This window comes from Chryseobacterium sp. 7, from assembly GCF_003663845.1.
In the GTDB taxonomy this organism is placed as follows: domain Bacteria; phylum Bacteroidota; class Bacteroidia; order Flavobacteriales; family Weeksellaceae; genus Chryseobacterium.
In genome coordinates, this window is the sequence record NZ_RCCA01000001.1 from 865,070 (window position 1) to 1,095,755 (window position 230,686).

Annotated in this window: 199 protein-coding genes, 7 tRNA genes, 3 rRNA genes and 1 riboswitch (2 of these 210 cut by a window edge); of the genes, 106 read left to right on the top strand and 103 right to left on the bottom strand. The window is 36.7% G+C overall.

The features are described 5' to 3' along the window. From CLU97_RS04080 to CLU97_RS04090, 3 genes are all read left to right on the top strand, one after another. Positions 1-2,294 carry the 3' portion of a hypothetical protein gene (locus tag CLU97_RS04080; RefSeq protein ID WP_121486812.1) on the top strand. 196 nt of this gene lie to the left of the window's left edge, so the window shows 2,294 of its 2,490 coding nt (coding positions 197-2,490); its start codon lies beyond the left edge, outside the window; the stop codon is at positions 2,292-2,294. A gap of 19 nt (positions 2,295-2,313) precedes the next feature. Then, entirely contained in the window at positions 2,314-2,664 is a 351-nt protein-coding gene (locus CLU97_RS04085; protein ID WP_121486813.1) for a hypothetical protein, read from the top strand. Positions 2,665-2,725: 61 nt separating this feature from the next. Then, positions 2,726-3,430 carry a hypothetical protein gene (locus CLU97_RS04090; RefSeq protein WP_121486814.1) on the top strand — a complete coding sequence of 235 codons (705 nt, stop codon included), beginning with the start codon at positions 2,726-2,728 and terminating at the stop codon, positions 3,428-3,430. A 131-nt stretch (positions 3,431-3,561) separates the two neighbouring features. Here the strand turns inward: CLU97_RS04090 and CLU97_RS04095 are convergent, their stop codons facing one another. The 12 genes from CLU97_RS04095 to CLU97_RS04150 all read right to left on the bottom strand — a co-directional run bounded on the left by CLU97_RS04095 (position 3,562) and on the right by CLU97_RS04150 (position 16,509). After that, positions 3,562-5,769: a peptidase domain-containing ABC transporter gene (locus tag CLU97_RS04095; protein WP_121486815.1), complete on the bottom strand. Its 2,208-nt coding sequence runs from the start codon at positions 5,767-5,769 to the stop codon at positions 3,562-3,564. After that, positions 5,766-8,867: a lantibiotic dehydratase gene (locus CLU97_RS04100; protein ID WP_121486816.1), complete on the bottom strand. Its 3,102-nt coding sequence runs from the start codon at positions 8,865-8,867 to the stop codon at positions 5,766-5,768. The genes CLU97_RS04095 and CLU97_RS04100 overlap by 4 nt, the downstream gene beginning before the upstream one ends. Next, positions 8,848-9,795 (bottom strand): LLM class flavin-dependent oxidoreductase, encoded by a 948-nt coding sequence (locus tag CLU97_RS04105; RefSeq protein ID WP_121486817.1) that lies wholly within the window; start codon positions 9,793-9,795, stop codon positions 8,848-8,850. Before CLU97_RS04105 ends, CLU97_RS04100 begins: the two co-directional genes overlap by 20 nt. Before the next feature lies 1 nt (position 9,796). Continuing rightward, positions 9,797-10,954, bottom strand: a complete 1,158-nt coding sequence (locus CLU97_RS04110; RefSeq protein ID WP_121486818.1) for a lanthionine synthetase LanC family protein — start codon at positions 10,952-10,954, stop codon at positions 9,797-9,799. Next, complete coding sequence (locus tag CLU97_RS04115) at positions 10,954-12,126, bottom strand: lanthionine synthetase LanC family protein (RefSeq protein ID WP_121486819.1); 1,173 nt, start codon at positions 12,124-12,126, stop codon at positions 10,954-10,956. The genes CLU97_RS04110 and CLU97_RS04115 overlap by 1 nt, the downstream gene beginning before the upstream one ends. Positions 12,127-12,207: 81 nt before the next feature. After that, positions 12,208-12,372 carry a class I lanthipeptide gene (locus CLU97_RS04120; RefSeq protein ID WP_175579922.1) on the bottom strand — a complete coding sequence of 55 codons (165 nt, stop codon included), beginning with the start codon at positions 12,370-12,372 and terminating at the stop codon, positions 12,208-12,210. Positions 12,373-12,434: 62 nt separating this feature from the next. Beyond that, positions 12,435-12,614, bottom strand: a complete 180-nt coding sequence (locus CLU97_RS04125) for a class I lanthipeptide (protein WP_076595230.1) — start codon at positions 12,612-12,614, stop codon at positions 12,435-12,437. 52 nt (positions 12,615-12,666) lie between these two features. After that, a complete protein-coding gene (locus tag CLU97_RS04130; RefSeq protein ID WP_089693423.1) occupies positions 12,667-12,846 on the bottom strand; it encodes a class I lanthipeptide in 180 nt (59 codons plus the stop codon). A 53-nt stretch (positions 12,847-12,899) separates the two neighbouring features. Next, a complete protein-coding gene (locus tag CLU97_RS04135; protein ID WP_076595230.1) occupies positions 12,900-13,079 on the bottom strand; it encodes a class I lanthipeptide in 180 nt (59 codons plus the stop codon). 54 nt (positions 13,080-13,133) lie between these two features. Then, the gene (locus CLU97_RS04140; RefSeq protein ID WP_076595229.1) at positions 13,134-13,313 is read right to left on the bottom strand and encodes a class I lanthipeptide; all 180 of its coding nucleotides are present in this window, start codon (positions 13,311-13,313) and stop codon (positions 13,134-13,136) included. A gap of 88 nt (positions 13,314-13,401) precedes the next feature. Beyond that, positions 13,402-15,798 (bottom strand): outer membrane beta-barrel family protein, encoded by a 2,397-nt coding sequence (locus CLU97_RS04145; protein WP_228437517.1) that lies wholly within the window; start codon positions 15,796-15,798, stop codon positions 13,402-13,404. 66 nt (positions 15,799-15,864) lie between these two features. Then, on the bottom strand, positions 15,865-16,509 hold the full coding sequence (locus tag CLU97_RS04150; protein WP_121486820.1) for a hypothetical protein: 645 nt from the start codon (positions 16,507-16,509) through the stop codon (positions 15,865-15,867). 124 nt (positions 16,510-16,633) lie between these two features. On the opposite strand from CLU97_RS04150, the gene CLU97_RS04155 reads away from it, so the two are divergent. Beyond that, on the top strand, positions 16,634-17,392 hold the full coding sequence (locus CLU97_RS04155) for a response regulator transcription factor (RefSeq protein ID WP_121486821.1): 759 nt from the start codon (positions 16,634-16,636) through the stop codon (positions 17,390-17,392). Positions 17,393-17,411: 19 nt separating this feature from the next. On the opposite strand, the gene CLU97_RS04160 is transcribed toward CLU97_RS04155, so the two are convergent. Next, positions 17,412-18,158, bottom strand: coding sequence for a ThiF family adenylyltransferase (locus tag CLU97_RS04160; RefSeq protein WP_121486822.1), 747 nt, complete (start codon positions 18,156-18,158; stop codon positions 17,412-17,414). Positions 18,159-18,361: 203 nt separating this feature from the next. Beyond that, entirely contained in the window at positions 18,362-18,988 is a 627-nt protein-coding gene (locus tag CLU97_RS04165; protein ID WP_121486823.1) for a helix-turn-helix domain-containing protein, read from the bottom strand. 210 nt (positions 18,989-19,198) lie between these two features. Here CLU97_RS04165 and CLU97_RS04170 point away from each other — a divergent pair, with 210 nt between their 5' ends. From CLU97_RS04170 to CLU97_RS04180, 3 genes are read left to right on the top strand one after another with little or no spacing between them, the layout of a single operon-like run. Further along, positions 19,199-19,567, top strand: a complete 369-nt coding sequence (locus CLU97_RS04170; protein ID WP_121486824.1) for a hypothetical protein — start codon at positions 19,199-19,201, stop codon at positions 19,565-19,567. Positions 19,568-19,608: 41 nt separating this feature from the next. Next, a complete protein-coding gene (locus CLU97_RS04175) occupies positions 19,609-21,024 on the top strand; it encodes a PLP-dependent aminotransferase family protein (protein ID WP_121486825.1) in 1,416 nt (471 codons plus the stop codon). A gap of 14 nt (positions 21,025-21,038) precedes the next feature. After that, the gene (locus CLU97_RS04180; RefSeq protein WP_121486826.1) at positions 21,039-21,524 is read left to right on the top strand and encodes a GNAT family N-acetyltransferase; all 486 of its coding nucleotides are present in this window, start codon (positions 21,039-21,041) and stop codon (positions 21,522-21,524) included. A gap of 76 nt (positions 21,525-21,600) precedes the next feature. Here the strand turns inward: CLU97_RS04180 and CLU97_RS04185 are convergent, their stop codons facing one another. From CLU97_RS04185 to CLU97_RS04215, 7 genes are all read right to left on the bottom strand, one after another. After that, positions 21,601-23,454: an alkaline phosphatase family protein gene (locus tag CLU97_RS04185; protein ID WP_121486827.1), complete on the bottom strand. Its 1,854-nt coding sequence runs from the start codon at positions 23,452-23,454 to the stop codon at positions 21,601-21,603. A 404-nt stretch (positions 23,455-23,858) separates the two neighbouring features. After that, positions 23,859-24,527, bottom strand: coding sequence for an HAD-IA family hydrolase (locus tag CLU97_RS04190; protein WP_121489644.1), 669 nt, complete (start codon positions 24,525-24,527; stop codon positions 23,859-23,861). 7 nt (positions 24,528-24,534) lie between these two features. Continuing rightward, the gene (locus CLU97_RS04195) at positions 24,535-25,689 is read right to left on the bottom strand and encodes a TIGR03364 family FAD-dependent oxidoreductase (protein WP_121486828.1); all 1,155 of its coding nucleotides are present in this window, start codon (positions 25,687-25,689) and stop codon (positions 24,535-24,537) included. A gap of 11 nt (positions 25,690-25,700) precedes the next feature. Next, complete coding sequence (locus tag CLU97_RS04200) at positions 25,701-27,005, bottom strand: DUF5690 family protein (protein ID WP_121486829.1); 1,305 nt, start codon at positions 27,003-27,005, stop codon at positions 25,701-25,703. 9 nt (positions 27,006-27,014) lie between these two features. Beyond that, on the bottom strand, positions 27,015-29,840 hold the full coding sequence (locus CLU97_RS04205; RefSeq protein ID WP_121486830.1) for a TonB-dependent receptor: 2,826 nt from the start codon (positions 29,838-29,840) through the stop codon (positions 27,015-27,017). Positions 29,841-30,375: 535 nt separating this feature from the next. Then, positions 30,376-30,945 (bottom strand): helix-turn-helix domain-containing protein, encoded by a 570-nt coding sequence (locus tag CLU97_RS04210; protein WP_121486831.1) that lies wholly within the window; start codon positions 30,943-30,945, stop codon positions 30,376-30,378. 88 nt (positions 30,946-31,033) lie between these two features. Then, a complete protein-coding gene (locus tag CLU97_RS04215) occupies positions 31,034-31,792 on the bottom strand; it encodes a hypothetical protein (RefSeq protein WP_121486832.1) in 759 nt (252 codons plus the stop codon). Positions 31,793-31,932: 140 nt separating this feature from the next. Between CLU97_RS04215 and CLU97_RS04220 the strand changes: the two genes are divergently transcribed. From CLU97_RS04220 to CLU97_RS04265, 10 genes are all read left to right on the top strand, one after another. Further along, positions 31,933-32,640, top strand: coding sequence for a response regulator transcription factor (locus tag CLU97_RS04220; RefSeq protein WP_121486833.1), 708 nt, complete (start codon positions 31,933-31,935; stop codon positions 32,638-32,640). Between the two features lie 3 nt (positions 32,641-32,643). Next, entirely contained in the window at positions 32,644-34,056 is a 1,413-nt protein-coding gene (locus CLU97_RS04225; protein ID WP_121486834.1) for a sensor histidine kinase, read from the top strand. A 248-nt stretch (positions 34,057-34,304) separates the two neighbouring features. Continuing rightward, positions 34,305-34,799, top strand: coding sequence for a hypothetical protein (locus CLU97_RS04230; RefSeq protein ID WP_121486835.1), 495 nt, complete (start codon positions 34,305-34,307; stop codon positions 34,797-34,799). Between the two features lie 30 nt (positions 34,800-34,829). Continuing rightward, on the top strand, positions 34,830-35,657 hold the full coding sequence (locus CLU97_RS04235) for a YoaK family protein (protein ID WP_121486836.1): 828 nt from the start codon (positions 34,830-34,832) through the stop codon (positions 35,655-35,657). Positions 35,658-35,973: 316 nt separating this feature from the next. Then, complete coding sequence (mutL, locus tag CLU97_RS04240) at positions 35,974-37,770, top strand: DNA mismatch repair endonuclease MutL (protein ID WP_121486837.1); 1,797 nt, start codon at positions 35,974-35,976, stop codon at positions 37,768-37,770. Between the two features lie 6 nt (positions 37,771-37,776). Continuing rightward, complete coding sequence (locus tag CLU97_RS04245; protein WP_121486838.1) at positions 37,777-38,532, top strand: rhomboid family intramembrane serine protease; 756 nt, start codon at positions 37,777-37,779, stop codon at positions 38,530-38,532. 9 nt (positions 38,533-38,541) lie between these two features. Then, a complete protein-coding gene (locus CLU97_RS04250; protein ID WP_228437519.1) occupies positions 38,542-39,534 on the top strand; it encodes an endonuclease/exonuclease/phosphatase family protein in 993 nt (330 codons plus the stop codon). Between the two features lie 73 nt (positions 39,535-39,607). After that, positions 39,608-40,579: an endonuclease/exonuclease/phosphatase family protein gene (locus CLU97_RS04255; RefSeq protein ID WP_183084512.1), complete on the top strand. Its 972-nt coding sequence runs from the start codon at positions 39,608-39,610 to the stop codon at positions 40,577-40,579. Positions 40,580-40,583: 4 nt separating this feature from the next. Next, positions 40,584-40,946 carry a hypothetical protein gene (locus CLU97_RS04260; protein ID WP_121486840.1) on the top strand — a complete coding sequence of 121 codons (363 nt, stop codon included), beginning with the start codon at positions 40,584-40,586 and terminating at the stop codon, positions 40,944-40,946. 28 nt (positions 40,947-40,974) lie between these two features. Continuing rightward, complete coding sequence (locus tag CLU97_RS04265) at positions 40,975-41,418, top strand: hypothetical protein (protein ID WP_121489646.1); 444 nt, start codon at positions 40,975-40,977, stop codon at positions 41,416-41,418. A gap of 67 nt (positions 41,419-41,485) precedes the next feature. On the opposite strand, the gene CLU97_RS04270 is transcribed toward CLU97_RS04265, so the two are convergent. The 17 genes from CLU97_RS04270 to mraZ all read right to left on the bottom strand — a co-directional run bounded on the left by CLU97_RS04270 (position 41,486) and on the right by mraZ (position 61,307). Further along, complete coding sequence (locus CLU97_RS04270) at positions 41,486-43,000, bottom strand: GH3 auxin-responsive promoter family protein (RefSeq protein ID WP_121486841.1); 1,515 nt, start codon at positions 42,998-43,000, stop codon at positions 41,486-41,488. A gap of 105 nt (positions 43,001-43,105) precedes the next feature. Then, on the bottom strand, positions 43,106-43,516 hold the full coding sequence (locus tag CLU97_RS04275) for a BrxA/BrxB family bacilliredoxin (RefSeq protein ID WP_027372869.1): 411 nt from the start codon (positions 43,514-43,516) through the stop codon (positions 43,106-43,108). A gap of 456 nt (positions 43,517-43,972) precedes the next feature. Next, the gene (locus CLU97_RS04280; protein ID WP_121486842.1) at positions 43,973-44,419 is read right to left on the bottom strand and encodes a GatB/YqeY domain-containing protein; all 447 of its coding nucleotides are present in this window, start codon (positions 44,417-44,419) and stop codon (positions 43,973-43,975) included. A gap of 101 nt (positions 44,420-44,520) precedes the next feature. Beyond that, positions 44,521-46,431: a cell division protein FtsZ gene (ftsZ, locus tag CLU97_RS04285; RefSeq protein ID WP_121486843.1), complete on the bottom strand. Its 1,911-nt coding sequence runs from the start codon at positions 46,429-46,431 to the stop codon at positions 44,521-44,523. A gap of 91 nt (positions 46,432-46,522) precedes the next feature. Further along, on the bottom strand, positions 46,523-47,908 hold the full coding sequence (ftsA, locus tag CLU97_RS04290; protein WP_121486844.1) for a cell division protein FtsA: 1,386 nt from the start codon (positions 47,906-47,908) through the stop codon (positions 46,523-46,525). A gap of 84 nt (positions 47,909-47,992) precedes the next feature. Then, complete coding sequence (locus CLU97_RS04295) at positions 47,993-48,958, bottom strand: cell division protein FtsQ/DivIB (protein ID WP_121486845.1); 966 nt, start codon at positions 48,956-48,958, stop codon at positions 47,993-47,995. A gap of 64 nt (positions 48,959-49,022) precedes the next feature. Continuing rightward, on the bottom strand, positions 49,023-50,381 hold the full coding sequence (murC, locus tag CLU97_RS04300; protein WP_121486846.1) for a UDP-N-acetylmuramate--L-alanine ligase: 1,359 nt from the start codon (positions 50,379-50,381) through the stop codon (positions 49,023-49,025). Positions 50,382-50,524: 143 nt separating this feature from the next. Continuing rightward, a complete protein-coding gene (locus CLU97_RS04305; RefSeq protein WP_121486847.1) occupies positions 50,525-50,818 on the bottom strand; it encodes a GIY-YIG nuclease family protein in 294 nt (97 codons plus the stop codon). 98 nt (positions 50,819-50,916) lie between these two features. Next, positions 50,917-52,017 (bottom strand): undecaprenyldiphospho-muramoylpentapeptide beta-N-acetylglucosaminyltransferase, encoded by a 1,101-nt coding sequence (gene murG, locus CLU97_RS04310; protein WP_121486848.1) that lies wholly within the window; start codon positions 52,015-52,017, stop codon positions 50,917-50,919. Between the two features lies 1 nt (position 52,018). Further along, positions 52,019-53,257 carry an FtsW/RodA/SpoVE family cell cycle protein gene (locus tag CLU97_RS04315; RefSeq protein WP_047421942.1) on the bottom strand — a complete coding sequence of 413 codons (1,239 nt, stop codon included), beginning with the start codon at positions 53,255-53,257 and terminating at the stop codon, positions 52,019-52,021. 17 nt (positions 53,258-53,274) lie between these two features. Next, positions 53,275-54,612 carry a UDP-N-acetylmuramoyl-L-alanine--D-glutamate ligase gene (gene murD / locus CLU97_RS04320; RefSeq protein ID WP_121486849.1) on the bottom strand — a complete coding sequence of 446 codons (1,338 nt, stop codon included), beginning with the start codon at positions 54,610-54,612 and terminating at the stop codon, positions 53,275-53,277. Between the two features lie 87 nt (positions 54,613-54,699). Beyond that, entirely contained in the window at positions 54,700-55,941 is a 1,242-nt protein-coding gene (gene mraY, locus CLU97_RS04325; RefSeq protein ID WP_105702237.1) for a phospho-N-acetylmuramoyl-pentapeptide-transferase, read from the bottom strand. 54 nt (positions 55,942-55,995) lie between these two features. Next, on the bottom strand, positions 55,996-57,456 hold the full coding sequence (locus CLU97_RS04330; RefSeq protein ID WP_121486850.1) for a UDP-N-acetylmuramoyl-L-alanyl-D-glutamate--2,6-diaminopimelate ligase: 1,461 nt from the start codon (positions 57,454-57,456) through the stop codon (positions 55,996-55,998). A gap of 44 nt (positions 57,457-57,500) precedes the next feature. After that, positions 57,501-59,492, bottom strand: a complete 1,992-nt coding sequence (locus CLU97_RS04335; protein ID WP_121486851.1) for a penicillin-binding transpeptidase domain-containing protein — start codon at positions 59,490-59,492, stop codon at positions 57,501-57,503. Further along, on the bottom strand, positions 59,476-59,841 hold the full coding sequence (locus tag CLU97_RS04340; RefSeq protein ID WP_002981890.1) for an FtsL-like putative cell division protein: 366 nt from the start codon (positions 59,839-59,841) through the stop codon (positions 59,476-59,478). The genes CLU97_RS04335 and CLU97_RS04340 overlap by 17 nt, the downstream gene beginning before the upstream one ends. A 65-nt stretch (positions 59,842-59,906) precedes the next feature. Then, positions 59,907-60,800: a 16S rRNA (cytosine(1402)-N(4))-methyltransferase RsmH gene (gene rsmH / locus CLU97_RS04345; protein ID WP_121486852.1), complete on the bottom strand. Its 894-nt coding sequence runs from the start codon at positions 60,798-60,800 to the stop codon at positions 59,907-59,909. 48 nt (positions 60,801-60,848) lie between these two features. Then, positions 60,849-61,307, bottom strand: coding sequence for a division/cell wall cluster transcriptional repressor MraZ (gene mraZ, locus CLU97_RS04350; RefSeq protein ID WP_121486853.1), 459 nt, complete (start codon positions 61,305-61,307; stop codon positions 60,849-60,851). A 272-nt stretch (positions 61,308-61,579) separates the two neighbouring features. On the opposite strand from mraZ, the gene CLU97_RS04355 reads away from it, so the two are divergent. The 3 genes from CLU97_RS04355 (at position 61,580) to CLU97_RS04365 (ending at position 63,469) form a co-directional block, all read left to right on the top strand. Beyond that, the gene (locus CLU97_RS04355) at positions 61,580-62,341 is read left to right on the top strand and encodes an alpha/beta fold hydrolase (RefSeq protein ID WP_121486854.1); all 762 of its coding nucleotides are present in this window, start codon (positions 61,580-61,582) and stop codon (positions 62,339-62,341) included. A 62-nt stretch (positions 62,342-62,403) separates the two neighbouring features. Continuing rightward, on the top strand, positions 62,404-63,027 hold the full coding sequence (gene yihA, locus CLU97_RS04360) for a ribosome biogenesis GTP-binding protein YihA/YsxC (RefSeq protein WP_121489647.1): 624 nt from the start codon (positions 62,404-62,406) through the stop codon (positions 63,025-63,027). Next, entirely contained in the window at positions 63,020-63,469 is a 450-nt protein-coding gene (locus CLU97_RS04365) for a GNAT family N-acetyltransferase (RefSeq protein ID WP_121486855.1), read from the top strand. The genes yihA and CLU97_RS04365 overlap by 8 nt, the downstream gene beginning before the upstream one ends. Positions 63,470-63,687: 218 nt before the next feature. On the opposite strand, the gene CLU97_RS04370 is transcribed toward CLU97_RS04365, so the two are convergent. The 5 genes from CLU97_RS04370 to CLU97_RS23555 form a co-directional block, all read right to left on the bottom strand. Further along, positions 63,688-64,755, bottom strand: coding sequence for a type I restriction endonuclease (locus CLU97_RS04370; RefSeq protein WP_121486856.1), 1,068 nt, complete (start codon positions 64,753-64,755; stop codon positions 63,688-63,690). A gap of 114 nt (positions 64,756-64,869) precedes the next feature. Next, positions 64,870-65,637 (bottom strand): IS5 family transposase, encoded by a 768-nt coding sequence (locus CLU97_RS04375; RefSeq protein WP_121486240.1) that lies wholly within the window; start codon positions 65,635-65,637, stop codon positions 64,870-64,872. A gap of 85 nt (positions 65,638-65,722) precedes the next feature. Continuing rightward, on the bottom strand, positions 65,723-66,388 hold the full coding sequence (locus CLU97_RS04380) for a response regulator (protein ID WP_121486857.1): 666 nt from the start codon (positions 66,386-66,388) through the stop codon (positions 65,723-65,725). Positions 66,389-66,400: 12 nt separating this feature from the next. Then, the gene (locus tag CLU97_RS04385; protein WP_183084513.1) at positions 66,401-67,864 is read right to left on the bottom strand and encodes an ATP-binding protein; all 1,464 of its coding nucleotides are present in this window, start codon (positions 67,862-67,864) and stop codon (positions 66,401-66,403) included. Between the two features lie 290 nt (positions 67,865-68,154). Then, positions 68,155-68,319, bottom strand: a complete 165-nt coding sequence (locus CLU97_RS23555; protein WP_183084514.1) for a hypothetical protein — start codon at positions 68,317-68,319, stop codon at positions 68,155-68,157. Between the two features lie 384 nt (positions 68,320-68,703). Between CLU97_RS23555 and CLU97_RS04400 the strand changes: the two genes are divergently transcribed. Continuing rightward, positions 68,704-69,555 carry a hypothetical protein gene (locus tag CLU97_RS04400; protein ID WP_121486861.1) on the top strand — a complete coding sequence of 284 codons (852 nt, stop codon included), beginning with the start codon at positions 68,704-68,706 and terminating at the stop codon, positions 69,553-69,555. Positions 69,556-69,629: 74 nt separating this feature from the next. Next, complete coding sequence (locus CLU97_RS04405) at positions 69,630-71,417, top strand: metallophosphoesterase family protein (protein WP_121486862.1); 1,788 nt, start codon at positions 69,630-69,632, stop codon at positions 71,415-71,417. Positions 71,418-71,559: 142 nt separating this feature from the next. Here the strand turns inward: CLU97_RS04405 and CLU97_RS04410 are convergent, their stop codons facing one another. Continuing rightward, positions 71,560-72,636, bottom strand: coding sequence for a phosphatidylinositol-specific phospholipase C1-like protein (locus CLU97_RS04410; RefSeq protein WP_121486863.1), 1,077 nt, complete (start codon positions 72,634-72,636; stop codon positions 71,560-71,562). Between the two features lie 330 nt (positions 72,637-72,966). Here CLU97_RS04410 and CLU97_RS04415 point away from each other — a divergent pair, with 330 nt between their 5' ends. Both CLU97_RS04415 and CLU97_RS04420 read left to right on the top strand, forming a co-directional pair. Then, positions 72,967-76,011, top strand: coding sequence for a SusC/RagA family TonB-linked outer membrane protein (locus CLU97_RS04415; protein WP_121486864.1), 3,045 nt, complete (start codon positions 72,967-72,969; stop codon positions 76,009-76,011). Positions 76,012-76,024: 13 nt separating this feature from the next. After that, complete coding sequence (locus tag CLU97_RS04420; RefSeq protein WP_121486865.1) at positions 76,025-77,785, top strand: RagB/SusD family nutrient uptake outer membrane protein; 1,761 nt, start codon at positions 76,025-76,027, stop codon at positions 77,783-77,785. Between the two features lie 207 nt (positions 77,786-77,992). Here the strand turns inward: CLU97_RS04420 and msrA are convergent, their stop codons facing one another. The 10 genes from msrA to CLU97_RS04470 form a co-directional block, all read right to left on the bottom strand. After that, positions 77,993-78,547 (bottom strand): peptide-methionine (S)-S-oxide reductase MsrA, encoded by a 555-nt coding sequence (gene msrA / locus CLU97_RS04425; RefSeq protein WP_121486866.1) that lies wholly within the window; start codon positions 78,545-78,547, stop codon positions 77,993-77,995. A gap of 422 nt (positions 78,548-78,969) precedes the next feature. Continuing rightward, on the bottom strand, positions 78,970-79,938 hold the full coding sequence (locus tag CLU97_RS04430) for an ROK family protein (protein ID WP_121486867.1): 969 nt from the start codon (positions 79,936-79,938) through the stop codon (positions 78,970-78,972). 79 nt (positions 79,939-80,017) lie between these two features. After that, a complete protein-coding gene (locus CLU97_RS04435) occupies positions 80,018-81,229 on the bottom strand; it encodes a PepSY-associated TM helix domain-containing protein (protein ID WP_121486868.1) in 1,212 nt (403 codons plus the stop codon). A gap of 51 nt (positions 81,230-81,280) precedes the next feature. Continuing rightward, positions 81,281-83,395 (bottom strand): TonB-dependent receptor, encoded by a 2,115-nt coding sequence (locus tag CLU97_RS04440; RefSeq protein WP_121489648.1) that lies wholly within the window; start codon positions 83,393-83,395, stop codon positions 81,281-81,283. After that, positions 83,395-84,594 carry a PepSY-associated TM helix domain-containing protein gene (locus tag CLU97_RS04445; protein WP_121486869.1) on the bottom strand — a complete coding sequence of 400 codons (1,200 nt, stop codon included), beginning with the start codon at positions 84,592-84,594 and terminating at the stop codon, positions 83,395-83,397. The genes CLU97_RS04440 and CLU97_RS04445 overlap by 1 nt, the downstream gene beginning before the upstream one ends. Positions 84,595-84,634: 40 nt before the next feature. Next, the gene (locus tag CLU97_RS04450) at positions 84,635-86,794 is read right to left on the bottom strand and encodes a TonB-dependent siderophore receptor (protein ID WP_121486870.1); all 2,160 of its coding nucleotides are present in this window, start codon (positions 86,792-86,794) and stop codon (positions 84,635-84,637) included. Positions 86,795-86,826: 32 nt separating this feature from the next. Further along, on the bottom strand, positions 86,827-89,034 hold the full coding sequence (locus tag CLU97_RS04455; RefSeq protein WP_121486871.1) for a TonB-dependent siderophore receptor: 2,208 nt from the start codon (positions 89,032-89,034) through the stop codon (positions 86,827-86,829). Positions 89,035-89,186: 152 nt separating this feature from the next. Beyond that, positions 89,187-92,261 (bottom strand): preprotein translocase subunit SecA, encoded by a 3,075-nt coding sequence (gene secA, locus CLU97_RS04460; protein WP_121486872.1) that lies wholly within the window; start codon positions 92,259-92,261, stop codon positions 89,187-89,189. A gap of 123 nt (positions 92,262-92,384) precedes the next feature. Then, positions 92,385-92,606 (bottom strand): DUF2795 domain-containing protein, encoded by a 222-nt coding sequence (locus CLU97_RS04465; RefSeq protein ID WP_002662059.1) that lies wholly within the window; start codon positions 92,604-92,606, stop codon positions 92,385-92,387. Between the two features lie 136 nt (positions 92,607-92,742). Continuing rightward, positions 92,743-93,771 (bottom strand): GDP-mannose 4,6-dehydratase, encoded by a 1,029-nt coding sequence (locus tag CLU97_RS04470; RefSeq protein WP_121486873.1) that lies wholly within the window; start codon positions 93,769-93,771, stop codon positions 92,743-92,745. Between the two features lie 88 nt (positions 93,772-93,859). On the opposite strand from CLU97_RS04470, the gene CLU97_RS04475 reads away from it, so the two are divergent. Both CLU97_RS04475 and CLU97_RS04480 read left to right on the top strand, forming a co-directional pair. Then, positions 93,860-94,657 carry a DUF2797 domain-containing protein gene (locus CLU97_RS04475; RefSeq protein ID WP_121486874.1) on the top strand — a complete coding sequence of 266 codons (798 nt, stop codon included), beginning with the start codon at positions 93,860-93,862 and terminating at the stop codon, positions 94,655-94,657. A 33-nt stretch (positions 94,658-94,690) separates the two neighbouring features. After that, on the top strand, positions 94,691-97,336 hold the full coding sequence (locus tag CLU97_RS04480) for a hypothetical protein (RefSeq protein ID WP_121486875.1): 2,646 nt from the start codon (positions 94,691-94,693) through the stop codon (positions 97,334-97,336). Between the two features lie 111 nt (positions 97,337-97,447). Here the strand turns inward: CLU97_RS04480 and CLU97_RS04485 are convergent, their stop codons facing one another. Then, positions 97,448-97,798 (bottom strand): hypothetical protein, encoded by a 351-nt coding sequence (locus tag CLU97_RS04485; RefSeq protein WP_121486876.1) that lies wholly within the window; start codon positions 97,796-97,798, stop codon positions 97,448-97,450. A 174-nt stretch (positions 97,799-97,972) separates the two neighbouring features. On the opposite strand from CLU97_RS04485, the gene CLU97_RS04490 reads away from it, so the two are divergent. The 19 genes from CLU97_RS04490 (at position 97,973) to CLU97_RS04580 (ending at position 117,711) form a co-directional block, all read left to right on the top strand. After that, entirely contained in the window at positions 97,973-98,167 is a 195-nt protein-coding gene (locus tag CLU97_RS04490; protein WP_121486877.1) for a hypothetical protein, read from the top strand. A 122-nt stretch (positions 98,168-98,289) separates the two neighbouring features. Further along, entirely contained in the window at positions 98,290-99,336 is a 1,047-nt protein-coding gene (locus CLU97_RS04495; protein WP_121486878.1) for a PA0069 family radical SAM protein, read from the top strand. A gap of 1,241 nt (positions 99,337-100,577) precedes the next feature. Then, positions 100,578-102,094, top strand: a 16S ribosomal RNA gene (locus CLU97_RS04505). A 286-nt stretch (positions 102,095-102,380) separates the two neighbouring features. Beyond that, positions 102,381-102,454, top strand: a tRNA-Ile gene (locus tag CLU97_RS04510). A gap of 96 nt (positions 102,455-102,550) precedes the next feature. Continuing rightward, positions 102,551-102,624, top strand: a tRNA-Ala gene (locus CLU97_RS04515). 153 nt (positions 102,625-102,777) lie between these two features. Beyond that, positions 102,778-105,533, top strand: a 23S ribosomal RNA gene (locus CLU97_RS04520). Between the two features lie 172 nt (positions 105,534-105,705). After that, a 5S ribosomal RNA gene (gene rrf, locus CLU97_RS04525) occupies positions 105,706-105,813 on the top strand. The 16S, 23S and 5S rRNA genes sit together here with 2 tRNA genes alongside, the layout of an rRNA operon. Positions 105,814-106,248: 435 nt before the next feature. After that, positions 106,249-107,571: a sigma-54-dependent transcriptional regulator gene (locus CLU97_RS04530; RefSeq protein WP_121486880.1), complete on the top strand. Its 1,323-nt coding sequence runs from the start codon at positions 106,249-106,251 to the stop codon at positions 107,569-107,571. Positions 107,572-107,924: 353 nt separating this feature from the next. After that, positions 107,925-108,002, top strand: a complete 78-nt coding sequence (locus CLU97_RS24340) for a potassium-transporting ATPase subunit F (RefSeq protein ID WP_077415921.1) — start codon at positions 107,925-107,927, stop codon at positions 108,000-108,002. A 6-nt stretch (positions 108,003-108,008) separates the two neighbouring features. Next, a complete protein-coding gene (gene kdpA, locus CLU97_RS04540; protein ID WP_121486881.1) occupies positions 108,009-109,703 on the top strand; it encodes a potassium-transporting ATPase subunit KdpA in 1,695 nt (564 codons plus the stop codon). A 2-nt stretch (positions 109,704-109,705) separates the two neighbouring features. Beyond that, positions 109,706-109,849 carry a hypothetical protein gene (locus CLU97_RS23560; RefSeq protein ID WP_183084515.1) on the top strand — a complete coding sequence of 48 codons (144 nt, stop codon included), beginning with the start codon at positions 109,706-109,708 and terminating at the stop codon, positions 109,847-109,849. Positions 109,850-109,878: 29 nt separating this feature from the next. Further along, positions 109,879-111,918, top strand: a complete 2,040-nt coding sequence (gene kdpB / locus CLU97_RS04545; RefSeq protein WP_121489649.1) for a potassium-transporting ATPase subunit KdpB — start codon at positions 109,879-109,881, stop codon at positions 111,916-111,918. Between the two features lie 10 nt (positions 111,919-111,928). After that, the gene (gene kdpC / locus CLU97_RS04550; RefSeq protein ID WP_121486882.1) at positions 111,929-112,486 is read left to right on the top strand and encodes a potassium-transporting ATPase subunit KdpC; all 558 of its coding nucleotides are present in this window, start codon (positions 111,929-111,931) and stop codon (positions 112,484-112,486) included. 70 nt (positions 112,487-112,556) lie between these two features. Then, positions 112,557-113,642 (top strand): porin, encoded by a 1,086-nt coding sequence (locus CLU97_RS04555; RefSeq protein ID WP_183084516.1) that lies wholly within the window; start codon positions 112,557-112,559, stop codon positions 113,640-113,642. Between the two features lie 57 nt (positions 113,643-113,699). Continuing rightward, positions 113,700-114,809 (top strand): sensor protein KdpD, encoded by a 1,110-nt coding sequence (locus tag CLU97_RS04560; RefSeq protein ID WP_121486883.1) that lies wholly within the window; start codon positions 113,700-113,702, stop codon positions 114,807-114,809. A gap of 6 nt (positions 114,810-114,815) precedes the next feature. Then, on the top strand, positions 114,816-116,531 hold the full coding sequence (locus tag CLU97_RS04565) for an ATP-binding protein (RefSeq protein WP_121486884.1): 1,716 nt from the start codon (positions 114,816-114,818) through the stop codon (positions 116,529-116,531). A 133-nt stretch (positions 116,532-116,664) separates the two neighbouring features. After that, the gene (locus CLU97_RS04570; protein WP_121486885.1) at positions 116,665-117,123 is read left to right on the top strand and encodes a hypothetical protein; all 459 of its coding nucleotides are present in this window, start codon (positions 116,665-116,667) and stop codon (positions 117,121-117,123) included. Between the two features lie 82 nt (positions 117,124-117,205). Continuing rightward, complete coding sequence (locus tag CLU97_RS04575) at positions 117,206-117,442, top strand: hypothetical protein (RefSeq protein WP_121486886.1); 237 nt, start codon at positions 117,206-117,208, stop codon at positions 117,440-117,442. Then, positions 117,424-117,711 carry a type II toxin-antitoxin system RelE/ParE family toxin gene (locus CLU97_RS04580; protein ID WP_121489651.1) on the top strand — a complete coding sequence of 96 codons (288 nt, stop codon included), beginning with the start codon at positions 117,424-117,426 and terminating at the stop codon, positions 117,709-117,711. Before CLU97_RS04575 ends, CLU97_RS04580 begins: the two co-directional genes overlap by 19 nt. Positions 117,712-117,799: 88 nt before the next feature. Here CLU97_RS04580 and ligA read toward each other — a convergent pair whose 3' ends face one another. Further along, complete coding sequence (gene ligA, locus CLU97_RS04585) at positions 117,800-119,806, bottom strand: NAD-dependent DNA ligase LigA (protein WP_121486887.1); 2,007 nt, start codon at positions 119,804-119,806, stop codon at positions 117,800-117,802. A 322-nt stretch (positions 119,807-120,128) separates the two neighbouring features. On the opposite strand from ligA, the gene CLU97_RS04590 reads away from it, so the two are divergent. The 9 genes from CLU97_RS04590 (at position 120,129) to CLU97_RS04630 (ending at position 134,430) form a co-directional block, all read left to right on the top strand. Next, on the top strand, positions 120,129-123,212 hold the full coding sequence (locus CLU97_RS04590; protein WP_121486888.1) for a TonB-dependent receptor: 3,084 nt from the start codon (positions 120,129-120,131) through the stop codon (positions 123,210-123,212). Between the two features lie 170 nt (positions 123,213-123,382). After that, the gene (locus CLU97_RS04595) at positions 123,383-124,129 is read left to right on the top strand and encodes a glycerophosphodiester phosphodiesterase family protein (protein ID WP_121489652.1); all 747 of its coding nucleotides are present in this window, start codon (positions 123,383-123,385) and stop codon (positions 124,127-124,129) included. 486 nt (positions 124,130-124,615) lie between these two features. Continuing rightward, entirely contained in the window at positions 124,616-127,579 is a 2,964-nt protein-coding gene (locus CLU97_RS04600; RefSeq protein ID WP_121486889.1) for a SusC/RagA family TonB-linked outer membrane protein, read from the top strand. Positions 127,580-127,590: 11 nt separating this feature from the next. Continuing rightward, positions 127,591-129,039, top strand: coding sequence for a SusD/RagB family nutrient-binding outer membrane lipoprotein (locus CLU97_RS04605; RefSeq protein ID WP_121486890.1), 1,449 nt, complete (start codon positions 127,591-127,593; stop codon positions 129,037-129,039). A gap of 71 nt (positions 129,040-129,110) precedes the next feature. Further along, a complete protein-coding gene (locus CLU97_RS04610; protein ID WP_121486891.1) occupies positions 129,111-130,673 on the top strand; it encodes a calcineurin-like phosphoesterase C-terminal domain-containing protein in 1,563 nt (520 codons plus the stop codon). A 184-nt stretch (positions 130,674-130,857) separates the two neighbouring features. Further along, entirely contained in the window at positions 130,858-131,571 is a 714-nt protein-coding gene (locus CLU97_RS04615) for a 3-ketoacyl-ACP reductase (RefSeq protein WP_121486892.1), read from the top strand. Positions 131,572-132,000: 429 nt separating this feature from the next. Continuing rightward, positions 132,001-132,828: a 50S ribosomal protein L11 methyltransferase gene (gene prmA, locus CLU97_RS04620; RefSeq protein ID WP_121486893.1), complete on the top strand. Its 828-nt coding sequence runs from the start codon at positions 132,001-132,003 to the stop codon at positions 132,826-132,828. Positions 132,829-132,853: 25 nt separating this feature from the next. Continuing rightward, positions 132,854-133,693 carry an SH3 domain-containing protein gene (locus CLU97_RS04625; RefSeq protein ID WP_121489653.1) on the top strand — a complete coding sequence of 280 codons (840 nt, stop codon included), beginning with the start codon at positions 132,854-132,856 and terminating at the stop codon, positions 133,691-133,693. A gap of 104 nt (positions 133,694-133,797) precedes the next feature. Beyond that, a complete protein-coding gene (locus CLU97_RS04630; protein WP_121486894.1) occupies positions 133,798-134,430 on the top strand; it encodes an MgtC/SapB family protein in 633 nt (210 codons plus the stop codon). Between the two features lie 394 nt (positions 134,431-134,824). Here CLU97_RS04630 and CLU97_RS04635 read toward each other — a convergent pair whose 3' ends face one another. From CLU97_RS04635 to CLU97_RS04645, 3 genes are read right to left on the bottom strand one after another with little or no spacing between them, the layout of a single operon-like run. Further along, positions 134,825-135,379: a cysteine hydrolase family protein gene (locus CLU97_RS04635; protein ID WP_121486895.1), complete on the bottom strand. Its 555-nt coding sequence runs from the start codon at positions 135,377-135,379 to the stop codon at positions 134,825-134,827. Between the two features lie 5 nt (positions 135,380-135,384). Then, entirely contained in the window at positions 135,385-136,665 is a 1,281-nt protein-coding gene (locus CLU97_RS04640; protein WP_121486896.1) for an MFS transporter, read from the bottom strand. Between the two features lie 60 nt (positions 136,666-136,725). Further along, the gene (locus tag CLU97_RS04645) at positions 136,726-137,325 is read right to left on the bottom strand and encodes a TetR/AcrR family transcriptional regulator (protein WP_121486897.1); all 600 of its coding nucleotides are present in this window, start codon (positions 137,323-137,325) and stop codon (positions 136,726-136,728) included. Positions 137,326-137,876: 551 nt separating this feature from the next. Here CLU97_RS04645 and CLU97_RS04650 point away from each other — a divergent pair. The 7 genes from CLU97_RS04650 (at position 137,877) to CLU97_RS04680 (ending at position 150,700) form a co-directional block, all read left to right on the top strand. Next, positions 137,877-139,088, top strand: coding sequence for a site-specific integrase (locus tag CLU97_RS04650; RefSeq protein ID WP_121486898.1), 1,212 nt, complete (start codon positions 137,877-137,879; stop codon positions 139,086-139,088). A gap of 373 nt (positions 139,089-139,461) precedes the next feature. Beyond that, positions 139,462-140,430 (top strand): AAA family ATPase, encoded by a 969-nt coding sequence (locus CLU97_RS04655; RefSeq protein WP_121486899.1) that lies wholly within the window; start codon positions 139,462-139,464, stop codon positions 140,428-140,430. Further along, positions 140,417-141,631 carry a DUF3871 family protein gene (locus CLU97_RS04660; protein ID WP_121486900.1) on the top strand — a complete coding sequence of 405 codons (1,215 nt, stop codon included), beginning with the start codon at positions 140,417-140,419 and terminating at the stop codon, positions 141,629-141,631. The genes CLU97_RS04655 and CLU97_RS04660 overlap by 14 nt, the downstream gene beginning before the upstream one ends. Before the next feature lie 236 nt (positions 141,632-141,867). Further along, entirely contained in the window at positions 141,868-142,722 is an 855-nt protein-coding gene (locus tag CLU97_RS04665; protein ID WP_121486901.1) for a cell wall anchor protein, read from the top strand. Between the two features lie 6 nt (positions 142,723-142,728). After that, positions 142,729-143,187, top strand: a complete 459-nt coding sequence (locus CLU97_RS04670; RefSeq protein WP_121486902.1) for a hypothetical protein — start codon at positions 142,729-142,731, stop codon at positions 143,185-143,187. A gap of 5 nt (positions 143,188-143,192) precedes the next feature. Beyond that, positions 143,193-149,921 (top strand): RHS repeat-associated core domain-containing protein, encoded by a 6,729-nt coding sequence (locus CLU97_RS04675; RefSeq protein ID WP_121486903.1) that lies wholly within the window; start codon positions 143,193-143,195, stop codon positions 149,919-149,921. Between the two features lie 425 nt (positions 149,922-150,346). Further along, a complete protein-coding gene (locus tag CLU97_RS04680) occupies positions 150,347-150,700 on the top strand; it encodes a hypothetical protein (protein WP_121486904.1) in 354 nt (117 codons plus the stop codon). A 149-nt stretch (positions 150,701-150,849) separates the two neighbouring features. Here the strand turns inward: CLU97_RS04680 and CLU97_RS04685 are convergent, their stop codons facing one another. Beyond that, entirely contained in the window at positions 150,850-151,731 is an 882-nt protein-coding gene (locus CLU97_RS04685) for an IS982 family transposase (protein WP_121486905.1), read from the bottom strand. Positions 151,732-152,097: 366 nt separating this feature from the next. On the opposite strand from CLU97_RS04685, the gene CLU97_RS04690 reads away from it, so the two are divergent. After that, on the top strand, positions 152,098-152,496 hold the full coding sequence (locus tag CLU97_RS04690) for a hypothetical protein (protein WP_121486906.1): 399 nt from the start codon (positions 152,098-152,100) through the stop codon (positions 152,494-152,496). A 181-nt stretch (positions 152,497-152,677) separates the two neighbouring features. Continuing rightward, positions 152,678-153,115 carry a JAB domain-containing protein gene (locus tag CLU97_RS04695; RefSeq protein ID WP_121486907.1) on the top strand — a complete coding sequence of 146 codons (438 nt, stop codon included), beginning with the start codon at positions 152,678-152,680 and terminating at the stop codon, positions 153,113-153,115. A gap of 97 nt (positions 153,116-153,212) precedes the next feature. On the opposite strand, the gene CLU97_RS04700 is transcribed toward CLU97_RS04695, so the two are convergent. Next, positions 153,213-153,449 carry a helix-turn-helix domain-containing protein gene (locus tag CLU97_RS04700; protein WP_047424031.1) on the bottom strand — a complete coding sequence of 79 codons (237 nt, stop codon included), beginning with the start codon at positions 153,447-153,449 and terminating at the stop codon, positions 153,213-153,215. Positions 153,450-153,541: 92 nt separating this feature from the next. Between CLU97_RS04700 and CLU97_RS04705 the strand changes: the two genes are divergently transcribed. Beyond that, positions 153,542-154,009 (top strand): surface-adhesin E family protein, encoded by a 468-nt coding sequence (locus CLU97_RS04705; RefSeq protein WP_121486908.1) that lies wholly within the window; start codon positions 153,542-153,544, stop codon positions 154,007-154,009. A 339-nt stretch (positions 154,010-154,348) separates the two neighbouring features. After that, positions 154,349-154,774, top strand: a complete 426-nt coding sequence (locus CLU97_RS04715; RefSeq protein ID WP_121486910.1) for a hypothetical protein — start codon at positions 154,349-154,351, stop codon at positions 154,772-154,774. Between the two features lie 127 nt (positions 154,775-154,901). Here the strand turns inward: CLU97_RS04715 and CLU97_RS04720 are convergent, their stop codons facing one another. From CLU97_RS04720 to CLU97_RS04740, 5 genes are all read right to left on the bottom strand, one after another. Continuing rightward, positions 154,902-156,266 carry a DUF3987 domain-containing protein gene (locus CLU97_RS04720; RefSeq protein ID WP_121486911.1) on the bottom strand — a complete coding sequence of 455 codons (1,365 nt, stop codon included), beginning with the start codon at positions 156,264-156,266 and terminating at the stop codon, positions 154,902-154,904. Continuing rightward, complete coding sequence (locus CLU97_RS04725) at positions 156,259-156,546, bottom strand: helix-turn-helix domain-containing protein (RefSeq protein WP_121486912.1); 288 nt, start codon at positions 156,544-156,546, stop codon at positions 156,259-156,261. Before CLU97_RS04725 ends, CLU97_RS04720 begins: the two co-directional genes overlap by 8 nt. Before the next feature lie 152 nt (positions 156,547-156,698). Next, on the bottom strand, positions 156,699-157,562 hold the full coding sequence (locus tag CLU97_RS04730) for a hypothetical protein (protein ID WP_121486913.1): 864 nt from the start codon (positions 157,560-157,562) through the stop codon (positions 156,699-156,701). A 139-nt stretch (positions 157,563-157,701) separates the two neighbouring features. Then, positions 157,702-157,775 (bottom strand) — tRNA-Arg (locus CLU97_RS04735). Positions 157,776-157,807: 32 nt separating this feature from the next. Further along, positions 157,808-157,882, bottom strand: a tRNA-Pro gene (locus tag CLU97_RS04740). Positions 157,883-158,192: 310 nt separating this feature from the next. Here CLU97_RS04740 and CLU97_RS04745 point away from each other — a divergent pair. From CLU97_RS04745 to CLU97_RS04790, 10 genes are all read left to right on the top strand, one after another. Continuing rightward, on the top strand, positions 158,193-158,633 hold the full coding sequence (locus tag CLU97_RS04745) for a hypothetical protein (protein ID WP_147436443.1): 441 nt from the start codon (positions 158,193-158,195) through the stop codon (positions 158,631-158,633). Positions 158,634-158,798: 165 nt separating this feature from the next. After that, a complete protein-coding gene (locus CLU97_RS04750; RefSeq protein WP_121486915.1) occupies positions 158,799-159,323 on the top strand; it encodes a thermonuclease family protein in 525 nt (174 codons plus the stop codon). Between the two features lie 287 nt (positions 159,324-159,610). Continuing rightward, positions 159,611-160,360, top strand: a complete 750-nt coding sequence (locus tag CLU97_RS04755; RefSeq protein WP_121486916.1) for a sulfite exporter TauE/SafE family protein — start codon at positions 159,611-159,613, stop codon at positions 160,358-160,360. 6 nt (positions 160,361-160,366) lie between these two features. Next, positions 160,367-160,609 carry a MoaD/ThiS family protein gene (locus CLU97_RS04760; RefSeq protein WP_121486917.1) on the top strand — a complete coding sequence of 81 codons (243 nt, stop codon included), beginning with the start codon at positions 160,367-160,369 and terminating at the stop codon, positions 160,607-160,609. A gap of 5 nt (positions 160,610-160,614) precedes the next feature. Beyond that, positions 160,615-161,031, top strand: coding sequence for a molybdenum cofactor biosynthesis protein MoaE (locus CLU97_RS04765; protein WP_121486918.1), 417 nt, complete (start codon positions 160,615-160,617; stop codon positions 161,029-161,031). 44 nt (positions 161,032-161,075) lie between these two features. After that, positions 161,076-161,948, top strand: a complete 873-nt coding sequence (fdhD, locus tag CLU97_RS04770; protein WP_121486919.1) for a formate dehydrogenase accessory sulfurtransferase FdhD — start codon at positions 161,076-161,078, stop codon at positions 161,946-161,948. After that, positions 161,945-162,295 carry a DUF7009 family protein gene (locus CLU97_RS04775; RefSeq protein ID WP_121486920.1) on the top strand — a complete coding sequence of 117 codons (351 nt, stop codon included), beginning with the start codon at positions 161,945-161,947 and terminating at the stop codon, positions 162,293-162,295. Before fdhD ends, CLU97_RS04775 begins: the two co-directional genes overlap by 4 nt. A 27-nt stretch (positions 162,296-162,322) precedes the next feature. Further along, positions 162,323-164,719 (top strand): FdhF/YdeP family oxidoreductase, encoded by a 2,397-nt coding sequence (locus CLU97_RS04780; RefSeq protein WP_121486921.1) that lies wholly within the window; start codon positions 162,323-162,325, stop codon positions 164,717-164,719. A 15-nt stretch (positions 164,720-164,734) separates the two neighbouring features. Further along, the gene (locus CLU97_RS04785) at positions 164,735-165,220 is read left to right on the top strand and encodes a molybdopterin-dependent oxidoreductase (protein ID WP_228437521.1); all 486 of its coding nucleotides are present in this window, start codon (positions 164,735-164,737) and stop codon (positions 165,218-165,220) included. A gap of 93 nt (positions 165,221-165,313) precedes the next feature. Further along, positions 165,314-166,231: a bestrophin family protein gene (locus tag CLU97_RS04790; RefSeq protein WP_121486922.1), complete on the top strand. Its 918-nt coding sequence runs from the start codon at positions 165,314-165,316 to the stop codon at positions 166,229-166,231. On the opposite strand, the gene CLU97_RS04795 is transcribed toward CLU97_RS04790, so the two are convergent. The 15 genes from CLU97_RS04795 to prpB all read right to left on the bottom strand — a co-directional run bounded on the left by CLU97_RS04795 (position 166,221) and on the right by prpB (position 180,675). Then, positions 166,221-167,261, bottom strand: a complete 1,041-nt coding sequence (locus CLU97_RS04795; RefSeq protein WP_121486923.1) for a HesA/MoeB/ThiF family protein — start codon at positions 167,259-167,261, stop codon at positions 166,221-166,223. The genes CLU97_RS04790 and CLU97_RS04795 overlap by 11 nt on opposite strands. Before the next feature lie 9 nt (positions 167,262-167,270). Further along, a complete protein-coding gene (locus CLU97_RS04800; RefSeq protein WP_121486924.1) occupies positions 167,271-167,873 on the bottom strand; it encodes an NTP transferase domain-containing protein in 603 nt (200 codons plus the stop codon). Further along, on the bottom strand, positions 167,854-168,330 hold the full coding sequence (gene moaC, locus CLU97_RS04805; protein WP_121486925.1) for a cyclic pyranopterin monophosphate synthase MoaC: 477 nt from the start codon (positions 168,328-168,330) through the stop codon (positions 167,854-167,856). The genes CLU97_RS04800 and moaC overlap by 20 nt, the downstream gene beginning before the upstream one ends. Positions 168,331-168,338: 8 nt before the next feature. Further along, the gene (locus tag CLU97_RS04810) at positions 168,339-169,538 is read right to left on the bottom strand and encodes a molybdopterin molybdotransferase MoeA (RefSeq protein WP_121486926.1); all 1,200 of its coding nucleotides are present in this window, start codon (positions 169,536-169,538) and stop codon (positions 168,339-168,341) included. A 2-nt stretch (positions 169,539-169,540) separates the two neighbouring features. Next, positions 169,541-170,527 (bottom strand): GTP 3',8-cyclase MoaA, encoded by a 987-nt coding sequence (gene moaA / locus CLU97_RS04815; protein WP_121486927.1) that lies wholly within the window; start codon positions 170,525-170,527, stop codon positions 169,541-169,543. Positions 170,528-170,650: 123 nt separating this feature from the next. Further along, positions 170,651-171,475, bottom strand: a complete 825-nt coding sequence (locus CLU97_RS04820; RefSeq protein ID WP_121486928.1) for a 5'-nucleotidase, lipoprotein e(P4) family — start codon at positions 171,473-171,475, stop codon at positions 170,651-170,653. 136 nt (positions 171,476-171,611) lie between these two features. Continuing rightward, complete coding sequence (locus CLU97_RS04825; RefSeq protein ID WP_121486929.1) at positions 171,612-172,394, bottom strand: enoyl-CoA hydratase/isomerase family protein; 783 nt, start codon at positions 172,392-172,394, stop codon at positions 171,612-171,614. 2 nt (positions 172,395-172,396) lie between these two features. After that, positions 172,397-173,281 (bottom strand): 3-hydroxyisobutyrate dehydrogenase, encoded by an 885-nt coding sequence (gene mmsB / locus CLU97_RS04830; protein ID WP_121486930.1) that lies wholly within the window; start codon positions 173,279-173,281, stop codon positions 172,397-172,399. Between the two features lie 2 nt (positions 173,282-173,283). Next, positions 173,284-174,393: an enoyl-CoA hydratase/isomerase family protein gene (locus CLU97_RS04835; protein WP_121486931.1), complete on the bottom strand. Its 1,110-nt coding sequence runs from the start codon at positions 174,391-174,393 to the stop codon at positions 173,284-173,286. A gap of 15 nt (positions 174,394-174,408) precedes the next feature. Continuing rightward, entirely contained in the window at positions 174,409-175,569 is a 1,161-nt protein-coding gene (locus tag CLU97_RS04840) for an acyl-CoA dehydrogenase family protein (protein ID WP_121486932.1), read from the bottom strand. Positions 175,570-175,576: 7 nt separating this feature from the next. Then, a complete protein-coding gene (locus CLU97_RS24170) occupies positions 175,577-176,152 on the bottom strand; it encodes an aldehyde dehydrogenase family protein (RefSeq protein ID WP_262690689.1) in 576 nt (191 codons plus the stop codon). Positions 176,153-176,157: 5 nt separating this feature from the next. Further along, a complete protein-coding gene (gene mmsA, locus CLU97_RS24175) occupies positions 176,158-177,072 on the bottom strand; it encodes a CoA-acylating methylmalonate-semialdehyde dehydrogenase (RefSeq protein ID WP_262689458.1) in 915 nt (304 codons plus the stop codon). A gap of 67 nt (positions 177,073-177,139) precedes the next feature. Next, complete coding sequence (locus CLU97_RS04850; RefSeq protein ID WP_121486933.1) at positions 177,140-178,591, bottom strand: bifunctional 2-methylcitrate dehydratase/aconitate hydratase; 1,452 nt, start codon at positions 178,589-178,591, stop codon at positions 177,140-177,142. Between the two features lie 34 nt (positions 178,592-178,625). Continuing rightward, positions 178,626-179,780: a 2-methylcitrate synthase gene (prpC, locus tag CLU97_RS04855; protein ID WP_121486934.1), complete on the bottom strand. Its 1,155-nt coding sequence runs from the start codon at positions 179,778-179,780 to the stop codon at positions 178,626-178,628. Continuing rightward, positions 179,767-180,675, bottom strand: coding sequence for a methylisocitrate lyase (prpB, locus tag CLU97_RS04860; protein WP_121489655.1), 909 nt, complete (start codon positions 180,673-180,675; stop codon positions 179,767-179,769). Before prpB ends, prpC begins: the two co-directional genes overlap by 14 nt. Before the next feature lie 439 nt (positions 180,676-181,114). Further along, a riboswitch (cobalamin riboswitch) is annotated at positions 181,115-181,307 on the bottom strand. 248 nt (positions 181,308-181,555) lie between these two features. On the opposite strand from prpB, the gene CLU97_RS04865 reads away from it, so the two are divergent. Further along, positions 181,556-182,122: a hypothetical protein gene (locus CLU97_RS04865; protein ID WP_121486935.1), complete on the top strand. Its 567-nt coding sequence runs from the start codon at positions 181,556-181,558 to the stop codon at positions 182,120-182,122. 150 nt (positions 182,123-182,272) lie between these two features. Here CLU97_RS04865 and CLU97_RS04870 read toward each other — a convergent pair whose 3' ends face one another. The 4 genes from CLU97_RS04870 to CLU97_RS04885 all read right to left on the bottom strand — a co-directional run bounded on the left by CLU97_RS04870 (position 182,273) and on the right by CLU97_RS04885 (position 182,857). Continuing rightward, entirely contained in the window at positions 182,273-182,527 is a 255-nt protein-coding gene (locus CLU97_RS04870) for a GIY-YIG nuclease family protein (protein WP_121486936.1), read from the bottom strand. A 49-nt stretch (positions 182,528-182,576) separates the two neighbouring features. Then, positions 182,577-182,650, bottom strand: a tRNA-Arg gene (locus CLU97_RS04875). Between the two features lie 32 nt (positions 182,651-182,682). After that, positions 182,683-182,757, bottom strand: a tRNA-Pro gene (locus CLU97_RS04880). A gap of 15 nt (positions 182,758-182,772) precedes the next feature. Beyond that, positions 182,773-182,857, bottom strand: a tRNA-Ser gene (locus tag CLU97_RS04885). A gap of 135 nt (positions 182,858-182,992) precedes the next feature. On the opposite strand from CLU97_RS04885, the gene CLU97_RS04890 reads away from it, so the two are divergent. From CLU97_RS04890 to CLU97_RS04905, 4 genes are all read left to right on the top strand, one after another. Then, the gene (locus CLU97_RS04890; RefSeq protein WP_121486937.1) at positions 182,993-184,018 is read left to right on the top strand and encodes an N-acetylmuramoyl-L-alanine amidase; all 1,026 of its coding nucleotides are present in this window, start codon (positions 182,993-182,995) and stop codon (positions 184,016-184,018) included. A gap of 72 nt (positions 184,019-184,090) precedes the next feature. Beyond that, positions 184,091-185,491, top strand: a complete 1,401-nt coding sequence (aspA, locus tag CLU97_RS04895; RefSeq protein WP_105704497.1) for an aspartate ammonia-lyase — start codon at positions 184,091-184,093, stop codon at positions 185,489-185,491. Between the two features lie 90 nt (positions 185,492-185,581). Continuing rightward, complete coding sequence (locus CLU97_RS04900) at positions 185,582-186,436, top strand: glycosyltransferase (protein WP_121486938.1); 855 nt, start codon at positions 185,582-185,584, stop codon at positions 186,434-186,436. A gap of 108 nt (positions 186,437-186,544) precedes the next feature. Then, positions 186,545-187,585, top strand: a complete 1,041-nt coding sequence (locus CLU97_RS04905; RefSeq protein ID WP_121486939.1) for a hypothetical protein — start codon at positions 186,545-186,547, stop codon at positions 187,583-187,585. Between the two features lie 28 nt (positions 187,586-187,613). Here CLU97_RS04905 and CLU97_RS04910 read toward each other — a convergent pair whose 3' ends face one another. The 8 genes from CLU97_RS04910 to CLU97_RS04940 all read right to left on the bottom strand — a co-directional run bounded on the left by CLU97_RS04910 (position 187,614) and on the right by CLU97_RS04940 (position 195,594). Next, positions 187,614-189,113 (bottom strand): lipopolysaccharide biosynthesis protein, encoded by a 1,500-nt coding sequence (locus CLU97_RS04910; protein ID WP_121486940.1) that lies wholly within the window; start codon positions 189,111-189,113, stop codon positions 187,614-187,616. A gap of 8 nt (positions 189,114-189,121) precedes the next feature. Further along, complete coding sequence (locus tag CLU97_RS04915) at positions 189,122-189,916, bottom strand: FkbM family methyltransferase (RefSeq protein ID WP_121486941.1); 795 nt, start codon at positions 189,914-189,916, stop codon at positions 189,122-189,124. A 277-nt stretch (positions 189,917-190,193) separates the two neighbouring features. Then, positions 190,194-190,859, bottom strand: a complete 666-nt coding sequence (locus CLU97_RS04920; protein ID WP_121486942.1) for a DUF2461 domain-containing protein — start codon at positions 190,857-190,859, stop codon at positions 190,194-190,196. A 106-nt stretch (positions 190,860-190,965) separates the two neighbouring features. Next, entirely contained in the window at positions 190,966-192,195 is a 1,230-nt protein-coding gene (locus CLU97_RS04925) for an ABC transporter permease (protein ID WP_121486943.1), read from the bottom strand. 24 nt (positions 192,196-192,219) lie between these two features. Continuing rightward, entirely contained in the window at positions 192,220-192,969 is a 750-nt protein-coding gene (locus CLU97_RS04930) for an ABC transporter ATP-binding protein (protein ID WP_121486944.1), read from the bottom strand. Positions 192,970-193,003: 34 nt separating this feature from the next. Beyond that, positions 193,004-193,195, bottom strand: coding sequence for a hypothetical protein (locus CLU97_RS23970; protein WP_228437522.1), 192 nt, complete (start codon positions 193,193-193,195; stop codon positions 193,004-193,006). 8 nt (positions 193,196-193,203) lie between these two features. After that, positions 193,204-194,280: an efflux RND transporter periplasmic adaptor subunit gene (locus CLU97_RS04935; protein WP_228437524.1), complete on the bottom strand. Its 1,077-nt coding sequence runs from the start codon at positions 194,278-194,280 to the stop codon at positions 193,204-193,206. Between the two features lie 3 nt (positions 194,281-194,283). Beyond that, entirely contained in the window at positions 194,284-195,594 is a 1,311-nt protein-coding gene (locus CLU97_RS04940) for a TolC family protein (RefSeq protein ID WP_121486945.1), read from the bottom strand. A 227-nt stretch (positions 195,595-195,821) separates the two neighbouring features. Here CLU97_RS04940 and CLU97_RS04945 point away from each other — a divergent pair, with 227 nt between their 5' ends. The 7 genes from CLU97_RS04945 (at position 195,822) to CLU97_RS04975 (ending at position 202,862) form a co-directional block, all read left to right on the top strand. Continuing rightward, the gene (locus tag CLU97_RS04945; RefSeq protein ID WP_121486946.1) at positions 195,822-197,528 is read left to right on the top strand and encodes a DEAD/DEAH box helicase; all 1,707 of its coding nucleotides are present in this window, start codon (positions 195,822-195,824) and stop codon (positions 197,526-197,528) included. Between the two features lie 151 nt (positions 197,529-197,679). Next, complete coding sequence (locus CLU97_RS04950) at positions 197,680-198,318, top strand: DUF47 domain-containing protein (protein ID WP_065393534.1); 639 nt, start codon at positions 197,680-197,682, stop codon at positions 198,316-198,318. 12 nt (positions 198,319-198,330) lie between these two features. Then, positions 198,331-199,473: an inorganic phosphate transporter gene (locus CLU97_RS04955; RefSeq protein ID WP_121486947.1), complete on the top strand. Its 1,143-nt coding sequence runs from the start codon at positions 198,331-198,333 to the stop codon at positions 199,471-199,473. A 101-nt stretch (positions 199,474-199,574) separates the two neighbouring features. After that, on the top strand, positions 199,575-200,546 hold the full coding sequence (locus tag CLU97_RS04960) for a polyprenyl synthetase family protein (RefSeq protein ID WP_034697588.1): 972 nt from the start codon (positions 199,575-199,577) through the stop codon (positions 200,544-200,546). Positions 200,547-200,622: 76 nt separating this feature from the next. Then, positions 200,623-201,573 carry a GSCFA domain-containing protein gene (locus tag CLU97_RS04965; protein ID WP_121486948.1) on the top strand — a complete coding sequence of 317 codons (951 nt, stop codon included), beginning with the start codon at positions 200,623-200,625 and terminating at the stop codon, positions 201,571-201,573. Continuing rightward, positions 201,574-202,095 carry a DUF4269 domain-containing protein gene (locus CLU97_RS04970; RefSeq protein ID WP_121486949.1) on the top strand — a complete coding sequence of 174 codons (522 nt, stop codon included), beginning with the start codon at positions 201,574-201,576 and terminating at the stop codon, positions 202,093-202,095. It begins immediately after the preceding gene. Between the two features lie 5 nt (positions 202,096-202,100). Continuing rightward, positions 202,101-202,862, top strand: coding sequence for a TatD family hydrolase (locus CLU97_RS04975; protein ID WP_121486950.1), 762 nt, complete (start codon positions 202,101-202,103; stop codon positions 202,860-202,862). 223 nt (positions 202,863-203,085) lie between these two features. On the opposite strand, the gene CLU97_RS04980 is transcribed toward CLU97_RS04975, so the two are convergent. The 3 genes from CLU97_RS04980 to CLU97_RS04990 all read right to left on the bottom strand — a co-directional run bounded on the left by CLU97_RS04980 (position 203,086) and on the right by CLU97_RS04990 (position 205,912). Further along, positions 203,086-204,390: a DEAD/DEAH box helicase gene (locus CLU97_RS04980; RefSeq protein ID WP_121486951.1), complete on the bottom strand. Its 1,305-nt coding sequence runs from the start codon at positions 204,388-204,390 to the stop codon at positions 203,086-203,088. 174 nt (positions 204,391-204,564) lie between these two features. Further along, positions 204,565-205,077 (bottom strand): GNAT family N-acetyltransferase, encoded by a 513-nt coding sequence (locus CLU97_RS04985; RefSeq protein WP_121486952.1) that lies wholly within the window; start codon positions 205,075-205,077, stop codon positions 204,565-204,567. Between the two features lie 31 nt (positions 205,078-205,108). Beyond that, complete coding sequence (locus CLU97_RS04990; protein WP_228437526.1) at positions 205,109-205,912, bottom strand: transporter substrate-binding domain-containing protein; 804 nt, start codon at positions 205,910-205,912, stop codon at positions 205,109-205,111. A 119-nt stretch (positions 205,913-206,031) separates the two neighbouring features. Between CLU97_RS04990 and CLU97_RS04995 the strand changes: the two genes are divergently transcribed. Then, positions 206,032-207,459 carry a PLP-dependent aminotransferase family protein gene (locus tag CLU97_RS04995; protein WP_121486953.1) on the top strand — a complete coding sequence of 476 codons (1,428 nt, stop codon included), beginning with the start codon at positions 206,032-206,034 and terminating at the stop codon, positions 207,457-207,459. Positions 207,460-207,532: 73 nt separating this feature from the next. Here the strand turns inward: CLU97_RS04995 and CLU97_RS05000 are convergent, their stop codons facing one another. The 4 genes from CLU97_RS05000 to CLU97_RS05015 all read right to left on the bottom strand — a co-directional run bounded on the left by CLU97_RS05000 (position 207,533) and on the right by CLU97_RS05015 (position 210,688). Beyond that, on the bottom strand, positions 207,533-208,024 hold the full coding sequence (locus CLU97_RS05000; protein ID WP_121489657.1) for a DUF6438 domain-containing protein: 492 nt from the start codon (positions 208,022-208,024) through the stop codon (positions 207,533-207,535). 331 nt (positions 208,025-208,355) lie between these two features. Further along, positions 208,356-209,339, bottom strand: a complete 984-nt coding sequence (obgE, locus tag CLU97_RS05005) for a GTPase ObgE (protein ID WP_121486954.1) — start codon at positions 209,337-209,339, stop codon at positions 208,356-208,358. 61 nt (positions 209,340-209,400) lie between these two features. Beyond that, positions 209,401-209,979 carry an adenylate kinase gene (locus CLU97_RS05010; protein ID WP_034697446.1) on the bottom strand — a complete coding sequence of 193 codons (579 nt, stop codon included), beginning with the start codon at positions 209,977-209,979 and terminating at the stop codon, positions 209,401-209,403. A gap of 154 nt (positions 209,980-210,133) precedes the next feature. Then, complete coding sequence (locus CLU97_RS05015) at positions 210,134-210,688, bottom strand: phosphoribosyltransferase (protein WP_047374145.1); 555 nt, start codon at positions 210,686-210,688, stop codon at positions 210,134-210,136. A gap of 400 nt (positions 210,689-211,088) precedes the next feature. Between CLU97_RS05015 and CLU97_RS05020 the strand changes: the two genes are divergently transcribed. After that, the gene (locus tag CLU97_RS05020; protein WP_121486955.1) at positions 211,089-212,678 is read left to right on the top strand and encodes an ABC-F family ATP-binding cassette domain-containing protein; all 1,590 of its coding nucleotides are present in this window, start codon (positions 211,089-211,091) and stop codon (positions 212,676-212,678) included. A gap of 113 nt (positions 212,679-212,791) precedes the next feature. Here CLU97_RS05020 and CLU97_RS05025 read toward each other — a convergent pair whose 3' ends face one another. The 3 genes from CLU97_RS05025 to CLU97_RS05035 form a co-directional block, all read right to left on the bottom strand. Further along, positions 212,792-213,310 carry a HEAT repeat domain-containing protein gene (locus CLU97_RS05025; protein WP_121486956.1) on the bottom strand — a complete coding sequence of 173 codons (519 nt, stop codon included), beginning with the start codon at positions 213,308-213,310 and terminating at the stop codon, positions 212,792-212,794. An 81-nt stretch (positions 213,311-213,391) separates the two neighbouring features. Next, the gene (locus tag CLU97_RS05030) at positions 213,392-214,318 is read right to left on the bottom strand and encodes an alpha/beta fold hydrolase (RefSeq protein ID WP_121486957.1); all 927 of its coding nucleotides are present in this window, start codon (positions 214,316-214,318) and stop codon (positions 213,392-213,394) included. A gap of 14 nt (positions 214,319-214,332) precedes the next feature. Next, positions 214,333-214,917, bottom strand: coding sequence for a hypothetical protein (locus CLU97_RS05035; protein WP_121486958.1), 585 nt, complete (start codon positions 214,915-214,917; stop codon positions 214,333-214,335). Between the two features lie 181 nt (positions 214,918-215,098). Here CLU97_RS05035 and CLU97_RS05040 point away from each other — a divergent pair, with 181 nt between their 5' ends. From CLU97_RS05040 to CLU97_RS05120, 17 genes are all read left to right on the top strand, one after another. Then, a complete protein-coding gene (locus CLU97_RS05040; protein ID WP_047433086.1) occupies positions 215,099-216,385 on the top strand; it encodes an adenylosuccinate synthase in 1,287 nt (428 codons plus the stop codon). A gap of 145 nt (positions 216,386-216,530) precedes the next feature. Continuing rightward, on the top strand, positions 216,531-216,818 hold the full coding sequence (locus CLU97_RS05045) for a hypothetical protein (protein WP_121486959.1): 288 nt from the start codon (positions 216,531-216,533) through the stop codon (positions 216,816-216,818). A gap of 240 nt (positions 216,819-217,058) precedes the next feature. Further along, complete coding sequence (locus CLU97_RS05050) at positions 217,059-217,910, top strand: energy transducer TonB (RefSeq protein ID WP_121486960.1); 852 nt, start codon at positions 217,059-217,061, stop codon at positions 217,908-217,910. A gap of 165 nt (positions 217,911-218,075) precedes the next feature. Continuing rightward, entirely contained in the window at positions 218,076-218,849 is a 774-nt protein-coding gene (locus tag CLU97_RS05055) for a ParA family protein (RefSeq protein WP_047374161.1), read from the top strand. Positions 218,850-218,919: 70 nt separating this feature from the next. Beyond that, positions 218,920-219,810 (top strand): ParB/RepB/Spo0J family partition protein, encoded by an 891-nt coding sequence (locus CLU97_RS05060; protein ID WP_121486961.1) that lies wholly within the window; start codon positions 218,920-218,922, stop codon positions 219,808-219,810. Further along, positions 219,810-220,448 (top strand): DUF5683 domain-containing protein, encoded by a 639-nt coding sequence (locus tag CLU97_RS05065; protein WP_121486962.1) that lies wholly within the window; start codon positions 219,810-219,812, stop codon positions 220,446-220,448. Before CLU97_RS05060 ends, CLU97_RS05065 begins: the two co-directional genes overlap by 1 nt. 64 nt (positions 220,449-220,512) lie before the next feature. Further along, complete coding sequence (gene dapB / locus CLU97_RS05070) at positions 220,513-221,214, top strand: 4-hydroxy-tetrahydrodipicolinate reductase (RefSeq protein ID WP_121486963.1); 702 nt, start codon at positions 220,513-220,515, stop codon at positions 221,212-221,214. Positions 221,215-221,348: 134 nt separating this feature from the next. Then, positions 221,349-222,992, top strand: coding sequence for a signal peptidase I (lepB, locus tag CLU97_RS05075; protein ID WP_121486964.1), 1,644 nt, complete (start codon positions 221,349-221,351; stop codon positions 222,990-222,992). After that, the gene (gene lepB / locus CLU97_RS05080) at positions 222,992-223,666 is read left to right on the top strand and encodes a signal peptidase I (protein ID WP_183084517.1); all 675 of its coding nucleotides are present in this window, start codon (positions 222,992-222,994) and stop codon (positions 223,664-223,666) included. Before lepB (CLU97_RS05075) ends, lepB (CLU97_RS05080) begins: the two co-directional genes overlap by 1 nt. A gap of 11 nt (positions 223,667-223,677) precedes the next feature. Continuing rightward, positions 223,678-224,295 carry a WbqC family protein gene (locus tag CLU97_RS05085; protein ID WP_121486966.1) on the top strand — a complete coding sequence of 206 codons (618 nt, stop codon included), beginning with the start codon at positions 223,678-223,680 and terminating at the stop codon, positions 224,293-224,295. Positions 224,296-224,379: 84 nt separating this feature from the next. Continuing rightward, positions 224,380-226,062 (top strand): S8 family serine peptidase, encoded by a 1,683-nt coding sequence (locus CLU97_RS05090; RefSeq protein ID WP_121486967.1) that lies wholly within the window; start codon positions 224,380-224,382, stop codon positions 226,060-226,062. Between the two features lie 124 nt (positions 226,063-226,186). Continuing rightward, the gene (locus CLU97_RS05095; protein ID WP_121486968.1) at positions 226,187-226,678 is read left to right on the top strand and encodes a lipocalin family protein; all 492 of its coding nucleotides are present in this window, start codon (positions 226,187-226,189) and stop codon (positions 226,676-226,678) included. A gap of 26 nt (positions 226,679-226,704) precedes the next feature. Then, positions 226,705-227,394 (top strand): OmpA family protein, encoded by a 690-nt coding sequence (locus CLU97_RS05100; RefSeq protein WP_121486969.1) that lies wholly within the window; start codon positions 226,705-226,707, stop codon positions 227,392-227,394. 107 nt (positions 227,395-227,501) lie between these two features. Then, on the top strand, positions 227,502-228,389 hold the full coding sequence (locus tag CLU97_RS05105) for a decaprenyl-phosphate phosphoribosyltransferase (RefSeq protein ID WP_121486970.1): 888 nt from the start codon (positions 227,502-227,504) through the stop codon (positions 228,387-228,389). Continuing rightward, on the top strand, positions 228,386-229,705 hold the full coding sequence (locus tag CLU97_RS05110; RefSeq protein WP_121486971.1) for an FAD-binding oxidoreductase: 1,320 nt from the start codon (positions 228,386-228,388) through the stop codon (positions 229,703-229,705). Before CLU97_RS05105 ends, CLU97_RS05110 begins: the two co-directional genes overlap by 4 nt. Further along, on the top strand, positions 229,705-230,430 hold the full coding sequence (locus CLU97_RS05115; protein WP_121486972.1) for an SDR family NAD(P)-dependent oxidoreductase: 726 nt from the start codon (positions 229,705-229,707) through the stop codon (positions 230,428-230,430). Before CLU97_RS05110 ends, CLU97_RS05115 begins: the two co-directional genes overlap by 1 nt. A gap of 4 nt (positions 230,431-230,434) precedes the next feature. Continuing rightward, on the top strand, positions 230,435-230,686 hold the start of the coding sequence (locus CLU97_RS05120) for an HAD family hydrolase (protein ID WP_105704340.1). 336 nt of this gene lie beyond the right edge of the window; 252 of the gene's 588 nt are visible here — the first part of the coding sequence; it begins with the start codon at positions 230,435-230,437; its stop codon lies off the right edge, out of view.

Below are 230,686 nucleotides of genomic sequence, written 5' to 3' on the forward strand. Positions count from 1 at the left end.
CAGATGAATATATCAATCTGGAACTTCTGATTTCAAAAATTAAGTATGGCAACAGTGGAATGAGGGATTATATTCTGGAATATAATCCCATTGACTATCAATCTAATACTCAAAGAAAGAGTCTTTCGCTCCCGGGCAAAAATTTCCTCAGGCTGAAAGTTTACCTGAACTCAAAAGCAGAAAATGTCTCAGTAAAATGGAGCCAGACCCAAATAAGTCACGAAATAGCGGTTGGAAAAGAGAAAATCTTCTACAGAATCAATTTTTTCTATGCAAAAAGCAACGAAAAGGCAATTATTCTTGAAACCTGCTCTTATCAGGAATTCAGAGATCTGAATATACTGTTAGGCTATGGTGATATTGATGACTATGATAAGGATTACAAATACTTCCTGAAAAATTTCGCAGATGCTCTCAAAAAATATGAAGATGCCGGGTCTCTGAAGTTCATCTACGAAAATATTCCTGAAACTATTTTGTCTGGACTCTCTGCGCATATTGATAATCTGATGTTTTTTAATCATCTTGAAATTCTTTCAAATGGCGATGATTCGGATATCTTCAAAGACAGCAGTTCTGCAGTGATACAGATTTTCAAAGCCATTGGAGATCCGGTTCCTGTCCTCAACTATTTCCGCGAAAATCCGGATAAACTGAACAGGATCTATTACAATTTAGACGGGAGCACGGAGTATGACGGTAAGATGCAAACCAACCGGATGATACTGGCTAATATCATGATGCTGTTTTCTCTGTTTGCGAATAATGATAAACGGAAAAAAGACGCGCAATCTTTTATCATTGGACAAGGCTATACAATAAACAGTGATATTCTGGAAATGGGAATTTTCCAGAGCAGCGGTGATCAGTACAGAGATACATTTCTCCTGCAACAGCAGAAAGAGGTACAGCGAAATGTAAAAATTATACCGAAAGAAGGAGATCCCAATGCAAAAGAGACCGTTACAGAAGATCTGGATGAAGGGGCACAGTTTCATCCTCTGGATATGGTGTATCTCACAGATATCAGTGGAGAAAAAGAAGAAACCTATCTGGTGCCTGCTATTTATCTGAAGGCATTAGCAGATGCAGAAGAATGGGCGGTTGTACAGCAGAATATCCGTATAGCAGCTAATCTCGTGGCTATTGTGATTGGTGTTGCCACATTGGCAACTACTGGAAACCCCTATTTTATTTTACTGGCTGCCGCCGATATTTCTTTGGCAGGAGCCGATCTTACCATACAGGCATTTAAAGAAGAAATTGCTACATATGAAGGCGGAAAAGAATTTCTGGCAGACTGGGAAGAGATTTATATGGTGGGAGGTATTGCACTGGCTGGTTTAACTGTTGTAGGCAGCTTTTATAGCGGAGCAGCCAAACTGATCGCAAAAATGGCAGACGGAAGTGCAAAGAATTATCTTAAGACTTTGGTATTAAAAGCCGTGCTGGAAACCAATATTTCTAATTTCCAAAAAAATACCATAAAAGTAGTGGAACCCCGGGAAATTTTTCCCGGAGCGGAATACAGAGCGCTTGGTAACACCATGGCGGAAAACGGGATAGTTTTCTTATTTGGACGAAGGAATGGGAAATTTTTAAATGCCTATGCTGCTGTTTATAAAGGTGAAGTGGTAGAAGAGTTTACCAAAGCAGAAATGCATATGTTCTACAAAAAATGGCGTAATTTACGGGGAGAAAAATTAGTAGAGGAGCTGGAGCATCTGGGTGGACATGTACCGCCAGGTGGTTCTATAGTGGCAACCAATGTCGAAGCAGAGGTAAAAGCATTTATAAAAGGGGAAAAACAATTTTTAAATGCCATAATTGAAAATCCTTTTGAAAAAAGGAAAGAAGCGATGCCTTATTTTAATCATATATCTATAGATAATGAAGTTATTCAGATAGGTGATCTAAATTGTGGTAATACCGTGGAAGTTGTAGTTGAGTTTTTGAGAACAGGAGAATTACGAAGAGCTAAATCTTCAACAATGCAAGACATAGAGGTAGTAGCTGCAAAATGTGGAGGCGGAAGTTTCCAGCCTGCGACAATCCCCAGAATGAAACAATTAATGGCAGAAGAAGATATTGTTGTTATTTATGGTATTAAAGAAAAAAATAGCATAACAGGAAGTACTAAAGGTCATTTTTTTGTGGGAATGAAAAAGGGCGGAGAATTACATTTATTTGATGGCCAAACGGGTGAATATGTAATTTTTGCTCAAACAAGAGAATATGGTAACTTTATCCAAAGAGGCTATTTAGAGTTTAAATACACAAAAGTGAGAAAGTAATAATTTTAAAATTGATTTTATGTTAACAGACAAAGAAATGCTAAGGATAGCGGAACGCTATTTAAAAAGTAGAGCAGAAAAATTTGGTGGAGCAGATATTGAAGTAGTAATATTAACAGATCATATCATTATAAAGCCTTATGGAAATATTTATGATTATCAATCTAAAGAATTTCTTCTAACAGGAGATTTTAATAAAACATTAGTAGGTAATGCATCTTTTTTAGTGGAAAAAAAGACAGGAAGAGTAGTTAGTTTTGGTACAGCAATGGATTTAGAAGACTATATAAAAGCCTACGAAAATGGAACATTAGGAAAAACCTTAACTCGTTATTGGTATCCTGATGAAGATAGATTCGATTATAAATAATTTTTAAAATGAAAAAAATTAAAATGTCTTTTGGTACATTTGCCACAGAAAAAATAAAACCATGAAATTATTCAATACCATTGTAGTCGTTAGCATGATCGCTGCTTCTAACCCGTTATTCTCACAGACATCCAGCGAAAGCAAAGCCAAAGAAATTATAGAAAAAGCCATTCAGGCAGAAGGCGGGAAAAAGCTTCTGAGCAGCATAAAAACGCTGTATTCCAAATCTGAAACGGTAATGGACGGGCGAAATGTGTATTGGATTACCAAAGAAATGGTACCCAATAAAGGAAGCTTTGAAATTGAATATCAGGGAAGAATTGTTTACAAATCATGGTTTGACGGTAAAACAGGTTATGAACTGGTCAACGGTGAGAGAAAGCTGGCTGATCCTGCTGAATTTAGAGATAAGGCCGACAGAAAGTATATCATGAATGAACTTGCTTACATAGATCCAAAATTATACAAGATTGAACTTATTGACGAAAATCCAGATAAGATCTATTATAAAATAAAAGCAACGTATATAACAGGAAAGGTGACCTATCTGTATTACGATGTAAAGTCATTCTTTCTAAGCAAAGAAGAAACGGTGGAAAATGGTGAAAAGAATACATTCTCTACAGTTTTACAAAGCGATTATAAAAAATTCGGGGATCTTTGGTATGCTACCAAATCGACTTTTGTTTCTGAAGATGGGAATCAGGAAGCAACTCTTGTAGATTTGTATTATAATAAAAATATTGAGGATAAAGATTTTAAATAATTGATTTACAATCTCTCCAGACTAAAATAAGAACCTTTGTAAATGCACTACAAAGGTTTTCTTTTTTTAATAAGCTGCATAAAAAACCGCTTCACAACTTGCGAAACGGTCAAAAATATATTGAGAGGTGATTAGTTGCCTAATTCAAGCTGATTTTTTACAAGACTGTAGTAATCTGCTTTCTTGTTGACCAACTCCTGATGGTTTCCTTTTTCAACAACGGCTCCGTTTTTCAGAACAATAATCTGGTCTGCATTTTTTACAGTGCTTAAACGGTGTGCTACAATAATTACCGTTTTTCCTTTGAAGAATTCCTGCAGGTTGTCATGAATGATCTTTTCATTTTCGGCATCCAGTGCGGAGGTGGCTTCATCAAAGAGGATAAAATGAGGGTTTTTGTACACTGCTCTTGCAATAAGAACCCTTTGCTTCTGACCTCCGGAGATTCCGTTGCCGGCTGCCCCTATTTTAGTGCTGTATCCTAGCGGAAGATTGTCTATGAAAGACGAAATGTTGGCTACTCTTACCGCATTTTCCATTTTTCTGGTATTGATTTCCACTTCACTAGTTGCAATGTTTCTTTCGATGGTGTCTGAGAAAATAAATCCGTCCTGCATTACCACTCCATAGTTTTCTCTGATGCTTTTAGGAGAAAGGGTAAGAATATCATCTTCGTTATAGTGAATGGTACCGTGAGTAGGGTTATAGAACTTCAACAGCAGCTTCATCAATGTTGTTTTTCCGCTTCCGCTGGCTCCTACAATGGCTGTAACTTTGCCTTCAGGGATAAACAGGTTGACATCTTTTAATACAAACTGAGATTTCGGCCCTTCATACTGGAAAGAAACATTATTTAAGGTAATTCCTCTCTCTTCATCTTTTGAATAAGTATTGCCAACTTCCAGCGCTTTCATTCCCTCTTTTTCTTCTTCTTCATGATTCTGAACTTCATTTAATCTTGAAAGGCTCAGTTTGGCATCCTGTAAAGAGCGGAAGAAAGAAATCATTTGATTAACAGGAGAGTTCAGCTGTCCGATGATATAAGATATTGCTAATAGTTCACCAATGGTCATATTTCCTTTCACAACCTGCAATGCAGCAAAGAACGTCACGAAAATGTTCTTTAATTGGTTAAGAAATTCAAATCCGGAAAACTGATACTGATCTACTTTTAAAATACGAAGAGTTGTTTTGAAAAGCTTATTCTGAATCCCTTCCCATTCCTGTCTTTTGTAATCTTCGAACTGATTTAATTTCATTTCAGAAACTCCGTTCAGGATCTCATAAACGCTTTCCTGGCTTTGTCCTTTTTCGCGGAATCTGTAATAATCCAGAATTTCTCTTTTTTTCAGCCAATATTGAGCCCAAACCAATGATAATGCTGTCAGAGAGGAATAAATAAGTACAATTGTAACGTTATAATACCAAAGCACTCCGAAAAACACCAGGAAAGTTACCATAGAGAAGAAAGTCATAAGGCTCTGAGAGGTAAGAAAATCTTCTATTCTTTCATTATCCTGAATTCTCTGGGTAAAATCCCCCTTCATTTTGGTATCAAAAAAGCCCATTGGAAGAAGGAGCATTTTCTTTAGAAAGTCTGAAATAATGGAAATACTGATTCTGGTTCCAATATAAAGCATCAGCCAGTTTCTGAGAATTTCTATCGTGATACTTCCTAAATATAAAACGATCTGAGAGACCAGGATGATGGTAATAAGATCTACGTCTTTTGTGTTAACTCCTTTATCAATAAGTGTTTGCGTAAGGAATGGAAATATAAGGCTCAGGCAGCTTCCGATAAGCAGCATTCCGGATAAAAAGAGGAATTTGTTTTTGTGCTCTTTGAAATATTTCATGGCAAAAGAAATACTCAGTTTATCTTCTTCCGGGAAGGTTTGCTGGTAAAAGCTGTTGGTAGGGCTTACAAAAAGAGCAATTCCGGTTTCTCCGTCAGACAGCCAGCTTTTAAGGAAATCTTTTTCACTCAGCCAGATCATTCCATGGCTGGGATCAGCAATTTTGTAGCGTTTTTTTCCTGAAATAAGGCTTTTCTTTACGTCAATAAGCACCACAAAATGGTTTTTATTCCAGTGAAGAATACAAGGCAGGCTGCCGTTTTCATCCAAAGTCTGCAAGGTAAGCTTGGCAGGGTAGGTTTCAAATCCAATATCTTCGCACAGTTCACTGATGCTCAGTAAGCTAACTCCTTCTCTGGATAAGTTGGCATTTTCTTTTAAAAAATGTAACGGAATCTGCTTGCCAAAGTAGGAAGCCACCATTGCGATACATGCAGGACCGCAGTCCATTTGGTCGTGTTGAGGAATAAATTTTAGCTTCATGATACTAGATATTTTCTTTTGCCGATTTTCATTTTATAATACTTTTCTACGATGCCGTAGATGATCAGTTCATGCATTCTGTGTCTGGATCTGATGAGCCTGTTGATATGCATGTGAATAAAACTGCTCACTAATCTTTCTTTCTGAATGGTCTTGAGCTTTTCTATTTCTTTACAGTTTTCTGTGACTGCATTAACAAACTCTGAGAAGTATGGATTGTCATCCGTTTCTACAATTTCACTGATGATATTCAGGTTGCTTCTGTATTTAAGGTCGAGCTGCTTTTTCAGGTTGCTGTCTACATTAAACTCTTTCTGAAACTGGTTGTAAATCTTGCTGATGACTTCATATCGTTTATCCAGATCCAGTTTGAAAACATCGAAATAAGCATCAATACTTTTGATAGCGTATAACCAGAGGTCATCATTGTTCGGAACATTTTTCAATAGATTTACAGTCAGTTTGCTGTCATAGTGGAAGATATGTTCTGCGGTTTCGATAAATTCACCTTCATATCTTTCATATTCTCTGTCATAGGTTCCCATTTCCACTTTATTAATGATTCCTTCATTGATATATTTATCAAAATAATCGTTGAAAGTTGTAATAATCTGCGCTGTATTGGTAAGGTCATTATCATTAATTTCCAGTCTTAGTCTGATATGATTATCAGGATCACTGTACCTGATGTAGAACCATTTTTTGATCAGATCTTCTTCATTAAGCTGTTCTAAAAGCTCCGGAAACACATCCTGTAATATTTTGTCTGAGAACTTGTTTCCGCAATAGATTTTATAGTAAAGCCATTTATTTCCCGGGATGAACTTATGATCAGCAATATTGGCATTGAAAAGATGCAGGTCAAGCTCTGTTTTAAATGCAGTATAGCTTCTGTTGATCATAGGAATAATAATCTCATTGTTGAACTCATCTGCCTCAAGATCGTAAAGACATTCTGTAAGTGTTACCATTTCCTTAGACCTCAGTTCTTCTATCAGAAATAATAAAAGGTTGTCATTTTCCGTGTCGATCAGTAACTTATTGTCTCCCTGAGAAATAAAGAAATAGCGGTTTACTTTTTTATCGGATAGATATTCTTTTACTTTTTTAATGCTTTCAGTGTTATTTTTAGCCTTTATTCCTGATACTTCGTTCTGGTATACTCTCCATAAGGCCGGCGTAAAGATGATATCATTACCGAAGGTGATGCGGGGAATATAATCATACATCAGGTAATTGGTATCTCCAATATTTAAAACCAATGCGGTGGAAACATCCTGATGCTGAAGATCACATAAAAACTGATACACCGGCAGCGAATTATAATCAAAATTATGTGCAGTAGAATGGAAGATTTTTACTTCTTTATTCAGTTCTTTATGGAATAAAACAATTCTTTTATCCATCATTTTAATGTAAAGATCCGTCAGGCTGATGGTGTTTTCCGAAGTTGAAGGTTTCGTAAGATAAGAAAGCTGGTTTCCTCTTTTTACCTGTCTCAGAAGGATATTTCCTGCTCTGTTATCCGGCAGGTGAAGCAGTTCTGCGTAGATAAAATGATCATCATTCTGTTCTTCTTTGATGATTCTGTTCACCGGGGCAAGGATTTCTTCATCTTCATTGGAAAATCTGGCGATAAGATTGGCTCCGCTGGTACCTCCTACAGAAGAAATGGCAATTTTATCAGACACCTTTTCTATCATTACTGCAATAGATCTTGCAAGACTTACTTCATCTGTATTCTGAAGGTTGCTGATGTCATGCTGGCTAAGATCTATGGACGTTTCTCCGTTGATATTGGCTTTGTTGATGAGTCTTCTCCAGAACTCATGAATCTTTTTATTGTAAGTGATGGAAAATGAATCTGTATTAGAATTTGGCCAGCTTAGCGTATCCAAAAGGGAAGAAAAATCATTTTCGCTGTTTTGTTCCTGGATATAGCCGATACCACTTTCGTTGTCCAATACTTCTACCAAAGGCACCAGGCTTTCTTCATATCTTGTATAAAAAGCGGTCTTGAATTTTTCTAAATTTTCATTTACCGTTTCGCTTCCTTTGTCCCAAAAGCAGGATAGGGTATTGATTCCTTTTTTGATTTTGGAAAGATCTTCTCTGGTAACCGGAGAGAAATCCAGATTTCTTTTTAATGAAGAATTGATCAGGTATTTTCTGTCATATAAAATGGAAAACTGATTGGCAAGTGCAAATATTTCATTGTAATATTCCTGAGGCTGTCCAACTCCGGAGCTCAGCAGCTTCATATAGTCTTCCATTTTGATGAGGGTCTCCAGATAAGCGTCCAGTTCAGGAGCGATACCTTTTTTTGAATTTAAATAATCAATGATCTGGCACAATGGAGAATGCTCGTTTAAGCAGATATCGAAGTTGCTTTTGAAGAACTGCGCATCAATCAGACTGAAGATATAATATTTTGCATCTTCTTCAGAAACTCCATCTACATTTTCCGCAACCAGACCAACCAGGCTGTCGAATGAATAAGACTTGTTGGCAGTAGTTTCAACCAGAAAATCCAGAAGTTCATCTTTTTCCAATGAGCTTAAGGTGTAGACTCTTTTTTCATTTTGTACTGAAGTTTCGATATATCGGTAATAATCACCTAACTTATAGATAGAGTCATTAAGTTCATATTCGTGAACTTCCGGAAAGTCTCTGTTGATTAATGCAATAACCTGAAAAAGAAAAGACAGATCCAGTGTTGTATACCGGTGGATAGCATTCATATTTCCGGCTTCTATATTTTTATGTTCTGAGTTCAGTTCAAAAGCAGAATGCGAAGCAAATGTTCCGAACGGAGTAGATCTGGTGGTAATTCTGATGTAATATTTCAGGATAGAATTGTTAATTCTGTTTCTCTTTACCTGAGATAAAGACGGGTCGTCCTGGCATAGTCTTGCCCATTCATTATACAGCTCATAAGAAGCTAAGAAAATAGATTCTCTGAAGACTTCATCATTCCATAATTCAAGCACAAAATGATCAAGATCTGCTGTATTTTTCGGGATGTTGTTATATTGTCTGAATGAGTATAAAGCGTTTCTCATAAAGCCAATATTAATGTTATCTAACTGCGTTTTCATGTTGAATAGATTGTAAGTTGTAATGATTGCTTATCGTTTCAGCGTTTTCTATTTTCTTGTCACTGTCCGCTTCTGTATCATATAAAATGAATTCATCTACGGCCAGCTGTTCATCCAGTTTCTCAATGAGTTCAAAAAGCTCTTCAAAGTTGAGGTGAAGAATTTTAAAAGCTTCGGATTCATCGGCATCAGATTTTATTTCATTCACTTCTGACAAGTTGATCGCGAGTGCCAATGATGTTTTAGGAAGAAATCCGTTTTTCTGTAGAAAGGCTTCCCTGTATCTGTTGATTTCTTCTTTTTTACCTTCAAAACTGTCAAGGAACTTTCCGTTTCCGTGAAATGCTGATACACAGTAGTTTGAGTGTAAACTGATGGCGTCATCCAGATTATTCAAAGAAGAAGAAAGATACCATAGATCGGGGATCAGGCCGCCGTAGGGAGGAATTAAGATTCCTTCTTTCTCATTTCTTTCCGCTTCAGAATAGAAAAGCTCGTGAATCTCTTGGGCATTTTCTTTAAAAACCGCTCCGGTACCTCTTTCAAGAATATCCGAATTTAAAAGGTTTTTCGTATGGTTACTTTCCGGGATTCCTTTGGACAGACCGAGATCTATTCTCCCATTGAATATATTATTGATCAGTTTATAATTGGTAGCCACAGCATAAGGAGAATAGCTCGGTACTGAAGTTCCTGCGGATCCTACTCTTATTTTTTCCGTCATCCCGGCAATCATGGCAATCACGATATCCGGGTTTGAAAAGGCAAGATTCTTAAGGTGGGAATAATGATGCTCTGCCAGCCAGAATCTGCTGTATCCTAATCTCTCTGCATGAAGGGCATAATCAACTACATCGTTAAGAGCTGTGATGGAATCTTTGCCGCTTCTGTATCCTAGTTCTAGTAATCCTATGCTTTTTGTTTTCATGTTACAGTAAAAATTTTAGGTATTTAGTTTTGTCTATTTTGTCATTCAGAGCAATCAGGGCTCCTGTTTTTCCAAAGAGTAAATTACTGTCTTGTTCGGTGAATGGCTGCTCCAGTTCGTTTTCCAGAATTTCCAGTGATCTTTTCGTCCAGAAGTTTTCAGCTTTTTTATACTCAGGATGGCTGTCTTTTTCATTAAGCTCATGGTAAAGCTGTACAAGTCCTGAGGTTCCGTGGCAATACTGAATAAACTCTATTCCTGTGTTGGCCATTACTTTTCTTTTGGTGGTTTCCATACCCAGTTCTCGGGCCATTTCTGTGTATCTGTTTTCCTGTAGTGTTTCTCCTGTTTTATAAAGGAGATAAGAGAAGGAAAGATCGCTGTTACACCAGCAAAGTCTGTTATTATGGAAAGGCTTCAGCAGGTTTTGTATTATTTTGTAGTTGTATGGTTTATATATTCTGGCATTTTCTACTTCATGAACATCAAAATTGGAGATAATGAACTCCAGGCAGCTGCTGATAATATATCTAGCTTGATCCGTTATTACCGGAAGGGCTAAAAGATTATTAACAATAGAAAGGTAGCCATAGTTGAATCCTAAGTTAATCCCATCTGCATAGCTGTCGTTCAGCTTGTTTTCAAATGGAATGGGGTGAGAAATACATTCGTCATAAAGTATATTTACGATTTCGCTGCTGTATTTTTCGTTTCCGATGGAGTTGAAATAGTGAAGATTTCCTATAGGTCCATCAAAAAAAGTATAATTGTTTTCATTCAGCATGGTGACAGACTGTTGGAAAATCAGTTCTCCGATGTCTGCAATCTGTTCATCAAAATCATCCTGAATAAGTCCGTCCTGTTTTAGCAAATTCAGAATAATGCCCAGTCCGGTCATTCCTTTGGAGAGATTCGGGAGTGTGTATACATTGTTTTCTTTTTGCAGGTTGCCATTTTCAAATACTTCTTCCAGGATATCGCCTACTTTATTCACATAGATATCATTTCCGGAGATCTGATACTGTGTAAGGAAATAGAGCAGAAGTCCCAGTTTTCCATAAAGCAATCCGTCCGGTAAATTTCCATAATCAAAATCAAGAAGCTTTTGATCGTATTCCTGTAGCAGGGTAGTGATGTTTTGAGATTGTAGAGTTTCCATTATAGATCGTAATTATAGAATGAAACATAATTGTGATTTGTGGTCATGATATTGTTCATCAGATTAATACCAATTCCTGCGATACCTTGGCCTAAAGCCATGTTGATATTGTCGAATTCTGCATTATAGTAGGCATTGAATCCTGCCCATTGTTCATTTTCATTTTTCTTAGACTGAAGAAGATGCTGGTGCCAGTAATCTTTGGCTTCCAGAAAGACATCCTGTTCTGTAAGATGATAAAGGTTTTTATACAGTGCGGATAATCCGGCAGAACCATAAATTAATCCCGGCTCCAGGATGGCAGACTGATCAGTGTCTTTAAATTTTGTGGTATTGATCAGTATTTGCAGTCCTTTGTCGCAATAATCTTTATTGTCTAAAAGAATTCCGGCATTGTAAAAAGTATAACCAATTCCTATTTCTCCGTAAGCCAGATTATGATAATCTATGTAAAGATCTTCGAAGGCATTGAATGGGAAAAGAGTGATATAGTCTGTGGTGTTTTCTTTACAGCTCCAGATGAATGAAAGTCCGGAGTGGATAAGCGCTAAAGATTCCGGAGTATAGATGTTATTTTTGTAAAGGAATAACAAATAGTTGATGACTCCTGTAGTTCCGTGCCCTAAGCCCAGTTCTACATATGGGTTTTCTTTATTGCGAAGATCAAATTTCCAGTAGCTTCCGCTTTCGTGAGTTTGGGTAAGCTCACTGATTTTATCAAGAGTACTATCTATCAGATGTTTTTTATCACTAAGGTTTCTCAATACAAAATACTTGGCAAAGCTCGGAAAACCGCTGGTAAGATCAAGATCTCCTTTTTCTGTTTTCTGGATCAGAATTTCTTCCAGAATTTCATCTATATTTTCCAGTAAAGAATCTATTTCATTGTCTAAAACTTCCTGCTGTTTCAGGAATATAAGATATAATCCCAGCTCTCTTATTTCATCATTAAAATGAAGGCTTTTATAATCTTCTGTTAAAACAGACAGAGACTTTTCAATATAATGGGTTACCAGTTCTAAAGATTCCGATTCCCGGGTCATCAGATAATGATAATAATAGAACATTGAAGCACTTAGAATTCCGTTATTAAGACCTATTCCGGTAAGGGATGTCTCTTTTTTACGGATACATTCTTCTATTTCTGAGATGATTAATTTTTCTTTTTGCATGATGTGAGAGCTGTGAGATTATATAATTTTTTTTAAAAGAGGGAGAGAAGTTCATCCAGCTCCCTCTTTTATAGGAGAAGATTACTTTCTTGTTTGTACCACAGTGTTTCCACCGCAAGAGCACTGTCCACAAGATTGTGCTGCTGCCTGAAGGCTGTTTACTCCTCCTTTTAGGCTATTCATTTGCTCTTCCTGTAATTTGCTGATTTGCTCTTTGTTGATTTGAAGACCCTTAGTTAGTTTCATTTTGTTCATGATGTTTAATTTTAAATGTTATTGTTTATTTTAAATGTGATTTGAAGTGCTGATTATTGAGCCGCTCTGGTTTTTACAATTGTGTTTCCACCGCAAGAACACTGTCCGCAAGATTGAGCCGCTGCCTGAAGGCTGTTAACCCCACCTTTAAGGCTGTTCATTTGCTCCTCCTGAAGCTTGCTGATTTGTTCCTTGTTGATCTGTAAACCTTTTGTTAATTTAATTTTGTGCATGATGTTTGATTTTTAAATTGTTTTTATAAATATTTTCGACTTATTTTGAGAATTACTTCGCAATTCTTGTTTGTACTACAGTATTTCCACCGCAAGAACACTGTCCGCAAGACTGAGCTGCTGCCTGAAGGCTGTTTACTCCTCCTTTAAGACCATTCATTTGCTCTTCCTGAAGTTTGCTGATTTGTTCTTTGTTGATCTGTAGCCCTTTAGATAATTTCATTTTGTTCATGATGTTTAATTTTAAATGTTATTGTTTATTTTAAATGTGATTTGAAGTGCTGATTACTGAGCTGCTCTTGTTTTTACAATTGTGTTTCCACCGCAAGAACACTGTCCGCAAGACTGTGCTGCTGCCTGTAGGCTGTTAACCCCACCTTTTAGGCTGTTCATTTGCTCTTCCTGTAATTTGCTGATTTGCTCTTTGTTGATCTGTAACCCTTTTGTTAATTTAATTTTGTGCATGATGTTTAATTTTTAGATTGTTATTGTTTATTGTAAATGTGATTTGGGTGTTTATTATTGAGCTGCTCTTGTTTTCACAACTGTATTTCCACCGCAAGAACACTGTCCGCAAGATTGAGCCGCTGCCTGAAGGCTGTTAACCCCACCTTTAAGGCTGTTCATTTGCTCCTCCTGAAGCTTGCTGATTTGTTCTTTGTTGATCTGTAAACCTTTTGTTAATTTAATTTTGTGCATGATTTTAAAATTTTTAGAATAGTTGATTGTGGTTATCTTTTCAAGTCATAAAACCTTTATTGGACCCTACTTGCAAGTATATAGTTGATTAATTAATTCTGTTTCTTTCGTCCTCATTCCCGAAGTTTCTCTGCTGCTCAGATTTCAGATTCTTATTCCCGAATTTGTAGCTTAAAGAAACTCTCACCCCTCTGGTGTCGCCATAACTGCTGAAGTCTGTTTTCACCCCATTAGATTCATAAGAGATTACAGGGCGCTGTCCGTTCAGAAGATCCATACCGGTAACCGTCAGCGTCAGTTTTTTATCCAGAAGCAGGAACTTCATAGAGACATCCAGAATATTCATCGTTGAGATATGAAAGATCTGATAACGTCCAGGAAGCTGCAGCCCGTAGTTCGCACTGAAGAATATGGTCTTAGATTTATTCAGTGTGAAATCATTATTTGAATAGAAATAAGCATTATATCCGTCTATTGAGCTGATGAAATCTGTTTTGGATTTTACCTTCTGATAATTCACATTAAACCCTGTAAAGCTGTTCCACCAGGACCATTTATTAAAATTATAATAGGTGGAAACTCCCACCTGATACGTGTTGGCGTAATTCAACGGTGTACTTCTCGTGATATTCGTCTCAGGATCCAGGATAGAAAGATCCTGGCTGAAATCCGATACCTGAGAATAATACACAGAGGATACCCATTTTTGATTTCTCACGTAAGAAAACTCTATATTATCAATAATAGAAGGCTTTAAAAAAGGATTTCCTTCCGAATAATAATAAGGGCTTGTACGCACCACAAACGGATTCAGATAATCGAAATTCGGTCTGCGGATCCTTCTGCTGTAGTTAAGAGAGAATGAGTTTTTATCATTCGGATTATAAGTTACATACGCAGTAGGGAATAATTTCACATAATCATTTTTGTTGGTCTGGTTGAGATTATGAGAATAGCCCGTTGTCTGTGTCGCTTCCATTCTCAATCCAGCCTGGGTTTCCCATTTTTCGCCCAGTTTTTTGCTTGCAGAAACATATAATGCTTCATTATGCTCTTTATAGTTAAAAATATTCGACTGATCTGTATTGAGGACCGGAGTTCCGGTTTTATGATCCATAACCACAAGGTCGTTATTGGTATTGGTGTATGTATATTTCCCCCCGAAGCTTAATGAAGCCCATTTCAGCGGCATTTCTATATCCATCTTTCCGGAATAGTTTTCAATACGGTTCACATTCGTATTTGTAGCCGAGAAAAAGCTTCCCGGAAGAATATTTCTCATAAGATCCAGCTCATTTCCTGCATAAAAGTTGTAATCACTCTTTCTGTAGTGGAAATAATCAAAATCAGTAGTGATTTTTGTGCCTGCAGAATCCACTTTAAAGGTGTTGTACCAGTTAAGAGAGTTCATATTGGGTTTATTGTTCGCGTCTACATCAGAGGTAATGTAGGAGTTAACAGCTCCTGTCGGATTAAACCTTGAGGTGAAAGGACTGTTGGATGAGGTGTTCCTGGTGAAACTGCCCAGGTATTTTGCACCTGTGGTCCATTTTTCAGATATTTTATAATCTACACCAACTCCCAGCCCGAGATTGTTCTCTTCAGACTTATTTTTTACATTCAGAATCCAAAGCTCATCCGGATAGTAAATCTTACTGTCTGATGTGGTGCGGAGTCTTTGAGAATTCGTATTGGCTGTTACCTGCAACGACAGTCTGTTTCTATTGTAGTTAAAAGCTCCCTGAAGACCGCCTCCAGCATAGGTTTTCTGAGTATAATTGCCTCCAATGTTGGCATTCCAGGAATTTGCTCTTCCTTTTTTCAGTTTGATATTGATCAGTCCGCTGTCTCCTTCTGCATCATACTTGGCCGGTGGAGTAGTAATCACTTCAATAGACTGAATATTGTCAGAAGGAATAGATTTTAATAAGCTTGAAAGATCATCCGGTGACATTCTCTGAATACGGTCGTCAATCATTACCAAAACCTCACCTTTTCCTACAATGGATACTTTTTCATCCTGAATACGAACCAGAGGAGTTGTTTTTAAAGCATCTATTGCCGTTCCTCCCGTTGCTGCAACCGAATTTTCCACATTGAAAACAAGACGGTCTATTTTTCTTTCCACCAGTTTTTTCTTTTTGGTCAGGCTGATGGCCTGAATTTCCTGGTTTTCCGGCTGACTGTCTTTTATAGTGTAGCTTCTTGTAATTTCGCCTTCTATATTTTCATTTCCTTCGTATACTTTATTTCCGTTTAAGAAAAATTCCATTTTATAAGAATCTGCTTTAGGAAGTTTAATAGAGAAAAGCCCGTTTTCATCTGTAATTGCAGAGAACTTACTGTCTCCTGCCAGGAGGATAACCTCTACATAAGAAATATTTTTTGCCTTTTCATCAGATACTTTACCGGAAATACTCTGAGCGTTAAGGTGAACGCCCATTCCTATGAAGGATAATAACGGTATTAAGTATTTCTTTGTCATGTCTTTTATTTTATGTTTCAAATGTAGAATGTTGTGTTTTGAATGATGCTACACGGAAGTGTAGTTTTAGGCGGTTTGCTGTAATACTACACTTTGGTGTAGGGCACTTACCTCCTGTGTGGACATCAGATGATAGTTCTTGTCCAGGAACTTTTTCAGCCCGTTATAAGTAAGCATTACAGGAATCGTTTCAGAACCCAGATAATGGATAGGCTCGGCTAATGTAACAGCCTCAATTCCCATCAGTTTAAGAACTTTCAGAAGCTTTGCATCACATTCAGCAATAGCAACAGCGTTTTTGTTGCAGCAAACCTCATTGATTGCATAAGCCATTAATGTTTTGAAAATCCCAAATCCGGTTTTATCAATTCCTTTTTTAATAGCAAATCTTCCGATATGCCAGATGTTGGTCGTTTTGTTTTTGATAAAAGAAGAAGGATTGATATGGAAAAGTTTCTCCAATGGAAGGACATCTTTATGGTTCCATTTAAAAACTCTTATAGAACCATTGATCTTACCTTCGTGATCTCTGGAAACAAAAATCTTAGACTTTTTAAAGTTCTTCTCTTCATGATAGATATCTTCTACTTCAGCCTTAAACTGATCCGTATCAGAATAACTTTCATGATGGTTAAAGTTTTCGGTAACAACAAATTCTGCTAATTCGTATAAGTTTTTATTACTTAAAGAATAAAAGTTAAGATGTTCCATATTTTTTTATCTTTATAGTAAAATTATTACACTGAATAGTGGGATATGCTACACTTTAGTGTAGATTCCTTAAAGTCTACACTAAAGTGTAGTAACCTGAAAACTGTACCTTAAAAACTAAACTATGGAAGAGATTGGAAAATTCTTTTCAAATAAAAACAGCATCAGCGCGATCTCAGAGTCAGAGAATAACCAGACTTCTGACTACCTTGAGGTCATTAAAGCCTTTGCGAGAATCACTTACATGAGTCTGTATGTCATAGACTATCAGAAGCAAAACTTCGAGTATGTATCAGATAACCCATTATTTCTTTGTGATCATACTCCTAAAGAAGTGGAAACCATGGGTTATGCTTTCTATTTCCGGCATGTGAAAAAAGAAGATCTGGATCTGTTATTTAAAATCAATGAAGTAGGATTTGAATTCTATGAAAATCTGCCGGTGAACGAAAGAAAACTATACACCATTTCTTATGATTTTCATTTGGTGAATGAAAGTAAAAATACCATCCTTATCAACCACAAGCTGACTCCTCTTTTCTTATCTTCAGAAGGTAAAATGTGGAAAGCCATGTGTATTGTCTCTTTATCTCACAACCATGCCTCCGGAAATATCTCTATTGTAAAGCAGGGAACAGACGAAATCTGGAATTATGATCTGAAAGATAGCAGATGGATCAAAGAAGAGAAAGTAAAGCTCTCGGAAAGAGAAGCCGAAATTTTGCGGTTATATGCCCAGGGACTTACCATCAATGAAATTGCCGATAAAATCTATGTAACAGGTGATACCGTAAAATTTCACAGAAGAAAACTGTTTGACAAAATGGGAGTAAGTAATATTACGGAAGCGCTTTCCTACGCTACCAATTACAAACTGATTTAAGCTCAGAGTGTATAAGTAGCTATTCGGAAATAGCATTCATATAGAACTGTGGAAAAGTTTTATAGGGCTTTCCTGTGGCTATTTTGAACATGACGTGAGTACACATTCCGGCAACAATCCATGAAGCGATGGCCAACTGAGGAGGAGGAAGATTTTCTTTTTCCTTCTTATAATCGTCAATGATATTTTCCAGCCACTCATTGGGAGTTCTCCAAAACCGGAGATAACCTGCAATGTACTCTACCATTTTCAGTTCATTAAAATTGTCATCAGAAAGAATGTCCAAAGGAAGTCCATCAGGTTCCAGAACAGCTACCAGGCCTCCCCAGCCAAGATTATAAGGATGCAGTACGTGTATTCCTCTTTCCTGGCATATTTTATCAAAAACAACAGGAATATTGCTTGAAAAATCAAGTGCATTAATCGCAATATCATGATCTCCGATTATTTCATGAACATTATCAGGTGTGATAAATTCACTCCGGTACCGGATATTGGCATCCGGATTAATGCTTTTTAACCGATGGTATAAGGTTTCAGCTTTATAGGAAGAAATATCCTGATGGGTATAGTTTTGTCTGTTCAGGTTAGACTGTTCAATAGTGTCACCATCTACAATGGTAATATTTTCAAAGCCAAAACGAAGGGCGCATTCTGCAATATTGCTGCCAATTCCGCTTCCTGCAAGCAAAATAGAAAAATCTTTTATTGCGTGCTGCTCTTCTTTCTGTACATATAGCCTGTTTCGAGAATATTTTGTTTCCATTGCTTCTATTTTAATACAAAAATAGGGGGATGCACCCTAATTCTTACTACACGATAGTTTAGTTTTGATCCTGAAAATCAAAATAAAAGCATGCAAAACATAGATTAAATATAGGTTTGGAGATAATAGCTTGTTTTATTATTCAACGAACGGTGATTAAAATGAAGTGTAAAAGATATTCTATACCTATTTTGTCAGATTTATTAATTTTTGACTTTATTTTCAAGATTTTCCAGCCTTTCAAAAATATCTGTGAAAATATTTTTATCTGCTGCAGAAACGTATCCTACAATCTTATAATATTCATGATGATAAGTGTCTTTTCCTTTGACTTCAGAAGCATATTGAAGATGGCCGTTTTTATAGAGTAACAAATTAGATAAAGAGCCATTTTTTAAATCAGACTTATTTAAAAATAAAATGTCACCGAAGTTATATTGAGCAAGCAATTGTTTGTCAAAAGTAAATTCATAAACCAAATCTACGGATGCTAATATTTTTTGCAATATTGATGCGTTTGGATTGTTTTCTTCCGTTTTTGTCTTTGCTTCTTTGCTGTTTTGAATCGCCAGCTCCGGAAAAAGCATAAGTTGGTTAATCTCAGAAACGCTTGCCAGCTGGTTTACATCAATGGTTTCAGTCAGTAATTGATCAAGAGTAAGGTCAAAATGATGGGCTACTTTTAATAGAGTTTCAATCTTCGGTTCAGCACGTTCTTCTTCATAAGAGCTTATGACTCCTCTGTTTAAATTAAATAAATCAGCAAAAGCTTTTTGGCTTAATCCCTTTACCTGTCTTATTTTTTTAATATTAGCCCCAAAAAAGCTCATTTTGTCTCATTATTTTTGCAAAAGTAGAAAATATGAAATGATATTAAAAATATTTGCACGCTACTATTTCGGGTAGAAACATTCTTTTTTATCAATACTTGATAATTGGAAAACTCATGGAATAAAATTCTGTACCCATAATATTCTATAGTTCTGTATCTGTATCCAAAATTAAATAGTCCATAATTTTGTTTAGCTAAAGAAGAAAATATGGAAACAATCATTCAACATCAGAAACAGTTTCAATATGCTGAAGCTTATATATCAGATATGTGGGTGCTGAAAAATATTTTTCTGGAAACACAGAACCTGAAGACAATAGATCAAAATTTCGGACTTCCTTTTCTTGTAGCTAAAAATGGGAGAGAAGCCGTTGCTTTTGCCAGCCTTATCATTAATGAAAAAGATGAAATCTCTTTTAAAATCTATGATAAAAACAGAATAACAGAAGCCGAAAAGAGAAATTTCTTTTCCCGGGCTGAAAGATATTTTAAAAATAGTAATACCTCTAATTTCAAAGATCCGGAACAGTTAAAAAGCAGTATCAGCAGTATGATCAGCTGGCTGAATCCTGAATAAAGACAGGATAAAATTGTACATTTACGTAAAACACTCATTCTATGCCTAAAGATGTTCTGTACCTTAAAATAGCCAATTCTGTCACAGAGCAGATTAAAAGTGAAACCCTGCAGTTTGGAGACAGGCTGCCTTCATTGAGAAGTGCCCAAAAGTTATACAATGTGAGTCTGAATACCATAAAACAGGCTTATATGGAACTGGAAAGCCGTTCTCTGGTAGAATCACGCCCTAAATATGGATATTATGTAAGCCAGACTTCTCAGAGAAAACTGGCACTGCCTTCCGTGGCTCAGATGAAAGTCTCAGAAAAAAAGAATACACCGCAGGACCTTATTGATAAAGTATTTGGCGTAATTGGAGGAAAGGATATCACACAGTTTGGATTGGGAATTCCCGGTAAAAGCCTTCTTCCGGTGGCTAAAATGAAGAAATGTGTAATTGATGTCATGAAAAGGAAGAATGACAGCGGAACTAATTATGAACCCGTACAGGGAAGCGAAATATTGCGCCGCGAAATTGCCAAATGGTCAATGGTCATGGAAGGAAAGATCACAGAAGATGATCTTGTAATTACTTCCGGAGCGATGAATGCGGTTTACAATTGCTTAATGGCAGTTACGCAGCCCGGCGATTCAGTGGCGGTGGAAAGTCCGGTATATTTTGGTATTCTTCAGGCGATTCAGCTGCTGGGATTGAAGGCGGTAGAAATTCCCACACATCCCATTACAGGAGTAGATCTGGAGGCTTTGAAGAAAGTGCTGCCAAAGCTTTCTGCATGTTGTTTTGTGGTGAATTATAATAATCCGTTAGGATTTCAGATGCCTGATGAAAATAAAAAAGAATTGGTTAAAATGCTTACTGAGCATAATGTTCCCCTGGTGGAAGATGACGTCTACGGAAACATTTATTTTGGAGCAGGAAGACCAAAGCCGTGTAAATATTATGATGAAGCCGGAATTGTGATGTGGGTAGGTTCAGTGTCCAAAACATTGGCTCCGGGTTTTAGAGTAGGCTGGGTGGCTCCGGGGAAATTTAAAGAAAAAATTATTCGTCAGAAATTGGTTCAGACGGTGAGTGGACCTTCTTTGTTTTCAGATGTGATTGCAGATTTCCTTGCCCACGGGCGTTATGATCATCATTTGAGAATGTTCAGAAAGAAATTGTATGCCAACTACCTTCAGATCCAAAAATCGGTGATTGAATATTTTCCGGATAATACAAAAATCTCAGAACCCAAAGGCGGTTTTATGCTCTGGCTGGAACTGGATAAGCGGATCTGCACGGAAGATCTTTATGATTTGGCGGTCAGCCAGAATATAAACTTTGCCCCCGGAAGAATGTTCTCACAATACAATCAGTATCAGAACTGTATGCGCCTGAATTATGCATTAGAATGGACAGACAGAGTGGAAAGTGACCTGGAAAAGCTGGGAAAAATGATAAAAAACAGAATTTAATAAACCTTATAGTGATGAATGATATCAAGAATGAAGTAAAAATTGTAGCGTATGAGCCTCAATACAAAGAAGCTTTCAAAGCGTTGAATGAAGAATGGATCAAAACTTTTTTTGTAATGGAAGCAGGAGATTATAAGCTGCTAGACCATCCGGAAGAAGAAATTTTAAATAAAGATGGGCATATTGCCTTTGCTTTGTTGGATGGAGAGGTTGTAGGAACCTGCGCATTGGTAAAAACAGAAAATCATCCTCTTACCTTTGAGCTGTCAAAGATGGCGGTAAGTCCTAAAGCGCAAGGGAAAAAATTAGGCTACCTGCTGGGAAATGCTTTGGTAGAAAAAGCGAAAGAATTAAAAGCTGAAAAAGTGTTTTTGGTTACCAATTCTATTTTGGTTCCGGCTATTAAACTTTATGAAAAATTAGGTTTTATTCATACTCCTGTCGGCAAAGCTGAGTATGACCGTGCAGATGTGCGAATGGAATTGGTTTTCAGTAAATAAACCAAAAAAAATATTAGAACAAGGATATTCCTATCCGAGTTCTAATATTAAAATTAAATCTAATTGCTTTACTGTTTTATTTCTTGATAAATGTCTTAGTTAGTGACTTTTTGCTACCATTGATTTTAATGAAATACATTCCCGCGGGAAGGTTTCCAATGCTTATTTTTTCATCATAAAAACCTCTTGAAGATTTCAAATGTGACGTTGATACAAGAGATCCTTTACTGTCGATGATTTCTATTTTAATTTCCTTATCCTCAGACTTGTACTGAATTCCAATGAATGCTGAAACAGGATTCGGATAGATTTTAAAATCATCAGAAACTACTTTCGTTTCTTTTGCACCTAATACTCCCTTTGAACATTCCGGAATTCTGTTAACCCCATCAATTTCCCATGAAGATTGTACAGGAATACAAAGCCAGTTCAGTACCGTAGGAAAGTGATCTGTTTCTCTCGTTGTTGAGGTATAATCATACACTTTAAAATTATTCACTGTACCCGCATTATAAGTTGGAGAACCTGTCACTGTCATGTTATTAGCATTTGGACTGGAATCTGTCAATGTATTTCCAGAAGTTCCATTACATTTCCAATTCGCTACCAGTTGAGAATAATATGGATGTGAAGAGGTAATATCCTGGTTAGCCCAATTCACAATAACATCATTGGGAAGTACAGATTTCCAGATTCTTACATCTTTATAAGAAGCTGCCAGATTAATTCCGTAAGTATTTGTTCCATCCTGATTTAAGGTCAAAGGAAGCCCGGAATCAATATTTCCGATGGTATTCATTTTGGCAAAAGTAACCGGAACACCATCTTCATATAATGTTACAAGACCATCCCTGTCAAAGCTGGCAGCAATATGTTTCCATTTATTCGTTTCCACTTTTCCGCCAACAAGATCTATTCTGTTAGTTCCATCGCCAATATTCATTTTAAAAGTCTGGCCGGAATATCCTGAGAAAACAAATCCTTTATTTTTTCCATTAGCCCAGTTTTTATTACTGATCATCACCGGATCACTGGAATAGGATGCATTAGGTTTTACCCAAAATTCAATGGTGAAATCCTGATTCGTTCCAAAATTAAAAGGGGTCTGATTTGCTGGCTTTGCATAAGTCCCGGCAGGGAAATTCAGCTGGTTAAAGGTCTTATTGGATTCCAAAACAGTCTTGCTGATCTGCTGAGGGGTAAATCCGGGATTGGAATAGACCGTGAAAATATTTCTCTCCGTAAGGTTTCCTCCTCCATGAGAACTTTCAATGGCTCCGTGATCGGTAGTTAATACAACCAGCCAGTCTTCATTATTATAAGAAGGTCTGTTTTTCATGGCGGCAACAATCTCTCCGATGTAAGTATCCGTGGTCTGAATAGAAGAAACATATTGAGGAACCGTTGAAGCAAAGCCATAAGAGTGTCCTGCGTGATCTACATCATCAAAATCTACAAAAAGAATATCAGGATTGTCATTCTGCAAAGCGTTTACCGCTGCATTTTTTACAGCAAGATCCGTCGCGAGATTCGTTTTTACATCTGCATTGTTCACAATTTTATCATTGATAGGCACCCAGTGTGCAAGCGAAATTGTTCTCAGGTTTGGATTGTAAGTTTCGGCTCTTGTTAAAAAGTCAGGATAATTAACATAGTTCGGACTGGTAAAGTTATTGTCCTGAACATTATGCTTGGTATGCCATACACCGGTAAGCATGGTGCTCCATCCGTTTCCGCTCCAGGTGGTGGCGGCACAAAGTCCGTCAATAGAGTAAATCGACTGATTTATAAGGTTTTGGATGTTAGGAGTAGGGGTAGACATCATTACATCTGCACGACATCCGTCGATACCGATAAAAAGAACTTTTTTGGTCTGAGCTCCAAGGAAACAGCTCATTACAACAGCCATTGAGAATAGTTTTGTTTTCATGGGAATAGGTTTTTGAATTACAAAAGTTTACAAATAGTAATTTATATTTAATTATTGTAAAATTAGTTTACTATTTGTAAACTTTCATGAACTGAAAGTTAATTAATTGATAATTAAAAATTTCCGAAAAAAGATTTCTAAAATCTCTGATTGATCATACTAAACCGAGACTGTTTCAAAAGTGTCATTCTGATCGAAATGGAATGTAGTGAAGAATCTCATGTATTTGGTTGTTAATAAGATTCTTCCTTCGTCAGAATGACAACGGCCAAATTATTTGTCTGTTGTGAAAATCGGCAAATTGAAAATTTGACGGAGTGGTTCAAAAAACACAAACATTTTCAATGGGTTAGTATGAAAACATTTGTGTCAAGAAGTAGTAAAAAAATATGATGAAAAAGTGGTTAAAGAATACCTTCAGCTTCGGAAATTGTATTCAGAATATAATCCGGGGCAGCCTTTTCAAGTTCCGATTGGGTCTGAGCTCCGGAAAGAACCGCTACTGTTAATCCGCAACCTGCATTTTTTCCCTCTTCAATATCAATAACAGAATCTCCTGCCTTTAAAACCTTATTGGCTTCCGTGATATTGAATTTCTTCATTGCAAGATGGATCATTTCGGGGCTTGGACGGCTTTCCGAAACATCGTCTGCGGTAATCAAAGCATCAAAATGAATATTTTCTTTCCAGTTGAGTTTATCTAAAAGCTGTTGAGCGATTTCCGATGTATACCCTGTATTTAAAACAATTTTTTTATTTTGAGACTTCATGCTGAGCAGGAAATTTTCAGTTCCGTTGATGGGTTTTACGTCAAGGTTTTTATAGGATTCCTTTAGTTGGTCCGAAAAATTCTCAAAAATAGCAGGAGCATCCTCTTCATTTCCATTAATTTCTTTTAAAAGACTTGTGATGGCTTCCAGTTTTTCCATTCCGGCACAGCTGGATAATACTTTTTCCAGGCTTACTTTGTAGCCATAATCATTCACGGCATTAGTAAGTGTTTTGTAGACTACATTATCCTCATCAATTGTTGTTCCGGCCATATCCAGAACTAATAATTCTATATTTTTCATTTCAATTTTATGCGTAAATTTTTTCAATATTAAATAGGGAAAAGCCTCCGCTTCCCGTCATTCCTTTTCCTCCGATACCCGTTACAATATGAATATTCGCAGATGGACTGTGCTCAAAAATATCTTTCGTTTTGCACTGGGAATAAATTCCAAACCATCTTCTCTGAATTTCATACGTAGGAAGATCAATAATTTTCTTAGCCTCAAGAATCATAAATTCATCAATCTCCATATTAAGATCGTATCCAAGATCATCTGTATTTTTGGCATCCGCATATTCGTGAGAGTCTCCAATAATTACAGAACCGTCAAGTGCCTGTTTGAATAAAATATGAACTCCGTATTTCTTCTCAAATGAATTAGGATCTTCTAATGCCTTGATCTTCTGAAAAGAAGGACATTCGCTGAATGATTCATACCTTCTCACGGAAAGCCCTGTAAGGATATTTCCCTGAAGTGAATAGATTCCTTGGGGCTTGGTCTGAAGCATCTGCAGTTTACTTACCTCCAGATCACTGTCATTGAATATGTTAGGGTATAAAGTTTTGAACTCATGTCCACCGCAGATAATGATTTTGGAAGCGTTAAATTCCGTTCCGTCTGCTGCAACAGCTGTACATTTCTGATCATCTTCATGGGTTTCAAGGATCGTTGTATTGTAGAAAATCTGCAAGCCCATTTTTTCCTGAAGCAGCTTGTGAAGTTTTACAATCATCTCTGCAGAATCTACTGAAAGTTCCTGCGGGAAAAACAAACCCCCTTTGCAATAATCGGAACGAAGCCCGTCAAATTTCTTGATGCAGTCGTTTTTAGATAATAAAACAGATTCATAATCATTATTTCTGTTGATTTCATAAAGCTCTTCAATCAGCTGAAGTTCTTCATCATTAGAAGCGATATATACAGATCCGTTTTGTCTGATGGTAAGATTTGCCTGATTATGAAGTTCATTGTATATTTTGAGACTTTCTCTTCCGAAATTCTGCCATTTAAGATCCATTCCGGAGGGCACTACCTGTCCGAAATTCCTTACCGTGGCACCCTGAGGAACAGAATTTCTTTCCAGTAAAGCCACCTTAAGATTTTTCTTCAGCGCATGATAAGCGTGGAATGTTCCTAAAATTCCGCCTCCTACAACGATTAAATCAAATTTTGTTGTCATTGTATTATAATTTATAAAATTTTCGACGTATCGAAATTGATGAATTGATTAGAGTTTGAGTTTGATTTCGGCTTTGACTTTTTTCTGAAAGCCAGAAAAGCTATCACCGAGAGAATTAAAACAGCGATTGTTATAATATAATTTAAATTGATATAGAAATTTAACCAAGAAGTCTGAGCTGAACCGAAGTTTTTATACAAAAGAATCAGAACACTTCCCAGATAACCGAAGGAATCTACAATATAAATCAGAAAACCTACATTTCCTCTGATTTCAAACGCAGCGATCATCCTGTCAAAATAAATTCCATTGAAAGGAATATAGCAGATATACATTCCGAATCCTGAAATAGTCATCCATAAAAAAGGAGACAGGGAACCCTGCTGGAACAGATAAGTAGAAAGCCCTACCGTAAGAATCCCTGCAAAAAGAATATAATGATAATACGCAAATGCCTTTTTATTGTTTTTTACTTTTACCATAAAGCTTAAAATTACGAGAACCATTATAGCAATAGGAATTTCCGTTAAAGTAAAAATGGAACTGTCAAAAGTAAAATGCAGCCCGTCCCAGATTTCACGGTTGAAATTATCTCTGAAATCTCTTAAAACCGTTAAGCTGATATAAAGAAATATGATACATACGATGGGTACAAAAAACTGCTGGATCAGTGCTTTTCTTTCTGAACCATTCAACGGCTGTCGCTTGTTTTTAAGCAAAATATCTTCTTCCGTAGGCTTTGGAATTTTATTTAAAAGCAGTCCGAAAAGCAGTAAAGGGATGATAAAAATAAGTCCGGCAGAAAAGGGCATCCAGAATTCTGGAATGGAGAAATTATCCATCAGAAATTTTCCTACAGATTTTGTAAATCCTGAAGAAACGACAAAGCTTGAACATAAAAATAAACCGATAATTTCTGTTGTTTTGCGTCCTTCGATATAAGAGAAAACAATTCCCCAGATCATTCCCAGCGGAATTCCGTTGATGAACATAAACAGAATATTGTAAGGAGCAGGAACGGCTGCAAACCCCAACAACGCAAGCTCAGCAATAGCAATGAAAGTAAAAAGATAAGTAATTCTTTTCTGAGGTTTCAGTTCAGAAATAAATTTGATCCCGATGAATTTTGAAATAAAATAGCCTACTGCCTGGGCAATGATAATCAGAATCTTATAATCAACCCCAAAATAAGAAAGACCTCCGAAAGATGCTACAGTAAAAGGTTTCCTGAAACCGTACATGCAGAAGTAAACACCGAAAGCGGCAAAAGCGGCCTTCAGTGTTACCAGTGTTTTTTTATTGATAGTTCTTGCCATGGTAATGGGTTAGAAGTTCAGTTTTATTCCAAGATTGAATCGTACTCCATAATATTCCACCTGCTCAGGGCGGTCTTCGTTTTTACCAAAATGATAGATCAGAGGTTTATTCAGAATATTGTTCACATCTGCATACAAAGTCAGGTATTTCGTAAACTGATAAGAACCTCCGAAATCAAGATTGCTGTATTTACCATAATAAGAATCATTGATATCTTCTTCAGCATATTCTACAGCGTACTTTCCTTTGTAGTTGTAAGCCAGTCTTGCATTGAATCCTTTTTTCTCAAAGAAAAGCTGGGCATTGTACAATTCCTTTGCCTGGTAGGGAAGTGCTACCTTTCTTCCGCTTGGTTTTTCCATTTCGGAAGTCATGAATGTGGCATTCAACTGTACCCCGAAATATTGTAAGAATCCTGGAAGGAAATCAAATCTTTTATTAATTCCCAACTCAATTCCTCCTAACCATGCTGCTTTTCCGTTATTAGGTGCTGTAAACTGTACTCCATTCATTCCGTTATAGTTTCCGATAAAAGAGTCCTGGAAAATAGGATCAGTAATCGATTTATAGAACACGCCACCGCTCAGAATTCCTACATTGGAGAAATAATATTCTCCCATCAGGTCAAAATTCAAAGAATAGGTAGGATTAAGATTGGGGTTTCCACCTTTGAACTCGTTGTCTGCTTCAATATAAGTTCCTCCCGGAGTAAGATCTCCAAAATTGGGTCTTGAGAAAGTTCTTGTGGCAGCAAAACGAAGGTTGGTTTTATCGTTTAATGTATATTTTAAGTGAATCATCGGAAGGACAGCCAGGTAGTTTTTGGTATTTTCTACAGGAGTCAGTATGTTATCATTTACACTGTACCCTTTCACTTTTGTATTGGTATTGGATAATCTGATTCCTCCTAAAATGGTAATCTTATCATTCAGTTTATACGTTGCCATTCCATAGGCATCAGCATGCTTTTCAAACACATCAAAGTTTCTTCCTAATGCTTTGTTATATTCCAGCGCTTCGGAATCAGTCGTATTTATTTTTAGATTTCCCTGGTTGTCATACCAAAACTGGTTCATTCCTTTGGTAGAAAGTACAGGACCAAATGTGTTGCCGATGTGGGCATTCATTTCACTTAAATATTTCGGACCGTTGGGCTGTGTCGTGATATATTGAGAAAAATCAGACATAAGAGGCGCTGTTCCGCTGCTCCAGTTGTAGAAAATATCAGAGAATTTTGCATTACGTTCCTTATCTCTGTATTTAAAACCATACTTTAAAGTCAGTTTATCAGAAGCATTAATTTCGTGGTTGAATGCTGCTACAATCTTATCCTTTTCCTCTACAAATACCTTATAGAATTCAAGATCTGTAAACCTCATCTGAGAAGCATCCATTTTAAAGTTCGGATCGCTGTAAAAACCGAATAAAGCATCTGGGTTTTTATAATCTAATTTCCCACCATCGGCTTTCCAATAAGCTCTTGGTCCATTTCCATGATCTGAAATATAATCAGGATTAATGCCTACACCAGATTGAGTGTATTTGATGACATAGTAAGAATTATTCTGCTTATCAGGAATATTTCCATACTTGAATTTGTTGTCATAATACGATAAATCCCAGTCGATTTTTCCTTTGTTTAATTGATGAACAGCTCCCAAGGAAACAGATGTAAGCTCCGTAATCAGTAAATTGTGGATATTCTGAAGCTCCACTCTTGCTGTATTATTGGTACTGCTGAATTTATCAAATCGGATTCTATGCTTGTAGTGGGTTTCGTCATCTGATAATGTACCATACATTCCTTTTAAATAAAATGTCGTCTTTGGGGATAATACATATTCAAAAGCGGTATTGATACCAGTTGTTTTTCTTACACCGTTATAATCACGGAGTTCCAGCCTGAAAACCCCTTCGTCACCACTTCTCCTCGCCTCAAAGTTATCGGTAGACCAGTTTCTGATGAAATGGGCAAAGTTGAATAAATATCCGAATTTTTTATCTTTCGTTCTTCCTCCATATAAAAATCCAAGGTTGTAAACTCCTTTATCAGACTTTGCATTATAGCCGCTTCCTACAGTGGCTTTGAATTCTGTTTTCATCGGTGGTGTTTTGGTGATAAAATTGACACCGCCACCTATTCCATCTGCTTCCATATCTGGGGTAAAAGACTTGTTTACATGTACATAGGAGATCAGTTCCGTAGGAAAGAAGTCGAATGCTGTTGCTCTGGAAGTGGTTTCTTCCTCAGCAGTAGGAAGCCTGTTTCCGTTGATGGTTGTGGATGCCCAGAATGGCGGAAGTCCTCTAAGGGAGACAAATCTTCCTTCTCCCTGATCTCTTTCAATAGAAACTCCCTGTACTCGCTGTACTGTTTCTGCTGCATTTCTGTCCGGTAATTTCCCAATCCCATCTGAGGCAATTACATTGGTAATATTGATCGCATTTTTCTGAAGGTTTAAAGCTCTCGCTTCTGTATTTTTTAATGTTCCGGTAACCACTATTTCATCAATATTTTTTCGTGGCTGGGAAAGTTTGATAATTCCCAGATCAACCGTTTGTTCCGGTTTCAGATCAATAGTAATGTCTGATGATTCATATCCTATATAGCTGATTTGTAATATGTATTGACCTTCTTTAATATCGTTGACAGTAAATTTTCCTTCAATATCTGTCGTTGTATTTTTAGATAAACCTTTTATTTTGACTGTGGCTCCGGGGAGAGGCTGGCTGTCGTCAAGAACAGTTCCTATAATTAACTGTTTTTGCGCTGAAACAAAGACAATGAAACAGACAAAAACAAGGGTAAGTAATTTCTCTAATTTTGTTTTCATTTTTACATATATTAAATTTTTTATGCAAATCACGCTAATAATTTTAATATATATAAATATTTTGTATTAAGTATTGTTTAACAAATAACCCCGGATTGTTACGTCTTTTTTACTTTACAACCAATTGAGTTACCTTTGAAAATTTAATAAAATAGGGTTTAAAGTGACTATTTCAACGTTTTTAGTGAATGTTTTCCCAAAATATCAGGAATAGAAACCTGCTGAAAACAGGCTTGTTTTAGTTCATATTTCGTTCATCTTAGAAGAAAAGAGAAAATCAAAAGTTGCATATTTGTAAACTTTTGTGTGTTTCGGGAAATCCAAAATTGAATAGTAATATATAAAGTGACTATTATTTAAACGCAAAGTTCACTTACTATACTGCAAATTATAAGGGTGCAAAGGTGGCGATGTTGTCGCTGATGAAGCGTGATTATTATGCATAGGCTTAGAAAGGATCAATGAAATTGATTCCATTCTTTGCTCCCTAAAAATATTAAGCTTAAATAGTAAAGCTTTGCGTTAAAAAAAGTATTTAGGCTGTATAAAAATAAAGAACAAGCATCACACAGCTCTCATCACTAATACTTACCGGTACGTGAGGGAATTTACCGTTGAAATAAAGGGAATCTCCTTCTTTTAAAATGATTTCTTCATTGTCAATTACATATTTCACTTCTCCTTTCAGAATATATTTGAATTCCCAGGCATCCGTAATGACCTTTTCTCTTTTAGAATTTGGTTCGAGAGTAAGTAATACAGCTTCAAAACCCAAAGAATGAAGACTTTTGCTGAAAATATGCATATACTTGAATCCTTCAGCTTCCACCTCCTTTTCAATAACTTGCTGGCTTCCTTTCGGAACGTAGATGAATTTAGCGTTGGATTTTTTCTCAACTCCTTCAAAGAAATAGCTGGCATCAATCTCAAGCGACTGGATCAGATCTAACAGAACGGGAAGCGAAGGAATCGTTCTTCCGTTTTCAATCCTGGAAACAAGGCCGTTGCTTACATTCGCTTTGAAAGCCAGATCATTAATGGTTAAATTATTCTTTTTTCTAATATCCTTTAATCTCTTGCCGATACCTATTAAAAAGTCATTCATACTGTGTGCAATTTAACCTGATTATTTTTCGCTATTACTAGAAGAACAAAGGTAGCATTATTCTTTAGCTGAGTACTATTTTAAAGTACTAATTTGATTTAAGAGTAAGGAAATTATATCCCTGTCCACCAATTGTATAATAAGGTCTGAAATATCCTTTCAGAGTAATCTCCCCTCTATTATAATATACACTGCCTTCTTGTTCTTTATTTATATCTATTGTTAAATGTTCAACACCCCTTTGGTCGGTATAAAGATTGTCCTCTGAAAGAATAGAACTTTTATTCAATGGCCATAATAAATCCATTTCAACTTTTTTTAACTCACCTTTCATATAATGACCTTGAACATTGTTATCTAAAAATTCGTATTTTACATTTTTTACCCCAACTCTATATAATCGATCTCCTACTGGTTGAAAGGTTTCTTCTCCTCCCATATCATATACAGGTATAATATGTTGTATGTATATATTTTTTCCTTCGTGCTCAAGTAGATAATCATAGAATAAAGAATCGGGTTGATCAACAAATTCTAAAGTTCCCTTATCCTGAGATGTTGTAGTAATATTTCCATTAAGTATAATATTACTATTTCCACTTATATTAACATCTCTCATGCTATGATGGCTTAAAGCATTACCTCTTCTATTTTGAAGAAAAAAATAGATTATAAGGCATAATGTAGATAGAATTAATAAAGAAATTATTGATATTTTAAGTATTTTATAAGACTCATTCCTCCCTAATTTTGAAAAAGATATTTTTTTTAAAAGTAGCCTAACAATAGTTGCAAATAGTGAAATAGCCAAGCCTCCAATTCCTGTATACTTTAAAATTTCCTCCATGATTTGATTATTTTAATAAGTTTAAAGAGTAATGTCTATTAAAGATAAATATATTTCAGATGACTTTGTGGATAAAAAATAGTCTATATGATTATATTTTTATTTCTTTCCTTATTTTTGTAAAACTCCTTATTTCATCTATGAAAAAAATTATTCTTATCGAAGACGAAACCAGTGTAGTTTCCTTTATTAAAAAGGGGCTTCAGGAAAATGGATATGAAATTTCTGTGGCTTTTGACGGGCGTACAGGAGTACAGCTGGTGCAGGCTAACGATTTTGATCTGGTAATTTTAGACATAATGCTTCCGGAAATGAATGGGCTGGATGTATGTAAAGAAATAAGAAAAACCAATCAGAGTGTTCCGATTTTATTTCTGACTGCTTTAGGAACTTCTGAAAACATTGTTCTCGGGCTGGAAAGTGGTGGAGATGACTATCTGGTGAAACCTTTTAAATTCATTGAACTGGTAGCACGGGTAAAGTCTTTACTAAGAAGAAGCAACAATAACGGACCACAGGAAATCACTGAACCTGAACCGGATAATGAACATGTGTTTCAGTTTTCTGATCTGATGGTGAATGATTATACCAAAAAAGTTATCCGTGCCGGAGAAGATATTTCTCTTACTTCCACAGAATATAAACTTCTTTTGTATTTCCTGAATAATCCTGAAAAGGTAATTTCAAGAGCCGAAATTCTGGATGCGGTTTGGGGAGTAAATTATGAGCTTGGAACCAATGTGGTAGATGTATATGTAAACTACTTAAGGAAAAAACTGGACAGCCACGATGATAATAAATTGATTCACACTGTGATAGGAATGGGTTATGTGTTGAAAAAAGCATAATGAATGTTTAATAAAGTCATTACAAATCAGACCAAAACGATGGTGCTTTTGATGTTGGTTTTTACCGCCATCATTTTGCTGTTCAGTGGTTTGGTGTACTTTTCAATCGTTAATTTTTCACACCAGAGATTTTATGAGCTGCTGAAGATCAGAACAGCTACTATTGTTCAGATTGAAAAAAGCAAAGACCATCTGGATCTTCCGGAAAATTATGTTCTCAGCAGTCTGAATGACGAAGAACTACCGATGGAAAAAGACTATGTTTTTGCTGTTCCTACAGATTCCAATTTCAAAAAAATCTCTCAGGAAGTACATATTCCTTCGTATTTCTTTAAAAATATCATCAAAGAAGGAGAGTCCAATTATAATGATGAAGAGTTCTATTATATAGGTCAGAGTTTCAGATATGATGATAAAGATTATATAGCCATAGCTTCTGCTAAAAACCATTATGTTGTTTATTATCTGGGCTTTTTGAAAAGAACACTGCTTACCTGTATTGTGCTATCGCTTTTCTTCAGTATGATTTTCTCTTTTTATCTGTCTAAAACTTTATTCAGACCAATCTTAAAAATTACCGGAAAAGTAAAGGAAATCAGTTCTGAAAATCTTCACTTAAGACTGGAATCTCAGCCTGATAATAAGGAACTTAATGAGCTGGTAGATACCTTTAATGATATGCTCAACCGTATTGAAACTTCTTTCGAAACCCAGAATCACCTGATTGGAAATGTTTCCCACGAATTGAGAACCCCTCTTACATCCATTATGGGCGAGGCCGATGTTGCTCTTTCCATCAGCAGAACCGCAGATGAATATAAAGAAACCCTGGGAATCATTCTGGATGAAGCCGAAAAGCTGGATAAAAAGATCAAAGCATTGCTTATGATTGCCCAAACCGGATTTGACGGAAAAATCCAGAAAATGGACAAGGTAAGAATTGACCAGCTGCTTTGGGATGTTATTGAAACCCTCAGAAAAATTGATTCCCGAAATAATATCTATCTGGATATCAGTATGCTTCCCGATAATCCGAAAAAGCTCAAAGTACAAGGGAACGAGCAGCTATTGCATCTTGCAGTGGCCAATATCATTAGCAATGGCTGTAAATATTCTAATTTCCAGCAGGTTAAAGTTTCTCTTGGTGCTACGAATACAGACGTTTATATCATTGTAAAAGATAATGGTATCGGAATTCCGGAAGTAGAAATGAACAAAATCTATGATCCATTCTTCAGAGCCTCCAATACCAATAATTATGAAGGCTACGGAATAGGGCTTCCGCTGGCAAGAAACATCGTAAGAATGCACAACGGCGAGCTGATAGTAAGCTCGCACGAAAATCAAGGCACAACAGTACAGATGCGTTTCCCTAATTTCTATAGCACGCAGAAAAATGAAGAGATAAATAAGTAAAAAACACTATTTTATCTTTATTTACTTGTCTTTTTTAGTCTGTTTTATTTTGACAGATAGGGTGTTACGTCATTAATTTCGTTCATTTTCGATGGGGCTTTATTCCCATATTAACTCCCCTTAACAATTTTCTAATCTCATTTTAATCTCTTTAATCACATTTTAATTCCGTTCCAAAGATCTTCTAATATGGTCGTTCTACTTTTGTATCATCGAAAAAGATAAACACGATACAAAATAATAAGAACATGACTAAAACAATTTTAATTGCAACAGATTACTCTCTTGAGTCATTGAATATATTGAAAAAAGTACTTAAAGAGAAAGATGCCGCTGAAGATCAGAACCAATACAACATTCTTCTGACTTCCGGATATGATTCCGGAGATTCTATCAGAGATCTTTTGTTCAGTACCAAAACTTCTGTTTTTAATAAAATCAGGCCGGCAGAATTCTGTGACGCCCTGGGAATAATAAGTAATAAATATCCTCATCTGGTTAATAAAACCATCTGCGAGATTTTTACAGGAAGTTTCCAGAGAACATTCAACCAATATGTAAAAGCGGAGAATATTGAGGAGGCTTACTATTCTCCATCTATCAAAAGCAAAGGAAAAGGCAAATTTGATCTGATTCCTTACATCAAAAAATGCAGAGAACTGAAATCTCATGAAATTACAGTTGAAGTGAGAGAAAAACTTCCGGAAAGAGGAAGGCTGGCAGAGATCTTTGTAGAGGTCTAAAAAATTAAACACTATTTAAAAAGATAAAAAATGTTAAGAAATTATAGTAACAGCAGGACACTGGGAGACAATATCAGGTTGGGGACGCTGACTGCCTTTACAGCAGGTACTATAAACATTGCTTCCCTATTGATATTTCTCTCTTTTACGTCGAACGTAACGGGACACTACGCTATTTTAGCGGCTGAGATCAGTAAAGGAAACTGGACGCAGGTAGGAGTCGTAGGAGGATGGATCTTCCTGTTCTTCTTCGGAAGCTTCCTGTCCAACTTTATTGTCATCAATTTTAATAAGAAAAGTAAATATTTTGCCCATTCCATGCCCATTGTGCTGGAAATCATATGTCTTCTGTTTGTAGGAGTTTATGGGCAGTTTTATTATCAGAAAACATTAGAAGAAACAGAATATTTAGTCGCATTGATGCTTTTTGCTACCGGATTGCAAAACGGATTAACGGCAAGTATCTCCAATTTCTCTGTAAAAACAACCCACCTTACCGGAACAACTACCGACCTGGGAATCCTGGTATCCATGTTTACACAGAAAAAATACAGAAAAAACGGAGAATTGATCGGCAGGGCAAAATTGTTGATGAGTATTATGCTGGCATATGTAATGGGAGCGGTATTCTCAGGATTAACATATTACTACTTGGAATTCAGAGTGTTCTATGTTATCAGTATATGTCTTCTGATTGTTATCGGGTACGATGCCTATAAAATCCATATCCGTCACTTCAATACGAAATACAGATACAGCAGGATTTATAAAAAACCCAATCTTTTTGCTTACCTGTATGATAAAATCCATGGAATTCCGAAAAGAGAGAAGAAAAGAAAGCTTGTCTTTGAGGATTAAAATATAAAACACACTATTAATTTTTTGTATAAACTAGCTGTAAATGCCCTTATTTTATTATGAAATAGGGGTGTTTTTATTAAAAATAAACTTTAAAATCTACAAATCTCTTGCTTTTTGTCACATTTTTCAAGGCTGTTGAAATGAAAATTTTCCGATTAGATCAATAAACTGCCTAATGCCCTTCATTACAAACATTAAAAAAATTGGTTGGGGATAAATAGGCAAAAATGTTGATAATTAAATATTAAATCACGGTTTTGGTATTTTAATTCCCGTTTTCATTGACTATTTTTGTAAGTTGATTTACGTTTTTATGTCAGATATTATTCAGCTTTTACCGGATCATGTAGCTAACCAAATTGCAGCAGGAGAGGTGGTGCAGCGGCCTGCATCCATCGTGAAAGAACTTTTGGAAAATGCTATAGATGCAGATGCAACGAAGATTGAATTGATCATCAGGGATGCCGGGAAAAACCTTATTCAGGTGGTAGACGACGGAAAAGGAATGTCCGAAACAGATGCCCGTATGGCCTTTGAAAGGCATGCTACCTCCAAAATCAAAGGAACAGAAGATATCTTTAAGATTGCTACAAAAGGATTCCGTGGTGAAGCGTTGGCTTCTATTGCTGCGGTTTCTCAGGTAGAATTGAAAACAAAACAGCAAAATACATCCATCGGAACCAATATTTATATAGAAGGCGGAGTTTTCCAGTTTCAGGATCCGGTTCAGACAGCAGACGGATCAAACTTTCTGGTAAAAAATCTTTTCTATAACGTTCCTGCAAGAAGGAAGTTTTTGAAAAATAATAATGTTGAATTCAGACACGTTATCGATGAATTTCAGCGAGTTGCACTGGCTCATGAAAACCTGGAGTTTTCCCTGTTTCATGATGACGAAGCTGTTTTCAGACTGAGAAAAGGAAGTCAGATGCAGCGTATTGTAGATGTTTTCGGAAGAAAGCTTCAGCCGCTTTTAATTCCTATCAAAGAAGATATTATCTGGTGTAAGCTTCATGGTTTTGTGGCCAAGCCGGAAGGGGCTAAGAAAGCAAGAGGTGAGCAGTTCCTTTTTGTAAACGGAAGATATTTCAGAAGTCCATACTTCAATAAAGCTGTACAGGAAGCTTTTGAAGGGCTTCTTCAACCGGGATATGTGCCTTCATTTTTCCTTTTTCTGGAGCTTGATCCGGAGAAGATAGATGTGAACATCCATCCACAGAAAACAGAAGTGAAATTCGAAGATGAGCATCTTATTTTTGCTTTGCTTCGTTCCACTATAAAAAGATCTTTAGGAATTTATAATGTTTCTCCAAGCCTTGATTTCGACAGAGATCCGGAGCTGGATGAAATGATGAACAAACCCATTCCAAGTAAAGGAAATGGAGGAGGATCCGGTGGAGGGGTATTCAAAATGCCTGAAATTATTGTAGATAAAGACTATAATCCGTTCCTGGAAGAGAAAAATGTAGTACATCCGGAAGAAATTCAGAACCTTACCGAAATGTACCATCAGAATATAACGGCAGAACCTTCAAAGATCAATTTATTTGAAGATGAAGATTTTGACGAAGACTTGATGAGACTCCCGAACGGCTACTGGCTTTTCAATAAAGGAGATGTTACACTCATGCTGGATCTGGGAAGAATGCACAGACTGCTGGTTTCTGAGGGGAATAAATCTACCAGAAAGTCAAATACAAACAGTCATGCGCTTCTTTTCTCTCTGGAGTATCATATGAATGAAATTGAGAAGACAAAATACAATTCGATAAAAAAATATCTTCCGGAATTAGGGTTTGACATGAAAATTGCTCATGAAAGTGTACTTCGAATAGATTCACTTCCCGAAGGGCTGAAAGAAACCCAGGCAATGAAGTTCTTAGAAAATCTTTTTGAGATTCTGGATTATAAAACGGAAGAAGAATTTTTGCAGTATTACCATAACCAATGGAATAAAATGCAGTCGAAGTCAAGATTTGACTTTATTTATAAAAAAGATGCGGAACAGCTTATTAAAGATTTTACAGCATTAGGCTTCCCGGAATTTTTACCGGATGGCAAAAGATGCTTTTATGAAGTTCCGTTTAACGACTTTAAAAACAAATTTTAAAAAATTATGTTTAACAATATACCACCGATTACAAGGAATATCATTATCATCAATGTTATTGTTTATTTGGTCGCTAATTTCCTGCTTCCGAATTTATACAATACACTTTCGGGGTTTTATCCTTTCTCTCCAAATTTTAAATCTTGGCAGATCATTACCCACATGTTTATGCATGCCCCGCTTAACGAAAGTGGAGGGATCATGCATATTTTGTTTAATATGTTCACGTTGTTTAGCTTCGGTCCTATTCTGGAGCAGATGCTGGGAGATAAAAAGTATCTGATATTATATTTTGCGAGTGGTTTAGGTTCCTTTTTTCTTTTCAATCTCTGGAACTTTGTGGAAGCACAGCAAATCATTTCCGGGCTGCAAAGCTTAGGTTTAAATGCATCAGAAATCTATCCTAAAGCAGCTCTTGATTATGTGGGAAGTATGAAGATCAGTGCTACCACAGTTGAAGGGCAGGAATTATCCAGCCAGTATTACGCATTATTAAAAACACCTATGCTTGGGGCTTCCGGAGCTATCTTCGGAGTAATAGCCGCATTTGCAACACTATATCCGGATGCTAAAATCGGAATTATGTTTATTCCCGTTCCCATAAAAGTAAAATACCTGCTGCCCATCATTGTGGTAGTTTCTATTTATCTTGGTATTTCCGGAAACGGAGGCGGTGTTGCCCATCTTGCCCACGTAGGGGGAGCATTGGTCGGTTGGCTGCTGGCAAGGATTTGGAAAAAGCATTTGTACAGATTCAATTAAAATAATCCTGTGAAAATCTTCCGACTCATCCTGTTTATCCTGCATCTTGGAATTCTTTTTCTGTTGCTTGGTACATTACTGAACGCTTACGTTCCGCCTAAGATTTTTCCTTGGTTTAACCTGCTTTCTTTGGGTTTTCCGGTGCTTATCATATTGTATGTCATTCTAACGATATTCTGGGTAATCAGTTGGAAGAAAAGAGCTTTTGTATTCATGTTTATAGGGTTGGCCTTTATCAATCCGGTGAAAAGATGGGTGAATTATTCTTCTCCTAAGCCAGCAGAGTCTGAGATAAAGGTGCTAACTTTTAATACAAGGGCTAATAAGGTAAGAGGTGAAGCACTCGGGGATTATCTGAAGTCTCAGAATGCGGATGTAATTCTTTTACAGGAAGATCCCGGAGAATCCTATCAATTTGCAGGATATCAAAAATTTAACTCACATTTCGGTTTGGTTGTTTTAACGAAACATAAAATTATCAGCCAAAAAGTTATAGAACCTAATGATGAGAATATATGGACTCCTGGTATAATGGCTGATATAGAAATCAATGGAAAAGTATATCGGTTTGTTGATGTTTATCTTCATCCGTTCCGTTTTGAAAAAAAAATGGTGGAGCTTAACGGAGATACAGATACCAATGAACAAAAGGTAAAAGATATTGTAAAAAGGCTTATTCCCACCTTTAAAAAACATCAGGAACAGGTGGGTCTGATTAGTGAAGCGGTTAAAAACTCACCTTATCCCGTTATTCTTACCGGGGATTTCAATTCTGTGCCTAATTCTTATGAATATTATCATTTGTCTGAAGGGCTTGAAGATGCATTTTTAACAGCAGGAAAAGGAAGTTCCACCAGTTTTCATGATTATAAATTCCCCATTAGAATCGATTATATTTTTTCTTCCCCATCATTAAAGGCAATATCTTATAAAGTTGACCGTTCTGTAAGTATTTCAGATCATTATCCTGTCATTGCAAAGTTCTCTATGGAGAATAAATAATCATAAAAAGAGTTAAAATTATCTGCTTGGTAGGATTTTTGTTGAAAGAAATTCGTACCAAGACCGTTTTTTCATGAAGTCGAATCAGATACTGCTATTTATACATATCGCTGTTGCAGTGTTGCTGCTATGCACACTGGGGAATGCGTGGATTCCGCCTAATATTTTGGGCAATCTTAACCTTCTTTCCCTGGGTTTCCCGTATCTGATATTGTCTCATGTTATCCTGACGGTCATCTGGATTATTAAAAAACAAAAGATAGCCATCGCATTTGCACTGGGTACACTTATTTTCTATAATCCCATCAGAAGATGGATCAACTTTTCACCCAAAACAGAAAATGCAAAAACAATACGTGATATTAAAGTATTGACATTCAATGTGAAATATGGAGAGTATGGTTGGGATAAAGTGAAAAACTATATCAAACAGCAGGATGCTGATATTATTCTTGTCCAGGAAAAAGATACTAACCGTGCTATAAAACGTGATCTTATAAAATATCCTTCGGTTATTCTGAAAACAAAGCATAAAATTGTAAGACAGGCAGAACTGATTGATGAAAAAGCACGTGGGAATTCTTTCTATGCTGATATTGACATCAATGGAAAAGTAATCCGGATTATCAATGTTTATCTTGAACCATTCAGGCTTGATAAATCTATGTTTACCAAACTGGAAGGGTTGGGATTAGGGAATGTTTCCACATTGCTATCTCATATGACTCCTACTTTCCAGGCACATGAAGATCAGGTGAAGAGAATCAGAAAAATGGTAGATTTATCACCTTATCCGGTTATTTTAGCAGGAGATTTTAATTCTGTTCCCAATTCCTATGAGTATTATAATCTTGGAAAAGACCTTCAGGATGCCTTTTTGGTGGCAGGAAAGGGTAGCGCAAGCAGTTTTCATGATTATAAGGTGCCTTTGAGAATTGATTATATCTTTACTTCGAAATCCATTATTCCCTTAAGCTATAAGGTGGATCAGTCTGTGAAATTATCGGATCATTATCCTGTAATTGCAGAATTTCTGCTAAATTAGTTCCATGAAAAATTTACTGTCTGCTATTTTTATCTTTATACTCCTTTTTACTGCGTGTTCCAAGAAAGAATCTCCTGGGTTTGGAGCTGAGCCGGAAATTAGGATGAAGTATGATACTACTGCTGTTGATTCCTTTTCTACAGGTGCTGTTTCGGTAGATATCGCCAGAAAGATAAGAATGTCTTCTCCTCAATATCTTGATTCTGTAAAAGAGGCTAAAAAGCTTCAGGAAGAAGAAAATAAGATAAAAGCAGAACTGGAAAAAGAAAATAAAACAAAACAGGAGGAGGAAAAGAAAAAAGCTGAAGCAGAAAAGAAACAGAAAGCTTCGGAAACACCATCAACTACAGATGCAAAAACACAATAAAGCTAACATCATTAAAACAATATACAATATGAAAAAAACAATTCTTGCAGCAGCAGTGATCTCAGTATTTACTGTAGCATGTACAAAATCAACAACAAAAACAGAGCAGGTAGAAAATGCTGACGGATCTGTTACCACCACTACCACTACCGTTACAGAAACCCCAAACACAGTTGATACCGCAAAGATCAACAATGCTAAAGAGGATGTGAAGAACAAAGTAGATGAAGCGGGTAATAAAATAGACGATGCAGCTCAGAAAGCGAAAGATAAAATTGATGCAACAGCTGATAAAACCAAACAGGATCTTCATAAAGCCGGACAGGATATCAAGACTGAAGCCAATAAAGTAGGAAAAGACATTAAAGCAGGAGCTCAGGAAGCAGGAAACAATGCTAAAGAAGCTGCTAAAAAAGGAGCTTCAAAAGTAGAGGAAGCTGCTAAAAAAGTAAAAGAAGATTTAAGTAAATAAAGCAAAAGCCGTAATTCTGATTGAATTACGGCTTTTTATTTTTTATAGAACGTTTGAGAAATAATCTTTATTTATTCATCTCTAGCAATGGATCAATGTATTCTCTGTCATTGCTTAATCTAGGGACTTTATTTTGCCCGCCAAGCTTTCCTTTACCTTCCAGCCAATGATAGAACAGATTGCTTTTAGCAATATGGACAATAGGTCTCTTAAGTGTTATATTATTGTATCTCTTTGCTTCGTAGTCTGAGTTGATGGTCTTTAAATGCTTATCAAAAGCATCAATAAAGCTGTCCAGATTATCCGGATGCTGGCTGAATTCAAAGATCCATTCATGGGCACCGCCTTCATTTCCTTTCATGAAAACAGGTGCTCCTGTGAAATCCGTGATTTGTGCTCCTGTTAATTCGCAGGCTTTTGAAAGAGCAGATTCCACATTGGTAATCATCAGTTCTTCCCCAAAGGCATTGATATAATGTTTTGTTCTTCCTGTTATTTTTATTCTGAACGGGTTGGTAGATGTAAAGACAACCGTATCTCCAATCAGGTATCTCCAAAGGCCGCCATTGGTGGTAATTACCATTGCATAATTTTTTCCCACTTCCACATCTTCCAGGCTTACTACTTTCGGATTTGAAAAATGGAACTGATCCATAGGAATGAATTCATAGAAAATACCGTAATCCAGCATAAGAAGCATTTCATCACTGTCTGATCTGTCCTGTATACCGAAGAAGCCTTCGGAAGCATTGTAAATTTCGTAGTAATTGATGTTTTTTCCGATGATCTGCCTGAATTGTTCCCTGTAGGGCTTAAAGCTGATTCCACCGTGAAAAAACACCTCCAAATTAGGCCACAGCTCTGAAATACTACCGATGTTAGTTTCCTTCAATACTCTTTGCAGAAGAACCATCATCCAGCTTGGTACGCCGAGGATACTTCCCACATCTTCATTTTTTACTTCAGAGGTGATTGCTTTTAGTTTGCTTTCCCATTCTCCCATCAAAGAAACCTTCTTGCTTGGAGTGGTGGTAATTTCTACCCAAAACGGAAGATTGTCTATCAGAATAGCAGATAAATCTCCGAATTTTGTATTGAAGTCTGCATATAGCTCTGAGCTTCCTCCTAAACGTAAATTCTTATAATTAAAAAGCTGGTTTTCGGGATGATTATTGGCGTAAATGGAAACCATGTCCTTTCCTGCCTTCATGTGGCAGTATTCAAGGCTTTCTGCAGAGATCGGGATAAATTTGCTCTTGGCATTGGTAGTTCCCGATGATTTGGCAAAATGTTTAATAAGACCGGGCCAGCTTACATCTTTATATCCCTGCCTCGCCTTTTCAATATAAGGCTCCATTTCTTCGTACGTAACAATAGGAACCTTGTTTTTAAAATCCTGATAACTTGATATAGAATTGAATCCGTATAGCTTACCATATTCCGTATCCTCCGCATGAAACAGCTGAGAAAAGAGTATACCTTTCTGTGTTTCAATAGGATGATCCATGAAATTCTGTATCTGATCTATCCTTTGACGGATAAACCAGTTAACTACGGTGTTGAAAAGTGCTTTGGTTGCCATTTCAACAAATATAATGATATTTGAATTTTCAGAAAATTTTTTAAGTAATTAAATAAAAAAACCGTTACAAAATCTGTAACGGTTTGATATTTAGTTTATTGTTTACTAGCAATACTCATCGTATGCGGCCTGAAGGTTTGCTGCAATAGCTCCCGCAGGGTTTCCTTCGATGTGGTGTCTTTCCAGCATGTGAACTAATTCACCGTCTTTGAAAAGCGCTACACATGGAGAACTTGGAGGGAATGGAGCAAGGTGTTTTCTTGCTTCTACTACGGCCTCAGTATCAAATCCTGCAAATACAGTTGTTAAATGATCAGGCTTTTTATCTCCTGTTAAAGAGTATACTACTCCTGGTCTTGCAGCTCCTGCAGCACAACCGCATACAGAATTGATGACCAATAATGTAGTTCCGGACTGCTTCAAAGCATCTTCTACCTGAGCCGGAGTTGTTAAATCCTGGAAGCCTTTATCTGTAAGTTCTGCCTTCATAGGCATTACCAAATCTGTTGGATACATATATTATTGTTTTTTATCTCTACAAAGTTACGCAATTCTTTGCTTTTCTTCAATATATAAAAACTATCAATTGTTTAGTCATAAAAGATTAATCAAATATTAATATTGCAATAATATTCTTTAAAACATGAGATAATACTAGGAATAATAAAATATTATTATTAAATTTGAAATGATTCTGAAAAACAAACGACCGTGAAAAAACATTTAAAAGCTTTCCCTCAAGCAATCAATCATTTAAATACTTTCTGAAATATGGCAGTATCTTAATTCTTTTTTTCAGTTTAGAATCAAACTGATTAACAAACTTTAATATCCAAACAAAGTGAAGCCCGGAACTGAAAAGTTCCGGGCTTCTAATCAAATCGATATGCAAAGGTTGTATATCCTTAGTTATGGAATGAGATCCGTTTTTGCGGGCTTTAAATTAAACTTAAATCCCGAATCCGGCTCCCATTATGAAAGGAGCTTTTTAGCCATCTCGGAAATACTTTTCCCGTCAGATTTTCCGGCTAATGCTTTGGAGGCTGCTCCCATTACCTTCCCTAAATCTTTGATAGACTCAGCTCCGGTTTCAGCAATAATATTTTTAATTTCTGTTTCTAATTCTTCAGCAGAAAGCTGTTGGGGTAAAAATTTCTCAATGACTTTACTTTGAGCTTCTTCTACTTCTGCAAGATCCTGTCTGCCCTGAGCGGTGAACTGCTCAAAAGAATCTTTACGCTGCTTGATCATTCTCTGCAGAATGGCAATTTCCTGCTCTGCAGAAACTTCAGCACCTCTTGCTTCTGTTTTTAAAAGAAGAATCTGAGATTTTACAGCACGAAGAGAATCCAGAGCTACTCTGTCTTTTTCTCTCATGGCTGTTTTTATAGCTTCGCTTATTGTATTTTCTAAACTCATATTATCTTTATTTGTATTAACGTAAAAAGTATTAATGTATTCAAGAACTAAATCTGTAAAATCATTAATACATTTTACATCAATACATTAATACGTTTATTTTAGTCTACGTCTTTATTTAAAAATCTGTTTTCTCTGATCTGCATAGATCCGTTGTTGTCAGACAGATAAGTGTTGATGTTCTGATCTGAAGCATTGTTTCCGTCAATCGAGATATTTTTTCTTTTGAAAGCAGGAATAGATTCAAACTCGCTTGTGCTGTCAAAGCTTTGGTAGCGTGAGTTGAATTCTTTTAATTTATTTCTTCTTTCAATTACTCTTTCCTGGTCCATCGTTTTATTCACGAATGTGAATTCTGATTCTTCCGTTTTTGGAGCTTCAATTTCTGTTTTGTTTTCAAATGCAGGTTTTGTCTCTGCTTTTGGTTCTTCCTGTTTCTGGTAGAATGTTTCTATCTTCTGAGCAGGCTCTGCTACAGCAGCATTGGCAGGGGTATTGAACTCTGCTTTTGGCTGTCCGAAATCTGTATTGGGCTCATTTCTTACAGGCTCGTTTACAAAGAAGCTGAATTCAACAGGTTTTTCTTCAGAAAAAGAGTTGTTGAAGGTAGTTCCGGACTGTGGCTCATCTTTTTTATGTTCAAAATCAAATGAGAAAGACTGGATTTCAAGATCGTTCGGATCTTCATGCTCTTCATCAATAGAAAACAAGCTGTATTCCTGCTCTTCTTCTTCGTTTCTCCAATTCTGTTCAGGAGTATTTACTGTATCTTCTTCTTTATCAAAGAATTTTATTTCAGTTCTTGGCTGCTCTTCTTCAATAATCATTTTTTTTTCAGTAGGCGTCGCGTTGAACGGAGTGTCGTGGTCTTCGTCATCTAATCTGAAAAGGTTTTTTCCGCCAAAATCATGTGTTGTTTCAGGAGCTGACTCTCTTTCTTCTCTTGTTTTGAAAGGAGAGTTTTTCTGAGCTTCAAAACTATCGTTAAGGCTGATTCTGATTTTCTCTGTAGGTCCTGCGAATTTCTTATTATCGTTTGAGAATCCTGTAGCAATAACAAGAACGCTTACAGCATCTCCTAATTCTTCATCTGCACCTACCCCAAAGATAATATCTGCAGTGTTTCCTGCTTCTTTCTGAATGTGATCCATGATGATACCAATCTCGTCCATGGTAACTTCTTCAGCACCACTTCTGATCAATAACAGAACGTTTTTAGCACCAGTGATCTTATTATCATTCAATAATGGGGAATCAAGGGCTTTTCTTACTGCTTCTTCGGCTTTATTTTCACCGGAAGCTGTTCCTGTAGACATCAATGCTGTCCCAGAGTTCTGAAGTACAGATTTAGCATCTCTAAAGTCAATGTTTACATCAAAGTAACCTGTAATAACTTCTGCCATACCTTTCGCGGCATTGGTTAACACTTCATCGGCTTTTGAGAATCCCTGCTTAAATCCAAGGTTTCCGAACTGCTGTCTTAGCTTATCATTATTGATGACAATAAGGGAGTCAACATTATTTCTTAGTTTATCAAGACCGTTTTCTGCCTGTTCCAACCTTCTTTTTCCTTCAAAACTGAAAGGAACGGTAACAATACCAACGGTAAGAATTCCCATGTCTTTTGCTACTTTAGCAATGACTGGAGCGGCTCCGGTACCTGTACCACCACCCATTCCGGCAGTGATAAACACCATTTTGGTGTTTTGGCCCATAGCAGCTTTGATATCTTCAATACTTTCGATGGCTGATTTTTCTCCTACTTCAGGATCAGCTCCTGCCCCAAGACCTTCGGTAATGGTAGTTCCCAATTGTACTTTATTGGCAACAGGGTTGTTATCTAGAGTTTGAGCATCTGTATTACAAATCACGAAATCTACTCCGTGAATTCCTTTCTCGTACATGTGCTTCAGAGCGTTGTTTCCACCGCCCCCTACACCGATTACTTTTATAATGGATGAATTTCCTTTTGGTAAATCAAATGAAAATCCTTGTGTACCTATATTTTCCATAACTATACTTTTAATAATTATAATTGATAATTGATTGATGACAATTGATAAGGAAAAGATCGTTTATCGCTTATCATACATCATTTATAATTTACTCTACTTCTTCAAAGAATTTTTTTACTTTTTCCATAAGCGACTGCCCGAAGGTTAATTTCGCTTTTCTGTTCTCCTGTCTTTCATTTTCAAAAGACTGTTGCTCCTGAACTGGCGCTGCCTGCTGAACAGTTTGAACTGTTTCCGGTTGTACTGAAGCTGTTTCCTGCTTTGGTTGCTCCGTGACAATTTCTATCATTTCATCAGCATTCTGCTTTTTATCTCTGATTTTTAAACTTTCCATCAGTAACCCGATAGAGGTAGCAAATTCAGGGCCTTTCAGGTACTGATTCTTATCGTTGGCGATATATTCGTTCGCAAAACCGATTCTGCTGTCAAAACCAGTGGTATAATTGGCCAGCTGACGAAGATGTTTCAAATTTGAACCCCCACCTGTAAGAACGATTCCGGCAATCAGTTTTTTCTTTTGTTCAAAAGCACCGTAAGCTTTCAGTTCCGTATTCACCATTTCCAAAACTTCTTCTACTCTTGCATTGATGATCTGTGCTAAAGTTTTTAAAGAAATTTCTTTGTCTGGTCTTCCGTGAAGCCCCGGAATAGTTACAAAAGTACTGTCTTTTTCTAATTCGGGAACAGCCGAACCGAATTTTACTTTCAGTTGTTCTGCATGTTTCTCGATAATGGAGCAACCTTCTTTGATATCTTCGGTAATAATTCCGCCTCCGTATGGGATCACACAGGTATGACGGATGATATTATCCTTAAATATAGCAATATCTGTTGTACCACCACCAATGTCAACGATGGCTACACCAGCTTCTTTTTCTTCTTTGGTAAGAACGGCTTCAGAAGAGGCCAATGGTTCTAACGTAAGAGCTTCCATTTCCAGCCCGGCTTCACGAACGCATCTTGCAATGTTTCTGATGCTGCCCATTTGGCCTACTACAACGTGGAAGTTAGCTTCTAAACGTTTTCCGTGCATCCCGACGGGCTCTTGAATTTCCCCCTCAGAATCCACTTTATATTCTTGAGGAAGTACGTGGATAATTTCTTCTCCAGGAAGCATAACCAGCTTTTTTACCTGATCTTTTAATGCCTCAATGTCGTCGTCTGTGATAAATTTATCCGGATGTTCACGCATAATATAATCGGAGTGCTGCAGAGAACGTATGTGTTTTCCTGCAATACCTACCGTAACTTTGCGGATAGGAACGCCAGCACTGGACTGTGCTTCGGATACTGCAGCCTTGATTGAATTGATGGTTTGTGAAATATTATTCACAATCCCTTTATGAACACCAAGACTTTTAGCTTTTCCTACACCGAGAACTTCTATTTTCCCGTGTGCATTCCTTCTTCCGACAATCGCGACTATCTTCGTTGTCCCGATGTCCAGACCTACTGAATACTCTTGATTTTCCATTTTTATATCGATTTGATTTTTTTACTTATTTCCTTTTTTCTGTAAGGATATTATCCTATTTGTGTATTAAATGTCCTGAAGGACTTATTCTATTTTTACTTTTGCCTTGGGCTTGGGTTTTGCCGAGGCAGTGGCTTTTTTCTCTGTTTTTTTCGTTTCCTTTGTATGTGCTTTTGTCTTTGTAGCCTCTTTCGGTTTGGCCGGTGTGGAACTTGCTTTTTTCGCTTCCGCTATTTTTGGTTTAGTTTCTGTTTTTTTAGCCGCTATTGTAGGGGCTTTTGCCAATTCCATTTTTCCTGCTTTTAAAATACTGTCATTTTCTTTAAAATATGGATTTAAAGTAGTGACAATCTGGTTCTGATATTTTACAGAAACCATGCTGTATTTCTGAGGATCCTGATAGACCAGGTATTTTTCTACAAAAGTTTTAAATCCTTTTACTTTAAAATCAATATTATCAAGATCTCCAATTTCTACTCTGTAGTTTCCTTCGCTTGTCAGAAGGCTGTAACTCTCTTTATTTTTTGAGATTCCGATAAAATATTTCTTACTGAAATCATCCTTATCGATTTTTTCTACCAGTTCTGCCAGCTTTTCATATTCATCCGGCTTTACATTTCCGGTTACCAGCATACATGGATGCGAATAGGTTCTTGAGATAGGAAATTCAATTCCTTTTTCATCTACATAAAAATCTTTTCCATCTTTATTAAGCCTGAATACGGGAACTCTCTGCTTAATATCCAGATTCAGCTTCCCATTGAGATTCAGGTAGACATTGGCACTGTCAACAGCAGGAAGAGCATTTATTTTTTTTTCTAAAGAAGGGATGTTAAGATCACCTACATTTCCAGATGGATTTTCTTTTTTTACGATCTCCCTGATGTCTTTTTCATCCACGAAATACACCGGAGTTTTCTCGCTCATTTTTACAGAAATCTTATTGTCGGTAATCTGTTGCCGGCTGAATCTCTTCAACGAGAAACTCAGTAACAATCCAAGGATGATTACAGTGACAACAATTTTTAATATTCTGTATTTATTTTTCATACATCTTTTGTATTCATGTATTTATGTAAATGTATTCATGAATACGCAAATACATTATTACTTTTTACAATTTATTTATCCATTCACAGATTGGATCGTACAGGGTATCTATATTTCCTGCCCCTACTGTAAGAAGGATATCAAAATCTTTTTCTTTTATTTTTTCAAAAGCATCCGATAATGTGGATACTTCTTTTTTATCTAATGTTACTTTATCCAGCAGCCAGCTTGAAGTAATTCCTTCAAAATTCTCCTGAAGTTCTCTCGCAGGGTAAATATCGAGAAGGATAAGCTCATCTGCTTTGCTTAAACTTTCTGCAAATCCGTCTGCAAAATCTCTTGTTCTGCTGAAAAGGTGTGGCTGGAAGGCTACCAATAGTTTTTTATCAGGATAAAATGTTTTTATTGAGCCCATTACAGCGTTAATTTCCGTAGGATGGTGGGCATAATCATCAATATAAATCTTACCGTTTTGATAAATATGTTTCGTGTATCTTCTTTTAATTCCTTTAAAATTGGCAATTGCCTTTTTCAGCGTATCAAAATCTGCGCCTAAATTATGCAGAATAGCCAGTGCTACAGTAGCATTTTCCACATTATGGATCCCCGGAATTTCCCAGACAAAATCTTTAATGGTTTCTGTAGGAGTATGAAAGTCAAAATAAATTTTGTCATGCTCCATTCTCAGGTTGTCAGAATAGTAGTCTGCAGGCTCGTTCACCGCATAGGTTTTATGTCCTCTGCCGATTTCTAATCCTTTTCTTACAAAAAGCTGCTGATCATTGGGAACCAAAGCTGCAAACTGTCTGAAACCTTCTTCAATATGGCTTTTATCTCCATAAATATCCAGGTGATCTGCGTCTGTAGAAGTCACAACTGCCCAGTCCGGAGACAGGTTCAGGAAGCTTCTGTCATATTCGTCTGCCTCTACTACAGAATATTTGGAACCGTTGTACAGGAAGTTGGATTTAAAGTTTTCAGAAATTCCTCCCAAAAAGCATGAGAAAGGAAGATCTGCTTCTTTACATAAGTGAGCTACAAGGGTAGACGTAGTAGTCTTTCCATGAGTTCCTGCAATGGCAATACAGTCTGTGTTTTCTGTAATTAGACCTAAAACTTTAGCCCTTTTTAGAACTTCAAACTGATTTTGGTTGAAGTAATCCAATATTCCAAGCGTTTTGATCGCCGGAGTATAAATAACCAGAGTATCTTCTTTCTGAAGGGAAGTGATCCTTTCATCAATAAGATCTTCAAAAACAATATCAATTCCTTCGTTCATCAGGTTCTGAGTCAGCTTTGTATTGGTTTTGTCATAACCCAATACTTTTTTCCCGGAAGCATTGAAATAACGTGCCAATGCACTCATTCCGATACCTCCGATTCCGACGAAGTAAAAAGTTTGATATGTTTGTAAAATGTTCATTTATATTTTAATCTTTAATGACTCTTGAACCAATTCAGAGTTCTATTACTAATATTTTTATTATAAGACTATAATAAACTGACATCCATGACTCGTTAATGAAATAAATTTTAACGGCGTCAGGCTGAGCTTGTCGAAGCCTTCTAATCTTTCATCCTATTTTTGGATAACTCGGGTAATAAATCCCAGTTATCATTTATTATTGCTTCTTTCTTTTTTCTACTCCAGCCTTTAATTTGTTTTTCAAAGGTTATGGCTTGAGTAACATCATTAAATTCATGATAGAAAACAAGTTCAACAGGTTTTCTCGTATACGTGTAGCTTTCAGGATTTAATCCGTCATTATGTTCATTAATTCTTCTTTCCAAATCATTGGTAAAGCCTGTATAATAAGAACTATCAGAACATTTTACAATGTATACATAATATATTTTCATTCATTTGTGCTTGCTTACTGACCCTTCGACAAGCTCAGGGTGACAGATCTAATACTAACTGTTTTATTTTACTCTGAGCTTGTCGAAGCCTTTCTTAATCATTTTATTACTTTAAAAATTTCGTCTACAATCTCTTTTGCGGCGTTGGGCTTGGCAAAATATTTAAGATTGTCCGACATTTCTTTTCTTACACTTTCATTTTCGCAGATTTCTGATAATGTATTCCAGAATTTCTCCTGCATTTCAGAGTCTTTCACCATTCTTGCAGCATTTTTTTCAACCAGATTCATGGCATTTTTGGTTTGATGGTCTTCCGCAGCAAAAGGGAAAGGTACCAAAAGCACCGGTTTTTGTGCTACAGCCAATTCTGAAATGGCAATAGCTCCAGCTCTGGAAACAATGATATCCGCTGCAGAATAAGCCAGCTCCATATCTTTGATGAATTCAAGGATCTGAATATTTCTGGTATCTGTATCTTTTGTTTCTGCTAAAATATCTTTATAATCAAGCTTTCCTGTCTGCCAGATCAGCTGATAATCTTGATCTACAATTTGTTTTAAATGAGACTTCCATGCATTATTCAATGTTCTGGAACCTAAAGAACCTCCTACAGACAGAATCGTAAGTTTGTCTTTATTTAATCCCATTTTTTCTTTTGCCTGAGCAGTATCCTGCATTCCTGAAACAATGTTTTCACGAATCGGATTTCCGAGAAATTTTATTTTTTCTGCTGGAAAACCTTCTACTTTAGGGTAAGCGGTGAAAACGGCTTTAGCTTTCTTGCTTAAAATTTTATTGGTTACTCCTGCATGGGCATTTTGTTCCTGGATGAAAATAGGAATTCCCATTTTACTTGCTTCATAAAGAGCAGGTCCGCTGGCAAATCCTCCTGTTCCTACGGCAAAATCCGGAGCAAAGTTTTTGATAATCCTTTTAGATTTTGATAAACTTTTCAGGATCTTGAAAGGAAGTCCCAGATTCGATAGCAGATTTCCTCTGTCAATTCCGGCAATATCAATTCCCTCAATTTTATAGCCTGCCTGTGGAACTTTTTCCATTTCCATCTTTCCATTGGCACCAATGAACAAAAATTCTGCATCAGGAAATCTTTTTCTGATCTCATCAGCAATAGCGATGGCAGGGAAGATATGTCCTCCTGTTCCTCCGCCTGATAATAATATTTTCAATTTTTTGTCCATTTTAAGCGATATCGTTTATTTCTGCTATACTTTGTTTTTTGCCCATTCCTTCTTCATCATAAATCTGGATTCTTGAGCTTATATTTAAAATAATGCCTAACTGCAAATAGGTAACCAGCATGGAGGTTCCTCCGTAACTTATCAAAGGAAGCGGCTGCCCTGTTACCGGAATCAGATTCACGGCAACAGCTATGTTGACCGAAAGCTGAATAAAGATCATTACCCCGAGGCTGAGCACGAGCAACGATCCGAAGAAGGCCGGCATTTTGCTGGCGATCATTACAATCCTTATCATCATGATCAGGTATAAACTGATCAGAAAAGCAGCTCCTATTACTCCGTATTCTTCTACAATAACCGCAAAAATAAAGTCGGAGGCAGATTGTGGCAGCATTTGTTTCAATGCGCTTTTTCCTGGTCCCATCCCGGTAATTCCACCATGTACAATGGCTGCTTTGGCCTGCATTACCTGATAGTTTTTTGCTTTTACGCTTTCATCATCTACATCGGCTGATTTCGCCTTGCTTGAGGTAAATGTTTCTACACGGCTCATCCATGTATGAACACGGTTTCCGCCAATCATATTTGTATTCAGTGCTATTAATAAAAATAGTACAATGGCTACAAATGATGCTGAGATAAACCCTGCAATATATTTCCAGTGAAGCTGTCCTATCACAAGAACAACCACAGAAACCATCAAAATCATTAATGCTGTAGAACCATTATCTTTGGCTACCAGTACAAAAACAAGCAGGATAGGTCCGAAAATATACATAATATTCTCTATCGGAAGCCTTTCTCTGGTAATTTTTTTGGTCAAATATCTACACAGATAAATGATGAGCATTAAAAAAGCAAATGATGAAGGCTGGAAGGAGATGGGTGTTCCCGGGATTTTCAGCCATCTGGAAGCACTGGCTCCATCAATGGTTTGTCCGGTAAACATGGTAACAATCAACAGAACAATCATAAGTCCGAGCAGGATGCTGCTGAGCTTTCCAATGTATTCATATTTTATGGTTCCTACCAGTCTCATAATGGCTAAACCTAAGACTACAAAGAACATATGCTTGATAACGTGACCTGTTGTAGTCCCGTTATTAACAATGTATTCAAGATTTGAACTTGCAGAGTATACGGGGAAAATAGAGAAAATGGAGATCACAAGGATGACCATCCAAAGTACTTTATCGCCCTTTAGAAATTCAAATCTGCTTTCTGTGTTCTGTTCGTCCATATCTAATGCTATTCTGGCTAATGGCCATTGGCTTTTAATACCTGTTCTTTAAACTGGCGTCCTCTGTCTTCATAGCTTTTGAACAAGTCAAAGCTTGCGCAACATGGAGATAATAAGACGGTATCGCCTTTTTTAGCCAATGATTTTGAAATTCTCACGGCTTCTTCCATGCTTGAAGTATCATAAATAACTTCTTTTTTATCTTTAAAGAAATCTATGATTTTCTTGTTGTCTATTCCAAGGCAGACGATTGCCTTTACTTTTCTTTTGACTAAATCTTCAATTTCGGTATAGTCATTTCCTTTATCTAATCCACCAACAATCCATACGGTTGGTGTTTTCATGCTTTCTAAGGCGTAGTAAGTAGCGTTTACATTGGTTGCTTTACTGTCGTTGATGTATTTTACGTTATCAACTTCAGTTACAAACTCCAATCTGTGCTCTACGGCCTGGAAGGTCATCAATGAATGTCTGATGCTTTCATTGTTGATTTTTAATATCTTACCTGCTATAGAAGCTGCTAAGCTGTTGGCTACATTGTGATTTCCCAATAGAGACAATTCATCAACTTTCATAGCGAATTCGTCTTTCATTTTTACCACAATTTCATCTTCATTGATGAAACCTCCTTCCGGTAACTTCTCCTTGATGGAGAAAGGAATCATTTTAGCCTTTATTTCTAGCTTTTCAAGAAGATTTTTACTCATTTCATCATCTTTATTATAGATGAAGAAGTTGTCATTCTCCTGATTTTCAGTAATTCTGAATTTAGCCAAAGCATATTCCTCATAATTGTAGTTGTACTGATCCAGGTGATCCTGAGACAGATTCAACAATAAAGAGATATAAGGTCTGAAATTCTGAATATCATCCAATTGGAAAGAGCTTACTTCCAGCACATAATATTCATGATTTTCATCTGCAACCTGCTTGGCAAAGCTGTATCCTATATTTCCTCCCAAACCTACATTCAATCCGTCATTTTTCAGGATATAATAGATCAGGGAAGTGGTGGTTGTTTTTCCGTTGCTTCCGGTAATGGCAATGATCTTGGCGTCTGTAAATTCAGAAGCAAATTCAATTTCAGAGGAAAGTCTGATTCCTTTTTCATGAATTTTATTGATGATGTCTGCCTTTTTCGGAATTCCCGGGCTTTTTACGATCCAGTCTGCATTTAAAATCCTTTCTTCATCGTGGTTTCCTTCTTCAAATTCAATTTCATTATCGGTAAGAAACTGCTTATAGTTATCCTTAATGGCTCCTTTATCTGAAAGAAATACTTCCAGACCTTTCTTTTTAGCCAAATAAGCAGCTCCGCATCCGCTTTCTCCACCTCCTAAAACAACTATTTTCATATAATTTATGTATTGATGTATATTGTATTAATGTATCTTGGTGGGAATCATTAATACGTTAATACATTATTACTTTTTACAATTAATTTATCTCATTTTTAATGTGATCAGACATACAATAGCCAGTATTACCCCGATGATGATCATTCTGTTTACGATTTTACTTTCGTGAAATCCTTCTTTCTGATAATGGTGGTGTAATGGTGACATTTTGAACAGTCTATTGTTTTGGGCATATTCCAGCCCGAATTTTCTTTTTCTGTATTTGAAAACTACTACCTGAAGCATTACAGATACATTTTCAATCAAGAAGATTCCGCATAATACAGGAATCAGCAATTCTTTTCTTAAAATAATGGCTAAAACGGCAATTACTCCTCCCAGCATCAAACTTCCGGTGTCTCCCATGAAAACCTGTGCAGGATAGGTATTGTACCAGAAGAACCCGATCACGGCACCTACCATTGCCACGGCAAAAATGGTGGTTTCTCCCATATTCGGAAGGAACATGATATTCAGATAGTCTGCAAAGATGATATTCCCGGATAGATAAGCGAAAAGAGCCAGTGTGAGCAAGATAATGGCGCTTGTACCTGCGGCAAGACCATCAATTCCGTCTGTGATATTGGCTCCGTTCGAAACGGCTGTTACAATGAAGATTACAATGGGAATAAAGACAATCCATGCCCACTCATGGGCATCTTTATCATTCATCCAGAATAAAATTCCGCTGTAATCAAACTCATTATTTTTGGCAAATGGAACGGTAGAAACAGTAATTTTTTCTGTAGGCATAAAGTTTTGCTCTACATTGTTTCTGTTCACTACTTTAGCATCTGCATATTTTCTTTTCACGGTAATGTCCGGGTGAAAATACATTGTAATTCCGACAATTAGCCCTAATCCGACTTGTCCTACAATTTTGAATTTACCACTTAAACCGTCTTTATTTTTTTTGATTTTCTTTAAATAATCATCAAGGAAACCAATGGCACCCATCCAGAACATTGAAACCAGTAACAGAACGATATACACATTGGTAATTCTTGTAAACAGCAATACCGGAATAATAGTTGCCAAAATAATGATAAGCCCTCCCATAGTAGGAGTTCCTTCTTTTTGTTTTTGGCCATCCAATCCAAGATCACGTACCAGTTCACCCATTTGTTTTGTTCTCAGGTAATTGATTACTCTTTTTCCGTAGACAAGAGCAATAATAAGTGAAAATAAAACGGCCATTCCGGCACGGAAGGAGATGTATTTCAACATTCCTAATCCCGGAACGTGAATTCCATGGTCGGTTAGATATTCGTATAGATAGTATAGCATAGTTTCAATTGTTAATAAATAATCATTGATAATTGATCAATTATCGTTTGTAATTTACTTGCTCATTAATTTCCAAAGCTCATTAATTACTTCTTTGTCATCAAAATGATGTTTCACACCATTTATATCCTGATAGGTTTCGTGGCCTTTGCCGGCAACTAAAACAATATCTTTGGGTTCTGCAAACTTGATGGCCATTTTTATGGCTTCTTTTCTGTCCGGAATTGAAGTGTATTTGCTGAAATTCTGGGGTTCAACACCTGCTTCAATTTCTTTGATGATCTGTGCAGGATCTTCTGTTCTCGGATTGTCTGAAGTGATGATTGCCAGTGTTGATTTTTTAGTGGCAATATTTCCCATTTCAGGTCTTTTGGAGTGATCCCTGTCTCCTCCGCATCCGAATACAGTGATTAGTCTTTCATTTTTGGTTCTGATATCGTTAATGCTGTCCAGGATGTTTTCCAACGCATCCGGAGTGTGTGCATAGTCTACGATAAAGAAAATCCCACCATCAGATTTGAAAGTTTCAAATCTTCCGGAAACTCTTTTTAATTTACTGATGGCCTGAAGAATTTCATCCTGCCCGAAACCTAGTTCTTCAGCAATTCCGAAGACAAGCAGCAAATTGTATACATTAAATTTTCCGGTTAATGTTGTCCAGAATTCTTTTCCGTTGAAGTTCAACAGCATTCCGTTGAAATCCACTTCCAATAATTTTCCGTGATAATCTGCCATGGTTTTCAGAGCATAAGACTTCTTTTTAGCCTTGGTGTTCTGAAGCATGACATTGCCATTTTTGTCATCCACATTGGTGATGGCAATGGCTGTATCTTCTAATTGATCAAAGAATCTTTTCTTTGTTTTTAAATATTCTTCAAACGTTTTATGATAATCTAAATGATCATGAGTAAGGTTAGTGAAGCCCGCTATTTTGAAATGTAATCCTTCAATTCTGTTTTGGGCAATCCCGTGTGAACTCACTTCCATGAAAGCAAATTCGCATCCTTTTTCTACAGCTTCCGCTAAAATCCTGTTGATGGTAATTACATCAGGAGTAGTGTGGGTAGCCGGAATTATTTCTTCATCAATTCTGATTTCAACAGTGGAAAGTAAAGCTGCTGAATACCCCAGATTTTTGAAAACATCAAAAAGAAGGGTAGAAACAGATGTTTTTCCGTTAGTTCCGGTAACCCCTATCAGCTTCAATTTCTGTGAAGGATTTCCATAAAAATTAGAAGCAAGATGACCTAAAGCTTTAGATGAATCTTTTACCTGAACATAGGTTACATTTTCCGCCAATGTTTCAGGGAATTCTTCGCAAACAATTGCGGCAGCACCTTTTTCAATAGCAGATGCAATGAATGTATGGCCATCCACTACGGATCCTCTTATCGCAATGTAAAGAGAATTCTCTGTAACTTTTCTGCTGTCGATCACCAATTCAGTAACCTCACGGTTGTTATCACCGTGAATTTCCAAGACTGGGATTCTGTTTACTAATTCTGTTATAATCATCTTTATCAATAAGGCTTTGCCTTATTCTGGTTTAAATCTTTATTTTAATTCTGCAGAGACAAATAAATTCTCTGGTTCTTACTGATTGTTGTGCCTTCCAGAGGGAATTGTTCTTTAATTCTTCCTACTCCTTTATAATCGACACGGTAGCCTAAGTTCTCCAGCTGCGGAATCACATTTTTCCCGATTAATCCTACTACATTAGGCATTTGCTTATCATTGACTGCTACTTTCACATTAGGTTCTACCATTTTGCTCAGGTTTACCTTTTTGTCTACCAGCATTTCTTTTTCAATATTCTGAGGTGTTTTCAGGAATGTTTTTCCTGCAATTTCTTTAAACACCGGTGCTGAAACGGAACCTCCATAAAATCCTTTTGCGGTATTAGGTTCACTAATCATTACATAACAAGTATATTTTGGAGCGTCAGCCGGATAAAATCCTGCAAAGGATGCGCGGTACTTCATTGGACCTGGCAGCCAGTATTCAAATCTTGCAGTACCTGTTTTTCCTGCCATTTTCAGGTTAGGGGTAAAGATGCTTCGTCCGGTTCCTTTTTCTACGGCTTTGGTTAAAGCGCTGGTCATCATCTTAATCGCTTTTTCAGAAGCCATTTTATTCACCATCACTTCAGGTTTTGCATTATACATTACCTTTCCGTCTTTCATGATTTTATCAATGAATAGAGGCTTAAGCATTTTTCCTCCGTTAGCCACTCCGTTGTAGAATGTTGTCAGCTGCAGCAGGTTGATATTGGAAGAGTATCCGTAAGAGATAGAAGCCAATGTTGCAGCATTCCATCTTTTATTTTGTGGAGTTAAGATCTTCGGTTTAGTAATTCCCGGAAGTTCTATATCCATTTTGTCGAATAATTTCCAGCGTCTCAGGTGATCTAGGAAAATCTGGGGCTTTTCTGCATAATATTTTGTGATCAGTTTTGAAGTTCCTACGTTACTGGACTTCGCCAACACATCACTGATATCATAAGTTCCTCCTCCGTGACCATCAGAGATTCTCTGTTTGGCATATACCCAAACTCCGTTTCCTACGTTTACTGTTGTGTTTTCATCAATGAATCCATCGTCCATTGCTGCTAAAAGTGAAATGGTTTTAAAAGTAGATCCGGGCTCGATATTATCTTTCAGTGCATAGTTGTAAGAATCTTCATAATCTCCTGATTCTGTTCTTCTTAAATTAACAAGAGCACGTACTTTTCCGGTTTCCACTTCCATCACAATTACGGTTCCGTGTTTAGCCTCGAAATTAATAAGCTGTTTCTCCAGTGCAGAGTGTGCAATGTCCTGAATTCTAAGATCTAAGGTTGTATACACATCTTCTCCGTCAACGGGTTCCTGAACTTTCCAGAAGTCGATAGGTTTCCATTGGGAAGAATTAATTCTCTGTTCAAGTCTTTTTCCGTCTGTTCCGGTTAAATATTTTGAGAAAGCACCTTCCAGTCCGGATCTAAGCTCGCCGTTATCCATTCCAATAGTTCCGGCTCCGATTTCTGAAGTGGCTAATTCTCTTTTATAATTTCTGTCAACAATAAAACCTCCTTTATTTTTACCTCTTTTGAAGATCGGGAACTTTCGGATTCTGTCGTACTGATCGAAATCCAGTCCTTTTGCCAAAGTATAGTACTGGTTTTTCTTTTTCTTTTGTTCGTCAAACTTCTGTCTGAATTCTCCTCTGGACTTTCCAAACATTTTGCTTAGAGAATCAGTTAATGCTCCGATGTTATTGGAGTACACCGTATCTTTCATTGTTTTGAAATCAAGATAGATGTCATATCGCATCACAGTTGTGGCGAGAATAGAACCGTCGGAAGCAAAAAGATTACCGCGGGCAGCTTTTAAAGTAGCTTCACGATAGTTTTTATTAATGTAATCATCTTTTATTTCCTGGACATTGGTGTTCTGTAGGATGACAATTCGTGCCAGGAACATGACAAACACGCACAAAGCTACCACTGCAAAGAGGTAGCCCCATCGTAACGTTTTCTTACGTTTATTGTCGTATTCATTTTGCTTTTGCATCTGTACTGTCCAGTTTTATTAGCAATTTGTGAGGGTGGTTTTCCAGGGTCATTAATGAGTCCCGGGCAACCTCTTTCCCCAGCTCTGATTCCATTTTTACTTTGATCAGCTTACTCTGGGCGTAAGCGTTTCGTGATTTATATTCTTCTGTTTCTTCCTTTAAGGCGTTTACAATTTTTATTTTTTTATTGACGAGATGGTTGGTATAAATCATGGCCATCATCAGAACAAACAGGAGGAGAAAATACTTGTAATGTATTTTGATCTCATCACGGTTCAGAAAGTTTCCTTTTATAATATCTATAAAAGTGAGTCTTTTCTGGGGGCGATTTGTTGTTCTTTTTGCCACTATTATTTTATAATTGATTAATGATAAAAGATAATTGATATCGCTTATCACGTATAATTTATCATTTATACTTTTATTCCTGTTCTCATCTTGGCACTTCTTGCTCTTGAATTTTCTTCAATTTCCTGGTCATCAGGAATGATTGCTTTACTCTTTATCAATTCGAATGCCTTTTTATAATTTCCGTAGATATCTCTTTCCGGTTCTCCTTCAAACATTCCGTTTTTCAGGAATCTTTTTACCAAACGGTCTTCCAGAGAGTGGTAAGAAATAACGACTAATCTTCCTTCCGGTTTTAAAACATTGTAAGCCTGAACCAGCATTTCTTTTAATACTTCAAGTTCCTGGTTTACTTCAATTCTTATTGCCTGAAAAAGCTGAGCATAGAACTTGTTCACTTTGTGAGGCGGAATATAGCTGAATAATTTTTTCAGATCTTCCGTAGTATCTATACTTTTAGTTTTTCTATGATGAACGATTTCTCTTGCCAGCTTTCTTGCTTCTCTTAATTCTCCGTAATGGTAGAAAAGATCTGCAAGTTCACTTTCTTCATATTCATTAATTACTCTTTTGGCATCCAGATTCTGCATTACATTCATTCTCATGTCCAAAGGAGCATTGCTTCTTGTGGAAAAACCTCTGTCTGCTTCATCAAACTGATGTGAAGAAACACCCAGGTCAGCTAAAACACCATCCACCTGAGGAACTCCGTACATCAGTAATGAGTTTTCCAGAAACCTGAAATTCTGATTAACCAATGTAAATCTGGAATCATCAATTGTATTTTTAAGTGCATCCAGGTCCTGATCAAAACTGAACAATCTCCCTTTGTCGGAAAGTCTGCTCAAGATTTCTCTTGAATGGCCTCCGCCTCCAAAGGTGCAGTCCACATATATTCCGTCAGGATTCGTCACCAAATCATCAACACTCTGCTTCAACAAAACGGGGTTATGATACATGCTTAATTGTGTTTTTTATTTACTATATAATCTATTAATAACCTGCAGTTATTCTTCATCGAAAGAGCCCATCACATCTTCGGCCAGGCTTGCAAAATCTGCTTCATTGGTGGCAATTACCTTTTCATAGGCTTCTTTGTCCCAAATTTCGAAGAGCTCTCCCGCGCTGGTAATCACAGTGTCTTTTTGAAGATTTGCAAAAATTGTCAGATCTTTTGAGATCTGTAGTCTTCCTGCATTATCCAATTCTACTGTTTTTACTCCTGCCGTAAACATTCGTATGAAATCAGCATTCTTTTTTATGAATCTGTTCAGTTTATTAATTTTGCCCATTAGTTTGTCCCATGCATTCATAGGGTAAACTTCCAGACAGGGTTGGAACACAGATCTTTTGACTACAAATGCCTTGTCTTCGAAGTTTTCCATCTGTTTGATTAAAGATGAAGGAACTTTCAGGCGGCCTTTGTCGTCAATTTTGCACTCATATGTCCCAATGAAATTTTTCATTTGGGACAAATTTATATAATAATTTCCAAAATTTCCCACTTTTTCCCACTTTTTGACTTAATGTTAATAAGTTTTATTAAAGATTGAATTTCAATAATGTAAAATACTGATATGAAGAGATTTGTAAAAAGTGTTATTTGGGCCATAATAAAGCGGTTTTGAAAAAAAAAGTTAAAAAGGATAATATTATATTATTTTTATCTTAAATTAGGATAATCAAAATTTTTTTGAGGTTTAATTTGTATTTTTGCAGGGCTTTATTAAGGCGTTTTATGATATTTAGTACAAAAAAAGAAAAGAAATATTCCTATGTAGAAGCGGGAGAAGGACATCCATTAGTGCTGTTGCACGGGTTAATGGGTGGTTTGAGTAATTTCGATAAAATGGTAGATTTTTTTTCGGATAGAGGTTTCAAAGTATATGTTCCTCAGCTGCCGATCTACGATCTGCCGGTACTCAATACCAATCTTACCACTATCGCAAAATATATTATCAAGTTTATAGAAAGTCATATTGAGGGACCCGTCTCTATTGTAGGAAACTCAATGGGAGGGCACGTAGGGCTTATCTTAACTCTGGCAAGACCGGATCTTGTAAAGAATCTTGTTCTTACAGGAAGCTCCGGATTATATGAAAGAACTTTCGGGGACAGTTTTCCGAGAAAGAATGACCGCTCTTACATCAGAAAGAAGACGGAAGAGGTTTTCTATGATCCAAAGGTAGCAACAGAAGATCTTGTGGATGAAGTTTTTGCAGTAGTGAATGACAGAATGAAGGGAATTAAGACGGTAATGCTGGCGAGAAGTGCCATCAAACACAATATGCTGAATGATCTACCGAAGATTGTAACTCCTACGTGTTTGATCTGGGGTAAGCAGGATAATGTGACTCCACCGGAAGTGGCAGAAGATATGCACAAGTTTATTCCTAATTCCGAATTATTCTGGATTGATAAATGTGGCCATGCCGCCATGATGGAAAAACCGGATGAATTCAATGAAATCCTGTACAACTGGATAAAAGATAAAGTTTAAAACATATAAATAACCATTAAGAGCTTTTCTTAATGGTTTATTTTTCTAAAATACATTCAAAAATGATTATCAAGACAGCAGTGTTTGTAAAGAGTAGCGGAAAATGGCAGGAATGCCCTGAACCAAATATTCCCGAATATGCTTTTATCGGAAGGTCGAACGTAGGAAAGTCATCACTTATCAATGCGATGATGAACCATAAAGATTTGGCTAAAACTTCACAGACTCCGGGAAAAACCCAGCTGATCAATCATTTTTTGGTGAATGAGGACTGGTATCTTACCGATTTACCCGGATATGGGTATGCAAAAGTTTCAAAAGTTCAGCGAAAAGATTTTGAAAAACTGATTACCAATTATATTCTGAACAGAAGAAATCTTGTAAATCTTTTTGTTTTGGTAGATGTAAGGCACACTCCTCAGAAAATTGATCTGGAATTCATCCAATGGTGTGGAGAAAGCGGAATACCGTTTTCTATTGTCTTTACAAAAGCAGATAAACTAAAGCCGAATGTGGTTGTCAAAAATGTAGAAGCTTACAAGGCTGAATTGCATAAAACATGGGAAGATCTTCCAGAATTGTATATTACTTCTGCGGAAAAGAAAGAGGGTGGAGATAACATTCTCAACTTTATACAAAAGACGAATGAGTTTTTAAAGAATAATAATATCAGTTTCGATGAGTAATATTATCTGGAAAATTAAAACATTTGATGAATTTACGGTTCCTGAGCTATATGCAGTACTGAAAGCCCGTATTGATGTTTTTGTTATTGAACAGAACTGTCCTTATCCTGATCTGGATAATTATGATCAGAAAGGGGTTCATATCTGGGCAGAGGAAGATGGACAAGTACTTGCGTACTGCCGTGTATTTGATAAAGGAATAAAGTATGATGAAACTTCTTTTGGCAGAGTTCTGACTACGGAGCAGGCAAGAGGAAAAAGTCTGGGAAAACAGCTGATACAATATGCTGTAGAAACTATAGAAAACCGTTTTCATACTTCTGAAATTAAAATATCCGCACAGGATTATCTGTTAAGATTTTACAGTGGATTCGGATTTGTAGATACAGGTAAAAAATATCTTGAAGATGATATTCCGCATACGGAAATGATAAGAAAATAAAAGAGGTATCTCCATGGAGATACCTCTTTTCGAACTGTTGTATAAAATTATATTGGGTTGTTGTTAGTGTTTCTTATTTCTTAGGTCAAAAGTAAGCGTATTAAAACAAGTAACCTTACGGATTTCCGTAATTGACGGAATAATTTTGAAATTTTTAGAAAATTAACAAGTTGCTTATTGTTTAAAGCTGTTGTAGTTAATATAATTATTTATATGTACTAATAATTTTCTAATGTTTTATGAAGTTCTTCTCTAAAATTATAAATGTCATCCAGACTATTCAATAATGTTTTTTCCCCTGCGTCCTTACCATTGCTAAAGGTTTCAATGTATTTGTTAGCTGTATTAAAATGTAATCTGCAAAGAGGTTTTCTATTATTGTCATCCAATAAAATTCCAAAATAAGACAATGTATCTCTATAGGCAATACGTTCTGCCGGAACTTTTTCTCGCATAATAGCTTTTACAATCTGGAACCCTTCAAGCTCTTCTTCTGTAGTAACAATTTTAGAATCATTATTTTCATCTATAGGTTGAGATGGTTTTATATCATCTTCCTGTTTCTCAATCTGTTCGTTAATATTTAATGCAGATTTAAGCCTAAAGCTAATAGATTCATTAATGGAACTTGTTAATGCTTTTTTTGTATACTCTTTAAAAGAAAGCATTCTGTTAGCAGTCATTGGCTTTTCAAAAAACCTTCCTACCAGTAACTTTACGATTTCATCGGAAGGAGACTCTATTTCTTTTTCGAACTCCTTTCTAATGGCTTTAATATATTTTAATGCCTCTGCAGAGTCTAAAATACTTTCCAGATTGTAATCCTTTTTAGTAAAACTTTCCAATATTTTTATTGAACTATCTTTTAAGTCTTCCATATTGATGGTGAAAAATGGTTTTTCATCCATAATATTGGGCTTTTCAAGATCAGTATAAAAATTATAAATAATGCCATTGGTAAGAACACCAAATCTTGTTTTGGAGACATGATAATATCTATGAAGCTGAGAATTATGAGCATCAGCACTTTCTTTCCAATGTTTACATTCAATAATAAAAATAGGTTCATTATTATTTTTAATTACATAATCTACTTTTTCACCTTTTTTTGTCCCGATATCGCAAACATGCTCTGGAATCACTTCTGTAGGGTTGAAAATATCATAGCCTAAAATTTGTATAAAAGGCATTACAAATGCATTTTTTGTTGCTTCTTCGGTTGCAATTTGATCTTTTAATCCTGATACTTTTTGTTGTAGTTGCTCAAGTTTAATTTTAAGGTCCATTCAGTTATTTTTATTTATCCCCAAATTTATATTCCATTAAAACAAAATCCTTACGGAAAACCGTAAACAGAATAGCCTTTCATTCTTTGAAAGTTTATATAGTTTAGAGCCTGTTTAAATTTTATTGAGTAATAATTTTATAGCGGATAATTTGGTCATATTTTCGGAAGACTCATGCAGTAGTTCATAGTTCCTACAAAGCCTTCTGTCATTATCAAACCAAGCAAAAGTTCTTTCTATTACCCATCGTTTACTTACGGGTTTAAACTCTTTTTTAGCTTGTTTTTCTTTATCCCGACTTACCACTTTTACCAGGTATGAATAAAGGCTATGAGCTTTATCTAGAAAATCTCCTCTATAGCCTGCATCAGCAAGAATACACTTGAAATTCATCAGCTCTTCCCTGAGTAATCTAAGCAAAAGCAATCCAGCCTTACTATCATGAATATTGGCTACACAAACCATCACTGCGATTAAAAATCCATTCTTATCTACTAGCACATGGCGTTTTATTCCTTTTATTTTCTTATTTCCATCTACGCCATGAAGACCTCTATTATTGCCCCAGCGTACACTTTGGCTATCCATTATTCCTAAGGAGGCTTCTGCTCGCTGACCCTTTTTTATACGAACTTTCATTCGTAGCTTTTCTAGAATTAAGTCAAAATATCCCAACTCCGTCCAACGGATATAATAGTAATAAACCAATTGCCATTTGGGGAAATCTTTAGGAAGCATACGCCACTGGCAACCTGTTTTTATCAAATACATTAAGGAGTTCCAAATCAAAAGAAGAGGATATTTTCTCTTTCTCTCTTTTAGGTTCATCGTTTTCTTTATATATTGCCACTGGTTTTCAGTTAAATCGGTTGGGTATTTCATTTTTTTTTTTCAAATATCCAACCTCTGAAAGCCTCTTAACAAAATTTTCTACGAAAATTTAAACAGGCTCTTATTCTGGTAAGAATTAAATAATCCCCAAATCTTTGCAAAATGAGACAAGCTGCTCATTGTTTGTTATCTGAAGATTTTCTTTCATAATGTTCAGTTTTTTCTCTATGCTGCTTAAACTGTTGGGCTTAATATCATTGTTTTGCAGATAAATAGGGATGTTTTTCTGTAAAACTCCTTGGGATAAAAGAGAGACTAAGGTGATATCATAGTTGGAAAACTCATAATTGTTGAGTTGTTTTACTTCCTGCTGAAGATCAAGAGAAAGATAATTTTCATCCACATAGATGGAAGCGATGGCTTTTTTCAGTTCTTTCGAATCATTGCGGGCTTTACGGACAAAGCCATTAATTCCGTATTCGTTAAAAAGGCTGTCTATTACTCCGGACCGGTGTTCTGCCGAAAAAACAATAATTTTCAAAGAAGGCTGTAGCTCTTTAACGGTTTTTATCAATTCTTTTCCATCCTTAAGACTTTGTATATTGTGGTCTTCTTCAAAGGAAAGATCCGTAATTAACAAATCATAAAGATCATTTTCCCGAATAGACTTTTGTACTTTTGCTAATGCGTCATCACAATAATAGACATAATCTGTATTGGAAATAGCTAGGTCGTTAAGTGTTTTTTGTACTGAAATACTGATGCTTTCGTGATCTTCGGCTATTAAAATTTTTTTGAACATTCTTTTTTGTTTTTACGATGTAGGGAATGTGATATAAATCTTCAACCCTTTTTCTGTTGTGTTGTCAAAAATAATTTCTCCAGCGATGGTTTCAATACGGGAAACCGTATTTCTCAATCCATTTTTATACAAAAAATTTTCTGGAACCCCAATTCCATTGTCTGTGTATTGGATTTTTACCGTATTATTATTTCTTTCAAATTTGAATGCAACAAGGTTTGCATGGCTGTGTTTCTTCATGTTGACAAGCAGCTCGCGGATGATCTGATAGATATTATCTTTAACAGATTCGTTTATTCCACTCCAGATATTTTTTTCATTTCCGGCAAGAAAGGTATTTATTTCATCGTTTTTGAATGAACCAATAAGACCGGATATTTTCTCATCAAATTCTACAATAGTTTTTGTTTCTGGTTTTTCGTAGGAAATATCTCTTGATTTTTCATAAACAAATTCAAGCTCGTCCAGCGCTTTTTCCTTATCAAAATTTTCCTGATTTTCTATTTTGGTCATCACCTGATAGATTCCGTTAGCAACTACATCATGAACTTTTTTAGATACTTTTAGCTGTTGCTCCTTCAATTTGTTGTCAGACTCTAAAAGCATAGTCTGTTTACGTTTCTTATACCAAAAAAATGCACTGATTATGAGAATGATTGTTCCTAAGCTTATACCTCCAATTAAAATATTTTGTTTGGTTATTTGGTATTCCTTCTGAGCAATACCTTTTTGAAGTAAAAGATTTTCGGCTTTATTTTTTTCTGTTTCATAGCGGATTAAAGCAAATTGGTTTTTCGCTTTTTTCCTTGCAATATCAATGCTATCATTTCGTCTCTGATATACCTTAAAAAAAGATTTGCTTTTTTCGGGAGATTCTAAAAGAATAATTTTTTGTAAAGCTTCAATTTCATCATTTGGGTTCTTTATTTCTTTTGCAAGCTCGTACATTTTTTTTGCATGAAATAAAGCTTTTTGTGGATCTCTTTCCTGATAGGTGTCTGCTAAGTGAGAATGACTGGATACCTGCCCATATAAATCGTGTTCCTTAACTCGGATATCTAATCCTTTATTAAATTCCTGAATGGGATCATAAGCGGGATTCTGGAGCCATTTAGTTCTGGCCTGGTTGGTAATAACTCTGGCTAATAGCTTTTTATCTTTGAAGGGGAATTTTAAAATGGATGCATACATTTGTAATGCATTTTTATAATCTTTCTTTTGACGGTATGCATTTCCTTTATTATTAATGAATGTTGTTTTTTCGTCAGGGCTAGGGTTGAATTTTATGGCAAGATTGTAAAAACGGATGGCATTATCACTTTCTTTTAGATTATAACTGGTTATTCCCAGATTATTATAGTTTGATTTTACGTATTCGTAGTTAGCCGGATTGTTTTCATTAAGATATTTTATGGCTTCTAACGAGGTTTCCTGGCTTCCATAGTTGTCACCAAATTGCTCCTGAATAATTGCCATATTGTTTAAACATTTTCCGGCACCTAAACTATCCTGTCTTTGCAGGAATAAATCACGAGCTTTATCAAAATAAAAGAAAGCACTGTCAAGCTGCTCACATTCTCTATATTCGAAGGCTTTATCATAGAAAATGTTGGCTGTGTTATATTGAGCAGCCGGGGGTCTATTCTTTGAGCACGATAGAATAATCAGACAAAATAGAATAAAATAAAACTTCAAAATTATTTGTTTTGTCGAATTTAAAAAAAATCAGCGAAAGATTTCCCTTTCGCTGATCATAGATGGTCTTTTTATTTCTTTGGAGGAAGCTGGCCATTGTCTCCGCTCGTATCACCATCAGTTCCGCTTTCTGCAGACAGTGTAGTTATCGTTGTGGGGTTGTTGTTATCATTTGTTGTATGGGTATTATCGTTTGGGAATGCTAAACCTAATAGCATCAATATAATTTGAATCATTTCCTTAAAATTTTTGAAGTTTGAAACTGTTTTTCCTCCTCCCGTGATATTTTTATCTCGGGCTGTACACAATTAAAATTTCGAAGCGCTTCTTAATTTTTTTGGGAAGTGAACCATCAAAAACGGAGGAAAAACATCTGCTTCCCAACCCGGAGTTTTCCTCCGTTTTATCTGGCGATTATAAAATCAGTTTTGTGAATTTGTTTTCTAACGTTTTGTTTATCACTGATTTTGTTATGGCAAATATGGGGAAGAAAGGAAAGCAAGTGTTAGACAAAGTATGGACATCGATAGACAATAAATGGACAAAAATTCATTACGGAAACCCGTAATGCGACACGGCAGAAAATCACCTATTTTGTAGTCGCTTTTTAATAACTAATTATGTCTAAAAGAAAACTACTGATTCAGGCAGTATTCGAACAAGCTAAAAAAGAATCCGGGAGAGATACAAAGAGTGGAATAGCATCCTATTTGTGGACTTATTTCGAAGAACATCTGAATTATATTATTTCAGACAAGACTTTCATCAGATATTATGAGGCTTTTTTAGAAAATGATAAAGAAGTGAATATTAATCCGGATCGTCTTGATAAACTCAGCCAATACATTGGTTATGATAGTTTTAAGGATTTCAACTATACTTTTGAAAAAAAAGTGGAAAAGGAAGGAAACAGTACTACATCCGTAAGGTTTCTTTTAGATGGAGAAGAGGTTTCTATGCCGGAGAAAATTTTTCAGATTATTATAAAAATATCGAATAACTCCAATTTTAATGTTCCGGATTTTGTAAAAAAAAACGGATTAGGTGTCATCGAATTTGTTTTCGTCGCTCTGCTGGTTACAGGAGGTGTTGTTTTCTCAAATAAATCCAATAATAAAAACGGAAAAGAAAATACATCCGGAATAATGTCTTTCATCAATCCGGCTAAGAGTTATATGTATTGGAACGGAGATGAATTTGTGGAAACGGATAGCAGCTATATAGGTCCTGATTTTGAAGTGGTTGCCAGAAATGAACATAAAATCAGGTATTTTAAAAGAATAACGAGAAAGGATACCATGAATGTTGAAAATTCTATTGGCAAAACATGGTATTCAAAGGTCAATGGGAAGGTCGAATTTTTTACCATGGATGGAATTGATCCTGAGAATAAAAGAGAATTAAAAAGGGCAACGGAATACATCATCAGGAAATATTCCGGAGAAAAACCAGAAATCACAAAGCGGGAATGAATTTCTTTCACAATTATTTAAAATTCAATTAAAACAGTTCTCTCTCTATTCCTGTATTTTCGTCTTATTTTAAGATGAATAAAACAACATTCTGCTGTTTCTTTTTTGTATCTTCATTGTTCTTCGCACAGAAACCGGTACAAATAGCATTTCTTTCCGATGTACATTTTCAGGACCTATACGGAAGCTTTTCAGACCATAGCTTTAAAGGAATTCCGAATCCTAGAACAGGAAAACCAACTATTCTGAGAACAATGGATTCTCAACTGCATTCTACAAGAATTTTTAACGAAAATTATTTTGCCTTTCTCAAAGCATTGGATGATATTGCGATAAAAGGAATTAAAATTGTAGCCATGCCAGGTGATTTCTCGGATGATGGGCAGGCCTATAATCTTCGTGGGCTGCATCGTATTTTAGAACAATATCACAATAAATTCGGAATTCGTTTTTATTTAACCACTGGAAATCATGATCCGGTAGGGCCTTTCAGAAATGATGGCGGAAAAAGTGATTTTCTAGGGCAGAATGGACATCCGATAGGAATTTACAGCAAAGAAAATATCGGAAAATCACCAGATAAAATCATAACAAAAGATATTGCAGAATCCGGATATCTTGAAATTTTAGAAGAATTAAAAGACTTTGGTTTTTATCCTCAAAAAGAAGATTTGTTCTGGAGTACACCTTTTGATCAGGATTCTTTTGAAAATTATACGTACAAAAAAGGATTGCAGGCTGCATATTATTCCAAAAGAATGTATGAAGTTGCTAAAGGTTTTTCTGTTCCAGATTTAAGTTATGTCGTTGAACCTGTGAAAGATGTATGGATGGTTGCAATTGACGGAAATACCTACATCCCCCAAAATATTACTGAAAGCCCAGAAAATTCTTCTAACTATAAAGGAGCAAGTATTGGATATAATAATGTACTCACAAACAAACAACATTTAATTCATTGGGTAAAAAAATTGGCAGCTGAAGCCAAAAAAAATAATAAAACCCTGATTGCATTTACCCATTATCCTATGATTGATTTCAATGATGGAGCAACGCAGGAGATTAAAAGTTTGTTAGGTGAGAAAAAGTGGCAATTGGAACGTGTTCCTCAGGAAGAAGTCGCAAAAGTATTTGCTGAAGCGGGTTTACAGATTCATTTTGCAGGTCATATGCACATTAATGATACAGGAATCAGAAGGGAAGGAGATAACATTTTAGTAAATGTTCAGGTACCATCACTGGCAGCTTATCTTCCTGCGTATAAAATTCTTACGATCCAATCTCCTGATAAAATGGAAGTCCAAACTGAAGTTTTAAATGAAGTTCCCCATTTTGATGAACTGTTTCCTTTGTATGAAAAAGAATATGAAGCTTTACAAGGCAATACAGACAAAATACTTTGGAATAAAGATATTTTAAAGACAAAATCCTATCATGATTTCATGCTCTTTCATTTAAAAGAACTGGTTCGTTTACGAATGATTCCTGATGACTGGCCTGCCGATTTTATTGAAAAAACCCAAAATTTAAGTGGTGAAGATCTTCTGTTACTCGTTCAAAATAAAAACCAACTACAAGAGAAAGGAATCACATCTGAAGACTTTAGAAAATGGTCTTTTGATGATCTTTTACTGGATCTATATAAATTTCAGTCTGCAGATGAACTTGCCAAAAAAGATATTCCTCAAGATAGGCTGATGCAATATCAGATATTGGAGAATTTATACAGGGTTAAAGATTCGGAAGAGCTATTTATTAAGCAATTGAAATCTGTTTTTACAATCCTTTCCCTGCTTTCCCATGGAGATCCGGCAGATCATTTTGAAATAGATTTAAAAAGGAAAAAAATAAAAAGATTGTAAATTGTAATGCTTTATGAGCATACAATTTATGCTTAAACATTTGTGTCTATTTGTGAAAAATATTAGCTTCACTTGTATTTAAAACAGAAAGGCTGCCCATACAGGCAGCCTCCTCAATTATAAATCTAATAGCAAAACAGGACTATTTTCCTGTCACGGGGTTTATTCTTTCATAAGTGTTGTTGCCAAAGCTTACCTTATAATTGGACTTGAATAATTTGCTTGGATTATAATAATCTGTTGTAATAATCTGTGCACCGCTTTCCTTCGCTTTCTCAAACCTTGAATAGTCTTCACTTCTTGCTTCCATGGTATCAGCATCTGCTCTGGTACGGATGATATATCCTTTTTTAACCAGATCTTTTATGGCTGAAACATCTTTCTTAGGCTCATTCATGAATAAGACTGCGGATTCAGGAGTTCCCGGTGTAGAATTTGTGAAGATCATTCTGCCTTTCAGAGATGGATGATCTTTACTATATAAATCTCTGTTTTCCCCGTTATTATCCATTACAAAAAGGAATTTTCCCTTTACATCTTTTACTTTTGGCCAGTTTTTGTTTAAAACAGCGTCGTTCAGAGTTTCGTAAGAACCGCGAATATCATCGGGAGTGATTATTTTATCTTTTCCCAGAAACTTTTTCAATTCATTATCGAGATCGTCAAAAAGTTTTGGGGTATAATGTTCAGGCTCGGTTCCAAATTGATTGGTTTTTCCATCTTTCGGTTCAAGCGTAATAAAAACCGGATCATGATCAGGATGCTGGTCAGACCATTTTTTCAAGTCTTTCAGGCAGTCTTCCAATGTATAATACCAGGTCTGATAATCAATATCTGTAATATGGATCATTTTGTAACCGGGCTTTTTCATTTTACCTTCCGGATCAAAAGGCTCGGTGGTTTTTACCAGATCAAGAATTTTCGGATGGGCATATTTTCCTCCTTTGCTGTCTGCATACACATCTATTTCCAGATTTCTCAATCCCAGATCCAGTTGCTGAGGAATAGGCATGTGCTCATACTGAATCCTAGGTAAAGCGTTTAGTGTATCTTTTTTGGATAAATAACTATATACCTCAGGAAGAATCGCTTTTTTATAAGAGTTGTGAGACCCAATCACCTGAATTTCATTAATCTTTAAATTATTGAGAGCATAAGATTGTGCCCAAAACAGGTTGAATGAAGATAAACAAGCAATAAACAGAACAGCCTTTTTCATTTCGATACATTTTTTATGCGAAATTAATCACACTAGATAGGTAACGATCTATATATTATGTTAAGTAATGTTTAAAATTCTGTGAATATCAGAAAAACAGTGGATTATAAATATCTGATATATAGTTTGTTTCTATTCTCTCAAATTGAGATATTTATATTTTGTTGACTTTAAGATAATATTATGTTAAAATAGATTTGTGGTAGATCCTTTTACTTTGTATGCCGAAATAAAAACTAACCGTTGCCTGAAAAGAAGACCACTGTTGCGGGAACAACAGCGGCTTTTAAATAAGCAATGTAACGTCTTGCAATTACTTTACTTATTAATATGTACCACAAAATTAATTTTTTTAAGTTTAAAAAGCTAATTCCGATTGCATTAATTTTTTTGGTGGCAAACCAAGCTGATGCTAAGGGATTTACTTTAAACTATCCTGTGTTTTCGCAGGTAAACGAAACCATTTCCGGAACCATAACGGATCAGAAAGGATCAGCCATTGAAGGCGTCAAAATCACTGTGGTAGAAACAGGAGACACTGCTTCTACTGATGCTTCAGGAAACTTTACTATTTCGGCCAACATTGGGCAGACCTTATCTATTTCTTATGAAGGATACGGAACACAAATGGTGAAAATCTCCAGTACTTCAGTTGCTGTACAGCTAGAACCCCAAAAAGGATCCACTTCCATTGAAGAAGTTACATTGGTAGGGTATGGCTCTCAGAAGAAATCTGATTTAACAGGAGCTGTAAGCCAGCTGAAAGCTGAGAATTTCAAAGAAGGAATGAACATTTCCGTTGACAATCTTATGCAGGGAAAAATCGCAGGAGTTCGTATCGTTCAGTCGAGTGGAGAACCTGGAGCAGGAGTAAATGTTTCCATCAGAGGTATTGGTTCCATCCGAAGCGGAAGTACCCCTTTGTTCGTTGTAGACGGGGTTCCTTTGAGTAACGATGCTGTAAGTGCTACAGGCCCGAATATCGGTTTAGGAAATGCTCAGGCAAAGAACCCGTTAAACTTCTTAAATACGAGTGATATTGAATCCATCACTGTTTTAAAAGATGCTTCTGCAGCAGCCATCTATGGAGCAAGAGGATCAAACGGTGTTGTTTTGGTAACGACAAAAAGAGGAAGAAAAGGAGAGCCTTTGTTTACATATGACACGTATTTAGGTTTTTCTTCAGTCATTAAAAAATTAGACCTTATGAGCGCTGATGAATACAGATCGGCAGGAATCAACAAATTATATGACCACGGCGGAAATACAGACTGGCAGGATGAAATTTTCAGAAATGCAGTGTCTTCCAACCATTCCGTTTCATTTTCGAAATCTACGGAAACCGGAAATTATTTTGCATCCATTTCTCATATGGATCAGGACGGGATTATTCTGAATAGTGGTTTCAAAAGAACAACTGCCCGTCTGAATGCAGAAGAATCTTTCTTTGACAATAAAAGACTAAAGATTAAGCTCAACCTTACGGCAAGTGACATCAAAGAAACCGGAATCCCGAACGGAGCCAACGCAGGTTCTGATGGTCAGGTGATTATCCATGCTTTGATGGCGAACCCTACACGTTCTGTATATGATGAGAACGGAAACTTTACGAATTTCAATATGAACGCTCATTACAATCCATTGTATCTATTGAGCGTTTACAATGATAAAACCAATACTTTCAGAGTATTGGGGAATACAGAAGCCACATTGAGAATTTTACCGGGGTTGAATTATAAGTTTAACCTGGGGATTGATAAAACAATGTCTGAGAGAAATACAACCATGTATCCGAACATTACAGACAGAACTCCGAAAGGAATGTACGTTCAGGCTAATCTTGATTCTTATAATGTACTTTTGGAACATTATTTAACCTATGATCTTAGTTTAAACAAACATAATTTCAGCTTATTAGGTGGTTTTTCTTATCAGAAATTCAAAACTACAGGAACCTATTTCGGAGTGAAAAATATTGCCAATCAGGGGGCAGGAATCTCTCCGGAAATCAATCCTGGATATTCTGGTGAAGCCTTTATTCCGGCAGCAGGATATGCTCAGGAGAATGAGCTACAGTCCTATTTCGGAAGGGTAAATTATAATTTTGATAAAAAATACTTATTAACGGCTTCATTGAGAGCTGACGGTTCTACCCGTTTCGGTCAGAATAACAAATATGGGTATTTCCCATCTGTTGCTGTGGGCTGGACGGTTTCGAATGAAAATTTCCTGAAGGATTCTCAAATCATCAATGAATTAAAATTAAGAGGAAGCTGGGGGCAAACCGGTAACCAGGAAGTTCCGAACAAGATTACTCAGGCGAGCTCTTCACTGTCGCCATCCGGAGGATATTATTTGTATGATAATTTGAACCTGATCAATGGAGTAGTCATCAATAGAACGCCTAACCCTGATTTGAAATGGGAAGTGGTGGAGCAAACCAATATTGGTGCAGACTTCAGTTTATGGAGAAACAAATTATATGGATCATTAGAATATTATAACAAAGTAACAAAAGATCCTATTCTGAATATTCCTTCCAGACCATTAAGCCCTACCAGTACAGTATGGCAAAACGTGGATGCAAAGATTGTTAACAAAGGTTTTGAATTCTCTTTAGGTTCAGAAATCATTAAAACGGAAAATTTCACATGGAACTTTGATATCAACGGAGCTACGGTGAATAACGTAGTGAAAGACCTTCCGGTTTCGGCTATCTATTCTGGAGAAGTTTCAGGGCCGGGACTTTCCGGAGTGACTGCCAATATTTATAAAAATGGATATGAAGCAGGATCCTTTTATATGCTGAATTATCAGGGAGTGGATGCCAACGGAAAATATATCTATGAAGATGTAAATAATGACGGAAGAATTGATCAGAATGACAGAAAAATCTTTGAAGGAGCTATTCCGAATTTCACTTTCGGGATTAATTCTTATATGAGATACAAGAAGTTTGATTTCTCATTCTCTTTCATTGGACAAACGGGTGGCTACCTTGTGAACAATACAGCATTGGATTTAAATATCAACAACTTAGCTTCAGACAGAAATGTCTTGAAAAACTTCTACGAATCTGGAGCCAACTTCACCAACCAACCTCAGTTGTCTTCCCTTTATCTTGAAAAGTCAGATTTTATCAGATTAAATAACGTGAAATTAGGATACACCTTCGATACCAGCCAGCTGAAGTTTTTGAGAAGTATTAATCTGTATGTAAGTGCACAAAACCTGTTCACCCTTACAAGTTATACTGGTTACGATCCTTTGGTGGATACCAACAAACAGGTGAGTGGAAACCAGTCTCTGGGTATTGATTACACCACGTATCCGTCTGCAAAGACTTTCATTTTGGGAGCTACTGTTAAATTTTAATTGAAAAGAAATCATGAAATCTAAATTTTTAAATATTAATACAATTATTTTATCCTTTGCTGTACTGTCTTTAATGGGATGTACCAATCTGGATGAAAAAGTGATCGATGAGGTTCTGGGTTCTGAAACGGCAGATCCTGAAGCTGCTCTTGCTGCTGCATATGGACAACTGGGAGACGGAACCTTTGTAGATCACGGAAATGTTTTTGCTCTGCAGGAATACTCTACTGATGAAGCTTTATTACCAACAAGGGGAAGTGACTGGGGTGACGGTGGAAAATGGAGAGCAATGCATGAATTCTCATGGGATGCAGGCAGTGACGTGGTAAAAACAACCTGGAATTCCCTGAATTTTGGAATTACAAAGTCTCTGACAGCTATTTCAAGCATTGAAAAGAGCAACAGTACCAACAGAGCTCTGTTTTTAGCAGAAGCAAAAGGTTTACTGGCGTATTATACCTACACAACAATTGATCTTTTCGGACAGGCTCCTTACAGAGATCCCAATAATATTAATGCTCCTATTCAGATCAGAAAAGCGGAAACTACCATTGATGCTCTGATTACGGAAGTAGAAGGGCTTATTCCCAATCTGGCAGATATCAAAACACAGAATACCCACGCCGGAAGATTTACCAAACAGGCAGCCTATGCATTTCTTGCAGATATGTATTTGAACAGGGCTGTTTTGAAAAATAAGACGGCAGGGTCATTCAACTTTCTGGAACAGGCTGTAAATGGTTCTGGAACGGATATGGATAAAGTAATTGAGTATTCTAATTTATTGATCAACAACCCGAATTTCAGTCTGGAATCCAATTATTTCCACAATTTTGATATCAATAATGATACAAGTAAGGAAATGATCTTCTCCATCGTTCAAAAGAAGAATACAGACAAAACTTCAGATAATGTTCTGGCGTATATGTCTATGGAGAGAATTCAGAAACCATCGCCGGACAACAGAGGAACCAATGCTTCATGTATCACCCCGGAATTCTACTATTCATGGAACGGAAATCATGATGATCCGCGTTTTCAGAGATCTTATCAGTACGCAGACGGAACATGGTTCAGAAATGACGGAACAGATGTAAGTGTACCTTCGTCCAGTAAAGTGGAAGGAACCGGAAAGCCATGGTTTCACTTTAACAGAGGTTTGCAGGTAGGGCAGCAATACGGTCCTAAGCTTCTTGCAGACGGAAACTTTGATATGACTGCAGACGGAAGAATTAAGGTCTATAAGTTATTTACTGAAAAAAATACCACGCTTGCCGCAGATTTTACTCCTGAACTGAATTTTGACAACCCTTCAGAATCTGTATTTACACAGGCTCAGATCAACAGAGGAGTAAGAAACTTTAAGTTTGAATTTGATCCTGGATATGGGAATAACGGAACCAGCGGAATGGATGTGCCTTTGTACAGACTGGGAACCATCTATATGATGAGGGCAGAAGCTTATTTAAGAAGCGGAAATATGTCAGGAGCTTTGGCAGATGTAAATAAACTGAGAACAAGCAGAACGAATGATGCTTTAAAGAACAATACGCCGGGCGTTGCCATTGCTTCTTTGGATGAGAATACTTTGTTTAAAGAATCAGGATATGAATTGTATTGGGAAATGTACAGAAGAAAGGCGATGATCAGATTCAAGAAGTTTGATTTACCGGGGACAGCGAAACCTGCTTCTCAGCCTTACAGAAGAATTTTCCCTATTCCTCAGGCAACTATTGATGCTTCAAAAGATTTTACCCAAACCCCCGGATATTAGTTTTTTTCATATAACAATTATTTTTTGCGTCAAACAAGAAGCGAAGAGATTTCCTCTTCGCTTCTGTTATTTTTATATGGGTTTGTAAATATTCTGCTAAACATTAATAGGAACTGGCAATTATCCTGAGCGTAGTCGAAGGGAGCCCGTTTAACTGAATATCTATCATCAATCCGGCTTTAGCCGAAACCTAAAATTCACAAAATTTTACTCTACGTTCAGCAATCCCTGTTCTCCGAAATGTTTTTTAAACTTCTGAATTTTAGGGCCTACCACAGCACTGCAATAAGGCTGTGTCGGGTTTTCATTATAATATCCCTGATGATATTGTTCTGCCGGCCAGAATTTATCGAATTTTGTTAATTCTGTCACATAAGTACCTGTCCATCTTCCTGATTCCTGAGACACTTTGATAGCTTCTTCAGCTTTAGCTTTCTCAGCATCATCTTTATAATAAATTACAGAACGGTATTGAGTTCCGATATCATTCCCCTGTCTGTTAAGCTGAGTAGGATCATGAAGGAAGAAAAATACATCCATTAATTGCTCATAAGAAATAATGGATGGATCATAAGTGATCTGTACTACTTCTGCATGCCCTGTTTCTCCTGTACAAACTTCCTGATACGTCGGGTTATCTTTATGCCCTCCTGAATATCCTGAAATGGCAGACTGTACTCCTTTCAGCATATTGAAACAGCTTTCTACACACCAGAAGCATCCGCCTCCGAAAGTAATCTGTTCTAAGTTATTGTTGTCCATTGTTGGTAATTATATTGTTTTACTGTCTTTTCCAGACCCGGAAAAAGCTGATCAAAAGTAAGAAAAACTTTTTCATTTGAACATGATTTTATGTTGTAAACTCAAATTGCAATGATAGATGTGACAAATGATTTTCAACTCGATTATGAAGTTTTTTTATAGGCGAATATGGGAGGTAAGATGAAAGAGATAATTTCCAAGGTCTTTTAAAGCGGTTAGTATTAGCAATGTCATGCTGAGCTGGGTCGAAGCATCTCAATTATATATTTTTCATTTTAATTTTAAACACGAATAGCACAAATACTTTCACAAATAAACACAAGGGAATACAACATAATCATCTGTGAAAATCTGTGTAATCTGCGGTGAAAAACAAAAGCACCCTAAAAAAGGATGCTCTATATTATTAAAATAGCGTTCAGTTATTTTTCCCAAACCAAAGCACTTGCTCCAAGAATAGCAGCATCTGCTTCGTCTAGTTCACTGAATACCAGCTTTACTTTATTTCTGAAAATGGGAAGAAGGTTTCTTTCCATATGAAGCTTAGCAGGTTTTAAAATAAAATCTCCGGCTTTAATTACTCCTCCGAAAAGAAGAATAGCTTCAGGTGAAGAGAACATTACAAAATTAGCTAATGCTTCACCCAGCTTCTGTCCTGTATATCTGAAAACTTCAATAGCAATTGGGTCTTCTTTAACGGCACATTCGTATACTGTTTTAGAATTAATTTCGTCTTCAGGATATTGATTCAGCATTGATTCTGGAAATTCGGCTCTCATTTTCTTTGCTGTAATGGTAATTCCGGTAGCAGAGGCGTATGCTTCCAGACTTCCTTCAGAACCTGTGCTCCAGTGCTTTCTTCCGCCTGGTTTTACAATCGTATGTCCTAATTCTCCGGCAAACCCGTCATGTCCATAGATTAAACTTCCGTTAGCGATGATTCCACTGCCTACTCCTGTTCCCAAGGTGATCATGATGAAATCTTTCATTCCTCTTGCCGCTCCGAAAAGCATTTCTCCCAATGCTGCAGCATTCGCATCATTGGTCACTGTACAAGGCAGATTGAATTTTGCAGTCATCAGCTCAGCGAAAGGAATTACGCCTTTCCATGGAAGGTTGGGGGCCAGTTCTATGGTTCCTTTGTAGTAGTTTGCATTGGGTGCGCCTACTCCAATTCCGTCAAAGTGTGCTTCAGTCCCATACTTTTCCATCATTGGATGAACATGTTCATATAAAGCATCAATGAAATCTTCTACTTTATCGTAAGCATCTGTTCTAAGATTTCCTTTATCCAGAACTTCTCCACGGTGGTTTACAATTCCGAATTTAGTATTGGTTCCGCCGATGTCAACTCCAAGGGCAACTTGTTTTGATAAATCTATTAATGACATTTCTATTATTAAATTCTAGGGGCTAAAATTATAAAAAAGATTGTATTAATAGATGAATAACTCCGTTTTATTTAATATGTTAAACTGGTTTTACTGTTTTTTTCTTTTTTCTTCCCCACCAGATCATAAATCCGGTAACCGGAAGAGAGGCACAGATAATACTTACAATAAAAGCAATGATCTTTGTTGGAAGCCCTAAAATAGCACCTACGTGAATATCATAATTGGCACTCACTACCTTTTCCCCGAAGTTTTTGTCCTTCGGATCATGAGTATGAAGAAGCTCTCCTGAGTTTTCATCAAAGATTAAGCTGCTGCTTTTATGGTAAGAATAAGAAAGGTGTTTTACATACACTTCAAAGTTAGGATGTTCATGGTCATCCATATGTGGGTGCCCCAAATCTATAGCAAAACCATAAGAATCCGGATATTTTGTTTGTACTGTATTGATGATTTTATCAAGTGTTCCTTCTGTTCTCAGCTCAATAGGAGCTTTTGTCTTGATATGGGAAAAGTCCGGGTACTTGGTTTCTCCTCCGGAAAATAGTACGTAGATCATGGCCTGAACTACAAAAAATGCATAGAAAAGTCCGGTAATAGAGAAGATCAAAGCAAAGATAGAGGCATAAAATCCTAATACATTATGAAGATCATAGTTCTTTCGTTTCCAGCTTTTAATATTTTTCCATTTGAATGCGAAACGTTGTTTTCTGGCTGCTTTATTCTTAGGCCACCAAAGAATGATTCCGGAAATCAGCATAATAACGAAAATAATAACAGGAATTCCTACTACATAAGTTCCCCAGTCCTGCTTCAAAAGGAAGCTCCAGTGGATCATTTTTATAATGTTAAAGAATCCGTTTTTTTCATCATATACTCCAAGTACTTTTCCGGTGTATGGATTTACATAAGCCTGTTTATAGATAGGAAATTCATCAAAATAATTCCAGGCATTTGTATTATGTTCATACCAGAAGAACATATAAGACATTTTTTTGTCAATAGGAACGTTTACCCAGTGGATTGGATATTTCTCTTTGACCTGTTCGGCAACAGCTTTTTCCATCACTCGGATAGGAAGTACCTGTTTCTGCTCGATATTTTGCTCATGGTGGTACATTACATCTTTTCGGGTGATGTTTTCCACTTCATCCTTAAAAACGTATAATGCTCCGGTAATAGAGATAATAAAGATCAGAAAGCCTATTGCCAATCCGAACCAGAGGTGCAGTTTGGCAGACCATTTTTTGAAAAAGCCCGGTTTCTTTTTATGATGATGGTTTTTCTTCATATAACAGTAAAAAGTAAAGCAAAGATAGGTTTTACTTTTTATTTGGATTAATTAAAATTTATATTCAATCATGAATGTTCCTCTCAGTCCGAGAGCATTCGTAAAGTCACTGTCTCTGGCAGTCCACCATGAAATAGCAGGCTGATATACTTTATTGAACAGGTTTTCAATACCTAATGACAGTCTCCAGTTGTTACTTACTTCGTAGCTGGATTTGAAGTTAAAAACGGTATATTCCGGAACATATCCTTCCCCGTAGGCATACTGTCCCGTTTTAGCATTAGGTTCGAATCTGTTTTGTGTAAAAGAATGAAGCATATCCAGCCCGACAGATAGAGCAGGAACAGGTCTTACCTGAACATAGGCCAATACTTTTGGTGCAGAAATTCTGCTGTTGTTGATCTTTGTAGAGTAGTCACCGTCATCTTTTACAGAGGTAATTCCTTCCATCCAGCTGTAGCTTCCGCCAAACTGAATCCATTTTGCAGGAGTAAAATGTAAAAATCCTTCTACACCATATACAATTTCTGGTGACCTCTGAATCATTAATGCTCTGTCCGGGCTCTGTACAAATGATGCTCCAAGTTTAGAAGTACTTACATACGATGTTAATTCATAGTTCAACCAGCTGGAAAGCTGTCCCGTTGCACCCAATTCGTAATTGTTAACGATGATGGGTTTGGTTTCCAGGCTATTGATAGTTTCAGAAGTTGAGGTTCTTAAAATTCTTCCTAGCTCATTGATAGAGTAGGCTTGAGAGAAGCTTCCGAAAAGGTTGATATAAGGTTCAATATTATAACGGATACCAATATTTCCTACCAAAGCATTATAATCCAGTTTTCCACCGGCTACAGGAATACTTTTGGTGAAAGTTCCGTCACTTTTCAGTGTAGAAAGCGTATTGAAATCATCTACATTTACTTTGATGTTTTCGTAGCGAAGTCCTCCTTTAATGGTTATTTTTTTAAACAGGTCAATTTTAGCCAACACGAAAGGCGCAATATTAGTCATGTTCATATTAGGAGTCCAGAAACGGCCGTCTTCCAGCTTCTGTACAGTCTCATCATTCAGAATATCAGCTCCATACATGATTTCTCCCTGAGAGTTGGCTGAATTCCAAAGCTGGGTGTCAAAATTGAATCTTGCTCCTTTTTTATGGGAAATAACATTCGACTGTCCGCCATTGAAAAAGGTATCACTGTATCCGTAAACGGTTTTGAAATCCTGATAATAAAGATTGATATTTAAAGAAGTTCCTGCAAACAGGTTCTTGTTGTCATAGCTTACTCTGATATTGTGATTTTTTGGTGTTCCCTGAGGCGTTGTTTCCAGTCCTTTTCCAATTCCTTCACCAATGGTAGGCGTGATGCCGTATTTCCCTGTTTTTAAACCTACATTCAGGTCTGATCTTGAAGAATAACCAATGTAAGATGCTTCAATTCTTTGGTTCTCGTTGATGTCATACCCTATTTTCAGCAATCCATTGTAGTTATCCATCTTTGCTATACTGTAAGTAGGGCTTATCAAAACGCCGTCTCCGTCCTTTGTATATCCTGTTCTTTCATAGGCTAATGAAAGGGTATAATCAAACTTCTTGATTTTCCCGGTTAAAAGCTGGCTGGCTCTTACTCCTAACGTACCACCGTAAGGCTGTCCGGTAAAACCAATCTGAGAAGTTCCGGAGATCTTTTTATCTGTTTTGTTTCTTTTTGTAATATAATTGATAATCCCACCATCTGCTCCGTTTCCATAGATAGAAGATGCTCCTTTGATCACCTCAATTCTTTCAATGGCTGAAGGGTCGATCGTCCTTAAATCTCTGGCTCCGTTACGAAGTGGGGTAGACTGTGGAATTCCATCAATCAAAACCAGAACCTGGCGTCCTCTTAACGTCTGTCCGGAGTTGGAAGTCTGCCCTGAATTGGTTCCTAAACTTGGAACCGTATATTGCAGGATGCTTGTAATATCTGAGTTAACAGTCAGTTGAGACTGAATCTGTTTTTCTCCTACCACGGTAATAGAGCTTGGAACTTCTTTGATGTTCTCCCTTTTTCTTGAAGCCGTCATGACAACCTCGTCTACATTTTTAGTCTGTAGGGTATCTTTTACCTGAGCAAAAACGGTAGTCGTCCCTAAGCAGGCAGCTGATAAAAGCACTTTTTTCATTATATTTTCTTTCCTTTTTTCTTTCTTTTTCCCCACCAGACAAGAAATCCGGTTACAGGGAGTGATGTACATGTGAGGCCGGCCATAAACCAGATGATCTTTCCAATGATTCCGAAGTAGGATCCTGTATGGATGTCATAATTGGCATTGGAAAATTTCTCGGCAGTACTGAGTTTTTGATGAGGTTTGTTGGCTAGTAGCTTTCCAGAGTATTTGTCAAAAGTCAGGATATTTCTTTCACTGTATCTGCCATCCATTCCGTAAACGGTTACCGGAAGACTTTTAAGCTCTTTTCCTTTTTTATTCTTTCCGTTTAGGGTAATTCTGAAGCTGGATGATTTTGTGTACAATTTTTCAGTCTGTGTCGCAGCCAGATCGAAAACCGCTTCATTTTTTGCCATCAGGGAGTCCGGAGATTTTCTTTCCTTTTCCTTTGGAAGCTCCCAAGAACCGGATAAAGCAAATGTGAATGTATTTTTTACATAGGGATAAGCAAAATAGAGCCCTGTAACACTTAACAGTAAGGCAATAAATGATGCATAGAACCCTAATATGTTGTGAAGGTCATAATTTTTACGTTTCCAGTTTTTTACATTTTCCCAATTGAACCAAAAACGTCCTTTTCTGGCATTTTTATTTTTAGGCCACCATAAAATGATTCCTGTAATGAGCATAACAATGAAAAGAACGGTTGGAATTCCTACGGTGTACGGCCCCCATTCTGAATTAAGCAGAAGTCCCCAGTGGAGATATTTCAGAATACTGAATACATCATATTTTTCATTATAAACTGCAAGAATTTGCCCGGTATATTGGTTTACATAAACAAGTTTGTTGATACGTACCTGCTGAAAATAGTTCCATCCCTTTTTGCTTTTGTCATAGTAGTCAAACTGATAGGATTTCGTTTTGTCCAACGGAATTTCTACAGCGCTTACAGGATATTTTTCATTAAGCTCCAATGAGACTTTTTCACGAAGCAGATTGATAGGCAAGGCTTTTTTCCCAATATCTTCTTTTTTCAGATAAATGGCTTCTTTGCGAAGACTATTCTGTATTTCATCCTTAAAAATATATAAAGTCCCCGAAAGAGCGACTATAAACACAATGATACCAACAGATAAACCAAACCACAGATGCAGTTTTGCGGACCATTTTTTTGAAGGAGCTTTCCTCTTCTGGTGATGCTTTTTTCTCATAGCAAAAAGTTAACCCCGTGAGGGGCTAACCTTTGAATTTTTAAAATTTATATCCTATTGATAATCTCCAGTTACGCGGAGCATTGTATATCCAGGCATACTCACCTCCATCTCCTCTGTATCCGCTGTACAGTTTTTTGTTAAGGACATTATTCAACATAAGATTAACATCGAATTTTTTAGCAACGTAGGAAACCCCGAAGTTGGTATCAAAATAATCTGGAAGGCTCTGATCTTTTGTTGCACTTACTCCAAACCAGGATTGTCTTCCTCCCTGATACTGATAACCCGCTGAAATTCCGAAACCTTTCATAAGACCATTTTCAAATCTATAGTTTACCCATGTATTTTGTACATTTTTAGCATTTCCCGGAGACTGAATTCCAATTCTTGTAGGGTCTGTGTCTTTAATGGTTTTTGCATCTGTATATGCATAGTTGATAATAATGTTCAACCCCTTGATGATTTCTCCTTTGATATCGGTTTCAAAACCTCTTGCTCTCTGTTCTCCTGAAGCCATCTGAAAAGGAACACCTCCATTTTGTTCTTTAGGCCCTGCTACAAGGATATTTTGTCTTCTGATCTCATATACGGCAAAAGTAGAGTTCCATTTTCCTCCGAACCAGTCTTTCTTTAATCCAAATTCAATATTCTGTCCTTTGAAAGGATCTGTAATAGAAGTAGAATTGATTCCTGTTCCGGATTGAGGTACGAAGGTTTTATCATAAATACCATAAGCAGAGAAGTTTTCATTAATTGAATAACTGATTCCTACTCTAGGGGTAAATTCTCCTGCTTTATTTTTAGGAACCACATTTCCTGGCGAATAATACGGATAACCGGCATATGTGGTACCGCTTGTGTATCTTCCTGCTAATGTTAATCTTAACTTGTTATTAAACATTTCAATCTGATCCTGAGCATAATACGAAGTATATTTTACCCCTTCATCATCATAAAATGGAGCAGAAGAGTTTAAAGTGTAAAAATCAGCAGAAGGAAGCTTGGAAGGATCTACACCATACTGAACATTATAAATGTCAATTGGGAATGGCCCTCCGGCAAAAGATGAAAAGTCAGCATTATATTTTCTGTCTCCATAATCGAATCCAGCAATAATTTTATGTACAATATTCCCAGTATTAAGAGTACCTCTTAAATACGTCTGGAAAATATGATTTTTTCCTTTGGCCTGCCAGTTACTTACTGTTCTGTTTAAAACATTCTTATTGTTTGGATCAAAAGTTCCCCACCATGAACCACCGTCATAATTAAGGTCCATATAAGCATACTGTGTGCTCCAAACCCAGTCTTTGAAAAGCTTTTGGTCTAAGCTTAAGAATAAACTCTGATCTTTTACTTCAGTTTTTTTGAAGTTCGGATCATTAAAGTTGGTATGTACATTCAGTGAAGCGTATCCGTCGTTAGACATCAGGTAAGCTCCCGGCTGATTGAATTTTAAATACTGATAGTTGTATTGCGCCGTAAATGTTGTGGTCTTTGTAGGTCTGAAAGTAATGGAAGGAGCAACAATAATTTTGCTTGTTTTATCATTTTCCACCCATGAATTGTTGGAACTTCCCATTAAGTTGATACGGTAATCTAAAACACCGTCTTTTACTAGAACTCCATCCAGATCAGCTTCTCCTCTGAAAAGATTATAGCTTCCTGTTGTGAAACGTACACTGTTGGCAAACTTTCCGGTAGGTTTTTTAGTTACCACATTATAAAATCCTGCCGGATCTCCCATAGAACCCATAAATCCTGCCGGACCTTTTACAAACTCTATTCTGTCAATAATAGAAGCATCAGGGTTTATAGGCCCCCAGGTAGAGGAAACATTCATCCCGTTCATGAAAGTGGCAATACTGGCACCTCTCATGAAGACATTAGAGTACACGTTATCCCAGTGTTCTACTTTTCTTGCACCACTTATGTTACGGACAATTCCTTCAGACATGTTCAATGTAAGCTGGTCTGCTAGAACCTGAGAGCTTATAGATTGTACATTCTGAGGAAGCTCAAGAATTGGGGTTTGTATTCTTAACGAACCTGAAACCTCATTGAGCTTGTACTTCTGATAATACCTTCCGCTAACAACTACTTCTTCAATATCATTGGATTTGATGGTGTCTTTTTTTTCCTGTGCAAAACTTAACATGGAAGTTAATAATGCAGCTCCTATTGTTATTCTTTTCATTGTTTATAAGGGGAATAAATTATTCTAACAGTTTAAAATTTATAAGTGAAGCTTCCTAATACGTTAGCCAGCGCCTGAGCATTAGCTGTGGTATATCCACTCCAGTAATGCTCGTTGGTAAAGTTGTCTACTTTTACCCCGATTCTGAATTTTTTCGTATCGTAAAATGCGTTAGCATTCAGTACCAGATATTTTGGAAGGATGAAAGTACCCATGGTTGTAGAGTTTACGATCTTGTTGTCACTTGCATAGTTTCCGCCAACCCCGAATCCAAGTCCTTTTAATTTTCCGTCAAGGAACTGGTAGCTTGCATTGAAGTTAACCAACCATGGAGATGATGCCGTAGCAGGCCTTCTTCCGATTACCGTTTCATCAGCTTCGGTATATTTCATATCGTTGTAGCTTACTCCCGCGATCAAAGAGAATCCTTTGATCAGATAAGCATTTGCTTCCAGTTCTACTCCCTGGCTTCTTAATAAACCTGCCTGGTTTTGTACTGCCTGTCCAGTTCCTGTCATTTCACCTGTATTAAGAAGGGTATTTTTTACCTGAATATTATAGTAGCTTAAAGTTGTGGTAACTCTTCCTTTGATAAGGTTTGTTTTGATACCACCTTCAAACTGATTGGCTTTTTCAGGGGTAGAAAGCGTTACATTTCCGGTTTTGTCAGAAGTATAATATCCATTAACAGTAAAGCTGTTCTGATAATTTCCGAATACAGATAATTTTTCAGGAAGAATTTGATAAACTAGGCCAAATTTTGGTGACCATGCTCCCTGTTTGTATTCAGCTGTTTTATTTTGTCCTACCTGGCCGCCTCTGTAGTTATTCGTTTCGTATCGTACCGAAGTAAGAATGTTAAGGCCGGTTATAGGAGTAATTACGTTGGAAATATAACCACTGTAAGTGTCTTTTTTACCAGCACTTACATAGGTATTGTTTTTTTCAAAATCAGGCTGATTTCTCAGATTGTCATATAGTGCTCCCAATGTCTGCCCGTTCATATTGGTATAGTCTGTACCTGTGAACGGAACCCAGTCAAAGTTGGTAAACATAAAGTATTGATTGTCATTCAATCTCATATAATCGAAACCTGCTACTGTTCTGTTTCTTACACTTCCGATATTGAAATCAAAATTGAAGTTCTGCTGAACCTGAAAATACGTTCTTTTGCTGTCTTTAGTCGACTGGTCAGCTCTTACTACCCCCAATTCTGTATCTGTAGGAATTCCTGTTACCATACCTTTCGGAGCAAAGTAGAAGTATGGATTAAATCCATCTGAGTAAGAATATGAAGTACTTACATTTGTAGAGGATTTGATATGTTCATTAATCTTATAGTTAACCTGTCCAAAGAAGTTTCTTGCTCTACCAACAGTTTTAAGACCTTCACCTGTATATGATTGCTTATAGTTATAACCTAGCTTTTCCAATTTATCCATGCTGTCTGCGCCAAGCTGTGCACTCGGAACATAAAAGAAGAAAGCTGTTTCAGGATATGAATTGGTTTCAAACATTTCCAGTTCAGCATTGATCTCTAAATTATCCGTAGGACGGTAAGTAATAGATGGAGTAAATGCATAGAAAGAATTCTTTGCATTGGTTCTCTGGAAAGTTCCCTGGTTTGTATAAGCAGTATTTAATCTGAATAATAATTTTTTATCTTTAGTAAGCGGAGTATTTACATCTGCCTGTACTCTGTAGTAGTTATAGCTTCCACCGGCCAATGAAACAGCACCTGCAAAAGTTTCAAATGGCTTTTTAGTGACTCTGTTTACCACTCCACCATAAGAAGTCACATTACTTCCGAATAATGTTGCAGAAGGACCTTTTAAAACTTCAATTCTCTCCACGTTAATGGCATCCATAGAAGTAGTAATAGGTGCTACCATTCCATTTCTGATAGAGTTTCCGGCCACAAAACCTCTTAAATTAAGATAAATACCTCCATCTCCGGCTCTGTTTGTAGCGCTCCACATTTTCTGTGCACCTGCCACATTTCTGAAAGCATCATCTACGGTAAATAACAATTGGTTTTCCAGCACTCCTTTGTCAATGGAAGAATATACCTGGGGGTCTTCTATAGCCTTCAAAGGCATTTTGTTAGAGTATTCACTGTCTTTCTTGACATATGTATTGATAATTACTTCATCAATGCTTTTAGTGGTTAATGAATCTTTTTTTTGGGCAGAAACCAGCATTGTTCCAAGAGCGGAAGCACAGATCAGTACATTTTTCATGAAGCAGTCAAATTTTTTGCAAATATATTATTTTTAAGTATTCTAAATAAATAATAAGATTGATATTTATCATAAATTATAATATGTTAAATAACAAAAAACCGCTCTAGCCAGTGCCAGAGCGGTTTTTATATGATTTTATTAAAATTTTCTTAAGCCGGGATTTCTCCTTTGTATAAGAAAGAAATAATTTCTTTGTTTAGTTTGTCAATCATTTCACTGAATAAGTGGAAAGATTCCTGCTTATAGATTACCAGTGGATCTTTCTGCTCGTAAACAGCTCCTTGAGAAGATCTTCTTAAGTCGTCCATTTCACGAAGGTGAAGTTTCCAGTTTTCATCAATAATTGATAACGTGATGTTCTTTTCAAAATCGTTCACTAAGCTTTCACACTGAGTATCGTAAGCTTCTTTAAGATCAGCTACAATAGTCATAGTTTTGTGTCCGTCTGTGAAAGGAACCTGAATCATTTTGAACATAGAACCTTGATTTTGATATACATTCTCAATAATTGGGAATGATTTTTCTTTCAATAGGTTCAGCTTCATTCTGTAATCTTCCTGAGCGGCCTTGAATAAGATATTCGTAAGATCCTGAACATTTTTATTATTAAAATCACTTTGAGAAACCGGAGATTCCATTGTGAATGTCTTAATGATTTCGTATTCAAAATCTTTATAATTTCCTGAAGCTTTTCCTTTCGCAACGATAGAATTGGCAACATCGAAAATCATATTCGTGATGTCATATTTCAAGTGATCTCCGAATAGAGCATTCTTTCTTCTCTTGTAGATTACGTCACGTTGTTTGTTCATTACGTCATCGTACTCAAGAAGTCTCTTTCTTGTTCCGAAGTTGTTTTCTTCCACTTTTTTCTGAGCTCTTTCAATAGACTTGCTAATCATAGAGTGCTGAATTACTTCACCTTCTTTATGACCCATTCTGTCCATCATTTTAGCAATTCTTTCAGAACCGAACAAACGCATTAAGTTATCTTCAAGAGATACATAGAACTGAGAACTTCCCGGATCTCCCTGACGTCCCGCTCTACCTCTTAACTGTCTGTCAACACGTCTTGAATCGTGTCTTTCTGTACCAATGATCGCTAAACCTCCAGCTTCTTTTACTTCTTTAGAAAGCTTAATATCGGTACCACGACCTGCCATGTTGGTTGCAATGGTTACAACTCCCGGCTGTCCAGCTCCAGCTACGATCTCTGCTTCTTTCTTGTGAAGCTTCGCGTTTAGTACCTGGTGTTGAATCTTTCTTAACTGAAGTGCTTTTGATAATAATTGAGAAATTTCAACAGAAGTAGTACCTACCAGTACAGGTCTTTTCTGTGCTGTTAATTTTTCAATTTCTTCAATTACAGCATTGTATTTTTCTCTATTGGTTTTGAAAACCAAATCTTGTTTATCATTTCTTAAGATCGGACGGTTGGTAGGAATTACTACAACGTCTAATTTGTAGATTTCCCAAAGCTCACCAGCTTCAGTTTCAGCAGTACCGGTCATCCCCGCAAGTTTGTTGTACATACGGAAATAATTCTGAAGTGTAATGGTTGCAAAAGTTTGAGTAGCAGCCTCAATTTTTACATTTTCTTTAGCCTCAATCGCCTGGTGAAGACCGTCTGAATAACGACGTCCCTCCATGATACGACCTGTCTGCTCATCAACGATTTTTACTTCACCATCAATCACTACATACTCATCATCTTTTTCAAATAATGTGTACGCTTTCAATAGTTGGCTCATGGTGTGAACACGCTCAGATTTTTCAGCAAAATCAGAGAAAAGTCTTTCTTTAGCTTCAAACTCTTCTTCTTTAGAAAGGTTTTTAGCTTCTAATTCAGCAATCTCAGTTCCGATATCCGGAAGTACAAAGAAGTTTGAATCTGAGTTTCCTTGAGACATGTATTCAACACCTTTGTCTGTAAGGTCTACCTGATTATTTTTTTCTTCAATTACGAAGTAAAGATCTTTATCTACAATCGGCATATCACGGTTGTTGTCCTGCATATACTGCGCTTCAACTTTCTGAAGCAATGCTCTGTTTCCGCTTTCCGATAAGAATTTGATTAATTGTCTGTTTTTTGGAAGACCTCTGTATGCCTGAAGCAATTTGAATCCACCTTCTTTTGTATTTCCTGCAGCGATTAATTTTTTCGCTTCATTGAAAATAGCAGATACTGTTTTCTTTTGTACATCAACAATTCTGTCGATTGATGGCTTAAGAACATCAAACTCTTGTCTGTCTCCCTGTGGAACCGGACCAGAAATGATCAATGGTGTTCTTGCATCATCTACCAATACAGAGTCAACTTCATCCACGATAGCAAAGTTTAATTCTCTTTGTACCAGTTCTGAAGGTGATGTTACCATGTTATCTCTCAGATAATCGAAACCGAATTCATTATTCGTTCCGTAAGTAATATCTGAGTTATATGCTTTTCTTCTTCCGTCTGAGTTCGGCTGGTGGTTATCGATACAATCAATAGACATTCCGTGGAACTGATAAAGAGGACCCATCCATGCGGAGTCTCTTTTTGCAAGGTAATCGTTCACGGTTACAACGTGTACTCCTCTTTCCGGAAGTGAATTTAAGTAAATAGGTAATGTTCCTACCAAAGTTTTACCTTCACCGGTTGCCATTTCGGCAATTTTACCGCTGTGAAGAATAACCCCTCCGATAAACTGAACATCATAGTGGACCATATCCCAAACTACAGGAGTTCCGGCAGCGTCCCATGAGTTTTTCCAAACAGCTGTGTCTCCCTGAATGCTAACGAAATCTTTTCCTGCAGCAGCCAGTTCTCTGTCCCAATCACTTGCAGTTACACGGATTTCTCCATTCTGAGCCCATCTTCTTGCGGTTTCTTTGATCAATGCAAAAGCTTCGGGAAGAACCTGAATCAGAACTTTTTCTTCAATTTCGTATGATTCTTTTTTAAGAGACTCAATTTTTGTAAAAAGAGCTTCTTTTTCGTCAACGTTGGTTGAATTTTTTATCTGCTCTTTTATCTGTTCTATTTGAGCTGTAATCTTGCTGGTTGCAGATTTTATATTCTCTTTAAACTCAGCCGTTTTTTGTCTCAACCCATCATCCGACAATTGTTGAATGTTAGGTTCTACAGCTCTGATTTTTGTTACAACTTTTTTTACTTCTTTTAGGTCCTGCGCTTTCTTGTCTCCCAAAAACCCTTTAAGAACTTTGTTTAAAAAACTCATAAATTTTTTGCTTTATGCTTAATGCAAAATGCTTTAAGCGTTTTAAATAACACTTATCGTGTAAATTAATATATAAAAAGGGCAAAAAAGCTCTAAGCACGCAGCCTAAAGCTTATCGCTTTATTAATATTCGTCCTCGTTCCAAAGGAAATCTTCGTCAGTAGGATAGTCACTCCATACCTCTTCGATAGATTCATAAATCTCTCCTTCGTCTTCAATAGCCTGAAGGTTTTCTACTACTTCCATAGGTGCACCAGTTCTGATTGCGTAGTCAATAAGCTCTGCTTTTGTCATTGGCCAAGGTGCGTCACTTAAATATGAAGCTAATTCTAATGTCCAGTACATAATTTTCTAATTTTTTGCAAAAGTATAAAAATAGGTTGTATAATAAACTTTTTTATACTTGATTTTCAATTCTTTTTATAATTTTTTCTTATAAATGGCTGTTACAAACTGGCTGGCAGCTGTGTCAGCAATTTACTTATTGTCGTTTTCTCAAAAACCATTCCACAAATTTTTTTATGCCATTTTGGAAGTCTGTGGCCGGTTTATAGCCTATTAAACCCATTGCTTTGGTAATATCGGCATTCGTTTTTGTGACATCTCCCGGCTGCATTGGCAGAATTTTTTTGTTGGCAGTTTTTCCGAGTGCCATTTCTATAGTATTTACCATTTCAGATAAAGTAATTACCTGGTTTTCGCCCAGATTAAGGATTTCATACACTCCGGAATGAGTTTCCAGATAAAGGATAGACTTGGTAATACCGTCAATAATATCATCTATATAAGTATAATCTCTGGCTGTGCTTCCGTCCCCATAGAAAGGGATTTTCTGATCTGCCGAAATAAGTTTTACAAATTTGTGTATGGCAAGGTCTGGTCTCTGTCTTGGCCCATATACGGTGAAGAATCTAAGTTGAATGATATCTATATTATATAATGAATGGTAAACATGGCCCATAATCTCACCGCTTTTTTTGGTAGCAGCATAGGGTGAAATAGGATTGTCTACATTATCTGTTTCTGAAAAAGGAATTTTTTCATTGTTTCCATAAACGCTTGAAGAGGAGGCGCAGATAAATTTTTTAATATTGAAATCTTTACACAACTCCCAAAGATTCATCGTACCGCGTACATTCACTTCTTCATATTCTAAAGGGCGCTCAATGGAAGGGCGTACGCCGGCAAGTGCTGCCAGATGCACCACCATGTCAATAGAATGATTCTTGAAAATATCTTCTAAGCCTTTTTTATCCCTGATGTCCTGCCAATAGAGGGAATATTGATCAGAATGAGTGAGGGAAACCAAACGCGGGATATCAGTCTCTTTATTCGAGAATTCAAAATCCGAATTTTTACCAATTGACTCTAAAGTATTTTTAATCTTTACCTGATAGTCATAGAAATCATCAAAATTGTCAATGTTTATGACAGAATGTCCATTTCTTAATAATCGCTCAATTAAATGGGAACCGATGAACCCACTGCCGCCTGTGATGAGATAAACCATTTGTATTTTTTATTAGTGCAAAAATATAAATTTTACTTTTGAAAAATATAATCATTAAATTTACTTAAAAAAGTAATATAAATATAATATGCAGTTTCAAGGGCAAATTTTAAAAATGACAAGCTATGATGCCAAGCCAGTTCAGTATTACCTCAATCTTTCAGGAGATTTGATCCACATGAATGAGCTGTTTGGAAAGGAGTTAAGCATCAAACATACCGGATTTCAATGTGTAAATTGTGGACTCAATAAGCCTATTTATAGAATGGGATTCTGCAAAAGCTGTTTTTTCGAAAGCCCATATGCAAGTGATACGATTATCCGTCCGGAACTTTCTACCGCACATTTAGGAATCGCAGAACGTGATCTTGAAGTTGAAAAACAAATTCAGCTGCAGCCACACACTGTTTATCTGGCATATACCGGAGATGTGAAGGTGGGAGTTACCAGAAATACACAAATTCCTACAAGATGGATCGATCAGGGTGCGACTTTTGCATTGCCTATTGCAAGAACAGAGAACCGCTATGAAGCCGGAATGATAGAAGTTGCTTTAAAAGAACATCTGCCGGATAAAACCAATTGGAGAAAAATGCTTCAGGATGATTTTGAAGGAGAAATAGATCTTGCTGATTTCAGACAGAAGATTAAAGAATATTTTCCTGATGATTTTCAGAAATTCTATAGTGAAGGAGAAGAATTGTGGGCGTTTGATTATCCTTTTGAGAAACCTGAGAAAGTAAATTCATTTACTTTAGACAAAAAGCCGGAATTTACAGGAAGGCTTACAGGGATCAAAGGGCAGTATCTTGGGTTTGAAGGCGGAAATTTCATCAATGTAAGAGGACACGAAGGATATATGATAGAAGTTGAAATAAAAAACTGATCTATAAACTAAGTAAGAACCAAATCATAAAATATGAAAAAATGGGTTAAAAGGCTATTGATAACTTTCGGAATCCTGGCAGGAATTCTTCTGGCTGCGAATTTCGGACTGAATATATGGCTTAAAACCCAACTTTCTGAATATATAAAAAAGAATACCGCTTATAAAGTCTCCTACAAAACCCTGGATGTAGATTTAGGAACAGGAAATATCTTTGCAACAGGAATCTCAGTTAACAGTAAAGATCCACAAAATACAGACGTTATTGGTCTGCAGGGAACGATTGACACGTTGAAGATAAGCCGTTTCGGGATTTATGATGCTGTTTTTAATAAAAGAATCAGCTCATCTGATCTGGTGCTGGCAAAACCGGATTTAAATATTATTCTGGCAAAGCCCCATGATCGCAAAGCCGGAAAGAAAAAAAATCCGTTCTTAATTGAGAATATCAGGGTCAATAATGGTAAATTTGCGGTTTTCAAGCATACTAAACAAAAATTTGTATCCGTACAGAAGCTGGATTTGTTGGTAGAAAATCTGCAGATGACGGAAGAATCTACAGAAGATCAATTACCTATCGAATTTGACAGCTACAGTATCAAAGGAGAAAAATTCTTTTTGCGTCCTGAAGAAACATATGCCATCACAATAAGTGAAGTGAATACCACAGACGGACAAATGTCCGTTGAAAATTTCAGATTAACTCCGCTTCTCTCTTTTGCCCAGTTTAAAAAGTTTTACCCTAAAGAATCTCAGCTGCTTGATTGTAATATTCCCAAAATGGGATTCAAAGATATATCGCTGAAGAAAAATAAAGTATCACTTACTAACGCAGATTTTCAAAATCCCACTTTTACAATATATAATACAGGTATAAAAGCCAAAAAGAATGATAAAAAGTCAAATTTTGAGATAGATTTAAAAAGTTTTAAGCTGAATAATGCCGTAGTTAAGGTCAATAAACCAGATGGAAATAACTTCTTGTCTGTTGGTGCTCTGAGTTTAAAAATTGATGAGCTGATGTTTAATAAGGAAACATCAGAACAGGTTTTTCCTTTCGGGTATAAAGATTTTCTGCTTTCCGGAAGAGATATTGTATATTCCAATCATCAGAATATTGCCGTAAGAAGTCTGGCTTTGAAGCCTACAAATGGTGAAATTCTGGATGTTGTATTGACACCGGGGACTTCCATCGCTGAAAAATCAACGATAAATTTAAAAACAGATCAAATTGCTTTTAATATCAATAAACTGGAATTTGTTGATAAAAAACTGAACTTGGATGTCAAAGATGTTCTTGTAAATCATGTAAACGGAACCATTAAAGCAGGAGATAAGAAACAGAATAAAACTTCTGAGCAAGGGATTATACAATCTCTTATTGTAAGGAAAATGTCTTTGAAAAATTCAAATGTTGTGTACGACAATGGCAGACAGCCTTTAGCCTTCCATGATCTGAATGCTACGGCCAATAATATTGAATTATTGCCCAAACCCAACCAGCCAGGACTTTCCTTTAAAGTAAAAGACTATTATGTTACTACCAGAAATTTCTCTTACAAAACGCAATTTTACAACATGAGCCTAGGGCTTCTGAAGCTCAATAAGAATAAAGTACAGGTCAATAATTTCGCTATGAAACCTCTCGTTTCAAGAGCTCAGTTTATCAAAATGATACCTGTTGAAAGAGATTTGTATGATTTGAAAGCCGGACAAATAACTGCAGAAGGCGAGTGGGATCTCTTTTCTCAAAATAAAATGATAAACGCTTCCCATGTAGGCATTGAATCTGCGGATGCCAATATTTTCAGGAGTAAAATTCCGAAAGACGACCCAAAAATCAAGGCTCTGTATTCAAAAATGCTGCGTTCTATTAAAATTCCGATGACAATTAATAATCTTGATCTGAAAAATTCAGTATTAGTATACGAAGAAGATACTCCGGAAAGTATGGGGCCGGGAAAATTGACATTCAGCAACTTTAATATGAATGTCAAAAACCTGAATTCTGCCAAAATAAAAGGAAAACCCACAAAAGTGAACATTAAGATCAATTGTTCGTTTATGAATCTCTCGCCGCTTTCTGTGAACTGGAGCTTTGATGTGGCTGATCAGAATGATAGGTTTGCAATTTCCGGGAAAACAACCAATCTTCCGGCCAGCGGAATAAATCCTTTTATCAGGCCCTATCTTCATGTGACGGCTACAGCAGGAACCATTCAGGAAATGCTTTTTAATTTTAAAGGAAATCCTGCCGGATTACACGGATCCTTTAATCTTAAACATAAAGATCTGAAAATTGCAGTTTTAAATAAAAATAATCATGAGAAAAAAGGCTTTCTGACGGCTGTAGCGAATATTTTCATAAAATCGGATTCAGGAAATTACCCGGAATCTGTTGCTGTAGAAAATGTAGAACGTGATCCAACAAAGTCTTTCTTCAATCTCTTCTGGAAAGGAATTGAGCAGGGATTAAAGAAAACACTGATTGGTGCCAATGTAGAAAAAACAGAAAAGAAAGTGAAAAATGCAGTTTCTTCCGTGAAAGAAATGAAACAGTCTGTAAAAGAAATAAAGCAGGAGATCAAAAATAAAACCACCAAACCAGAAGAAGAGAAAAAAGAAAAGAAAGGTTTTCTGAACAATATATTTAAGAAAAAGGAAAAATCTGAAGAATAACTCTTTAAACCATTAAGATAGAATCAAGATTGCAGATGCTTAAAAACAAATGATTTTCAATTAAAATCGCCTTAATGGTTTAAAAAATTAATATAGAAAAGATGGAATTGGTTAGAAATTGAATTCATCACTTTCCAATACAGGAATGTCTCTCAGAAACTTATCAAACTCTTCTCCCGGATAATTGCTGTCTGCCCCGTAAGAATCTATGATCATTCCACGGTTTCCGGCATTATCTTTTACCACATAAAGCACTGCATTGTCATCAGGATTACTGTCACCCTCGAAACGATAAGTCTTTAGAATTACCAACTCATCGGGCTGATAAATTTTGTCCGAATTTTCAAACTTCATTTCGCACTTTTCATTCATCCTGAATTCTCTTTGTATTCCTCTGCCAGAAAGGGTTTTCATAACTTCGCTTAAAGTTGTCATTGCATCAAAATTCTCTGAATTTTCCATAATACTATTTTTGTTGTTAAGTACAATAATTAAACCATTGCAATTTCTAAATATAAGAAAAATAGCAGATTGTAATTTCCCTAAAAATAAAGTTTAATGTTAACAAAATTTATAATTTAAAAAAATAAAATAGGTATACTTTTTGCAATGGTATTCATATAAATCAAAGAAAATATGAAAAAAGAAGTTGGAGTTTTACTGGCAGGGGGAGTTGGTCTTTTGGCAGTATTAAGTTTAATTAGCATTAAAAAAATTTTGACAAAAAAAGATAAAAAATATAGTGATTCCTATTCGGATTATCACAGACACTTTGATGAAAAGAACCACGATGACGAAACACACGGAGTGGAATTTTACGCAATGAAGTAGTAAAAAAATATATTTAATTATGTTTAAATCCAACACTTTTGAAAGTGTTGGATTTTTTTGTGGAAAACTTTAATGTTAAAACTTATTATTTTATAAAAATTCCATTCTAATTTTACACCAGAATGCAAAACGAAAATTTCATAAAAGGTCAGGGAGCTCAGCGGAACGTTGTCAATCGTTTCGACCGATATACCTTTGAGCCGGAAGATGAAGATTTCGAAACCGTAAAGACCTCTTTCACCGAAGTTTTTCCTAAAACCATTGTCAATCAGGTTAAAAGCGAAGACCTGCCTATGGAATATTCCATGAATCCTTATCAGGGATGTGAACACGGCTGTTCATACTGTTTTGCAAGACCCACCCACGAGTATTGGGGCTATAGTGCGGGGATTGATTTTGAGAGAAAAATCATGGTAAAGAAAAATGCACCCGAATTATTGGAGAAATTTTTTCAAAAAAGAGGCTACAAAGCTGCCCCTATTTTATTATCTGGAAATACAGACTGCTATCAACCTGCCGAAAGGCAATTTGAAATTACCAGAAAATTACTGCAGGTTTGTCTGGATTACAGACATCCTGTCAATGTTCTGACCAAAAATGCACTCGTCTTAAGAGATCTGGATATTTTAAAACCTATGGCAGAACAAAATCTGGTTTCCGTTTCCTTAAGCATTCCAACTATCAATGAAGAACTGCGGCGAAAAATGGAGCCGAGAACAAGCTCTGCAAAGAATAAATTAAAAGCAGTTGAAATCCTTTCCAAAAACAACATTCCTGTTCATGTCATGGTCGCTCCCATCATTCCGGGACTCAACAGTGATGAGCCATTGAATATACTAAAAGCCATTTCCGATGCAGGAGCACTGGGGTTTGGATATACCCTTGTGAGATTAAATGATACGGTAGAACCTGTTTTTGTAAATTGGATTGAATCCCATTTTCCGGACAGGGCACAGAAAGTCTTAAATCTTATCCGCTCTATGAGAGGTGGAAAATTAGGTGATAAAAGATATTTTGAAAGACAAAAAGGAGAGGGGAACATTGCGGAAATGATTCACACCACCTTTAAGATTGGCAGAAAGAAGTTTTTTGAAGGTAAGGAATTTCCAAAACTTTCAACCTCCAACTTCACCGGAACCCGTGATCAGCAATTAAGATTGTTTGATTAATCACGACTTTGAAGTAGAAATAATACTCTTTATTATAATATATAGTATAAGTGAGATTCTTTTTTCAGGATTATTATATTAATGATTTTTCAAAAGTGAGATTACTCAACATTCATCATATGTATAGGAATAGCTATAACCCTTCTATATTAAAACTCTCCGACGCTCCAACTCTCGAACATTTTCAGGAGCTTTATCCTGCTATCCATTCATACTCCTCGCGCCTGCGCTTTGCCACGCTCAATCCTTCGGGCTTTCCAATGCAAGCTGTGGGGTAACCATTTCTATCAGGGCTAGGGGAGGATCAATTATAAATTATAAATTATGAATTATAAATGATGAATGATGATGATATTGAGTTTTCAGGTTATTATTATCAATATTATTTCATCGGCTTATTCTTTATATTCAAGACGATTTTCTGTTCTCACCAAAAATTATCACTGCTTTATATATTAGCTGTATCATGATCTGTGTAAATCTGTGTAATCCGTGGTTATTAAAAATATTCACCCCAACTTATCCTTTCTATATAAAAGCTATAAAATGGAAGTTTTCTAGAAAGATGTCTACTATTATATATTATATATAGGTATACCTTCCATTACCCATTACCCATTACCCATTACCCATTACCCATTACCCATTACCCATGAAAATCCCCTCCCACGCTCAGACTCTCCCGCTCTCCCACCCACCTTTCCCTGCATTCCAAACAAATGTTTAAAATTTTTCTCTCTGCGTTCCAGGGTCTTAGGGCTAAATATTACGGGAAGGTGAAATTTATGTTAAATAAAGTTGCTTGGTGTGTGGTAAGTTTCTATCTTTGCCCCACTGAAAAACGAAAGAGATTCGGTAGCGCAGAAGAGCTTTTAGATAAGCAAAAACAGTATTACTTCCAAAAGAATCAGACGAAAAAAAACTTGAAAATTTTTCAAAAAAAAGTTGCCAGTTAAAAAAGAGTTTGTATCTTTGCAGTCCCAATTAGAGGGAGCGCAGGAGTGAAGAGATTGAGGTTATGAGAGGGATTAAGGTTACTAAAAAAACTTTAAAATTTTCTTTCAAAACATTTGGTCATTACGAAATAAAGTTTTACTTTTGCACTCGCAAATACGGAGCGACACTGACAGAGAGATTGCTTCGTTACAAAGCGGAAGAAGAAAAGATCATTGACATACAATATAACAACCAAGTAAGGAAAAACTAAAGCGTTAAAAACTTTGAGTGAGTCAGACAAACATACAATGGAGAGTTTGATCCTGGCTCAGGATGAACGCTAGCGGGAGGCCTAACACATGCAAGCCGAGCGGTAGAGTTTCTTCGGAAACTTGAGAGCGGCGTACGGGTGCGGAACACGTGTGCAACCTGCCTTTATCAGGGGGATAGCCTTTCGAAAGGAAGATTAATACCCCATAATATTTAGAATGGCATCATTTTAAATTGAAAACTCCGGTGGATAGAGATGGGCACGCGCAAGATTAGATAGTTGGTGAGGTAACGGCTCACCAAGTCTGCGATCTTTAGGGGGCCTGAGAGGGTGATCCCCCACACTGGTACTGAGACACGGACCAGACTCCTACGGGAGGCAGCAGTGAGGAATATTGGACAATGGGTGCGAGCCTGATCCAGCCATCCCGCGTGAAGGACGACGGCCCTATGGGTTGTAAACTTCTTTTGTATAGGGATAAACCTACCCTCGTGAGGGTAGCTGAAGGTACTATACGAATAAGCACCGGCTAACTCCGTGCCAGCAGCCGCGGTAATACGGAGGGTGCAAGCGTTATCCGGATTTATTGGGTTTAAAGGGTCCGTAGGCGGATCTGTAAGTCAGTGGTGAAATCTCACAGCTTAACTGTGAAACTGCCATTGATACTGCAGGTCTTGAGTGTTGTTGAAGTAGCTGGAATAAGTAGTGTAGCGGTGAAATGCATAGATATTACTTAGAACACCAATTGCGAAGGCAGGTTACTAAGCAACAACTGACGCTGATGGACGAAAGCGTGGGGAGCGAACAGGATTAGATACCCTGGTAGTCCACGCCGTAAACGATGCTAACTCGTTTTTGGATTTTCGGATTCAGAGACTAAGCGAAAGTGATAAGTTAGCCACCTGGGGAGTACGTTCGCAAGAATGAAACTCAAAGGAATTGACGGGGGCCCGCACAAGCGGTGGATTATGTGGTTTAATTCGATGATACGCGAGGAACCTTACCAAGGCTTAAATGGGAAATGACAGGTTTAGAAATAGACTTTTCTTCGGACATTTTTCAAGGTGCTGCATGGTTGTCGTCAGCTCGTGCCGTGAGGTGTTAGGTTAAGTCCTGCAACGAGCGCAACCCCTGTCACTAGTTGCCATCATTAAGTTGGGGACTCTAGTGAGACTGCCTACGCAAGTAGAGAGGAAGGTGGGGATGACGTCAAATCATCACGGCCCTTACGCCTTGGGCCACACACGTAATACAATGGCCGGTACAGAGGGCAGCTACACAGCGATGTGATGCAAATCTCGAAAGCCGGTCTCAGTTCGGATTGGAGTCTGCAACTCGACTCTATGAAGCTGGAATCGCTAGTAATCGCGCATCAGCCATGGCGCGGTGAATACGTTCCCGGGCCTTGTACACACCGCCCGTCAAGCCATGGAAGTCTGGGGTACCTGAAGTCGGTGACCGTAACAGGAGCTGCCTAGGGTAAAACAGGTAACTAGGGCTAAGTCGTAACAAGGTAGCCGTACCGGAAGGTGCGGCTGGAACATCTCATTTTAGAGCGTCTTATGACGTTAAACAAAATCAGTACGCAAGTACATATACTTACTTAAAGTATAGCTTTAGTTTTTTGTTTGGTTGGTTTATAAGTAAAAAGGTAAAAGTGAAAAGAGCCAAGTAATTGGATCTTAAAAAATTACTCATTACCCATTACTTATAGATATATAAAAAATAAAACCCACTAGAAATTAGTATAGGGAAGAGATACAAGAGCCCAGAGCCAAGAACCAAGACGAATGAAAGTTTTGTATCTAGCATCTAGGATCTATAAGTCTAAACAGACAGTCTCGTAGCTCAGCTGGTTAGAGCGCTACACTGATAATGTAGAGGTCGGCAGTTCGAGCCTGCCCGAGACTACTAATTGAAAAAGACGGGAAGATAAAAGAGCCAAGAGCCAAGACTACCAAGTAAAAAGTCTTGAATCTAGCATCTTGAATCTCTTAGTCTACTAGCGGGGAATTAGCTCAGCTGGCTAGAGCGCCTGCCTTGCACGCAGGAGGTCAAGGGTTCGACTCCCTTATTCTCCACAGTTTTGGAAGATTGATTTAAAAGTTACGGATGGAGCCAAAAACAACATCTGTTCATCAGTCGGAAAAGAAGAATTAAAGATCATTGACATTAACGGTAAAGACATCACAAAGAGAAAACCGAGCGCATAAAGCGCTTGAGTAACCAATAGGAAAGAAATCGTTAAGGGCGTATGGCGGATGCCTAGGCTTTCAGAGGCGAAGAAGGACGTGGTAAGCTGCGAAAAGCTGCGGGGATTGGCACACACGAATTGATCCGCAGATGTCCGAATGGGGCAACCCAATACATTGAAGATGTATTACCTCTTAGGAGGAGCAAACCCGGAGAACTGAAACATCTAAGTACCGGAGGAAAAGAAATCGAAGAGATTCCGTAAGTAGTGGCGAGCGAAAGCGGATTAGCCCAAAAGCTAATATATGTTTAATAGAATGTTCTGGAAAGAACAGCCATAGAGGGTGATAGCCCCGTATATGAAAGGCATATTTGAGTGATAAATGAGTAGGGCGGGACACGTGAAATCCTGTCTGAATATGGGGGGACCATCCTCCAAGGCTAAATACTCCTGAAAGACCGATAGTGAACAAGTACTGTGAAGGAAAGGTGAAAAGCACTTCGAATAGAAGGGTGAAATAGAACCTGAAACCGTACGCCTACAAGCGGTCGGAGCAGCATTAAGCTGTGACGGCGTGCCTTTTGCATAATGAGCCTACGAGTTAATTTTACTAGCGAGGTTAAGGTATTAAGTACCGGAGCCGGAGCGAAAGCGAGTCTGAATAGGGCGCATAGTTAGTAGGATTAGACGCGAAACCTTGTGATCTACCCATGGGCAGGTTGAAGCTCTGGTAACACAGAGTGGAGGACCGAACCGGTTGACGTTGAAAAGTCTTCGGATGACCTGTGGGTAGGGGTGAAAGGCCAATCAAACTGGGAGATAGCTCGTACTCTCCGAAATGCATTTAGGTGCAGCGTCGATGTTAAGTTTATTAGAGGTAGAGCTACTGATTGGATGCGGGGGTTTCACCACCTACCAATTCCTGACAAACTCCGAATGCTAATAAATGTTCGTCGGCAGTGAGGGCATGGGTGCTAAGGTCCATGTCCGAGAGGGAAAGAACCCAGACCAACAGCTAAGGTCCCAAAATATATGTTAAGTTGAAGCAACGCGGTTGGACTGCATTGACAGCTAGGATGTTGGCTTGGAAGCAGCCATTCATTTAAAGAGTGCGTAACAGCTCACTAGTCGAGCGGTCCGGCATGGATAATAATCGGGCATAAACATATTACCGAAGCTATGGATTTATATTTTAGATATATCTGGTAGGAGAGCATTCTATTTGCGCCGAAGCAGTACTGTGAGGTATTGTGGAGCGGATAGAAAAGAAAATGTAGGCATAAGTAACGATAAAGCAGGCGAGAAACCTGCTCACCGAAAGACCAAGGCTTCCTCAGCCATGCTAATCAGCTGAGGGTTAGTCGGGACCTAACGCGAACCCGAAAGGGGTAGTGGATGGACAATGGGTTAATATTCCCATACTTGCTCACGAATAAAGGGGACGGTTGGATGTAGCTGCTGGAGACTGACGGAATAGTCAAGGCCTAGCCTTCGGGCGAAGCTGCTGCAGTGTAATCTGATCCAAGAAAAGCCGAAGTGAAGCAACCCGTACCAAAACCGACACAGGTGGTCGAGGAGAGAATCCTAAGGTGCTCGAGTGAGTCGTGGCTAAGGAACTAGGCAAAATAGTCTCGTAACTTCGGAAGAAGAGACGCCATCAGCAATGGTGGCCGCAGTGAAGAGGCCCAGGCGACTGTTTATCAAAAACACAGGACTCTGCTAAATCGAAAGATGCTGTATAGGGTCTGACACCTGCCCGGTGCTGGAAGGTTAAGGAAGGTGCTTAGGGTTAAACCGAAGGCATTAACTGAAGCCCCAGTAAACGGCGGCCGTAACTATAACGGTCCTAAGGTAGCGAAATTCCTTGTCGGGTAAGTTCCGACCTGCACGAATGGTGTAACGATCTGGGCACTGTCTCAGCCACGAGCTCGGTGAAATTGTAGTATCGGTGAAGATGCCGATTACCCGCAATGGGACGAAAAGACCCTGTGAACCTTTACTATAACTTCGTATTGACTTTGAGTAAGTAATGTGTAGGATAGGTGGGAGGCTTTGAAGCAGGCACGCTAGTGTTTGTGGAGCCAACGTTGAAATACCACCCTTTACTTACTTGGAGCCTAACTTCTTTAAGAAGGACATTGCGTGGTGGGTAGTTTGACTGGGGTGGTCGCCTCCAAAAGAGTAACGGAGGCTTTCAAAGGTACCCTCAGCACGCTTGGTAACCGTGCGTAGAGTGTAATGGCATAAGGGTGCTTGACTGTGAGACCAACAAGTCGATCAGGTGCGAAAGCAGGACATAGTGATCCGGTGGTTCCGTATGGAAGGGCCATCGCTCATAGGATAAAAGGTACTCCGGGGATAACAGGCTAGTCTCCCCCAAGAGCTCACATCGACGGGGAGGTTCGGCACCTCGATGTCGGCTCGTCACATCCTGGGGCTGGAGAAGGTCCCAAGGGTTGGGCTGTTCGCCCATTAAAGTGGCACGCGAGCTGGGTTCAGAACGTCGTGAGACAGTTCGGTCTCTATCTATTGCGGGCGTTAGATGTTTGAGAGGGCTTGATTCTAGTACGAGAGGACCGAATTGAACAAACCTCTGGTGTATCAGTTGTACCGCCAGGTGCACCGCTGAGTAGCTACGTTTGGAAGAGATAAGCACTGAAAGCATATAAGTGCGAAACTCGCCTCAAGATGAGACATCTTTTAAGGGTCGTTGTAGATGACGACGTTGATAGGCTATAGGTGTAAAGACAGTAATGTCATAGCCAAGTAGTACTAATTACCCGTAGATTTATAGTCTATGATTACTAATATAAACCAAGTGCTTTATGTGCATTGAAGGTTTTGTCTTTGTGAAAGTTTTTATCGATTAAAACAGGTATCAGATGACAGATACAAGGTATCAGGTAGCAGTTGAAACAGCTATTACCTCTTCCCTAGGATCTTCCAACTGAACCTTATATACCTTCTTTAGGGTGGTTTTAGCGGTGGGGCTCACCTGTTCCCATTCCGAACACAGAAGTTAAGCCCACCAGCGCCGATGGTACTGCTAACGCGGGAGAGTAGGCCGCCGCCAGTTTTTATTTTATTTTTAAAAAACCTTTATCATTGCGATAAAGGTTTTTTTGTTTTATACATATCACAACTATTCCAACCCAACTCCAACAGATATATGAGTAATGGTCTTTACCCTCATTAATAAGCTATATTCCTCTTATCTGTAACTCCGTAAGATTCTAAGTAAATTAAAATGCTTCGACTCTGTTCAGCATGACACTGCTAATACTAATTGCTAAAAAAGCTTAGACATTATCCTGTCATCTTACATCCTTTAAACCTCTTATACACATTAGGAATTTGAAAACATCACCTGATTATCCCTTCTTAAGCGGTAACTCGAACTCGAAACCGAATTATTCATCATCAAGCTATTCATAAAACTATTTCCTTCCATTACCCCGTTTTCCTCGAATAAATTCAATAAGTTTGTAGTAGTTTTCCAAAAATAATTATAATGTCAGGAAATATTCTGATCATCGATGATGAGATCAAACTCCTTAAACTCTTAGGAATGATCCTTTCCCAAGAAAATTTTAGTGTAAAAGAAGCTTCTACGGCTCGTTCAGCAATGACTATGCTGGAGCAATATGACTTTGATGTAGTTCTTAGTGATGTTCGTCTTCCTGATGCTTTTGGAGTAGAATTGGTGAAGTCAATTAAAACCAAATATCCACAGTTGGAGATTATCCTGATGACGGCATTTGGTAATATTACAGATGCTGTGCAGGCCATGAAGAACGGGGCTTACGATTATTTGGTAAAAGGAGATGATAATGAGAAAATAATTCCATTAGTATATAAAGCTCTTGATAAAGTGAAAGATAACAAGTCAAGGATGGGGCAGCAGATTGTTACGAAAGGCTTTGATCAGATCATTGGCAAATCACCTTTAATTTTGCAGGCTAAAAAGCTTGCTGAGAAAGTAGCTTTAACGGATGCAGCAGTTCTTCTTACCGGTGAGACGGGAACGGGTAAGGAAGTCTTTGCCAGTGCCATTCATGAAGGAAGCGACAGAAAGAAAAACAGTTTTGTGGCGATCAACTGTTCAGCATTCAGTAAGGAGATTCTTGAAAGTGAGCTTTTTGGTCATAAACAAGGTGCTTTTACAGGTGCTTTGAAAGATAAAAAAGGGTTGATTGAAGAAGCTAATGAAGGAACTCTGTTTTTGGATGAAATTGGTGAAATGCCGATTGAACTTCAGGCAAAACTTCTCAGGGTTTTGGAAACTAAGGAGTTCATCAAAATGGGTGAAACGAAGGTTTCAAAATCAGATTTCAGATTAATTGCAGCCACTAACAGGGATCTTGAAGAAGAAATAAAACAAGGGAACTTTAGAGAGGATCTTTATTTCAGACTAAATGTATTTGAAATTACTCTTCCTGCATTAAGAGAAAGAAAAGAAGATCTGAAAGCAATTGCCAAGCATTTTATAGATATTTTTTCACATAAACTTCACTTGTCAGCTGTGCAGATTGATCCCGATTATTATAAAATTTTAGAGAAAAATGACTGGAAAGGAAATATCCGTGAGTTGAGAAACGCAGTGGAACGCAGTTTGATTTTAATGGAGAACAATATCCTTGATGCGGAAAGCCTTCCTCATTATTGTGAAAAAACAGTTCCGGAAAGTGATTCTTTAAGCATGCGTTCACTGGAAAAAATACATATCCAAAAAGTTTTACAGTATACAAAAGGAAATAAAGCAGAAGCAGCACGTTTGCTTGAAATCGGAATTGCTACACTGTACCGTAAACTGGAAGAATACGGATTGAAATAAATCTTTTATCATTTTAATAAAGAGCCTATCATTTTGATAGGCTTTTCTATTTTTATTCATGTTGATGAATTAGTTTAATTGTTTGTTATTCAGTATTTTATATGTTTGTTTTTCAGAATGGACTTTCTTTTGGCATATAGTACGTGAATAAAATATTTAAAAATGACAATTTCAAGAAAAACGTTTAAAAAACGGGAGCATTCTACTTTTAGTCTGCTGATTGTATCGTACGTATTGTTGACTCTTTTAACCCTAATGATTAAGATATGATGCTTATAAGTTTAATTCTGCTTTTCGCAGTATTGTTTTGGGTTTTGTATAAATCAGTTGAATTTTTTGATAGAATATAAATTATGTGGAGTTTATTTTTCCTCTCAATACTTGCCTTTGTGTATATCTGTTATGTTTTAATTAAACCTGAAAAATTTTAATTGGTCATGAATACAGAAATTTTAGGCATTATAGCAATGTTTGCTATTACATTAGTTATCGGAATATTTTTAGGAAAATACATAGCTAATGTTTATGGATACAAAAAGACTTTTCTAGATCCGGTTTTTGAACCCATTGAAAAGTTAATTTATAAAGTTTCGGGAATTAATCCTGCCCGCCAGATGAATTGGAAACAGAATATGTATGCCATGCTGGCCATTAATCTGGTTTGGTTCATCATTGGTTTTCTTCTTTTACTGAATCAGGCGTGGCTTCCTTTAAATCCTGACGGAAATCCTAATATGTCACCTGATCTGGCTTTTAACACTACCATTTCATTCTTAGTCAACTGTAATTTACAGCATTATTCGGGAGAAACAGGAGTAAGTTATCTGAGCCAGCTTTATCTGATGTTTTTACAGTTTGTAACGGCTGCAACGGGAATGGCAGCAATGGCAGTGCTTTTCAAAGCTTTTAAAGAAAAAACAAGCACAGAACTTGGAAACTTCTACGATTATTTCACTAAATCAATAATCAGAATTCTGGTTCCGATAAGTGTAATTGTTGCTTTAATCCTTTCTATCAATGGAAGTCCTATGACTTTTGAAGGAAAAGATCATATCATAACATTGGAAGGTCAAAAAGCTGATGTTTCCAGAGGTCCTGTATCTGCATTTGTTGCGATCAAACATTTAGGAACTAATGGTGGAGGCTTTTTCGGGGCGAACTCAGCACATCCTCTTGAAAATCCTAATTATATTACCAATATGACTGAGATGATCACCCAAATGATTATTCCGTTTGCATTGGTATTTGCACTGGGTTTTTATCTGAATAAAAGAAAACTTTCATGGGTGATCTTTACGGTAATGACCGTCGGTTTTTTGGCACTTACCATACCGAATATAGTGAATGAAACAGGCGGAAATCCTCTCATCACAAAAATGGAAGCAGATAATAGTCTGGGAGCAATGGAAGGCAAGGAAATCCGCTTTGGAAGTGCTGCATCCGGTTATTGGAGCATTGCCACTACAGTCATTTCCACGGGATCTGTAAATGCCATGCATGACAGTACAATGCCGCTTTCGGGGATGAATGAATTGCTTGCAATGATGATCAATTGCTTCTACGGAGGCTGTGGAGTCGGAATTCTGAACTATTTCATCTTTATTATTCTGGCTGTATTCATCAGTGGTCTGATGGTAGGACGTACCCCTGAATTTATGGGCAAAAAGATTGAAGCCAAAGAAATGAAAATTGCGATGATTGTGGCTCTGTTTCACCCTTTCTTAATACTTGCAGGAACAGCTTTAACAGCTTATTTACCTGAATTTGGAACAAAAACATTGAATAATCCGGGTTTCCATGGTTTCAGTGAAATGTTGTACGAATTTACTTCCTCAGCTGCAAATAACGGTTCAGGATTCGAAGGATTGGGAGACAATACACCTTGGTGGAACATTTCAACAGGAATCGTTCTTTTATTATCCAGATTCATCCCAATTATAGGACCGGTAGCGATTGCAGGATTATTGGCACAGAAGAAATATATCCCTGAAAGTTCCGGAACCCTGAAGACAGATACGGCTACTTTTGGATTTATGACCTTGGCGGTGATTCTACTGATTGCAGCATTGTCTTTCTTCCCTGCATTAACATTAGGTCCAATTGCAGAGCAGATCCAGTATTTCTCAAAATAAATGTGAACATTAAAAATTACAATCAATATTCAACCATTAAGGATGCTGAACAGTTTGAGGAAGCTAGTCTGAAACTTACTGAAACGTTCACTTATATTATCCATATCTATCCTTATCATTTGGCAGACCTTGATGGTGATTATTGATTTACAATGATATAAATTCTTTCAAAAAAATGAAAAATCAGTCACAAACATTGTTTCAAAAAGATTTGGTAAACGAAGCGATCAAACAGTCCTTCGTAAAGCTGAATCCGAAAATTATGTTTAAAAATCCAGTAATGTTCCTGGTGGAGATCGGAACCATTGTCATGTTTATCGTAAGCATGTTCAGTCTTACTGGTGATAAATCCCAGGGAAGCTTTTCCTATAACTTTTTAGTATTTATTATTTTATTTTTCACCGTTCTGTTTGCCAATTTTGCAGAAGCTATTGCAGAAGCAAGAGGAAAAGCACAGGCTGATACGCTCAGAAAAACAAGGGAAGAAACTCCAGCCAAATTAGTGCTTGATAATAAACCTGGATTTCAGGTAGAAACAAGGCTAAAGATGTCTGCTGAAATGACATTAGGAGATATTTTCCTATGTGAAGCTGGTGATCAGATTCCGATGGATGGCGAGATCATTGAAGGTCTGGCAACTATTGATGAGTCTGCAATCACCGGAGAAAGCGCGCCTGTCATCCGTGAAGCAGGAGGAGATAAAAGTTCTGTAACGGGAGGTACGAAAGTACTGTCGGACAGAATTAAAGTAAAAGTAACAACAAAACCAGGAGAATCTTTCTTAGATAAAATGATTGCCCTTGTAGAAGGAGCATCAAGACAGAAAACACCCAACGAAATCGCATTAACGATACTTTTAGCAGGATTTACCCTTACATTTATTATTGTTACCCTCACTTTAAAGCCTTTTGCAGACTATGCTCAGACTCCGATTACTATTGCGGCATTTATATCTCTTTTCGTTTGTCTTATTCCGACAACTATCGGCGGTCTGCTTTCTGCAATCGGAATTGCGGGAATGGATAGAGCACTGAGAGCGAACGTGATTACCAAAAGTGGAAAAGCAGTAGAAACAGCAGGAGATATTGATGTTTTGCTGCTTGATAAAACCGGAACAATTACCATTGGAAACCGTAAAGCAACTCAATTTCATCCTTCTAATGGAATTCAGATTGATGAATTTATTAAAGCTTCGGCATTAAGCTCTGTCGCAGATGAAACACCTGAAGGAAAATCAATCATTGAACTGAGTGCATTAAAATCCGAAGATTTATTGGTTGCTAATCCTACTTATATTGATTTTACAGCAGAAACCAGAACTTCAGGGATAGATTTTGAAGAAACAAGAATCCGTAAAGGAGCTTATGATACCATAAAAAAACTGACTGAAAAAGCCGGGAATATTTTCCCGCAGGAAACCCAGGATGCAGTAACCAAAATTTCTGAAAACGGAGGAACTCCTTTAGTCGTAGCCGTTGATGAAAAAGTATGGGGAGTTATAGAACTTCAGGATATTATCAAAACAGGAATTCAGGAACGTTTCCAGAGATTAAGAAAGATGGGGGTCAAAACGGTAATGGTAACCGGAGATAACCCTCTGACGGCCAAATTTATCGCAGAAAAAGCTGGAGTAGATGACTTTATTGCCGAAGCCAAGCCTGAAGATAAGATGAATTACATCAAAAAGGAACAGCAGGAAGGTAAGCTGGTAGCCATGATGGGTGACGGTACCAATGATGCTCCGGCACTGGCACAAGCGGATGTAGGCGTAGCAATGAACAGCGGAACTCAGGCTGCAAAAGAAGCTGGTAATATGGTAGACCTTGATAATGACCCTACAAAACTGATCGAAATTGTGGAAATCGGGAAGCAGCTGCTGATGACAAGAGGAACCTTGACGACTTTCAGTATTGCGAATGACGTTGCAAAGTATTTTGCCATTATTCCTGCGCTATTTATCACTTTTATTCCTTCGCTTCAGAAACTGAATATTATGAATCTTCATAGCCCGGAAACAGCCATCTTATCGGCAGTTATCTTCAATGCGATCATCATTCCGTTTCTGATTCCGCTGGCGTTGAAAGGAGTGGCTTACAAACCGATTGGTGCAAGTGCATTATTGAGAAGAAACCTTTTGATCTATGGTCTAGGCGGGGTAATTGTTCCGTTCATCGGGATCAAAATCATTGATCTGGTAATCAGTTTATTCTATTAAAATTTAAAAAATGAAAAATCATATTGTTTCAGCATTCAGATTAACTCTTGTAATGTTGGTGGTTACAGGTATTTATCTAGCAGTTGTATATGGAGGTTCTAAAATACTTCCCAACAAAGGAAACGGAGAAATTGTTTACAGTAAAGGGCAGAAATTTTATGCTAATATCGGGCAGGAATTTAAATCTGAAAAATACTTTCACGGCCGCCCTTCCTCAGTCAATTATAACGCAGCAGGAAGTGGGGGAAGTAATAAAGGCCCAAGCAACAAAGAATATCTGGAAACTGTACAAAAAAGAATTGATACTTTAAAAATGAACAACCCTGAAATGGGAAATGTCAAAGTTCCTGTAGAGCTGGTAACAGCAAGCGGAAGCGGACTGGATCCGGATATTTCTGAAGAAGGAGCATTGTACCAGGCAAAGAGAATTGGAAAAGTGAGAAATGTTTCAGAAGAGCAAGTCAAAAGCTTAATTAATAACCAGACTGAAAAGCCTTTCTTAGGACTTTTCGGACCATCAAAAGTAAATGTTCTGAAGCTTAATATTGCTTTGGATCAGTTAAAATAATAAATTTAATAATCTCATAATCATGTCAGGGTTTTAAACCTTGACATGATTTACATACCTTTAAATAAACGTGAAAAAATATCTAGTTATAAGTGCATTATTAGGACTATCTTTAGCCAAAGCACAGTCATCCGATTCATTGAAAATTGGTAATAAAGTTACATTTTCTGCTTATGCAGAACTATTTTATACTTATGATTTTAATGAGCCGGGCAATCATATGCGTCAGAACTTTTTATACTCATATAACAGACATAATGAAATGAACCTCAATCTGGGGTTGGTTAAAGCCAATTATCAGAGTGAAAATCTCCGTGCTAATGTAGCTCTAATGGCTGGAACGTATGCCCAGGATAATATGGCAGCTGAACAAAATGCTTTACGCTATGTAAATGAAGCTAATATTGGGATCAAAATATCAAAAAATAAAAATTTATGGATTGATGCAGGGATTATGCCTTCTCATATTGGTTGGGAAAGCGCTATCGGAAAGGATAATATCAACCTGACCAGAAGTTTTGCAGCGGAAAATTCTCCTTATTTTGAAACAGGTGCTAAAATTTCTTATACATCAGATAACGGAAAATGGTTTTTAAGCGGATTAGTATTGAATGGATGGCAAAGAATTGCAAAACCGGAAGGGAACCAGAGTATTTCTTTCGGACATCAGGTGACTTACAAACCTAATGAGAAAATCACCCTGAACAGCAGTTCATTCGTCGGAAATGATAAAGCAAAAGAAGACAAAAAAATGCGATATTTTCATGATTTATATGGAAGCTTCCAGCTGACAGAACAATTTTCTGCTGTATTGGGATTTGATATCGGAGCCGAGCAGAAATCAAAAGGAAGTGAGCAGTATAACATCTGGTACAGCCCGAATGTATTAATGAAATATCAGTTTGATAACAAATGGGCACTGGCAGGAAGATTGGAGTATTACAACGATAATAACGGTGTCATTATCAATACCGGAACTCCTAATGGATTTCAGACTTTTGGATATTCTCTCAATGTAGATTATGCGATCTTTAAAAATGTGGTTTTCCGTACAGAAGCTAGAGGTTTTACAGCTAAAGATGCCATTTTTGCAAAAAATGATGAATTTAAAAAAGGAAATTTCTTCATCACAACAAGTCTTGCAGCCTGGTTTTAGAAAACAGTTTAACCACAGCTAAAAGTGTTTAAAGTAAAATTAAAAAGAATAAAATCAATGTCATCAGCAAAAGATTTTTTAGAACTGATTCAAAAATCCCGTAAAGGAAAATTCAAAATTTATATAGGGATGAGTGCAGGTGTAGGGAAGACTTTCCGTATGCTTCAGGAAGCGCAAGCTCTATTGCGAAATGGCATTGATGTAAAGATTGGCTATGTTGAAACTCATGGCAGGGAAGAAACGGTAGCCCTTGTTGACGGTCTTCCTGAAATTACAAGAAAATCAGTTTTTTATAAAGGAAAAAACCTTGAAGAAATGGATCTTCAGGCCATTATCAATGAACATCCTGAAGTAGTTTTGGTGGATGAGCTGGCTCATACCAATGTGGAAGGCTCTAAAAATAAAAAAAGATGGCAGGATGTGCTTGAAATTCTTGATAACGGAATCAACGTTATCAGTGCTATGAATATTCAGCACATCGAAAGCCTGAATGAAGAGGTAAAGAAAATTACAGGAGTAGAAGTGGCAGAGAGAGTTCCGGATAAAATACTGGCACTCGCTGATGAAGTGGTGAACATTGACCTTACAGCTGATGAACTGCTGACCCGTTTAAAAGAAGGAAAAATTTACAAAAAAGAAAAAATTCAGACCGCACTGAGCAATTTCTTCCAAAGCGGGCATATTCTCCAGCTTCGTGAACTGGCTTTAAAAGAAGTGGCCACCCATGTGGAAAGAAAGGTAGAGACAGAGATCAAAACTGAAAATTTTAAACCTATAAAATTCCTGGCTTGTATCAGCAGCAATGAGAAGATTGCTAAAACAATTATCCGTAAGACGGCAAGATTAGCCAGTTATTATAACAGTCCATGGACGGTTTTGTACATTCAGAAACCCTCTGAAAATCCTGAAAAAATTGCATTGGATAAACAGCGGTATTTAATTAATAATTTTAATTTAGCACAGGAATTAGGTGCCAAAGTAGTCCGGATCAAAGAAAACAGTGTTCATAACGGAATCCTGGAATATGTGATTGATCACAATATTACAACAGTCTGTATTGGGAAACCTCATGCCAGTTTCTGGCAGCGGATGTTGGGGTACAGCTGGATCTATACCCTGATGAACAGGCTGAATGAGAGACAGATAGATATTATTATTTTATCTTAAAAAATAATGAAACTTAAAACGAAACTTACCTTAGGCGTTGGCCTTTTATTTCTGCTGATTGTTTTGCTTTCAGTGATAGGTTCTGTATATATCAATAAATTAAAATCCGATACTGAGAAAATTCTTACAGCCAATTACAACAGTCTGGAATTTTCCAAAAATATGCTTCTGGCACTGGATAATATCAGTACAGACAGTACCGTTGCGGTAGCAGATTTTCAGAAAAATAACAAACTGCAGGAAAAAAATCTTACAGAATTTGGAGAAAAAGAAGCCACTCAGAATCTGAATCTGCATTTTAACAGCTACCTGAAAGCTCCTGATATCAATAAAGAAAAACTCATCCGTGAGGATCTCGCCAAGATTATGTCTTTGAATATGAAAGGCATAGAACGAAAGAGTGATATCGCGATTATTACAGCAGAAAATGCCACTTTTTGGATCGTAAGTTTAGGAACCGTATGCTTTCTGATTGCTTTTATCCTGCTTTTCAATTTGCCGCAAACTATTGCGGAACCTATCAACCAGCTCACTTTCAGTATCAAACAAATTGCTGATAAGAACTATAGTGAAAGGGTTCATTTCAAAGGAAGTGAAGAGTTCAACAGCCTGGCAGATTCATTCAACAGCATGGCGGAAAAACTTCAGGAGTATGAAAGCAGTACACTTTCCAAACAATTAATGGATAAAAAACGAATCGAAACACTGGTCAACAATATGCATGATGCAGTGATTGGTCTGGATGAGAATCATTTCATCTACATGATCAATGATGAAGCGTTGAAAATCACAAATCTTCATAAGGAAGATATTATTGGAAAAACGGCTCATGAAGTAGCCATCAACAATGATCTGATGCGCGAACTGCTGAAAAATATAGATCATCCGGTAAAAGACCCTATCAAAATTGTCCGTGATAATAAGGAAAACTATTTTGAACAGGATATTATTCCTATCAATATTGTAAAAACAGGGGAGAAAGAGAAGAAATACATCGGAAAGGTAATTTTGTTACGAAATATTACACCTTTTAAAGAACTGGATTTTGCTAAAACCAACTTCATTGCAACCATTTCCCATGAGCTGAAAACTCCAATTTCCGCTATAAAGATGGGCGTTCAGCTTCTTGGGAACCAAAAGTTCGGGGAACTGAATGAGCAGCAGCAGGAATTGTTAAAAAGCATCAATGAAGACGGACAGCGCTTACTGGATATTACAGGGGAACTCCTTAACCTTTCTCAGGTAGAATCCGGAAATATCAGACTGACTGTAGATAAATGTTCCCCTAAAGAAATCGTAGAGACTGCTGTAAAAAATGTAGAAAAATTGGCTGAGCAGAAAAATATCTCCATCAGTACAGAATATCTGTTGGAAGATAGCGATGCGGTGACTGCTGATTTTGATAAAACAGTCTGGGTGATGAATAATTTCCTCACCAATGCTGTAAAACATTCTTTTCAGGATGAGAATATTAAGATTGTGGTAGAAAAAATCAATTCATTTATTCAGTTCAGTATTATTGATACAGGAAGCGGGATTGATGAGAAATACCATCGCCAGATCTTTGACCGCTATTTTCAGGTTCCGGGAGAACATCAGAATGGAACAGGATTGGGATTGGCCATTTCAAAAAACTTCATTGAAAAACAACACGGAGAAATAGGAGTGAAGAGTTCCCTGAATAATGGAAGTACGTTTTACTTCAGACTGCCGGTTTCATAAAGATTAAATAACGTATTCAAACACCTTATAGGTTTTATAAACCTATAAGGTGTATTCATCTATAAGAAAATATCAGATCCTTCTCAATAAAAAATTTCTAATCCTATTCTTTATATTTGCCATAAAAATAGGAATGAGAAAAACTTTAGGGCTCTTATTATTTTCAGTTTTACTGAGTATTCAGGCCTCTGCACAGACTTTCACATTAGAAAAGCTTAATGGGTTTAATAAACTTACCATGGATGAGTTTAAAAAGGAAATGAAAGAACTTCAGTTTCAATTTTACGATAGAACAGAAGGGCTTGGCTTCTTTTTAACCGAATATGATTCCCCTGACTACACCTCAAAAATTGGAAAGTTTGAATACAAGGAAGAAAAATCAGAAGACAGAATTGAATTTGAGTTTAAAAACAAAAAAGAGTATGATCAGTATCTTAAACTGATGTTGGCTGCTGGGTATAAAGAAACAGAAAAAGGAAAGATCATTACCAAAGAGCCTTATGTGGATTACTACAGGAATAAAGAACATGTCAGGCTGATTCTGCCAAAGACAGGGGAAAGTTTTCCATATACTATTATTGTTTTTAAATAAATAAAAGAAGGATTCTGCTACCAGAATAATCTTTAAATGATTTTAAATAAAATTTTCTAAATTTGAACTTAAATCACATAAGATGAACACATCAGATTTAAAAATTGATTTAATTAACAGGATTACCCAACTAAAGGAGGCTAGAATCATTGAAGAAATTCAAAAGATACTGGATTTTGAATTGGATCAGAATGACTATATTCTTACTGAGGAGCAAAAAGAAAGAGTTGCTGAAGGCAGAGAAGAATATAAGAATAAAAAGTACCTTTCTGAAGATCAGGCTAACCAGGATATTGAAGAATGGCTAAAAGAAAAATAATCTGGACCGTTAAGGCCGATCAGGAAAGAAGAGATATTCTTGAATATTGGATCCTCAGAAATAAATCTAAAACTTTCAGTATAAAACTCAACAGGCTGATCATATATAATATTGGAGTATTAGCAGATCATCCTGCAATTGGAAGGAAAACAGATGTTGAAAAGGTAAGGGTGAAAATCGTAAGAGATTACCTTATATTTTATGAATTTTCAAATACTGAACTTATCATACTTTCGGTTTGGGATGGAAGGAGAGAAAGTAAAAAGTAAGAAGTTATAGTATGAATTCCACTTACTTTACGATAATATAAAAGGCTGTGAAATCTATCACAGCCTTTTATGTTATAAATGATATTTCTTACTGTTTCTCAATCAAATCCAGAAACTGCTGTTCATCAAGAATCGTAATCGTTCCGATGTCCTGAGCTTTTTTCAGTTTACTTCCGGCTTTTTCACCTACTACAAGGTAATTAAGGTTTTTCGACACTGCAGAAATATTTTTTCCTCCATGCTTTTCTACCATCTCTTCTGCAGATTCTCTGGTGAATAAAGATAATTTTCCGGTGAAAAGGAATGTTTTTGCTTCGAGAACGTTTGATAAAACTTCATTTGTGCTTTCTCCTTTTTCAAGCTGTACACCGTAAGATTTTAAACGCTCAATCATCAATAGGTTTTCAGAATTCTGGAAGAACTCAACGATGCTTACTGCAATTTTAGCACCGATATCTTCTACCTGGCAAAGCTCTTCCACAGTCGCATTTTTCAATTCTTCAATGGTTGGGAAGTTTTTTACCAGTTTCTTGGCTACCGTTTCCCCTACATGTTTGATACCGATTCCATATAATACTTTCTCAAAAGCTATTTCTTTGGATTTCTCAATTCCTGAGATGATATTCTGAGCAGATTTTTCAGCCATTCTTTCCAATGGAAGAAGCTGTTCTTTTGTTAAAACATAAAAATCAGCAGGATTTTCAACCAGCTTTTCTCTGTACAGCTGTTCAATAGTTTCACTACCCAGGTTGTCAATATTCAATGCTTTTCTGGAAACGTAGTGAATCATTCTTCCTACCACTTGTGGCGGACAGTGAAGTTCGTTTGGGCAGAAATGGATAGCCTGATCTTCAATTTTTACCAGTTCAGTACCGCATTCAGGACAATGTTTAATGTATTCTACTTCTTTACTTTCTTCCGTTCTTTTTTCCGTATTTACCCCTACAATTTTCGGGATAATTTCACCTCCTTTTTCTACGTATACAAAATCATTTTCATGAAGATCCAGTTTCTTGATGATATCTTCATTATGGAGAGAAGCTCTTTTTACGATTGTTCCGGCCAGCAAAACAGGTTTAAGGTTGGCAACGGGGGTGATAGCGCCCGTTCTTCCCACCTGATAAGACACACTCTGAAGTTCTGTCTCTACCTTTTCAGCTTTAAATTTGTAAGCCATTGCCCAACGCGGAGATTTAGCTGTATATCCAAGCTGTCTCTGCTGTTGTAATGAATTCACTTTTAAAACGATACCGTCAATTTCAAAAGGAAGATTATGACGTTCAGTATCCCAAAACGTAATAAATTCCTGTACTTCAGCCATTGTTTTACATAATTTGGCCTGCTGTGATGTTTTGAACCCCCAGCTCTGGGCTTTTTGAAGTAATTCCCAATGTGTTTCTGCTGGAATATCCTCAGAGATAAACTGATACAGTACAGAAGAAAGTCCGCGCTTTCTTACCTCAGCACTGTCCTGCATTTTCAAGCTTCCGCTGGCAGTATTTCTCGGATTCATAAAAGGATCCAGGCCTTCTTCCTCACGCAGTTTATTGATTTTGTCAAAGTTTTTTCGGGTCAGATAAATTTCTCCACGCATGAAAAAATGAGCCGGGAAATCACCTTTTAAAGTCAAAGGAATATCTGAAATGGTTCTCACGTTCGGAGTAATTTCATCTCCCTGGAAACCGTCACCACGGGTCACTGCCTGTGACAGCTTTCCGTTTTCATAAAGAATAGAAATAGAAGCACCATCATACTTCAGCTCAGCAACAAATTCTACAGGATCTTCAATTGTTTTGATGATTCTCTTTTCCCAGTCTTCCAGATCATCAAAATCATAGGAATTGTCCAGAGAATACATTCTGAATTTATGCTGGATTGTAGGAAAAACCTTGGTAACACCGCCACCTACACGTACTGTAGGAGAATTTTCATCATAAAATTCAGGATATTGGGCTTCCAGATTCTGTAGTTCTTCCAGAAGCATATCAAATTCAAAATCCGTAACGGTAGGAGTATCCAGTAGGTAATAGTTTTCGTTATGCTGGTGAAGCTCTTTGCGGAGCTGTTCTATCTTTTGTTGAATGTTTTCAGACATTGGTTTTCTATCTTTTGAGCAAAAATAACTAAAGTAATCGCATTTAAAAAATAACGGAATTAAATATTACAGGAAAATTAAGAATACGTAATATGCCTTAACCAACTGGTTTTGCAGTAAATAAAACATGTGTTTAAAGTAATTTAACATATCGTTCTGATTTAATTAAAAAAATGTTAAAACTTTCTTAAACAGCCTGCCTTTAAAGTCAAGATACCTTTGCACATCTAATGGAAAGAAACCTCTGATGATGTATTGATATGAAAATCAAAGAGGTTCTGGACGATCACAAAAAAATTAATCATAAAGATCTTCGGAAGAAATGAAAAAAGTAAAGATTGTACTGGGATTATTGTTTTTAGGGCTTGGGACAATGGCTTATGCACAGACCACGCAGGCTTCTATTGTAGGGAAAGTTACCGGGCCTGGAAGTACGGCTCAGGAAAAAGTGAAAGTAACGATCGTGAATGAGTCTACAGGATTCAGAACGGAAACGGAAACCAACTCAAAAGGGGAGTATATTTTTAAAGAAATTCCTCTTGGTGGGCCTTACACAGTCATTGTAAACGATGATAAAAAAGAAGGTTACAATGTCAACTTCGGTGATCAGGTGACTGTGAATATGGATCTTGGTAATGAAAAGAATATTGAAGAAGTAAAGATTACAGGAAACCTTAAAAACAAGATCGGAAACCTGGGTGCAGCAACAGCCATTTCGGCTAAAAATATCAGTATGCTTCCAGTGAACGGACGAAATTTTGCGAATCTTGCCGAGCTGTCCCCATTAAGCGGAAAAGGAGGAAACCTTTCCGGGCAGCTAGGATCTTCTACCAACTTTACGATTGATGGGATGACCGCCAAAAACCCAACTTCTGCAGGAGCTACAACCAGCCGAAGCGGTGCCCCTTTTTCTATTTCCATTGAAGCAGTACGTGAATTCAAAATTACCACCAACCAATATGATGTGACATTGGGAAGAAGTGGTGGTGGAACCGTAAGTGCCGTTACCAAATCAGGAACCAATAAATTTTCAGGAAGCGCCTGGGAATATTTAAGAACAAATTGGCTTTCCAGTCCATATGATATCAGAGGAAACAAAAGAGATAATGATTTCTCTACTTCCCAGTTCGGATTTTCATTGGGGGGACCGATTATTAAAAATAAATTACATTTCTTCGTAGCATGGGATCACCAGCTGGATTCAAGACCTTTGGCTATTGCAGATATCAAATCTCAGGATGATGAGAAGAGATTCAGTACTACTACGCAGACGCTTAATCAGTTTCTGGATATCGCAAGAGCAAAATATGGGGTAGGAAGCGGCCCGCAGTTCGGAACTTTTGATAAAGTAAGAAACTCTGATGCTGCATTCTTACGTTTAGACTGGCAGATCAACGAAAAAAACTTATTAACCCTAAGAAATAATTTCACCTACGATCTTAATAAAAACGGCTTGGGTGACAATACCAATATCAATTTCTTTGAATCTTACGGAAATGATAAAAACCTTGATAACAGTTTATTGTTAACCTTAAGATCAAATCTGCAGCCTAATTTAACCAATGAATTAAAAGCTCAGTACCTTTACACTTTCCAGAACAGTTATCAGAACAATCAATTGGGAAAACCCGTACCAAGAGCTATTGTAGAAGGAGTAGCTTCAAGTGCCGGATCTACTAATATTCAGATTGGAGGACACCGTTTTGGGCAGGAAAGCTTTAGAAATAACGTAATCCAGGTGGTAGATAACTTATATTACAATACGGATAAAGTAAAATATACCTTTGGAGCTGATTTAATGTATACAACTGCAAAATCAGTATATGGAAGTGAGGTGAACGGAAGGTTCCATTTCCAGGGAATGAGCAATTTTGATGCGATGACTCCTTACAGATTTTACAGAGAAGTTCCACTGGTGGAAGATCCGTCTGTAAGATCAAATATCTGGAATATTGGTGTATACGGTCAGTTTCAGACCAAAATCGCAAAAGGTCTTGATTTAATGGCAGGTTTAAGATTAGACTATGGAGGCTATCCAAAAGCAGAATTCAATCAAAAATTGTTTGATGAAATGGGAATCAGAACGGATAACAAAATCAAATCATTTGTTGTTCAGCCAAGATTCCAGTTTGACTGGAACATTAATGAAGGAAATAAAGACTTCCTGAAGTTCGGTGCCGGAATTTTCTCTTCCGATATCAACAATTATATGATCATCAACAACCTTGTATTCGATGGGAAACATCTGGCTACAGTGGATGTAACGGGTAAAGATGTTCCTTTCCCGGATTTCAACAGCTACAGAAATGATTATAATTCTGTTCCATCCCTTTCCCAGTATCAGATTCCAACCATCAACTATACGGGTAAAGATGCAAAAATCCCAATCGTTTATAAAGCGAATATCTCTTATACCCATTTCTTCAATGAAAGGTTCAGAGCAGGAATTGCAGGATATATGGCTTTAGGTAGAAATAATTACTATTACTACGACAGAAACATGGTGGCAAACCCTTTCTTTACTTTAGCTAATGAAGGCGGACGAGGAGTATTCATTCCCACAAGTGCTATTACCAATAATGCCAATAACAGTGTAAGTTTTGATTGGAAGCAGGGAAGAATCAATAATAAGTTCGGAAGAGTATTGGAATTGGTGAGTGACGGTAAAGTAAACCAGTTCTCATTCGTAATCGATACAAGTTACCGTTACTGGAAAGACGGAGAAATCACAGCGAGTTATACTTGGTCTGATATCAAAGACAATACTTCTTATAACGGAAATGTAGCTAACTCTGCTACATTGTCTACGATGATTCAGAGTGACCCGAGAGATTTAAGAATGACCTATTCTGATAACCAGTTCCGTAATAAAGTAGTTATTTATGGTAACTCACCTACCATTGCCGGATTTACGTTAGGAATCAGGTATTCAGGAATCGGAGGTACCCGCTTCTCTGCAACCACAGGAGGAAATATCAATGGTGACTTTGTAGATTCCAATGACCTTGCTTTTATCTTCCCGAATATCACCAAAGCTATTCTGGATGATCCACAGGTAGGGCAGGCTCTGAAAGATTATATCAATGAATACAATGGCAAAATTGCAGAACGTAACGGAGGTAAAAACGGATTCTATGGAGTTTGGGATGTACGTGTAGCAAAGAAAATTAAATTTGATAAAGTAGGTGCTTTTGAACTTTCTGTAGATATCTTTAACGTAGCCAATCTTCTTAACAAAGAATGGGGTGTAAACAAATCATACGGAAACACCTCTCTGTATAAAGTAACCAAGTTTAACAAGGATACGATGCAGTATGAATACACCAAAAACGTAAGTGGAGGTGGCTTGGTTCCGCTATCCGGAAATCCATACCAGATCCAGATCGGAGCGAAGTATTCCTTCTAATTTCTGTTTATGAACCACTGAAGACATATAAGAATTTGAAACGGCTAATTGGTTTGACATAACCTTATTTTTAGCCCGAAAATCTTGTATGTCTTTGTGGTTTCCACTTTTTAATAACTACCTTTATCAGAAGTTTCATGACTTCTTTTTTAAATTATCTAAATTATATTATGAAAAATTTTATCTTAGGGTTAGCAGTTTTAAGTACAGTTATGATGAAAGCACAAACCCAGATCATCGCCCATAGAGGATATTTCCAGGCTCAGCCTCCTACAACGGAAAACTCCCTTCAATCATTGGAGAATGCCCAGAAATTAAAAATATATGGATCCGAATTTGATGTTAGAATGACAAAAGACGGTGTATTGGTGATCAACCATGACGAGCACCATGGTAATATAGAAATTTCCGAGGCTACTTTCAAAGAATTGGAAGCCGTGAAATTATCCAACGGAGAAAACTTTCCTACTTTAAAAGATTATTTGAAACAGGGTAAAAAAGATAAATCTCTGAAGCTGATTGTTGAGATTAAACCAGCCAAAACTCCTGAAATTGAAAATGAGATTACTCAAAAAACAATCAAAATGATCAAGGATATGAAGCTGGAATCTCAAAGTGAATTTATTTCTTTCAGTCTTAATATCTGTAAAGAGATCAAAAAGTTAGCTCCTGCCTTTAAAGTTCAGTATCTGAATGGTGAATTGTCTCCGGAACAGATCAAAAAAGAAGGATTGGACGGGATGGATTACCACTACAGCGTTTTCCAGAAAAATCCTACATGGATTGCTGAAGCTAAAGCATTAGGACTAATCACCAATGCATGGACAGTAAATGACGTTGCCGTATACGATGAACTGAAAAAGCAGGGAATCGGGTTTGTAACAACCAATATTCCTGATCAGTTAAAGAATAAATAGCGATTCAATATCCTTCACAAATAGTAAAGCTGAAGGGCAAAATATTCCCCTCCTCCGGAGGGGTGGCGAAAATTCAAAGAATTTTTGACGGGGTGGTTTATACCCATCTCAATTAAATAAACAATAATTAAGAATTTACACAGTCTGCCTCTTTTTAAGGGCAGACTTTTCATTTTTAAGAATTTCCCATTAATTATCTCAGCTATTCAAAAAATAGTAAAATTAAAAACTTATTTATATTGTTGTAAATCAATAAATTAAATATTTTATATAGTATTATCCCAAAACAAGACAATAAAGATACATAAATAAGGCTGTGAAACGGTATTAATAATACTTAATTACTCAAGTATTTGTTAATGAATTGTTTATGCAATGTTATTAAGGGTAGATTAATATACCGTTTAATAAATTTTTAAGAAACGTTAAGATTGTGTTAAGGGGATCCTTGTAATGTCGGTCTAATTTTGCGCAAACAAAAAGTAAATGCGTAAAGAGACACAGAAACTGTTGGTTTTGTCGCTGTTAGGATTCGTCAGCGTCAATCTGGCAGCTCAGCAGAAAGTTAAAAAAGACACCATTAAAGGAATTGATGAAGTAGTGGTTACTGCTTTGGGAATCAAGAGGCATGACAGGGCGTTGGGATACGTGGCAGAAAAAGTAGATGCCAAAACATTTGAAGAAACCCAAAACAACAACTGGGCACAATCAATGGAAGGGAAGGTAGCCGGTCTTAAAATCCAGACGGCAGGAGCAGGACCGCTTGGGACTTCCAGAATTACTTTAAGAGGAGAAAAATCCATCATGATGGATCATAACTACGCCCTGATTGTAGTAGATGGTGTGCCCTTGGGAAATTCTACCACAGGTTCCGGTACCGCAGCTTATGGAGCAGGTTCCGGAGGTGATGTTCCCATTGACCTTGGAAACGGGCTAAACAGCATCAACCCGGATGACATTGAATCTGTAACCGTACTAAAAGGAGCTTCTGCTGCTGCATTATACGGTTCCCGCGCTGCCAACGGTGCATTAATGATCACTACAAAATCCGGTAAAACAAAGAACGGAAAACTGAGAGTAACGTTTAATTCTTCCTCAAGTTTTGATTCCGTATTGAAATGGCCGGACTGGCAATATGAATACGGACAGGGAACACAGGCGAAAAATACTGCCGGAGACTTTTATTACTCTTATGGACTTTCCGCAGACGGACCGAGCACTGGAGGTACAAGTAGCGCTTTCGGACCTAAATTTGCCGGGCAGTATTACTTTCAGTATGATCCTAACCTGCAGGGACAAAGCAAAGACAGACAGCTGTGGAGACCTTACGAAAATAATATCAAAGGTTTCTGGAGAACAGGTTCTACCTATTCCAACAGCATTTCCGTAGAAAGTTCCAACGAGAAAACAAGCTTCAGATCATCGCTTACTTACCTTAATAATGAGTGGATGATGCCTAATACAGGTTTTGACAGATTCAATTTTGCCTTGTCATTTGCTCATCAGCTTACTAAAAAACTAAAAATTTCAACCAAATTTGCTTATAACACTACTACCAGTGACAATCTTCCTGCAACGGGATATAATAATCAGTCGATCTCGTATTTTATGATTTTTCAAAATCCGAATGTGGATCTTGAATGGTATAAACCGATCTGGAAGCCGGGTCAGGAACAGGTTGATCAAATCCATCCTTTTAGCTCCTTTATTGACAATCCTTATATGATTGCTTACGAAATGCTGAATGGGGTCAGAAAGAAAACAATTACAGGAAATATTACAGCAGAATATCAGTTTAATAAAAATTTCAGTTTGATGCTGAGGTCAGGTATTGAAATTCTGAACGAAAAAAGAACCACCAAAAGACCGTGGAGCTCTGCCAACTACCTGAAAGGTTTTTACAGAGAGCAATTCATCAAAAATCAGGAGTATAACAATGATGTTTTATTCTCCTACAAAGCAGATTGGAATAAATTCAGTATTTCCGCATCAGCAGGAGGAAGTATCCGATATAATGAATATCTGATGACTGATTATCAGGCCATCGGATTGAAAACTGCCGGAGAATACAGCCTTACCAATGCTCTTTCTATCCCGGTGAAATATCCCGCTCCAAGAGACAAACATGTAGACAGTGTTTACGGATTGTTGACATTAGGATATGACAATAAAATATTTGTGGACGTTACCGGGAGAAATGACTGGAGCTCCACATTGCCAAAGCAAAACAGATCTTTCTTTTATCCTTCGGTGAGTACCAGTTTCATTCTTTCAGATCTATTTAATCTGAAAAGTAATAATCTGAATTTATGGAAACTGAGAGCTTCATGGGCAAAAGTAGGAATCGACAGTGATCCTTATCTTTTGGATAACTACTATACAGCAAGTAATATTACAGGAAGCGTTATAGCACCTACCACTTTTAATAATCCTACCCTTAAACCTGAAAATAATACCAATATTGAAGCCGGTATGGATTTCAGCCTTTTTAAAAACAGATTGAACCTTAATCTTACCGCGTACCAGAATGTCAGTGAAAACCAGATTATTCCTGTTTCATTGCCTACCGAAAGCGGATATTCTAAAAGGGTAATCAATGCAGGGAAGATCCGAAACAGAGGACTTGAACTTTCAGCCGATATCTTAGCTGTAAAAGGTAAAAATTTCTCATGGAAAGTAGGTGGAAACTGGTCTACCAATGAAAACAGAGTAATGACGTTACCAGAAGGTTTCGACGGAATTGTTTCCAACGTAGGCGATGTAGTTTTCTATAAAATGGAAGTAGGAGGTTCTCTGGGAGATATGTATGGATTTAAATTATTGAGAACACCAGATGGGAGAGTAATTTACGGAGATAACGGACTTCCCGGAAGACCCGCAGACATTGAAAAAGTAGGAAATGCATTCCCGAAATGGAGAGCAGGTCTTCAGAATGATTTCAGAATTAAAAATTTTACAATCAGCTTCTCATTTGATGGTCAGTATGGTGGTATCGCCTACTCACAATCTCATCATAAAATGTCTGAACAGGGCAAGCTGAAATCTACCCTTCCGGGAAGAGATAATCCTGGCGGAATGATTGTAGGAGATGGTGTTATTCAGAACCCTGACGGATCTTACAGCCCGAATACCAAAGGAGTAACCGCTTCATCCTATTACGGAGATTATTACAGAAGAGCCAATGTAGAAACCAACAGTTTCAGCACAGATTTTATTAAGCTGAGAGATGCCAGAATTGCCTATTCTTTCCCAAAAGAAACCATTCAGTCTTTAGGGCTGGATGATCTTACGATTGCCATTTTCGGAAAGAATCTGTGGATGTGGACGAAGTTCCCAATGTTTGATCCTGAAGTCGCTACACTGGATAATGCTACCATCACTCCGGGAGTCGAAATGGGGCAACTGCCTACAGCAAGAACAGTTGGTTTTCAGCTAAATCTTAAATTCTAAAATCTTTAAAAATGAAAAAAATAATCATACATCTCACATTGGCTGTTTCTGTTTTCATGCTACAGTCTTGCGACAGAACATTCGAGGAAATCAATACAGATACCAGTAAGATTAAAGATCCGTCAGTAGGAAGCCTTCTTGCTCCTATCCAATATGAAATGGGAAGTTATGGATATAACAGAGCGGATGACTTTACTTTCGATATTATGCAGATTGCTTTAGACTTTCCGAGTGAAGGAAATACCTACAGTAGATATTATATGGACGAAAAAAGTGGTAACGGCTACTGGAATACTTCCTATAAATGGCTTAAACAGGTAAGTGACCTTCGAAAATATGCCACAAAAGAGCAGAATAATAATTATCTGGCCATATCGATGGTTTTAAATGCCTGGATTGCCTCTAATCTTACCGATGCATTCGGAGACGTTCCTTTATCTGAAGCGGTGAAGATTGAAGAAAATATTCTGAGACCGAAATATGACAAGCAGAAAGATATTTACATCCAGCTTTTGAATGACCTGAAAACAGCCAATTCACTATTCAACACCAATCAGGCATTAACGGAAACTGATTTGTTTTACAATGCTAATACCAACAGCCAGACAGGGATTTTAGGATGGAAAAAATTCTGTAATTCACTTTCATTAAGATTGCTGACCAGAATTCTAAGCAGAAACGGAGAAGTGAATGTGTATGAAAGAATTCAGGAGATTGTCAACAATCCGGCTCAATATCCCATTTTCCAGAATAATACGGATAGTGCTGTATTACCGCTTTCTGGAGTATCTCCATATTTGCCTCCAATAGCACGTCCACAGGATTTTACAGCCTACAGAGCAGCAGGAGAGTTCTTTGTTAATGCCATGAAAGACAATAATGATCCAAGGATGAGCATGTTTTTTACGAAAGCTAAAGCCACTACAGGAGAAGATCTTGGCTATAAAGGCGCTCCTTCGGGATATGCTTTGGGAACAGCTTTCAACTATCAGCCTTCCAATTTTAATCAGAACTTAGCAAAAGCTCCTTTAAAGATATTAATCATGACCTATTCTGAAGTTCAGTTTATTCTGGCAGAATTGGTCAATAGAGGAATTGTTGCAGGAAATCAGCAGGTTTATTACGAAACAGGGGTGAAATCTATTATTGAACAATGGGGAGCAACAGTTCCGGCTAATTATTTCAGCAATACAAAAGTAGCGTATGATGGTTCTCTTGAAAAAATTATGCTTCAAAAATACATCTCCCTGTTTTTTGTAGATCATCAGCAATGGTATGAATTCAGACGTACAAAACTGCCGGTATTGCCTAATAACGGAGGACTTCAGAATAGCGGACAGATGCCTGTAAGATTTATGTATCCTACCACAACAAAAGTAATGAACGCTGATAATTACAACGCAGCCGTACAATCCATGGGTGGAGATAATATCACTGTAAAAATGTGGTGGAATAAATAATAACCTCAATTGAAAAATTTAAAAAATAATTTAAAGATTTAAAAATGATGAGTATCAATATAAAATTTTTAATGCCTTGTGTGCTGGTTTCAGCAATGGTATTCTCACAAACATCAGTTTCAGGATATGTCTACGAAGACAGCAATAAAAATCAAAAGAAAGAAAACCGCGAAAAAGGAATAGAAGGAGTAGCTGTTTCCAACGGTGTTCAGGTAGTTCTTACCGATAAAAACGGAAGATACAGCCTGCCGGTTCAGGAAGACCAGACTATTTTTGTGATTAAACCTTCAGGATATCAAACGGCTTTGAATGCGAACAACTTACCTCAGTTTTATTACCATCATAAATCCAAAGGTTCTCCATCAGATTTTAAATACAAAGGAGTTGCACCTACAGGAGATCTTCCCAAAGAACTGAACTTTCCGCTTTACCCACAAAAGGAAGATAAAAACTTTGATATCCTTGTTTTTGGTGATCCGCAGCCTTACACAGAAAAAGAACTGGACTATTTCAAAAGAGGAATTGTAAACGAAGTGAAGAAAACTAAGAAAAATGCTGTGTTGGGAATCAGTCTTGGGGATTTGGTAGGAGACAACCTAAGCCTTCAGAAACCTTATGCAGATGTGATGAAAGAAGTGGGACTGCCTTGGTACAATGTGATGGGGAATCATGATATGAACTATGATGCGAAGGAAGACAAGCTTTCCGATGAAACATTTGAATCCAATTTTGGTCCTGCCAATTATTCTTTCAATTATGGGAATGTACACTTCATTATTCTGGACGATATCCTTTATCCCGATCCGAGAGATGGCAAAGGCTATTGGGGAGGATTCCGTGAAGACCAGCTTCAGTTCATCGAAAGTGATTTGAAACTGGTTGACAAGAATAAATTAATCGTCATTTCCTTCCATATTCCGTTGGAACATAACAATGAAGACAGTTTCAGAAATGCAGACCGTCAGAAGTTATTTGATTTCTTAAATCCATTTCAGAATGTATTGCTTTTATCCGCACATACGCATATTCAACAGCAGATTTTCTATGGCAAAAAAGCAGGCTGGAACGGAATTAAAGAACTACACGAATACAACGTAGGAACTACGTGTGGAGACTGGTATTCCGGAACACCGGATGATGCAGGGCTTCCTACCTCCACCATGAGAGATGGAACCGCAAAAGGATATTCTTTCATCACTTTTACAGACAATCAGTATAAAGTAAAATACAGAACAGCCGGAAAACCGGAAGAATATCAGATCAAATTATATGTTCCGAAAGTAATCCCATCCTCAAGAACTTCGGCGAAAGTACTGGCTAATTTCTTCATGGGAAGCAAAAAAGACAAAGTAGAATACAGAATAGACGGAGGAAAATGGGAAGAAATGGAATATGATGAAACCATAGACCCGAATTTTGCCCTTTCTGTTTTCAAATGGGATACCACAGAGAAAATTCTTCCGGGAAGAAGACCTTCCAACCCCGAAATGTCAAAACACATCTGGGAAGCAGATTTTCCTAAGAAGTTATCATTAGGAAAACATAAAGTTGAGGTGAAAGCGGTCGACATGTATGGCAATGAATTTTCTGCTTCAGAAGAATTTGAAGTTCAAAATGCTATCCAAATTCCTTAAGCATTTTATTTTTTTACTATACCTTTTTTTAGATTTTAAAACCGGTTCTTATGAGCCGGTTTTAATTTTTATTATTCACCCAAATCATGGTTCATGAAACCATTAAAAAACTATTAAATCTATGTTTTCACCCCCTCATAAAAATGTTCTTTCGTAACTTTGTAGTAAGAAAAGTATCATTACTATGAATATAAACGGAAAAAATGCCATCGTAACAGGTGGTGGAAGAGGACTAGGGAAAGCGGTAGCATTAGCATTAGCCAATGAAGGAGTAAACGTTGCCATTACAGGGAGAAATGAGGAAAACCTTAAAATGACGGTTGAAGAAATTAAAAAACTGGGCGTGAACTCAGCCTACGCAGTTTTTTCTGTAGACAATGAAATTCAGGTAAAAGCTGGAATAGAATCTTTAGCAGAACAACTGGGAGGAATTGATATTCTGATCAACAATGCAGGAATCGGGGACTTTGGAAGCATTGAAGAAATGTCTTCTGAAACATGGGAGCAGGTAATTAAAACCAACCTTTTCGGAGTGTATTACGCAGCAAAAGCGGCCCACCCATTCATGAAAGCTAAAGGTGAAGGTGATATCGTCAACGTAGCTTCTACAGCAGGCTTGAAAGGTGGACCGAATATGTCAGCATATGCCGCATCAAAAGCAGCAGTAGTATCTTTGTCTCAATCTATGATGGCAGAATGGAGAAAACAAAATATCCGTGTGATCACTTTGACTCCAAGTACAATTGCTTCAGATATGAGCATCCAGGGAGGACTTACAGACGGAAATCCTGATAAAGTATTACAGCCGGAAGACTTCGCAGAATGGGTAAGAGATATTCTGAAAATGAACAGAAGAGCATTAATTGCAAACGGTTCTATTTTCTCTACAAATCCATAATAAGGTTTACAATTTAAAGTTCAGGGTTTAAAGTTTAAAGTTTAAAGATTTTGGCAAAGGACATTTTAATCTGGCTTGAATGATAAAAATTCAATAGGAGCGGGCTTTAGCCCGCTTTCTCTTTTACCGTGTTTCTGGGAAAACTTACAGTTCCTTGTATTTCAAGAGAATAACTAGAGGTTGTAATAAGTTTTGGCTAAAGGCAATGGAATTTGTCTTAATTTTGAAGATGGGTTAAAGCCCATCCCTATTGAATATAGTATACGCAATCATCTGTGATATCCGTGCAATCTGTGGAAAAAAAACACAAATAAATTTTTCCATAGCATCCATTCAAAAAAATCAAAAAAATACCCGGTTTCAGCCAAAAATCTCTTCATCATTTTTTTAACCGTAATAACATTAGTATTTTTGCAGCAAATTAGTCACATGCAAAATTATTTAGAATTCAATTTCAAAATTTCTCCATTGCAGCCTTGGAATGAGATTTTAATGGCAGAGCTTATAGAAATAGGTTTTGACAGCTTTACAGAAGAAATTGACGGAATTTTAGGATATATCCAGACAGATTTGTTTCACGAAGATCAGCTGAAAGCACTTCCGATCTTTGAAAACGAAAATGTAAAAATTGAATATTCTTTCGAAGAAATGCCAAACATCAACTGGAATGAGGAATGGGAAAAGAACTTCTCTCCCATCAATATTGATGATAAAGTATTGATCAGAGCAGAATTCCACGAATCTGTACCGGGAATGCATGAAATTATCATTCAGCCTAAAATGTCTTTCGGAACAGGACATCACCCTACAACCCACCTGATGATCCAGCAGATGATGGATATTGATTTCAATGGTAAAAAAGTTCTGGATATGGGATGCGGAACTTCTGTATTGGCCATTTATGCAAAACAGCAGGGAGCAGGAGATACAAAAGCCATCGATATTGATGAATGGTCTGTAGAAAATTCAAAAGAAAATGCTGTAAGAAACAGTGTAGAACTGGATATTGAACAGGGAACTGCCGAAAATTTAGGAAAAGAAAATTTCGATATTATTTTAGCCAATATCAACAGAAATATTCTGATTTCAGACATCCCGACTTATGTTTCAGTATTGAATGACGGAGGACAACTATTGCTTTCAGGGCTTTGTTTCTTTGATGTGGATGATATTCTGGAAGTATGCAAAGAAAGCGGACTTGAGCTGAAAAAGCAATTGCAGCGTGAAGAATGGGTAAGTCTTCTGCTTGAAAAATAACACACCAAAAAAACAAAATATAACTATGAAAACTTTATGGACAGCTTTATTTTTACTGATGCTGCAGCTTTTTACAGCACAGGAAACTGAAGTATATGCAGATGGAGTCTTTGGCTTTGAGGAAAATAAAACCCAGAAGATTTTTACTGACTGGACCCGTGTGAGACAGGATCCCGGAGTGAATGCTCAGATTGTAGATTCGCTACAGATCAATCAGCAGGTTACGATTCTTAAAAAAGAAAATACAGTCCTGAAGCTGGGAGAAAGAAATGCTAATTGGTATAAAATCTCTTATCAGAAAGGGGAAAGTACATTGGAAGGTTATATCTGGGGTGGCAATCTTTGTGTAGGATACCGTAACAAAAATGGGCATGATTTCCTTTTTGGACTTTCTAAAACCATTGACAGGAAGAATAAAGAATTCAATGAGACCCAAAAGCAGAATATTGCCGGAATAAAAGTAATGGAAGGAAGTACACTCATTGATGAGGTGTATTTTGATACAGGAAGAGGAGAAGAGCTGAGCTTTGCATCATTCAATATTGAAAGTGGTCACAAGCTGCAAAATGTTGAATTTACTTTAAAAGCAATGGTTTCCGGAGAAGCCTGTGGAATTGCCAGCTATGATCAGTATGTTCTTTTCAAGGATAAAAAACTGGTTGCCCTTCCGCAGTTAACAAATGTAGGAGATGCCGGAGCTTATTATCACAGCGAAGAATATGTTTTTCCTAATGATAAAGGAGGGATTCCCAATGCATTTATCCTGAAAGTGGAAGATATGGAAGTGGATGAAAAAGACAGGGAGAAAAAGAAAAGCTCTTCCAAAACCTATCTTTGGAACGGAAGTTCTTACCAATTGAAATAATAAGTATTCTCAATATAGTAAACCGCTGTACTTATAGCGGTTTTTTTGTGTAAAGATCTTTTACAGTTGAAAAAAATCGAATACATTTAGAAGATAAAAAACAAATGGATATACTTGAAGATTTACTACCCATTCTATTCTCAGTATTTGTAGGCGGCATCATCGGAATTGAAAGAGAATACCAGCTGAAGTCAGCAGGATTAAGAACCATGATTCTTGTGACACTCGGAGCATGTATTTTTACCATGCTTTCTATGAGTCTGGGCGGGCCGGGAAGTCCTGACCGTATTGCAGCCAATATTATTACAGGAATCGGATTTGTAGGAGCCGGAGTTATTTTTAAAGAAGACAACAGAGTTTCCGGACTTACAACCGCTGTCACAATATGGATTTGTGCTTCTCTGGGAATGACCATAGGAGCCGGATATTATCAGGAAGCAATCATAGGCTCGCTGGTGGTATTTTTGCTGCTTATTATGTTCAAATATGTCCAGGATATTATTGATAAAATAAGTGTCCGCTACACCTATCAGATCACACTTCCTTATGAAGATGGAGTAGTGGAGAAATATGAGACTCTTTTTAAAGAACATGGCTTAAAATCAATCAGAGGAAAGCAAGTGAGAAGCGGTGAAAAATACACCATCATCTGGCGTGTGCAGGGAGCTGCAAAAAAACATGATATCTGCACAAAAATCCTACTTAATGATCTGTCCATCGAAGAATTCCGATTTTAATTAAAGCTTAAATAAATCTCATCCTATTCGCAAACATCTGTGAAAATCCGTGCAATCTGTGGGAAAAAACAGATTCAAAAAATCATTTAAAAAATAAAAAATAGGACTGGAAAAACCAATCCTACCCAAACATGATTAAGTGTATAGTTCAGCCATTAACGGCTGCAAGGAATTAAAGCACAAAAAGATTTTTATTGAATGCTTAATCAATGTTCCTTATTACTAATTAAAACTAACTAAGTGACCTTTCGGTTGCATTTACTATGTAAAAGTAATACCTCCTTCTATCTCCCGGAACAAAAGATAAACTGATGCAGCGAAAAAGATCTCTGAAACGGAATTTTCATCCTGTGAAGCGGTTATCAAAAATTGGGGCTGTTTCCTTTTTTAATTTTTATTGTACCCAGTCATTTACCGTAATAACATCAGCCTGTCTTGGGAAAACCTTTCTCATCAGTACATTATGTACTTCTTCATCTCCGTCTTTACAGCAGTCTTCAATCACCGTAAGATTATAATCCTTATCTGAAGCTTCTCTCACTGTAGATAAAACAACACCACTGGTAGAAACTCCAGTCAGTACCAGATGCTGAACATCCAGTCCGCGGAGAACAACTTCAAGATCACTTCCTGTAAAAGCACTAAATCTTCTTTTGGTAATCACGATATCTTTGTCTTCAGGATTAAGATCAGGATGAATAGCAATCCAGTCTTTCATATCAACATCTGCCATATGCTCTTTAATTCCTGAAAATGCTTTGTTTTTAGCACTTATTTCCGGCATTCCCTGTCTGAACCCTACTGTAATATAAATAACTGGAATTTGGCGGGTTCTCGCGGCTTTAATAACTTCTTTAACATTAGATACCAATTCCTGTGAGTCTGGTATATTACTTAATATTGATGACTGCATGTCCATCACCAGTAATGCTGTTTTTGTGTTTTCCATTTTAATTATACTTTATTTATGAATTGTTCTTCTGATTCTTCTAAAAGTTGATTGTTGACCGCTTTGGTCTTGTTCTTTTTAAATAATAAGCGTCTGAAGACGACAGCAATTAAAATCCCTGCAATTCCTTCTATCAGCAAGGTTTTTGGTGCTCCTATTTTCTCTGAAACAAATCCGATCAGGACACTTCCCAAAGGCAGCATCCCGAATATGGCAGTCAACAAAATACTGATCGCTCTTGAACGCATTTCGGGAATCACTTCGGACTGTACAATGATATTACAGGTCGTAAACTGGGCTACACCACCCAAACCGGTAAGTGCTGCGAAGAACATAGACCAGTAGAAATTAGTAGCATATGAAAAGCAGATCAGTCCGACACTCAGAATAACTGTACTCAGGATAAGAATATTCCTCATGGAAGCTCCTTTTTTCAAAGAAGCCAGAAATACCGTCCCGAGAACAGCTCCAATCCCGATAAAACTTGAGATATACCCAAATGTTTTAGCATCACCTTTAAAAATTTCCTTTGCATATACAGGAATTAAAGTATCATAAGGCAAGATCAATAAACCTGTAATACTCAGCATAATGATGACCAGACTGATGGATGGTTCTTTTTTCAGATACCTGAAACCTTCAGCCAATTCTGTAAAAGTTCCTTTTTTACTGGACTTTTTAGGGAGAATCTTTATTTTCATTAATGATATGGAAAGCATTACTGCTGCAAAACTGGCTGCATTGATCAGAAAACAAGTTCCTGCTCCGAATTTTTGGAGGATAATTCCGGAAAGGGCAGGGCCTGCTAATTTTGCAATACTTGCCATGGCTGCACTTAAAGACAGAGCGCTTGGAAGATCTTCATCATCCGTTACCACTTCATTGATCATAGCCTGTCGCGCCGGAATATCATAAGCATTGATAATCCCGAGAAAAATGCTGAGCACAATAAAGCTCCAGATATTCTGATGCCCTGTCATGACCAGAAAGGCCAATAAAGAAGCCTGAATTAATGATAAAATCTGAGTGATCTGTATAATTTTATACCGGTTATAGCGGTCTGCAGCAACCCCACCTAATGCCGAAAATAAAAAGGAAGGGAATTGCTCTGCAAAAATGGTAAGCCCCAACATAAAGGCGGATTGGGTCATGCTGTAAACCACCCAAACTACCGCTGTACGCTGCATCCATGTCCCAAATTGAGAGACAGAACGCCCGAAAAAATACAACGTATAATTGGTGCTTCTGAAAGCCCGGAATGTACTGATATTACTTAATTTGTTCATCTTTTTAGAATAGACTATTTGACAAATAGTGTAAAAATGTCAAAATTGGAATAAATTTTTTTACCCGATATGTTTAATAACCATAGAGGTTAGTGTATTCGCTGTGTTGTTTAAATTTTTAAAATCGTTTTTTAAACCCATCTCGCGCCTTATTCCTCTGATGCTGCTCTGTAGAATAAAGATGATGGTTTCCTGTTCTTCAATGGTCACTTTAGGAATGTCACCATTGCTAATGCTTGTTGAGAATAGATTGAGAAGAAGGTTTCTTTCCGCTTCCATCATTCGGTTGTGGGCATCTGTGATATGCTTGGATTTTTCTTCATTATCCATCCCGGCTTCTATCGCTCTGAAAAATGAAGATCTTTCTTCCGATGTTTTTACTTTAGCCAGACAAAACTCCTGGATTTTTCCTTCAAAAGTGCTTTTCTTCTTCATCCTGGAATCAATCTCAGCAATAACTTCCTTAATCAGGTTATCCAAAACCGCCTGAAAAACTTCTTCCCGGTTTTTATAATAATAATAAATTGATGTTCTGCTTTTCCCGACTGCTTTTGAAATATCATCCATGGTCACTTTCTTTAAACCATATTTCAAATACAGTCCTGAAGCGGTTTCCAGGATTTGTTGTGAAAGCTGATCTTGTTCTGTATGAGATGACATTGTCTGAAAATAGTCTGAAATATGAATGCAAAAATAATATATTTTCGACAAAAAAACAAATTTTGTCAAATTGTTAGTGGATTCTTATTTTTCGATGCCGCTTATAAAAATCAATAAAATTGATTCCATCTTTGCCTCCTTAAAATAAGGTAATGTAAAAAATAAAATTTGCGTTTAATGAAAAAGTAAAACAAAAAAGACTTATTAAAAATAGTAAGTCTTTAAGTGAGCGCGAAAGGATTCGAACCTTTGACGTCCCGATTGAAATCGGGACGCTCTATTTTATGATCTATAAAAAGATTATTGATTAAGAAATAAAAACAAAAAAAGACTCACTGTTACCAGTAAGTCTTTAAGTGAGCGCGAAAGGATTCGAACCTTTGACCGTCTGCTTAGAAGGCAGTGTAAATTTTATTTCTTTTATTTCTATATTTTTTCAAAACTCTAATATTTAGAGGGTTTTGTATTTTTGTATATTCTTTTTTTATCCTAATTTTTCTTATTTTCACTATATTTGTTGTACCTATGTTGTACCTATTAATATCTAATTCATGGCAACGATCAAAATTATTCAAAGAACAAAAGCTCTGTCAAATGGGCTTTATCCTATCTTTTTAAGGATAACTAAAGATAGAAAATCTAAATTCATATCACTGAATTTGTCTTGTGAAAAATCTCAATGGAATGAAACTAAATCTGAGTTCAGAAAGAGTTACCCTAATTTCAAACAACTTAATCATTCATTAGTTGAGATTAAAAATAGGGCAGAAAAAATTATCTCTGATGTTATAGCTAAAGGAGAAGACGTTACATTACATAAGTTTGAGGAATTATTCTTTGATTTTAAGAAAGGAGGTAAAACAGCAGTTAAAGACTTCTGGGAGGAAAAGATAAAGTCACTTGTTGAGTCCAAAAGTGTAGGTAATGCAAGGGCTTACAGAGATACTAAAAATAGCTTTTTTAAATTCGCTGGAGAAAAGCGACCCTATTACTTCAATGATATTACACCGGAATTACTCAATAGATACGAAGTATTTTTAAGATCAAATGATGGCACAGATGGCGGTATTTCTGTAAAGATGAGAACAATCAGAGCATTGTATAATGATGCCATCGAAGAGAATATTGCATCAAAAGAACAATATCCTTTCAAGACCTATAAAATTTCAAAGCTTAAAAATGCTAATAATAAGAGAGCGCTGAATATCGATGATATTGAGAAAATTAAAAAATTAAACATTGCCAAACATCCTGATTTAATTGATTCCAGAAATTATTTTATCTTCAGCTACTATACAAGAGGAATGAATTTTTATGATATGATGATGTTAGAATGGAATGACATAGAAGTAGATAAAATCAACTACACCAGAAGAAAAACAAAAAGAACTTTTAATATTAAGATAGTAGAGCCCGTACAAGAAATTTTGGATTATTATAAAAATATCGACAAAAAGACAAAATATATCTTTCCTATTCTAACCTCAGATGAATTAACCCCGATGCAAATAGAGTATAGGAAGGATAAGACCTTGAAGAAGTTCAATAGAGACTTAAAACGTATAGCTAAAGTTTGCAAGATTGGAACAAAAATTACGAGCTATGTTGCTCGACATAGTTTTGCTACTAACCTGAAACAAAAAGGAGTTTCTACCGATATTATTTCAGAAGCAATGGGACATCAAAACTTAGCTATTACACAAGCATATTTAAAAGAACTTGAAAATGATGTGATTGATGATGCTATGAATAAGCTTCTGTAAAACGGAATCTAAAAAGTGCTAAAGTGCCATTTATCTTTAAAAATAATTTTTCTTAGAGCCTGTTTAAATTTCTTATTTTGATTTTTTGTATAGAGATAAACTCAGTCTTAAAAAGTGTAATTTTAATAGATTTTTATTGAAAATTTATCCATTTCACTCAAAAATATATCAAACATACATAAAATTAAATCACTGAAAATCATTCATATAAAAATATTTGAATAAAATTTAAACAGGCTCTTAGACATGATTTAAAATAATATAAAATATTAAAATCAATAATTTAAAGGTTGATCTCGGTTTGAGATTAACCTTTTTCATTTTATTAATGAACCATTAAACAAAGAATATTAACCATTAAATTTTAAAACGTATGCAATTAAAACAATCACAACGACAACAAGTAAAGCTCAGATTAGGATTATCAGGAGCTTCGGGATTCGGTAAAACGAAGTCAGCCTTATTATTAGCCTTTGGAATGACCCAAGACTGGAGCAAAATAGCAGTAATAGATACAGAAAATTCCTCTGCATCTTTGTACTCAGACTTAGGAAATTACAATGTGTTGGATTTACAGGCTCCATACTCACCTGAAAGATATATTCAGGCTATTGAATTGTGTGAGAAGTCAGGAATTGAAGTAATAATCATTGATTCGGTATCTCATGAATGGAATGGTACTGGTGGGTGTCTTGATATTCATGAGAAGCTTGGAGGGAGATTTCAAGATTGGAGTTTAGTCTCACCACGTCACCAAGCCTTTATCAATAAGATATTACAGTCAAGCTGTCATATTATTACGACTACCAGAAGAAAGATCGATTATTCTTTAGATATTGGAAGTAATGGAAAAACCCAAGTAGTGAAGCATGGAACTAAGGAAATCACACGCGATGGCTTCGAGTACGAGCTGACAATTAATTTTGAGTTAATCAATGAAAATCATCTAGCTAAGGCTTCAAAAGATCGTACAGGGCTATTCATGAATCAACCTGAATTTATAATCACGTCTGACACAGGCAGAATGATTTTAGACTGGTGTAATTCAGGTATTGCAGAAACTGCAAGTTTTGCAACTTCTTCTGAATCCTCTGTCACTTCTCCGAACTCAACAGATTATTTTGGTCCTGGTGAAGAGCGTTTCCCTATCAGTAACAATAATATAAGTAAAGATAGTATTCTAAATAGAATCAATGCCAGCAATACGATTGCCGAACTTTTGGCTATTTACAAACAGTATCCTGAATATCAGGACGAATTAAGACCTGACTATGAATCCAGAAAATCGTTCTTAATGAATTTGTCTAATCCTAAAAACTTTTCAACCAATGGACATCATTAATAAAATCAGACCTGCAACCTTAGAAGAAGCTTTTGAACTCAGACCTGCACAAAATATTAAAGAGATTTCTCTGTATGAAAGCAGGATGAACAATGATACAGCTCATCATTCAAATCATCATTATTTTGTTCCTGGTACTGTTCCAACTGCAACAGAACCAAGAGAACAGATAGAATCAGGGCAGGAGAATATTGAAAATCAGGAAACATCTCAGGAGAGCGATAGCTCTCTTCAAAGAAATGAAGTTTACCAGGAACATAAACAATCAGAAGCGAAACAGTATGAAGACAAGCCTTTTATTGAAGCTAATACACAAGCGGTCAATCTCTATCATTTAAAGAATGACTGTATTATTCCAGTATTCAGCAAAGATAACGAAAAAACAATTGCTCATCAGGAATTCATTGATGTGGTGATGAATGCAGCACAAAAGGTATTTCCTATGCAGAATATTACAGAACCTGAAATAAGGGTGTCACACCAGATTAAAGGTAGGACACCAGATGCTATACACCTAAGTGTAAAAGACCTATTGGATCATCAGAAAACCATTTATTATGAAAGAATGGCATTTATTATCAGGATTCCTGGTATCACAGATGTAGTGAATGGAAATGAACTATCACTTACAATAGGTGGTGTCAGAAGCTATAATTTGGAGAACCTTTACAATAAGAAAACATTGGAACGAATGAAGTTTTTCATTGGTTTTCAGAATCAGGTATGCTGTAACTTATGTGTATCAACAGATGGGTTCAAGGAAGATATGAGGGTGTCCGGTACTCAGGAGTTATATTCCAAAACATTGGAAGTTATGCGAAATTATAATGCAGAGCTTCATTTAAAGCAGATGAAAGAACTTACCCATGATTCTCTCTCTGAACATCAGTTCGCGCAGCTTATAGGAAGAAGCAGGTTGTATCAACACTTACCAAAACTTGAGAAACAGAATATCCCTTTGCTTAATTTCAATGACAGCCATATCAATACGATGGCAAAGGATTATTATGAGGATAAGAACTTTTGCAGGCAGGAAGATGGAAATATCAATTTGTGGTCAGTGTATAACCTCTTCACGCAAGCCAATAAGTCATCATATATAGATACTTTCCTGGATAGGAATCTGAATGCCCTTGAATTTACAAAAGAGATTCAGAAAACGCTCAATGGTAATTCTGATTACTGTTGGTTTTTGAGCTAGAGAGACTGCCCCTTAATTGGGGTAGTTTTTTACTATCCAGTGGATATAAAATCTATGTTAATAAAATATATTATAACACGTCAAGTTTTGTCGCTTTGCTGTGGTAGCTTTGCATTATAACTGCTAAAGAATAGGTTACGTTCATACTACACCATTAAATAACTCTTTTTATTGTGAACAAAAAAATATACTTTTGCAGGAAAATTAAAATATAAATATTTAATACATATACAAATATGAAAACAAAATTATTTTCGCTGGCACTGTTAGTGTCATCATTTACATTTGCACAAAGCTGGAATACTACTGGGAATTCAGGGACTAATCCATCCAATAATTTCATTGGGACTACGGACAACCAACCGTTAGTTTTTAAAGCTAATAATAACCCATCACTTCGTATACTACCTAATGGATCTTTAAGAGTTGGACTCAATGATACGGATACCAATCCCCTTTCTACACTAAGAGTCTATAATAATGAAAATACTCTTCTTGAAATTGCTAATTCACAAGGAAGATTTCAAATTGGAAAATCTTCATGTAATGGCTGTTATGGTGGTGGTGTAGGAGATACTGTCTTAAGAAATCTTGACGTTTCTCATAATATCATTATCGCTCAACCTAATGATGGTAATGACGGTTCCACCTATTTTGGTATTCAGGATGCTTATAACGGAACCTGGGTCAAGTTCTTCAATAATGCCATTGCCAGATTTGATGGTAAAATTAAGGCTAAAGAAGTTGAAGTAAAAGCCAATGTATGGGCTGATTATGTGTTTAAAAAAGAATACCAGCTTAGATCTTTAGAGGATGTTGAAAAACATATTAATGAAAAAGGGCATTTGCCTAACATTCCCACTACTCAGGAAGTACTTGAAAACGGAATTAACGTTGCAGAGATGAATTCCAAACTCCTTGAGAAGATTGAAGAGTTAACACTCTATTCAATTAACCAGAATAAACAAATAAAACAACAGGCAGAACAGCTTAAGCAACTTCAGTCCGAAAATAAGGTTTTGAAAACTCAATCCAAAAAAATTGAGAAATTGGAACAGCAAATTCAGCAACTATTATCAACACAAAAATAATCACAAATGAAAACAAAATTACTATCACTATCATCTCTGATGATAGGCTTCTTCGGATTTTCCCAAACCGAAGTCTATTTCAAATATGATGAAGCCGGAAACCAACGATACAGGGGAACTGATTTAGCTGGGAAAACAGCAGAAAAGTCTGTACAAACTGTAGTTGAAACAGTTTCCGCCATTCAAACTATGGATGAAACTTCATTTTGGAAACAGATAAGATTATATCCCGTTCCTGTTAATGATATTTTAACAATAGACTGGACCGAAGAAGTAGACGGACTTATTGACAATGTTTCACTCTATCAGCACAGTACTGTTCACTGGAAATTCCAGCAGCAGAATACACCTGATCTTAACAAGCAAGTCAAGATTAACATGACGGGGTATGACTGGGGAGTATATGTTGTACGCTTTACATTAAAAGACGGTAGGATTTTTAGTAAAAATATCACTAAACGATAAGATTCATGAAACGTTACGATAAGAAAATGCAGCTATTTTCAACAATTATACTGTCCCTGTGTTCAGTACTGGGCTTTTCACAGACCATACTGTATCAGGCAGAAAGTACCTCAAGAACGGTACAAGATCCGCAATCGGTGGTGTTAGCTCAGGGATTTTATGCTTCTTCCAGCTCATCGAATCCCTTTGTAGCTAAAATAGGTCCAACTACAGAAAATCCGGGAGGTGGTCCTGTGGACTCCAATGCCGGATCAACCAACCCATCAGGAACGACAGCACCGGAGGGGAAAAGCTTTCATGACACTAAGGGGAATATTGAAGTCAATGGAGCCGGGCAATTGCAATTTACTTTGCCTATTGCTTTACCACCTGGAGTGAAAAGTGTAGCACCACAAATTAATCTTATATATACTAGTGGTTCATCTAACGGAATTTCCGGTTATGGTTGGAATTTATTAGGATTAACAGCTGTGTCAAGAACCGGAAGAAGCGTAGAAAAAGATGGAGAAGCTAAAGGTGCGCAATTAGATGAATCAGATTATTATAGCTTTAACGGACAAAGGCTAATTCTAAAATCAGGAGAATATGGAAAAGATGGAGCAGAATATGTTACTGAAAAATATTCTAATGTCAAAATAAAATCAATTGGAACCATTGCAGGACAAATGTGGAAAGGTCCCGAATATTGGGAGGTTACTTTTGAGGATGGTTCACAGGCATGGTATGGGGCAACCACCTCGGGGCTTAGTAATGCTAGAACTCCTATTGAATACAATATTGTAAAATGGAAAGATAGTCAGGGAAATTATATCACTTATAATTATTTGCAGACAGGTCTTTCAAATATTACTACGATTTCAAGCATTCAATGGGGAGGTAATGAAACATTAAATAAGCCTCATTTTAACAAAATGGATTTCACCTATATTAGTAGAAGTTTAACTGAGGATTCTTATGTTGGAGGAGTTCGTTTTTTACAAACTCAACTTTTATCTGAAATTAAAGTAAGCTCCAATGGAAGCCAATTTAAAAAATATACAATCGAGTACCTGCAAAATGGGACGAATTATGAGGTCGTTGATAAAATAACGGAATACAATGCTGATAATAATGCTGCTAATCCGGTCGCTTTTACTTATCCAGCTCCTACACAACCTGTCTTAGAATTTTCAGACAATAATGTAGATAGCTTTGAAAACGTAAAACTGACAGGAGATTTTAACGGTGATGGATATCTGGATTTCTCATTGAATAGTGGTGTTGTAAAGCTTGGTGGGCTCAATAATACCTTTACTGATATTTCTACAGGTAAAACCTTTAATTCAGAAGCTAAAGTTGTCAATACATTGTTAGATGAAGAAGGGCAAGTCTATAATGGGAATGGAATTGTTCAATATGAAGGAGGTAAAATTACAGGCTATATTTTCAGAGATAACCTATTTGTAAAAGTATTTGAAAAGTTTGTTTATGACGAATCAACTTGTACAAAAAGTAATTATCCTCCACCTGCTGGCTGTAAAATGTTATCTCCTAAATTAAATGAAGGAGATCTTAACGGGGATGGTATTTCAGATATATTTTTTACATTAGAAAAGGAAGTTTGTCAGTGGGTTTATGATCCTAACTGCGTCAATAAAACATCCAATGACACGACTAACCGCCCTCCTCCATGCAGTATACTTGAATGCAATACTTATGCTATAGGAAGCTTCATTGTTGATTTAAAAAATGCTAACAATCCTTTATCTACCTATACCCTTGATTCAGGGATCAATGAAAATTCTTATTATAAGCAACAATATCTGGATATTGATGGTGATGGTAAAGTAAATATTATTGATGTTTCCAATACAGCCTATACCGTATTTGAGTTTATAAAAACGGCTCCTAATCAGTATCTTAAGAAGATAAGATTCTCCGGTAATTTAGCGGAAACAAAAGCACCGGAATTTCCTGTTTTGTTTGGGGACTTTAACGGTGACGGAAACCTTGATTTTACCATTCCAACTACAGATACACAGGAAAAAGATAATTGGAGATTCTATTTGGGAACAGAAAAGGGATTTTCCAATTTTCTAAAAACGGACTTTTTGAAATACAGAAAGCCTGAAGATTATAAAAACAGTAGTTACCCTACTTTTAATATATACCAGCATGTGTATTCGGTGTCAGACATCAATAAAGATGGGAAATCAGATATTGTGCATATTCTCCCTTTTAACAAGGCGGGGCAAGTAAATGGAAGCGGACTTATACTTAACCGATACTTTGGCTATACTATTGATGCTTATACTGCTAACGGAGCTGCTACAAATGGCAGTCTTGATTTCTTTACCAGTTATACTTATGGAGGATATAATTATGTAACCTGGGATGTTGGCAATTTTACGTTATTTTCCCCGATCACTTCACAGGTTAAAGTTAATAATAACTATTATGATGTATTTTTATTCTGGAAAGAAAGGATGCACAAGCTTAAATCTCCCTCTTCGGTTGGAAAGCTGTCCCGGGTACAAACAATTACCCAGGGAGGAATTACTACATCAGCAGATTATTTGGAGGTAATTCCGAATAATCCTCTTAACCCTAATTTTTATCAAAAGGTTAAAAAAGAGTATTATCCATATTTTTCTTTAAGCAGGGTTGACCAATCCTATGCTGTATCCCAGTTAAGACAAGAAGGAAGAAAGCAGGATTTCCGATACAGGGGAATGACCGGACATATGCAGGGAAAGGGAATGATGGGCTATCATCAGTCTGCCCGCTCGTCTTGGTATGCTGATGGGTTTGAAAATACCAAAATCTGGTCAGGAGCAGAAACCGATCCTCTTTTTGATGGAATTCCGGTAAAAGAATGGAGCATTAAAACCAATGATGAGTCTAAAATATTCCCTGCTGATATTTCTGAAAACAACACCCAGTTATTAAGTTTTAAATCTACTGTTTACCAAACAGATAAGCTATTAAACGGACAAATTGTAACAGGAGTAATTGCTGATACGGATAAACCGAAAGTTGTAACAGCTACTGTTCCCACAAGTACTAAAACAAAGGACTTCCTGAATGGTACATTAACAAATACTTCTATCACTTATGGGGATTATTATCTTCCAAAGCAAAGTGTATCGAATGTTAATAATGGATATGCCATAACAACTTCTAATTTTGAATATATTCATAATTTCTCAGGAATTGGAGCGGATTACTTTGTAGGTCGTCCTCAATCTAAAACCGATCAAATCTCAGCTTACGGAGATACCAAATCGGCAAAAGAAGAGTTTACCTATGAAAACAATCTCCTTAGAACCTTAAAAACGTGGAACAGAGATAATACCGGATATTTGCTCGAAACATACAATTACGATGGTTTCGGTAATATCACCGGAAAAACAATCAGCAATAGCGTAGATTCTCAAACTCAAACAGAAACAAGTCTGTATGAGTCTAAAGGAAGGTTTGTAGAGAAAAAGACAGATAATTTAGGATTAGAAACTAATATTGAGTACAATGACTGGGGACAGATCAAAAAGCAAACCGACCCGTTAGGAAATATCCTTACCAATACCTATGATGCATGGGGTAAACTCCTTACTTCCAAAACCAATTTGGGAGGAACAGTCACCTATCAGTACGAGAGAGATACTCAATCAAATATTATCGTAACCCAATACGATCCGGATGGAGATATTTCAAAAAAATATACCGACAGATTGGGTCAGGATTATAAAACCTCTACCAAAGCATTCGGACAGGGGCAATTTATCTCTAAAGAAGTTCAGTATGATGTTTTAGGAAGAAAAATCAAAGAATCCGAGCCTTATTTTGATGGTCAGAGTCCAAGTCAATGGAATACCATTGCATATGACGATACCGTGTTTCCTACCACCAAGGCAACTGCTACTGGGTTCAATGGTAAGCAGATGGAGACTACAGTTTCAGGCTTGATAACAACCGCCAAAGAACTTAACGGCTATGGAAGAACCAGCTCTAAAACTACTGATGCCTTAGGCAATGTAATTTCTTCAACAGATAAAGGCGGAACCATTACGTTCTCATATAATGCAGCCGGAGAACAAATTAAAGCCCAATATGCCGAAAATATTGTAACAACAAAATACGATTCATGGGGGAGAAAATCAGAATTTAATGATCCATCCAATGGATTGTATAAATATGAATACAACGGATTCGGTCAGCCAAAGAAAATTATCAGCCCGAAAGGAACCAAAGAATATACTTATAATAATCTGGGGCAGCTGATAACTCAAAATGAAATTTCAACAACAGACGGAGGACAGGCTACCAACAAAACAATTTCTTTTACTTATGATAATAAAGGAAGGGTAATTTCAAAAGGTGGAACATCCAAAGGAAAAGCGTACAGCTCCAATATTTCTTATGATCCGCAAGGAAGAGTGCTTTCGTCCTCAGAAAGCAGTAACGGGAAATACTTTATTCAGAAAGGCATTACTTATGATGATAAAGCAAGGGTAATTTCTTATGAAAAACAGTTATATTCTTCCGGTGTTTTAACCAAAGTTCAGATAGAAAATGTATATAGTGCCTGGAATGGAGAGCTTTATCAGATAAAAGATAAGGTAACAGGCAAGAGCCTGTGGGAGCTGAAAGAAACCAATGCTAAAGGTCAGGTGTTAAAAGCTAATTTGGGAGCTGCAAATGTTAATAATGCTTATGATACCAATGGCTTTTTAACCACTGTAAACCATTCTTCTGACGTAAAACCATCTATTCTACAACTTTCCTATTCATTTAACGCCATAAAAAATGAATTGAATAGTAGAACAACGGGAGGAGATTTCAATATTGTAGAATCTTTTGATTACGATGATAATAACCGTTTAGTGAACTGGACAAATCCGATAACAGGCATTAAACCATCTGTAAACAGAAACGTTTATGACATAAAAGGCAGAATCATGGAGAACGATCAGGTAGGAACCTTGAAGTATGAAAATTCTGCCAAGATCTACCAGCCAACCGGAATGACCCTGAATGCTGCAGGAACACAAAATTATAACAATGACCTGATCCAGAGCATTGCGTATAATGAAAACAACGATCCTGTATTCATCGACGGAATGAAGGGAGATGTAGCTTTTCAATATGGCTTAACCAGCATGAGACAAAGGGTTACCTACGGAGGTAATTTTAGTATTGATAGCGACGGTAAGTTCACAAAATTCTACAGTGAAGATGGAAGTTTTGAAGTCATCAAAGACAACACCACAGGAAAGGAAAAGCATATTATCTATATTGGTGGAAGCCCGTATGAAGCAAATATTGTATATTTAAAGAACTTTACGGAGACTAGCGGTTCTTACAAATTTTTGCATAAAGATTATATTGGTAGTGTTTTAGCAATAAGTGATGAAGCTGGAAATAAACTAGAACAAAGACATTTTGATGCATGGGGTAATTTTACACACTTGCAGATAGGAAATGGCGCGATTATTACAGACAAGAATAGTATTGATACTACTTCGTTATTAATAGACAGAGGATACACCAGTCATGAACATTTTGCAGAAGTAGGAATCATCCACATGAACGGTAGGTTATATGATCCACTATTAAGGAGATTCTTAAATGCTGATGAAAATATTCAGGATCCTTACAATACCCAGAATTACAATAAGTATGGGTATGTGATGAACAATCCTTTGATGTATAATGATCCGAGTGGTGAATTCTGGCAGATTTTTGCAATTCCTATTGTTAAAGCGTTACTTTTTGCTGTAGTCTCTTACACTGCTACTGTTTTGATTACTGGTGCGAAGTTTAATATTCTTAACTTATATTCTAGTATTGTAATGAGTTTGATAAGTGCGGGGATAACAACTGTTATAGGGGATGTCTTTTCTACTGCAACTGCAAGTATAGGAAATGAAGCTTTAAAAAGCCTCGTCCATGCAGGAGTACAGGGAACATTAAGCTTTATGCAGGGTGGCAACTTTTTCACTGCAGCAGCAAGTGCATTTTTATCAAGCTTTGCTTCTTTTGGATATGCTAAAGCTATTGGAGAAGCTGCATATAGCGGTGTAGGACAAGTTGCGCTTGGAATGTTTTCTGGGGGTGTGGGATCTGCCCTTACAGGAGGAAATTTCTGGGATGGTGTGAATATTGGAGGGATTGTGGCGTTATTTAATCATGCAATGCATAGAATGGATGGTGGACTAGGAGATGGAGGCAAGAAAAAATCTAACTATAAAATACCAAGAAAGACAGTAAATTTTGAAGCTTCATCACTTGCATTACCTTTTGGATCAGTAGGAGGAAGAGATAATGATCCATATGTTCCAGATTTTGATTGGTATACTATAAGAGGTACTATAAATTTAATTGGCAATGAATTATCAGTTGTAGCATATGGAAGCAGTGCAAATACTAACATAACTAAACATTACAGAGGTTCAGTTATAGTGGAAGGTTCATCACCATATGGTATTTCAACATTTAGATATGAGAAATCTTTAAATATTTTAAAAGATGTAAATGATTTTCGTCCAGCAGATCATAAATATATTGGTAGAGCTGATTTTGTTATACCTTCTGGTACTATGAGTATAAACGTTAGAGTAACTGCTGGTTATACGGCGACGACTAATATGGACACCTCTAATGTAGTGCCTTTTTATCCATTAGGAAGAGCTACATTTAATTATACTTTTTCATCATATAAAGGGGGCATGAATCAATATCCTTTAATAAAATAACTAAAATGAAAAATCTATCTTATTCAATAAGTATGGTATTATATATCATTGGAATATATATAATTTACAATTACATATTTTTATTTTTATATAAAATTTGCGTGTTTGGCATAAATAAAGGTTTAATAGTCTCTTTTATTCTTTATTTTATATCTATTATATTAGGTGTTTTACTCATTAAATACAATAAAAAAATCCTTTATCTAATTATACCAGTAAGTAAACGAATTAATGCACAAATAAATATTTTTGAAATATCAATTATTACTTTTTTAATATTTGAGCTTTTTTTATACTAAAAAATATATTTTTTTATTTTTCATCTTCTATAAATGATCCTTTCTTAAAATATAATATAATTTTTAGTTTAATTAAAATCATAGCAATTGTAGTAATATTTTCTTTTAGAAAAAAAATTGTAAAATATGTTACTTATAAAATTTAAATTCAAAGCAAATTATCAATATGTCATTTTAAAATTAGAAGAGGAGGGATATATCTTTTCATATAATGATGATAAACTTTCTATCTTCTGTAATGAAGATTGTTATTTAAAAATTAATAAATATGTAGAAAGTTTGAAAATCGATGAAAATGAGATTGAATCGGAATATTTTTCACATGATGAGTACGTAAATTGGCATTTTCATAAATATAAACTTTCCGATAAAACAGGAAAACGTCCTTTCTTTTTGTTTAGTAATGCATATAAAAGATTAGTCTGGCTATATTTATTTATAATATTTTTAGCATTATTTTTTGCCTATTTTTTCAGTTAAGCTAGGTAATGTTTTAGCCATTAGTGATGAAGCAGGAAACAAACTAGAAAAAAGGGAAGTCTTCAAAAACAGGAAAGGCTACCATTAATATTATCAAATTCCTGTATCAATTGATGCTGGAATTTTTATTTTACACTCGTAGTGCATTATCAAACTAACGCAATTTTAATATTGTTCATTTTTCTATTAAAGACAAAAACATTTACAAATTGAATAAAAGTTAGTGCTGTTATTTTGCTCAATATCCTTGTCTTAAAGCCATTAAATGATTTTGCATAGTTGCTTCTAATTTTAAATTGATCACAAAGTTGAGAAAACAGGGTCTCAATTCTCTTTCTCGATTTTCTGAAAATATATTTCTGTTTTTGGTAATTTTTTTGATTGATTCTCATTGGTGTATCCAGTTTTATATTTGCATAATTGAACAAGTCAGATTGTACCTGAGCGGACAAATAACCTCGATCTCCGATCAATGTACAGTCATTAATTTGATGTTTTATATCCTGCAAAAAATGAATATCATGAATGCTTGCCGTAGAAATGTCAAAACTTTGAAAAACCCCGGAAACAGAACATATTGCATGCAGTTTGTAACCGTAATAATAACTGGACTGGGAAGCGCAATAACCTCTACTTGGAAATGAAAATTCACTTTCTTTACAAATTTTGGAGCGTTTTGCTCTTGCATTTCTACAAATTTCCAAAGGCATAGAGTCAATAATAAAAACGTTTTCAATCTCATTAAACCGAACAACTATAAGCTTTCGAATCCTTTCCAAATGCAGGAATAATTTCCTCTTTCTACGGTTGTAAACACTTCTTTCGATCATTCCGTTTAATTTTGAATTTGACAGATGTCTAAATAGCTGGTATTCTGAATCTATCGATAAATATTCTGCAGAAATATTAAGAGCAACAATCTCTAAATCAGACAGTTTTGGCTTAATTGGTTTGAAATAAAAGTTCTCATCTGAGATTAACTTCTTTAATTCATTTAAAATAAAATTGTAAATTGCATCTAGGTTATTCATTATGTATCAGATTGATAGTCAATACAATATACGAATTTTTCGTATTATGAATAACCTTTTTTATAATGCACTACGGGTATTTTACGTCTTTATGTATGTAAGAAACTATAAGACCCCGGAATGTATATAAAAGTGCTATTGTATCTTTCCGAAAAAATTTCTGAAAAAAAATTCAACAACCTTTTTTACGTGTAATTCTCCCTGTCCTTCAACCCCCACGAGTTCTCAGCAGGGAAGTACCCGCCCCATCAGTAATGATGTAAGAAAAATTTCGCAGGCAGTACTACAATCAAGGTGATAGCTGATGTATTATTGCTCACAATTCTTATGTTCCTGGTGCTTTATCTAACTCAAAAATCAACTACAATGGTAACAATTATCAACTATAAACAAAGACAGAAAGAAGATGGTTCTACATTCTATGTACTAGAAGTTCAAGGAGGTATTGAAATGGTTATGAGCCAAACTACAAATCAGTTCTATGCCACATCCAAAAAGGCTTCCATTTCATCAACATTTGATGAGCTTACCTGTCAAGCTCTTATAGGAACTCAAATGCAAGGAAGTATCATTAAACAAGAATGTGAGCCTTATGAATATACTGTTAAGGACACAGGAGAAGTGATTGTCCTTCATCACCGATTTGTATACTCACCACACGAACCAGGAAAAGAAAATACTGCTAATAGACAGGTAAGTAACAGTTTTACCGCTGATATGGAATCCTTTTCAAGAAATGGAAAACATGTATTAGCAGAAGCATAACAGCTTCATTCAACATACAAAGTGCCAAAGTGCCGAATTTTTGTAAAACTTTAAAATTTTCAGAATCACATAATCTGCTCACATCAACCAGAGTAGATTTATGAAGATCGAAAAAAATTAGTTTTCAGATATTTCGGCACTTTGTCACTTTTTTACTTTTCACCAACAAATCTACTTTATAATGAATAAGTTAATGGAAATATCTGTTACATATAATACAGGCAATCATGAAAAGATAAGGATAAACAGCCATAAGAAAGCCTACAGTCTGGTTATTGAAAACTGGAACATGGGTACTATTGAATTTCAGGAAGAATGCAAGGTAATTATGATGAATAAAGGAAACTTTGTATTAGGCATATACAACGTCTCAAAAGGCGGTATAGACAGTTCAGTAGTAGACATAAGAATTATTCTGGCTGTAGCTCTTAAATGCAACGCTACTCAACTGATACTGGTACATAATCATCCTAGTGGAAATCTCAAACCCAGCGGTTCAGACCAAACAATAACCAAGAACTTAAAGAAAGCTTGCGAACTGCTGAATGTATCACTTTTAGACCATTTGATTATCACCAGGAACAGTTTTTATAGTTTTAATGAAGAGAATAGGTTTTAAATATGTTGTTTCAGTGTATTCCTGCATAGTACACTATAAATTTCTTTATGTTCCTGGTAAACTAAACTCCTTCCAGATTAGTATTAATAGCTAAAACTTATTCTTTCGGAAGCTCAAAATCCAAGAAATCTTTCATTGGAATTTCTAACCCTTCACTAAGTCTGTATAGCTGATAAATTGTAATATTAGTTTTGCCGGACTCCATTCTGGAAATATTAGTAGGATCAATTTCACCTCTCATTCTGCCTACCAGTTCAACCTGAGTAATACCTTTTTGTATTCTCAATTCCTTAATTCTTTTTCCTACGATTATTTGAATCTCAGATTTTTCCAACTTGACTTATTTGACAAGTCAAAGAAACTCGATATATTTGCGTGAATAAATGTCATATATGGCAAGTTTTAATTTAATATTTAAATACACTTATGAAAAAACTACTATTTATTACAGCTTTATTATTATCAATTTCAATATTCAGTCAACAGGGAGTAGATTCAATATATATTCCTCAATATGATAAATCGTTTGATGATCAGGGTTTTCAATATGCAACCACATCTGTAGATGGTAAAAGATATTATGTAAAGATTGACAAGTCCCAGAAGCTATTTGATAAGACTATTATGTCAGTAGATGTTTGGGTGAAGTATAACTATACTTCTAAAACAAAAGGTAAGAATGGAAAATCAAAGAAAATTGATACCGGGCATTACTTGGAATATATGAACTTTGATTGCACTGGAAAAACCTACACAGAGGGAGAAATATTACGGTATAACTCTACTGGAAAACTTATTAATCGAGATGAAAGGTTCTCGAATATTACACGAAGAATTGTACCAGGTTCAGTAAGTGAAGGGCTATTTGAAGCAGTTTGTCGTAAAACCAATTAATCTATATCACACATGAAATATTTGCTCCTAGTGTTAGCAATACCTGTATTTATTATATTTTCTGTATTCCTGAGCCTATTCTTTGGTATTCTCATTCGTTTTATTAATGAGGGAGGCCGCTTTAAAAGCCCTTTGGATGACCATAGACCGATGCCCATAGCTCTTAAAGACAAGGAATTTTGGAAAACTCTTTTAACAGGCTTTTTCGTTTATTTTACTTTGCTAATCATTGTAAAGTACTTATCAGCAGAATAAACGAAGCAGAGAGTCTGAAAACAATATATAATAACCACCAACCACCTCAAAGCAGGTGGTTTTTTACTAGTCAAAATCAAAGATATGAAACCACGAATACCATTCAGAATAGGTTATCAATATGATAACTGGGAACTGAACTTAATAACACTGCCGGACAGAATCCCGGAGAATGATTTATATATAAGTTACCTTTGGGTTGGAAGTAAGGTAAAGCCATTTCTGGGCTTTATTCTCCATAGAACAGAACTTATATTTTATTGGGATAGGCTGGAAGCAGTAATATTGGAGTTTGACAAAAAATCAGAACACTATTACAACAGGATGAATAAAGCTTTATCGGAAAGGTTCCCGGAATTTACTTCTGAAACTCTTCCAGACAGTACTGTTATATTCAAGTTTACAACTGAAAAGATAACCTACTGGAATATCTATTATGTCCCATCGAGGGAAATAAAGTTGATTTACTTTGCTAATAGGTTTGCATATGTTAACCGGATATTTGAATAAACCAGTACCAAGATTGATATTGTACCAGGAATAGAACATGACAGATTATGAAGTGAATTAAAAGAAGCGATTCAGGAATTGAACCGCTTCTTATTGCAGATTTTGCAGAAATTGCAGATTTGGCAATTTACTTCAATTTCAATTTTTCATATTTACCATGGCCTACCTTTCTTAGAATAGAAAGCTTTTGCCATCTGTTTAAAATATCAGCAAAAGTCCTTTCTGCAAAGCCTAAATCTTTAGCAATCACTAAGCCTTCTGCTCTTGAAAAAGTTTTAGGAAGGTTATTATGTAAAGCTCTTTCAAGCATTGGCAGATGTGCACTATTTTTATTGTACAGGTCAAAAACAAATAACGAATGGTCAATTAATGATTTTATTAATTCAACTGCGGTATTCATATCAGTATCAGAACATATGTATTCCGTTGTTACGGGATCATTTATTGAAATATTAGTTTTGTTTCTAAGTACTGTAAGTATCAGACATATTCTAAAGAATATTACCCCTAGTCTCTTGACCACTGAAAGAAAATCTGTTTTCTTATTTTTAATAAGAATATCTGTTGCAGCTATCATTCTATCCTGGAATTTATCCCACTGTTCTGGTGTTAACTTAACCTCTATGTGTGTTTTATGGTTGAATAGGCTGAAGTATAAATCATAGATTTCTTTCGAAGCATTTGAAAATAGCTCATCATAGTCTACATATTCAGCATTTGGCGACACATCTTTCCAACCTAAGACATCATCAAAGTAATAAAATATAAACCTACTGAATAGCCCATTTTCTTTTGAATCTATTAAAGGCTTAAGCTGGTTAGGTGTTCCAGATAAGACAATGGATAACTTAGGGTTCTTAATCTGATAGAATCGGTCATCTATACTTCTGCTGATAGCAATTTTTTCGTGGTGGAATGCTTTGCGCATAACATCTGAAAAATTTCCCCATTCTTGTTTCAGCATATTGGAAAGGGAATCCGCTTCTGTATCAAAAATAAGTAAGCCATCATGAGAATGTTCCAGATGATGATAAAACTTGGCTCCACTTGTGTTGGCTGGAACTTCTTTCACTTGTAGTTCAGGTTTTGCTACATTTTCTTTGTCTTCCAGCTTCTTATAAGCGATTATAGCCTGTTTGCTGTCTTTCAGTACTTTATCATGAATAGGTTCTATCAATATTTTAGACCAGCTCATAACACCTTTTCCACTTGCAGGAGGAGCTAAAAAGAATAAATAAAGATTAGGACTATATTTTCTATGGTCATAAATACCAAAAACTTTCGGCATGCAGCAACTTAATACTCCTAGTGAGGAAAGGAATATAAGATCCCTTTCCCTGCCTGTAAATTGTGCAATGATTTCATTTAAAGGTTCCGGCAAGTTTTCATAGATACAATCCGGCAAGAATTGATGAGTTTCTGCCAAGTCTGCCAAAGCTGCAATATCTGCATTTTCTGCAATTTCAACTTTTTTTTCGTTTTCTCTATCCATTTCTTTTTGTCTTTAATGTGTTAAGGTAATCCTCTGCATACTCTGCCTGGGATTTTTGTTCATTGGAAAGCATCCATTTAATAAGATCAGACTTTTTGAAATAGATTAGTTTTCCATTCGGTTTATAAAATGTGATTGCTTTTTTGTGCGTGATTTTGTAGAGAGCACTAAGAGAAATACTCAGGAACTCAGCTGCTTGTTTAAAGTTTAGAATGTGTTCGGTGAACATATCTGCACTTTGAACAGTACTGTTGCTACTACTTTGATTCGATAAATTCATATCTTATATCAATATTAAAATTATTTGCTTACAGACTTTCTGTAAGTCGGCGCAAATATGAAAAGTGATATAAAAGTGAAAAAATGCAAAAAGTGGTGATAAGGTGGTGACGAAAAATAAATGTAGTGATAAGACAAAAAAAGACAGAATTTCTAATTTCTGTCTTCTAGTTCCTGTTTAATAATTTGTGGAATAAAGGCTAATCCTTTATATGTAACTTGACTTTTACTTCCAAACTTTTTATAAAATGGATCAGACCCAGTACCGTCAAAATTTACAAATAATTGCTTGATAAGAGCGAGAAAATCGGCTTTTCTGGGCCTCCTTCCATAAAGATGCTTATGTAGTACCCAGAAAGTGAAAGAAAGCAATTGTCGAGATATTTTAACCTCTTTTATTCTCCTATCACCAACTTCTGTAGTTTTATTGCTGATATAAGCTTTTATAGTTGAAATAAGGAACTCAAAATCATCATCTGGCATAATCTTCTCCCTTTTCTCATTTTGACCCTTTAAATAGCCTAGCACAAGGTGTAAAAGCTCATCGTCATTGGTGTAATTTGTTTTCAATACATTGAAATTAGGGATGCTGAGAACTAGCTGTTTACCAGGATTAGAGATAAATTTGTTGTTCACATAATCTCTTATTTCGGTGATAAAATAAATAAAAGAGGGGAACTTATAAAAGGTTTCGGGGTTATTATTGATGATATATTGTAGGTCAGATTGTAAGTATTTAATATAATCTTTCATCTTCTCTGCATTTTGTATTAAATAATGATCAATCAACGCCTGACTGGTGGCTAATTCGTGATGTAAAACTTGATAAAAAAAGGATTCAAAGCTATATACCACATCATTAAGATATATAATTCCTTTATCATTATCAACATTACAAATAGAACTAGTGTTTTCTTCAAAACCTAACGAAAGGTACTGTCTGATTTCTGCGTTCAGATTAACATCTTTGAAAATATTTACAAAATAGAGTATTGGCGAATTATACTTAAATTCCATACAACAAAAATAAGAAAAAGTTATAATAGGAAAGTAAATGAATGGTAAATCAGTTTTATTAAAATTGTTGTACCTATGTTGTACCTGAATGAAAATAAAAAAGTCTCTACATTGCTGTAAAGACTTGATTATCAATAAGTGAGCGCGAAAGGATTCGAACCTTTGACCGTCTGCTTAGAAGGCAGATGCTCTATCCAGCTGAGCTACGCACCCATTAAATAGTTTTGAGAAAACTATTAAAACAGTCGGGGCGGCAGGATTCGAACCTGCGACCTCCTGGTCCCAAACCAGGCGCGATGACCGGACTACGCTACGCCCCGAGGGTGTCATCAGTAACGATATTTACTTCGTTTTTGCGGTTGCAAAGGTACAATACTTTTTCAAATAAAAAAATAAAATGCAGAATAATTTTTAATTAATTTTTCATGAAAACTTTTTTAATACCTTTACCCTATTCATAACCATTGACTTATCTTGTTTTAAAAATGATGAAAAAATTTTCAGTTTTTTTGTTCAGATTATGCATTATTATTCCAAAATAAAAAAGTAGTCTTGAGGAGAGAAGGATGTTTTCTTCTGTTCAGTTGTTTTTTGATGTTGCTCAATTCCTGTTGTAAGGAGGAAAAATTGGTGACGCATAAAATATCCAACATATCCTTCAGCTTACCCAGCTCTTTTGTCGTTAAAAAAGAACCTGCTGAAGATTCTCAGGTGTTTAGTATAAACGCCGGAAATAAGTGTGTCGGATATATTTACTATGGTGATTATAAGCCCTTTGAGGAAGATAATTATATGGTTACTGTGGAGCCTGAGATCTTTGAAAGATTTAAAAATAATAAAGAACTTAAGACTTACTTTTCTGATAATTCTGATAGAGATTACAGAAACGGAATTTATAATGTTAATTATTACTACTACGATACGGTCAATAACCATAGAGCGCAGATTACGCTGCCTAAGAAAATGGATAAAGGATCTATCGGTGTTCATTTTGATAGTGTAGATGTTTACAAAAATAAGATGGCAATTATTGTCAATGATTTGAGTGAAGAAAATAAAAAACTGTTTTAAAAAGTCTTTAAAACCATTAAAATCAATCCATACCATTAAAAGGCTATAGGAAATTAACTGGAGAGATTAAATAATATAAAAATTTGTTTCTGATGATTAAATTTTTATATTACGAACACAATGTTAGAGGTAGTTTTTATTCTATAGAAGCATTATCTTTGCCCCATGAAAAGATTAATGCTGCTGTACATCCTTTTTCCTGTATTCCTATTCTCACAGACTACCGGAAAAGTGATCAAAATTTCAGACGGAGATACCATTACTTTACTGTTAAAAGGCAATCAGCAAAAAAAGATCAGATTAGCTGAAGTGGATTGTCCCGAAAGTGGGCAGGCATTCGGTAAAAATGCCAAGCAGTTTACTTCTGCTCAGGTATTTGGAAAAACGGTAAGCTTTGTAGAAACCACTACAGACCGCTACGGAAGATCTATTGCTAAAGTGTATTATGATGATGGGAAATACCTTTCCAAAGAGCTTATTAAAGCAGGAATGGGATGGTGGTATTTTTCTTATTCTAAAGATGACTCTCTGGGTAAAATTCAGCAAAATGCCAAGAGTAAGAAGATGGGCTTATGGCAGGACATTAATGCCATAGCTCCCTGGGAATACCGCAAAATGAAACGCGATCTTAGAAACAATAAGAAAATAGAAACTGCTAGAACCGGAACAAAAGTAAAAGCAATAGCTTAAATATTTTAGGAAGGAAGCTGCTCGATATGTATTTCTTGATTGTTTTAGAACAAATTCCCATAATGTATTTTATCTGGTGGCAATTTTTCCGTACAATAAATGAACAAAAATAGAAGTATCTTCTATTTTTGTTCATGAATATTTCGATTCAAGAAAGGAAATTTTGTGATTTCAAATGAAGTGGTCATCATATTCTTTTTCTCAAAATCAGGTAAAAAAATGTGTATTAAACATGATTAAGCCTTTAAAAATGAGTATTATTGTAAGAGGATAAATTCTAAAAATGTATGGGACATTGGGAGATCTTTTTGTTTTTTTTAATTATTGCTTTTGTTTACTCTTCTGTAGGATTTGGAGGAGGATCCAGTTATCTTGCAGTATTGGCCATGTACAATCTTCCTTATCAGGAAATACGCTTAACAGCATTGGTCTGCAATATAATTGTAGTGGTAGGAGGTGTTTTTATTTATATCAAAAATAAACAGATCGATTGGAAAAAAATACTGCCAATCGCTTTCGTAAGTGTTCCCATGGCTTACCTGGGAGCTGTTTTGAAAATAAGCCAGGAAACTTTTTTTTTAATTCTGGGAATTACCTTAATTGTTGCTGCGCTTTTATTATGGATTAAAACAGAAACAAAAAATGAAGGAGAAATTTCAGAAAATACAAAAGGTTCTTTCATCAGAAACGGATTTTTGGGAGGAGGAATTGGTTTTTTATCAGGATTGGTAGGAATTGGCGGAGGAATCTTTCTTTCTCCACTGTTAAATCTGATGAAATGGGATACCCCACGAAAAATTGCAGCCACATCCAGTGTTTTTATCCTGGTTAATTCCATATCCGGAATTGTCGGGCAATTATCCGGTTTGTCTGCAGATATGGATTACTTCAGAATTCTGAGCTTATGCTTTGCTGTATTTATTGGAGGGCAGATAGGTTCCAGAATGTCTTTGAAATGGAATCCCTTAGTCATCAAAAGAATGACAGCTGTCTTGGTTTTGGTGGCAGGGATAAATGTTTTAATAAAATATTGGTAATTTAAAATGAAGCTTACAATACTGGCATTCGGAATAACTAAAGATATTTTCGGAACCTCAGAAAAAGAAATCGAAATACATGAAGGTGCACATGTAAAAGCACTCAAAGAACTTCTGGAAAAAGACTTTCCGGTACTGAAAAGCTTGAAATCTTACTTTATTGCCATTGATGATGAATATGCTGAGGATGACCAGATAATAACAGTCTCTAACGAAATAGCAATAATCCCTCCGGTAAGCGGCGGGTAAAAGATATGATAGATATACAAATAACAGAAAATACACTGGATCTCATCATCTGCTTTACTGCTGCTTCTGATGCCGCATGTGGAGGAATGGCATCATTTGTAGGAACAGTACGTAATCATACCCAAGGGAAAATTGTAACTCGTTTGGAGTATGAATGTTATGAATCTATGGCTGTTAAAGAAATAAGGAAAATAGCAGATAAGGCCATTTCTCTATTTTCCGTAAAGAATATTGTAGTTCATCACCGCACCGGAATTCTGTATCCTGGTGATGCAGCCATCATAATAGTAGTAAGTGACGGGCATAGAAATACCGTTTTTGATGCCTGCAGCTATATGATTGAAAACATCAAAAAAACAGTTCCGATCTGGAAGAAAGAAATTTTTGAAGACGGAGAAGAATGGGTTTCAGCACATCCGTAATTAGGAATAAAATTTTGTACCTTTACTATATCAGTCATTATAGTATGAAAACAAATCTGCTGTCAAATAAAGCTGTAAATCAGATAGAAATCATTAAAGTTAAGGATAGCTACGGTTTTCCTTACACCGATGATATTTCCGTAGAAGAACCTTTGGAAATCCGGGTGTCTTACCATGCAGGAGATCAAAAAGAATTCAAAAATATATCTGTAACCATGCGTACTCCCGGGAACGATGCAGAACTTGCTGCCGGGTTTTTATTTACAGAAGGAATAATTTCCAGTCAGGAGCAGGTTAAAAATATATATTTTCCAGAAGCTTGCTCAAGAAACAAAGAAAATATAGTTATTGTTGAGCTGGCAGAAGGTTTCATTCCTGAACTGATGAAAGCCGACAGAAACTTTTATACCACTTCCAGTTGTGGTGTCTGCGGAAAAGGTTCCATAGAATCCATAAGAACAGTAAGTGCTTTTCATCATCATCCCAAAGAAAATATAACGGTCACTCTGGAAACATTGTACCAGTTATCCGAAAGACTGCAGTCTTTTCAGAATAATTTCAGTGCTACAGGCGGAATACATGCTTCCGGTATATTTGATACAGAGGGCAGTTTGCTTGCATTATGGGAAGATGTAGGAAGACATAATGCTTTAGATAAACTGATAGGGCATGCCTTATCTGCAGGTTTGCTCCCGCTCCATGATAAAATTTTGGTTTTAAGCGGAAGGGCGAGTTTTGAACTCATTCAGAAAGCTGTAATGGCAGGAATTTCTATTGTTGCAGCAATTGGGGCTCCATCCAGCCTGGCAGTAGATCTTGCCAAAGAATTTGATATCACTTTATTAGGTTTTCTACGGGATAACAGGTTTAATATATACCATTCCGGAAGCCATTTTAATATTGAAAATTTGTTATGAAAATAAGAATTAAAGATAATTCATTAAGATTTCGTCTTACCCAATCCGAAGTTGCAAAACTAGGTGAAGACGGAGCTGTCTCAAGCTTTACAGAATTTGTAAACCGTCCGTTTATTTATTCCATTGAAAAAACAGGTGAGGAAGAACTTTCTGCAGAATTTATTGACAACAGGATTGTTCTGAGAATGCCGGAAATAATGATCACGGAATGGACTTCCACAGACAGAGTAGGCTTTGAAGGTCAGACCGGAAACATTAAGCTTTTGATAGAAAAAGATTTTGTATGCATTGATAATACGCTGGAAGATCAAAGCGACAATTACCCGAATCCCAACATGAAATGCTAATGGCCATTTCTTAAAAATATACAGATCATGGAAAAGAAAGATGTATTCAATAAAGCAGATGCGGACCGCCAATTACCCTCAGCGGAACCTCCTTATAAACTGTTGAATCTGAAACAGGAACTTCCCAAAAAATGGGCTGCCGGGGTTTCCGCCGTGATACATTCCCTGGACCAGCTGGTACTTAATGCATCGGTTCTTCGTGGTGGAAGGGCGCTTTTCAGCATGAATCAGTTTGATGGTTTCGATTGTCCCAGCTGTGCATGGCCAGATCCGGATGATGAACGTTCCCGTCTGGGAGAATACTGTGAAAACGGGGCAAAAGCCCTGGCAGAAGAAGCGACTTCCAAAAAAATCGGAGCAGAGTTTTTCAAAGAGAATTCTGTGTACGATTTGGCAAAAATGACAGATTTTGAAATCAGTCAGCTGGGAAGGATTGCAGAGCCCATGTATCTGCCAAAAGGAGGTACTCATTATCAGCCTATAAGCTGGGATGATGCCTTTGCCAAAATTTCAAGCCAATTAAATGCGCTGGATTCCCCAGATGAAGCCATATTTTATACATCGGGAAGAACAAGTAATGAAGCAACATGGGTATATCAGTTGTTCGCCCGTGAATTCGGTACCAATAATTTTCCGGACTGTTCAAATATGTGCCACGAAACTTCGGGATATGCCCTTTCCAGAAGCATCGGTATAGGAAAAGGAACAGTGAAACTGGAAGATTTTTATGATACTGATCTTATCATTATTATGGGACAGAATCCGGGAACCAATTCACCCAGAATGCTTTCCGCGCTTACAAAAGGAAAGAAAAACGGGGCGAAGATTATGGCTGTCAATCCACTTCCGGAAGCGGGTTTAAAAGGATTCAAAGATCCTCAGCAGGTTCGGGCTTTATTGAATAAACCTTTTGAACTCTCAGACTTATACCTTCCCGTTAAGATCAATGGAGATATGGCACTTTTAAAGGCCCTTCAGATTCTGGTACTGGAAGAAGAAACTAAAAATCCGGGGAAAGTTCTTGATCAGGATTTTATAGCAAATAAAACGGCAGGATTCAATGAATTGGTTGAAGAATTAAAAAGATATGATCTTAATTTCTTATCCAAGGAATGCGGAATCCCGGTTGAAAATTTAAGAGAAGCGGCACAAATGATCGCTGCTAAAAAACGCATGATTGTATGTTGGGGAATGGGAATTACCCAACAGCATAACGGCGTGGAAATGATCTATAATATTGTGAACCTTTTATTAATGAAAGGAAGCATTGGAATCCGTGGGGGTGGAGCATGCCCTGTTCGTGGTCACAGTAATGTACAGGGGAATAGAACATTACTCATTAATCATCATCCAACTACTGAGCAATTAGATAAATTACAGGAATATTATGGCTTTACAGTACCAAGAAAAGGAGGATATGATGTAGTTAATGCGCTTAAGGCCATGCACGAAGGAAAGGTGAAATTTATGTTCTGTATGGGAGGGAATTTCCTTTCTGCAGCACCGGATACTACCTTCACCGCAGAAGCAATGCGTAATCTGGAAATGTCAGCCATTGTTTCTATAAAGCTGAACAGAAATCATCTTATTCATGGCAAAGAAGCTCTTATTTTACCCGTAGTTTCAAGAAGTGAGAAAGATATTGTGAATGGAGAAATCCAGCATGTAAGCACAGAAAATTCTATGGGAGTTGTAGAAGCTTCCAAGGGAGTTCTAGATCCTATTTCCAGCCATCTTATTAATGAAACACATGTTGCCTGCAGAATGGCAAAAGCCGTTTTGGGTGAACGTTCTGTGGTAGATTGGGATAAATTTATCAACAGTTATGATGCTATTCGTCATGATATAGAACAATGTATTCCCGGGTTTGAAAATTATAACAAAAGAGTAGTGCAGAAAGGAGGTTTCTACCTTCCGAACGGCCCTAGAGATGGAGTTTTCAACAGTGAATTTAATCCAGGAAAAGCCGCTTTCAATATCACAGCTGTACCAGATAATTCGCTTGCCGAAGATGAATATCTAATGGGAACCACCAGAACCCATGATCAGTTCAATACCGTTGTATATGGTTTGAATGACCGCTATCGCGGTATTTTCAATGAAAGAAGGATTGTGATGATGAACGAAAATGATATTGATAAAGCAGGGCTTAATGAAGGAGATCATGTAGACCTTTTCAATTATGATGACGGAATTGAAAGAATTGCCCCTCTTTTTATTGTGGTAAAATATCCTATTCCACAGAAAAGTACAATGACCTATTTTCCGGAAACCAATGTTTTGGTATCCATTAATAATGTAGTGAATGGTGCCAATATGCCCGCTTCCAAATATGTACGAATCAAAATCCGTAAGCACAATCCGGATATTTTTAAAAGAATTGATGATCATATCACGGCTGCTGCAGGTACTAATCTCAAATAATATTTAAATATAGTAATGATAAAACTATTTTTTCTTCTCGTATTCTCTTTTTGCAGTACTGTGTCAGCACAAACTGGTTTTAAACTCAAGGTTTATGGTGAAGTTGCACAGCCTTTAGAGTTAAGCTTATCTGATCTTTCAAAAATGGCTAGAGGAGAAGCTGTAATGAAAGATAAAGAAGGAAATTCACATACTTTTACCGGAGTTCCTATCACAGAGATTTTAGGAAAAGCAGGTGTTCCTTCCGGAAAAGCGCTTCATGGGAAAGAAAACTTCTCAAAATATGTATTAATAAAATGTTCAGATGGTTATCAGGTTTTATTTTCCCTTGCAGAACTTGATCCCTCCATTCAGGATAAAAATGTCATTATTGCAGATACTATAGATGGAAAGCCTTTATTGGCAGACAAAGGTCCGCTTCGTATTATTGCAGAAGGAGAAAAAAAGCCGGCAAGAAGTTCTTATCAGGCTACGGAAATTGTGATAGGAAGTATTAAATAGTAAAAAAGATATTTCCGCATCAGAATAATGAAGAATGTGATAAATTTGTAAACTAAGAAGATAAGAAAACTTCCCTGTCTTTAGGGCTTAACAATGATCATAAGAAAAAAAGAACACTGGTTTAGAATGCTTTTTGTATGGCATGGCTCTGTATTGCCTGCATTGCTTCCCCGTTTGGGATTGCTTTTAATGCTGTCTCTAGTGGTGACCTATTTTCATGGAACCATCTTATCCTTTAAAATTCCCTTAAATCCTGCACCACTTACATTGTTTGGTTTTGTACTGGCTCTGTTTCTGGGATTCCGGAATAATGCCAGCTATGACAGATTTTGGGAAGGACGTAAGCTTTGGGGAGCTTTACTGAATACGGCACGTGCGTTGACCCGCCAGGCCATTACTTTAAAAAATAAAGAAAGTAATGATGTTTCTGTACATCATTTTGTTCAGTTACTTGGTGCTTTTGTCTTTGCATTGAAACATCAGTTGAGAGGAACAGATGTTTATGAGGATTTACAATCAAGGCTTGATGAAGATCAATTGAAAATTGTTATGGCGTCAAAATATAAACCGGCGGTCATTATGCGGCTTCTTGGAGAATGGGTACAGAAAGTAAAAGACGGAGGCGGTATAGATTCTATCCAGCAGGCTCGTTTTGATGAAAATCTGGATAAGCTTTCTGATATTTTGGGTGGTTGTGAAAGAATAATCTCAACCCCGATTCCTTATAGCTACAGGGTTTTGCTGCATCGTACAGTATATATTTATTGTTTTCTGTTGCCTTTTGGGCTTGTAGATTCGCTGGGGTGGTTTACACCGCTTATTGTGGTATTTGTAGCTTATACTTTTGTGGCTTTTGAAGCCATCGCAGATGAGATTGAAGAACCTTTCGGTACGGATGCAAATGACCTTGCGCTGAATAGTATGTGCATCATGATTGACGAAACAATTCATGAAATTGCAGGTGAACAGATTGCTGCTACTCAAAAAGTAACCCAGAATATTATTGACTGATATTCTGAATTCCACCTTTTAAAGAAAACACGTTTTTATCAGGAAACACTTTTTTTATTTTTCTTACAGCTTCCGAACTGCGTTTTCCAGACTGGCAATATACTAAAACAGGTTTTAAGCAGTCAGAAATATAATCAAGATGCTGCTCTAATGCTTCCACAGGGATGTTGCTTCCCCCAATATTGAATTGGTGATGTTCTTCCGGATTACGTACATCGATGATGTCAAAATTTTCTTTCGACTGGTTTAATTCTTCAAAGGTAATGAGCTCAACAGTTTGAGGTAAACCCGTAATCTGAAATGGAGTATTTTTTAGCTTAATGATTTGGGTCTTGCCACTTATTACATTGATGATCCAAAGTTTGCCGGCTAAAAGATCATTGGGTTGGGTAAAGTATTTTATGGCTTCGTTCGCCTGCATACAACCTACCATCCCAGCCAGTGTAGGAATTACTCCACCTTCCCTGCAATTGGGAACCTGTGAACTTTCTGCATCAGGAAAAATATCACGGTAATTGGGAGAATACGTGCCGTCTTTCTGTAAAACGTTCCAGATGCTTACTTGCCCTTCATACTGGTAAATAGCCCCGTAAACTAAAGGCTTTCCAGCCAATACACAGGCATCGTTCAATAAACATTTAGTCTCAAAATTATCTGTTCCTTCAATAATCAGGTCAAATTCTGAGATTAAGTCCATCACATTGGAAGAGGTAACCTTCAGACGGTAAGGATTTATAGAAACAGAAGGGTTTTGCTGCAACAGTTTTTTTGCTGCAACATCTACTTTATACATCCCAATGTCATTAGGTGTATATAAAATCTGGCGGTGAAGATTGCTTTCCGAAACAATATCATCATCTGCAATACCAATGGTTCCTATACCTGAAGAAGCCAGATATTGAGCCGAAGGACTGCCCAGACCTCCCATACCAACAATCAGTATTCTGGCATTTTTAAGCAGTTTCTGGGAAGAAATCCCAAATCCTGGTAATGCAATCTGGCAATGATAACGTTCAAATGGGTCACTCATAGCTGAAATTTATTTTCTTAGAATTTTCTGAGCTTTTGCCATGTCTTCAGGAGTATTTACATTCATCAAAGAATCTGGGTTGGCGGGTTTCAGAATCAATGTATCACTATTGATCAGGACTTTTCTTGGACATGTATTTCCTATTCCTAAAAAATTGAGGAGCAAAGGATAGCTTTTGGGTTCCCAAATGGTGATGAGTGGTTCTGGCAAACCATCAAATGGGCTTTCATATGTGGTTGCTGCTTTTTCCGGGTCTCTGGATTGTATCAGAAATTCTAATGAATTTTTATCCAGTAAAGGAAGGTCACACGCTACTACCAGCCATGCTTTATCTCTCTGAGAACGCAATGCAGAAAGAATTCCGCCAAACGGCCCCATATTTAGAAAAGTATCGGTAAGGGCATTGTATTCCGGATTGAAGTTGCCCAGCTGATCCTGTCTGCAGGAAATAAAAACTTCATCACAAAAAGGAGTCAGAAGATCCGCCGCGAAGTATCTCTGTTCTTTTCCGTGCCAGTTGATTTTATCTTTAGGGTTTCCCATTCGCACGCTTTTTCCGCCTGCCAGTACCAGCCCGTTGAGTTTCGGGAAATCAGTCTCTTTTGAAATCATTTTTTCCTCCTGTTTTTTCAATTAGCTTTATTTCTTTTACTGTAATGTCGTGGCTCATGGCCTTACACATATCATAAATTGTAAGGGCTGCAACGGAGGCTCCTGTAAGTGCTTCCATTTCAATCCCTGTTTTAGCCACCACTTCAGCAGTACAATAGATTTCCACTTCGTTTTGAGCATTAATTTCAATATCTATTTCGCAGTTATCCATACCAATCGGGTGACAAAGCGGGATAAGATCACCTGTCTTTTTTGCAGCCATTATTCCGGCAATGATTGCTGTTTGAAATACGGATCCCTTTTTCGTTTTAAAATCATCTTTCCGGAGCGTGGCAAGAATATTTTCCGGCAGCGAAACTATCGCTCTGGCAACAGCTTTACGGTGCGTAATTTTTTTTCCGCCTACATTTACCATACCCGGCTGTTCTTTTTTATTTAGATGTGAAAAGTCTGTCATGATTCAAATTAAAAATTATATTTCCAGATTTTATAGACTTCGCCTTTTTTAAATTCGGTTTTTTCCAGGGGAAGTTCCATGAAGGCATGGGTTTCTGCAAGATGGGAAAAATCTCCGGAACCGTTGGTATTTATTGACTCTGCTATTAATTGTCCTGATTGATTGATGCTGAGTTTTACCTGAGCAAAATACTGCAGCGGAAAAGGAACCTCTAAATTGTTCTGCAAAACAGCATACTGATTTGTAGTAGAAATTTCCAAAGATCTTTCCAGCCAAGGAATAAAATACCGGTGCAGACACATAAATACGGAAACAGGATTTCCGGGAAAGGCGAAAATTAATTTTTCATTTTGGCTTTTTCCAAACCAGAAGGGCTTTCCGGGTCTTTGTTTTATTTTGTGAAAGAGTTTTTCTACCCCAAGTTCTTCACAGGCTTTCGGGAGATAATCAAATTTTCCCATAGAAACTCCGCCGCTCATGATCAGAATATCGTACACTTCAATGCATTGGGAAAGTTCTTTTTTAATGAATTCAAAATCATCATTCCAATGCAATAAATCTGCTTTGATTTTATATTTTTCTAAAACAGATTGTATGGTAATTCCGTTGGAACGTCTTAGTTGGAAAAATGTAGGAGTAGTTTCGGGAGGAACCATTTCGTCTCCGGTGGAAATAATAACCACTTTGGGAAGCTTTTTCACGGATACAATTGTTTTTCCAACAGATACGGCAATTCCAAGAATGGCAGGCGTAATAATTTCACCTGCTTTTACCAGTATTTCATTGGCTTTTTTATCTCTTCCTTTTACATGGATATTCTGCCCTTTTTTGATGTCAATATTAATCTTTGCAATTGTATGGTCAATTGAAATATCTTCATAACGGATAACGGTGTCCATTGAAGAATGAAGGGCTGCACCCGTCATTATTTCAAGGCATTCGTTTTCATTGTCTACAGGAATGGGAGTTTCTCCGGCGGCCTGTACAGCTTTGATGGTAAAAGCTCTGGTTCCTTTTTCGTATGCTTTAAAACTGATGGCAATTCCGTCTACTGTTGGCCTGTCAAAAGGAGGCAGGTCACGGTCTGCGGTAATATTTTCCGCTAAAACTCTTCCCAATGCATTTTCATAGGATATTTCTTCCGTTCCAAAGTTTTTTATCTGAGAAAATATGATTTCCTCTGCCTGTTGTACGCTGATCATTTCCATAATTAACCTCCTATTGTTGCCATTGACTGATGAATCTGCGAAGAGTTCAGACTCAATTTTTCAGCTTCCCATCCGTCTTTTGGCTTTTTATGTATGGCGCTGATAATGATGTTCTTCAGTTCAATATCTGTTTTTCCAGCCCGTATTTCATCTTTCAGATTGATTCCGCCGCCCTCGTATAAGCAGGTTCTGAGGATTCCGGATGGTGTGATTCTTATTCTGTTGCAGTCTCCACAAAATGAGCGTGTATACGCTGCAATGATTCCGATACCACCCATAAAACCTGGAATCTTATAATTGTATGAAGTTGAACCTTGAGGATCTTCTGTCTTTTGAATTTCGTGGAAGTGTTCTTTGATGTGATGATAAATCTGGGTGAAATTCCATTTTAGAGAAACATTCGTATCGCTGCCGTTAAAAGGCATTTCTTCAATAAATCGGACATCTACAGGAAGATCTTTTGTAAGTGTTACCAGTGGAATAATATCTTCAATATTCTGCCCCTCCATCACTACGGTATTGATTTTTACTTTGATATTGTGCTGCAATAAGCGATCAAATGTCTTCATCACTTTATCAAAACTATTTCTCCGTGTAATTTTGAAAAAACGGTCGCTGTCAAGTGTATCTAGACTTAGATTGACAGAGCGTATTCCATATTTTTTTAATTGCGGAATATACTGATCAGTAAGAAGACCGTTGGTTGTAATACTGAGATCACTCAAACCATGTAATTGTGATATTTTCCGAATAAGCTCAATGCTGTTTTTTCTCACGAAAGGCTCGCCTCCTGTAATCCTGATTTTATCCACTCCCATATCTGTAAATACAGAACAGATTCTGAGCATTTCCTCATCGGTCATCAGTTCATCTTGTTTGATCCAGCTAAGACCTTTTTCCGGCATACAATAGGTACAGCGGAGATTACACCGGTCTACAACAGCAAGCCTGAGATAATTAATGCGCCTTCCAAATTGATCTGTCAACATTTTAAATACAATGAGTCTTATACAAATATACTGAATGAAGTAAATTCATTTCAGTATTTATTGGCCAAATCTCATAAAAAATAAAAATCTTACAATAGGGTTGTAAGATTTTCTTGGAATATTTTATGGATTAGATTTCACAGCATCATACATCATTGAGTTTCTCTGCTGATCTGTATAATCATATTTGTAGTTATAAAATGAGGATTCCCAGTCTCCGTAACTCACATTCGGGATGATAATGAATTTCTTTCCAAAGTCATCTGCGGAATTTTTTACGGCTGAAGAACGTTCTGTTTCAGATTTTTTGTCAAACAGATCAGAGAAATCGGCAAGATTATCGCCCAGAAGCAAAACGATATTATAATTTTTAGCAATGTCTTTTCTGCGGGTTTCCTTACTGCTTTCTTTTGATCTTAAAATAAGGTTGGTATCACTTTGAACAGGGAAATTGTATTTCTTTAAATTCTTCAGAGTTCCTTCACGTTCCTGCTCAACACGGTTGGTCACATAGAAAACCTGAATCCCTTTGCTTGCAGCATACTGATAAAACTTCTGAGAACCTGTAAGTGGAGTAGCGATTCCTTTTGCCGTCCATTCTTCCCATGTTTTCTGATCGTAATTCTTCCCCATTTTTGAGCGTTCCACAGCGTAATAAGAATTGTCTAAAAAGGTTTCATCAATATCGGAAACGATGGCTAAAGGTTTGTCTGATTTCTGCGCTAAAGCCTGATCCAGACGGAGTGTTGCAATATTGTACGCCTGAAGGCACAATGCTTCATATTCTGCTGCTCTTTGCTGATAAAATGCAGCATATATTTTTCCGTCACGTCCAAGGTTTTGATAAGGAGTTTCTTCCGTGGAAGTCTTTGCAACCGGAGCTGCCGTTGTACACGATATAACCGAAACAAGGAAACAGCCTGCAATAATGAGATTAAAATTTTTCATTGAATTTGAATAGGAAAGACAAAATTATGACAATTTGATTGCATGGCAAATATTTTATGGAAGTAAAAAAGGAGACCGACTATAAGAACAAGCCAGCCTCCTAAAAATCAAATATATCTTTAAGAATTATTTTCGTTTATTCTCCTTTAAAATCAGGGTTTCTTTTTTCTACAAATGCGCTGATACCTTCGTTGTGATCCTTCGTGTCAAATAATTCTCCGAATAAAACAGCTTCCTGTCGTAAGCCATCAGTAATATGTAATTCCGTACCTGTGTTCAGTGATTGTTTTGCTTTTGCTACGGCTACAGGACCTCTTGAGGCTATTATTTGAGCTAATTTGTGAGCTTCATTCAATAATTCTTCAGGAGCAATCACACGGTTTACAAAACCTAGTTCTTTACAGGCTTCTGCTGAGTAAAATTCACCTGAGAATATCATTTCTCTTGCTTTGTACAATCCAATAGCTCTCGGTAAGCGCTGTGTTCCTCCAAAACAAGGCAATAATCCAAGGGTAACTTCCGGTAATCCGAATTTTGCTTTTTCACTGGCTAAGATGATGTCACAGGCCAAAGCGAGCTCGCATCCTCCGCCTAATGCAAAACCGTTAACTGCTGCTATCACGGGGAAGGGGAATGCTTCAATAGAATTGAAAGCGGTTTGAGCCATCAACGAAAATTCTGTAGCTTGTTTTGGAGTCATACCTTGCATGGATTTAATGTCGGCACCAGCAACAAAAGCTTTTTCCCCGGATCCGGTAATGATTAAAACCCGGATATCTTTATTGGATTGGATTTGATCTGCGAATGATTTCAATTCATTTAAAACCGTTTCATTTAAAGCATTTAAAGCCTGCGGGCGGTTGATGGTTAAGGTTCCGACATGTCCTTCCTGCTGGTATAGTAATGTTTCAAAATTCATGATTACTGATGTTTGTTTAAAAATTGAATGATGCTTGAAAAATCACTTGTGCCATTTCCGGCTTCACTCCAGATTCTGTAAAGGTTTAAGGCTGCATTTCCCAATGGGGTAGAGGTTCTGGTTTCCAGTCCGGCTTCCGCTGCCAATCCTAAATCTTTTGTCATCAGATCCACCGCGAATCCTCCTGAGTATTCTCTTGAAGACGGAGCATTTTCCATCACTCCTGGATACGGATTGTAAACTTCCAGCGACCAGTTTCTCCCGGAACTTTTCTGCATAATTTCACTTAATATTTTAGGTTCTAATCCGTGACGGACTCCTAAATTAATGGCTTCAGAGGTTCCAATCATGTGTATAGCCAGCAGCATATTATTACAGATTTTTGCTACCTGTCCAGCCCCGGAATCCCCGGCATGGAAGATATTCTGTCCCATGCATTTTAGTATCGGTCTGGCCTTTTCATAGTCTTTGGTTTTACCGCCAACAATAAAGGTTAATGTTCCTGCCTGTGCTCCTGCAGTACCACCGGAAACAGGTGCATCGATCATTTTGCATCCCTTTGTAGCAGCCAGTTCAGCAACAGAGCGGGCAGTGACTGCATCAATAGTACTGCTGTCAATGATCAGTGTATCATGTTTCAGCTGACTGATGAATTCTTCGGAATAGAGCTCAGCAACGTGTTTGCCAGACGGAAGCATTGAAATAATAATATCCGCGTTTTTCGCCGCTGCTACAGCTGAATCAGAGATCTGTCCGCCTGCTGAAACTAATATTTGCAAAGCTGATTGTGAAAGATCAAATCCGGTAACGTTATGACCTTTCTTTATAAGGTTGATGGCCATGGGACCACCCATATTTCCTAATCCTATAAATGCGATATTTGACATAATTAATCTTTTTTTCCTAAGTTTTTTAATGGATGTTCTTCATGAGGCCAAAGCGGAGCAAAATAGCTGTCTACCCATTCTTTAGTTATATCACTGAATGTAGCAGGATGCCATTTTGGAGACAAATCTTTATCTACTAGTAAAGCTCTTACCCCTTCTGCAAAATCTGGATGAATACAGCATTGGCAGGATAAGTTTAATTCTGATTGAAAGACTTCTTCCAGACTTAAATTTTCACCTTCTTTCAATTGCCTGAAGATGATGTGTGCTGAGCTTGGCGAGCCTGCTTCAAAGCTTTTTATTCCTGTATTGATCCATTCATCTTTATCAGGATATTGCAGTAAAATTTCTTTAAATGCTTCCAAAGAATCCATTCCTTCAAACTTTTTAATAAATGAATGATGGATTTGTGCCTGTGATTCGGGAGTATCTGTTTCTTTGGAGATATTTTCCAGGATTACGGAAACTGTTTGATGGTTATTTCCATTCCACTGAGCCTGGTTAAGATCATCCAGGAGTTTTTCTTTTGAACTGGAAGAAACGTAATAATCTGCCAATCCTAAGAATTTACAGTCGGCTCCTTCTAATCTGGCACCCGTTAATCCTAGATAAATTCCATAAGCGGAAGGCATTTTATTTAAAAACCACGTACCGCCAACGTCAGGATATAAACCGATGGTAATTTCAGGCATTGCGAGTTTACTTCTTTCTGTAACAATACGATGGGATGCCCCAACCATAATTCCGATGCCGCCACCCATCACAATTCCATGTCCCCAGACAATAATGGGTTTCGGATACGTGTGAATAGCATAATCTACCTGATATTCCTTTAAAAAGAAATCGAAACACGGCTGAGGTATTTGTGTCCCATCAATGCTTTGCTGTTCAATAATAGCATTGTGAAGTTTTCTTACATCTCCTCCGGCACAAAGGGCTTTTTCACCTGCTCCCTGAATAAACAGACAGGCTATTTCATCGGATGTTTTCCAGTTTTCCAAAACAGTTTTCAGTTCTTCAATCATTTCTAATGAAAGCGAATTGAGTGTTTTTTCGGAATTCAGGGTGATGATCCCGACTTTATTTTTTATTTCTGTTAGTACTAAACTCATTTTTAATCTTTTGAATTAACGGATTTGTATCATGGCTCCTTCTTCTAAAATTTTTCTGGAGATCACCAGTTTCATAATTTCGTTGGTTCCTTCTACTATCTGATGTACTCTGGCATCACGCATAAGGCGTTCCACCGGAAAATCCTGTGTACATCCATATCCGCCTAATATCTGTAATGCTTCATTACAAATATTGAAGCACATATCGGTAGCCAGGCGTTTTGCCATAGCACAGTAAGTAGTAGCATTTGTGTCTTTAGAATCTAATTTGAAAGCAGCTAAATGAACCATCTGGCGGGCTGCTACAAGTTCTGTCGCCATATCAGCGATTTTAAACTGCAGCGACTGAAACTGTGCCAGTGATTTGCCGAACTGCCTTCTTTCATGCATATACTTTCTAGCTTGATTAATAGCTCCCTGTGCCGCTCCTACAGAACACGTTCCGATATTGATGCGGCCACCATCCAGACCTTTCAATGCTATTTTAAAGCCTTGTCCCAATTCTCCCAAGAGGTATTTTTCATCTACTTCTACCTGATCAAAGAAGACAAAGCGTGTCGGCTGGGTATTCCAACCTAATTTTTTCTCTTTTTCTCCGAAACTGATTCCTTTAGAATTGGCTGGAACGACAAAAGCACTGATTCCTTTGGGACCGGAATCTCCTGTATGGACTATTACAATGAGTATATCACTTTCGCCTGCCCCGGAGATGAATGCTTTTGTCCCGTTAATGATGTATTTGTTCCCATTTTTTATTGCCGTTGTTTTTAAAGCTGCTGCATCTGAACCGGAGCCCGGCTCAGTAAGACAATAGGATCCTAATAATATTCCTGATGACAAATCCGGACATAATTGTTTTCTGATTTCATCATTCCCAAATTCATCAATCATCCATGAAACCATATTGTGTATGGTAATGTAGGCGGTAGTGGAAGGACAGGCTGCAGCGAGTTCTTCAAATATAATGCTGGCATCTAATCGCGATAATCCCAGACCTCCGGCATCTTCGCTGGTATAAACACCGCAGAAACCCAGTTCTCCGGCTTTTGCGATGGCTTCCCTCGGAAATATCTTCTGGGAATCCCATTCCGAAGCATAAGGTGCCAGTTCTTTATCGGCAAATCTTCTTGCGGCATCCTGAAACGCCAGTTGATCTTGATTTAGGTTGAATTCCATAGAAAACTTATTTTAAACTGATGGTCATATTCAGATCGCCTACAGGAATGTCTTCTTCAAACCAACGGGCTGTAATCGTTTTGGTTTCCGTGTAAAAACGAACACCTTGTTTTCCGTAAGAATGCAGGTCGCCAAAGAATGATTTTCTCCATCCTGTAAAAGAGAAAAACGGTAATGGAACAGGAATCGGAAGGTTTACTCCAATTTGTCCCACTTCAATTTCATGCTGGAATTTTCTTGCTGCTGCTCCTGAGTTGGTAAAGATTGAAGTTCCGTTTCCATAAGGATTAGCATTGATTATTTTAACAGCTTCATCCAGTGTTTCTGCTTTCATAAGTAATAGGGCTGGCCCGAAAATTTCATCTTTGTAAATATTCATATCCGTAGATACATTATTGAATAACGTTGCTCCTACAAAGTATCCGTTTTCATAGCCTTCCACTTTACAGTTGCTGCCATCCAGCAATACTTCGGCTCCCTGGTCGTAAGCACTTTTAATTAACCTTACAACCTTATCTTTTGATTGTTTGTTGATGAGAGGACCAAAGGCAGCAGAATCATCAGACCAAACTCCAGGTTTAATCGTACTTAAAGCTTTTTGATATCATCCACCCAATTTTGAGCTTCACCCACCAAAACGGCTACACTGATGGCCATACAACGCTGTCCGGCTGCTCCGCAGGAAGCTCCTACGAGATTGTTTATCACCTGTTCTTTATTGGCGTCCGGCATTACTACCATGTGGTTTTTTGCGCCGCCAAAAGCCTGAACTCTTTTCAGATTATCGGTTCCTGTACGATAAACATGTTCCGCTACAGGAACTGAGCCTACAAATGAAATTGCTTTGATTTCCAGATGATTCAGAATATGATTGACCTGGTCTTTGGAACCGTGAACAATATTCAGAACTCCTTTAGGAAAACCTGCTTCCAGAAATAACTCAGCCATTTTCATAGAAGTCATAGGTGTTTGCTCTGAAGGTTTTAAAATGAAGGTATTTCCACAGGCAATCGCTATTGGAAACATCCATAAAGGAATCATTGCAGGAAAGTTGAAAGGGGTAATCCCTGCACAGACGCCAAGGGGCTGAATATAGCTGTAGGTATCAACACCTCTTGCTACATTTTCTACCGTTTCTCCCATCATAAGTGTCGGAATGTTGCAGGCATGTTCTACCACTTCAATTCCACGCCATACATCTCCCATGGCATCAGGGAATGTTTTTCCGTTTTCTTGGGAAAGAATTTTGGCAATTTCTTTTTGATTTTCTTTTAAAAGCTGCTGGTATTTTAGAAAGAATCTGGCTCTTTCCGGGGTAGCGACTTCTTTCCATATTTTGAAAGCTTCTTTAGCGGATTCTATAGCCTGATCTATTTCAGATAATTCCGTTAAAGGGACTTCTGCAAGAATTTCCTGGGTAGCTGGATTTTCTACAGGAAGATGCTGTGTAGCTTTACTTTCTATAAAATCTCCGTTGATTAATATTTTTACTTTTTGTGACATGATTTTTAGATTGAGAGTGAAAAGCTGAGAGTGCATTTCATTTTCCACTCTCAACCTTTGAATTAGATTATATTACCAGAAGATCAACGAATTCGTTGACATCCAGATTAACAAGCGTATCGTATTCTAAAGAATTTTCTAATACAATTCTCTGTTGTTTTTCCGGGAAAATTCTGGCAAGATTTACTTTGTATTTCTTGATCAGTTCAGGAATTCCTTCATCTCTTCTGCGTTTGTGGCCAATTGGATATTCTACAACGATTTCTTCCAAGACTGTTCCATCGTTTAATTCTACCGTTAAAGCATTAGCAATGGAACGTTTTTCCGGATCATGATAATCTGTAGTAAACTGTACATCTTCCACACATTCAATTTTATCACGAAGGATGTCAATTCTTGGATCTGATGCCACATTATCTTCATAATCTGCAGCAGTCAGTCTTCCGAAAATCAATGGAACTGCTACCATGTACTGAATAGCATGGTCACGGTCAGCAGGGTTGTTTAGCGGACCTTTTTTATCAATGATACGAATGCAGGCTTCGTGGGTACGGATGGTTATTTTCTTGATATCTTCAGCGGATTTTCCTGATTCTTTTAACTGATGATGTAACGTGATTGCTGCTTCTACAGCCGTTTGAGAGTGGAATTCTGCCGGGAAAGAGATTTTGAACAGTACATTTTCCATAACATAAGAACCATATTCTCTCTGGAATTTGAATTCATTTCCTTTGAAAGATACATCATAGAATCCCCATGTTTTTGCGGTTAGTACGGACGGATAGCCCATTTCACCTGTTTGGGCAATTAATGCCAGACGTACAGCTCTTGATGTGGCATCTCCGGCAGCCCATGATTTACGGCTTCCTGTATTGGGAGCGTGACGGTATGTTCTTAAAGACTGTCCATCAACAAATGCTAGAGAAATGGCATTGATCAATTCATCGCGGGTCAAACCGATCAGTTTTCCAACAACCGCTGTAGAGGCTAGTTTTACCAATAAAACATGGTCTAAACCTACTTTGTTGAATGAGTTTTCTAATGCTATAACTCCCTGGATTTCATGAGCCATGATCATTGCTTCCAAAACCTGTTTCATTTTTAACGGAGCTTTTCCTTCTGCAATATTTGTTCTGGAAAGCCAGTCTGCTGTTGCTAAAATTCCTCCCAGATTATCTGAAGGATGTCCCCATTCAGCGGCTAACCAGGTATCATTAAAATCGAGCCAGCGGATAATTGCTCCGATGTTGAAAGCAGCCTGTACAGGATCTAATTGAAATTGAGTCCCCGGAACTTTAGCCCCGTTCGGAACTACAGTACCTTTTACGATAGGCCCTAAAAGTTTGGTACATGCAGGATAGGTCAGTGCTTCCAATCCGCATCCGATGGTGTCTAATAAACAGTAATGAGCTGTTTTCCAGGCTAAATCGTTTTTGATTTCATAGGTTAATACATAATCTGCAATATCTGTTAATACCTGATCCGGTTGTGGTCTTTCGTTTGAAATGTGTGATGACATCTTTATTTTTTGATTTAATTATGAATTGATTTTTTTATTTTCTGTTTTCGATAGATACAAAGTCTTTATTTTCAGGACCTGTATAATTGGCACTTGGGCGGATAATTTTCCCATCCTGTCTTTGTTCGATAATGTGAGCGCTCCATCCGGTAACTCTTGAAATAACAAATAATGGAGTGAACATCAAGGTAGGAACTCCCATCAGGTGGTAAGATACTGCGGAGAACCAGTCCAGATTAGGGAACATTTTCTTTTCTTCCCACATGACAGTCTCCAGCCTTTCAGCGATATTGTACAGCAGCATATCTCCTGCTTCTTCGGAAAGTTCTTTGGCTACTTTTTTTATGACTACGTTTCTTGGATCCGATATGGTGTAAACGGGATGCCCGAATCCAATAATAACTTCTTTGCTGGCAATACGTTTTCTAATATCTTCTTCTGCCTCATCAGGAGAATTGTAACGGCTTTGTATTTCAAAAGCCACTTCATTGGCTCCTCCATGTTTTGGACCTCTCAAAGCTCCGATAGCTCCTGTGATACAGGAATAAAAGTCTGATGAGGTTCCGGCAATAACACGAGCAGTGAATGTAGATGCATTGAATTCATGCTCAGCATACAGATTAAGAGATATTTCCATTGCTTTTACCCATGAATCAGGAGCTTTTTTACCATGTAAAAGATGAAGAAAATGCCCGCCGATAGTATCATCATCCGTCTCTACATTAATTTCTTTGCCATTATGTGTATAGTGATACCAGTATAAAAGTCCGGAACTGAATGATGCCAGTAATTTGTCTGCAATATCTCTTGCCCCAGCCACATTGTGATCGTCTTTTTCAGGCTGGATGCTTCCAATTGCTGAAACCATAGAACGCATCACGTCCATTGGATGTGCCGCTGCCGGAATACTTTTTAAGATATTTCTTACAGAGTGGGGTAGCCCTCTCAATGATTTTAATTTTGCTTTATAATTTTTTAATTGAGCTTCAGTAGGCAGCTGACCATAAATCAACAGGTAGGCTACTTCTTCGAATTGTGCTCTTTCTGCAAGATCCAGAATATCATAACCTCTGTAATGAAGATCATTTCCGCTTTTTCCTACACTGCAAAGAGCGGTATTACCTGCTGTTACCCCGGAAAGTGCTACACTTTTTTTAGGTTTAAATGTTGGTTCGCTATTCGTTGACATGAGTATTTTGTTTAAAAAGGTTATCTAATTTTTGTTCATAATCATAGTAGCCAATGCTTTGATAGAGCTCTTCTCTGGTCTGCATCGTATCCAGTACATGAGCTTGCGTTCCATCCTGGCGGATATGCAGGTAGACATTCTGCGCCGCTTTATTGGCTGCTCTGAATGCAGAAAGAGGGTAGAGGATAAGTCCCACACCTGCATTTTTTAATTCTTCTACAGTGTACATTTTAATCATCCCAAACTCAGTGATATTGGCGAGTACCGGAATTCCTGCCGCGTCAACGAATTTTTGATAAAAGGTTAAGTCAGGAACTGCTTCGGCAAAAATGAAATCTGCTCCGGCTTCTTTATAAGCAACAGCTCTTTCTAAAGTTTTTTCAAGACCTTCATTCGCAAAAGCATCTGTTCTTGCTCCGATCACAAAATTTTCATCGGTACGGGCATCTGCTGCGGCCTTAAGTCTGTCTACCATTTCCTCTTTGCTTACGATTTCTTTTCCGGGACGGTGTCCACAACGTTTTGCGCCCACCTGATCTTCAATGTGAATAGCTGCTGCTCCGGCTTTAATCAATGATTTTATCGTTCGGGCAACATTGAAGGCAGAAGGTCCGAATCCTGTATCAATATCCACCAAAAGGGGCAAATCACAAATATTAGTAATACGCTGAACATCTATGAGTACGTCATCCAGAGTAGTAATTCCAAGGTCAGGAATTCCTAAAGATCCCGCGGCAACACCTCCTCCTGAAAGATAAATAGCATTAAAACCAGCCTGCTGTGCCAATAATGCATGATTCGCATTGATGGCTCCCACAATCTGAAGGGGATTTTCTTTTTCCATGGCCTTCCGGAATTTTAATCCGGGTGACTTCCAGTTTTCATTTTTGATCATTTTAATATGTATTGTTGAGTTGAAGTTTGTTTGTCTGTGAAGAAGCATAAGATCTGTAATGTTTTAGCTTTTGAGTAAAAAAGAAAAGATGGGAGAGAAGCTGAGAAATCTTACAATTGTCCAGATATCTGGAATTTTGGAAAACTCTGATTGTCCAGACCTGTAAAATAAGCCTGTGTTGATTCCATGAATAATTAAGATTGCTTTGGTACACCATTACTTTTTACATTGATTAAATCTTATAAAAAGTTCTCAGTAAACTTCGCGGTGCTTTATGAAGAAAGAAAATTACGGAAAGGGTATACGACTGAGCTACAGAATTATGAGCAGCACTAATGTATACTCATATTCATCTCAAAAAATAAATAGACTGATAAAAAAGTTATCACACTATATCCATATCGTATCATACCTGACTGTAAGCTTCAAATCGCGAAAGCATCGTCAATACGAAATAGGCAGGTCTCCTGACTTGTAACGGTTTTTATCATCCTTCCCATATAAAAAATATACAGTGGATATCAATGGATAAAAACTTTTATGTGTTACTTACAGTTGCGCGACAGTTCGTGATTTTCACACGATTCCCTTTTAATACACAGCTAAGTGTAACCAGTTTCGGTTGATAAAGAAGGTTTTAAGAACTCCTTGGTGGTAAATATAGGGTTTTTATAATAATGAAAAAGATATTTTATGTAATCAATAGTTTTTTTAATGTAATCTATTGAAAATGCTTGAGTTGTGATGTGTGTTTTAGAAGAAAAACGGATGGTTTATGTTGTTAAATTAATATAAAAGATACCCGGAAAATTAAAGATAGTTAATAAATTTGCTATTCTTCTTTCATTTTATAAATTTTATTAGTCATATATAGTAGATCATGGTAGACATTGCAGAATTTAAACAAAACTTGGGCCTGAGTGAAATTCCGGTAGAGCTTGAAAAGCTAATCTATTTCCAGAATACTATTTCCTCGTTTGAAAACTATTCACAAGGTTTTGGTGTTTTAATTGATAATAAATCCGGATTGAAAAGCTGGAGTGATGACGAAAATTTTTTGAATAGCATGCTGCCTTTTGCTCAGGCCAATGGTTCAGGTTCATTCTATGCCATCTGGAATAATGGAACGGATCAGCCTTTACATAAAATGCCTGTTGTAGTTTTTGGAGATGAAGGAGGTGTTCATATTATTGCTGAAAATATTGTACAGCTTTTACATTTACTCACTTTTGACACTGAAATTTCAGTAGATTTCGATGAGGCTTATTTTTATAAAGACGAAGACGATTATGAAGAGAATGAAGGTTTAAACGAATATTTGACTTGGATGAAAGGAGATTATGGTTTAAATAGAATTGAAGAACCTGATTTACTGATTAAAAATGCTCAGGCTCAATATAAAGAAAGTTTTGATCAGTGGTTTGGGCAATACTTTACAGATAATTAATCTTGTATTAATAGCTTCTCTACATAAGATTTTTATTTTTGATCAAAGAAAACCATGGAAAACAAAAAAGACTCACTGTTACCAGTAAGTCTTTAAGTGAGCGCGAAAGGATTCGAACCTTTGACCGTCCCGATTAAAAAGCGGGATGCTCTATCTAGCTGAGCTTTCGATTAATTTTATTATTTTCAATTTACTTTTCCAAGCTTTAATCTCCCTTTCTCTTTTGTAGGCAAGTGATTTTGAGTCGAAAGTTTCAAAATAAACAATAATCCAATCTTTAGCTTTGGATGTAAATCCTTTGTGATCAGATAAGTGTTTTCTTAATCTTTCCTGCAAAGATTCTGAAGAATGTCCAATGTAGAATTTATCTAGAGTTTTAGAATAGAGTATATAGCAAAAATACATGGAACTAATATAAACAAAAAAGACTCACCGTTTCCAGTAAGTCTTTATGTGAGCGCGAAAGGATTCGAACCTTTGACCGTCTGCTTAGAAGGCAGATGCTCTATCCAGCTGAGCTACGCACCCATTAAATAGTTTTGAGAAAACTACTAAAACAGTCGGGGCGGCAGGATTCGAACCTGCGACCTCCTGGTCCCAAACCAGGCGCGATGACCGGACTACGCTACGCCCCGAATATATAAGAAGAGCGGAGGGTAAGGGATTCGAACCCTTGCGACACTTTCGCGTCGACAGTTTAGCAAACTGCTCCGTTAACCACTCCGGCAACCCTCCTTTTTTTTTATTTTTTAATGATCGTTGTTCCGTTATTGCGAGTGCAAATATAGAACAGATTTCTTTATTTACCAAATAAAATTCAAGAAAATTTTGCGTATTTTTGAGCTAATAAATCATCCAAAAACCAAACTGATGCGTAAGACATTATATATCATCGGATTAAGCACTTTTGTTTTTTCATGTACTTCCCAGCAAAATGTGAAAAAAAATACTTACAAACCGAAAACCCCAATAACACAGGCCAAACCGACGGTTCAACCTACCACTCCGGTAGCTCCAAAACCAAAAGTTGTATCTGATCATGGAGTAGACTTTTTTACTACTAATATAGCAGACCCAACAAAAAATGATAATACGGCAAGTTATGGTTCTATTGTGGCGGCAAAACCAGCTGGATATAAAGTGGTGAAAACTTATTTCCCTGCAGTTGCCCAGAATTTCAGACAACGTTACCTAATATTACATTATACGGCACTTCCGGACGATAAATCAATTACCGTTCTTACCCAACAGGCTGTGAGTGCCCATTATCTGGTAAATAATACAGGAGGTAATGAGATTTATCAACTAGTAGATGAAAACAAACGTGCCTACCACGCAGGGGTAAGTGCATGGAGAAATGATAAAAATCTTAACGATACTTCCATCGGTATTGAAATTGTCAATATGGGGTATACCACGGATGCTGCGGGTAATAGAACATTTGCTCCTTTTAGTGATGAGCAGGTGAAAAAAGTAGCCGCTTTGGTTAAAGATATTGTAACAAGATATCAGATACAGCCTACCAACGTATTGGCACATTCAGATATTGCTCCTACAAGAAAGCAGGATCCTGGGCCAATGTTCCCATGGAAAAAGCTTTATGACGAATACCAGGTAGGAATGTGGTATGACGAAGCGGCTAAGCAGACTTATCTAGAGGCAGCGCAGGCAGACATTACAGCAAGATATAACGATACAAGCTTTATTTTCCTTATCCAGACTGCATTGCAGAAATTCGGTTACGGGATGGATCTGAGCGGGAAATGGGATGATGCTACCAAGAAAACCATTGAAGCATTCCAGTACCACTTCCGTCCACAAAATTATGACGGAATTATGGATGGCGAAACATGGGCAATATTGCAAGCTTTGAATCAAAAATATCCAACAAAATAATTCAAATTAAAGCGCATCGGTTAGATGCGTTTTTGCTATCTTTAAACGATCAAAAACAGTAAAATATCTGTAATGGAAAATTTCAGAAAAGAAAGTGATTTATTAGGCGAACTGAATGTGCCTTTAGATGCTTATTATGGGGTTCAGACACAAAGAGCTATCGACAATTTTAAAATTTCAGGACAGCTTTTGTCTTCATATCCGGATTTCATAAAAGGATTGGCGTTTGTAAAAAAAGCAGCGGCCAAAACCAATTATGAACTAGGACTTCTAGACGAAAACCTGTATTTTAAAATAGCAGAAGCGTGTGATGAAATTGTAGAAGGGAAATATCATGACCAGTTTCCGGTAGATATGATTCAGGGGGGAGCAGGAACTTCCATCAACATGAATGCGAACGAAGTGATCGCCAATATCGTATTGGAAAAATTAGGAAAAAATAAAGGAGAATACGAATTCTGTTCACCTAATGATCATATCAACCTTTCACAGTCTACCAATGATGCTTATCCTACAGCAATCAAAATGGGATTGCTTCAGATGAATATCGGACTGGTAGAAAAACTGGAAAGAATTATCACCGCTTTCCGTGCAAAAGGACAGGAGTTTCATGACGTAATCAAAATGGGACGTACACAGCTTCAGGATGCTGTTCCAATGACTTTGGGACAGGAGTTTGAAGCGTATGCCGCTACGTTGGAAGAGGATATCTCCAAACTGAATAACAATGCAAACCTTTTTGTAGAAGTGAACATGGGTGCAACCGCTATTGGAACAGGATTAAATGCTCCGGTAGGGTATGCCACTCTTTGTGCTAAAAACTTAGCTCAGATTACAGGATTCCCGATTGTTTCCGCACCAGATTTGGTAGAAGCAACTCCAGATACAGGATCTTATGTAATTTACTCTTCAGCTACAAAACGTCTTGCCGTAAAATTATCCAAAATCTGTAACGACTTAAGATTACTTTCATCAGGCCCGAGAGCAGGTCTTTTTGAAATCAATCTTCCACCAATGCAGCCGGGATCTTCTATCATGCCAGGTAAGGTAAATCCGGTGATTCCGGAAGTGGTAAATCAGGTTTGTTTCAAAGTATTCGGAAATGATCTTACCGTGACTTTTGCTGCAGAAGCAGGACAGTTACAGCTGAATGTAATGGAACCGGTACTTTCCCATGCCATCATGGAAAATATCAACTTCCTTTGCAATGCTTTAGATACCCTTCGTGACAAATGTGTGGTAGGAATTACTGCCAATAAAGAAATTTGCCTGAATATGGTGAAGCACAGCATCGGTATTGTAACAGCGTTGAACCCTTACATTGGGTACAAACAGTCTACACAGATTGCTAAAGAAGCATTGGAAACCGGAAAAAGCGTTTACAACCTTGTCCTTGAAAAAGGAATTCTTTCTCAGGAGAAACTGGACGAAATTCTTGATCCGAAAAACATGCTGAAACCGCATAACAAATAAATTCTATAAACGATCAACGATCAATGGTAATTAAATATCCTAAAAAGCTTCTTATCATTGATCATTGATCATTAATCATTTATAATTCCCGTGAGGTTTTTAATTATAATTCCTGCTCATAACGAAGAAGACAATCTCCCATTTACTCTTGATTCTTTACAACAGCAAAGCAGCAAAGATTTTAAAGTAGTGGTGGTCAACGACGGGTCTACAGACAGAACATCTGAGATGATCAGGAAATATACCGAAACTGATGTCCGTTTTGAAACAATCAACCTTCAGAAATCTGAGCATCAGCCAGGTTCCAAAGTGGTTCATGCCTTTAAAAATGGACTTCACACTCAATCTTTGGATGAATTTGATATCATCTGTAAATTTGATGCTGATATCATCCTTCCGGAAAACTATCTGACAGCAGTAGAAAACGCTTTTGCCAATAACCCCAAATATGGACTGGTAGGAGGACTCTTGTATATTGAAAAAGATGGAAGCTGGGTGTATGAAGGAAATTCTAATAAACATCATGTAAGAGGCCCTATGAAGGCTTACCGTAAAGAATGTTTCATTCAGATCGGTGGTTTAAGAGAAACATTGGGTTGGGATAATATTGACTCTATACTGTTGGAAAATCTGGGATGGAAGGAAGTTGTTCTTCCTGAGCTTCATGTAAAACTGATTAAAGTAAAAGGAGCTGATTACACCATACGACCTGCGGATTATTATGGAAGATATTTCTATTTCTTAGGACTGAACCGATTTCTGGCTTATATTGCCTCTTCAAAAGAAGCCATGAAAAGCAAATCTGTTTCATTTTTCTTCGATATCATTAAATCTTATGAAGATTGCAGATCAAAGAAACTGGAACTGAAAATTTCGAAAGAAGAACAGAAAGCCGTTAATGATCAGCGTTGGAGAATGTTGAAAAAGAAATGGCTGAAAATGTAGTAGGTAAATTAAATATTCATCAATAGAAACGGCTTTTTAACCCATTTAATAAAAAATAAAAATTCCACTGGCTTTAGCCAAAAACTAAGATATAACTTCCGCAAACCCGTGAAAAAAATAGCTTACATAGAAATAGACACTCATGCAGAAATTGCCCAGGCTTTCATGGATATTATGAAAGGTTCTCAGGATTTCTCGGTAGACTATTATTTTTCAAAAAGAATCAAAGATCAGATCAATCATAGCGATGAAGCTGTGTTTTTGTCAGACAGTTCTATGATTCTGGATCAGTTAAAGGGAAAAGGATATGATTTGGTGATTATAGGGACTGTACACCGTTATTTCAATACCTTTTTAGCGGTAACGAAAAAATACAATACAGCAATCATTACCCATAATCTTAATTTCATAAAAGCTTCAAAGACGGATCTGATGAAAAGTATTTTCAAAGGAGACATTGTTTTCAGACTAAAACTGTGGCTGAAAGAAGGATTATTTTATAAAACCAAAGTTTATCAGACCTCCAGGTCTCTTTTTGTACTGGATGAAGCACTGATTTCAGAGAGGTATAAGTTTTTGCCGTTGTTTTATACAAGAAATTTTGATAAAACAAAAAATGAGGGTCTTGTGGTGGTAATTCCTGGCGGTGTTTCGCAGAAAAGAAGAGATTATTATTATATTTTCGAAACTATTCAGAAACTCAATACAGATCAATCCTGTAAATTTGTATTTCTTGGAAAAGCAAGCGGGCAAGAGTTAAAACAACTTGAAAACCTGTCTGAAAAACTTCCTGAAAATATTGAAATCACCTATTTTTCTGACAGAGTTTCTTACAAAGAATTTGAAAAATGGATGCAGAAAGCAGATGTTTTATGGTGCCCGATTCAGCAGGATACAGAGTTTTTCAGCATGAAAGAAACCTATGGACTGACTAAAATGACAGGAAACCTTGGTGATGCCATAGCATACGGGAAACTAGCTGTTTTTCCCAAGAATTATCCTTCAAAAATTGACTTTATTATTCCTGAAAAAGAAAATGCTTTTGAACAGTTAATGGTTCTTTCGGAGACTCCGTTTGACTTATATGCAGCATATGGAAGAAAAGAAGTCCAGAAAAAGCTGGAACAGTTTCTAATGAGTTTACTGTAGATATATTCTCTTTTCCCGTAAAATCACCTTATTTAATCTTAAATACGCTTTTAATAAACCTCATATTCAGATAGTCTTCAACCGGGAAAATCTTGGTGAAGTAATTTCCAATGTAGATCAGGATCAAAACAACTGTCGGTTTGTACATAAGATTAAGCAGATTGCTGTTGAAGTTCGGAAGAACGATTGCAACAGTAATGGCTAAAGTACAGATGATAGAGACAAAAATCATTTCAATAGTCAAAGGCGAAACTTTAAAGACAATATAATTGAAAACGATTTTTACAACATTATAAATCGTAAGGGAAATGGCTGTAGATAAAGCAATTCCGATTAGTTTCAGATCTGTATTTTTAATGAAATAATAGTTCAGTCCTATGGTTAATCCGGCCAGTAAAAGCATGACCAGAATATTGAATCTGTAATATTTTGAAAGTGAAATAATATTCCCGTTGAATCCTGTTGCAAGGTCTATCAATACTGCAGAACCCCAGATCCAGACTACAGGTTCATATTCTCTCAGCATGGTTCCGTTTTTTGGCATAAACTGTGTCAGGTAAGGAAAACCTACCATAATACAGGAAAATAAAACAGCGCCAAGGAAATATAAGGTTAAAGATGTTTTCTTATGAAATCTGTCCAGTTCTTCCATATCTCCGTCTGCCAGCGTTTTGTTGATAATAGGAGCCGAAATATTAAATAATCCAAGCTGTGGAATAGAAATCAATGAAATCAGAGCATATAAAACAGAGTAGATTCCTACTTCTTCCATCCCCATAAATTCACCAATCATAAAGCTGTTGATCGCCAGATAATTTCCAAAAGTTCCCAGAAATCCAAAGAAACTGTAATTAAAGAACTCTTTCCAGAAGTTATTTTTTTTGAAATAATCCGTATTAAAATCCAGCTGAATTTTTTCCAGTTTATTGGTATAATAAATATAACCTAAAAGCATTAAAAAGAAGATTCCAAAAAAGAAAATAAATGCAATATTCTGTGATGTACCAGCCGTAATATTCTGTGATAAAGCAAAGAAAAACAGACAGAATGCTCCCAGATTGGCTATCTTCGGAAACAGGTTATCAAAAATATTGGAAACCACAATTCTTTTATAATTGGAAGTGTATTTGTTGAAAATAGCACACAATGAGAGGATTAGAATCAGAGGAAGAATCATCTCCTTGATTTTCCATGCTTCTGAATGCCTGAATTTCGGGTAAAAATAGGGAAGTATAAAAAATACCACCGTGAAAATAATAAAGTTGATAAAAACAGTCAGTAAAGATAGTGACAGCATATTCTGCTTTTTACCATCTCTTTCCACTTTGTGAAAAAATTTCACATTCGAATAAGAAATACCCAACACAACAAAAGGAACGAGCATCTCGGCCGTTGGAAGAATGTAACGCAGCTTTCCGTAAAATTCAAAATCATTCGGAAATATGAATATTGCGGAAACGGTGCCCAGCAAAAAACCAATATAACCGATAATGGAATATTTGAAGCCTTGTCTCGCTACTACACTCATAAGTCGTTTTAAATGTTTTTAGGTATAAAAATAATATTGTTGATGTACTGAGTTTTATTTTTTTCGTCGTTTGTATTTTGTGTTAGGATATCTTCTGTAAGATTTTCCAGCGTAAAGCTGTTTCTGTTCAGATATCTGGCTTCGTATCCCCAGCTCATTACTTTGGATATTTCATTCCATATTGGTGTTTGGTGGTGTCTTTGTTCCATTTCGACCATTAAGGTCGGCTTGAACTGTCTGATAGTTTCTTTGGCTCCGGAAAGCGTCTTTATTTCGTTTCCTTCAACGTCTATTTTGATGAAATCAAGTCTGTTGAAATGTTCCAGTGCGGCCCATTCATCCAGTTTGATGACTTTTACTTTTTCTGTATAACTTTTCTCTTCTCCTTTTTCTTTGTAAGAAGTATTTAAAGTACCGCGGGAAGCAATTGTTTTTCCGTTAATCACAGGTACTTTGAACTCAGCAATCATGTTTTCATCAGAAAGCGCCAAAGGAAAAACACGCATAGACGGAAATAATCTCTTTAATCGTCTGTACAGCTTTTTATTAGGCTCAAAACCATAAATATGTTCATGATTCAAAGTATTCTCCAGCTGGTAAAGGAAAGTTCCTACATTCGCACCAATGTCCAGTATTACAGCATTTTTGGGAAGGTATTCTTTGATCCATACCAGTTCCGGTTCTACATTACGTTCCGAAAAGTTATTCTTATTAAGATTATTTAAATTTTTAAAATATCTTTTTTTGTAGAAATTCGGGGTTATGTATTGTAGTTTCTCTGCAATTTTTTGGTATAAAGACATTGTAAGCTTTTTGGCGAACAGCAAAGATAAGGAAAAATGTAAAACTTTTCTTAAAAAATGTTAATTATAATAACTTGATTTTCAGAACGAATCTTTAAAATTTATTTTTATAACCCATTGAATTCTAATATATTTTGAATTTTTTATAAAGATACTCATATACCACAAGTGCCTCTGTTAAAAAATCAATTAAGTATAATGCCACCCTAATAGCTCCAATCATCTGTGAAAATCGGTATCATCTGTGGTCGAGAAAAAAAATCTTTACGTAAAGTTACTAAAGAAAAGGGGTATTCAGGAAATCATTGAAAGGTTTCATCAGCTTGAAAACTTTGCTCATGTTTTTCACTGCATTTTTATCCAGTACTTCCTCGTCTTTCAGAGAATATACCACAATGAAATTCTTCAATTTCAGATATTCTCCCATGGGATCTTCTTTTTCAAAGCCCTGAGGGATCTTTTTCAGTTTATCGTCCTGATCAAGCTCCGGAAAATGTTTTTTGAAATCTTTATTATTGAGAATTTTGAGAAAATCGTCTCCGTACAAGGAAATTTCCTTACGTACTTCTTTCAGAACAGAAGATTCCGGCATGTAGATTCCTCCGGCTAGAAAGGATTTTCCCGGTTCCATATGCAGGTAATAACCTCCTTTCTGGCTGCCTTTTCCCATTCCCAGAGAAGCTCCGAAATTGGTTTTGTATGGTACTTTGTCTTTTGAAAAACGGGTATCTCTATATATTCTGAATAACGCTTTTTTACTGTCTATTTTAGCAAGTTCTTCATCAAAACCGGACATCTCTTTAATCAGTTCATCCAGAAATGAAACCACATTTTGCTGGGATTCTGTGTACAGGTCTTTATTTTCATTAAACCAGTCGCGGTTATTATTTTTATTTAATTTTTTTAAAAAATCAAAAGTTTTGGGAGAAATACTTGCAGACATATTGTGTTAAGTGTTTTTTATAGTTGAATAATTGCTGATTGAGAAGCGGTTCAGTCCCGACCCCTATATCTCGAATCCTGCAATTCACAATTCAAATGTACAAAAACTATTCATATCTCAATGCTTCAATCGGGTCAAGTTTTGAAGCTTTCAATGCGGGATAATATCCGAAAAATACTCCCGTCACGGCGCAGACAATGAAGGAGACGATAATGGAAGATTCTGTAATAAATGTAGGCCACGAAAGAAAAAAAGTAACCAATTCCGAAGACAGAACCCCTAAAAGTACCCCGAGAATTCCTCCGGTGATGCTAATTAAAACCGCTTCAATCAGAAACTGATACAGGATATCCTTTCCTCTGGCACCGATAGACATTCTCAGACCGATTTCTTTGGTTCTTTCTGTTACAGAGACATACATGATATTCATGATCCCAATTCCTCCTACAATAAGAGAAATACCGGCAATAGCAGACAAAAGTACGGTTAAAAGCTGGCTGGTGGAGCTCATGGTAGAGATGAGTTCTGCCTGGGTTCTCACACTGAAATCATCATTGCTTCCGTCAACAGGCAGTTTATGCTGCTTTCTCAAGATCTCTGAAACCTGATCAGTAGCCTGCTGTGAAGTATTTTCATTGGAAGAAGCGGCATAAATGGTTTGAACATAAGTGATTCCCAAAAATCTTCTCTGAACGGTGTTGAATGGAGCAATAATCACATCATCCTGATCTTGCCCGAATGCATTAGATCCTTTCGGTGCGAGAATTCCGATAACTTTCATAGGAACTTTATTGAACCTGATAATGCTTCCTACAGGATCTCCACCATTGGGAAATAAATTTGTATAAACAGTTTGGCCTAAAAGACATACTTTATTGGAAGAAGTAACATCTTTTTTAGTAAAAAGATTACCCTCTGCAATGCCCCAGTCTCTGATGCTGAAATATTCCTTATTCACACCCTGTAACTGAGTAGGCCAGTTATTGGGCCCATTGATAGACTGCCCGTTGGTTTGTACAGCAGGGGAAACATACGAAACATCCGGTGCTCCCTTTGAAATAGCGTCTGCATCCTGAGGTCTCAGCGTTTGTAATCCTGAAGCCCCGATTCTTGCTCCTCCGGAAACATTCACATTGCTGGAAGGGCGTATAGTAATCATATTAGAGCCCATGGAAGAAAGCTGGTCGCTGATGCTTTTTTTTGAACCTTCTCCAATAGCGGTCATCGCAATTACGGACGCCACACCAATAATAATACCGAGCATGGTTAGAAATGCACGAAGCTTGTTTCTTAAAAGGGCTTTCCAGGCAATTCTGAAGAGGTTTGAGAGGTTCATTGTAATAGATTTTTAGTTTTAAAACTAGTTATAGTCATCATTTACCGGAAGGCTTTCCAGCGCTTCTCTGGCTGATTTTATATTATCATTTTTGACATCTTTAATGACTTTTCCGTCCCGCAGTGTTACAGTTCTGCTGCTGAAAGTGGCTATGTCCGGCTCATGGGTCACAAAAACAATGGTTCGTCCCTGATGATGAAGATCCTGCATAAGCGCCATGATTTCATATGAAGTTCTCGTATCCAGATTTCCCGTGGCCTCATCTGCGAGAATCATTACGGGTTCATTTACCAAAGCCCTGGCGATGGCAACTCTTTGTTGCTGTCCTCCGGACATTTGGTTGGGAAGGTGATCAATCCTACTTTCCAGTTTTACGGCTGTTAAAGCTTGTATCGCTCTTTTGTGGCGTTCTTCTGTAGATACTTTTGCGTTGTAGAGAAGAGGTAATTCTACATTTTCTTTTGCGGTAGTTCTGGGAAGAAGATTATAAGCCTGAAATACAAAACCTATTTTTTGATTTCTGAGAACAGCAAGCTCATCACGGTCAAGATTTTTAATATTTACCCCATCCAGAATATAATCCCCGCCAGAAGGTTTGTCCAGACAACCGATAATATTCAGTAAAGTAGATTTTCCTGAGCCGCTGCTTCCCATAATGGTCACAAATTCGCCTCTCTCCACCGTGAATGTGATGCCTTTCAGAGCATGGACAATTTCTTCACCCATTCTGAACTCTCTTTTCAGATCTACGATTTCCAGAATTTTTTCTGCCATGACTTTTTGTTTTAGGTTTGCTGGTTGCTAGTTGCTAGTTGCTGTTATCTTGGACCTCCGCCGCCACCTCCGCTGTTTTTATTATTTCCGCCACCTCTTCTTTGAGGCATGAATGGGCTTTTAGCCTGTCCGCCGGATGATTTTTTGACAGAACCTTATAGCCTGTGATGATGTTATCATTTTTATTTAATCCTGAGACAACCTGTATTTCGGTATCATTATCCATTCCTGTTTTTATTTTTTGCGGGAAATGGTGCTGTCCTTTGCAATGACCCAGACTGCGGATTCATCTTTATTTTCAGTGCCTTTATTTTGTTTTTTCCATTGCCCTTTTTCATGTTTTTTACCATTGGCAAACGGAGAATTTACTTTGTATTTTTTTATCACCAGACTGTCTGGTTTGAAGCTGGTAGCAGCCACAGGGATTTTCATGATATTGTTTAAAACCTGCGTGTAAATTGTGATATTGGCCGTCATTCCCGGTTTCAGTTTTAAACTGGAATTATCTGCATTGATAATGGTAGTATAATTCACCACATTCGATGAAACGGTGGGGTGAAGACGAACTTCCGAAACTTCACCGTTAAAAGTCTCATCCGGAAAAGCATCCACTGTAAATGTGGCTTTCTGGCCTACCTTTACATTTCCGATATCTGCTTCATCTACAGAGGCTCGTACCCTCATCTTGGTAAGATCCTTGGCAATACTGAAAAGGGTAGGCGTGCTGAAACTTGATGCCACAGTTTGTCCTTCACTTACATTCCTGTTGAGTACCGTTCCATCAATTGGAGAATAAATATTGGTGAGGGACAGGTTTTTATTGGCCGTGGAAAGCTGGGCTGTTACAGAACCTACCTGCGCTTTTGCAGCATTGTACTGATTGGTGGCAACGTCATAATCCGCTTTGCTGATAGCACCTACTTTGTACAGTTGAGACTGCCTGTTGATATTGATCTCATTGTAAGCAAGGTTGCTCTTTGCATTTTGCAGGTTAGCCTTAATCTGCTGTGACTGATATTGAAGCAGATCCGGATCCAAAGTAGCCAGTAATTCACCTTTTTTCACAGTAGAATTGAAATCAACATAAATATTTTTAATGATCCCTGATACCTGAGTACCCACTGCAACGGTATCTACAGGCTGAATGGTTCCGGTAGCCGTAATGGAATTTGAAATTTCTCCCATTTCAGGTTGTACTGTTTCCAGCTGGATTTTTATTTCTTTTTCTCTGATGAAGAAAAACCAGACTGCACCCATAGCAATGATGCCGCCCACAAACCAGTACAACCATTTTTTATTCTTTGTTTTCATAGCTTACTTTAGATTTATAGGGTTACCTGCGTAAAATTCGTAGATCTGTTTATTGAGAACTGCTGTATATTTGGCCTGAAGATAATTCTGAACAGACTGTATATAAAGAAGTCGTTGTTGCTGAAGCTGTACATAATCAATGCTTCCGAGCTTCATCTGAGCATTCACAATGTCATAACTTTGTTTGCTGATATTCATTTGCTGAGAAGCAGAATCATATTGAGATAAAGCATTTTGAAGGCTGATATAAGACTGCTCTACCTGCTGATTCAGAACCGTTTTGGTATTTTGTAAATCGAGATTGGCCTGTTCTATGGCTATTTTTGATTTCTCAATCTGTGTTTTGTAAATTCTGTTGTTATAAATCGGAATTCCAAGACTTAATCCGATGGGCATATAAAAGTTGTTTCCCAGCTGATTGAAATAATTTCCGTTTCCGTTGGAATAATTGGTGGAAATATTGCCTACCACGCTTAGTGTGGGTTGAATGGATGCTTTTGCCATTTTCAGATTCGTGTTTGAGTTTTCTACATTCAGTTCACTGTATTTTACTTCCGGACGCTGGTTTTGTGCCAGATTCTGGACGTCCTGTAAAGATTTTAATTGATCATCTACAATAATGCTGTCGGGCTTTACAATCTGAAAATCATAATTGGAAGGCAGTTGCAGAATTTGCTTTAAATTCACCGTATTCGTGCGCAGATTATTTTGAGCGGCAACCAGATTATACTGATCCTGAGCAACCTGAGACTGAATCTGAAGATAATTTAATTTGGAAAGGCTTCCTGCTGTATAAAGCTGATCACCTTGTTTTAATTGAGTTTGGGTAGTCTTCAGAACATTCTCAAGGGAAATGATATTCTCCTGATTCATCAGAATATTCAGATAGGCCTGAGTGATATTCAATGTGATATTGTTTTCGGATTCCTGTACAGACAGATCGGCCATTTGTACAAGAAGATTTTTTGAAGCCTCGTTATTTTTAATATAGTTGGCATGATAAAGCGTCATGGAAGAATTAGCTCCGATGCTTTGAGACTGTGCACCCGTCATGTGAAGGCCGTCACTTCCGTTGAGTGCAAAAAGTCCCTGTGAAACCGTTCCGCTTACGTTGGGATATTTTGCCTCTTTTGCCTGAAGAAGATCCTGTTGGGCAGAACTTTTTGAAAGTCTGAGAGAATTAATAGAAATATTATTCTCTTTTGCATATTCAATGCAGTTTTCAAGAGTCCAGGCGGGCGGATAATTCGGAGTTTGGGCAAATATTTCAATGGCTATGCATGAGAATATCAAAAAGAAAAATTTGCGTTTCATGGCTTTATTTTTGAAAATTCATAAATAACACAGAAAAAATCAATCCAATTTAATAAAAAAAAATAATGTTTAACAACTTTTTAACCTAATGCTTATTTTTTTGGATTTAATTTTCCAAAAATTAAAAAAATATTAAAGGATTGTGAATTTAAGTTTGGATATTTAAAAATTTATTCAAAAACAAATCAAATATTTGTTGTATCTTTGCAAAAATTTTAAAATAGTTAATGAATTTATTTACGGAAACCAATTTAAGTCCTGATATCCTTAAGGCAATTGGCGAACTGGGCTACGAAAGCCCAACAGAAATCCAAAAACAGACTATCCCTTTTATTCTTTCAGATATTCGCGACTTGATCGCACTTGCGCAGACAGGGACAGGCAAAACAGCAGCGTTTTCGCTTCCGATTTTGGATATGATTGACGATACGAGTCGCAAAATCCAATTATTGGTGCTTTGTCCGACACGGGAATTATGTCTTCAGATTTCGAAGGACATAAAGAATTACTCTAAGTACATGAAAGACATCAAGACAACTGCGGTTTATGGTGGAAGTAGTATTGTAGAGCAAATGAGATCTTTGAAGGATAAACCACAGATTATTGTGGGAACTCCGGGTAGAGTAATTGATCTTATCAACAGAAAGGCATTAGACTTTTCTGCGATTCATTGGTTAGTATTAGACGAAGCTGATGAAATGCTTTCTATGGGATTCAAAGATGAATTGGAAACCATTCTAAGCGAAACTCCGGAAACGAAACAAACTTTCTTATTCTCTGCAACGATGAATAAAGAAGTGGAAAGAATTTCCAAAAATTACCTTACAAAGCCACACCGTATTTCAGTAGGTTCTATCAACGAAGTGAAGAAGAACATTACTCACGAATATTATGTGGTAGGATACCGTCAGAAAAAAGAAGCATTAAAAAGATTAATTGATGCTAACCCTAACCAGTATTCCATTATCTTCTGCAGAACGAGAATGGAAACTCAGGAGGTAGCTGATTTCTTGATGCAGAACGGATATGCAGCTGATGCTCTTCATGGTGATCTTTCTCAAGCGCAAAGAGATACGGTAATGAAGAAATTCAGATTGAAAAACATTGATATTCTTGTAGCGACTGACGTTGCAGCAAGAGGGTTGGATGTAAATTCTCTTACTCACGTTATTCACTTCTCTTTACCAGATGATCCTGAAGTATTCGTTCACAGAAGCGGAAGAACAGGTAGAGCTGGAAAAGATGGTATTTCTATGGCTTTAATCAAGCCTGAAGAAAGCAGAAAACTGAAACAGATCAAATCTGCAACAAAAATTGAAATTAACGAAAAATTCATTCCTACAGGTGAAGATATTATCAAAGCTCAGGTAGGTGGTGTATTCGAAAAATTATTGACAGAGCACGAAGATCTTTTCGAATTTGATGATAGCTTAATCCCGGATCTAAGCAACTTTACAAAAGAAGAATTGGTGCACCAGTTGCTACAGTTCCAGTTGAAAGACCTTGCTTTATACTACAAAGACAAGCATGATCTTGCTGAGCAGAAATTGAGCAGCAGAGATGATGATTACTCAAGAAGAGACCGTGGACGTGATAGAGATAGAGACAGAGGTCGTGACAGAGACGGTAGAGACAGAGATCGCGGAAGAGACAGAGACCGTGGTGGAAAGCCAAGAAGAAGAGATGAGAGTATGGTAAGATTCTTCTTTAATCTTGGAAAAAAAGACCATTTGAAGAAGCTTGATGTTTTAGATATTATTAACAAGGCTACTGCTGATGGAAAATCTAAGAAAAGAGCTGAAATCGGTGATATCGAAATTCTAGAAAAATTCTCTTTCTTTGAGGTTGAAAAATCGTTTAAAGACAATGTCTTGAGCAATATTCAATCAATGAAATTCAAAGGAAAAGACATGAGAGCTGAAGTAGCAAACTAAATCTCATAAATACTATACAAAACCGGCATTAATGCCGGTTTTTTTATTTGATAATCAATTGTTAAGCGAATGTTAACAAAACTTAATGTCATATAGTTTCACGTGCAATCCTTTTTTAGGAAATTTGCACACGAATTATAAATACTAAAAAATGGGAATTGGTAATATTTTCCACGCTTTTCAACCAAAGGACAAAATCTTCTTCGTACTTTTCGAAAAAGTAACTGAAAATCTAGTTGCAATGTCAGAAGAATTCAACGCAGGAATCAAAGATTTCGATCTTAATGACGATTCAATGTTGAAAAAAATGAGCGACTTCGAACACAAGAATGATGAACTTACTCACGAAATTTTCGTAGAACTAGGAAAAAACTTCATTACACCTTTTGACCGTGAGGATATCCACACACTGGCAACAGGACTGGATGATATTGCAGACTATATCTACGCTTCCACAAAATATATTTTCCTATACAAATCACCTGAGATGAAGGCTTATTCAGACTTCTCTTTACTGATCCACAAAGCATGTCTTGAAATTCAGAATGCTATGAAAAACCTTAAAGGGTTCAAAAATATGGAACAGGTGAAAGAAGCTTGTATTAAAGTGAACTCTATTGAGAACATTGCTGACGATTTGCTTTCCAATTCAATGGTAGAATTATTTGAAACCAATGATGCCATCAACATTATTAAAGTTTCATCTGTATTGAATTACCTTGAAATTGTAACGGATAAAGCAGAAGATGTTGCCAATACAATTGAGAACATCATGATTAAATACGCCTAATACATAGCAAAAATGGAATTTCCGATTTTACTTGTAGTTATTATTGCGCTGGCCCTGATCTTCGATTATATCAATGGTTTTCATGATGCAGCCAACTCAATTGCAACTATAGTTTCTACAAAAGTTTTAACTCCATTCCAGGCTGTACTTTGGGCGGCGCTTTGGAACTTTGCAGCTTTCTTTATTGCTGCTTACATTATTGGAGAATTCAAAATTGGTAATACGATTGCCAAAACAGTTAATGAGAATTTTATCACCCTCGAAGTTATCTTCTCCGGTCTTATGGCAGCTATTGCCTGGAACCTTTTGACATGGTGGTTCGGGATCCCTTCTTCATCATCACACACGCTGATTGGAGGTTTCTTAGGAGCGGCTCTTATGCATGCTTTCATGATGGATTATCATGATGTGGCAGCAGCGCAGCCGGAACTTGGAATGTGGGGAACCATTAAGGAAGCTTTCAACCAGGTAACACACCAGAGTGTTGTAAAGTTTGATAAAGTAATTCCTATCTTCCTGTTCATTTTCATGGCACCGATCATAGGGATGGTTATCTCGATTATTATTACATTAATTATTGTACACCTTTATAAAAAATCAAATCCCCACAAAGCAGACCAGTCTTTCAAAAGATTACAGTTGGCTTCTTCAGCTTTATTCAGCTTAGGACACGGTTTGAATGATGCTCAGAAAGTAATGGGTATCATTGGTGCAGCACTTATCTACTACCATGTTGAAATGCTGCATGACCCTGTTTATCTGAATATTCCTGCTGCAGGACGTTTTGATTATTTTGCTCAGCATTACCTTTGGGTTCCTTTAGTTTCGTTCCTTGCAATTGGTTTAGGAACAATGAGTGGTGGTTGGAAGATCATCAAAACAATGGGTACCAAGATTACGAAAGTAACTTCATTAGAAGGAGTAAGTGCAGAAACTGCAGGTGCTATTACCTTATTCATTACAGACCACTTTGGTATTCCTGTATCTACTACACATACCATTACAGGTTCTATCATTGGAGTAGGGTTAACGAAAAGAATTTCAGCGGTAAGATGGGGAATTACAGTAAGCTTATTGTGGGCTTGGGTTCTAACCATTCCAATCTCTGCAATAGTAGCAGGAATTACCTATCTGGTAGTAACCTTCCTTTTCTAAAAAACAAATTATATATTTATAAAAACTTTGTCCGTTTGGGCAAAGTTTTTTGTTTTATAAAGCCTTGAAAAATTGTATTTTTGTTCAAATTATTAGATTTTATGGAATTTTTAGACAGATACCAGCAGATTGTTGCAGATGCCATCACTAAATATACTTTTAAAGATAAACCTTCGGAGCTGTATGACCCGATGAACTATATTATTTCCCATGGTGGAAAACGTCTTCGTCCCATTATGGTACTGATGGCATGTGATATGTTCGGTGGAGATCTTAAGCAGGCAATCAAACCGGCATTGGCTATCGAGTTTTTCCATAATTTTACGCTGATTCATGATGATATTATGGATGAAGCTCCCTTAAGAAGAAATAAGCCTACTATTCATACTTTACACGGTCTAAACGTAGGAATTCTTTCCGGAGACGGACTGATGCTGAAAGCCTATAAGTTTTTTGAAGATCTTGAACCTGAAATCTTCAAAGCATGTATCAGAATATTTACCCATACAGGGCTTCTTCTTTGTGAAGGACAGCAGTATGATATCAATTTTGAAACTCAAAAGGACGTTACTTTTGATGATTATATCAGGATGATTACTTATAAAACAGGAGTTTTGAGTGCTTCTTCGTTTGAAATCGGAGCTTTGATTGCAAGAGCTGATTTTAAAGACGCAAAAGCTATTTTCAATTTCGGAAAACACATCGGAATCGCATTCCAGATTATGGATGATTATCTGGATGTATTTGGAGATCAGGCGCAGTTTGGGAAAAAACATGCCGGAGATATTTACGAAAACAAAAAAACAGTTCTGTACCTATTAGCAAGAGAGCATGCTACAGATGAAGAAAGAAAAGAGCTGGATTACTGGTACTCTAAAAAAACTGAAAATGTAGATAAAGTATACGGAGTAGAAAAGATTTTCAGAAGAACAAAAGTGGACGAAAAAGCATTACGTCTGATTGAAAAACATAATGAAATTGGGCAAAGCTATCTTCAGAAAATAGATGTTCCGGAAGAAAAGAAAAAGCCTTTCATTGAACTAGCCAATTATTTGTTGAGAAGAGAAAGTTAATATAGGTAGCAGAAGGTAGGTGGCAGGTAGCAGCAATTTACCTGCAACCTATTTCCTGCATCCTAACCCCTATACAATGAAATTCAGAACAGAAGTTGATATTCCCGCATCAGAAAAGAAGATTGAGATTGAAGATAAAATATTTTCAATAGGATCATGTTTTGCCTCTGAGATGACAGATTTACTGCAAGACGGGCAACTTCAGACCCTTAATAACCCTTTTGGGACTATTTTTAACCCTTTTTCTATCAATCATGCGATAAACAGATTACATGATTCTGCATTTTATGAGGAAGAGGAACTAATCACTTACAACGAAGAATATATTTCTTTGGATCACCACACCAGTTTTGATACCCGATATATTCATCAGACCTTAGATAAGATTAATGGAGCTATTGAAGCCGGAAATGCCTTTCTTCAGGAAGCTGACTGGATCATTATCACCTACGGATCCTCATTTATCTATGAATTTCTTCCCAAGAAAAAGCTAGTGGCGAACTGTCATAAAATTCCGCAAAAGTTTTTTGAAAAAAGACTGCTTTCCCATCAGGAATTAACGAGCTCAATTTACCAGACGATTCTGGATCTTAAAGACATTTGTAAAGAAGGAGTACAAATCCTGTTTACCGTTTCACCTGTTAGACATACAAAAGATGGGATGGTAGAAAATCAGTTAAGCAAATCCAAACTGATTACTGCTATTCACGAGTCTATTTCTATGTTTGAAGACTGCCATTATCTGCCTGTTTATGAAATTTTAATGGATGATCTTCGTGATTATCGTTTTTATAAGGAAGATATGATTCATCCAAGTACGCAAGCGGTTAATTATATTTTTGAGAAATTTGGAAAATCTTATTTTTCAGAAGAGACCCAGGATTTTATCAAAGAAAATTTTAAGATCGTTAAAGCTCTGGAACATAAAACGAGTGATAAGAAAGATCCGAAGTTTATTGAGTTCAGAGAAAAGCTGGATCAAAGAATTGAAATGCAGCGTAAAAAGGTAAAACATAAAATATTTTAAATGCTCGATTTTACCAGGATTGATTATCTGAAAGAAGGAAATGAAAGGCAGAAGAAGGCTTACGAAATTCTGACAAAGTATCATGTTTTTGAGAAAATGAAGGACTATTCTCCCATTTTAGCAGGAACTGTTCCTTTAGAAATTGATATCAAAGGAAGCGATCTGGATATTATTTTCGAAGTGGATTTAAAATATGAACAGGATTTTCTGGATGATTTACTATGTTGCCAGCTTATTCCTCAGGATGTAGAAATAGAGCATCCCGTCATAAGCAGTGAAAAATGCATTACATTAAACTTCATACTGGAAGGTTTTCCCATCGAGATTTTCGGACAGAATAAACCTACAACGCAGCAGAATGCATACCTTCATATGGCTGCCGAATACAAAATATTACAGGAAAAAGGAGAAAAATTTAAACAAAAAATAATAGAACTTAAAAAACTGGGAATAAAAACGGAACCAGCCTTCGGAATGTTGCTGGGACTTGAAAATCCTTATGAAGATCTATTGAAATTTTAAATAAAATGATTGATACACATACACATCTGTACGCAGAAGAATTTGATGAAGACAGAAAAGAAGCGGTTCAGAGAGCTTTAGATAAAGGAATTACAGAATTTTATCTTCCTGCCATAGATTCAGAATCTCATGAGAAAATGTTGCAGCTGGAAACAGAATATCCAGGACAGATTTTTTCCATGATGGGATTGCATCCCTGTTATGTAAAACCGGAATCCTGGGAAAAGGAACTTGAAATCGTAAAAAATTATCTTGATCAAAGGCATTTTCCAGCAATAGGAGAGATCGGAATTGACCTGTATTGGGATAAAACGACCTTGGATATTCAAGTAAAAGCTTTTGAACAGCAGATTGACTGGGCGATAGAAAAAGATCTTCCCATCGTGATTCATACAAGAGAAAGCTTTGATGAAACATTCGACGTATTGGAAAGAAAAAAACATCCGAAACTAAGAGGAATCTTCCATTGTTTTTCCGGAAATCTGGAACAGGCACAGCATGCCATTGATCTTAATTTTATTTTAGGGATTGGTGGAGTAGTGACCTTCAAAAATGGGAAAATAGATCAGTTTCTGAACGAAATTCCTTTGGATAAAATTGTTCTGGAAACAGATTCTCCGTATCTGGCTCCTGTTCCGCACAGAGGAAAAAGAAACGAAAGCTCGTATCTTGATCTGGTAGCCGGAAAGCTGGTGAATATCTATGGAAAAGACTTTTCTGAGATAGACCGTATCACGACAGAGAATGCAAAAAATCTTTTTAAGTAAAACCGGCTGGAAGCTGGATGAGAGAAGATGGCGGTTACTGTTAGTCTTATAATTTCTGACAGTTATTATTATTCCTCAATAACTTTTCTCTTTCAGCTCCGAGCCTCCCAATTCTCTGTTAAAACTTCCAGTTCTTATCCCGAATCCAGTTAGTTTAAACAATAAAAGTGTAATTTTAGGATAAATAAAAACCCCTTTTCAATGTTGAAAAGGGGTTTGTTTTTTATTTCTTTCTTGTGAAATTTTTGTTCTTAGGTTTTTTAAATCCTACCGAAGCGCCCGCAGAAGGTTTTTTACGGTTGTTATTCGGCCTTGAGCTGTTATTGCTGCCTGTTTTAGGTTTCTCACCACCTGCATTAAAAGGTTTGTTATTAGAATCCCTTTTCTGGGCAACAAGATTGTCCGTGTGGAAAGGATGCTCTTTGATAACATCTATTTTCTTCCCGATCAGTTTTTCCGTATTCTTTAGGTTTAAAAGATCGAGTCCGTCTACAAAAGAGATAGAATTACCTTCAGCTCCGGCCCTTCCTGTTCTTCCGATTCTGTGTACATAGGTTTCAGAAACATCGGAAAGCTCAAAATTGATCACAAATTTTAGTTCATCAATGTCAATTCCTCGTGCTGCAATATCTGTGGCAACAAGAATTCTTGTTTTTCCAGACTTGAAATTATTCAAAGCATTTTGTCTCGCATTCTGAGATTTATTACCGTGAATAGCTTCTGCAGAAATATTGTCTTTCTGAAGTTTTCTGGCAATTTTATCAGCACCATGTTTCGTCCTTGAAAATACCAGTACCGAATCTGAAATATCATTTTCAAGAATGTGGGTCAATAGATCCAGTTTATTTTCTTTTTCAACAAAATAAACGGATTGTTTGATGGTATCTGCGGTAGAAGAAACAGGAGTTACCTCTACTTTTACAGGGTTATTAAGGATAGAGTTAGCCAGCTTCTGAATTTCGGTTGGCATGGTTGCTGAGAAAAATAAAGTCTGTCTTCTCTGGGGTAAAAGTTTAATGATTCTTTTTACATCATGTACAAAGCCCATATCCAGCATTCTGTCTGCCTCATCAAGAACAAAGATCTCAAGATTTTTCAGGCTGATGATTCCCTGTGCGATAAAGTCAAGAAGTCTTCCCGGTGTTGCTACCAGAATATCAACCCCTTTTCTCAAAGCAGCTTCCTGGTTTCCTTGTTTTACGCCTCCGAAAATAACAAGCTGTTTTAATGGAAGATATTTACCGTAAGCATTAATATTTTCCTCAATCTGAATAGCCAGTTCTCTGGTTGGAGTAAGGATTAACGCTTTTATATGTTTATTGGGAATTTTATTTTTGGATAAATTCTGTAGAATAGGGATGGAAAAAGCAGCAGTCTTTCCTGTTCCTGTCTGCGCACAACCTAAAAAGTCTCTGCCTTCCAGAATATCAGGAATAGATCTTTCCTGGATAGGAGTAGGAGTCGTATATCCCTGCTCCTGGATTGCTTTTGCAATAGGTTCTATTAAGTTTAAGTCTGTAAAATTCAAATGAATTATTTTAAAATTTAAATAAAAATTCCTTCAGTCTGAAAGAATTACATTCTGCAAAGGTAGTTTAAAAAAAATTAAGAATTTTACACCTCTTTTTTCAGGTATTTTTGTCGCCAAAAATAAATAGCTACCCCGGATATGAGCAGCTATTTATTTTAATCTGTTTCAAAATTATTCATCAATTGAAATTTGAAACAAACTAACCGTTGCATTGTCGTAATGAGCAGGCAGTCCTTCTGTATTTTTAAGCTTGGATAATCCTAAAAAATCGAAACCACACTTTGTATAGTACCCTATTAATCCCGGATTATCACCTACGGTGTCCATTCTGATAAATTTTTTATTGCTATTGGCGGCATATTGCTGAGCCCAGTCAACAATTATTTCTACCAGATTTTTTCCCCGAAAATCCGGATTGGTAGCTATCCTGTGAATATAAACCGAAGGATCATTGTTGCGTTCTTCCCAAATTTGAGGATCATTAAAGGTTGTTGCCCAGACACATGCTATTGAATTATCAATAACGATCTTCCATTGTCTTTCTTCTGCAATTTCCATTTCAATCAGTTTTCTGTCGAATTCCGGCCAGTGAACTATAAATTTTGTTTTTTGAAAATCTGTTGCTATTTTGTACAGACGGAAAATTTCATCTATATCTGTGCTGTTGCTGTTTTGTACTGTCATGATTTGTGATTTTATAGGATTGAAAATTTCATTATTTTATGCTGCCGCCGGGCACAATACCATCAATTTCAGCTTTTGTAATTCCATATTTTGCCATGTTTGTGCGGTGGTTTTCTGAGCCAAGGTATTTACGAAGCTGTTTATTCACAGCCTGCAATAAAACCTGATTATCCTTACTGAAGGAAAAAGCTCCAACAGGAATTTTAATCTCTTTGTTATTTTCAAAAGGAACCGTTTCCAATTCAGGATGAGTATTAACAATAGCCGTATTTCCTACGGTAGTAGCTGCAAATGCATCTATTTTTCCTGATAACAATGCAGCAATAGCTTCTGGCTGATTTTTGAACAGTATGATTTGATTATCACTTACACCAGCCAATTTTGCAGCATCGAATTGTATTTGCCCCGGAATAAGCCCCAGCATTGCATCATTAGATTTAAGAATATCTTCATAGGCTGCAAGAGCTTTAGGATTGCCTTTTTGTACAACAAAACCGTCACCCAGTGACCATACAGGAATACTGAAATCCACATCTTTTGCGCGTTCAGCGGTTACAAAAATAGGAACATTCATATCCCATTTGCCTGCCTGAACTCCTGGCAGTAATTCATCAAATGTTACAAGATGATACTCAATAGATGAAACACCTATAGCCTGAAGTATGGCTTCTGCCAGTTCAATATCCGCACCTTTTACACCATTATGCTCAGTCCAATAAAATGGTGGCTCATCTACATAAGCAATTCTCAATGTTTTATTGATGCCATCCGGAATAGTAATATCCGTTGAATGGATTGGCATCTCTTTGATAGTTTTCTTTGAAGGTTGTGTCATTGTTAATGTGTTTAATGAAGGATTGTTTTAACCCTTACGTTTCTTACTATGCAAAATTAATTTTTTTTATATTTGAAGTACAGATGCAATTTTATAAATTTTAACCAGTACAGTTGATTATGAAAACAATAAAATATCAAGATCTCTCAGATTATTATGAAGCCCAAATCAAGAAAGGGATCTTAAAGACGGGTGATAAAATGCCATCTTTACGACAGATACGTTCGGAAAAGAAAATAAGTATGACTACTGCACAGATGGTATATAGTGTTTTGGAAAGTAAAGATCTTATTGTATCAAAACCAAAATCCGGTTATATTGTCTGCTCCCCATATAATCATAAAATTCAATTGCCAGAGGCCACCAATCCTTTACAAAAAGCCGAAAACAGCCGGCCGGAAGATGCTGCAATAAATGTGTATGATACCATTGATCAGAAACATATTGTACAATTATCTTTAGGTATACCGGCTACTTCATTTTTACCTGTTGCAGCGCTCAATAAATGTATTAAGAATGCTGTTAATACTATTGATTACTGCGGTGTGCAGTATGACCCGATAGAAGGAAATTCCAGATTAAGACAGCAGATTGCTAAAAGAACTTTACATTGGAATGGAAGTATTACTTTAGAGGATGTGATAACAACATCAGGCTGTATTCCGGCTTTGTCTTATTGCCTGCAAAGCATTACCCAGCCAGGAGATACAATAGCCGTAGAAAGCCCGGTTTACTTTGGAATTTTGCAGCTAGCCAAACATCTTCGTTTAAAAGTAGTTGAACTTTCTACTCATCCGCAAACAGGGATTAATCTGGATAGCTTAGAAAAGCTTTTGAAAAAACAGGAAATAGCCACATTGGTTATTGTAAGTAATTTTAGCAATCCATTGGGATACTGTATGCCTGATGATAAAAAAGAAAAACTTGTACAGCTTATGACTCAATATAATATACCATTAATTGAAGATGACATTTATGGTGATTTATATTTTGGTGAGAAGCGTCCGGCCAATTGTAAGACTTTTGACAAGGAAGGAATGGTACTGCTTTGCAATTCTATATCAAAATCACTAGCTCCAGGATATAGAGTAGGGTGGATACTACCCGGGAAGTATAAAGATAAAGTGATAAAAACCAAAGCTATACAACAGATTTCAGATACAGCCATAACCCATCAGGCGGTTGCACTATATCTAGAGTCCGGTAAATATGAAAAACATCTTCGAAAACTTAGGCAAGATTTATACGTTAACTACGTGAAAGTAACTAAAGCTATTCTCGAATATTTTCCTGATGAGACCAGGTGTACGCAGCCACAAGGAGGTTTGTTCTTGTGGGTTGAACTGGATAAATCCATCAATGCTTTTACTTTATACAAAAAAGCCTTGCAAAAAAATATTGCCATTATGCCCGGTATTGCATTTTCACTACAAGATCAATATACCCATTGCATAAGGCTGAGCTATGCTTCAGAATGGAATGATGATGTGGAAAAAGCAATAAAAGAGCTGGGAATTTTGATTCATTCTATGTCTTACGTTAAATAGAATAAGTCTTTAAAACCTGATAAAAAAATAATTCCTCCGGAACGAAGGAATTATTGCTATATTTTTTGTGAAACTACTTCACTTTAGTCCATTGCTGGTTTTTTCTTAGATTTTCAAAAAACTGATAAACTTCTGAAAGCTTTTCACTTCCACGTTTTCCGTAATCTTCTATATTTTTTGAAGTTCCGTCAGCAAGTTTTATTCTTAAATAAGAAGTTGGAAGATCGGTGATATTTTTTTCGCCATATTTATCATTTAATCCTTTAACATTTAACCCATCCAGCAAACTGATCAGTTTATTATAATCTTCTTCTTTGATGGTTCCTTTAAAAGTCCCTTCGCGTGGCTTTGAGAATTCATCTTTGGAAGGTTTATCGTTAAAATTAAAATGTTCTGCTTCAAAAACTGCAGTTCTATCTGGGTTGATGGTCATTTTAAAAACAGGGCAGAATCCAAAACACGGAGTCGCTTCATACTCAATTTTAGTATATTTTGAATTTACTTTTTGAGAAGTTTTACAGGATGTTAAAAACACAAATGCACAAATAGCTAGCAAATATTTCATAGTTTTTTTCAATTTCGAAGAGTCTCCCAATAATTGTTCCAAAACCCAAAATGTTCTTTTGTTTTTATGTTAAATATAAAATGGAAAACTTGCTTAAACTTGTATTTGTACCATTAAGGTTGTATTAAGGTGTTAAGAATAGGAAGATAAGCTTCGCCTTACGCTTAATAATCAGAATGATTTATCTTAACTCTACTTTATTTCTTAACTCTTCCTTAATGGCTTAAAATATTATAAGTGTATAAAGAAAAACAGCCTCAGGAAAAATCTAAGGCTGTTTTGTATGTTGCAGTTCTATTTCCAAAATAAAACTGATAACTTCATGCAGGTCCTATCCGTGTAATTGTTTCCAGATAGCATCTTTCAGTTCCATAAGACCTTCTCCGGTAACCCCTGAGAAGAATAATGGCTGTTTGTTTTCCGGGAACTCTGCTGCAATTTCATTTTTCAGTTCATCATCCAAAAGGTCAGATTTTGAAACGGAAACAATGAAATCTTTATCCAACAATTCAGGATTGTACTCCTTCAGCTCATTTTCAAGAATTTTAAACTCCTGGAAATGGTGTTCAGAATCAGCCGGAATTAAAAATAAAAGGATAGAGTTTCTTTCAATATGTCTCAGGAATCTGTGTCCTAAGCCTTTTCCTTCTGCTGCTCCTTCAATGATTCCTGGAATATCAGCCATTACAAAAGATTTGTAATTTCTGTAATCTACAATTCCAAGGTTAGGAGTTAAAGTGGTAAAAGCGTAATTGGCAATTTTTGGTTTTGCCGCAGAAACAGATGCTAAAAGTGTAGATTTTCCGGCATTTGGAAACCCAACAAGTCCTACATCCGCCAAAATTTTAAGTTCGAAGACCACATAGCCTTCCTCACCATCCATTCCGGGTTGAGCATATCTTGGAGTCTGATTGGTAGAAGATTTGAAATGTTCGTTTCCTTTTCCACCTTTTCCTCCCTGCATCAAAATGATTTCCTGTTTGTCATCAAGGATTTCTCCGATAATTTCACCCTCCTCATTTTTAGCAATGGTCCCAATAGGAACATCAATATAAATATCAGAACCATCAGCTCCGGTCAGCTGGTTTTTTGCTCCGTTTTCACCTCGTTCTGCTTTTATGTGACGGGTGTATCGGAGTGGAAGTAAAGTCCATTCCTGAGCATTTCCTCTCATAATGACGTGTCCGCCACGACCTCCGTCTCCTCCGTCCGGACCGCCTTTAGGAATATACTTTTCACGGCGAAGGTGGGCAGAACCAGCACCTCCGTGTCCGCTTTTACAATGGATTTTTACGTAATCTACAAAGTTAGACATATAGTTTGTGTTGCAAGTTACAGGCTGCGGGACGAAATTTTATCCCGCACCCGTATCCCGATTATTTAATTTTCTCTACCTCAGCGAAAAGTTTTTGGGAAATTTCATCAATTTCTCCAACACCGTTTACCTCTACATATTTACCCTGCTGCTTATAAAGCTCGGCAACTTCTGCTGTTTTGGTATAATATTCTTTAATTCTGTTTTCGATGATCTCTACATTGCTGTCGTCTGATCTTCCGCTGGTTTCCCCTCTTTTCAGAAGTCTTTCAACCAAAATTTTGTCCTCTACTACCAATGAAAGACAGATGTCTATCTCGTCATTCAGTACTTCTTTAACGATGGTTTCCAAAGCTTCTGTCTGAGCCGTTGTTCTTGGATATCCGTCAAAAATAAAACCGTTGGTATCAGTAGGTTTTTTGATCTCGTCAATCAGCATATCTGTTGTTACCTGATCCGGAACCAATTCTCCCTTATCGATGTATGATTTAGCCAATTTACCAAGTTCAGTGTCATTTTTCATATTGTATCTGAAAAGATCACCTGTTGAAACCTGTTTTAAATTGAATTTTTCGATCAGATTCTGAGCTTGTGTTCCTTTTCCACTTCCTGGAGGGCCGAACAGAACAATGTTTATCATAATGTTGATACGCTTCCAGCAATGGGCATTTTTGCTTCTGGCTCGTGGCTTTTGGCGGCTTGCTTTTTTGCTTTCAGCTTTTTTAAGTTATTATTAAATTTATTTCTTTATATAATTTTTAAGCTAAAAGCTATCAGCTAATAGCCAACAGCATTTAATGGTTGATTTGTCCGTCTTCCAACTGATATAAATTCGGTAGGTTTCTTCCTAACTCATCATAATCCAGTCCGTACCCAAGCACAAACTTATTAGGAATTTCTTTTCCGATATAATCCAGTTTGAAGTCTTTTTTGTAAATCTCAGGTTTCAATAGGAAACTTGCCAGTTTTACAGATTTAGGACGTTGTGTTTCTTTGAAATATTTGAAAAGACTTTCTACTGTATTTCCTGTATCTACGATATCTTCTACAAGAATAATATGACGGTCTCTCACGTCTTTAGTAAGCTCCATTTTCTGATAAACGATCCCTGTAGATTCAGTTCCTACATAAGAGCTCATTTGAATGAAGGCAATTTCGCATTCCCCCGGGTAATATTTTAAAAGATCTGAGAAGAACATCACCACTCCATTTAATACACCAATGAAAACAGGAACCTCATCCTTGTAATCCTCATAAATTCTTAACGCTGTCTCTTTTACAATTTCCTGAATTTCGGCATCCTTTAAATAAGGAACGAAAGTTTTGTCGTGAACTTTAATGCTTTCCATAAAATTTTTAGTAGGAGGCAAAGTTACGGATTTTTGATTAAAATACTTTCCTGTTTTTATCAGTTTGAAACTTTGATGGTTTCAGGACATCTGAATTGAATAACATGATAAAGTCTGTTTAAATAATAATAAAGAGAAGCTTTTTAACGGAACATAAAGGTATAACCTCAAAAAAACGATTCTGTAAACAATTAAAAATAAACAGGTGTTTAAAATAGAGAAGCAAAACAGGGTGATAAATGTTCTGATTGAAATGAAAAAGATGATATTCAGGAAAATGACTATCTTTGTGCTTTCAAAACCCAACAATACAGACATGTAGGATTATCATTTCTTTCAGATTCATAAAAAACAGTAACGAAGAAGTTGCTGGTGTTCAACCATTATTAAGAAAGAAATCATGATTTTACTACAAAATATATCCTTTGGGTTTCCGGGAGGAAATCTTCTATTCAATCATACCAATTTAACAATACAATCTTCCATCAAATCTGCTTTAGTGGGAGGCAATGGCATGGGAAAATCAACCCTTCTGAAAATGATTGCGGGCGAAATACAACCTTTAAACGGCTCCATCAATATTCAGGGTGATATTTTTTATGTACCCCAAATGTTCGGAAATTGTAACTGCCTTACCATCGCTGAATGTCTTAAAATAGATCAGAAATTATATGCGCTTCAAAAAATTACAGACGGAGAAGTGGATGAAATTTATTTTGAAATGCTCAACGATGACTGGGACATTGAAGAACGATCTCATCAAGCTCTGGAACACTGGGGATTCGAAAATTTTGAATTAACCCAAAAATTAGACGACTTGAGTGGTGGCCAAAAGACTAAAGTTTTTCTTGCCGGAATTCAGATTAATCAACCAGATATTATTGTATTGGATGAACCTACCAACCATTTGGATCTTAATGGCAGGAAATTACTGTATGATCTTATCAACAAAACGGATTCAACAGTGGTTATCGTAAGTCATGACCGTACTTTGCTCAATATTGTAGACACTATATTCGAATTAAGCAATCAGGGAATTGCAGCATATGGTGGTAATTACGATTTCTATGCAGAACAGAAAAAAGTGGAAGAGGAAGCTTTGCAAAATGACATTCATTCCAAAGAACGGGCTCTGAAAAAAGCAAAAGAAAAGGAAAGGGAAACACTGGAAAGAAAGCAAAAGCTTGATTCAAGAGGTAGAGGGAAACAAGAAAAGTCCGGAGTAGCAAGAATTATGATGAATACCCTTCGAAACAATGCTGAAAAAAACAGTTCAAAACTAAAATGTGTACATGCTGAGAAAATCACAGAAATTTCATGTGATTTGAGAGACTTACGTTCTTCTTTAAAGAATTCCGATCAGATGAAAGTTAATTTTAATGATTCTAATCTGCATTCAGGGAAAATCCTTGTTACTACTGAAGATATTAATTTTACTTATGGAAAGGGAAAACTCTGGAAAGAAAATATCAGTCTTAAGGTAAGAAGTGGAGATAGAATTTCCGTTAAAGGTTCAAACGGTTCCGGAAAAACCACACTGATAAAGCTTCTGCTGGAAAAAATTGAGCCTACGGAAGGGAAAATAAACACGGCAGAATTCAACAGTATTTATATTGACCAGGAATACTCTCTGATTAATCATGAATCAACGCTTTATGACTTTGTACAGACTTTCAATGACAGTGCATTACAGGAATCTGAAGTGAAAACATTATTGTCCAGATTTCTGTTTGGAAAAGATACATGGGATAAGAAATGCGGTATGCTGAGTGGTGGTGAACGTTTGCGCTTACTTCTCTGCGGACTTTCCATCAGCAATAAAGCTCCGGATATGATCATTCTCGATGAACCAACCAATAACTTAGATCTTCAGAATGTAGAAATTCTTACCAATTCTATCAAAAACTATCATGGAACTGTGCTGGTGATTTCCCATGATGAGATTTTTCTGGAGGAGATTGAGATTGATAGAGAATTGAAGCTTGATTAACGATTTTTTTATAATGTATAAAATATTCAATAGGAGCGGGCTTTAGCCAAAACTTATTATAAGAAAACCTGGAAATCAATTTCCAGGTTTCTATTTTTTATGAATTGAAAAAATTATTTCTTCGTTTTCTTAATCGCATCCAGATAAATCTTTTTAATGCTGTTTTTCTCTTCCTTCTCACTAATCTTTTCAAGAGCAGAAAGCAGAGTTTCAATATGCCTGGTTTTCAATTTTAAAATTTCACCCAGTGCAAATGCTGCACTCCATCGTACTACAGTTCCTTCATGTTCCGTATTCACTAACAAATTAGAAATAGCCGGATCCAGATTTTCTGGGAATAAATGAGCTGTGTTGCCTATTACTTTGGCACTTTCCCATTTTATTCTGGGTGCTTTTTCAGTAAGGGTTTGGGTAACAAATGAAAATATGGTTTCATCCGCCAGATTGGGATTCTGTTTTGTAGCATATTCCAAGGCTTCCACGCAGGTTGCTTTTACAGGATCTTTTGATTTTTCAGCGAAAGCAATCAGTTCATCGGTAGGTAAGGATTTGTCAATAATCCATTTGCTGATGATGTCTACTTTTTCTTTTGATTTTACAGCCTTGTCTTTGATAAGTTCTTCTATAGTCACGGTGATTGATTTTATTTTTCAGTGTTCTAAAATAGTAATCCCTTTAATTAGTTGATAAAATATGCACAGCCAGCGAACTTCTTAATTTTCTAAAATCCAATTATAGATTTCTTTCAATACCTCTTCTCTTATTTCTTCATTCAAAATCTCATGACGCATTTCCGGATAGATCTTTACGTCTACATGCTGGAAACCGTCAGCTTTTAAATGACTCACTGTATGCATAACTCCTTTTCCAAAATCACCAATCGGATCATTCTGACCACTTATAAATAACAAAGGAAACGATTTAGGTATAGATGAAGCCCAGTTTCTTGCCGTAGCCTTTTTATAAATGGTAAATAAAGTATAAAAAGCATTATGAGTAAAAGGAATTCCACAAAGATCATCCTGTTCAAAAGCTTTTCTGTTCTTTGGGCTTACACTCAGCCAGCTGGTATCACTGAAATCTTTATCCTTTTTAAAATGTTTATTATTGACACTTGTAAAAACTGAATTCAAGAAAGTACGATGACGAGGCGCGATGGCATTAGCTAATGATAAATAACCTCTCAATAAATTGATTCCCGGCAAAGGTCCACCAGTTCCTGTAATAATTGCTCCTGAAAACTTACTGCTCGCTTTTTGAAGAAGACATCGGGTGATAAATGACCCCATAGAATGTCCCAAAATAAAATGAGGTACATCCGGATATTGCTCTGCAAGATAATCAGCCATCATTTCTGCATCTGCAACAAGCCTTTCATCCGGTTTTTCAGGCTGGAAGAAACCAATATCTTTTTTCTCTTTTACAGATTTTCCGTGTCCTAAATGATCATACGACAATACAGCAATCCCATGATTAGCAAAATATTCAGCAATCTCTGCATATCTTCCGCTGTGTTCCTGCATGCCGTGTACGATAAGTAGTGTAGCTTTTAGTGTTTCCGGAGAGAATAGGTTGTAGAAAAGCTGGGATTTACTGTCTGTATTTGATGGTAAATAATTTGAATTTTGGGATGAAATCATAGCAAGTTGTGATATTATTTTATCTCAATGTCAAGAAGTTTATAATTTCCGACAATTTCAATTAATTGAGAAGAGTTGTTTTTTAGATTAGTAAAGAATTCATCCATATTTTTTTCATATCCTCTTTCACTTACAGCAAAAAGAAGAATACCTTTATTTTTACCATCATTAATAAGCTTATAACGATATACATTTCTTTCTGCTATCAATATTTCCTTACCATCCTTTGAGTTTTGGCTGATAAGAAAATCCAAAATATATTCTTCCCCTTTTTCAAGAATTTTATAATTAATAACCGGATTGGTCTTCTTCATCTCTTGAAGTTCTCCTACTTTTTGACCAATAGCGTCTTTCAAAGTAAAATCTCCTTTTACAAACTCAATTAAAACCATACTGTTGTATTGGTTGATATTTTCTTTTGGATTTAGATATTCCTGCTTGAAATAATTTTCATTGGGGTGAGAACTCCAGACTAAATGATATTCTTTTTGATTTAATTTAACAGGTCCCGGAACATTCAGGTAATCGTTTACTTTATTCTGAGCTTTTAGATAAAACAAAGGGACAATTAAAAGCAGAAATAGAATTTTAAATTTCATTTTGTGCAATTTTTACAGTAAATATAATTCATTTTATATAGGTATGGAAGTAAAAATATTAGAAATAAGATGATATTCAACCTCATGATTTTCATCCTAACCCAAAATAAATATCCTCTATAATTTGGCCGTCATTTTTTTTAAAAGTAATTTTGCACGAATCTAAAAACAAAAGTAAAATATGTCAACTTATGTAGTTGTAGGTCTTCAGTACGGAGATGAAGGCAAAGGAAAAATAACGGATGTTTTATCAGCAAAATCGGACTATGTAGTACGTTTCCAGGGGGGAGACAACGCTGGTCACACGGTTTATGTAGGTGAAGAAAAATTCGTTCTACACCTTCTTCCTTCAGGAGTTCTTCAATGCAAAGGGAAATGTATCATTGCGAATGGAGTAGTGGTAAACCCTAAATCTTTTATTAAAGAAGTTGGTCAGATTGAGAGCAAAGGCTTAAGAACAGATCACATCTTTATCAGCAGAAGAGCGCATGTAATCATGCCTTACCACATCCTTTTGGATACTTACCGTGAAGAGGAACACGGAGGAACTCAGATCGGAACTACCAAAAAAGGAATCGGACCTTGTTATGAAGATAAAATTGCAAGAGTCGGAATCAGAATGGTAGACCTTTTAAATCCTGAGATTTTAAGAGACAAAATTGAGAAAAACTTAAAAGTTAAAAATTCTCTTTTTGAAAAATATTACGGAAAGCCAACTTTAGACGTTGAAGAAATCTACAACGAATATTTAGCAATCGGAAAACAGCTTCAGGACAGAATTGTTGATACTGAATTAGAGCTGAACGAGGCGATCAGAGATGGTAAAAACGTATTGTTCGAAGGAGCTCAGGCATTAATGCTTGATATCGACTTTGGAACTTATCCTTATGTAACTTCATCTTCTCCATCTACAGGAGGTGTTTGTTCAGGAGCTGGTGTGCCGCCAACTTCACTTCAGAATTTAATTGGTGTTGCAAAAGCTTACTGTACAAGAGTAGGAAACGGACCTTTCCCTTCTGAATTAGATAACGAACTGGGTGAAAAAATCAGACAGATCGGAGGTGAATTCGGAGCCACTACAGGAAGACCAAGAAGAACAGGTTGGTTAGACCTTGTTTCTTTAAAACATGCTTGTATGATCAACGGAATCAACAATCTTGTAATCACTAAGCTTGATGTTCTTACCGGAATTGAAAACTTAAAAGTAGTAACACACTACAAAACTGAAGACGGAAAAATCATCGATTATTTCACTTCTTCAACAGAAAAATTATACAACTACGAACCAATCTATCAGGATTTACCGGGTTGGAGCGAAGACATTACAAAAGCAAGAAGCTATGATGAACTTCCTGACACTGCTCAGAAATACATCGAGTTTATTGAGAAATACTTAGGAATTAACGTATACTTAGTTTCTGTAGGTCCTGAAAGAAGTCAGAACATCATCAGAAAAGAATTATTCTAACATTCTTAGAGATAAAATAACAGGGAGACTATCATTGAATGGTCTCTTTTTTTGTTTGATAAGGATGCTCATTAATCAAGCGAAAATACCAATCATGATTTTTTATCTACTTTTGTTTTAAGACAAAATATAAATAAGAAAAATAATGGAAGAGAATAAAATACCACAGCGTTTTCTGGATAATATAGTGATCAGTTTATATCTTACAATGGCATATTCTGTTTTAATTATTGTTTATTTAGGATTACCATTCAATGTGGGTTCAGATTTTTTACTGATCTTTTTTATTGTCTGCAGTTTGCTTTTTAGCATAGGAGCAATCTATTTTGCCGCTAAAAGCTATTCGAAAACAAAAATCAGTTCTATTATTCTGATCATTATTAATGCACTTGGATTACTGATACCGCTCACGCTTCTTTTAATGCTTATATAGCCCTTCTATTCAACTAAGGGACTTCTTTATGTTTATTTGTTTTTATGAAAACCAGTATTGTTTTTCCATATAAACTTTCTATTTATAAATGTTAAAATTTAAACATTATCATAAAATTTTCTAATATTATGTTGTTTTGCTAAAATTTTGGCAGATGTTTTGATATTACAACATTGCTTATCGATAAGAGCTAACAAAACTAATAATCACAATTTTTTAACAGTTTAAATAGTAGTAGTGATGAAACAACATAACCAAAACCAGGAATTTCGGTTTAACGAAGTTCTGTTCGAGCACCGCAATAAAGACTATGGTGCCTATGTATTAAGAAACGAATCAGATAGAATATTAACTAAAGCACTTTTTATAGGAGCAAGTTTAATGGCCGCAGTATCTCTTACACCATTTGTGATTTCTGCGTTACAAGGACCAAGTATTACTGAAAAGATTATTGCTTGTGATTTTGGACCGTTTGATGTGAAGAATGTAGATACACCAGAAGTAGTACCTCCTGTAGAAACTATAAAACCTGTAGCTCCATCTAATACAAAGACATTTGACAGTACAGTGCCTACGCCAACAAGTACAGCTCAGGATAATGTGAATAAAGATCCTATACCAGATGATGCTGTAGCAGGATTTGTAAACAACTTTAAAGGAGATCCGGTAACACCTAATACACCCAATGTTCCAACAGTATCAGTAGGAACAGGTCCTGTAATTAATACGCCTCCGCCAGTAATTTCTGATCCGGTGGATAAAACTAAAATTGCAGAACCGGGAGAACTGGGAGTAGAAGCTGGTTATCCGGGAGGCATAGACTCCTTCAGAAATAAAGTAATGAACAACTTCGATGGTTCAGGGTTTGAATCAGAGGATGTTGTAAAAACGACAGTTACCTTTATTGTTGAAATGGACGGAACGATCTCAGGGGTAAAAGCTAATGGAACCAACGCCGAATTTAACAGTGAGGCAATGAGAACAATCAAAAACATCTCAAGCAAAGGAAAATGGATTCCTGCCAAAAACAAAAAAGGAGAATTCGTAAGAAGTTATTTCAAATTTCCAATCTCAATGAAATTTGATAATTAATACGAAAAGACAAATTTTTAATAGTTATCCACAAAGAATTTTTTTTGTGGATAATTTTTTTTTATCGTTAAATTGCTTATTAACAGTATTTTAACTCAATTTTGATTTTCTCCACTCACCGAGAGCAAAGAAAAAAGTGTATTTTTGAAACTTAAAGTTCTAATAATGGCAAAAATCATAGGTATTGCTAATCAAAAAGGAGGCGTTGGTAAAACTACCACCGCTGTAAACCTTGCGGCAGCATTAGGAGTATTGGAAAAAAGAATATTAATCATTGATGCTGATCCTCAGGCGAATGCTACATCCGGTCTGGGTGTTGAAGATGTTCAGTATTCTACATATAATCTTTTGGAGCATAGTGCAGAAACAAGAGTCTGCATCAAAAGAACTGCGACTCCCAACCTGGATATTATTCCGTCGCATATCGACCTGGTAGCTGCGGAAATTGAATTGGTAGACAAGGAAGATCGTGAGTATATGCTGAGAAAAGCACTGGCCAGCGTAAGAGACGATTATGACTATATTATCATCGACTGTGCGCCGAGTTTAGGTCTTATTACAGTAAATGCTCTTACAGCAGCAGATTCTGTCATCATTCCGATACAGTGTGAGTATTTTGCATTAGAAGGACTTGGAAAACTTTTGAATACCGTTAAAAACGTTCAGAAGATTCATAACAAAGATCTTGGAATTGAAGGGCTTCTTCTTACCATGTATGACAGCCGATTGAGATTATCCAATCAGGTAGTGGAAGAGGTGAATCTGCACTTCCCGGAAATGGTTTTTGAAACCATTATCAGCAGAAACGTAAGATTGAGTGAAGCACCAAGTTTCGGGGAAAGTATCCTGAATTATGATGCGGAAAGTAAAGGAGCTGTTCAGTATATTCAGTTAGCTGAAGAAGTTCTTTTGAGGAACGAAAACTTAATAAAGAATTAAATTAATAATAAATGGCCAATAAGTGTATGCTGGTCATCCACTTATCAAACATCATTTATCAATTATATCTATGAAGGACAAAAAAAGAGCTATGGGACGCGGTTTGGGCGCTATTTTAAGTGCAGAATCTAAAGCAACTGTCAATTCAGCTACTGATGAAGGAGCAGATAAGTTTGTGGGAAACATTGTAGAAGTTTCGCTTGAAGATATCTATCCGAATCCTACGCAGCCGAGAACTTATTTTGATGAAAAAGCATTAAACGAACTTGCACAGTCTATTGAAAACCTAGGTGTAATCCAACCGATTACCCTGAGAAAAGACGGTGAAAAGTTTGAGATCATTTCCGGGGAAAGACGTTACAGAGCAAGTAAAATTGCAGGTTTAACGACTATTCCTGCCTATATCCGTTTAGTGAATGATCAGGAACTTCTTGAGATGGCTCTTGTAGAAAACATCCAGAGAGAAGACCTTGATGCTATTGAAATTGCTTTAACCTATCACAGGCTTTTAGAAGAAATAGGTCTTACTCAGGAAAACCTGAGTCAAAGAATAGGAAAGGATAGAAGTACCATTACCAATTCTATCAGACTGTTAAGATTAAATCCGGATATTCAGAATGCCATCAGAAGCGGTGAAATTTCTGCAGGACACGGAAGAGCCATTATCAGCCTTGAAAGTGAAGAAGATCAGCAGGTTTTGTTTGATCTTATTATTAAAGAAAAATTAAACGTTCGTCAGGCAGAGCAGGCCGCTGCTGCATTGAAGAATCCAAAGTCTCCCGCTGCCAAAAAAGCAAATGTGGAGCTTTCCAATAATTATAAAAAAGCCCAGAAGACCATCGCAGATATCTTAGACGTAAAAGTAGAGATCAAATCTTCCGGAAATGGTAAAAAAGGTAAAATTGTTCTGGACTTCAAAAATGAAGAAGAGCTGGAATACATTTTGTCTCATATTAAATAATGAAGAAAATATTTTTCACCCTTTTCTTGTGTTTCGCTGCACTGGCTTATTCACAAGTAAAACCTATCGATACTGTTCGGATGGAAGTCCCTCCGAAAGAAGAACCCCGTGTATTGAAGCCAGGTAAAACAGAAGCAAAGATCATTGAAGATCTTGAAAAAGCGAATGGTCCTACAGGGAAAACCATAAAATTGAATCCTACCAGAGCAGGTTTATATTCTGCAGTTTTACCCGGATTAGGACAGTTTTACAATAAAAAATACTGGAAGATTCCCATTGTTTGGGGAGCTGTAGGAGCCGGTGTAGGAATTGCCGTTTGGAATGACAACCAGTACAAAAAATACCGTGAATACTACGTGGCAAAACTGAACGGTACACCTAATGAATTTGTAGACAGCCATCCATGGCTGGACAAAGTAGCTTTAGGAAATGCCCAGGACAGAGCCAAAAGACAAAGGGATTACGCCATCGCCATCACAGGATTAATTTATATTCTCAATATTGTAGATGCCGTAGTAGATGCCCACCTTTATGAAAGCCGGCATGACCCGGATTTGGTTTTTAAACCATCGGTTATTCAGGATCAGTATGGGTACAGCGCTCCGAAAACAGGATTCAGTTTAAGTTACAGATTCTAAAAGATAATAGATTTGCAGAATATCTGAGGATAAAATGCAGTATTTAAAAAAATAAAAAGATCATATGAAAATAGCATTAGTTGGTTACGGTAAAATGGGTAAGATTATTGATGAGATCGCACAGAAGAGAGGTCATGAAGTAGTTGCCCGTCTGAAGGAAACCCCAATTGCTGAAAATCTTAATAATCCGGATGTTGTGATTGAATTCTCACTGCCGGAAGTTGCATTTGAGAACATCAAAGCTTGTCTTGAAAATAAAATTCCGGTGATCTGCGGAACAACAGGCTGGCTGGATCAAAAAGCTGAAATAGAAAAACTGGCTGTAGATAACGATACAGCTTTCTTATATGGTTCCAACTTTAGTTTAGGCGTCAATTTATTTTTTGCTTTAAATGAAAAACTGGCAGATCTGATGAAGAATGTGGACGAATACTCTTGCCAGCTGGAAGAAATTCACCACATCCATAAAAAAGACGCTCCAAGTGGAACCGCTATTTCCATTGCAGAAGGGATCATCCAAAACAGCCCGAAATTCGATGCATGGAAGCTGGAAGAAACAGAAGGCAGGCAGCTTGGAATTTTTGCGGTACGTGAAGATGAAGTACCGGGAACTCACAGCGTGTATTATAGAAGCGAAGTAGACGAAATCGAAATCAAGCATACCGCTTTCAACAGAAATGGTTTTGCACTGGGAGCTGTAGTAGCCGCAGAATGGATTAAAGATAAAAAAGGAAACTTCGCAATGAAAGACGTTTTGGGACTTTAATTTGTAACAAATTCTGTAAATTGCAGACCAATAAGCAGAAAATGATGAATAGTGAATTGTAAACAGCGGACTGCTTTTATCATTTATTACTCATCATTTTATTATTTATATCATAAGAATAGGCACAAAAATTTATGAATTATTTTTTAACTTATACAGTATATGTCCTCATACTATCAGTATTAATGGGGATTTCATCTTGGAAACTGTTCAAGAAAATGGGCTATAGCCCTTTATTTGCTTTTATCCCTTTTTACAACTATTTCATTATTCTTAAGGAAACAAAACATCCGAAATGGTGGGCAATCCTGTCTTATCTACCAATTGTAGGGCCAATCATGATGTCTGTTTTCCACCTTTATTTAGTGAAAAAGTTCGGGAAAACACTTTTCAAAGACCAGATTCTTACAGTGATTCTTCCGTTTATTTATATGGCGGTGATCAACTATTCTAAAGATGTAGAGTTAGAAGATGAGAATGCAAACGACCTGTTCCTTACAGACGAAGAGAAAAACGAAAAAAAGAAAGACACATTTGTCGGTTCTATTACCTTCGCAGTAGTTTTCGCTACCATTATCCACGTTTTCGTAACACAGCCTTTCGGGATTCCTACAGGATCTATGGAAAGAACATTACTGGTAGGTGACTTCCTTTTTGTAAACAAATGGAGCTACGGTTACAGACTTCCGATGCGTCCGGTAGCAATACCTTTCCTTCAGGGAACTATTATGGATACAGGACAGAAAGGTAATCCTAAAGATGACCCAAAATCTTATGTGGATGCTGTAAAACTTCCTTACACAAGAATTCTGCAGTTCAATAAACCACAGAAAAATGATGTAGTTGTTTTCAACTACCCTCAGGATTCTGTACATACAGCAATCGACAGAAAAGATCCTTATGTAAAAAGATGTGTAGCTACAGCAGGGGATACTTTTGAAATGAGAGCCGGAAGACTTTTCGTTAACGGAAAGCCGGAAACCGTTTTAGGAGATCAGGAAGTACAGCACAGATATATTGTAACTACAGACGCTCAATTGGATATCCCTACTTTATATAAAGCATATGGATTCTTACCAGTTCAGGAAGTTCAGCAGAATAATGGGGGGTATATTTATGCCTTTCAGGGCTTAACAGATCAGACAGCTAAAGAAATTAAAGGACTTCCGCATGTTATTGACATAAAAGAAGATGTTTCTGTAAAAGGAGAATCAGCAGTGGCTTATAAAGATGAGGCGAGAACAAAAATTGATACTACCCAATCCATCTTCCCAATTAATAAACCTTGGAATCCAGATTGGTACGGCCCTTTAAGAATTCCTAAAAAAGGAGATGTAGTGGCTATCAACCAGGAAACACTTCCAACGTACCAGTGGATTATTTCTGAATATGAACATAATAGCTTAGAAAAGAAAGACGGAAAAATCTTCATCAACGGAAAAGAAGCTAGCCAGTATACGATTCAGCAGGATTATTATATGATGATAGGGGACAACAGAGATGCTTCATTAGATGCAAGATTCTTTGGTTTCGTTCCGGAAGAAAATATTGTCGGAAAACCGATGTTCACATGGATGAGTCTTCAGGGAGCATTTGCTGACAACAGTTCTACGTACCAGGCACCATTCAAAATCCGTTGGGAAAGAATGTTCAAAGCAACCAATACAGGAGAAGCTAACAAAACCTCTTACTGGTGGATTGCCGCAATGATCCTGATCTTATTCTTCGGATGGGAATATTTCGTGAAACTATTCAGAAAAAACAAAACTGAAGAATAGTGTTTAAAAGTAAAATATTTAATAGAGTCCTTTTAACAGGCAGCTTTATTGTAACTCTTTTTATTATTGCAAAACTCTCCGGAGTTTTGCAATATGCTTTTGTACCCACAGCAGGTAATGAACCTACCATTAAAAAAAAGTCATTTATTGTGATGACCAATATTCTTCCTTATGATAAGTTTAAAATGATTGCTTATAATCAAACTAATTTGGATTATCCTCAGGGCGCCTATGTACAAAGATTAGTAGGAACGGAAAATGATGTGATTTTAATTAAGAATGGTAAATTATATGTCAATAATACGTTGGTAGATAATATTAACGTAAAACATTCTTATAAAATAGACAGAGGGTATGCTAATGATCTCCTTTCCAAAGGAACTGAAGAAAGTGAAATCTTTCAGATTGACGATAATTATTTCATTACTCAATTAAGCGATAAAGAACTTAATGATAGTTTTTTTCATGAAAGGTTTATAAACCCTAATACAGATCAGGATATTCACAAAATTTATCATAAAGACTGGACTTCCGATAACTTTGGACCCATAAAAGTTCCAAGTGGAAAATTATTTTTTTTAGGAGATAATCGTAACGCAAGCTTAGATTCCCGTTATTTAGGCTTTGTTGATGAAAAAGATGCTGTAGGAAGAGTTGTTTATCCTAAAAACTAGATTATATTATTATGCAAAATATTTTATTACCGGCATTTTATATGCCCCCAATTTCATGGTTTTCAGTGTTTTTAAATCCTGAGAACGAAGTTGTGCTGGAACAATTTGAAAACTTTCCGAAACAAACCTATAGAAACAGAGCAAATATCTATGGAGCCAACGGAAAACTATCATTAATAATCCCGATCAATCATAATGGAAAAAGAGAATTCAAAGATGTGGAAATCTCTTATCGCGAAGACTGGAGAACCCTTCATTGGAAATCGGTTAAAACAGCATACCAAAGCTCTCCTTATTTTGAATACTATGAAGAGAAGTTCAGAAAAATATTTGATCTTAAGGAAAAATACCTTTTAGATTTTAACCTTAAAGGCATAGAAGTTATCCAACAGATACTGAAAACAGAAAAGGCACACTCTTTGAATGAAGAATATATCAAAAATCCTCAAAGTATTGATTTCAGAGAAAAATTTTCTGCAAAACTTCCTTCAGTATTTAAAATGGAAGAATATTACCAGACATTTTCGGATAAATATGGGTTTTTGGAAGACTTATCAATTCTTGACCTTATTTGTAATAAAGGCCCGGAATCTATGGTATATATAAAAAATATAAAACAATCATATTAGCATACCATCGCTATTAATGAAACTCTCAGCTTAAAAATGAAGGCGGCGATTGGTATATGACTTTAAAAAAATAAATATCAACATATGAAAAAGGTATTATTAGCTGCAGTTTTTTTAGCAGGTTTTAGTTTCTCTTTTGCACAGGAAGCTAAAGCTAAAAGTAAAGATCCAAACGAAGATAAAGATCTTATGACATGGTATCATAAAGATTTTGCAACTTCAAAAGTATATGGAATAAATACGGCAAATGCTTATAAATACTTAGAATCTAAAGGACTGAAGCCTAAAACCGTAGTGGTAGGAGTTTTGGATAGTGGAGTACAGGTAGATCATCCGGGATTGGTAAAGAATGTTTGGTCAAACCCTAATGAAATTCCAGGAAACGGTAAAGATGATGATGGAAACGGATATATTGATGATATACACGGCTGGAACTTCATAGGAGGTAAAAACGGGGATATTGATATTGATAATATGGAGGTGACAAGAGTAGTTGCCAAATACAAGCCTATTTTTGAAGGTCCGGATTCCACAAAGAATAAAGCGAACCAGGCTCAGATGAAGGAGGAGTTTGATATGTATATGAAAGCCAAAGATATGTTTAATTCAAAAAGTATCGAGGCTATACAGAATTTCAAGACCTATTCTATGCTGAACGAGCTTATTCCTAATATGGTAAAATTATTGGGAGGTAAGCCCGTTACCGCTGAGACTATTTCAGCAATCAAAGCACCCACAGATCAGAGAGACGCCATTGCGCTGGATTTTTTAGGTCAGATTTCCCAAAGTCCGGAATTCAAAGGAAAATCATCTGCTGAATTCGAAAAAAAGATGAAGGAGGAAATGAAAGAAGCTATCGATCATTTCGCTCCGGCAGCAAAACAATATGATCTTTCCTACGACCCGAGAAAAGAAATTGTAGGTGATAACTATGATGACTACTCTGAAAAGAACTATGGTAACAACCATTACGAAGGACCGGATGCAGAGCACGGAACCCATGTAGCAGGAATTATTGCCGGACTTCCACAAGGAAAAGAAGTTCAGTACGGAGTAGCTTCCAAAGTAGCTAAAATCATGTCTGTAAGAACAGTTCCCAATGGAGACGAAAGAGATAAAGACGTAGCCAATGCTATCAGATATGCAGTGGATAATGGAGCAAAAGTATTAAATATGAGCTTCGGAAAACCTGTTTCTCCGGGTAAAAATGTAGTGTGGGATGCTTTTAAATATGCTGAAGATAAAGACGTACTTTTGGTGAAAGCAGCCGGAAACGAAAATGAAGATGTAGCAGAACATTTGGCATATCCTACCAACTTTAAAAATGTTACAGATGAAAAACCATTTGTAAGCAACGTTTTGGTGGTAGGAGCCAGCACCAATAAGAATAGCGCTTTAAGAGCGGATTTTTCTAATTATAATAAAAAAATGGTCAATGTTTTCGCTCCGGGGGAAGAAATTTATTCTACCGTTCCTAAAAACGAATACAGATACCTTCAGGGAACCTCTATGGCTTCACCTGTTGTAGCCGGAGCAGCAGCCGTTTTATTGGCTTACATGCCGGATCTGAAACCTTATCAGATTATTGAAGCATTGGTAAAAAGCAGCAATCCAAGTACAGTAGACGGATTTGCAGATCAATCACAGGCCGGCGGGGTTATAGACCTTAAAAAAGCAGCAGAATATGCTTATACGAATTTCTACAAAGGAAAACCAACGGGTGCTCCTAAGCCTTCGAAATCCGTAAAAAAGGCTGTTAAAAAATAATATATCTTCCTGTGTTTAAGGAGAAATCATAAAGAGTCCGAATTTTTTTCGGACTTTTTATTTTTATTTTAAATTTTGGCACGGTTTTTTGTAACTTTATAGTAACAAAATAATAAACAACAAAATGAAAAAGTTACTACTTGCAGGGATGTTGGGAACATCACTTTTTGCAGTGTCGTGTTCCTCTGTTAACAAAGCAGCTACATCTCAAAATCAAAGAGCAGACTTTCTGAAAATGAAAGGAGACTGGCAGATTGTGAGCATAGATTATGATAAAGGTTATAAAATTAAACCTTTTGACGAAGGTGCTGACGCACAGTGTTTCGTAGGAAGCCACTGGAGATTAATTCCTAATAACTGGACAGGAGCGTATACTTTGAACGGAGGTGGAAATTGCCCGGCAATCACACAGCCTATCAAGTTTGAAGTAAAAGACGGTAACACGTTTATGTTTAAAAAGATTGCTGCAGGAACCAAAGCAAAACAAAATTCTGTAGGATATAGCCTTACACTTATTGATCAGACCACAGATCAGTTTTCACTTCAGCAGGATGTTCCTTTCGAAGGAGGTAATGTAAAAGTAGTTTACAACTTCCAGAGAGCAGGAATGAAATAATTTATCAACATAAAAGATCAAAAAAAATGAAATTTACAAAAACATACGTAGGAGCCCTTTTCTTGTCATCAGCATTATTATTGACAAGCTGTGAAGCGGTTCAAAATTCAAATCACCAACAAAGAGGTACCGCAGTAGGGGTTGCTTCAGGAGCAGTACTTGGAGGTATCCTTGGTAACAATGTAGGAAAAGGAGGAAACGGAGCTATTGGTGCTGTATTAGGAGGTATTATCGGTGGTGTTGCAGGTAATGTTATCGGTAACAAAATGGATAAGCAGGCTAAAGATATCAAAGAAACTTTACCAGGTGCTCAGGTAGAAAGAGTAGGAGACGGTATTAAGGTTACAATGAATGAAAGTATTGTAAACTTTGCGTTTGACTCTTCAAACCTTACTTCTGTTGCTCAGACTAACCTTGACAAATTAGCCCAGGTGTTAAGTGATAATCCTGATACTAATATTAATATTTACGGATATACGGACAGCGTAGGTAAAGATGCTTACAACTTAGCACTTTCCCAAAGAAGAGCAGATGCTGTAAAAGCTTATTTAGCAGGTAAAGGAGTTGCATCAGGCAGAATGTTCACAAAAGGTGAAGGTAAAAATATGCCGGTTGCAAGCAATGATACAGATGAAGGAAGAGCTAAAAACAGAAGAGTAGAGTTTGCTATTACTGCTAATGAAAAAATGATTAACGATGCCAAACAAGGGCAATAGTTAATTTAATATATAAATATTTTCGTAAAAGACCGCCCCGGCGGTTTTTTTTGTATTTTTAGGCTAAGAATTTTAATTTTATTATTTTTGCAGTTGAAACAACATAAATGAAGAAATATTTAAAACTACTCCGTGTGGAGCAATGGGTTAAAAACCTGTTTGTATTTGTCCCGTTGTTTTTTTCAGGTAATATTACAAATGTAGAATTACTTGTAAAAAGCATCTTTGCATTCATTATATTCTCGCTTGCTGCAAGTGTTGTTTATATTTTGAATGATTATAATGATATTGAGGCAGACAGGAAACATCCTGAAAAAAGAAGAAGACCTCTGGCTAGTGGAGCCATTTCAAAATCAACAGCTATAGGAATCCTTATCGGATTGGTTATTACAGATATTGCTCTTGTATTTTTCTCACAACTTTATTTCCATGAGTATCTTTGGAAATTTGCAACCATTATAGGTTTCTATGTGGTGATGAATCTTGCCTATACCTTTAGGCTTAAACACGTTCCTATTATTGATATTTTTATTATCGCAATAGGATTTGTTCTGCGTGTACTGGCAGGAGGTTATATTACCGGAATCAGTATTTCACAATGGGCTATTCTATTAACCTTTGTACTGGCTCTTGTACTGGCAATCGGAAAAAGAAGAGGAGAGCTTATTAATGCACAGGTTTCAGGAAAGACAAGAAAAGCGTTGGACGGATATAACGTTCAGTTTGCGGACATTGCATTGTCTATTTCTATTACATTAGCTATCATCTGCTATCTGATGTTTACCCTTTCACCGGAAGTTCAGGAAAGATTCCACGCAAGGGTATTTTACACCGTTATTTTTGTAGTGTTTGCCTTGTTGAGATATCTTCAGCAGACATTGGTTTACAACAGAACAGAGTCTCCTACAAAAATTGTGTACAGAGACCGTTATATTCAGGTTACCCTGTTACTTTGGGTAGTTGCATTTTTAATTCAAATTTATTTTAAGAAATGAAACCTAATTTCACACAGAAAGTTACAAACTGGGGTAATTTCCCGGTAGTGGAGAAAGAAATGAGATCTGAGGACAATTTCAAAAAAATAAAAGAATTTGTACTCAACCACAACGAAGTTATAGCAAGAGGAAACGGAAGATGTTATGGTGATGCTTCATTGGGAGAATCTATATTTTCAACAAAAAAATTAAATAAATTCATCAATTTTGACCGTTTAAACGGAATAATGGAATGTGAATCCGGAGTACTTCTTTCCGAAGTTCTGGAAATCTCCGTTCCACAGGGATATTTCCTGTATGTTACTCCCGGAACAAAATTTGTATCCATAGGAGGTGCTATAGCTTCAGATGTTCATGGTAAAAACCATCATGCAGAAGGATGTTTTTCAGAATATGTGATTGAATTTAAGCTGATGACGGAAAACGGGGAAATCATCACCTGTTCAAGAGAAGAAAATGCAGACAAATTTTGGGCTACCATTGGTGGAATGGGACTTACAGGAATCATTCTTACTGCAAAATTTAAGCTTAAAAATATAGAATCCGCATATATTCGTCAGGAAAGCATCAAAGCAGAAAATCTGGACGAAATTTTTAAACTGTTTGACGAAAGCGAAAGCTGGACGTACACCGTTGCCTGGATAGATTGTCTTCAAAAAGGAAAAGACATTGGAAGAAGTATTCTGATGAGAGGTGAGCATGCTTTTCAACATGAGCTTCCTCAGAATTTTTTGAAAACCCCTTTAAGACTAAAGAAAAAATTATCTCCTACGGTTCCGTTTTATTTTCCCGGATTTGTATTGAATGCACTTACGGTAAAAATATTTAACTGGCTGTATTATAAAAAGCAGGCTAAAAAAGAAGTGAAAAACTTTATCGATTATGAGACGTTTTTCTATCCTTTGGATGCTGTTAATGACTGGAACAAAATCTACGGTAAATCCGGATTTATACAGTATCAGATGGTAATTCCTAAAGAAACAGGAAAAGAAGGCATGAGAAGGATCCTTGAAACGATTGCAAATAGCGGAAACGGATCATTCCTGGCTGTTCTTAAACTTTTTGGAAAGAACAATACTGCTGCTTACAACTCTTTCCCTGTGGAAGGGTATACGCTGGCATTGGATTTTAAAGTGAATTCCAAACTGAAAAGTCTGGTAGATCAGCTTGATGCCATTGTTCAGGAGTTTGGAGGAAGGATTTATCTTACCAAAGACAGCATGAGCAGATCATCGCTTACCAATTACCTTAAAAATATTCAAAATCCTAAATTTGTGTCTTTACAGCACAAAAGAATCATAAATAATAATTCATAATGATAGTTCTGGGAAGCACATCTGAAGTGGCACAGGCTTTTGTGGAAAAAGCACTTCAGGAAGGAGAAAAATTTGAAAAAATTTACCTTTTTACCTCAAATAAAGAAACTACAGAACGGTTTGCAAGACATATTGATGTAAAGTTTCTGCAGCAGGCAGAAGTTATTGAACTGGATCTGACCAAAGAAATTGATTACAACAGATTTGATAATATCAATTCAGATGTATTATTTTGCGCCGTAGGATATTTAGGAGAAGGAACTGAGGAAGGATTATATGACAACAGAAATACGGAACGTATCATAGATATCAATTATTCAAAGCTGGTTCCGGTGATGAACTATTTTGCTCAGAAATTTGAAAGCAGAAGATCAGGTACTATTATCGGACTTTCATCAGTAGCAGGAGACAGAGGTAGACAAAGTAACTTCATCTATGGAAGTGCAAAAGCTGCCTTTACAGCCTATTTGAGTGGTCTGAGAAACTATCTTTTTGATAAAAAAGTACATGTTCTTACAATAAAACCAGGGTTTATGGCTACTAAAATGACGGAAGGCCTGCCTTTAAACCCGAAACTGACGGCTACTCCGAAACAAGCCGCAGACTGTATTTATAAAGCCTTCAAAAAGGATAAAAATGTGGCATATGTTTTGCCGGTTTGGAGTATAATTATGATGATTATCAGGAATATCCCTGAATTTATATTTAAAAAATTAAAGCTTTAAAGAAATGAAAAAATTGTATTGTTTTGATTTTGACGGAACCCTGACGTATAAAGATACTATGTTTATGTATCTCAAATTCTACGATTCTACAAAATACCGTATACAATTTTTGAGACATGTTCCGCTCTTTATCCTGCTGAAATTAAAGCTGGCTGAAACCGAAAAGGTGAAAAAAAGTTTTATTGGTTCTATTTTAAAAGGACAGACTCAGGAAAAGATAGAGCAAAAGTCTAAACTGTTTTTTGAACAGCATTAT

Bases quoted from the DNA above. Each gene is read 5' to 3' on its own strand.
- mraY (WP_105702237.1), bottom strand. From the start codon at position 55,941: ATGCTATACTATCTATACGAATATCTAACCGACCATGGAATTCACGTT.
- CLU97_RS04315 (WP_047421942.1), bottom strand. From the start codon at position 53,257: ATGGACGAACAGAACACAGAAAGCAGATTTGAATTTCTAAAGGGCGAT.
- CLU97_RS05095 (WP_121486968.1), top strand. From the start codon at position 226,187: ATGAAAAAGTTACTACTTGCAGGGATGTTGGGAACATCACTTTTTGCA.
- CLU97_RS04480 (WP_121486875.1), top strand. From the start codon at position 94,691: ATGAAAAAATGGGTTAAAAGGCTATTGATAACTTTCGGAATCCTGGCA.
- CLU97_RS04090 (WP_121486814.1), top strand. From the start codon at position 2,726: ATGAAATTATTCAATACCATTGTAGTCGTTAGCATGATCGCTGCTTCT.
- fdhD (WP_121486919.1), top strand. From the start codon at position 161,076: ATGAAAACAAATCTGCTGTCAAATAAAGCTGTAAATCAGATAGAAATC.
- CLU97_RS04790 (WP_121486922.1), top strand. From the start codon at position 165,314: ATGATCATAAGAAAAAAAGAACACTGGTTTAGAATGCTTTTTGTATGG.
- CLU97_RS04960 (WP_034697588.1), top strand. From the start codon at position 199,575: ATGGAATTTTTAGACAGATACCAGCAGATTGTTGCAGATGCCATCACT.
- CLU97_RS04975 (WP_121486950.1), top strand. From the start codon at position 202,101: ATGATTGATACACATACACATCTGTACGCAGAAGAATTTGATGAAGAC.
- CLU97_RS04225 (WP_121486834.1), top strand. From the start codon at position 32,644: ATGTTTAATAAAGTCATTACAAATCAGACCAAAACGATGGTGCTTTTG.
- CLU97_RS04825 (WP_121486929.1), bottom strand. From the start codon at position 172,394: ATGAATTTTGAAACATTACTATACCAGCAGGAAGGACATGTCGGAACC.
- msrA (WP_121486866.1), bottom strand. From the start codon at position 78,547: ATGGACAACAATAACTTAGAACAGATTACTTTCGGAGGCGGATGCTTC.
- prpB (WP_121489655.1), bottom strand. From the start codon at position 180,675: ATGATCAAAAATGAAAACTGGAAGTCACCCGGATTAAAATTCCGGAAG.
- CLU97_RS04430 (WP_121486867.1), bottom strand. From the start codon at position 79,938: ATGTCATTAATAGATTTATCAAAACAAGTTGCCCTTGGAGTTGACATC.
- CLU97_RS05100 (WP_121486969.1), top strand. From the start codon at position 226,705: ATGAAATTTACAAAAACATACGTAGGAGCCCTTTTCTTGTCATCAGCA.
- CLU97_RS04605 (WP_121486890.1), top strand. From the start codon at position 127,591: ATGAAAAAAATAATCATACATCTCACATTGGCTGTTTCTGTTTTCATG.
- CLU97_RS04615 (WP_121486892.1), top strand. From the start codon at position 130,858: ATGAATATAAACGGAAAAAATGCCATCGTAACAGGTGGTGGAAGAGGA.
- CLU97_RS04165 (WP_121486823.1), bottom strand. From the start codon at position 18,988: ATGAGCTTTTTTGGGGCTAATATTAAAAAAATAAGACAGGTAAAGGGA.
- CLU97_RS04265 (WP_121489646.1), top strand. From the start codon at position 40,975: ATGAAAAAAACAATTCTTGCAGCAGCAGTGATCTCAGTATTTACTGTA.
- CLU97_RS04475 (WP_121486874.1), top strand. From the start codon at position 93,860: ATGCAGTTTCAAGGGCAAATTTTAAAAATGACAAGCTATGATGCCAAG.
- secA (WP_121486872.1), bottom strand. From the start codon at position 92,261: ATGAGTTTTTTAAACAAAGTTCTTAAAGGGTTTTTGGGAGACAAGAAA.
- prpC (WP_121486934.1), bottom strand. From the start codon at position 179,780: ATGTCAACGAATAGCGAACCAACATTTAAACCTAAAAAAAGTGTAGCA.
- CLU97_RS04870 (WP_121486936.1), bottom strand. From the start codon at position 182,527: ATGTATTTTTGCTATATACTCTATTCTAAAACTCTAGATAAATTCTAC.
- lepB (WP_121486964.1), top strand. From the start codon at position 221,349: ATGAATTATTTTTTAACTTATACAGTATATGTCCTCATACTATCAGTA.
- ftsZ (WP_121486843.1), bottom strand. From the start codon at position 46,431: ATGGAAAATATAGGTACACAAGGATTTTCATTTGATTTACCAAAAGGA.
- CLU97_RS04725 (WP_121486912.1), bottom strand. From the start codon at position 156,546: ATGAATTTATCGAATCAAAGTAGTAGCAACAGTACTGTTCAAAGTGCA.
- CLU97_RS04200 (WP_121486829.1), bottom strand. From the start codon at position 27,005: ATGGCAAGAACTATCAATAAAAAAACACTGGTAACACTGAAGGCCGCT.
- mmsB (WP_121486930.1), bottom strand. From the start codon at position 173,281: ATGTCAAATATCGCATTTATAGGATTAGGAAATATGGGTGGTCCCATG.
- CLU97_RS04930 (WP_121486944.1), bottom strand. From the start codon at position 192,969: ATGGCAGAAAAAATTCTGGAAATCGTAGATCTGAAAAGAGAGTTCAGA.
- CLU97_RS04280 (WP_121486842.1), bottom strand. From the start codon at position 44,419: ATGAGTTTAGAAAATACAATAAGCGAAGCTATAAAAACAGCCATGAGA.
- CLU97_RS04305 (WP_121486847.1), bottom strand. From the start codon at position 50,818: ATGAAAATATATTATGTATACATTGTAAAATGTTCTGATAGTTCTTAT.
- CLU97_RS04670 (WP_121486902.1), top strand. From the start codon at position 142,729: ATGAAAACAAAATTACTATCACTATCATCTCTGATGATAGGCTTCTTC.
- CLU97_RS04120 (WP_175579922.1), bottom strand. From the start codon at position 12,372: ATGAAACTAACTAAGGGTCTTCAAATCAACAAAGAGCAAATCAGCAAA.
- CLU97_RS05055 (WP_047374161.1), top strand. From the start codon at position 218,076: ATGGCAAAAATCATAGGTATTGCTAATCAAAAAGGAGGCGTTGGTAAA.
- CLU97_RS04695 (WP_121486907.1), top strand. From the start codon at position 152,678: ATGAATAAGTTAATGGAAATATCTGTTACATATAATACAGGCAATCAT.
- CLU97_RS04910 (WP_121486940.1), bottom strand. From the start codon at position 189,113: ATGAGTGTAGTAGCGAGACAAGGCTTCAAATATTCCATTATCGGTTAT.
- CLU97_RS04245 (WP_121486838.1), top strand. From the start codon at position 37,777: ATGTTTAACAATATACCACCGATTACAAGGAATATCATTATCATCAAT.
- CLU97_RS04675 (WP_121486903.1), top strand. From the start codon at position 143,193: ATGAAACGTTACGATAAGAAAATGCAGCTATTTTCAACAATTATACTG.
- CLU97_RS04995 (WP_121486953.1), top strand. From the start codon at position 206,032: ATGAAAACAATAAAATATCAAGATCTCTCAGATTATTATGAAGCCCAA.
- ligA (WP_121486887.1), bottom strand. From the start codon at position 119,806: ATGTCTGAAAACATTCAACAAAAGATAGAACAGCTCCGCAAAGAGCTT.
- CLU97_RS04450 (WP_121486870.1), bottom strand. From the start codon at position 86,794: ATGAAAAGAATAACAATAGGAGCTGCATTATTAACTTCCATGTTAAGT.
- CLU97_RS04485 (WP_121486876.1), bottom strand. From the start codon at position 97,798: ATGGAAAATTCAGAGAATTTTGATGCAATGACAACTTTAAGCGAAGTT.
- CLU97_RS05040 (WP_047433086.1), top strand. From the start codon at position 215,099: ATGTCAACTTATGTAGTTGTAGGTCTTCAGTACGGAGATGAAGGCAAA.
- CLU97_RS04720 (WP_121486911.1), bottom strand. From the start codon at position 156,266: ATGGATAGAGAAAACGAAAAAAAAGTTGAAATTGCAGAAAATGCAGAT.
- CLU97_RS04190 (WP_121489644.1), bottom strand. From the start codon at position 24,527: ATGAAAAATATAGAATTATTAGTTCTGGATATGGCCGGAACAACAATT.
- obgE (WP_121486954.1), bottom strand. From the start codon at position 209,339: ATGTCTAACTTTGTAGATTACGTAAAAATCCATTGTAAAAGCGGACAC.
- CLU97_RS04685 (WP_121486905.1), bottom strand. From the start codon at position 151,731: ATGAATAACCTAGATGCAATTTACAATTTTATTTTAAATGAATTAAAG.
- CLU97_RS04210 (WP_121486831.1), bottom strand. From the start codon at position 30,945: ATGAATGACTTTTTAATAGGTATCGGCAAGAGATTAAAGGATATTAGA.
- CLU97_RS04330 (WP_121486850.1), bottom strand. From the start codon at position 57,456: ATGATTATAACAGAATTAGTAAACAGAATCCCAGTCTTGGAAATTCAC.
- CLU97_RS04180 (WP_121486826.1), top strand. From the start codon at position 21,039: ATGAATGATATCAAGAATGAAGTAAAAATTGTAGCGTATGAGCCTCAA.
- CLU97_RS04600 (WP_121486889.1), top strand. From the start codon at position 124,616: ATGCGTAAAGAGACACAGAAACTGTTGGTTTTGTCGCTGTTAGGATTC.
- CLU97_RS04445 (WP_121486869.1), bottom strand. From the start codon at position 84,594: ATGAGAAAAAAGCATCACCAGAAGAGGAAAGCTCCTTCAAAAAAATGG.
- CLU97_RS04260 (WP_121486840.1), top strand. From the start codon at position 40,584: ATGAAAAATTTACTGTCTGCTATTTTTATCTTTATACTCCTTTTTACT.
- CLU97_RS04405 (WP_121486862.1), top strand. From the start codon at position 69,630: ATGAATAAAACAACATTCTGCTGTTTCTTTTTTGTATCTTCATTGTTC.
- murC (WP_121486846.1), bottom strand. From the start codon at position 50,381: ATGAACATTTTACAAACATATCAAACTTTTTACTTCGTCGGAATCGGA.
- CLU97_RS04645 (WP_121486897.1), bottom strand. From the start codon at position 137,325: ATGTCATCTCATACAGAACAAGATCAGCTTTCACAACAAATCCTGGAA.
- CLU97_RS05085 (WP_121486966.1), top strand. From the start codon at position 223,678: ATGCAAAATATTTTATTACCGGCATTTTATATGCCCCCAATTTCATGG.
- CLU97_RS04920 (WP_121486942.1), bottom strand. From the start codon at position 190,859: ATGTCTGCAAGTATTTCTCCCAAAACTTTTGATTTTTTAAAAAAATTA.
- CLU97_RS04160 (WP_121486822.1), bottom strand. From the start codon at position 18,158: ATGGAAACAAAATATTCTCGAAACAGGCTATATGTACAGAAAGAAGAG.
- CLU97_RS04145 (WP_228437517.1), bottom strand. From the start codon at position 15,798: ATGACAAAGAAATACTTAATACCGTTATTATCCTTCATAGGAATGGGC.
- kdpA (WP_121486881.1), top strand. From the start codon at position 108,009: ATGAATACAGAAATTTTAGGCATTATAGCAATGTTTGCTATTACATTA.
- CLU97_RS05060 (WP_121486961.1), top strand. From the start codon at position 218,920: ATGAAGGACAAAAAAAGAGCTATGGGACGCGGTTTGGGCGCTATTTTA.
- CLU97_RS04680 (WP_121486904.1), top strand. From the start codon at position 150,347: ATGTTACTTATAAAATTTAAATTCAAAGCAAATTATCAATATGTCATT.
- CLU97_RS04775 (WP_121486920.1), top strand. From the start codon at position 161,945: ATGAAAATAAGAATTAAAGATAATTCATTAAGATTTCGTCTTACCCAA.
- CLU97_RS04660 (WP_121486900.1), top strand. From the start codon at position 140,417: ATGGACATCATTAATAAAATCAGACCTGCAACCTTAGAAGAAGCTTTT.
- CLU97_RS23970 (WP_228437522.1), bottom strand. From the start codon at position 193,195: ATGGATAATGATACCGAAATACAGGTTGTCTCAGGATTAAATAAAAAT.
- murG (WP_121486848.1), bottom strand. From the start codon at position 52,017: ATGGACAAAAAATTGAAAATATTATTATCAGGCGGAGGAACAGGAGGA.
- CLU97_RS04925 (WP_121486943.1), bottom strand. From the start codon at position 192,195: ATGAACCTCTCAAACCTCTTCAGAATTGCCTGGAAAGCCCTTTTAAGA.
- CLU97_RS04205 (WP_121486830.1), bottom strand. From the start codon at position 29,840: ATGAAAACAAAATTAGAGAAATTACTTACCCTTGTTTTTGTCTGTTTC.
- CLU97_RS05045 (WP_121486959.1), top strand. From the start codon at position 216,531: ATGGAAGAGAATAAAATACCACAGCGTTTTCTGGATAATATAGTGATC.
- CLU97_RS04640 (WP_121486896.1), bottom strand. From the start codon at position 136,665: ATGAACAAATTAAGTAATATCAGTACATTCCGGGCTTTCAGAAGCACC.
- CLU97_RS04530 (WP_121486880.1), top strand. From the start codon at position 106,249: ATGTCAGGAAATATTCTGATCATCGATGATGAGATCAAACTCCTTAAA.
- CLU97_RS04415 (WP_121486864.1), top strand. From the start codon at position 72,967: ATGTACCACAAAATTAATTTTTTTAAGTTTAAAAAGCTAATTCCGATT.
- aspA (WP_105704497.1), top strand. From the start codon at position 184,091: ATGGAAAATTTCAGAAAAGAAAGTGATTTATTAGGCGAACTGAATGTG.
- CLU97_RS04465 (WP_002662059.1), bottom strand. From the start codon at position 92,606: ATGTACTGGACATTAGAATTAGCTTCATATTTAAGTGACGCACCTTGG.
- CLU97_RS05010 (WP_034697446.1), bottom strand. From the start codon at position 209,979: ATGATAAACATTGTTCTGTTCGGCCCTCCAGGAAGTGGAAAAGGAACA.
- CLU97_RS05105 (WP_121486970.1), top strand. From the start codon at position 227,502: ATGAAGAAATATTTAAAACTACTCCGTGTGGAGCAATGGGTTAAAAAC.
- CLU97_RS04935 (WP_228437524.1), bottom strand. From the start codon at position 194,280: ATGAAAACAAAGAATAAAAAATGGTTGTACTGGTTTGTGGGCGGCATC.
- kdpB (WP_121489649.1), top strand. From the start codon at position 109,879: ATGAAAAATCAGTCACAAACATTGTTTCAAAAAGATTTGGTAAACGAA.
- CLU97_RS05030 (WP_121486957.1), bottom strand. From the start codon at position 214,318: ATGATTTCATCCCAAAATTCAAATTATTTACCATCAAATACAGACAGT.
- ftsA (WP_121486844.1), bottom strand. From the start codon at position 47,908: ATGGAAAATCAAGAGTATTCAGTAGGTCTGGACATCGGGACAACGAAG.
- CLU97_RS24340 (WP_077415921.1), top strand. From the start codon at position 107,925: ATGTGGAGTTTATTTTTCCTCTCAATACTTGCCTTTGTGTATATCTGT.
- CLU97_RS05035 (WP_121486958.1), bottom strand. From the start codon at position 214,917: ATGAAATTTAAAATTCTATTTCTGCTTTTAATTGTCCCTTTGTTTTAT.
- CLU97_RS04655 (WP_121486899.1), top strand. From the start codon at position 139,462: ATGCAATTAAAACAATCACAACGACAACAAGTAAAGCTCAGATTAGGA.
- CLU97_RS04295 (WP_121486845.1), bottom strand. From the start codon at position 48,958: ATGAAAAATAAATACAGAATATTAAAAATTGTTGTCACTGTAATCATC.
- CLU97_RS04410 (WP_121486863.1), bottom strand. From the start codon at position 72,636: ATGAAAAAGGCTGTTCTGTTTATTGCTTGTTTATCTTCATTCAACCTG.
- CLU97_RS04950 (WP_065393534.1), top strand. From the start codon at position 197,680: ATGGGAATTGGTAATATTTTCCACGCTTTTCAACCAAAGGACAAAATC.
- CLU97_RS04705 (WP_121486908.1), top strand. From the start codon at position 153,542: ATGAAAAAACTACTATTTATTACAGCTTTATTATTATCAATTTCAATA.
- CLU97_RS04665 (WP_121486901.1), top strand. From the start codon at position 141,868: ATGAAAACAAAATTATTTTCGCTGGCACTGTTAGTGTCATCATTTACA.
- CLU97_RS04130 (WP_089693423.1), bottom strand. From the start codon at position 12,846: ATGAACAAAATGAAATTATCTAAAGGGCTACAGATCAACAAAGAACAA.
- CLU97_RS04690 (WP_121486906.1), top strand. From the start codon at position 152,098: ATGGTAACAATTATCAACTATAAACAAAGACAGAAAGAAGATGGTTCT.
- CLU97_RS04560 (WP_121486883.1), top strand. From the start codon at position 113,700: ATGTCATCAGCAAAAGATTTTTTAGAACTGATTCAAAAATCCCGTAAA.
- CLU97_RS04610 (WP_121486891.1), top strand. From the start codon at position 129,111: ATGCCTTGTGTGCTGGTTTCAGCAATGGTATTCTCACAAACATCAGTT.
- CLU97_RS04955 (WP_121486947.1), top strand. From the start codon at position 198,331: ATGGAATTTCCGATTTTACTTGTAGTTATTATTGCGCTGGCCCTGATC.
- CLU97_RS05110 (WP_121486971.1), top strand. From the start codon at position 228,386: ATGAAACCTAATTTCACACAGAAAGTTACAAACTGGGGTAATTTCCCG.
- CLU97_RS04115 (WP_121486819.1), bottom strand. From the start codon at position 12,126: ATGCAAAAAGAAAAATTAATCATCTCAGAAATAGAAGAATGTATCCGT.
- CLU97_RS04275 (WP_027372869.1), bottom strand. From the start codon at position 43,516: ATGTATCCAACAGATTTGGTAATGCCTATGAAGGCAGAACTTACAGAT.
- CLU97_RS04455 (WP_121486871.1), bottom strand. From the start codon at position 89,034: ATGAAAAATGTACTGATCTGTGCTTCCGCTCTTGGAACAATGCTGGTT.
- CLU97_RS04625 (WP_121489653.1), top strand. From the start codon at position 132,854: ATGAAAACTTTATGGACAGCTTTATTTTTACTGATGCTGCAGCTTTTT.
- CLU97_RS23555 (WP_183084514.1), bottom strand. From the start codon at position 68,319: ATGATTCAAATTATATTGATGCTATTAGGTTTAGCATTCCCAAACGAT.
- CLU97_RS04470 (WP_121486873.1), bottom strand. From the start codon at position 93,771: ATGGTTTATCTCATCACAGGCGGCAGTGGGTTCATCGGTTCCCATTTA.
- CLU97_RS04495 (WP_121486878.1), top strand. From the start codon at position 98,290: ATGCAAAACGAAAATTTCATAAAAGGTCAGGGAGCTCAGCGGAACGTT.
- CLU97_RS04730 (WP_121486913.1), bottom strand. From the start codon at position 157,562: ATGGAATTTAAGTATAATTCGCCAATACTCTATTTTGTAAATATTTTC.
- CLU97_RS04575 (WP_121486886.1), top strand. From the start codon at position 117,206: ATGAACACATCAGATTTAAAAATTGATTTAATTAACAGGATTACCCAA.
- CLU97_RS04820 (WP_121486928.1), bottom strand. From the start codon at position 171,475: ATGAAAAATTTTAATCTCATTATTGCAGGCTGTTTCCTTGTTTCGGTT.
- CLU97_RS04400 (WP_121486861.1), top strand. From the start codon at position 68,704: ATGTCTAAAAGAAAACTACTGATTCAGGCAGTATTCGAACAAGCTAAA.
- CLU97_RS04230 (WP_121486835.1), top strand. From the start codon at position 34,305: ATGACTAAAACAATTTTAATTGCAACAGATTACTCTCTTGAGTCATTG.
- CLU97_RS05050 (WP_121486960.1), top strand. From the start codon at position 217,059: ATGAAACAACATAACCAAAACCAGGAATTTCGGTTTAACGAAGTTCTG.
- moaC (WP_121486925.1), bottom strand. From the start codon at position 168,330: ATGACAGACTTTTCACATCTAAATAAAAAAGAACAGCCGGGTATGGTA.
- CLU97_RS04850 (WP_121486933.1), bottom strand. From the start codon at position 178,591: ATGTCATCACACATTTCAAACGAAAGACCACAACCGGATCAGGTATTA.
- mutL (WP_121486837.1), top strand. From the start codon at position 35,974: ATGTCAGATATTATTCAGCTTTTACCGGATCATGTAGCTAACCAAATT.
- rsmH (WP_121486852.1), bottom strand. From the start codon at position 60,800: ATGTATCATAACCCCGTTTTGTTGAAGCAGAGTGTTGATGATTTGGTG.
- mraZ (WP_121486853.1), bottom strand. From the start codon at position 61,307: ATGAAAAATTTCATTGGGACATATGAGTGCAAAATTGACGACAAAGGC.
- CLU97_RS04840 (WP_121486932.1), bottom strand. From the start codon at position 175,569: ATGGAATTCAACCTAAATCAAGATCAACTGGCGTTTCAGGATGCCGCA.
- CLU97_RS04650 (WP_121486898.1), top strand. From the start codon at position 137,877: ATGGCAACGATCAAAATTATTCAAAGAACAAAAGCTCTGTCAAATGGG.
- CLU97_RS04970 (WP_121486949.1), top strand. From the start codon at position 201,574: ATGCTCGATTTTACCAGGATTGATTATCTGAAAGAAGGAAATGAAAGG.
- CLU97_RS04385 (WP_183084513.1), bottom strand. From the start codon at position 67,864: ATGGCAATTATTCAGGAGCAATTTGGTGACAACTATGGAAGCCAGGAA.
- CLU97_RS04140 (WP_076595229.1), bottom strand. From the start codon at position 13,313: ATGCACAAAATTAAATTAACAAAAGGTTTACAGATCAACAAAGAACAA.
- CLU97_RS04590 (WP_121486888.1), top strand. From the start codon at position 120,129: ATGAAAAAAGTAAAGATTGTACTGGGATTATTGTTTTTAGGGCTTGGG.
- CLU97_RS05020 (WP_121486955.1), top strand. From the start codon at position 211,089: ATGATTTTACTACAAAATATATCCTTTGGGTTTCCGGGAGGAAATCTT.
- CLU97_RS04125 (WP_076595230.1), bottom strand. From the start codon at position 12,614: ATGCACAAAATTAAATTAACAAAAGGTTTACAGATCAACAAGGAACAA.
- CLU97_RS04635 (WP_121486895.1), bottom strand. From the start codon at position 135,379: ATGGAAAACACAAAAACAGCATTACTGGTGATGGACATGCAGTCATCA.
- CLU97_RS04565 (WP_121486884.1), top strand. From the start codon at position 114,816: ATGAAACTTAAAACGAAACTTACCTTAGGCGTTGGCCTTTTATTTCTG.
- CLU97_RS04810 (WP_121486926.1), bottom strand. From the start codon at position 169,538: ATGGAAATGATCAGCGTACAACAGGCAGAGGAAATCATATTTTCTCAG.
- CLU97_RS04380 (WP_121486857.1), bottom strand. From the start codon at position 66,388: ATGTTCAAAAAAATTTTAATAGCCGAAGATCACGAAAGCATCAGTATT.
- CLU97_RS04915 (WP_121486941.1), bottom strand. From the start codon at position 189,916: ATGTCTTTATACCAAAAAATTGCAGAGAAACTACAATACATAACCCCG.
- CLU97_RS04220 (WP_121486833.1), top strand. From the start codon at position 31,933: ATGAAAAAAATTATTCTTATCGAAGACGAAACCAGTGTAGTTTCCTTT.
- CLU97_RS05090 (WP_121486967.1), top strand. From the start codon at position 224,380: ATGAAAAAGGTATTATTAGCTGCAGTTTTTTTAGCAGGTTTTAGTTTC.
- CLU97_RS04100 (WP_121486816.1), bottom strand. From the start codon at position 8,867: ATGAAAACGCAGTTAGATAACATTAATATTGGCTTTATGAGAAACGCT.
- CLU97_RS04375 (WP_121486240.1), bottom strand. From the start codon at position 65,637: ATGAAATACCCAACCGATTTAACTGAAAACCAGTGGCAATATATAAAG.
- CLU97_RS04435 (WP_121486868.1), bottom strand. From the start codon at position 81,229: ATGAAGAAAAACCATCATCATAAAAAGAAACCGGGCTTTTTCAAAAAA.
- CLU97_RS04255 (WP_183084512.1), top strand. From the start codon at position 39,608: ATGAAGTCGAATCAGATACTGCTATTTATACATATCGCTGTTGCAGTG.
- CLU97_RS04800 (WP_121486924.1), bottom strand. From the start codon at position 167,873: ATGATTTCAAAAGAGACTGATTTCCCGAAACTCAACGGGCTGGTACTG.
- CLU97_RS04235 (WP_121486836.1), top strand. From the start codon at position 34,830: ATGTTAAGAAATTATAGTAACAGCAGGACACTGGGAGACAATATCAGG.
- CLU97_RS04795 (WP_121486923.1), bottom strand. From the start codon at position 167,261: ATGAGTGACCCATTTGAACGTTATCATTGCCAGATTGCATTACCAGGA.
- CLU97_RS04085 (WP_121486813.1), top strand. From the start codon at position 2,314: ATGTTAACAGACAAAGAAATGCTAAGGATAGCGGAACGCTATTTAAAA.
- CLU97_RS04890 (WP_121486937.1), top strand. From the start codon at position 182,993: ATGCGTAAGACATTATATATCATCGGATTAAGCACTTTTGTTTTTTCA.
- CLU97_RS04185 (WP_121486827.1), bottom strand. From the start codon at position 23,454: ATGAAAACAAAACTATTCTCAATGGCTGTTGTAATGAGCTGTTTCCTT.
- CLU97_RS04355 (WP_121486854.1), top strand. From the start codon at position 61,580: ATGATATTTAGTACAAAAAAAGAAAAGAAATATTCCTATGTAGAAGCG.
- CLU97_RS04195 (WP_121486828.1), bottom strand. From the start codon at position 25,689: ATGACAACAAAATTTGATTTAATCGTTGTAGGAGGCGGAATTTTAGGA.
- CLU97_RS04150 (WP_121486820.1), bottom strand. From the start codon at position 16,509: ATGGAACATCTTAACTTTTATTCTTTAAGTAATAAAAACTTATACGAA.
- CLU97_RS04270 (WP_121486841.1), bottom strand. From the start codon at position 43,000: ATGGCAACCAAAGCACTTTTCAACACCGTAGTTAACTGGTTTATCCGT.
- yihA (WP_121489647.1), top strand. From the start codon at position 62,404: ATGATTATCAAGACAGCAGTGTTTGTAAAGAGTAGCGGAAAATGGCAG.
- CLU97_RS04985 (WP_121486952.1), bottom strand. From the start codon at position 205,077: ATGACAGTACAAAACAGCAACAGCACAGATATAGATGAAATTTTCCGT.
- CLU97_RS04760 (WP_121486917.1), top strand. From the start codon at position 160,367: ATGAAGCTTACAATACTGGCATTCGGAATAACTAAAGATATTTTCGGA.
- CLU97_RS04715 (WP_121486910.1), top strand. From the start codon at position 154,349: ATGAAACCACGAATACCATTCAGAATAGGTTATCAATATGATAACTGG.
- murD (WP_121486849.1), bottom strand. From the start codon at position 54,612: ATGAAAATAGTTGTTTTAGGAGGTGGAGAAAGCGGATGCGGAGCTGCT.
- prmA (WP_121486893.1), top strand. From the start codon at position 132,001: ATGCAAAATTATTTAGAATTCAATTTCAAAATTTCTCCATTGCAGCCT.
- CLU97_RS04490 (WP_121486877.1), top strand. From the start codon at position 97,973: ATGAAAAAAGAAGTTGGAGTTTTACTGGCAGGGGGAGTTGGTCTTTTG.
- kdpC (WP_121486882.1), top strand. From the start codon at position 111,929: ATGAAAAATCATATTGTTTCAGCATTCAGATTAACTCTTGTAATGTTG.
- CLU97_RS04155 (WP_121486821.1), top strand. From the start codon at position 16,634: ATGGAAGAGATTGGAAAATTCTTTTCAAATAAAAACAGCATCAGCGCG.
- CLU97_RS04630 (WP_121486894.1), top strand. From the start codon at position 133,798: ATGGATATACTTGAAGATTTACTACCCATTCTATTCTCAGTATTTGTA.
- CLU97_RS04865 (WP_121486935.1), top strand. From the start codon at position 181,556: ATGGTAGACATTGCAGAATTTAAACAAAACTTGGGCCTGAGTGAAATT.
- CLU97_RS04370 (WP_121486856.1), bottom strand. From the start codon at position 64,755: ATGGACCTTAAAATTAAACTTGAGCAACTACAACAAAAAGTATCAGGA.
- CLU97_RS04440 (WP_121489648.1), bottom strand. From the start codon at position 83,395: ATGAAAAAAGTGCTTTTATCAGCTGCCTGCTTAGGGACGACTACCGTT.
- CLU97_RS04755 (WP_121486916.1), top strand. From the start codon at position 159,611: ATGGGACATTGGGAGATCTTTTTGTTTTTTTTAATTATTGCTTTTGTT.
- CLU97_RS04990 (WP_228437526.1), bottom strand. From the start codon at position 205,912: ATGACACAACCTTCAAAGAAAACTATCAAAGAGATGCCAATCCATTCA.
- CLU97_RS04785 (WP_228437521.1), top strand. From the start codon at position 164,735: ATGATAAAACTATTTTTTCTTCTCGTATTCTCTTTTTGCAGTACTGTG.
- CLU97_RS04570 (WP_121486885.1), top strand. From the start codon at position 116,665: ATGAGAAAAACTTTAGGGCTCTTATTATTTTCAGTTTTACTGAGTATT.
- CLU97_RS04765 (WP_121486918.1), top strand. From the start codon at position 160,615: ATGATAGATATACAAATAACAGAAAATACACTGGATCTCATCATCTGC.
- CLU97_RS04420 (WP_121486865.1), top strand. From the start codon at position 76,025: ATGAAATCTAAATTTTTAAATATTAATACAATTATTTTATCCTTTGCT.
- mmsA (WP_262689458.1), bottom strand. From the start codon at position 177,072: ATGTCACAAAAAGTAAAAATATTAATCAACGGAGATTTTATAGAAAGT.
- dapB (WP_121486963.1), top strand. From the start codon at position 220,513: ATGAAAATAGCATTAGTTGGTTACGGTAAAATGGGTAAGATTATTGAT.
- CLU97_RS04215 (WP_121486832.1), bottom strand. From the start codon at position 31,792: ATGGAGGAAATTTTAAAGTATACAGGAATTGGAGGCTTGGCTATTTCA.
- CLU97_RS04105 (WP_121486817.1), bottom strand. From the start codon at position 9,795: ATGAAAACAAAAAGCATAGGATTACTAGAACTAGGATACAGAAGCGGC.
- CLU97_RS04135 (WP_076595230.1), bottom strand. From the start codon at position 13,079: ATGCACAAAATTAAATTAACAAAAGGGTTACAGATCAACAAAGAGCAA.
- CLU97_RS04750 (WP_121486915.1), top strand. From the start codon at position 158,799: ATGAAAAGATTAATGCTGCTGTACATCCTTTTTCCTGTATTCCTATTC.
- CLU97_RS05015 (WP_047374145.1), bottom strand. From the start codon at position 210,688: ATGGAAAGCATTAAAGTTCACGACAAAACTTTCGTTCCTTATTTAAAG.
- CLU97_RS04835 (WP_121486931.1), bottom strand. From the start codon at position 174,393: ATGAGTTTAGTACTAACAGAAATAAAAAATAAAGTCGGGATCATCACC.
- CLU97_RS04580 (WP_121489651.1), top strand. From the start codon at position 117,424: ATGGCTAAAAGAAAAATAATCTGGACCGTTAAGGCCGATCAGGAAAGA.
- CLU97_RS04335 (WP_121486851.1), bottom strand. From the start codon at position 59,492: ATGCAAAAGCAAAATGAATACGACAATAAACGTAAGAAAACGTTACGA.
- CLU97_RS04945 (WP_121486946.1), top strand. From the start codon at position 195,822: ATGAATTTATTTACGGAAACCAATTTAAGTCCTGATATCCTTAAGGCA.
- CLU97_RS04365 (WP_121486855.1), top strand. From the start codon at position 63,020: ATGAGTAATATTATCTGGAAAATTAAAACATTTGATGAATTTACGGTT.
- CLU97_RS05065 (WP_121486962.1), top strand. From the start codon at position 219,810: ATGAAGAAAATATTTTTCACCCTTTTCTTGTGTTTCGCTGCACTGGCT.
- CLU97_RS04175 (WP_121486825.1), top strand. From the start codon at position 19,609: ATGCCTAAAGATGTTCTGTACCTTAAAATAGCCAATTCTGTCACAGAG.
- CLU97_RS04170 (WP_121486824.1), top strand. From the start codon at position 19,199: ATGGAAACAATCATTCAACATCAGAAACAGTTTCAATATGCTGAAGCT.
- CLU97_RS04965 (WP_121486948.1), top strand. From the start codon at position 200,623: ATGAAATTCAGAACAGAAGTTGATATTCCCGCATCAGAAAAGAAGATT.
- CLU97_RS04595 (WP_121489652.1), top strand. From the start codon at position 123,383: ATGAAAAATTTTATCTTAGGGTTAGCAGTTTTAAGTACAGTTATGATG.
- CLU97_RS04940 (WP_121486945.1), bottom strand. From the start codon at position 195,594: ATGAAACGCAAATTTTTCTTTTTGATATTCTCATGCATAGCCATTGAA.
- CLU97_RS05115 (WP_121486972.1), top strand. From the start codon at position 229,705: ATGATAGTTCTGGGAAGCACATCTGAAGTGGCACAGGCTTTTGTGGAA.
- CLU97_RS04110 (WP_121486818.1), bottom strand. From the start codon at position 10,954: ATGGAAACTCTACAATCTCAAAACATCACTACCCTGCTACAGGAATAC.
- CLU97_RS04780 (WP_121486921.1), top strand. From the start codon at position 162,323: ATGGAAAAGAAAGATGTATTCAATAAAGCAGATGCGGACCGCCAATTA.
- CLU97_RS04095 (WP_121486815.1), bottom strand. From the start codon at position 5,769: ATGAAGCTAAAATTTATTCCTCAACACGACCAAATGGACTGCGGTCCT.
- CLU97_RS05000 (WP_121489657.1), bottom strand. From the start codon at position 208,024: ATGAAATATTTGCTAGCTATTTGTGCATTTGTGTTTTTAACATCCTGT.
- moaA (WP_121486927.1), bottom strand. From the start codon at position 170,527: ATGTTGACAGATCAATTTGGAAGGCGCATTAATTATCTCAGGCTTGCT.